214 protein-coding genes, 6 tRNA genes, 1 other RNA gene and 1 pseudogene (1 of these 222 cut by a window edge) are annotated in these 230,686 nt (G+C 54.4%); 121 read left to right on the forward strand and 101 right to left on the reverse strand.

Annotated features, from left to right (window positions below):
• Window positions 1-161: 161 nt before the first annotated feature.
• A tRNA-Met gene (locus OGV79_RS11180) sits at window positions 162-238 on the reverse strand.
• A gap of 208 nt (window positions 239-446) precedes the next feature.
• On the opposite strand from OGV79_RS11180, the gene mltA reads away from it, so the two are divergent.
• Both mltA and tcdA read left to right on the forward strand, forming a co-directional pair.
• Entirely contained in the window at window positions 447-1,544 is a 1,098-nt protein-coding gene (gene mltA, locus OGV79_RS11185; RefSeq protein ID WP_012134931.1) for a murein transglycosylase A, read from the forward strand.
• 139 nt (window positions 1,545-1,683) lie between these two features.
• On the forward strand, window positions 1,684-2,490 hold the full coding sequence (gene tcdA, locus OGV79_RS11190) for a tRNA cyclic N6-threonylcarbamoyladenosine(37) synthase TcdA (RefSeq protein ID WP_012134929.1): 807 nt from the start codon (window positions 1,684-1,686) through the stop codon (window positions 2,488-2,490).
• Between the two features lie 77 nt (window positions 2,491-2,567).
• Here tcdA and csdE read toward each other — a convergent pair whose 3' ends face one another.
• Together csdE and csdA are read right to left on the reverse strand one after the other, a co-directional pair.
• Entirely contained in the window at window positions 2,568-3,014 is a 447-nt protein-coding gene (gene csdE, locus OGV79_RS11195; protein ID WP_071257909.1) for a cysteine desulfurase sulfur acceptor subunit CsdE, read from the reverse strand.
• The gene (csdA, locus tag OGV79_RS11200; protein WP_058668035.1) at window positions 3,014-4,219 is read right to left on the reverse strand and encodes a cysteine desulfurase CsdA; all 1,206 of its coding nucleotides are present in this window, start codon (window positions 4,217-4,219) and stop codon (window positions 3,014-3,016) included. Before csdA ends, csdE begins: the two co-directional genes overlap by 1 nt.
• Before the next feature lie 198 nt (window positions 4,220-4,417).
• Between csdA and OGV79_RS11205 the strand changes: the two genes are divergently transcribed.
• The 4 genes from OGV79_RS11205 to rlmM all read left to right on the forward strand — a co-directional run bounded on the left by OGV79_RS11205 (window position 4,418) and on the right by rlmM (window position 7,419).
• Window positions 4,418-4,645, forward strand: coding sequence for a YgdI/YgdR family lipoprotein (locus OGV79_RS11205; protein WP_024130904.1), 228 nt, complete (start codon window positions 4,418-4,420; stop codon window positions 4,643-4,645).
• 349 nt (window positions 4,646-4,994) lie between these two features.
• Window positions 4,995-5,912, forward strand: coding sequence for a glycine cleavage system transcriptional regulator GcvA (gene gcvA / locus OGV79_RS11210; RefSeq protein WP_012134925.1), 918 nt, complete (start codon window positions 4,995-4,997; stop codon window positions 5,910-5,912).
• Window positions 5,913-5,930: 18 nt separating this feature from the next.
• Window positions 5,931-6,326, forward strand: coding sequence for a DUF423 domain-containing protein (locus tag OGV79_RS11215; protein WP_012134924.1), 396 nt, complete (start codon window positions 5,931-5,933; stop codon window positions 6,324-6,326).
• Window positions 6,319-7,419 carry a 23S rRNA (cytidine(2498)-2'-O)-methyltransferase RlmM gene (gene rlmM / locus OGV79_RS11220; RefSeq protein WP_012134923.1) on the forward strand — a complete coding sequence of 367 codons (1,101 nt, stop codon included), beginning with the start codon at window positions 6,319-6,321 and terminating at the stop codon, window positions 7,417-7,419. The genes OGV79_RS11215 and rlmM overlap by 8 nt, the downstream gene beginning before the upstream one ends.
• Before the next feature lie 82 nt (window positions 7,420-7,501).
• On the opposite strand, the gene fucR is transcribed toward rlmM, so the two are convergent.
• From fucR to fucP, 5 genes are all read right to left on the reverse strand, one after another.
• Window positions 7,502-8,224 (reverse strand): L-fucose operon activator, encoded by a 723-nt coding sequence (gene fucR / locus OGV79_RS11225; protein ID WP_012134922.1) that lies wholly within the window; start codon window positions 8,222-8,224, stop codon window positions 7,502-7,504.
• Window positions 8,225-8,282: 58 nt separating this feature from the next.
• Complete coding sequence (fucU, locus tag OGV79_RS11230; protein ID WP_012134919.1) at window positions 8,283-8,705, reverse strand: L-fucose mutarotase; 423 nt, start codon at window positions 8,703-8,705, stop codon at window positions 8,283-8,285.
• Window position 8,706: 1 nt separating this feature from the next.
• Window positions 8,707-10,125: an L-fuculokinase gene (fucK, locus tag OGV79_RS11235; protein ID WP_110493874.1), complete on the reverse strand. Its 1,419-nt coding sequence runs from the start codon at window positions 10,123-10,125 to the stop codon at window positions 8,707-8,709.
• 103 nt (window positions 10,126-10,228) lie between these two features.
• A complete protein-coding gene (gene fucI / locus OGV79_RS11240; RefSeq protein WP_112001597.1) occupies window positions 10,229-12,004 on the reverse strand; it encodes an L-fucose isomerase in 1,776 nt (591 codons plus the stop codon).
• Window positions 12,005-12,035: 31 nt separating this feature from the next.
• A complete protein-coding gene (gene fucP, locus OGV79_RS11245) occupies window positions 12,036-13,346 on the reverse strand; it encodes an L-fucose:H+ symporter permease (protein ID WP_012134914.1) in 1,311 nt (436 codons plus the stop codon).
• A 555-nt stretch (window positions 13,347-13,901) separates the two neighbouring features.
• Between fucP and fucA the strand changes: the two genes are divergently transcribed.
• On the forward strand, window positions 13,902-14,549 hold the full coding sequence (fucA, locus tag OGV79_RS11250; RefSeq protein WP_012134912.1) for an L-fuculose-phosphate aldolase: 648 nt from the start codon (window positions 13,902-13,904) through the stop codon (window positions 14,547-14,549).
• Between the two features lie 25 nt (window positions 14,550-14,574).
• Window positions 14,575-15,723, forward strand: coding sequence for a lactaldehyde reductase (fucO, locus tag OGV79_RS11255; protein WP_058668032.1), 1,149 nt, complete (start codon window positions 14,575-14,577; stop codon window positions 15,721-15,723).
• 80 nt (window positions 15,724-15,803) lie between these two features.
• Here fucO and xni read toward each other — a convergent pair whose 3' ends face one another.
• The 5 genes from xni to queF all read right to left on the reverse strand — a co-directional run bounded on the left by xni (window position 15,804) and on the right by queF (window position 22,339).
• Window positions 15,804-16,559 carry a flap endonuclease Xni gene (xni, locus tag OGV79_RS11260; RefSeq protein WP_110493877.1) on the reverse strand — a complete coding sequence of 252 codons (756 nt, stop codon included), beginning with the start codon at window positions 16,557-16,559 and terminating at the stop codon, window positions 15,804-15,806.
• 170 nt (window positions 16,560-16,729) lie between these two features.
• Window positions 16,730-18,097 carry an L-serine ammonia-lyase II gene (gene sdaB / locus OGV79_RS11265; RefSeq protein WP_012134908.1) on the reverse strand — a complete coding sequence of 456 codons (1,368 nt, stop codon included), beginning with the start codon at window positions 18,095-18,097 and terminating at the stop codon, window positions 16,730-16,732.
• Between the two features lie 60 nt (window positions 18,098-18,157).
• Entirely contained in the window at window positions 18,158-19,447 is a 1,290-nt protein-coding gene (sdaC, locus tag OGV79_RS11270; protein ID WP_049009488.1) for an HAAAP family serine/threonine permease SdaC, read from the reverse strand.
• A gap of 564 nt (window positions 19,448-20,011) precedes the next feature.
• The gene (gene ppnN / locus OGV79_RS11275; RefSeq protein WP_024130903.1) at window positions 20,012-21,376 is read right to left on the reverse strand and encodes a nucleotide 5'-monophosphate nucleosidase PpnN; all 1,365 of its coding nucleotides are present in this window, start codon (window positions 21,374-21,376) and stop codon (window positions 20,012-20,014) included.
• Between the two features lie 114 nt (window positions 21,377-21,490).
• A complete protein-coding gene (gene queF / locus OGV79_RS11280; protein WP_114848807.1) occupies window positions 21,491-22,339 on the reverse strand; it encodes an NADPH-dependent 7-cyano-7-deazaguanine reductase QueF in 849 nt (282 codons plus the stop codon).
• Between the two features lie 68 nt (window positions 22,340-22,407).
• Between queF and syd the strand changes: the two genes are divergently transcribed.
• The 8 genes from syd to OGV79_RS11320 all read left to right on the forward strand — a co-directional run bounded on the left by syd (window position 22,408) and on the right by OGV79_RS11320 (window position 30,902).
• The gene (syd, locus tag OGV79_RS11285) at window positions 22,408-22,953 is read left to right on the forward strand and encodes a SecY-interacting protein (RefSeq protein ID WP_047461575.1); all 546 of its coding nucleotides are present in this window, start codon (window positions 22,408-22,410) and stop codon (window positions 22,951-22,953) included.
• Between the two features lie 633 nt (window positions 22,954-23,586).
• Window positions 23,587-23,916: a YqcC family protein gene (locus tag OGV79_RS11290; protein ID WP_071257913.1), complete on the forward strand. Its 330-nt coding sequence runs from the start codon at window positions 23,587-23,589 to the stop codon at window positions 23,914-23,916.
• Window positions 23,916-24,698, forward strand: a complete 783-nt coding sequence (gene truC / locus OGV79_RS11295) for a tRNA pseudouridine(65) synthase TruC (RefSeq protein ID WP_012134901.1) — start codon at window positions 23,916-23,918, stop codon at window positions 24,696-24,698. The genes OGV79_RS11290 and truC overlap by 1 nt, the downstream gene beginning before the upstream one ends.
• Window positions 24,699-24,716: 18 nt before the next feature.
• Entirely contained in the window at window positions 24,717-25,166 is a 450-nt protein-coding gene (locus OGV79_RS11300) for a flavodoxin (protein ID WP_012134900.1), read from the forward strand.
• Between the two features lie 456 nt (window positions 25,167-25,622).
• Window positions 25,623-26,975, forward strand: a complete 1,353-nt coding sequence (gene gudP, locus OGV79_RS11305; RefSeq protein ID WP_012134898.1) for a galactarate/glucarate/glycerate transporter GudP — start codon at window positions 25,623-25,625, stop codon at window positions 26,973-26,975.
• Window positions 26,976-26,977: 2 nt separating this feature from the next.
• Window positions 26,978-28,318 (forward strand): enolase C-terminal domain-like protein, encoded by a 1,341-nt coding sequence (locus OGV79_RS11310; RefSeq protein WP_012134897.1) that lies wholly within the window; start codon window positions 26,978-26,980, stop codon window positions 28,316-28,318.
• A 19-nt stretch (window positions 28,319-28,337) separates the two neighbouring features.
• Window positions 28,338-29,678, forward strand: coding sequence for a glucarate dehydratase (gene gudD / locus OGV79_RS11315; protein WP_024130902.1), 1,341 nt, complete (start codon window positions 28,338-28,340; stop codon window positions 29,676-29,678).
• A gap of 81 nt (window positions 29,679-29,759) precedes the next feature.
• Window positions 29,760-30,902, forward strand: a complete 1,143-nt coding sequence (locus OGV79_RS11320; protein ID WP_286468367.1) for a glycerate kinase — start codon at window positions 29,760-29,762, stop codon at window positions 30,900-30,902.
• A 132-nt stretch (window positions 30,903-31,034) separates the two neighbouring features.
• Here OGV79_RS11320 and barA read toward each other — a convergent pair whose 3' ends face one another.
• Window positions 31,035-33,791 (reverse strand): two-component sensor histidine kinase BarA, encoded by a 2,757-nt coding sequence (barA, locus tag OGV79_RS11325; protein WP_049009494.1) that lies wholly within the window; start codon window positions 33,789-33,791, stop codon window positions 31,035-31,037.
• Window positions 33,792-33,848: 57 nt separating this feature from the next.
• Between barA and rlmD the strand changes: the two genes are divergently transcribed.
• The 9 genes from rlmD to queE all read left to right on the forward strand — a co-directional run bounded on the left by rlmD (window position 33,849) and on the right by queE (window position 44,368).
• The gene (gene rlmD / locus OGV79_RS11330) at window positions 33,849-35,147 is read left to right on the forward strand and encodes a 23S rRNA (uracil(1939)-C(5))-methyltransferase RlmD (RefSeq protein WP_286468372.1); all 1,299 of its coding nucleotides are present in this window, start codon (window positions 33,849-33,851) and stop codon (window positions 35,145-35,147) included.
• 51 nt (window positions 35,148-35,198) lie between these two features.
• Window positions 35,199-37,433, forward strand: coding sequence for a GTP diphosphokinase (relA, locus tag OGV79_RS11335; RefSeq protein WP_012134892.1), 2,235 nt, complete (start codon window positions 35,199-35,201; stop codon window positions 37,431-37,433).
• A gap of 130 nt (window positions 37,434-37,563) precedes the next feature.
• Window positions 37,564-38,355, forward strand: a complete 792-nt coding sequence (gene mazG / locus OGV79_RS11340; protein ID WP_012134891.1) for a nucleoside triphosphate pyrophosphohydrolase — start codon at window positions 37,564-37,566, stop codon at window positions 38,353-38,355.
• A 353-nt stretch (window positions 38,356-38,708) separates the two neighbouring features.
• On the forward strand, window positions 38,709-40,346 hold the full coding sequence (gene pyrG, locus OGV79_RS11345; RefSeq protein WP_012134890.1) for a glutamine hydrolyzing CTP synthase: 1,638 nt from the start codon (window positions 38,709-38,711) through the stop codon (window positions 40,344-40,346).
• An 88-nt stretch (window positions 40,347-40,434) separates the two neighbouring features.
• On the forward strand, window positions 40,435-41,733 hold the full coding sequence (gene eno / locus OGV79_RS11350; RefSeq protein ID WP_012134889.1) for a phosphopyruvate hydratase: 1,299 nt from the start codon (window positions 40,435-40,437) through the stop codon (window positions 41,731-41,733).
• 197 nt (window positions 41,734-41,930) lie between these two features.
• A complete protein-coding gene (locus tag OGV79_RS11355; protein ID WP_115608894.1) occupies window positions 41,931-42,245 on the forward strand; it encodes a hypothetical protein in 315 nt (104 codons plus the stop codon).
• Between the two features lie 12 nt (window positions 42,246-42,257).
• Window positions 42,258-43,043 (forward strand): DUF4225 domain-containing protein, encoded by a 786-nt coding sequence (locus OGV79_RS11360; protein ID WP_115608893.1) that lies wholly within the window; start codon window positions 42,258-42,260, stop codon window positions 43,041-43,043.
• A 4-nt stretch (window positions 43,044-43,047) separates the two neighbouring features.
• Entirely contained in the window at window positions 43,048-43,395 is a 348-nt protein-coding gene (locus OGV79_RS11365; RefSeq protein WP_114848679.1) for a hypothetical protein, read from the forward strand.
• 301 nt (window positions 43,396-43,696) lie between these two features.
• Window positions 43,697-44,368, forward strand: coding sequence for a 7-carboxy-7-deazaguanine synthase QueE (gene queE / locus OGV79_RS11370; protein WP_110493881.1), 672 nt, complete (start codon window positions 43,697-43,699; stop codon window positions 44,366-44,368).
• Between the two features lie 149 nt (window positions 44,369-44,517).
• Here the strand turns inward: queE and OGV79_RS11375 are convergent, their stop codons facing one another.
• Window positions 44,518-45,996 carry an FGGY-family carbohydrate kinase gene (locus OGV79_RS11375; RefSeq protein ID WP_200028783.1) on the reverse strand — a complete coding sequence of 493 codons (1,479 nt, stop codon included), beginning with the start codon at window positions 45,994-45,996 and terminating at the stop codon, window positions 44,518-44,520.
• 25 nt (window positions 45,997-46,021) lie between these two features.
• Complete coding sequence (locus OGV79_RS11380; protein ID WP_200076165.1) at window positions 46,022-47,320, reverse strand: MFS transporter; 1,299 nt, start codon at window positions 47,318-47,320, stop codon at window positions 46,022-46,024.
• Between the two features lie 317 nt (window positions 47,321-47,637).
• Between OGV79_RS11380 and OGV79_RS11385 the strand changes: the two genes are divergently transcribed.
• The 5 genes from OGV79_RS11385 to OGV79_RS11405 all read left to right on the forward strand — a co-directional run bounded on the left by OGV79_RS11385 (window position 47,638) and on the right by OGV79_RS11405 (window position 53,013).
• Window positions 47,638-48,423, forward strand: coding sequence for an SDR family oxidoreductase (locus tag OGV79_RS11385; RefSeq protein ID WP_012134885.1), 786 nt, complete (start codon window positions 47,638-47,640; stop codon window positions 48,421-48,423).
• Window positions 48,424-48,486: 63 nt separating this feature from the next.
• A complete protein-coding gene (locus tag OGV79_RS11390; protein ID WP_012134883.1) occupies window positions 48,487-49,941 on the forward strand; it encodes an FAD-binding oxidoreductase in 1,455 nt (484 codons plus the stop codon).
• 111 nt (window positions 49,942-50,052) lie between these two features.
• Window positions 50,053-51,402, forward strand: a complete 1,350-nt coding sequence (locus tag OGV79_RS11395) for an MFS transporter (RefSeq protein WP_115181222.1) — start codon at window positions 50,053-50,055, stop codon at window positions 51,400-51,402.
• Window positions 51,380-52,162, forward strand: coding sequence for an adenine nucleotide alpha hydrolase family protein (locus OGV79_RS11400; protein WP_115614473.1), 783 nt, complete (start codon window positions 51,380-51,382; stop codon window positions 52,160-52,162). Before OGV79_RS11395 ends, OGV79_RS11400 begins: the two co-directional genes overlap by 23 nt.
• On the forward strand, window positions 52,159-53,013 hold the full coding sequence (locus OGV79_RS11405; protein ID WP_058668021.1) for an electron transfer flavoprotein subunit alpha/FixB family protein: 855 nt from the start codon (window positions 52,159-52,161) through the stop codon (window positions 53,011-53,013). Before OGV79_RS11400 ends, OGV79_RS11405 begins: the two co-directional genes overlap by 4 nt.
• Before the next feature lie 166 nt (window positions 53,014-53,179).
• On the opposite strand, the gene OGV79_RS11410 is transcribed toward OGV79_RS11405, so the two are convergent.
• The 4 genes from OGV79_RS11410 to queD form a co-directional block, all read right to left on the reverse strand.
• Window positions 53,180-53,755 (reverse strand): glycerol-3-phosphate responsive antiterminator, encoded by a 576-nt coding sequence (locus OGV79_RS11410; RefSeq protein ID WP_012134878.1) that lies wholly within the window; start codon window positions 53,753-53,755, stop codon window positions 53,180-53,182.
• An 82-nt stretch (window positions 53,756-53,837) separates the two neighbouring features.
• Window positions 53,838-54,098, reverse strand: a complete 261-nt coding sequence (locus OGV79_RS11415) for a ferredoxin family protein (RefSeq protein ID WP_012134877.1) — start codon at window positions 54,096-54,098, stop codon at window positions 53,838-53,840.
• Window positions 54,089-55,360 (reverse strand): FAD-dependent oxidoreductase, encoded by a 1,272-nt coding sequence (locus tag OGV79_RS11420; protein WP_112001651.1) that lies wholly within the window; start codon window positions 55,358-55,360, stop codon window positions 54,089-54,091. Before OGV79_RS11420 ends, OGV79_RS11415 begins: the two co-directional genes overlap by 10 nt.
• An 81-nt stretch (window positions 55,361-55,441) precedes the next feature.
• On the reverse strand, window positions 55,442-55,804 hold the full coding sequence (gene queD / locus OGV79_RS11425) for a 6-carboxytetrahydropterin synthase QueD (RefSeq protein ID WP_012134875.1): 363 nt from the start codon (window positions 55,802-55,804) through the stop codon (window positions 55,442-55,444).
• A 307-nt stretch (window positions 55,805-56,111) separates the two neighbouring features.
• Between queD and cysJ the strand changes: the two genes are divergently transcribed.
• The 3 genes from cysJ to cysH all read left to right on the forward strand — a co-directional run bounded on the left by cysJ (window position 56,112) and on the right by cysH (window position 60,465).
• Complete coding sequence (gene cysJ, locus OGV79_RS11430) at window positions 56,112-57,917, forward strand: NADPH-dependent assimilatory sulfite reductase flavoprotein subunit (RefSeq protein ID WP_104868258.1); 1,806 nt, start codon at window positions 56,112-56,114, stop codon at window positions 57,915-57,917.
• Window positions 57,917-59,629 carry an assimilatory sulfite reductase (NADPH) hemoprotein subunit gene (gene cysI / locus OGV79_RS11435; protein WP_012134872.1) on the forward strand — a complete coding sequence of 571 codons (1,713 nt, stop codon included), beginning with the start codon at window positions 57,917-57,919 and terminating at the stop codon, window positions 59,627-59,629. Before cysJ ends, cysI begins: the two co-directional genes overlap by 1 nt.
• Before the next feature lie 101 nt (window positions 59,630-59,730).
• Complete coding sequence (gene cysH / locus OGV79_RS11440) at window positions 59,731-60,465, forward strand: phosphoadenosine phosphosulfate reductase (RefSeq protein WP_049008633.1); 735 nt, start codon at window positions 59,731-59,733, stop codon at window positions 60,463-60,465.
• 134 nt (window positions 60,466-60,599) lie between these two features.
• Here cysH and OGV79_RS11445 read toward each other — a convergent pair whose 3' ends face one another.
• Complete coding sequence (locus OGV79_RS11445; protein WP_012134869.1) at window positions 60,600-61,643, reverse strand: aminopeptidase; 1,044 nt, start codon at window positions 61,641-61,643, stop codon at window positions 60,600-60,602.
• Window positions 61,644-61,896: 253 nt separating this feature from the next.
• Here OGV79_RS11445 and cysD point away from each other — a divergent pair, with 253 nt between their 5' ends.
• The 12 genes from cysD to rpoS all read left to right on the forward strand — a co-directional run bounded on the left by cysD (window position 61,897) and on the right by rpoS (window position 71,795).
• On the forward strand, window positions 61,897-62,805 hold the full coding sequence (cysD, locus tag OGV79_RS11450; protein ID WP_012134868.1) for a sulfate adenylyltransferase subunit CysD: 909 nt from the start codon (window positions 61,897-61,899) through the stop codon (window positions 62,803-62,805).
• Window positions 62,806-62,814: 9 nt separating this feature from the next.
• The gene (gene cysN / locus OGV79_RS11455; RefSeq protein WP_104868262.1) at window positions 62,815-64,242 is read left to right on the forward strand and encodes a sulfate adenylyltransferase subunit CysN; all 1,428 of its coding nucleotides are present in this window, start codon (window positions 62,815-62,817) and stop codon (window positions 64,240-64,242) included.
• A complete protein-coding gene (gene cysC / locus OGV79_RS11460; RefSeq protein WP_104868263.1) occupies window positions 64,242-64,847 on the forward strand; it encodes an adenylyl-sulfate kinase in 606 nt (201 codons plus the stop codon). The genes cysN and cysC overlap by 1 nt, the downstream gene beginning before the upstream one ends.
• A 49-nt stretch (window positions 64,848-64,896) precedes the next feature.
• The gene (locus tag OGV79_RS11465; protein ID WP_012134865.1) at window positions 64,897-65,220 is read left to right on the forward strand and encodes a DUF3561 family protein; all 324 of its coding nucleotides are present in this window, start codon (window positions 64,897-64,899) and stop codon (window positions 65,218-65,220) included.
• Between the two features lie 201 nt (window positions 65,221-65,421).
• Window positions 65,422-65,733, forward strand: coding sequence for a cell division protein FtsB (gene ftsB, locus OGV79_RS11470; protein ID WP_012134864.1), 312 nt, complete (start codon window positions 65,422-65,424; stop codon window positions 65,731-65,733).
• Between the two features lie 18 nt (window positions 65,734-65,751).
• Window positions 65,752-66,447, forward strand: coding sequence for a 2-C-methyl-D-erythritol 4-phosphate cytidylyltransferase (gene ispD / locus OGV79_RS11475; protein ID WP_200092740.1), 696 nt, complete (start codon window positions 65,752-65,754; stop codon window positions 66,445-66,447).
• A 139-nt stretch (window positions 66,448-66,586) separates the two neighbouring features.
• Window positions 66,587-67,066: a 2-C-methyl-D-erythritol 2,4-cyclodiphosphate synthase gene (ispF, locus tag OGV79_RS11480; RefSeq protein WP_012134862.1), complete on the forward strand. Its 480-nt coding sequence runs from the start codon at window positions 66,587-66,589 to the stop codon at window positions 67,064-67,066.
• Window positions 67,063-68,112, forward strand: coding sequence for a tRNA pseudouridine(13) synthase TruD (truD, locus tag OGV79_RS11485; RefSeq protein ID WP_115608917.1), 1,050 nt, complete (start codon window positions 67,063-67,065; stop codon window positions 68,110-68,112). Before ispF ends, truD begins: the two co-directional genes overlap by 4 nt.
• A complete protein-coding gene (gene surE, locus OGV79_RS11490; RefSeq protein WP_012134860.1) occupies window positions 68,093-68,854 on the forward strand; it encodes a 5'/3'-nucleotidase SurE in 762 nt (253 codons plus the stop codon). The genes truD and surE overlap by 20 nt, the downstream gene beginning before the upstream one ends.
• Window positions 68,848-69,474, forward strand: a complete 627-nt coding sequence (gene pcm, locus OGV79_RS11495; RefSeq protein WP_012134859.1) for a protein-L-isoaspartate O-methyltransferase — start codon at window positions 68,848-68,850, stop codon at window positions 69,472-69,474. Before surE ends, pcm begins: the two co-directional genes overlap by 7 nt.
• Window positions 69,475-69,612: 138 nt before the next feature.
• On the forward strand, window positions 69,613-70,740 hold the full coding sequence (gene nlpD / locus OGV79_RS11500; protein ID WP_248622651.1) for a murein hydrolase activator NlpD: 1,128 nt from the start codon (window positions 69,613-69,615) through the stop codon (window positions 70,738-70,740).
• A 62-nt stretch (window positions 70,741-70,802) separates the two neighbouring features.
• Window positions 70,803-71,795 (forward strand): RNA polymerase sigma factor RpoS, encoded by a 993-nt coding sequence (gene rpoS, locus OGV79_RS11505; protein ID WP_000081498.1) that lies wholly within the window; start codon window positions 70,803-70,805, stop codon window positions 71,793-71,795.
• 150 nt (window positions 71,796-71,945) lie between these two features.
• On the opposite strand, the gene OGV79_RS11510 is transcribed toward rpoS, so the two are convergent.
• Complete coding sequence (locus OGV79_RS11510) at window positions 71,946-72,350, reverse strand: MarR family winged helix-turn-helix transcriptional regulator (RefSeq protein WP_286468392.1); 405 nt, start codon at window positions 72,348-72,350, stop codon at window positions 71,946-71,948.
• Window positions 72,351-72,518: 168 nt separating this feature from the next.
• Here OGV79_RS11510 and OGV79_RS11515 point away from each other — a divergent pair, with 168 nt between their 5' ends.
• The 3 genes from OGV79_RS11515 to OGV79_RS11525 are packed head-to-tail and all read left to right on the forward strand — an operon-like array spanning window position 72,519 to window position 74,786.
• The gene (locus OGV79_RS11515; RefSeq protein ID WP_012134854.1) at window positions 72,519-73,112 is read left to right on the forward strand and encodes a non-oxidative hydroxyarylic acid decarboxylases subunit B; all 594 of its coding nucleotides are present in this window, start codon (window positions 72,519-72,521) and stop codon (window positions 73,110-73,112) included.
• On the forward strand, window positions 73,112-74,539 hold the full coding sequence (locus tag OGV79_RS11520; RefSeq protein ID WP_101744111.1) for a non-oxidative hydroxyarylic acid decarboxylases subunit C: 1,428 nt from the start codon (window positions 73,112-73,114) through the stop codon (window positions 74,537-74,539). The genes OGV79_RS11515 and OGV79_RS11520 overlap by 1 nt, the downstream gene beginning before the upstream one ends.
• Before the next feature lie 10 nt (window positions 74,540-74,549).
• Window positions 74,550-74,786 carry a non-oxidative hydroxyarylic acid decarboxylases subunit D gene (locus OGV79_RS11525; protein WP_275055575.1) on the forward strand — a complete coding sequence of 79 codons (237 nt, stop codon included), beginning with the start codon at window positions 74,550-74,552 and terminating at the stop codon, window positions 74,784-74,786.
• Window positions 74,787-74,882: 96 nt separating this feature from the next.
• Here the strand turns inward: OGV79_RS11525 and mutS are convergent, their stop codons facing one another.
• The 5 genes from mutS to sitA form a co-directional block, all read right to left on the reverse strand.
• A complete protein-coding gene (mutS, locus tag OGV79_RS11530; protein WP_012134851.1) occupies window positions 74,883-77,444 on the reverse strand; it encodes a DNA mismatch repair protein MutS in 2,562 nt (853 codons plus the stop codon).
• A gap of 148 nt (window positions 77,445-77,592) precedes the next feature.
• Window positions 77,593-78,441 carry an iron/manganese ABC transporter permease subunit SitD gene (sitD, locus tag OGV79_RS11535; protein WP_058668012.1) on the reverse strand — a complete coding sequence of 283 codons (849 nt, stop codon included), beginning with the start codon at window positions 78,439-78,441 and terminating at the stop codon, window positions 77,593-77,595.
• Window positions 78,432-79,292 carry an iron/manganese ABC transporter permease subunit SitC gene (gene sitC, locus OGV79_RS11540; RefSeq protein WP_012134848.1) on the reverse strand — a complete coding sequence of 287 codons (861 nt, stop codon included), beginning with the start codon at window positions 79,290-79,292 and terminating at the stop codon, window positions 78,432-78,434. The genes sitD and sitC overlap by 10 nt, the downstream gene beginning before the upstream one ends.
• Entirely contained in the window at window positions 79,289-80,110 is an 822-nt protein-coding gene (sitB, locus tag OGV79_RS11545; protein ID WP_058668011.1) for an iron/manganese ABC transporter ATP-binding protein SitB, read from the reverse strand. Before sitB ends, sitC begins: the two co-directional genes overlap by 4 nt.
• On the reverse strand, window positions 80,107-81,024 hold the full coding sequence (gene sitA, locus OGV79_RS11550; RefSeq protein ID WP_286468408.1) for an iron/manganese ABC transporter substrate-binding protein SitA: 918 nt from the start codon (window positions 81,022-81,024) through the stop codon (window positions 80,107-80,109). The genes sitB and sitA overlap by 4 nt, the downstream gene beginning before the upstream one ends.
• A gap of 187 nt (window positions 81,025-81,211) precedes the next feature.
• Between sitA and OGV79_RS11555 the strand changes: the two genes are divergently transcribed.
• Window positions 81,212-81,556, forward strand: a complete 345-nt coding sequence (locus OGV79_RS11555) for a nitrous oxide-stimulated promoter family protein (protein ID WP_024130896.1) — start codon at window positions 81,212-81,214, stop codon at window positions 81,554-81,556.
• A gap of 76 nt (window positions 81,557-81,632) precedes the next feature.
• Here OGV79_RS11555 and OGV79_RS11560 read toward each other — a convergent pair whose 3' ends face one another.
• The 7 genes from OGV79_RS11560 to hypA form a co-directional block, all read right to left on the reverse strand.
• Window positions 81,633-82,061 carry a TOBE domain-containing protein gene (locus tag OGV79_RS11560; protein ID WP_012134844.1) on the reverse strand — a complete coding sequence of 143 codons (429 nt, stop codon included), beginning with the start codon at window positions 82,059-82,061 and terminating at the stop codon, window positions 81,633-81,635.
• A gap of 44 nt (window positions 82,062-82,105) precedes the next feature.
• Window positions 82,106-84,184: a formate hydrogenlyase transcriptional activator FlhA gene (flhA, locus tag OGV79_RS11565; protein WP_286468415.1), complete on the reverse strand. Its 2,079-nt coding sequence runs from the start codon at window positions 84,182-84,184 to the stop codon at window positions 82,106-82,108.
• Between the two features lie 475 nt (window positions 84,185-84,659).
• Window positions 84,660-85,670, reverse strand: coding sequence for a hydrogenase expression/formation protein HypE (gene hypE / locus OGV79_RS11570; RefSeq protein WP_012134842.1), 1,011 nt, complete (start codon window positions 85,668-85,670; stop codon window positions 84,660-84,662).
• Window positions 85,667-86,788, reverse strand: a complete 1,122-nt coding sequence (gene hypD / locus OGV79_RS11575; protein ID WP_012134841.1) for a hydrogenase formation protein HypD — start codon at window positions 86,786-86,788, stop codon at window positions 85,667-85,669. The genes hypE and hypD overlap by 4 nt, the downstream gene beginning before the upstream one ends.
• Window positions 86,788-87,060: a hydrogenase 3 maturation protein HypC gene (hypC, locus tag OGV79_RS11580; protein ID WP_047461662.1), complete on the reverse strand. Its 273-nt coding sequence runs from the start codon at window positions 87,058-87,060 to the stop codon at window positions 86,788-86,790. Before hypC ends, hypD begins: the two co-directional genes overlap by 1 nt.
• Window positions 87,051-87,923: a hydrogenase nickel incorporation protein HypB gene (gene hypB / locus OGV79_RS11585; protein WP_012134839.1), complete on the reverse strand. Its 873-nt coding sequence runs from the start codon at window positions 87,921-87,923 to the stop codon at window positions 87,051-87,053. The genes hypC and hypB overlap by 10 nt, the downstream gene beginning before the upstream one ends.
• A gap of 103 nt (window positions 87,924-88,026) precedes the next feature.
• On the reverse strand, window positions 88,027-88,398 hold the full coding sequence (gene hypA, locus OGV79_RS11590; protein ID WP_024130894.1) for a hydrogenase maturation nickel metallochaperone HypA: 372 nt from the start codon (window positions 88,396-88,398) through the stop codon (window positions 88,027-88,029).
• 209 nt (window positions 88,399-88,607) lie between these two features.
• Between hypA and hycA the strand changes: the two genes are divergently transcribed.
• The 9 genes from hycA (at window position 88,608) to hycI (ending at window position 96,477) form a co-directional block, all read left to right on the forward strand.
• Window positions 88,608-89,069: a formate hydrogenlyase regulator HycA gene (hycA, locus tag OGV79_RS11595; RefSeq protein WP_012134837.1), complete on the forward strand. Its 462-nt coding sequence runs from the start codon at window positions 88,608-88,610 to the stop codon at window positions 89,067-89,069.
• Window positions 89,070-89,215: 146 nt separating this feature from the next.
• On the forward strand, window positions 89,216-89,827 hold the full coding sequence (hycB, locus tag OGV79_RS11600) for a formate hydrogenlyase subunit HycB (RefSeq protein ID WP_047461668.1): 612 nt from the start codon (window positions 89,216-89,218) through the stop codon (window positions 89,825-89,827).
• Entirely contained in the window at window positions 89,824-91,650 is a 1,827-nt protein-coding gene (gene hycC / locus OGV79_RS11605) for a formate hydrogenlyase subunit 3 (protein WP_286468423.1), read from the forward strand. The genes hycB and hycC overlap by 4 nt, the downstream gene beginning before the upstream one ends.
• 2 nt (window positions 91,651-91,652) lie before the next feature.
• Window positions 91,653-92,576, forward strand: a complete 924-nt coding sequence (locus tag OGV79_RS11610) for a respiratory chain complex I subunit 1 family protein (protein WP_012134833.1) — start codon at window positions 91,653-91,655, stop codon at window positions 92,574-92,576.
• Between the two features lie 17 nt (window positions 92,577-92,593).
• Window positions 92,594-94,303, forward strand: a complete 1,710-nt coding sequence (gene hycE, locus OGV79_RS11615) for a formate hydrogenlyase subunit HycE (RefSeq protein ID WP_012134832.1) — start codon at window positions 92,594-92,596, stop codon at window positions 94,301-94,303.
• 9 nt (window positions 94,304-94,312) lie between these two features.
• Window positions 94,313-94,855: a formate hydrogenlyase complex iron-sulfur subunit gene (locus tag OGV79_RS11620; protein WP_012134831.1), complete on the forward strand. Its 543-nt coding sequence runs from the start codon at window positions 94,313-94,315 to the stop codon at window positions 94,853-94,855.
• Window positions 94,855-95,622 (forward strand): formate hydrogenlyase subunit HycG, encoded by a 768-nt coding sequence (gene hycG / locus OGV79_RS11625; protein WP_286468430.1) that lies wholly within the window; start codon window positions 94,855-94,857, stop codon window positions 95,620-95,622. Before OGV79_RS11620 ends, hycG begins: the two co-directional genes overlap by 1 nt.
• Window positions 95,619-96,029: a formate hydrogenlyase maturation HycH family protein gene (locus OGV79_RS11630; protein WP_012134829.1), complete on the forward strand. Its 411-nt coding sequence runs from the start codon at window positions 95,619-95,621 to the stop codon at window positions 96,027-96,029. Before hycG ends, OGV79_RS11630 begins: the two co-directional genes overlap by 4 nt.
• Window positions 96,022-96,477 (forward strand): hydrogenase maturation peptidase HycI, encoded by a 456-nt coding sequence (gene hycI / locus OGV79_RS11635; RefSeq protein ID WP_275165511.1) that lies wholly within the window; start codon window positions 96,022-96,024, stop codon window positions 96,475-96,477. Before OGV79_RS11630 ends, hycI begins: the two co-directional genes overlap by 8 nt.
• An 82-nt stretch (window positions 96,478-96,559) precedes the next feature.
• Here the strand turns inward: hycI and OGV79_RS11640 are convergent, their stop codons facing one another.
• Both OGV79_RS11640 and ascF read right to left on the reverse strand, forming a co-directional pair.
• Complete coding sequence (locus tag OGV79_RS11640; RefSeq protein ID WP_286458422.1) at window positions 96,560-97,984, reverse strand: 6-phospho-beta-glucosidase; 1,425 nt, start codon at window positions 97,982-97,984, stop codon at window positions 96,560-96,562.
• 22 nt (window positions 97,985-98,006) lie between these two features.
• Window positions 98,007-99,461 carry a PTS cellobiose/arbutin/salicin transporter subunit IIBC gene (gene ascF, locus OGV79_RS11645; protein ID WP_071257935.1) on the reverse strand — a complete coding sequence of 485 codons (1,455 nt, stop codon included), beginning with the start codon at window positions 99,459-99,461 and terminating at the stop codon, window positions 98,007-98,009.
• Window positions 99,462-99,725: 264 nt separating this feature from the next.
• Between ascF and OGV79_RS11650 the strand changes: the two genes are divergently transcribed.
• The 4 genes from OGV79_RS11650 (at window position 99,726) to OGV79_RS11665 (ending at window position 104,078) form a co-directional block, all read left to right on the forward strand.
• The gene (locus OGV79_RS11650; protein ID WP_200024146.1) at window positions 99,726-100,739 is read left to right on the forward strand and encodes a LacI family DNA-binding transcriptional regulator; all 1,014 of its coding nucleotides are present in this window, start codon (window positions 99,726-99,728) and stop codon (window positions 100,737-100,739) included.
• A gap of 154 nt (window positions 100,740-100,893) precedes the next feature.
• A complete protein-coding gene (gene hydN, locus OGV79_RS11655; protein WP_024130889.1) occupies window positions 100,894-101,439 on the forward strand; it encodes an electron transport protein HydN in 546 nt (181 codons plus the stop codon).
• A 143-nt stretch (window positions 101,440-101,582) separates the two neighbouring features.
• Window positions 101,583-103,823, forward strand: a complete 2,241-nt coding sequence (gene hypF / locus OGV79_RS11660) for a carbamoyltransferase HypF (RefSeq protein WP_286468435.1) — start codon at window positions 101,583-101,585, stop codon at window positions 103,821-103,823.
• Window positions 103,824-103,853: 30 nt separating this feature from the next.
• Entirely contained in the window at window positions 103,854-104,078 is a 225-nt protein-coding gene (locus OGV79_RS11665; RefSeq protein WP_123907432.1) for a hypothetical protein, read from the forward strand.
• A 2-nt stretch (window positions 104,079-104,080) separates the two neighbouring features.
• Here OGV79_RS11665 and norW read toward each other — a convergent pair whose 3' ends face one another.
• Together norW and norV are read right to left on the reverse strand one after the other, a co-directional pair.
• Entirely contained in the window at window positions 104,081-105,214 is a 1,134-nt protein-coding gene (gene norW / locus OGV79_RS11670) for an NADH:flavorubredoxin reductase NorW (RefSeq protein ID WP_200026905.1), read from the reverse strand.
• The gene (gene norV, locus OGV79_RS11675; protein ID WP_286468436.1) at window positions 105,211-106,659 is read right to left on the reverse strand and encodes an anaerobic nitric oxide reductase flavorubredoxin; all 1,449 of its coding nucleotides are present in this window, start codon (window positions 106,657-106,659) and stop codon (window positions 105,211-105,213) included. Before norV ends, norW begins: the two co-directional genes overlap by 4 nt.
• Window positions 106,660-106,845: 186 nt before the next feature.
• Here norV and norR point away from each other — a divergent pair, with 186 nt between their 5' ends.
• Window positions 106,846-108,366: a nitric oxide reductase transcriptional regulator NorR gene (gene norR, locus OGV79_RS11680; protein WP_012134819.1), complete on the forward strand. Its 1,521-nt coding sequence runs from the start codon at window positions 106,846-106,848 to the stop codon at window positions 108,364-108,366.
• On the opposite strand, the gene gutQ is transcribed toward norR, so the two are convergent.
• From gutQ to srlA (OGV79_RS11715), 7 genes are all read right to left on the reverse strand, one after another.
• A complete protein-coding gene (gene gutQ / locus OGV79_RS11685; protein WP_012134818.1) occupies window positions 108,363-109,328 on the reverse strand; it encodes an arabinose-5-phosphate isomerase GutQ in 966 nt (321 codons plus the stop codon). The two genes, norR and gutQ, sit on opposite strands and share 4 nt — an antisense overlap.
• Window positions 109,321-110,094, reverse strand: a complete 774-nt coding sequence (gene srlR / locus OGV79_RS11690) for a glucitol operon DNA-binding transcriptional repressor SrlR (RefSeq protein ID WP_012134817.1) — start codon at window positions 110,092-110,094, stop codon at window positions 109,321-109,323. Before srlR ends, gutQ begins: the two co-directional genes overlap by 8 nt.
• A 73-nt stretch (window positions 110,095-110,167) precedes the next feature.
• Window positions 110,168-110,527: a transcriptional regulator GutM gene (gene gutM / locus OGV79_RS11695; RefSeq protein WP_012134816.1), complete on the reverse strand. Its 360-nt coding sequence runs from the start codon at window positions 110,525-110,527 to the stop codon at window positions 110,168-110,170.
• Window positions 110,528-110,628: 101 nt separating this feature from the next.
• On the reverse strand, window positions 110,629-111,408 hold the full coding sequence (gene srlD, locus OGV79_RS11700) for a sorbitol-6-phosphate dehydrogenase (RefSeq protein ID WP_012134815.1): 780 nt from the start codon (window positions 111,406-111,408) through the stop codon (window positions 110,629-110,631).
• Window positions 111,409-111,426: 18 nt separating this feature from the next.
• Window positions 111,427-111,789: a PTS glucitol/sorbitol transporter subunit IIA gene (gene srlB, locus OGV79_RS11705; RefSeq protein ID WP_012134814.1), complete on the reverse strand. Its 363-nt coding sequence runs from the start codon at window positions 111,787-111,789 to the stop codon at window positions 111,427-111,429.
• A gap of 11 nt (window positions 111,790-111,800) precedes the next feature.
• A complete protein-coding gene (gene srlE / locus OGV79_RS11710; protein ID WP_286468438.1) occupies window positions 111,801-112,772 on the reverse strand; it encodes a PTS glucitol/sorbitol transporter subunit IIB in 972 nt (323 codons plus the stop codon).
• Window positions 112,769-113,332 carry a PTS glucitol/sorbitol transporter subunit IIC gene (srlA, locus tag OGV79_RS11715; RefSeq protein ID WP_012134812.1) on the reverse strand — a complete coding sequence of 188 codons (564 nt, stop codon included), beginning with the start codon at window positions 113,330-113,332 and terminating at the stop codon, window positions 112,769-112,771. Before srlA (OGV79_RS11715) ends, srlE (OGV79_RS11710) begins: the two co-directional genes overlap by 4 nt.
• Window positions 113,333-113,587: 255 nt before the next feature.
• Between srlA (OGV79_RS11715) and mltB the strand changes: the two genes are divergently transcribed.
• From mltB to luxS, 18 genes are all read left to right on the forward strand, one after another.
• Window positions 113,588-114,688 (forward strand): lytic murein transglycosylase B, encoded by a 1,101-nt coding sequence (gene mltB / locus OGV79_RS11720; protein WP_047461712.1) that lies wholly within the window; start codon window positions 113,588-113,590, stop codon window positions 114,686-114,688.
• Between the two features lie 305 nt (window positions 114,689-114,993).
• A complete protein-coding gene (locus tag OGV79_RS11725) occupies window positions 114,994-115,647 on the forward strand; it encodes a metal ABC transporter ATP-binding protein (protein WP_012134810.1) in 654 nt (217 codons plus the stop codon).
• Complete coding sequence (locus tag OGV79_RS11730) at window positions 115,644-116,504, forward strand: metal ABC transporter permease (protein WP_012134809.1); 861 nt, start codon at window positions 115,644-115,646, stop codon at window positions 116,502-116,504. The genes OGV79_RS11725 and OGV79_RS11730 overlap by 4 nt, the downstream gene beginning before the upstream one ends.
• Before the next feature lie 14 nt (window positions 116,505-116,518).
• Window positions 116,519-117,397, forward strand: coding sequence for a metal ABC transporter substrate-binding protein (locus OGV79_RS11735; protein ID WP_286468442.1), 879 nt, complete (start codon window positions 116,519-116,521; stop codon window positions 117,395-117,397).
• 130 nt (window positions 117,398-117,527) lie between these two features.
• The gene (gene pncC / locus OGV79_RS11740) at window positions 117,528-118,025 is read left to right on the forward strand and encodes a nicotinamide-nucleotide amidase (RefSeq protein WP_115615320.1); all 498 of its coding nucleotides are present in this window, start codon (window positions 117,528-117,530) and stop codon (window positions 118,023-118,025) included.
• 96 nt (window positions 118,026-118,121) lie between these two features.
• Complete coding sequence (recA, locus tag OGV79_RS11745; RefSeq protein WP_110493905.1) at window positions 118,122-119,186, forward strand: recombinase RecA; 1,065 nt, start codon at window positions 118,122-118,124, stop codon at window positions 119,184-119,186.
• A 106-nt stretch (window positions 119,187-119,292) separates the two neighbouring features.
• Entirely contained in the window at window positions 119,293-119,793 is a 501-nt protein-coding gene (recX, locus tag OGV79_RS11750; RefSeq protein ID WP_286468444.1) for a recombination regulator RecX, read from the forward strand.
• A 131-nt stretch (window positions 119,794-119,924) separates the two neighbouring features.
• Window positions 119,925-122,552 carry an alanine--tRNA ligase gene (gene alaS / locus OGV79_RS11755; protein ID WP_049010251.1) on the forward strand — a complete coding sequence of 876 codons (2,628 nt, stop codon included), beginning with the start codon at window positions 119,925-119,927 and terminating at the stop codon, window positions 122,550-122,552.
• Window positions 122,553-122,791: 239 nt separating this feature from the next.
• Window positions 122,792-122,977, forward strand: a complete 186-nt coding sequence (csrA, locus tag OGV79_RS11760; RefSeq protein ID WP_000906486.1) for a carbon storage regulator CsrA — start codon at window positions 122,792-122,794, stop codon at window positions 122,975-122,977.
• Between the two features lie 340 nt (window positions 122,978-123,317).
• Window positions 123,318-123,410: transfer RNA gene (locus OGV79_RS11765), tRNA-Ser, on the forward strand.
• 3 nt (window positions 123,411-123,413) lie between these two features.
• Window positions 123,414-123,490 (forward strand) — tRNA-Arg (locus OGV79_RS11770).
• Between the two features lie 62 nt (window positions 123,491-123,552).
• A tRNA-Arg gene (locus tag OGV79_RS11775) sits at window positions 123,553-123,629 on the forward strand.
• A gap of 193 nt (window positions 123,630-123,822) precedes the next feature.
• Window positions 123,823-123,899: transfer RNA gene (locus OGV79_RS11780), tRNA-Arg, on the forward strand.
• Between the two features lie 193 nt (window positions 123,900-124,092).
• Window positions 124,093-124,169: transfer RNA gene (locus OGV79_RS11785), tRNA-Arg, on the forward strand.
• 133 nt (window positions 124,170-124,302) lie between these two features.
• Window positions 124,303-124,869 (forward strand): fructose-1-phosphate/6-phosphogluconate phosphatase, encoded by a 567-nt coding sequence (yqaB, locus tag OGV79_RS11790; protein WP_012134803.1) that lies wholly within the window; start codon window positions 124,303-124,305, stop codon window positions 124,867-124,869.
• The gene (locus OGV79_RS11795; RefSeq protein ID WP_071257946.1) at window positions 124,866-125,294 is read left to right on the forward strand and encodes a YqaA family protein; all 429 of its coding nucleotides are present in this window, start codon (window positions 124,866-124,868) and stop codon (window positions 125,292-125,294) included. The genes yqaB and OGV79_RS11795 overlap by 4 nt, the downstream gene beginning before the upstream one ends.
• Before the next feature lie 73 nt (window positions 125,295-125,367).
• The gene (gshA, locus tag OGV79_RS11800) at window positions 125,368-126,924 is read left to right on the forward strand and encodes a glutamate--cysteine ligase (protein WP_012134801.1); all 1,557 of its coding nucleotides are present in this window, start codon (window positions 125,368-125,370) and stop codon (window positions 126,922-126,924) included.
• Between the two features lie 149 nt (window positions 126,925-127,073).
• Entirely contained in the window at window positions 127,074-127,589 is a 516-nt protein-coding gene (gene luxS, locus OGV79_RS11805; RefSeq protein WP_012134800.1) for an S-ribosylhomocysteine lyase, read from the forward strand.
• A 123-nt stretch (window positions 127,590-127,712) separates the two neighbouring features.
• Here the strand turns inward: luxS and emrB are convergent, their stop codons facing one another.
• From emrB to OGV79_RS11875, 14 genes are all read right to left on the reverse strand, one after another.
• Window positions 127,713-129,251, reverse strand: coding sequence for a multidrug efflux MFS transporter permease subunit EmrB (gene emrB, locus OGV79_RS11810; RefSeq protein WP_012134799.1), 1,539 nt, complete (start codon window positions 129,249-129,251; stop codon window positions 127,713-127,715).
• Between the two features lie 16 nt (window positions 129,252-129,267).
• The gene (gene emrA, locus OGV79_RS11815) at window positions 129,268-130,440 is read right to left on the reverse strand and encodes a multidrug efflux MFS transporter periplasmic adaptor subunit EmrA (RefSeq protein ID WP_024130884.1); all 1,173 of its coding nucleotides are present in this window, start codon (window positions 130,438-130,440) and stop codon (window positions 129,268-129,270) included.
• A gap of 128 nt (window positions 130,441-130,568) precedes the next feature.
• Window positions 130,569-131,099: a transcriptional repressor MprA gene (gene mprA, locus OGV79_RS11820; protein ID WP_012134797.1), complete on the reverse strand. Its 531-nt coding sequence runs from the start codon at window positions 131,097-131,099 to the stop codon at window positions 130,569-130,571.
• Between the two features lie 90 nt (window positions 131,100-131,189).
• On the reverse strand, window positions 131,190-131,525 hold the full coding sequence (gene ygaH / locus OGV79_RS11825) for an L-valine transporter subunit YgaH (RefSeq protein WP_047461737.1): 336 nt from the start codon (window positions 131,523-131,525) through the stop codon (window positions 131,190-131,192).
• Window positions 131,515-132,252, reverse strand: a complete 738-nt coding sequence (locus OGV79_RS11830) for an AzlC family ABC transporter permease (protein ID WP_286468447.1) — start codon at window positions 132,250-132,252, stop codon at window positions 131,515-131,517. Before OGV79_RS11830 ends, ygaH begins: the two co-directional genes overlap by 11 nt.
• 124 nt (window positions 132,253-132,376) lie before the next feature.
• Window positions 132,377-133,561 (reverse strand): MFS transporter, encoded by a 1,185-nt coding sequence (locus OGV79_RS11835; protein WP_153257803.1) that lies wholly within the window; start codon window positions 133,559-133,561, stop codon window positions 132,377-132,379.
• Between the two features lie 191 nt (window positions 133,562-133,752).
• Window positions 133,753-134,748, reverse strand: coding sequence for a glycine betaine/L-proline ABC transporter substrate-binding protein ProX (gene proX / locus OGV79_RS11840; protein WP_012134793.1), 996 nt, complete (start codon window positions 134,746-134,748; stop codon window positions 133,753-133,755).
• A 189-nt stretch (window positions 134,749-134,937) separates the two neighbouring features.
• The gene (gene proW, locus OGV79_RS11845; protein WP_047461746.1) at window positions 134,938-136,002 is read right to left on the reverse strand and encodes a glycine betaine/L-proline ABC transporter permease ProW; all 1,065 of its coding nucleotides are present in this window, start codon (window positions 136,000-136,002) and stop codon (window positions 134,938-134,940) included.
• A complete protein-coding gene (gene proV, locus OGV79_RS11850; RefSeq protein ID WP_012134791.1) occupies window positions 135,995-137,197 on the reverse strand; it encodes a glycine betaine/L-proline ABC transporter ATP-binding protein ProV in 1,203 nt (400 codons plus the stop codon). The genes proW and proV overlap by 8 nt, the downstream gene beginning before the upstream one ends.
• 354 nt (window positions 137,198-137,551) lie before the next feature.
• Window positions 137,552-138,511 (reverse strand): class 1b ribonucleoside-diphosphate reductase subunit beta, encoded by a 960-nt coding sequence (gene nrdF, locus OGV79_RS11855; RefSeq protein WP_012134789.1) that lies wholly within the window; start codon window positions 138,509-138,511, stop codon window positions 137,552-137,554.
• Between the two features lie 10 nt (window positions 138,512-138,521).
• Entirely contained in the window at window positions 138,522-140,666 is a 2,145-nt protein-coding gene (gene nrdE, locus OGV79_RS11860) for a class 1b ribonucleoside-diphosphate reductase subunit alpha (RefSeq protein WP_110493910.1), read from the reverse strand.
• On the reverse strand, window positions 140,639-141,049 hold the full coding sequence (gene nrdI / locus OGV79_RS11865; protein ID WP_012134787.1) for a class Ib ribonucleoside-diphosphate reductase assembly flavoprotein NrdI: 411 nt from the start codon (window positions 141,047-141,049) through the stop codon (window positions 140,639-140,641). The genes nrdE and nrdI overlap by 28 nt, the downstream gene beginning before the upstream one ends.
• Window positions 141,046-141,291, reverse strand: a complete 246-nt coding sequence (gene nrdH / locus OGV79_RS11870) for a glutaredoxin-like protein NrdH (RefSeq protein ID WP_024130882.1) — start codon at window positions 141,289-141,291, stop codon at window positions 141,046-141,048. Before nrdH ends, nrdI begins: the two co-directional genes overlap by 4 nt.
• Window positions 141,292-141,553: 262 nt before the next feature.
• Complete coding sequence (locus tag OGV79_RS11875) at window positions 141,554-141,985, reverse strand: carboxymuconolactone decarboxylase family protein (RefSeq protein ID WP_024130881.1); 432 nt, start codon at window positions 141,983-141,985, stop codon at window positions 141,554-141,556.
• A gap of 103 nt (window positions 141,986-142,088) precedes the next feature.
• Between OGV79_RS11875 and pdxR the strand changes: the two genes are divergently transcribed.
• Entirely contained in the window at window positions 142,089-143,441 is a 1,353-nt protein-coding gene (pdxR, locus tag OGV79_RS11880; protein ID WP_286468450.1) for a MocR-like pyridoxine biosynthesis transcription factor PdxR, read from the forward strand.
• A gap of 33 nt (window positions 143,442-143,474) precedes the next feature.
• On the opposite strand, the gene OGV79_RS11885 is transcribed toward pdxR, so the two are convergent.
• Window positions 143,475-143,801 (reverse strand): ElaB/YgaM/YqjD family protein, encoded by a 327-nt coding sequence (locus OGV79_RS11885; protein WP_024130880.1) that lies wholly within the window; start codon window positions 143,799-143,801, stop codon window positions 143,475-143,477.
• A 162-nt stretch (window positions 143,802-143,963) separates the two neighbouring features.
• Between OGV79_RS11885 and OGV79_RS11890 the strand changes: the two genes are divergently transcribed.
• On the forward strand, window positions 143,964-144,320 hold the full coding sequence (locus OGV79_RS11890) for a DUF2002 family protein (RefSeq protein WP_012134782.1): 357 nt from the start codon (window positions 143,964-143,966) through the stop codon (window positions 144,318-144,320).
• Between the two features lie 39 nt (window positions 144,321-144,359).
• Here the strand turns inward: OGV79_RS11890 and alaE are convergent, their stop codons facing one another.
• Window positions 144,360-144,809, reverse strand: a complete 450-nt coding sequence (gene alaE, locus OGV79_RS11895; protein ID WP_024130879.1) for an L-alanine exporter AlaE — start codon at window positions 144,807-144,809, stop codon at window positions 144,360-144,362.
• Between the two features lie 508 nt (window positions 144,810-145,317).
• On the opposite strand from alaE, the gene stpA reads away from it, so the two are divergent.
• Complete coding sequence (gene stpA, locus OGV79_RS11900) at window positions 145,318-145,719, forward strand: DNA-binding protein StpA (protein ID WP_012134778.1); 402 nt, start codon at window positions 145,318-145,320, stop codon at window positions 145,717-145,719.
• A 107-nt stretch (window positions 145,720-145,826) separates the two neighbouring features.
• Here the strand turns inward: stpA and OGV79_RS11905 are convergent, their stop codons facing one another.
• Window positions 145,827-146,354, reverse strand: a complete 528-nt coding sequence (locus tag OGV79_RS11905) for a rhodanese family protein (protein ID WP_286468451.1) — start codon at window positions 146,352-146,354, stop codon at window positions 145,827-145,829.
• A gap of 190 nt (window positions 146,355-146,544) precedes the next feature.
• Here OGV79_RS11905 and lysM point away from each other — a divergent pair, with 190 nt between their 5' ends.
• Window positions 146,545-146,994, forward strand: a complete 450-nt coding sequence (lysM, locus tag OGV79_RS11910) for a peptidoglycan-binding protein LysM (RefSeq protein WP_012134776.1) — start codon at window positions 146,545-146,547, stop codon at window positions 146,992-146,994.
• A gap of 6 nt (window positions 146,995-147,000) precedes the next feature.
• Here the strand turns inward: lysM and csiR are convergent, their stop codons facing one another.
• The 6 genes from csiR to glaH all read right to left on the reverse strand — a co-directional run bounded on the left by csiR (window position 147,001) and on the right by glaH (window position 154,333).
• Window positions 147,001-147,693: a DNA-binding transcriptional regulator CsiR gene (gene csiR, locus OGV79_RS11915; RefSeq protein WP_012134775.1), complete on the reverse strand. Its 693-nt coding sequence runs from the start codon at window positions 147,691-147,693 to the stop codon at window positions 147,001-147,003.
• Window positions 147,694-147,749: 56 nt separating this feature from the next.
• Window positions 147,750-149,150, reverse strand: a complete 1,401-nt coding sequence (gene gabP / locus OGV79_RS11920) for a GABA permease (RefSeq protein ID WP_115608926.1) — start codon at window positions 149,148-149,150, stop codon at window positions 147,750-147,752.
• A 129-nt stretch (window positions 149,151-149,279) separates the two neighbouring features.
• Window positions 149,280-150,563 carry a 4-aminobutyrate--2-oxoglutarate transaminase gene (gabT, locus tag OGV79_RS11925; RefSeq protein WP_058667995.1) on the reverse strand — a complete coding sequence of 428 codons (1,284 nt, stop codon included), beginning with the start codon at window positions 150,561-150,563 and terminating at the stop codon, window positions 149,280-149,282.
• 24 nt (window positions 150,564-150,587) lie between these two features.
• Window positions 150,588-152,036 carry an NADP-dependent succinate-semialdehyde dehydrogenase gene (gene gabD, locus OGV79_RS11930; RefSeq protein ID WP_275166651.1) on the reverse strand — a complete coding sequence of 483 codons (1,449 nt, stop codon included), beginning with the start codon at window positions 152,034-152,036 and terminating at the stop codon, window positions 150,588-150,590.
• A 23-nt stretch (window positions 152,037-152,059) separates the two neighbouring features.
• A complete protein-coding gene (lhgD, locus tag OGV79_RS11935; RefSeq protein WP_047461764.1) occupies window positions 152,060-153,328 on the reverse strand; it encodes an L-2-hydroxyglutarate dehydrogenase in 1,269 nt (422 codons plus the stop codon).
• A 27-nt stretch (window positions 153,329-153,355) separates the two neighbouring features.
• A complete protein-coding gene (gene glaH, locus OGV79_RS11940; RefSeq protein ID WP_058667993.1) occupies window positions 153,356-154,333 on the reverse strand; it encodes a glutarate dioxygenase GlaH in 978 nt (325 codons plus the stop codon).
• A 254-nt stretch (window positions 154,334-154,587) separates the two neighbouring features.
• Here glaH and OGV79_RS11945 point away from each other — a divergent pair, with 254 nt between their 5' ends.
• Window positions 154,588-156,063 carry an alpha/beta hydrolase gene (locus OGV79_RS11945; protein ID WP_286468513.1) on the forward strand — a complete coding sequence of 492 codons (1,476 nt, stop codon included), beginning with the start codon at window positions 154,588-154,590 and terminating at the stop codon, window positions 156,061-156,063.
• A 36-nt stretch (window positions 156,064-156,099) separates the two neighbouring features.
• Here the strand turns inward: OGV79_RS11945 and OGV79_RS11950 are convergent, their stop codons facing one another.
• From OGV79_RS11950 to OGV79_RS11960, 3 genes are read right to left on the reverse strand one after another with little or no spacing between them, the layout of a single operon-like run.
• Window positions 156,100-157,614, reverse strand: coding sequence for a tripartite tricarboxylate transporter permease (locus tag OGV79_RS11950; protein WP_012134767.1), 1,515 nt, complete (start codon window positions 157,612-157,614; stop codon window positions 156,100-156,102).
• Window positions 157,615-157,624: 10 nt separating this feature from the next.
• Window positions 157,625-158,059 (reverse strand): tripartite tricarboxylate transporter TctB family protein, encoded by a 435-nt coding sequence (locus OGV79_RS11955; RefSeq protein ID WP_160880288.1) that lies wholly within the window; start codon window positions 158,057-158,059, stop codon window positions 157,625-157,627.
• Window positions 158,060-158,070: 11 nt separating this feature from the next.
• Window positions 158,071-159,048, reverse strand: coding sequence for a Bug family tripartite tricarboxylate transporter substrate binding protein (locus tag OGV79_RS11960; protein ID WP_230031973.1), 978 nt, complete (start codon window positions 159,046-159,048; stop codon window positions 158,071-158,073).
• 152 nt (window positions 159,049-159,200) lie between these two features.
• Here OGV79_RS11960 and tctD point away from each other — a divergent pair, with 152 nt between their 5' ends.
• Window positions 159,201-159,875, forward strand: coding sequence for a transcriptional regulator TctD (gene tctD / locus OGV79_RS11965; RefSeq protein WP_058667992.1), 675 nt, complete (start codon window positions 159,201-159,203; stop codon window positions 159,873-159,875).
• A complete protein-coding gene (locus tag OGV79_RS11970; RefSeq protein WP_047461775.1) occupies window positions 159,862-161,274 on the forward strand; it encodes a sensor histidine kinase in 1,413 nt (470 codons plus the stop codon). Before tctD ends, OGV79_RS11970 begins: the two co-directional genes overlap by 14 nt.
• A gap of 91 nt (window positions 161,275-161,365) precedes the next feature.
• Here the strand turns inward: OGV79_RS11970 and OGV79_RS11975 are convergent, their stop codons facing one another.
• Entirely contained in the window at window positions 161,366-161,722 is a 357-nt protein-coding gene (locus OGV79_RS11975; RefSeq protein WP_012134762.1) for a KPN_00521 family repetitive protein, read from the reverse strand.
• Window positions 161,723-161,995: 273 nt separating this feature from the next.
• On the opposite strand from OGV79_RS11975, the gene OGV79_RS11980 reads away from it, so the two are divergent.
• Both OGV79_RS11980 and OGV79_RS11985 read left to right on the forward strand, forming a co-directional pair.
• Complete coding sequence (locus OGV79_RS11980) at window positions 161,996-163,297, forward strand: AAA family ATPase (protein WP_012134761.1); 1,302 nt, start codon at window positions 161,996-161,998, stop codon at window positions 163,295-163,297.
• Window positions 163,298-163,312: 15 nt separating this feature from the next.
• Window positions 163,313-163,999: an RloB family protein gene (locus OGV79_RS11985; protein WP_286468452.1), complete on the forward strand. Its 687-nt coding sequence runs from the start codon at window positions 163,313-163,315 to the stop codon at window positions 163,997-163,999.
• A gap of 127 nt (window positions 164,000-164,126) precedes the next feature.
• Here OGV79_RS11985 and OGV79_RS11990 read toward each other — a convergent pair whose 3' ends face one another.
• Window positions 164,127-164,960 carry a MurR/RpiR family transcriptional regulator gene (locus OGV79_RS11990; RefSeq protein ID WP_047463948.1) on the reverse strand — a complete coding sequence of 278 codons (834 nt, stop codon included), beginning with the start codon at window positions 164,958-164,960 and terminating at the stop codon, window positions 164,127-164,129.
• 213 nt (window positions 164,961-165,173) lie between these two features.
• Here OGV79_RS11990 and OGV79_RS11995 point away from each other — a divergent pair, with 213 nt between their 5' ends.
• From OGV79_RS11995 to iolB, 10 genes are all read left to right on the forward strand, one after another.
• Entirely contained in the window at window positions 165,174-166,679 is a 1,506-nt protein-coding gene (locus OGV79_RS11995) for a CoA-acylating methylmalonate-semialdehyde dehydrogenase (RefSeq protein ID WP_071257958.1), read from the forward strand.
• Between the two features lie 11 nt (window positions 166,680-166,690).
• Window positions 166,691-168,616 carry a 3D-(3,5/4)-trihydroxycyclohexane-1,2-dione acylhydrolase (decyclizing) gene (iolD, locus tag OGV79_RS12000; RefSeq protein ID WP_286468453.1) on the forward strand — a complete coding sequence of 642 codons (1,926 nt, stop codon included), beginning with the start codon at window positions 166,691-166,693 and terminating at the stop codon, window positions 168,614-168,616.
• Window positions 168,617-168,931: 315 nt separating this feature from the next.
• The gene (gene iolG, locus OGV79_RS12005; protein WP_012134755.1) at window positions 168,932-169,918 is read left to right on the forward strand and encodes an inositol 2-dehydrogenase; all 987 of its coding nucleotides are present in this window, start codon (window positions 168,932-168,934) and stop codon (window positions 169,916-169,918) included.
• A 39-nt stretch (window positions 169,919-169,957) separates the two neighbouring features.
• On the forward strand, window positions 169,958-170,887 hold the full coding sequence (locus tag OGV79_RS12010; RefSeq protein WP_012134754.1) for a substrate-binding domain-containing protein: 930 nt from the start codon (window positions 169,958-169,960) through the stop codon (window positions 170,885-170,887).
• 54 nt (window positions 170,888-170,941) lie between these two features.
• The gene (locus OGV79_RS12015; RefSeq protein ID WP_047461783.1) at window positions 170,942-172,489 is read left to right on the forward strand and encodes a sugar ABC transporter ATP-binding protein; all 1,548 of its coding nucleotides are present in this window, start codon (window positions 170,942-170,944) and stop codon (window positions 172,487-172,489) included.
• Between the two features lie 11 nt (window positions 172,490-172,500).
• The gene (locus tag OGV79_RS12020; protein ID WP_012134752.1) at window positions 172,501-173,529 is read left to right on the forward strand and encodes an ABC transporter permease; all 1,029 of its coding nucleotides are present in this window, start codon (window positions 172,501-172,503) and stop codon (window positions 173,527-173,529) included.
• 10 nt (window positions 173,530-173,539) lie between these two features.
• The gene (locus tag OGV79_RS12025; protein ID WP_115181254.1) at window positions 173,540-174,673 is read left to right on the forward strand and encodes a Gfo/Idh/MocA family protein; all 1,134 of its coding nucleotides are present in this window, start codon (window positions 173,540-173,542) and stop codon (window positions 174,671-174,673) included.
• A gap of 12 nt (window positions 174,674-174,685) precedes the next feature.
• Window positions 174,686-176,590, forward strand: coding sequence for a bifunctional 5-dehydro-2-deoxygluconokinase/5-dehydro-2-deoxyphosphogluconate aldolase (locus tag OGV79_RS12030; protein WP_286468454.1), 1,905 nt, complete (start codon window positions 174,686-174,688; stop codon window positions 176,588-176,590).
• 15 nt (window positions 176,591-176,605) lie between these two features.
• Window positions 176,606-177,496: a myo-inosose-2 dehydratase gene (iolE, locus tag OGV79_RS12035; RefSeq protein WP_286468455.1), complete on the forward strand. Its 891-nt coding sequence runs from the start codon at window positions 176,606-176,608 to the stop codon at window positions 177,494-177,496.
• Between the two features lie 9 nt (window positions 177,497-177,505).
• On the forward strand, window positions 177,506-178,321 hold the full coding sequence (gene iolB / locus OGV79_RS12040) for a 5-deoxy-glucuronate isomerase (protein ID WP_058667985.1): 816 nt from the start codon (window positions 177,506-177,508) through the stop codon (window positions 178,319-178,321).
• Between the two features lie 57 nt (window positions 178,322-178,378).
• Here the strand turns inward: iolB and OGV79_RS12045 are convergent, their stop codons facing one another.
• Window positions 178,379-179,920, reverse strand: a complete 1,542-nt coding sequence (locus OGV79_RS12045) for a methyl-accepting chemotaxis protein (protein WP_286468459.1) — start codon at window positions 179,918-179,920, stop codon at window positions 178,379-178,381.
• Window positions 179,921-180,425: 505 nt separating this feature from the next.
• Here OGV79_RS12045 and OGV79_RS12050 point away from each other — a divergent pair.
• The 4 genes from OGV79_RS12050 (at window position 180,426) to OGV79_RS12065 (ending at window position 185,336) form a co-directional block, all read left to right on the forward strand.
• The gene (locus OGV79_RS12050) at window positions 180,426-181,928 is read left to right on the forward strand and encodes a sugar ABC transporter ATP-binding protein (RefSeq protein WP_286468515.1); all 1,503 of its coding nucleotides are present in this window, start codon (window positions 180,426-180,428) and stop codon (window positions 181,926-181,928) included.
• Window positions 181,925-182,920, forward strand: a complete 996-nt coding sequence (locus OGV79_RS12055; RefSeq protein WP_047461798.1) for an ABC transporter permease — start codon at window positions 181,925-181,927, stop codon at window positions 182,918-182,920. The genes OGV79_RS12050 and OGV79_RS12055 overlap by 4 nt, the downstream gene beginning before the upstream one ends.
• Window positions 182,921-182,940: 20 nt before the next feature.
• Window positions 182,941-184,005, forward strand: a complete 1,065-nt coding sequence (locus OGV79_RS12060) for a sugar ABC transporter substrate-binding protein (protein WP_047461800.1) — start codon at window positions 182,941-182,943, stop codon at window positions 184,003-184,005.
• An 89-nt stretch (window positions 184,006-184,094) separates the two neighbouring features.
• The gene (locus tag OGV79_RS12065) at window positions 184,095-185,336 is read left to right on the forward strand and encodes an LVIVD repeat-containing protein (RefSeq protein ID WP_024130869.1); all 1,242 of its coding nucleotides are present in this window, start codon (window positions 184,095-184,097) and stop codon (window positions 185,334-185,336) included.
• 90 nt (window positions 185,337-185,426) lie between these two features.
• On the opposite strand, the gene mtnK is transcribed toward OGV79_RS12065, so the two are convergent.
• Window positions 185,427-186,626 carry an S-methyl-5-thioribose kinase gene (gene mtnK, locus OGV79_RS12070; RefSeq protein ID WP_024130868.1) on the reverse strand — a complete coding sequence of 400 codons (1,200 nt, stop codon included), beginning with the start codon at window positions 186,624-186,626 and terminating at the stop codon, window positions 185,427-185,429.
• Window positions 186,627-186,731: 105 nt separating this feature from the next.
• On the opposite strand from mtnK, the gene mtnA reads away from it, so the two are divergent.
• Window positions 186,732-187,760, forward strand: a complete 1,029-nt coding sequence (mtnA, locus tag OGV79_RS12075; protein WP_049011880.1) for an S-methyl-5-thioribose-1-phosphate isomerase — start codon at window positions 186,732-186,734, stop codon at window positions 187,758-187,760.
• Window positions 187,761-187,804: 44 nt separating this feature from the next.
• Here the strand turns inward: mtnA and OGV79_RS12080 are convergent, their stop codons facing one another.
• The 5 genes from OGV79_RS12080 to OGV79_RS12100 form a co-directional block, all read right to left on the reverse strand.
• Window positions 187,805-188,347, reverse strand: a complete 543-nt coding sequence (locus tag OGV79_RS12080; RefSeq protein ID WP_012134737.1) for a 1,2-dihydroxy-3-keto-5-methylthiopentene dioxygenase — start codon at window positions 188,345-188,347, stop codon at window positions 187,805-187,807.
• Window positions 188,344-189,033 carry an acireductone synthase gene (gene mtnC / locus OGV79_RS12085; RefSeq protein ID WP_198448570.1) on the reverse strand — a complete coding sequence of 230 codons (690 nt, stop codon included), beginning with the start codon at window positions 189,031-189,033 and terminating at the stop codon, window positions 188,344-188,346. Before mtnC ends, OGV79_RS12080 begins: the two co-directional genes overlap by 4 nt.
• Window positions 189,030-189,644 (reverse strand): methylthioribulose 1-phosphate dehydratase, encoded by a 615-nt coding sequence (locus tag OGV79_RS12090; RefSeq protein WP_047461809.1) that lies wholly within the window; start codon window positions 189,642-189,644, stop codon window positions 189,030-189,032. Before OGV79_RS12090 ends, mtnC begins: the two co-directional genes overlap by 4 nt.
• Before the next feature lie 602 nt (window positions 189,645-190,246).
• Window positions 190,247-190,861 carry a YagU family protein gene (locus OGV79_RS12095; protein ID WP_024130867.1) on the reverse strand — a complete coding sequence of 205 codons (615 nt, stop codon included), beginning with the start codon at window positions 190,859-190,861 and terminating at the stop codon, window positions 190,247-190,249.
• Between the two features lie 581 nt (window positions 190,862-191,442).
• A complete protein-coding gene (locus OGV79_RS12100; protein WP_286468460.1) occupies window positions 191,443-191,682 on the reverse strand; it encodes a DinI family protein in 240 nt (79 codons plus the stop codon).
• A gap of 601 nt (window positions 191,683-192,283) precedes the next feature.
• Here OGV79_RS12100 and OGV79_RS12105 point away from each other — a divergent pair.
• From OGV79_RS12105 to OGV79_RS12130, 6 genes and pseudogenes are all read left to right on the forward strand, one after another.
• Entirely contained in the window at window positions 192,284-192,511 is a 228-nt protein-coding gene (locus OGV79_RS12105) for a DUF1272 domain-containing protein (RefSeq protein ID WP_163389248.1), read from the forward strand.
• A gap of 522 nt (window positions 192,512-193,033) precedes the next feature.
• A pseudogene (locus tag OGV79_RS12110) lies at window positions 193,034-193,285 on the forward strand (SymE family type I addiction module toxin); the annotation flags it as partial.
• A gap of 520 nt (window positions 193,286-193,805) precedes the next feature.
• Window positions 193,806-197,495 (forward strand): RNA-directed DNA polymerase, encoded by a 3,690-nt coding sequence (locus OGV79_RS12115; RefSeq protein ID WP_275055589.1) that lies wholly within the window; start codon window positions 193,806-193,808, stop codon window positions 197,493-197,495.
• An 8-nt stretch (window positions 197,496-197,503) separates the two neighbouring features.
• On the forward strand, window positions 197,504-197,938 hold the full coding sequence (locus tag OGV79_RS12120) for a restriction endonuclease (protein WP_163389649.1): 435 nt from the start codon (window positions 197,504-197,506) through the stop codon (window positions 197,936-197,938).
• 348 nt (window positions 197,939-198,286) lie between these two features.
• Window positions 198,287-198,592, forward strand: a complete 306-nt coding sequence (locus tag OGV79_RS12125) for a hypothetical protein (RefSeq protein WP_126290928.1) — start codon at window positions 198,287-198,289, stop codon at window positions 198,590-198,592.
• A gap of 424 nt (window positions 198,593-199,016) precedes the next feature.
• A complete protein-coding gene (locus OGV79_RS12130) occupies window positions 199,017-199,571 on the forward strand; it encodes a dihydrofolate reductase family protein (RefSeq protein WP_163389650.1) in 555 nt (184 codons plus the stop codon).
• 103 nt (window positions 199,572-199,674) lie between these two features.
• On the opposite strand, the gene OGV79_RS12135 is transcribed toward OGV79_RS12130, so the two are convergent.
• Complete coding sequence (locus OGV79_RS12135) at window positions 199,675-201,354, reverse strand: SgrR family transcriptional regulator (RefSeq protein WP_200076260.1); 1,680 nt, start codon at window positions 201,352-201,354, stop codon at window positions 199,675-199,677.
• 222 nt (window positions 201,355-201,576) lie between these two features.
• Between OGV79_RS12135 and ptsG the strand changes: the two genes are divergently transcribed.
• From ptsG to hxlA, 4 genes are read left to right on the forward strand one after another with little or no spacing between them, the layout of a single operon-like run.
• Window positions 201,577-203,103 (forward strand): glucose-specific PTS transporter subunit IIBC, encoded by a 1,527-nt coding sequence (ptsG, locus tag OGV79_RS12140; protein ID WP_032453765.1) that lies wholly within the window; start codon window positions 201,577-201,579, stop codon window positions 203,101-203,103.
• Window positions 203,100-203,942: a glucose-6-phosphate isomerase family protein gene (locus tag OGV79_RS12145; RefSeq protein ID WP_200076259.1), complete on the forward strand. Its 843-nt coding sequence runs from the start codon at window positions 203,100-203,102 to the stop codon at window positions 203,940-203,942. The genes ptsG and OGV79_RS12145 overlap by 4 nt, the downstream gene beginning before the upstream one ends.
• A complete protein-coding gene (hxlB, locus tag OGV79_RS12150) occupies window positions 203,942-204,505 on the forward strand; it encodes a 6-phospho-3-hexuloisomerase (protein WP_200076277.1) in 564 nt (187 codons plus the stop codon). The genes OGV79_RS12145 and hxlB overlap by 1 nt, the downstream gene beginning before the upstream one ends.
• Before the next feature lie 23 nt (window positions 204,506-204,528).
• The gene (hxlA, locus tag OGV79_RS12155) at window positions 204,529-205,164 is read left to right on the forward strand and encodes a 3-hexulose-6-phosphate synthase (RefSeq protein ID WP_200076258.1); all 636 of its coding nucleotides are present in this window, start codon (window positions 204,529-204,531) and stop codon (window positions 205,162-205,164) included.
• A gap of 71 nt (window positions 205,165-205,235) precedes the next feature.
• Here the strand turns inward: hxlA and OGV79_RS12160 are convergent, their stop codons facing one another.
• The 6 genes from OGV79_RS12160 to OGV79_RS12185 form a co-directional block, all read right to left on the reverse strand.
• Complete coding sequence (locus OGV79_RS12160) at window positions 205,236-206,438, reverse strand: protein NO VEIN domain-containing protein (protein WP_200076257.1); 1,203 nt, start codon at window positions 206,436-206,438, stop codon at window positions 205,236-205,238.
• Window positions 206,439-206,732: 294 nt separating this feature from the next.
• On the reverse strand, window positions 206,733-207,746 hold the full coding sequence (locus tag OGV79_RS12165; RefSeq protein ID WP_286468488.1) for a Gfo/Idh/MocA family protein: 1,014 nt from the start codon (window positions 207,744-207,746) through the stop codon (window positions 206,733-206,735).
• 10 nt (window positions 207,747-207,756) lie between these two features.
• Complete coding sequence (srlE, locus tag OGV79_RS12170; RefSeq protein ID WP_200076255.1) at window positions 207,757-208,737, reverse strand: PTS glucitol/sorbitol transporter subunit IIB; 981 nt, start codon at window positions 208,735-208,737, stop codon at window positions 207,757-207,759.
• Complete coding sequence (locus tag OGV79_RS12175; protein ID WP_200076254.1) at window positions 208,734-209,108, reverse strand: PTS glucitol/sorbitol transporter subunit IIA; 375 nt, start codon at window positions 209,106-209,108, stop codon at window positions 208,734-208,736. Before OGV79_RS12175 ends, srlE (OGV79_RS12170) begins: the two co-directional genes overlap by 4 nt.
• The gene (gene srlA, locus OGV79_RS12180; RefSeq protein ID WP_048232518.1) at window positions 209,105-209,626 is read right to left on the reverse strand and encodes a PTS glucitol/sorbitol transporter subunit IIC; all 522 of its coding nucleotides are present in this window, start codon (window positions 209,624-209,626) and stop codon (window positions 209,105-209,107) included. Before srlA (OGV79_RS12180) ends, OGV79_RS12175 begins: the two co-directional genes overlap by 4 nt.
• Window positions 209,627-209,729: 103 nt before the next feature.
• Window positions 209,730-210,014, reverse strand: a complete 285-nt coding sequence (locus tag OGV79_RS12185) for a helix-turn-helix domain-containing protein (RefSeq protein ID WP_048232517.1) — start codon at window positions 210,012-210,014, stop codon at window positions 209,730-209,732.
• A gap of 94 nt (window positions 210,015-210,108) precedes the next feature.
• Between OGV79_RS12185 and OGV79_RS12190 the strand changes: the two genes are divergently transcribed.
• Together OGV79_RS12190 and OGV79_RS12195 are read left to right on the forward strand one after the other, a co-directional pair.
• A complete protein-coding gene (locus tag OGV79_RS12190; RefSeq protein ID WP_094334095.1) occupies window positions 210,109-210,465 on the forward strand; it encodes a helix-turn-helix domain-containing protein in 357 nt (118 codons plus the stop codon).
• A 33-nt stretch (window positions 210,466-210,498) separates the two neighbouring features.
• Entirely contained in the window at window positions 210,499-212,550 is a 2,052-nt protein-coding gene (locus OGV79_RS12195; RefSeq protein ID WP_275055592.1) for a DUF4238 domain-containing protein, read from the forward strand.
• Between the two features lie 445 nt (window positions 212,551-212,995).
• Here the strand turns inward: OGV79_RS12195 and OGV79_RS12200 are convergent, their stop codons facing one another.
• From OGV79_RS12200 to smpB, 9 genes are all read right to left on the reverse strand, one after another.
• Complete coding sequence (locus OGV79_RS12200; protein WP_200076252.1) at window positions 212,996-215,065, reverse strand: DUF927 domain-containing protein; 2,070 nt, start codon at window positions 215,063-215,065, stop codon at window positions 212,996-212,998.
• A gap of 35 nt (window positions 215,066-215,100) precedes the next feature.
• Window positions 215,101-215,316 (reverse strand): AlpA family transcriptional regulator, encoded by a 216-nt coding sequence (locus OGV79_RS12205; RefSeq protein WP_200076251.1) that lies wholly within the window; start codon window positions 215,314-215,316, stop codon window positions 215,101-215,103.
• Between the two features lie 532 nt (window positions 215,317-215,848).
• Complete coding sequence (locus OGV79_RS12210) at window positions 215,849-216,685, reverse strand: pPIWI-associating nuclease domain-containing protein (protein ID WP_200076250.1); 837 nt, start codon at window positions 216,683-216,685, stop codon at window positions 215,849-215,851.
• Between the two features lie 32 nt (window positions 216,686-216,717).
• Window positions 216,718-217,596, reverse strand: coding sequence for a hypothetical protein (locus OGV79_RS12215; protein ID WP_200076249.1), 879 nt, complete (start codon window positions 217,594-217,596; stop codon window positions 216,718-216,720).
• 405 nt (window positions 217,597-218,001) lie between these two features.
• On the reverse strand, window positions 218,002-219,387 hold the full coding sequence (locus OGV79_RS12220) for a hypothetical protein (RefSeq protein ID WP_200076248.1): 1,386 nt from the start codon (window positions 219,385-219,387) through the stop codon (window positions 218,002-218,004).
• A 267-nt stretch (window positions 219,388-219,654) separates the two neighbouring features.
• Window positions 219,655-220,299 (reverse strand): hypothetical protein, encoded by a 645-nt coding sequence (locus OGV79_RS12225; RefSeq protein WP_200076247.1) that lies wholly within the window; start codon window positions 220,297-220,299, stop codon window positions 219,655-219,657.
• Window position 220,300: 1 nt separating this feature from the next.
• Window positions 220,301-221,548 (reverse strand): integrase domain-containing protein, encoded by a 1,248-nt coding sequence (locus tag OGV79_RS12230; protein WP_200076246.1) that lies wholly within the window; start codon window positions 221,546-221,548, stop codon window positions 220,301-220,303.
• 166 nt (window positions 221,549-221,714) lie between these two features.
• Window positions 221,715-222,077: a transfer-messenger RNA gene (gene ssrA, locus OGV79_RS12235) on the reverse strand.
• 145 nt (window positions 222,078-222,222) lie between these two features.
• Window positions 222,223-222,705 carry an SsrA-binding protein SmpB gene (gene smpB / locus OGV79_RS12240; protein WP_012134708.1) on the reverse strand — a complete coding sequence of 161 codons (483 nt, stop codon included), beginning with the start codon at window positions 222,703-222,705 and terminating at the stop codon, window positions 222,223-222,225.
• A gap of 169 nt (window positions 222,706-222,874) precedes the next feature.
• Here smpB and ratA point away from each other — a divergent pair, with 169 nt between their 5' ends.
• Window positions 222,875-223,312: a type II toxin-antitoxin system toxin RatA gene (ratA, locus tag OGV79_RS12245; protein ID WP_024130854.1), complete on the forward strand. Its 438-nt coding sequence runs from the start codon at window positions 222,875-222,877 to the stop codon at window positions 223,310-223,312.
• The gene (locus OGV79_RS12250) at window positions 223,302-223,592 is read left to right on the forward strand and encodes an RnfH family protein (protein ID WP_012134706.1); all 291 of its coding nucleotides are present in this window, start codon (window positions 223,302-223,304) and stop codon (window positions 223,590-223,592) included. Before ratA ends, OGV79_RS12250 begins: the two co-directional genes overlap by 11 nt.
• Window positions 223,593-223,705: 113 nt before the next feature.
• Here OGV79_RS12250 and bamE read toward each other — a convergent pair whose 3' ends face one another.
• The 3 genes from bamE to nadK form a co-directional block, all read right to left on the reverse strand.
• Window positions 223,706-224,050, reverse strand: a complete 345-nt coding sequence (gene bamE, locus OGV79_RS12255) for an outer membrane protein assembly factor BamE (RefSeq protein WP_012134705.1) — start codon at window positions 224,048-224,050, stop codon at window positions 223,706-223,708.
• Between the two features lie 149 nt (window positions 224,051-224,199).
• Window positions 224,200-225,861 carry a DNA repair protein RecN gene (gene recN / locus OGV79_RS12260; protein ID WP_286468510.1) on the reverse strand — a complete coding sequence of 554 codons (1,662 nt, stop codon included), beginning with the start codon at window positions 225,859-225,861 and terminating at the stop codon, window positions 224,200-224,202.
• 85 nt (window positions 225,862-225,946) lie between these two features.
• Window positions 225,947-226,825, reverse strand: coding sequence for an NAD(+) kinase (gene nadK, locus OGV79_RS12265; RefSeq protein ID WP_024130853.1), 879 nt, complete (start codon window positions 226,823-226,825; stop codon window positions 225,947-225,949).
• 123 nt (window positions 226,826-226,948) lie between these two features.
• On the opposite strand from nadK, the gene grpE reads away from it, so the two are divergent.
• On the forward strand, window positions 226,949-227,542 hold the full coding sequence (grpE, locus tag OGV79_RS12270) for a nucleotide exchange factor GrpE (RefSeq protein ID WP_024130852.1): 594 nt from the start codon (window positions 226,949-226,951) through the stop codon (window positions 227,540-227,542).
• 52 nt (window positions 227,543-227,594) lie between these two features.
• Here grpE and OGV79_RS12275 read toward each other — a convergent pair whose 3' ends face one another.
• Together OGV79_RS12275 and OGV79_RS12280 are read right to left on the reverse strand one after the other, a co-directional pair.
• Window positions 227,595-228,881 (reverse strand): HlyC/CorC family transporter, encoded by a 1,287-nt coding sequence (locus OGV79_RS12275; protein ID WP_047461874.1) that lies wholly within the window; start codon window positions 228,879-228,881, stop codon window positions 227,595-227,597.
• An 18-nt stretch (window positions 228,882-228,899) separates the two neighbouring features.
• Window positions 228,900-229,691 carry a cytochrome C assembly family protein gene (locus tag OGV79_RS12280; protein WP_012134700.1) on the reverse strand — a complete coding sequence of 264 codons (792 nt, stop codon included), beginning with the start codon at window positions 229,689-229,691 and terminating at the stop codon, window positions 228,900-228,902.
• Between the two features lie 163 nt (window positions 229,692-229,854).
• Between OGV79_RS12280 and ffh the strand changes: the two genes are divergently transcribed.
• Window positions 229,855-230,686, forward strand: the 5' portion of a protein-coding gene (gene ffh / locus OGV79_RS12285) for a signal recognition particle protein (protein ID WP_012134699.1). 530 nt of this gene lie beyond the right edge of the window; 832 of the gene's 1,362 nt are visible here — the first part of the coding sequence; it begins with the start codon at window positions 229,855-229,857; its stop codon lies beyond the right edge, outside the window.

Here is a 230,686-nt window from a genome sequence, read left to right on the forward strand (position 1 = left end):
CCACCCCGCGTCCGTCTTTCTGCTTCGTATTTCAAACCACATCTGCGTTGGCTTTCCTCGTTCACCTCAGTCACTTACTGAAGTAAGCTCCTAAGGATTCACTGCGTCGCCGCCTTGTTGTGATTCGAACTACTTTGCAAAATATTACATCAGATTTTAATTGGTTGCGGGGGCCAGATTTGAACTGACGACCTTCGGGTTATGAGCCCGACGAGCTACCAGGCTGCTCCACCCCGCGTCCGTGGATGCGCACTATACTCTGCTAACATTTTCATGCAACCCTTTTTTCACCCGGATCACGAAATTGGGGTGATTGTGTGCAAAAACAACGCGCTTTGGTACGTTTTTTGTGCGTAATTTGCGTCAGGGGAGCGCTTCGCATTTCATTAGGTTCGGGGGTTTGTTATCTTCATAGCGCAAGATTTACAGCTAAAAGACGAGAACTCATGAAAGGACGTTGGGCAAATTACCTTCTTATGGGGGCGGTGGTTGCAATGCTTGCCGCCTGTTCCTCTAAACCGACCGATCGCGGCCAGCAGTATAAAGACGGGAAGTTTACCCAGCCTTTCTCACTGGTGAACCAACCTGACGCCATTGGGGCGCCTATCAACGCAGGCGATTTCGCCGAGCAGGTCAACCAAATCCGCAGCGCGTCGCCGCGTCTGTATGGCAACCAGAGTAACGTCTATAACGCCGTGCAGGAGTGGTTACGTTCCGGTGGCGATACGCGAATGATGCGCCAGTTTGGTATTGATGCCTGGCAGATGGAAGGGGCGGATAACTACGGCAACGTCCAGTTCACCGGTTACTACACGCCGGTTATCCAGGCGCGCCATACCCGTCAGGGCGAGTTCCAGTACCCTATTTATCGCATGCCGCCAAAACGCGGCCGCTTACCGTCTCGTGCCGAGATCTATTCCGGCGCGCTGAGCGACAGCTACATTCTGGCGTACAGCAACTCGCTGATGGATAACTTCATCATGGACGTTCAGGGCAGCGGCTATATTGATTTTGGCGACGGCAGCCCGCTGAATTTCTTCAGCTATGCCGGGAAAAACGGCCATGCTTACCGCAGTATCGGCAAAGTGCTGATCGATCGCGGTGAAGTGAAGAAAGAAGATATGTCGATGCAGGCCATTCGCCACTGGGGAGAAACCCACAGTGAAGCGGAAGTGCGCGAGCTGCTGGAACAAAACCCGTCATTCGTCTTCTTTAAGCCGCAATCTTTTGCCCCGGTGAAAGGCGCCAGCGCCGTGCCGCTTATCGGCCGTGCGTCTGTGGCTTCCGATCGCAGTATTATCCCGGCAGGAACAACCCTGCTGGCGGAAGTCCCGCTGCTGGATAACAACGGCAAGTTTAACGGCCAGTACGAATTGCGCCTGATGGTGGCGCTGGACGTGGGCGGCGCGATTAAAGGCCAGCACTTTGATATTTATCAGGGGATTGGCCCGGACGCCGGGCACCGCGCAGGCTGGTATAATCACTATGGGCGCGTCTGGGTGCTGAAAAACGCCCCGGGAACCGGTAACGTATTTAGCGGCTGATTGCCTGATGGCGGCTTCGCTGAAGATTTAAATCGTAGGCCTGATAAGCGTAGCGCCATCAGGCAAATCATGCCGGATGGCGTCGCAAGCGACGTATCCGGCCTACGATCGTATTACCCCTTTTTAATTCTGAGGTCGTATGTCTGTTGTAATTAGTGATGCCTGGCGCCAGCGTTTTGGCGGCACCGCCCGTCTGTATGGTGAAAAAGCGTTGCAGCTGTTTGCCGGTGCGCATATTTGCGTGGTCGGGATCGGCGGCGTCGGCTCCTGGGCGGCAGAGGCGCTGGCGCGTACCGGCATTGGCGCGATCACGCTCATCGATATGGATGACGTATGCGTCACCAACACCAACCGGCAAATTCATGCGCTGCGCGATAACGTCGGTCTGGCGAAAGCCGAGGTGATGGCCGAGCGTATTCGTCAGATCAACCCGGAGTGCCGGGTGACGGTGGTGGATGACTTTGTCACGCCGGATAACGTCGCGGAGTATATGAGCGCAGGGTTTTCGTATGTCATTGATGCCATCGACAGCGTGCGGCCAAAAGCCGCGCTGATTGCCTGGTGCCGCCGAAATAAGGTTCCGTTAGTCACCACCGGCGGGGCGGGTGGGCAGATAGACCCGACCCAGATTCAGGTAACGGATCTGGCGAAAACCATCCAGGACCCGCTGGCGGCGAAACTGCGCGAACGGTTGAAAAGCGACTTTGGTGTGGTGAAAAACAGCAAGGGCAAACTGGGCGTGGACTGCGTGTTCTCAACGGAAGCACTGGTTTATCCGCAGGCTGATGGTTCCGTATGTGCGATGAAAGCGACGGCGGAAGGGCCGAAACGAATGGATTGCGCCTCTGGATTCGGCGCAGCCACGATGGTAACTGCGACCTTTGGCTTTGTTGCTGTGTCTCATGCGCTGAAGAAGATGATGGCGAAGGCGGCGCGTCAGGCTTGATTGTGTCGGATGGCGCTATGCTTATCCGACCTACGGTTCGTGCGGTGTTGTAGGCCGGATAAGATGCATCAGCGTCGTCATCCGGCTTGCTGGGCAGCCTCAAGAATCGCGTTATTCAGCGCATGCAGCCCCTGGCTGCGCGATGCGCTAAGTTGTGTTGTTAAGCCTAACTCATCAAACAACCCCAGCGGCGAGTGCGCCAGCAGTTCCGCCGGGGTCTTTCCCTCTACCGCTGTGAGTAAAACCGCCAACAAACCGCGTACAATACGCCCTTCGCTGTCACCGAAAAAGTGCAGCGTTCCTTTCTCCGACAGGGTATGCCCCAGCCAGACGCGGTTCTCACATCCTGCGATCTCTTTTGCCTGCGTTTTTAGCTCATCCGGCAATGCCGGGAGTTGCTTACCCAACAGAATAAGCTGGCGATACTTGTCCTCCCACTGCGAGAGCGGGATAAAGAGAGCGCGTAACGTCTCTTCCGTTACGGTCGTGCCAAACGGGTGTCCGGCAAAAAGAGGGCTTGTCATTAATCCACCAGTATTTCCAGCGCGCGGTCAACGGCGCTGACCAACGCATCCACATCATGCTTTGTATTATACGGCGCAAAAGAGGCGCGCAGGGTGCCCGTTACGCCAAGCGCCGCCAGTAGCGGCTGCGCGCAGTGCTGCCCGGCGCGCAGGGCGATGCCGTATTCGGCCAGTAATGTCACCATATCGCTGTGATGAACGCCGGCAAAATCGAAGGCCAGCAGGCTGGAGTCCTGGCAACGGAAAGAGCGGAAACCCGGGCGCTTCGCCAGCGCGTCTTCCGCCAGCGTCGCCAGACCGCGACTCCAGCTTTCGGCCTGCGCCATATCCACTTCCGCCAGCCACTCCAGCGCGGCGCTAAGGCCAATAACCCCTGCCACGTTTGGCGTGCCGGCTTCCAGACGCCAGGGAACGGCCTGGGTTGTGAATCCTTCAAAATTGACTTCAGCGATCATCTTGCCGCCGCCGAGCCACGGGGACATCTCTTCCAGTAAGGCCGGTTTGCCGTATAGCGCGCCGATGCCCGTCGGGCCGTACAGCTTGTGGGCGGAGAAGGCATAAAAATCAATATCCAGTTGCTGTACATCGGCGGGGAAATGCACCGCGCCTTGCGCGCCGTCAACCATCACCACCATCCCTGCCGCGTGCGCCAGCGTGATAGCGCGCGCCAGGTCCGGGCAGCCGCCCGTGACGTTCGACATCTGTCCCAGCGCCAGAATCCGGCTGCGTGGCGTGATGAGTTCAGGCAGACGCTCCACGTCGGGGAGGAAAAGGGCATTCAGGGGCAGTTTGACGATTTTTGCGCCCGTCTGCTGAGCGACCATCAGCCAGGGAACGAGATTCGCGTGATGCTCCGCTTCACTGACGATTATCTCATCGCCGGGTTGCAGGCGCGGGCGGGCATAGCATTGCGCCACCATATTGATGGCTTCCGTGGTGCCGCGTGTCCAGACAATCGATGCATCATCAGGCGCGTTCAGCCACTGCGCCACTTTGCCGCGCGCCGCTTCATAGCGTGCGGTTAGCCGCTGTGCCTCGGCGAACTGGCTGCGATGGACGTTTCCGGCGCTCAGGCTGTAGAACTGATGCGTGGCGTCGATCACGGCCTGAGGCTTAAGCGCCGTCGCGGCGCTGTCGAGATAAACGCCCGCATCGGTAAGGGCAGGAAATTGCGCGCGAAACTGCGCAGGATTGAAAGCGTTCATGGTATTCCTCAATTCAGTATACCGATCGTGGCGCAAAAAGGGCTGTGATACAAGGTTTGTCCTAACCATCGGAATTGTCTGGTTATCCTGGTGAAGTCAGGGAAGCAGGTTATGCTAAATAGTGTTAGGCGAATGTTTTTGCCTGTTACGGAACCCGTTTTATTTAGCATAAACAGCTTTAAGGAGAAGAAGATGAAAATGAAAAAGACTGCCGCAATGATCTCTGCATGTATGCTGACTTTTGCCCTGAGCGCCTGTTCCGGTCCGAATTATGTGATGCACACAAATGATGGCCGTACTATCGTGTCAGACGGTAAGCCAAAAACCGATGATGAAACCGGCATGATTTCTTATAAAGACGCTAACGGCAACAAACAGCAGATCAATCGTACTGACGTTAAAGAGATGGTCGAACTGGATCAGTAACCGGTCGGTCATGGACAAAAAAAAGCACCGCAATTGGCGGTGCTACATTAATCACTATGGACAGACAGGGTAAATGTACAGGAAGTGAAAAAGGGTAGCTTCGCTACCATGGTCTGAATCGCAGACCAATTGCAAACACAACAACACAACATCACAACCGTAAGCCAAAAGCCCATCAGAACACGCATTCCGATAAAACTTTTCGTTCCGGCTCAGGAAGTGTCGCCACTATAGGTATTTGCTGGTAGAACCTCAACGGACAAATTATAATGGCTCAGATTAAAAAAACTAATAGGTTACACAAGGTTACCTAATTGTTAAATTTATTTAACATCAAAGTCTAAAAGCCATGTCAAAACGATTACCACCCTTAAATGCATTACGTGTTTTTGATGCCGCAGCGCGGCATTTAAGCTTCACTCGCGCAGCAGAAGAGCTTTTTGTGACACAGGCCGCAGTAAGTCACCAAATCAAGTCACTTGAGGATTTTTTGGGGCTAAAACTGTTCCGTCGTCGCAATCGTTCGCTTTTGCTCACGGAAGAGGGGCAGAGCTATTTCCTCGACATCAAAGAGATTTTTTCGCAATTAACCGAAGCGACGCGTAAACTTCAGGCGCGGAGTGCAAAAGGCGCGCTTACGGTCAGTTTATTGCCCAGTTTTGCGATCCAGTGGCTGGTTCCTCGACTCTCAAGCTTTAACTCAACTTATCCGGGAATCGATGTCAGAATTCAGGCCGTGGACCGTCAGGAAGATAAGCTGGCTGATGATGTCGACGTCGCTATTTTTTATGGGCGTGGCAACTGGCCAGGCTTGCGCGTCGAAAAATTGTACGCAGAATATTTACTGCCGGTGTGTTCACCGTTATTACTGACGGGCGATAAGCCGTTAAAGACGCCGGAAGATCTGGCAAAACATACATTACTGCATGATGCTTCGCGAAGAGACTGGCAGACCTATACGCGTCAGTTGGGGCTGAATCATATTAATGTGCAGCAGGGACCTATTTTCAGCCATAGCGCAATGGTGCTACAGGCTGCCATCCACGGACAGGGGGTTGCGCTGGCGAACAACGTCATGGCGCAATCAGAAATTGAAGCCGGGCGTCTTGTCTGTCCCTTTAACGACGTTCTGGTCAGTAAAAATGCTTTTTATCTGGTTTGTCATGACAGTCAGGCAGAACTGGGTAAAATAGCCGCCTTTCGTCAGTGGATTCTGACCAAAGCGGCCGCTGAACAAGAAAAATTCCGCTTTCGTTACGAACAATAATTTATTTAGGGTACTACCATGACCAGCCGTTTTATGCTGATTTTTGCCGCGATAAGCGGCTTTATCTATGTTGCTCTGGGTGCCTTTGGGGCGCATGTCCTGAGCAAAACTCTTGGTGTGGTTGAAATGGGCTGGGTCCAGACCGGCCTGCAATATCAGGCGTTTCATACGCTGGCCATTTTTGGCCTGGCGGTTGCGATGCAGCGACGCATTAGCATCTGGTTTTACTGGAGCAGTGTTTTTCTGGCGTTAGGTACGGTGCTGTTTAGCGGCAGCCTGTATTGCCTGGCGCTGTCTCATTTACGCCTGTGGGCGTTTGTTACTCCTGTCGGCGGCGTGAGTTTCCTGGCAGGCTGGGTGCTGATGTTAATTGGCGCCATCCGTTTGAAACGTAAGGGCGTTGGTCATGAATAAGGTTGTATTGTTGTGTCGCCCTGGTTTTGAAAAGGAGTGTGCTGCTGAAATAACGGATAAGGCGGCGCGTCGGGAAATCTTTGGCTTCGCTCGTGTTAAAGACAATGCCGGATACGTCGTCTTTGAGTGCTATCAGCCGGACGATGCTGAAAAAATAGTAAAAGAGTTGCCTTTTTCCTCGCTCATTTTTGCGCGTCAAATGTTCGTCGTCGGCGAGCTGCTGCGCGACCTGCCGCCGGACGATCGCATTACGCCGATTGTCGGGATGCTACAGGGCGTTGTGGAAAAAGGCGGCGAGCTGCGTGTTGAAGTCGCAGACACCAATGAAAGCAAAGAGTTGATGAAGTTTTGCCGTAAATTTACGGTGCCGCTGCGGGCCGCGCTGCGCGACGCGGGGATTCTGACAAACTATGAAACGCCAAAGCGTCCGGTGGTGCATGTTTTCTTCATCGCGCCGGGCTGCTGTTATACCGGGTATTCGTATCCTGACAACAACTCGCCGTTCTATATGGGGATTCCGCGGCTGAAATTCCCGGCCGATGCGCCAAGCCGTTCGACGCTGAAACTGGAAGAAGCGCTGCATGTTTTTATTCCGGCCGATGAGTGGGATGAACGTCTGGCGAACGGGATGTATGCCGTGGATTTAGGCGCCTGCCCTGGCGGTTGGACCTACCAGTTAGTGAAGCGCAACATGTGGGTTTACTCTGTCGATAACGGCCCAATGGCGCAGAGCCTGATGGATACCGGGCAGGTGACCTGGCTGCGCGAAGATGGATTCAGATACCGTCCGAACCGTAACAACATCTCGTGGATGGTGTGCGACATGGTGGAAAAGCCTGCTAAGGTTGCCGCGCTGATGGCGCAGTGGTTAGTAAACGGCTGGTGTCGCGAGACGATCTTCAATCTCAAGCTGCCGATGAAAAAACGCTATGAAGAGGTGTCGCAGAACCTGGCGTATATTCAGGCGCAGCTTGATGAACACGGCATTAACGCGCAAATTCAGGCGCGACAGCTGTATCACGATCGTGAAGAAGTGACCGTGCATGTCCGTCGGCTGTGGGCCGCCGTGGGCGGGCGTCGCGACGAGCGGTAATACGATGGATTGCCGGATAGCGGCGTAAATGCCTTATCCGGCCTGCGCCTGGTATTTGTTGGCCTGATAAGCGGCAACGCCATCAGGCATGAATCACCCCCTGGCGCTCATCGGAAATGATGTGCGTCACATCATCCAGATGCCCGATGCAGGCCTCTCCCGAGCGGTTGAGCTTACTTTTGTCGATCAACAATAAAGACTGTGATGCGCGCTTAAGCAGCGTGGATTTGAAATCCGCGTTGATCGTATTTGAGTCCCAGAGCGCGCCGCCGCGGTCGATCCCCTCGCAGGAAAAAATAAACAGGTCAATGTCGAGCGGCTTAAGCTGAGAAATAAGCGACGGATTGACGTAGCAGCCATATTTACGCTCAAGCTGGCCGCCGGAACTGATGAGCTGAATATGCTCGCGTTTGCCCAGCTCCTGGCAAATCGGGTGACTGTTGGTAAAGACGTGAATATCAATGTCCGGCAACTGGCGGGCCAGATACCAGCAGGTTGAGCTGGCGTCCAGAGCGATCACCATGCCCGGTTCTATCCATGCCAGCGCCTCCCTGGCGATATCCGCCTTATGCGCATAGTGGCTTTTCAGCCGGATGTGGAACGGGTCGCCGCTGTCCTGGTTTTCCCGGTGAATATACTTGGCGCGCCCGTGATTGCGCAGCACTTTTCCCTGCGCCTGTAGCTCGCTGAGATCGCGGCGAATGGTCTCTTTGCTGACGTTAAGCTGTACTGACAGCGCCTCGGTGGTCAGACTTTTATGGTTGATCAGCAGGTCTACTATCGCTTGTTGGCGTGCCGCTTTCATCTTTTCTCACCCCATCATTCGATGAACGCCCGCATCATGCGGGCGCACCGGCAAGAGATTACGGCGTTACCCCTTTTTTTAAAAGAATATTCCCGTACTTCGCGCACTCTCCTGTGATAACGATCGCAAAGGCTTTTTGCGCCCGCTCATAAAACGCATAGCGGTCGATGCGGACAATCTCCGGGCACGGCGTCTGTAATGAGAGCGCATCGCGATAACGCGCTTCAACCGTTGGGTCGAGCGAATCGCCCTCTACGGCGGCCATCATCACCAGCGGCGGCGCGTAGCTGTCCAGTTCAAACAGCGGGATAATCGCCCGGAGCAGATCGCTGACTTTCAGACCATCTGCGCGAATAACCTGCGGTCCCATGCTGTGCGCGGGAAAGTGGGCATCGGAAAAAATAATCTCATCCCCGTGCCCCATTTCAGCCAGCACTTTCAGTAACTCAGGGGATATTAATGGCGAAATAGTTTTTAGCATCTCACACTCCCTCAATAAATTCGGGTTCAGTTTGCGGCCAGAAATAGCGGTACTGATAGCGCACCTGGGCTCGGGCCTGTTCCGGGCTGGCAAATTCGCCCACGCCATACCAGCCGAACATGGCGGCCCCGGCGACGGTGGTTTCCGCGTCATCCAGCACCTTAATCGGTATATCAAGCAGATTGGCTTTGATTTGATTCCACAGCGCGTTGCGGCTTCCGCCGCCAACCAGCAGAAGCTCAGTTGCCTGGAAGTGACCAATCTTTTCCAGCGTTTGCAGATTACGTTGCAGTTGCGCCGTGAGCCCTTCCAGCGCGGCGCGGTAAAAATGACCACGCGTTGTGTTCAGCGTCACCCCCTGCCAGCCCGCGTTTTGACAGGTGAGGAGATCGCACTGCATCTTCACGCCTTCAGCACCCGGCGGAATGGCGTGCGCCTCGTCAATCAGCGTCTGCCACGGCGTTTCTGGCGTCCAGAGCAGTTTGCGCACCCATTCGAGCACGCCGGAAGCCAGCCACTGCATGCCTGGGTTATAAAGTCCGGCCTGGCTGTCCAGTTCACAGGTGGAACCGGCGTAATGGCTGAGCAGCGGTGTGTTCACCTGCGCGCTGCGTACCATCAGGATTTCCCACGTACCGGACGAAAGTACCGGTTCATCCTGTTCTGCGCCGGCGCCAAAGAGGGCAAACTGCGTGTCATGCCCGGCGGAGATCACCGGAATACCCGCCTCAAGCCCAAGCAGGTTTGCGGCGTCGTTTTGCAGCGTGCCAATCCGTTCGCCTGCTTCAACTAACCGTGGAAACAGACGGCGGGGTAAACCCGTGGCCTGTAAAATCTCCGGGCTGAAATCCCGCTGGTGGATATCCAGCATCTGACTGGTGCCCGCCATGGTGATATCGGTGGTGAATTCACCGGTTAAACGGTGGTTGATCAGCGATGAAATAAACAGCCAGGCGTGCGCCTGTTCGAGCAACTGCGGGTGGTTCTCTTTCAGCCACACCAGTTTATACAGCGTATTAAAGGCGAATGCGCCGACGCCGGAGATCGCCTGCAACTGCTGCGGCGGCATAAAGCGGCCGATGTTTTCCATGACGGCAAGGGTGCGGGGGCATTTCCAGCTGATCACCGGATAGCGTAACTGACCCTGTTCATCAACCAGCGCGCCGTCTACGCCGAACGTCGTGACGGTGATGCCGCGAACCCGGCAGGCCGCCAGTTCCGTCTTCAGTTGCTGACAGCAGTCCGCGAAGCGTTGCAGAATGGCCGCCAGCGACCACTGATGCCAGGCGCTATTTTCCGTGGCGATGTCGCTGGCATTCGCTGTTGATGCGCGGGCGACAATGTTTCCCTGACGGTCAACGGCCATTGTCCGTACGTTGGTGGCGCCGCAGTCGAGAACCAGAATGACGTCTTGTTTCATAGTAGCTCCGAAACGTTGCCGGATGGCGCTTCGCTGATCCGGCCTACAAAATGCGAAATTGTAGGCCCGGTAAGCTTACGCCACCGGGCAAAGAAGTGACGCATTAACGTTTGTACAGCGGCCCGTAGTTCTGGCAGGCGCGATAATCCTGACCTTCAATATCCATACCGTGCGCAGCCCAGGCGGAAGGACGGTAGATTTTCGCATCGTCCACGTTGTGCATGCAGACCGGAATACGCAGCATGGCGGCGAGCGTGATAAAGTCAGCGCCGACGTGGCCGATGGTCAGTACGCCGTGGTTAGCGCCCCAGTTCGCCATCACCGAGTAGACGTCGGTGAACGGGCCTTTACCGGTAAGACGCGGCGCAAACCAGGTGGTCGGCCAGGTCGAGTTGGTGCGGGCGTCGAGCTGATCGTGCATCTCTTTCGGCAGTTCCACGCTCCAGCCTTCAGCGATTTGCAGTACCGGCCCCAGACCCTTGATGATGTTCACGCGGGTCATGGTGAACGGCACGCCGCCTTCGGTCAGGAAGCGAGAGGAGTAGCCGCCGCCACGGAAGTATTCGTGGATCGCCGGGCACCATTCGGTGGCGGCCAGGCAGGCGTCCGCTTCCTGTTGGCTGATTTCCCAGTGCGGCTTCATGGTCGGTTTGCCTTCGCTATCGCGCTGCTTGCAGGAGCCGTCCAGCGCCGCAGAGCCGGAGTTGATCAGGTGAATGATGCCGTGCTCCGCAAGGCCGGTGAGCGGCTGGCCTGTGACGCGCTCTACCGCTTCCGGCGACCAGTAGGTTCGCACGTCGGCAAAGACCTGCGCGGTTCCGGTGAGTTGATGGCCCAGCAGCATCGCTACGCCGTTGAGGCTGTCGTTTTCGGTAGCGACGACAAACGGTTCGCGCACGCCGTTCCAGTCAAAGGAGCTGTTCAGCAGCGCTTCGGCGGTGTCGCCGTTCGGGTATTGATCGGTCCAGTGGCGCTGGCCCTGGAAGCCTGCCGCAATAGCGTTATAACCCAGCGACTCTTCGACCAGCCCTTTTTCCGCCAGCTTGTTGTTGCCCTGCATCATGTCGCGAATGCACATCGCCATCAGCAGGCTCTCTTTCAGCACCGCGCGGCTTTGTTCTTCATTACGTTTGTACTGCTGCGCGTTCTGATCCTCGCCATAGCGGAAGTTTTTATCCGCCCACGCCAGCGCCATCTCCAGCTCGGCTTCGTCATAGATTTTCTGGTCGATGCGACGGCGCAGCTCGGTCATGTCCACCGCCTGCACTTTCATCCCCAGCCAGGACTCAAAGAAGTTGTGATCGACGATGGAACCGGCAATCCCCATTGAGACGCCGCCCACAGAGAGGTAGCTTCTGCCTTTCATGCTGGCGACCGCCAGACCCGCGCGCGCAAAGCGCAGCAGTTTTTCTTCAACGTCGGCAGGGATCGAGGTGTCGTCGGCATCCTGTACGTCATGACCATAAATAGAGAATGCCGGAATGCCTTTCTGGCTGTGCGCGGCCAACGCGGCGGCCAGATAAACGGCGCCGGGACGTTCCGTACCGTTGAAGCCCCAGATGGCTTTCGGGCGCATTGGGTCCATATCGATGGTTTCGCTGCCGTAGCACCAGCACGGCGTCACGGTAATGGTTACGCCAACATTCTGGCTGCTGAATTTCTCTTCACAGGCGGCGGATTCCGCCATTCCGGCAATGCAGGTATCCGCAATCACACATTCAATCTGCGCGCCGCAGGCATGGCGAAGTTTTTCGGTGATAAGCGCAGCGGTGGCTTTCGCCATATTCATGGTCTGTTCTTCCAGCGACTCGCGTACCCCCATGCGACGTCCATCAATAACCGGGCGAATGCCAATTTTTGGTAAGCTGATTTTTTTCATTACAGGTTCCTCACGTTATTCGGAAAAATGTTCAGTTAGTTGCCGCTTGTGAACGGAAACGGGCAAAGATGAAGATGACGGCAAAGCAGAGCGCCGGGACCAGCTCAGCCGTTGGGATGTTGCCCGCCGCATCGCTGACAAAACCCATGACCGGCGTGACGATGCCGCCGCCAATGATGGTCATGACGATGAACGACGAGCCGTATTTGGTGTCCTGTCCCAGATTTTTAATACCCAGCGAGAAGATAGTGGGGTACTGAATCGACATAAATGCGCTGCACAGCGTCAGGGCCAGCAGACCGATATGGCCGCCGCTAAAGGCTGAAACTAGGCACAGGATCATGGAGAGCAGGGCATAGGCCGCCAGCACTTTATGCGGCGCAAAGCGGCTGATAAGCCAGGTGCCGGAGAAGCGGCCGATAAAGAAGCACACCATCGTGCCGGTCAGGTAGTTGGCGGCAAAGCCAGGCGTCATGCCGGGGATCTCTTCGATAGCGTAACGGATCAGGTAGCTCCAGCAGGCGGTTTGCGCGCCGACGTAGCAGAACTGCGCTAGCACCGCCCAGCGCCAGTGGCGAATACGCACCAGGCGGGCAAGCGAAGCGGTGAATGAACTTTGTTGGGCGTCACTGTGATCGTCGCTCTGTAGCGCCGGGAATTTGGTCAGCATGATCAGCAGGGCAACCAGTAAAACGATAGCCACGATGATCATATAAGGCGTCTGTACCGATAAAACCAGGCTGTGTTTATACGTACTCAATTGCTCAGGCGTCATTTTATCGAGCACGTCCTGAGATTGATGTGGGACGTTAGACAAAATAAGACTTTGCCCGAACACCACGGCGATAATAGCGCCGAAAGAGTTAAATGTTTGCGCCAGATTGAGACGGAAATGGCCACCGCTTTCTGGCCCTAATACCGTAACAAAAGGGTTCGCGGCGGTTTCAAGACAACCAAGTCCTGCGGCAATAATAAAAAGACCAATCAAAAACAAGGTGTAATTCATCACTTCAGCAGCCGGCCAGAATAATGCTGCGCCAAAAGCATATAAGAATAGTCCGGTAATTATCCCCGCTTTATAACTCAGCTTTTTCATCAAAATACCCGCGGGGATGGGAATAACAAAATAGCCGAAATAAAAAGCAGACTGAATCAAACCTGCTTGGAAATTAGTTAACGTAAAGGCTTGCTGAAATTGTGGTAATAAAATGTCATTCAGGTTATTGGCAACCGCCCAAAGGAAAAACAGTGAGCAGAGTAAAGCGAACGGAATGATATAGCGTTTGCTTTGCCCTGTATCCACCGCACGAAAACTCTGCGTCTGTATTGTTGTGTTTCCCATAGCATCCTCATTGGCTCAGAAGCGTGTTCAACATTTTAGAAGTACGACCGGTGTTTCTCACCAGATCGACAAACCAGGCGAGTTCCTGTTATCTGCCAGAGAAAATTGGCTGTTGATGGTGAACTCATGAATTCATTTTCAAATAAAAAATGCTGTTTAATATGATGGTGGTCACATTTAGCACCTGGAGGGTGGCTTTATGTGATTATCATCACTTTAATTTCTGAAAAATGATGCCCGTTTGAGTAAATAAAATTAAAAACCCACAGCGTTGATGACCGATTTAATTTATTACTGCGAAAACGGGCATTTGTTACAAATATTATGAAAATGCCCGTTTGGATAAATAATATTAAGAGCGGTCATTTTGGAGAGAGTGAATCCGGCGAAAACGGTATTTAACTGACGTGATTAATTGATGCGTATCACAAAATAAAGTCATGTAAATTCCTTTATCGCTATTCAATATGATGATGGTTACCAAATGTTCAATTAATTCAGCAGAGCAACGTGCTGTTCTGTTGTCGCGTTTTGAATGACTGAGAGAGGTAACTAATGGAACGAAACACACTGGCCCGCCAGATTATCGACACCTGCCTGGAGATGACCCGGCTGGGGCTGAACCAGGGGACCGCAGGCAATGTGAGCGTGCGTTATCAGGGCGGGATGCTGATCACGCCAACGGGCATTCCGTATGACAAACTCACCGAATCACATATCGTCTTTATTGATGCAGAGGGTCAGCATGAGCAGGGAAAATTGCCTTCCAGCGAGTGGCGTTTCCATATGGCGGCCTACCAGACGCGCCCGGATGCTAATGCTGTCGTCCATAACCATGCCGTTCACTGCACGGCGGTGTCGATCCTCAATCGTCCTATTCCAGCCATTCATTACATGATTGCGGCGGCGGGGGGGAACTCCATTCCGTGTGCGCCTTACGCCACGTTCGGCACGCGTGAACTTTCTGAATACGTTGCTGTTGCGCTCAAAAATCGCAAAGCGACCCTGCTACAGCATCATGGGTTGATCGCCTGCGAAGAGAACCTGGAAAAAGCGCTGTGGCTGGCGCATGAAGTGGAAGTGCTGGCGCAGCTGTACCTCAGTACGCTGGCGATTACCGATCCGGTGCCTGTACTGGATGATGAGGCTATCGCCATTGTGCTGGAAAAATTCAAAACCTACGGATTACGTATCGAAGAGTAATTTCGCACAGCGAAGGAGACGGGCTATGGCGAACAGAATGATCCTGAACGAAACGGCATGGTTTGGCCGGGGGGCGGTGGCGGCGTTAACCGATGAGGTTCAACGCCGGGGCTATCGCAAGGCGCTAATTGTCAGTGACAAAACGCTGGTGCAGTGCGGTGTGGTCAGAAACGTCACGGATAAGATGGATGCCGCAGGGCTGGCATGGGCGATCTACGATGGCGTGATCCCGAATCCAACCATCGGCGTGGTGAAAGAGGGGCTGAACGTATTTCAACAAAGCGGGGCAGACTACCTGATTGCCATCGGCGGCGGCTCCCCGCAGGATACCTGTAAGGCGATCGGTATTATCAGCAATAACCCTGAGTTTGCTGACGTGCGCAGTCTGGAAGGTCTGTCTCCGACCCGTTATCCGAGCGTGCCGGTGATGGCGATCCCGACCACTGCGGGAACCGCAGCGGAAGTGACCATTAACTATGTGATCACTGATGAAGAAAAGCGGCGTAAATTTGTTTGTGTCGATCCGCATGATATCCCGCAGGTCGCGTTTATTGATGCCGACATGATGGACGGCATGCCGCCCGCGCTGAAGGCGGCAACCGGGGTGGATGCGTTAACCCACGCGATCGAAGGATACATCACCCGTGCCGCGTGGGCGTTGACGGATGCGCTGCATATTAAGGCCATTGAGATTATCGCCGGGGCATTGCGTGGTTCGGTTGCGGGCGAGCGTGAAGCGGGCGAAGCGATGGCGCTGGGGCAGTACGTTGCCGGGATGGGCTTTTCCAACGTGGGGCTTGGGCTGGTGCACGGGATGGCGCATCCGCTGGGCGCGTTTTATAACACTCCGCACGGCGTTGCTAATGCGATTCTTCTGCCGCATATCATGCGCTACAACGCGGAATATACCGGTGAGAAGTTCCGTGATATCGCGCGTGCGATGGGTGAGAAGGTCGAAGGGATAAGTTTGAGCGAGGCGCGTAATGCCGCCGTGGAAGCGGTATTTACCCTCAACCGGGACGTCGGTATTCCGTTGCATTTACGCGATGTCGGCGTGCGTAAAGAGGATATTCCGGCGCTGGCGCAGGCGGCATTTGACGATGTCTGCACCGGTGGTAATCCGCGTGAAGCGAGTATTGCCGATATCGTCGAGTTGTATCATACCGCCTGGTAATTTTGCCGGATGGCCTTATCCGGCCTACAGGATTGCACGAAATGTAGGCCGGATAAGCGCAGCGCCATCCGGCAACACAGCTACCGCGTCAGCCGTAGCTGCTGCAAGTTCCCGTCGATATGGATATCCGTTTGCAGGCGCGCGATATCGCGGCATAAAAATGCCATCTCTTTATGCGCTTCAAGCTTCTTGCGCCACTTTTCCGCTACCTCGTCGAGGTGCGCATAAATCCCTTCCAGAGTCTGAAACTGAACCAACAATTGGGTCGCGCTTTTGGGGCCGATGCCCGCCACGCCGGGGACTTTTGAACTGCTGATCCCCGCCAGCCCCCAGTAGTCCGGCAACTGTTGGGGGAGGACGCCGAACTCTTTCTCAATGAATGGCGCATCCAGCCAGCGTTTCTGGAAATAATCGCGGATACGCAGCGTCGGGGAGAGCAACTGACAGTAGCCTTTGTCGGTAGAAACGATAGTGGCCTGATGCCCGGCCTGTGTGACCTTGACCGCCAGCGTAGCGGCTAAATCATCCGCCTCATTGCCGCTGGAAACCCAGCATTGCACGCCGCGCTGTTCGAAGGCGGCGCGTATTGCGGGCATTTCATTGTGCAACTCGTCAGGCATGGGAGGACGACCGGCTTTGTAGTCCGGGAGACGCTGATGACGCCAGCCGCTGTTGCGCGCGTCATCGTCAAATACGGCGACGGCGTGCGTCGGCTGACTGTGTACAACCAACTGCTCAAGCGCATGCAGGCAGGTCTCCGCGCAGGGCGAGCCTTGAACCGCATGAATACGGCGAATTAAATTCAGTGCATCGACGATAAGCAGATGGACGGCCACGGTGTTCTCCCTGACAAATTTGGGGACAGGGTAACATCCAGGGCGACAGGAGGCGAGTGTTGCGAAATAGCGCGATCCGTAGGCCTGATAAGCGAAGCGCCATCAGGCAATAAATGCCGGATGGCGGCGAGCGCCTTATCCGGCCTACAGATCCTGAAACGTGGTAGGACTTAATCGCAGGCGACAATCTTCATCGCCAGGCCGCCGCGGGAGGTTTCACGGTACTTGGCGTTCATGTCTTTACCGGTTTCGTACATGGTCTCAATAACTTTATCGAGGCACACGCGCGGCTCGCTGGTACGACGCAGCGCCATACGCGCGGCGTTGACCGCTTTCACGGAGGCAATCGCGTTACGCTCAATGCACGGCACCTGTACCTGGCCCGCAACCGGGTCGCAGGTCAGACCCAGGTTGTGCTCCATGCCGATTTCCGCAGCGATGCACACCTGTGTCGGACTGCCGCCCAGCAGCTCTGCCAGACCCGCCGCCGCCATAGAGCAGGCCACGCCGACCTCACCCTGACAGCCCACTTCCGCACCGGAAATGGAGGCGTTCATCTTGTACAGAGAGCCGATCGCGCTGGCCACCAGCATGTAGCGAGCCAGTGAGTTGGCGTTAACTTCGCGGATAAACTTGTCGTAGTACGCCAGTACCGCCGGAACGATGCCGCATGCGCCGTTGGTTGGCGCAGTCACGACACGCCCGCCCGCCGCGTTCTCTTCGTTGACCGCCAGCGCGAACATGTTGATCCAGTCGACAACCGCCATCGGGTCGGTCGTGGTTTTATCCTGGCTGACCAGCATACGACGCAGCGCCGCGGCACGACGTGGAACGCGCAGTTTCCCCGGCAGTACGCCTTCCGTCGTGATGCCGCGCTCAATACCGCCGCGCATCACTTCCCAGACGTTGGCAAAGTGCTGTTCCAGCTCTTCTTTGCTGTGCAGCGCCAGCTCGTTTTGCATCATCAGGCCGGAAAGCGACAGACCGGTTTCCTGGCAGTGTTTTTGCAGATCGGCTGCGGATTTGTACGGATACGGCACGTTGACCGGCGCACTGTTCGACAAACCGAAATGTTCTTCATCAACGATGAAACCACCGCCAATGGAGTAGTAAGTTTGGCTGTAGAGGACCTTATCGCCCGCCAGCGCGCTAATACGCATCCCGTTCTCATGCAGAGACAGGTTGTCGGCATGGAAATTCATGCACTTATCGACCGGAAACTCCACTTCATGCTGACCATTCGCCAGCAGTAAACGTCCGTGGGTATTCACGTCCTGAATAAAGAACGGAATGGCGTCGATGTCGACGGTATCCGGCAGATTTCCCGCCAGACCCATAATAATGGCAATGTCAGTGTGGTGACCCTTACCGGTCAGCGACAGTGAACCATAGACATCCACCACGACGCGGGTGACATCGGTCAGGATATTGCGGGCAATCAGATCATCCGTGAATTGTTTGCCTGCTTTCATTGGCCCGACGGTGTGAGAGCTGGAAGGGCCAATGCCGATTTTGAAAATATCGAATACGCTAATCATAGGGCATCCATTGCTTAAATCTCAGGGAGGAAGCGCCGCCCGAAAGCGGCGCTACAAAACTTAGCTGAACAGGGAGTAGAAAATAGCGGAGATAGCGATCAGACCCATAACAACAACGAATACGTTGCTGATGTGGCCGCTGTACTTACGCATTGCCGGGACTTTCTGGATGGCATACATCGGCATCAGGAACAGAATCATCGCGATGATTGGGCCGCCCAGGGTTTCAATCATCCCCAGGATGCTTGGGTTCAGCGTGGCGACAATCCAGGTCGTAACCAGCATGAACAGCGCAGTGATTTTGTTCAGTTTGTTGATTTCGATGGATTTGCCTTTGCCGCGCAGAGACTTGATAACCATTCCGTTGAAACCTTCACGAGCGCCCAGGTAGTGGCCGAGGAAGGATTTCGTGATGGCGATAATCGCGATGATCGGCGCCATCCAGGCGATAACTGGTGCGTTAAAGTGGTTCGCCAGGTAAGACAGAATAGAGATGTTCTGCTCTTTCGCTGCCGCCAGGTCTGCTGGCGTCAGGCTCAGTACGCAACTGAAGACGAAGAACATAACGGTCAGCACCATCATGATGTGAGCGAATGCCAGGATCTTAGAGCATTTCTTCTCAGCCGCATCGCCGTACTCTTCACGCTTCGCGACCGCGAAGGAGGAGATGATCGGAGAGTGGTTGAAAGAGAACACCATTACCGGAATTGCCAGCCACAGCGTCATCCACAGACCATTGCCGGTAGAGGCAGCGGAATCAAAGGAGAGCGTTTCCAGCGCTGCGCCGCTCCACTGGGGGATCAGGTACAGGGCCAGCAGCATCAGGGCCGCAACAAACGGGAATACCAGAATACTCATCGCTTTAACGATCATCTGCTCACCGAAGCGCACGATGGTCATCATGCCGACAATCAGGATCAGAGACAGAATCGCGCGCGGCGGCGGGGTGATGGCCAACTGGTGGGTCATGAAGCTTTCCACGGTGTTGGTAATCGCCACACTGTAAACCAGCAGAATCGGGTAAATCGCGAAGAAGTAGAGCAGGGTGATCAGCTTACCCGCGCCAATACCGAAGTGCTCTTCAACCACTTCAGTGATGTCTTCGCCAGGGTTTTTACCGGACAGCACGAAGCGAGTCAGGCCGCGGTGTGCGAAGAAGGTCATCGGGAAAGCGATAATCGCCATGATGATCAGCGGGATCATACCGCCGACGCCTGCGTTAATTGGCAGGAACAGTACGCCCGCGCCGATTGCCGTGCCGTAAAGGCCCAGCATCCACATGGTGTCCGTCTTGCGCCATCCGCTTCGAGAATCAATCGAAGCAATAGTGCTGGTTTGAGTGGTTTCCATCTGTTTCTCCTGGAGGAAGCTAAAAGTCAGGTTTGTGGTCTAATCCAATGAAAAAAGACCTGACCGTAAAATGAAATTCGTTTAATGACGATTTTTATATAATTTTTCGCCGTAATAATTTGCGGGCGGAAAGATACATTTAACTTATGAATGTATCAGTGATCGCGATCCCAAATGCAATAATCCACCTGTTATGTGGATAAATTTGGACCATTAATCTGTTAAAAAAACATCAAAGCGAATTTACGGGCGCGAAGGCTACCATTAACGACATATGCCCTAAAAGATCGGGGCGCAATATACGGAGGTTTGGCTATAAAAAACAATGTTTTTGGAGGATTGTCGCGACTAATAAGAATTACGGCTGATAAATTACTATTGGTATTGCAAGGTAAACGTTTGCGCGTTAATGCTTTTATTTTGAAATATAAGCGGCATTTATAAACTTAGCTTCACTATGTGACTGGTATCAATGAAAAAACCGGGCGGTGAAAACACCAGACCCGGTCTGAGAAAGCGGACGATCGTCTGACCCGGCGGATGTGCTCCACCGGGCGCTGCGCGTTATGCGCAGATTTCGTAGCAGGGAATGTAAGCCGAGCCGGGCAGTTTCATACGATGCTGCGCGACAAAGCCCTGGAGCAGGTCGTCCATGCGACGCATCATCTCGCGGTCGCCGTGGATTTTATAAGGCCCGAACTCCTCAATCGCACGGATGCCAACCTCCTTGACGTTACCCGCAACGATGCCGGAGAAGGCGCGCCGCAGATCCGCCGCCAGAATTTCAACCGGTTGATCGGGGTAAAGTTGCAGATTCGCCATATTCTCATGCGACGGTTCGAACGGAATTTGCAGGTCCGGCGCGATGCGAATCGACCAGTTGAAGCTGTAAGCGTCGCCAGTGTCGCGGCGATTCTCTTTCACCAGCGGCATCGCTTTTTTCATCAGCCGCGCCACTTCCGTGGCGTCATCAATGATGACGCGGTAGTAACGGCGGGCGTCTTCTCCCAGCGTATGCACGATAAATTCGTCCAGCACGCGGAAGTAATCCGCACTCTCTTTCGGCCCGGTGAGGATCAGCGGCAGTACCTGATCTTTATTCGCCGGGTTCATCAGAATCCCCAGCAGATAGAGAAGTTCTTCCGCCGTACCGACGCCGCCCGGGAAGATGATAATGCCGTGGGCGATACGCACGAAGGCTTCGAGGCGTTTTTCGATATCCGGCATGATGATCAACTCATTGACCAGCGGGTTAGGCGGTTCTGCCGCGATGATGGAAGGTTCCGTCATACCGATAAAGCGGCTGTCTTTGTAACGCTGCTGCGCGTGGCCTACCGCTGCGCCTTTCATTGGCGCTTCCATTGCCCCTGGCCCGCAGCCGGTGCAAATGTTCAGCTCACGCAGACCCAGCTGGGTGCCGACGCGGCGGGCATAGAGATATTCGTTTTCGTTAATGGAGTGACCGCCCCAGCAGACAACCATGTTTGGCGCTTCGCCGACGTGCAGCGCCCGGGCGTTGCGCAGAATCGAGAACACCAGGTTGGTAATATGCACCGAGCTTTCGAGATCCAGATGCTGGAAACGGCCTGCATTGTGAATCTGACCGTTGACGAACAGGATGTCGCGCAACACGGCGAACAGGTTAGCCTGCAAGGCGCGGATGATGCGTCCGTCCACAAAGGCGTCTTCAGGCGGGTTAATCAGTTCGAGCTTCACGCCGCGTTCACGACGCAGCACGTTGATGTCGAAACTTTCAAAACGAGACAGCAATTCTTTGCTGTTATCAGTCAGACTGCCGGAGTTCAGTACGGCAAGCGAACAGTTACGAAACAGTTGATACAAGTCGCTGCTGGCCGTGCGTTTAAGCATATCGACTTCCAGCTGCGACAACATGTCCATTGAGCCAAGCGGGCTAATATGTGTAATCAAGTAAACTCCTTATGGGACGCAAGACGTCATTCCCTGTTGATTACAATAGCGCTGGCTTATGACCTTTCACAACCTTGCGCGCGGAATCCGGCGCGCAAAATTGAGAAAAAAAGATTACTGACGCACCAGTCTGCCCGTCGCAGGCACAAAATCGGTGTTGCTGCGCCACGGGTTGATATCCAGACCGCCACGACGCGTATAGCGCGCGTACACGCTCAGTTTTTCCGGCTGGCAGAAACGCAGAAGGTCGTTAAAAATGCGCTCAACGCACTGCTCGTGGAACTCGTTGTGATGACGGAACGAGACCAGATAACGCAGCAGCTTCTCGCGGTCGATTTTGCGCCCGCGATAACGAATTTGTATGGAGCCCCAGTCCGGCTGGTGGGTGATCAGGCAGTTTGACTTCAGCAAATGGCTGACCAGCGTCTCTTCCACGACTTTTTCGCCGCTGGCGGCATTCTCCAGATAGTCGGTGCTGAACTGATAGTTATCGATGGTGATATCCTGGTCATCAATGCAGGTGCCGTGAAAATGGGCGACAGGTTGCCCTTCCAGCTCATCGAGACGGTACAGCGCGACGCTGACTTCGCCTTGCGCACAGGCGCGCAGGTCGTTTTCCAGCGTCTGGCGCACGGCGTCCCAGGAGTCAAAACGGGTCTGGTTAAAGCTGTTCAGGTACAGCTTAAAACTTTTCGACTCAATCAAATTGACGCTGGTGTAGTCCAGTTCCACATGACCAACGGCGACCTGCGGCACGCCTTTCGCGTTCAGCCATGACAGTTCATACAGCGTCCAGATATCGGCGCCGTGAAAAGGCAGGTTGTCCGCTTTTAAATCCAGCGGATCGCGATTCAGGCTGCGCGGAACGCCCTGTAGCAGGCTGGCGTCATAATTATCCCGGTAATCCGTTGATTTTCCGAGAGTCAGGCCATCAAGCGCCTGATGGTTTTCATAAGAAGACATGTTTCACCGTCATAAACCAGATACACTATGCGTCAAGTGTATCCTGGCTTTTATGAAGAGAGAAATCGGTGGACGAACTGACATCGCAAGCCCTGACGGCATTTACGACGCGTTATTGCGACGCATGGCATGAGAAACACAACAGCTGGCCGCTCAGCGAAGAGCTGTATGGCGTGCCTTCCCCGTGCATTATCTCTTCGACCAGCGATGCCGTTTACTGGCAGCCGCAGCCGTTTGAAGGCGAGGCGAATGTAAACGCGGTTGAACGCGCATTTGATATTGTGATACAACCTGCGGTCCATGCTTTTTACACCACGCAATTTGCCGGGGATATGTACGCGCAGTTCGCGGATGAAAAGCTGACGCTGCTGCAAACATGGAGCGCAGATGACTTCAGACGCGTTCAGGAAAACCTGATCGGCCATCTGGTCACGCAGAAGCGTCTCAAGTTACCGCCTACGCTTTTTATCGCCACGCTGGAAAATGAACTTGAGGTCATTTCGGTGTGTAATCTCTCTGGGGAAGTTTGCAAAGAGACCCTGGGAACGCGCAATCGTACCGTTCTGGCCGCCTCTCTTGCGGAATTCCTGACTCAGCTTAAGCCGCTTCTGTAATCCACTTTGCCAGACACCGTGTGAGAGATCTCTTACATACCCTGTGAGAGATCGCCAGATAATAAGCGAATACTTATCTCATGGGGTTAACTATAATTCTTTTAATATTAATGAGTTGAGTTAACAATCCTGCCTTTCATATGAAAATATCCTTAAGGCATTGTCTGTAAGTGTCTTGTAAGACAAGGCGAAACAGGCGATTCTATACCTGTCGACAAGGAGTCGCACAACGAAGCGAACGTCAGGATGATGGCGCTTCAGCAGGACACGCCAGGATGGTGTTACAAGGACAGGCTTCAGGATGAAGCAAAGTGGAAAACGCCGGATGCGTTAAGGGACACCTCCAGGACGGAGAACGAGAGCCGGGCAGGATGTTCGGTGGGTCAGGATGGCCAGGATACTTCAGGATGAAGTCGATTCACATCGGGGTGATGTGAGCAGGATGCAAATTGTTCAGGATGAGCAGGTCGCAAGACCACAGGAAAAGTTGTCACGGATGAGCAGGGAGCACCAAAAGTAGCCGGAATGCTGCGAAACGAACCGGGAGCACTGTTTTTACAGTGCTCCCTTTTTTTATTTCGTCTTCACTGATGCTATTCTTCGCGCCAGTTTTTCATCACTGAGGTTAATTTCATGACGACTCATGACCGTGTGCGCCAGCAACTCCACGCGCTGGAAGCCCTGCTGCGTGAACATCATCACTGGCGGATGGACGAGCCGCAGGCCCACCTGTTTACCAGCACGCAACCTTTTTGTATGGATACGATGGAACCGCTTGAATGGCTGCAATGGGTGCTGATCCCCCGTATGCACGCGTTGCTCGATAACGCGCAGCCGCTTCCGCAAGCCTTTGCTGTCGCGCCGTATTATGAAATGGCGCTGACGGCCGATCATCCTCAACGCGAGGTGATCCTGACGACATTGCAGGATCTGGACGCGCTGTTTACGAGCGATAACGTCTGATGCTGGAAATCCTCTATCAGGATGAATGGCTGGTGGCGGTGAATAAACCGTCTGGCTGGCTGGTTCACCGCAGCTGGTTGGATCGCGACGAAAAAGTCGTGGTGATGCAAACTGTACGCGATCAGATTGGTCAGCACGTCTTTACCGCCCACCGACTCGACAGGCCGACTTCCGGTGTCCTGCTGATGGGGCTTTCCAGCGAAGCGGGGCGCCTGCTGGCGCAGCAGTTTGAGCAGCATCAGATTCAGAAACGCTACCATGCGATTGTGCGCGGCTGGTTAATGGATGAGGCCGTTCTGGATTATCCGCTGGTGGAAGAACTGGATAAGATTGCCGATAAATTTGCCCGCGAAGATAAAGGCCCGCAGCCTGCCGTGACCCATTACCGGGGGCTGGCGACGGTCGAAATGCCGGTGGCGACCGGGCGTTATCCGACAACCCGCTACGGCCTGGTGGAACTGGAGCCGAAAACGGGCCGTAAACACCAGCTCAGACGTCATCTCGCGCATTTACGCCATCCGATTATCGGCGACAGCAAACACGGCGATTTACGTCAGAATCGCAGCGCCGCAGAGCATTTTGGTTGCCAGCGCTTAATGTTGCACGCCAGTCAACTGACGCTTACCCACCCCTTTACCGGTGAACCGCTGATCCTGCGCGCCGGTCTGGACGACGTCTGGATGCAGGCGTTATCACAGTTTGGCTGGCGCGGACTTCTCCCTGAGAATGAAAGGGTTGAGTTTAATGCGTTGTCCCGGCAGGATGAAAATAATCAGGCTTAAATCAGGGAGAAAACGTTAATGGCGGAAATTGGTATTTTTGTCGGCACCATGTATGGAAACTCGCTGTTGGTTGCCGAAGAGGCCGAGGCGATCCTTACCGCGCAGGGGCATAAAGCAACCGTCTTTGAAGATCCGCAACTGAGCGACTGGCAGCCGTATCTGGATAAAGTTGTGCTGGTTGTGACATCGACGACGGGGCAGGGCGATCTCCCGGACAGCATTGTGCCGCTATTCCAGGGAATAAAGGACAATCTCGGTTTTCAGCCAAATCTGCGTTACGGCGTGATTGCGCTGGGCGACAGCAGCTACGTTAATTTTTGCAATGGCGGCAAACAGTTCGATGCGCTGTTGCAGGAGCAAAGCGCGCAGCGTGTTGGGGAGATGCTGTTGATTGACGCCAGCGAACACCCGGAGCCGGAGAGCGAATCCAACCCCTGGGTCGAAAACTGGGGAACATTGCTCTCCTGAGCAAAACCCAGCCGGATGGCGACGTCCGGTCTACATGCGCAGTCTGTTGGCCTGATAAGCGTAGCGCCATCAGGCATTTGCCCTAAAACCCTTTCATACGAAAGGGTTTTCAGAGGCATTTTCATAGGGTCAAGCGACCCGTTTCACACTCCTCTTCTTTTGCTTCTTGCACCCTGTCTGTTTACCTCTTCGTTTTTCATTTCCGTGAAGTGGCTTCCATTGCCCTGGGCTTTTGCCACAAACATACGTGATACGCTGCCGAAATACTGTGTTGTTGCACGGTGAGAGTGCGAGGTGTGCTTTTTATACTTCTCGTGCCAGTTATTAAAAATGCAGTACACAAGGCAAACGACCTCATAAAAAGCTGCAAAAAAACACGAAACGTCATCTCTGATTCCCTACCGGTTGTGCAGTTCAGAGTGAGCGTAGATAACGCGAAAATTCAGGAGTGCAACAATGAGTTCATTAAGTCACGCGGTGAGCGGCGCGGAAAAACGCACCAATGCCCGCTACTGGATAGTGGTGATGCTGTTTATCGTCACATCCTTCAACTATGGCGACCGCGCCACATTGTCCATTGCCGGATCGGAAATGGCCAAAGATATTGGTCTCGACCCGGTAGGCATGGGGTACGTGTTCTCCGCTTTCTCATGGGCCTACGTGATCGGGCAAATCCCCGGCGGTTGGCTGCTCGACCGTTTTGGTTCTAAACGTGTCTACTTCTGGTCCATCTTTATCTGGTCCATGTTTACCCTGTTACAGGGCTTTGTGGATATCTTCAGCGGTTTTGGCATCATCGTGGCGCTGTTTACCCTGCGATTCCTGGTCGGGTTGGCCGAAGCGCCATCTTTCCCCGGCAACAGCCGAATCGTCGCGGCCTGGTTCCCGGCGCAGGAGAGGGGAACGGCGGTGGCGATTTTCAACTCCGCGCAATACTTTGCCACCGTTATCTTTGCGCCAATCATGGGCTGGCTGACCCATGAAGTGGGTTGGTCGCATGTCTTCTTCTTTATGGGCGGTCTGGGGATTGTGATCAGCTTTATCTGGCTGAAAGTGATCCATGAACCAAACCAGCATCCCGGCGTTAACAAAAAAGAACTGGAGTACATTGCTGAAGGCGGTGCGCTGATCAATATGGATCAGAAAGATACGAAGGTGAAAGTCCCGTTTAGCGTGAAATGGGGCCAAATCAAACAGCTGCTGGGTTCCCGCATGATGATCGGCGTCTATATCGGCCAGTACTGCATTAATGCGTTGACCTATTTCTTTATCACCTGGTTCCCGGTTTATCTGGTGCAGGCGCGTGGCATGTCGATTCTGAAAGCGGGGTTCGTCGCTTCCGTCCCGGCTATTTGCGGCTTCGTGGGCGGCGTGCTGGGCGGCATTATTTCCGACTGGCTGATGCGTCGTACCGGCTCGCTGAACATCGCCCGTAAGACGCCGATCGTGATGGGGATGCTGCTGTCGATGGTGATGGTGTTCTGTAATTACGTCAACGTCGAATGGATGATTATCGGCTTCATGGCGCTGGCCTTCTTCGGTAAAGGCATTGGCGCGCTGGGCTGGGCAGTCATGGCGGACACCGCGCCGAAAGAAATCAGCGGCTTGAGCGGCGGCTTATTCAACATGTTTGGCAATATTTCCGGCATCGTAACGCCAATTGCGATTGGCTACATCGTCGGCACGACCGGCTCGTTCAATGGCGCGCTGATTTACGTTGGCGTCCATGCGCTGGTGGCGGTACTGAGTTACCTCGTGCTGGTCGGGGATATTAAACGCATCGAACTGAAACCTGTAGCAGGACAATAAATATGACAACGCAATCAAGTCCCGTCATTACCGATATGAAAGTCATTCCGGTGGCCGGACATGACAGTATGTTACTCAACATCGGTGGGGCGCATAACGCGTATTTCACGCGCAATATCGTCGTCCTCACCGATAACGCCGGTAACACCGGCGTGGGTGAAGCGCCCGGCGGCGAGGTGATTTACCAGACGCTGGTGGATGCGATTCCGATGGTTTTAGGCCAGGAAGTGGCCCGCCTGAATAAAGTGGTGCAACAGGTGCATAAAGGTAATCAGGCTGCCGACTTTGATACCTTTGGTAAAGGCGCCTGGACTTTCGAACTGCGGGTGAATGCGGTAGCGGCGCTGGAAGCGGCGCTGCTGGATCTGCTGGGCAAAGCGCTGAATGTACCGGTGTGTGAACTGTTAGGGCCGGGCAAACAGCGCGATGCGGTGACTGTGCTGGGCTACCTTTTCTACGTGGGTGATCGCACCAAAACGGATTTGCCTTATCTCGAAAAAACGCCGGGCAATCATGACTGGTATCACCTGCGCCATCAGGAAGCGCTCACCAGCGACGCGGTTGTGCATCTGGCGCAGGCGGCGCAGGATCGCTACGGCTTTAAAGATTTCAAACTGAAGGGCGGCGTGTTGCCCGGCGAGCAGGAGATCGACACGGCCCGCGCGCTGAAAAAACGCTTCCCGGATGCGCGAATCACGGTTGATCCAAACGGCGCCTGGCTGCTGGATGAAGCCATCGCGCTGTGTAAAGGGCTGAACGATGTGCTCACGTATGCTGAAGATCCGTGTGGCGCAGAACAAGGATTCTCCGGGCGTGAAGTGATGGCGGAGTTCCGTCGTGCGACGGGGCTGCCGGTCGCGACCAACATGATTGCCACCAACTGGCGTGAAATGGGCCATGCGGTGATGTTAAACGCGGTGGATATTCCGCTCGCCGACCCGCACTTCTGGACGCTCTCCGGCGCGGTGCGCGTGGCGCAATTATGCGATGACTGGGGGCTGACCTGGGGCTGCCATTCGAACAACCATTTCGATATTTCCCTGGCGATGTTCACTCACGTTGGCGCTGCCGCGCCGGGTAAACCGACGGCGATTGACACCCACTGGATCTGGCAGGAGGGCGATTGCCGCCTGACGAAGCAACCGCTGGAAATTAAAGACGGAAAAATTGCAGTGCCGGATGCGCCGGGTCTTGGCGTGGAGCTGGACTGGGAGCAGGTGCAAAAAGCGCATGACGCTTACAAGAAACTGCCCGGCGGCGCGCGCAATGACGCAGGTCCGATGCAATACCTGATCCCCGGCTGGACTTTTGATCGTAAACGCCCCGTTTTCGGCCGTCGCTAATTCATATAAGGACTGAATGATGAGTACACAATTTACGACCCCTGTTGTTACCGCTATGCAGGTCATCCCGGTTGCGGGGCATGACAGTATGCTGATGAACCTGAGCGGGGCGCATGCGCCGTTCTTCACCCGTAATATCGTCATTATTAAAGACAATTCTGGTCACACCGGCGTGGGGGAAATCCCTGGCGGCGAGAAAATCCGCCAGACGCTGGAAGAGGCGATCCCGCTGGTGGTGGGTAAAACGCTGGGTGAGTACAAAAACGTGCTGAATGCCGTACGTCATCAGTTCGCCGATCGTGATGCGGGCGGGCGCGGCTTACAAACCTTCGACTTACGTACCACCATTCATGTGGTCACCGGCATTGAAGCGGCGCTGCTTGATCTGTTAGGCCAGCACCTGGGGGTTAACGTGGCATCCCTGCTGGGTGAGGGGCAACAGCGTAGCGAAGTGGAAATGCTTGGCTATCTGTTCTTTGTCGGCAACCGTAAAGCAACGCCGCTGCCGTACCAGAGCCAGCCGGATGAGAAATGCGACTGGTATCGTCTGCGTCACGAAGAGGCGATGACTCCTGATGCGGTCGTCCGCCTGGCGGAAGCGGCATACGAGAAGTATGGCTTTAACGACTTTAAACTGAAGGGCGGCGTTCTGGCGGGAGATGAAGAGGCGGAATCCATTGTAGCACTGGCAAAACGCTTCCCGAATGCCCGCGTGACGCTGGACCCGAACGGCGCCTGGTCGCTGAACGAAGCAATCCAAATCGGTAAGTACCTGAAAGGCTCGCTGGCCTATGCGGAAGATCCGTGCGGGGCGGAGCAGGGTTTCTCTGGCCGCGAAGTGATGGCGGAGTTCCGTCGCGCGACCGGCCTGCCGACGGCCACCAATATGATCGCCACTGACTGGCGTCAGATGGGGCATACGCTCTCCTTGCAGTCTGTGGACATTCCGCTGGCTGACCCGCATTTCTGGACGATGCAGGGATCTGTTCGCGTCGCGCAGATGTGCCATGAGTTCGGCCTGACCTGGGGTTCACATTCCAATAACCACTTTGATATTTCCCTGGCGATGTTCACGCATGTGGCGGCCGCCGCGCCAGGCAAGATCACCGCGATCGACACCCACTGGATCTGGCAGGAAGGTAATCAGCGTCTGACCAAAGAGCCGTTTGAAATCAAAGGCGGTATGGTGCAGGTGCCTGATAAACCAGGTCTTGGCGTTGAGATTGACATGGATCAGGTGATGAAGGCGCACGAGTTGTATCAGCAACACGGCCTGGGCGCGCGTGATGATGCGATGGGAATGCAGTATCTGATCCCGAACTGGACATTCGACAATAAGCGCCCGTGCATGGTGCGCTGACTGTATTGAACCGGTTTCGTCATGGGGTCGGTTCTTCTCCTGGTGTATGCTTAGTACAGTCAACATGCGTAAGGATGCTTTATGAAAATAGTGATCGCACCGGACTCTTATAAGGAAAGTTTGAGCGCTCTTGAGGTAGCGACCGCCATTGAGGAGGGGTTTCGTGAAATCTGGCCTGATGCGGATTACGTAAAACTCCCGGTTGCTGATGGTGGTGAGGGAACGGTTGAAGCGATGGTCGAGGCCACGGCAGGCCGGATTGTTGATGTTGACGTGACGGGCCCGCTCGGTGACAGCGTGCGGGCATTTTATGGGCTTTCTGGCGACGAACGTTCGGCCTTTATCGAAATGGCCGCCGCCAGCGGGCTGGAGTTGGTTCCACCGCAATTACGCGATCCGCTAAAAACCACCTCGTGGGGAACCGGTGAGTTAATTCGCCACGCCCTCGATGCCGGGGTGGAACATATTATTATTGGCCTTGGCGGTAGCGCGACGAATGACGGCGGCGCCGGTATGGTGCAGGCGCTGGGGGCGAAATTGCTGGATGCGCAGCACCAGGAGATTACGCAAGGCGGCGCGGCGCTGGAAGCGCTCTCAAAGATTGATATCAGCGGTATTGATAAACGTCTTGCCGCGTGTCGTATCGAAGTCGCCTGCGATGTCACGAATCCGCTGACCGGGAAAGAGGGGGCATCTGCGGTATTTGGTCCGCAAAAAGGCGCCACGCCGGAGATGATTCAACGCTTAGACGACGCGCTGACGCACTATGCCCGGCTGATTTCCCGCGATCTGGATATTAATGTATTCGAACTGGCGGGCGGCGGCGCGGCGGGCGGTCTGGGAGCCGCATTATATGCGTTTTGCGGCGCGGAGTTACGGCGCGGCATTGAGATCGTGACCGATGCTTTGCATCTGGAGGAGTGCGTTGCTGATGCGGATCTGGTTGTTACCGGAGAAGGGCGCATCGACAGCCAAACGATACACGGCAAAGTGCCTGTCGGCGTGGCAAAGGTCGCGAAACGACATAATAAGCCCGTGATTGGTATTGCAGGTAGCCTGACGGCAGATGTGGGTGTTGTACACCAACATGGGCTGGATGCTGTTTTCAGCGTGATTTATACCATCTGTACGCTGGATGAGGCGCTGGAGAATGCCGCAGAAAATGTGCGTATGACTGCGCGCAATATCGCCGCCACCCTTAACGTGGGGCAACATTTACGTTAACTGCCTGATGGCGCTGCGCTTATCAGGCCTACGGTCACGCACCTGTAGGCCGGTCACGTTGCGCTTATCAGGCCTACGGCCACGCACCTGTAGGCCGGATAAGACGCGCTAGCGTCGCCATCCGGCATCCCCTCATCCTAATATTTTCTTTGCTTCGCGCGCGACGTTGTCCATCTCATCAAGCAGCTCCAGAAACTCGGGTTCAAGCTCCTCTTCTTTGGTACCGCTGCGTAACTGCTGCTCAATTAACTGGCACAAGTTTTTCATGCGCGGCACCCCGCTGTAGCCGCAGCTGCCGTGCAGCGTGTGGATGAGATCCACCAGCCCTTCGGGCGCCTCTCCCACCAGCTGTTCTTCAATTTTGTTACGCACTTCCGGCAGGAAGTCGATGAGCATTTGCAGCAGATCCCGCGCCAGATCGGATTTTCCGGCCGCCTGGCGCAGCGCCAGTTGCCAGTCGAGCGTTGCGTTCGGGTTGACGATAAACTCTGTCGATTCAGCGGCGGGTAATCGGGTTGCTACCACGGCCCCCGGCTTATAGCGTAACAGCAGACTGTGCAGCTTTTCTTCTTCTATCGGCTTGGCCAGATAGTCATTCATCCCCGCGCTCAGCAGCTTCTCTTTCTGACCCGCCATCGCATGTGCCGTCACGGCGATCACCGGCGTTTGCTGCTGATGCGGAAGCTGATGAATCAGCTCACAGGCGCGGATACCGTCCATATCCGGCATCTGAATGTCCATCAGGATCAAATCAAACTGCATCTGTTTGGCCCGCTCCACCGCCTGATGCCCGCTGTCGCAAAGCTCCACATGCTGGACTTTGTCCTCCAGCAGCGCGCCGATCAGCTTCAGGTTGGCCGGGTTATCGTCGACCGCCATTACCGTCATGGCGATTTTATTCTCATCCGTCAGCAGCGGTTCAACATGCTGATTCAAATGGCAGTATTCCGTCAGCGCAGGCAGTAAACGCGTTGAGGTGAGCGGTTTTAACAGACAGGCCGCCGCGCCGCCTTGCTTGAGTTTTTCGGCGTTAATCTGGGCATGGCAAGGCAGCGCCAGCAGCAGGAAGTCCGTCATGGCGGCGGCTTTTGCCAGCCGTTCTTGCTGCATGGTGAGCGGTTCGTTAAAGGTCACCGGAACGCTGATAAGCAGGATATCGTAGTGATCCAGCGGCAACGCTGAGAACGTCGGGCTGTAGATCACCTCCAGCGGCGTGTCGCTCAGCATATCCAGCGTGCATTGCGCGGCGGTGGCGTTCGGTTCGACGTAGGCCAGTCGTTTTCCGACCAGACAGCGCGTTGGCGGCGCGTCGCTTATCACATTCGGGTTGAGATCGAGATTAATGTGGAACCAGAAAGTGGAACCGCGATTGGGCTGACTGTGGAACGAGATATCGCCGCCCATCTCATTGACCAGTTTTTGCGTAATCACCAGCCCCAGACCGGTTCCGCCATGACGGCGTGAAATGCTGGCGTCCGCCTGGCGGAAAGCCTGGAACAGACGCGACTGGTCGCGCTCGGGAATGCCGATGCCGGTATCGCGGATCTGGATTTCAATCTGTACTTTGGTATTACTGAGCGCGCGCTTTTCAACCAGAATGTCGATATTGCCGCTTTCGGTAAATTTAATGGCATTACCGACCAGATTGGTAATGACCTGCTGTAGGCGCAGCGGGTCGCCGATGACGTTATCCGGTACGTCATTTTTGATGTTTAACGTGAGCTCCAGCCCTTTGTCATGGGATGAATGCGCCAGCAGCGTCACCACTTCATCCAGCGTGCTGCGTAGCGGGAAGGGAATGCTTTCCAGAATCAGCTTGCCCGCTTCCAGCTTGGAAAAATCGAGCACGTCATTGATGATCGCCAGCAGGTTGTTGGCCGAACGCTCGATAGTATTGAGGTGATCGCGCTGGGTTGTATTGAGTTCGGTTTTTAGCGTCAGACGGGTAAAGCCAATCACGCCGTTAAGCGGCGTACGCAGTTCGTGCGACATGTTGGCCAAAAACTCAGACTTAATACGCGCCGCTTCCTGAGCGCGCTTCTTCGCCAGATCCAGCTCAACGTTCTGGATCTCCATCTGTTCCAGCGTTTCGCGCAGATCCGAAGTGGCCTGATCGATATTATGCTGCATCTCTTCATGGTAAGCGGCAAGCGACATCGCCATCGAGTTGATGCCGTTTTTCAGCATATCCAGCTCGCCCAGCATAAAGCCCTCGACGCGGCTGTCGAGCTGCCCACGACGAATGCGGTCAACGGTATTGACCATATTACGAATGGGGCCGGTGACGTCGCGCATCAGACGCCAGCCAAAAATTAAGGCAATACCGATACAGAACAGCATCATCACGCTGGAGATGAAAATCTCTTTGTACTGTTGCAGGCGGACGGACTTGAGATCCAGTTCAAGCGCCACATATCCCAACATATTTCTCGGCGTTTTGGCGTCTGTTACGGGGGATTCGTCCGGCGAATACCTTTCGGAGATAATCGGCGTTCGCAGGATCATAATGTCCCCGTGGCGGGTCACGCTCAGCCTGCGGGGAAACGGCTCCCCGGTGGCGAGCTGCATTTCTGACGGATCGAGATGGAAATTGGATGTGACAAACAGCCGGTTATTCTCGTCATAAACGGAAATGGCGCGCACGATGTCGGAGTGGCGGCGATGGAGAACGCTGATGAGCTGCCCGATTGATTCGCGGTTTTGCAGGTTCATGCCATATTCGCTGGAGACCGCAAGAGGTTCGATAATGCTGGCGCCAGCATCTTCCAGTTGACGCTGCAAGTCGTTATAGCGATGCACAACGAAAAAGATACTGAGCAGTAAACCAATGAGGACGGTCGGGGCCAGGATCAGAATCATCATGCGTGCGCGCAGGCTGTAGTTGGTCATGGAGTTCCGTTATGGGACAATTAGGGTCACACTGTTAAATTGAGAAATATCTCGTCGATGGCGCAATTCTACTCTGCAAAACGACGCGTGACGACGCGTCAGATCATAACCGTTACGGTCAATGACCTCGATCCTTTCGGTCAGGGCGTGGCTCGCCATAATGGAAAGGCGCTGTTTATACCGGGATTGCTGCCCCAGGAAAAGGGCGACGTCGTCATTACTGAAGATAAAAAACAGTTCGCCCGCGCGCAAGTTAAGCGTCGCCTGAATGATAGCCCGGAACGGGAAACGCCGCGCTGCCCACACTTTGGCGTCTGTGGCGGCTGCCAGCAGCAGCATGCCAGCGTCGCGCTGCAACAACGCAGCAAAAGCGCCGCGCTGTCGCGCTTAATGAAATGCGATGTCGCCGAGGTGATTGCCGATACGCCGTGGGGCTATCGACGCCGTGCGCGTTTAAGCCTGAATTATCTGCCTAAAACTCAGCAATTGCAGATGGGATTTCGCAAGGCGGGCTCCAGCGATATCGTGGATGTCAGGCAGTGCCCCATTCTGGTGCCCCAGCTTGAGGCGCTGCTGCCCCGCGTCAGGGCGTGTCTGGAAAGTTTGCAAGGAAACCGCCACTTTGGCCATGTCGAGCTGGTACAGGCGGGGAATGGCACCCTGATGGTGCTGCGTTATACGGCGCCCTTGAGCGCGGCGGACAGAGAAAAACTGGAACGCTTTTCGCATTCTGAGGGACTGTCTCTGTTTCTGGCCCCTCAAAGCGACATACTTGAACCGCTTACCGGGGAGGCGCCCTGGTATGATTCAAACGGGCTACGCTTAACCTTCAGCCCGCGCGACTTTATTCAGGTCAACGAAGGGGTGAACCAGAAAATGGTCGCCCGGGCGCTGGAATGGCTGGATATTCAACCTGACGACCGCGTTCTGGATCTGTTCTGCGGCATGGGGAATTTTACTCTGCCGCTGGCGACGCGCGCCGCCAGCGTTGTGGGCGTTGAAGGCGTTCCGGCGCTGGTGGAAAAAGGCCGGGAAAACGCGCGGCGTAACGGATTACAGAATGTGACATTCTTTCACGAAAATCTCGAGGAAGATGTCACGAAGCAGCAATGGGCGAAAAACGGTTTTGACAAAATTTTGCTCGATCCCGCTCGTGCCGGGGCGGCAGGCGTGATGAAACACATTATAAAGTTAAAACCAATTCGTATTGTTTATGTATCCTGTAATCCTGCTACGCTGGCACGGGATAGCGACGCCTTGTTGAATGCCGGATACCAAATTCAGCGGCTGGCGATGCTCGACATGTTCCCACACACTGGGCATCTGGAATCAATGGTGTTGTTTGAGCGTTTGTAATGAGTCATGGCTTGCTGACTTCGGTAGGCCTGGTCCCTTAAGGAGAGGACAATGGTTGCGGTAAGAAGTGCACATCTTAATAAAGCTGGTGAGTTTGATCCGAAAAAATGGATCGCGAGTCTGGGTATCTCCAGCCAGCAGTCGTGTGAACGCTTAGCCGAAACCTGGGCGTATTGCCTGCAACAGACACAAGGACATCCCGATGCGGAACTGTTGCTGTGGCGTGGCGTGGAGATGGTGGAAATCCTCTCTACGTTAAGTATGGATATCGACACGCTGCGGGCGGCGCTGCTCTTCCCTCTGGCTGACGCCAATGTTGTCAGCGAAGATATCCTGCGCGAGAGCGTGGGGACATCGATCGTCAATCTGATTCACGGCGTGCGCGATATGGCGGCGATTCGTCAACTGAAAGCGACGCATAACGATTCCGTTTCCTCCGAGCAGGTGGATAACGTTCGTCGGATGCTGCTGGCGATGGTGGACGACTTCCGCTGCGTGGTCATCAAGCTGGCGGAACGCATCGCCCATCTGCGCGAGGTTAAAGACGCGCCGGAAGATGAACGCGTACTGGCGGCGAAAGAGTGCACCAATATCTATGCTCCGCTGGCTAACCGGCTGGGCATCGGGCAACTGAAGTGGGAGCTGGAAGATTACTGCTTCCGCTATCTGCACCCGGCGGAATACAAGCGGATCGCCAAACTGCTGCACGAACGCCGCATTGACCGCGAGCATTACATTGAAGAGTTTGTCGGGCATCTGCGTTCTGAAATGAAAACCGAAGGCGTGAAGGCGGAGGTCTATGGCCGCCCGAAACACATCTACAGCATCTGGCGCAAAATGCAGAAAAAGCATCTGGCGTTTGACGAGCTGTTTGACGTGCGCGCCGTGCGTATTGTGGCTGAACGTTTGCAGGACTGCTATGCCGCGCTGGGGATTGTGCATACGCACTATCGCCATCTGCCGGACGAGTTCGATGATTACGTCGCCAATCCAAAACCTAATGGCTACCAGTCAATCCATACGGTGGTGCTTGGCCCTGGCGGTAAAACCGTTGAGATCCAGATTCGTACCAAACAGATGCACGAAGATGCCGAACTGGGCGTCGCGGCGCACTGGAAGTACAAAGAGGGAGCCGTCTCCGGGGGGGCGCGCACGGGCCATGAAGACAGAATTGCGTGGCTGCGTAAGCTGATCGCCTGGCAGGAAGAGATGGCGGATTCTGGCGAAATGCTGGATGAAGTGCGCAGCCAGGTCTTTGACGACCGGGTGTATGTCTTTACGCCAAAAGGCGATGTGGTGGATCTGCCCGCAGGCTCCACGCCGCTTGACTTCGCCTACCATATCCACAGCGATGTGGGGCATCGCTGCATCGGGGCGAAAATCGGCGGGCGTATCGTGCCGTTTACCTATCAGTTGCAGATGGGCGATCAGATTGAAATCATCACCCAGAAGCAGCCAAACCCTAGCCGGGACTGGCTCAACCCGAACCTGGGCTATGTGACGACCAGCCGTGGCCGTTCTAAAATCCACGCCTGGTTCCGCAAGCAGGATCGGGACAAGAACATTCTCGCCGGGCGGCAAATCCTCGACGATGAACTGGCGCATTTGGGCATCAGCCTGAAAGAGGCGGAAAAACACCTGCTGCCGCGCTACAACTTCAATGAGCTGGAGGAACTGCTGGCGGCGATTGGCGGCGGGGATATTCGCCTTAACCAGATGGTGAACTTCCTGCAATCGCAGTTTAATAAGCCGAGCGCCGCCGAACAGGATGCCGCCGCGCTGAAACAGCTTCAGCAGAAAACATACGCTCCGCAGAATCGCCGTAAAGACGATGGCCGCGTGGTGGTGGAAGGGGTCGGCAACCTGATGCACCACATTGCGCGCTGCTGCCAGCCGATTCCAGGAGATGAGATTGTCGGGTTTATCACCCAGGGGCGCGGTATTTCCGTACACCGGGCGGACTGCGAACAGCTTGTGGAACTGCGTTCTCATGCACCGGAACGTATCGTGGATGCGGTGTGGGGCGAGAGCTACTCTGCGGGATATTCGCTGGTGGTACGCGTTCAGGCCAACGATCGCAGCGGCTTGTTGCGGGATATCACCACCATTCTGGCTAACGAGAAGGTGAACGTGCTGGGGGTGGCCAGCCGCAGCGACACCCGGCAGCAGCTCGCCACCATCGATATGACCATCGAAATTTACAACCTGCAAGTGCTGGGGCGCGTTCTCAGTAAACTCAACCAGGTGCCGGATGTGATCGACGCGCGTCGTTTGCACGGCAATTAATTTTTCCAGGCCGGATACGCTTTGTAGGCCTGATAAGACGCGTCAGCGTTGCCATCAGGCATTGCCAGCTGCCGGATGGCGGCTGTCGCCTTATCCGGCCTACGTTGGTGACAATTTTCAGGATATTCCAATGAATCAAATCGATCGCCTGCTTGGCATCATGCAACGCTTGCGCGACCCGGAAAACGGCTGCCCGTGGGACAAAGAGCAGACGTTTGCCACCATTGCGCCGTATACCCTTGAAGAAACCTATGAAGTGCTCGACGCCATTGCCCGTGAGGACTTTGACGACCTGCGCGGAGAGTTGGGCGATCTGCTGTTTCAGGTCGTGTTTTATGCGCAGATGGCGCAGGAAGAAGGGCGCTTTGACTTTAATGATATTTGCGCCGCCATCAGCGATAAACTGGAACGTCGCCATCCGCATGTCTTTGCGGACGTTGCCGCTCACAACAGTACCGAGGTATTAGCCCGCTGGGAGCAAATCAAAACCGAAGAGCGCGCGCAGAAAGCGCAGCATTCGGCGCTGGATGATATTCCCCGCAGCTTACCGGCGTTAATGCGCGCGCAAAAAATCCAGAAGCGCTGTTCGAACGTCGGCTTTGACTGGACGACGTTAGGGCCGGTTGTCGATAAGGTGTATGAAGAGATCGACGAGGTCATGTTCGAGGCGCGGCAGGCTGTCGTAGACCAGGCTAAACTGGAGGAGGAAATGGGCGACCTGCTCTTTGCCACCGTCAATATGGCGCGTCATTTAGGGACAAAAGCAGAGACCGCGTTACAAAAAGCCAATGAAAAGTTCGAACGGCGTTTTCGTGAAGTTGAGCGGATTGTTGCGGCGCGAGGCCTGGAAATGACGGGAGTTGATCTGGAAACAATGGAAGAAGTCTGGCAGCAGGTAAAACGCCAGGAAATTGATCTCTAACGAATTTAGGCAGTCAAGGGCGTTTTGTGTGATTTTTTAAATAACAAGCTCTTGATTTACGTCAAAAACATTTACCCCAAAGGGGCTATTTTCTCTTCCCGTTATGTTGATGAAACACCTTGTATACTGCCTCTTCGAGTTATTCGAGTCGCAACAAGGCGGCGACTGAAAGAATCCCCAGGAACATAGAAATGCGATGTGACTGGGGGGAGTGAAGGAAGTTAACACTGGTGCGGCTTGAAGAACGAAGGAGAGGGGATAATGAAAGTTTGTGGCGTACGCCATGTTCGGGTATACTGCTTTCCCGTCCTGGTTATTCCATCGTCTTTTAAACCTAACTTCTCAGGTTCAGCATGACAACGAACTATATTTTTGTGACCGGCGGGGTCGTATCCTCTCTGGGTAAAGGCATTGCCGCAGCCTCCCTCGCAGCCATTCTTGAAGCCCGTGGCCTCAACGTGACCATCATGAAACTGGATCCGTACATCAACGTCGATCCTGGTACTATGAGTCCAATCCAACACGGGGAAGTGTTCGTTACTGAAGACGGCGCCGAAACCGATCTGGACCTGGGTCACTATGAGCGCTTCATTCGCACCAAGATGAGCCGCCGCAACAACTTCACCACGGGTCGTATTTACTCCGACGTTCTGCGTAAAGAACGCCGTGGCGACTATCTGGGCGCAACCGTACAGGTTATCCCGCACATCACCAACGCGATTAAAGAGCGCATCATCGAAGGCGGCGAAGGCCACGACGTGGTGCTGGTCGAAATCGGCGGTACTGTCGGTGATATCGAGTCCCTGCCGTTCCTGGAAGCGATTCGTCAACTGGCGGTTGATATCGGTCGTGAGCACGCGCTGTTTATGCACCTGACGCTGGTGCCGTACATGGCCGCGGCAGGCGAAGTCAAAACGAAACCGACGCAGCACTCCGTTAAAGAACTGCTCTCCATCGGTATCCAGCCGGATATTCTGATCTGCCGTTCCGATCGTGCCGTTCCGGCCAATGAACGTGCGAAGATTGCATTGTTCTGTAACGTTGCTGAAAAGGCCGTTATTTCTCTGAAAGACGTCGATTCTATTTATAAAATTCCGGGCATGTTGAAATCTCAGGGTCTGGACGATTATATTTGTAAACGATTCAGCTTAGACTGCCCGGAAGCGAACCTGGCCGAATGGGAACAGGTTATCTACGAAGAAGCGAACCCGGCGGGCGAAGTGACTATCGGTATGGTCGGCAAGTACATTGAACTGCCGGATGCCTATAAGTCGGTGATTGAAGCGCTGAAACACGGTGGCCTGAAGAACCGTGTCACCGTCAACATCAAGCTGATCGATTCGCAGGATGTTGAAACGCGCGGCGTCGAAATTCTGAAAGATTTGGACGCTATCCTGATCCCAGGCGGCTTCGGCTACCGTGGTGTTGAAGGTAAGGTCGCGACGGCGCGTTATGCGCGTGAAAACAATATTCCTTATCTGGGTATTTGCCTGGGTATGCAGGTTGCGCTGATTGAATTTGCGCGCAACGTAGCGGGTATGGAAAACGCCAACTCAACGGAATTTGTGCCAGACTGTAAGTACCCTGTTGTGGCGCTGATTACCGAGTGGCGTGACGAGAACGGCAACGTTGAAGTCCGTACTGAGAAGAGCGATCTGGGTGGCACCATGCGTCTTGGCGCGCAGATGTGTCAGCTTTCCGATGAGAGTCTGGTTCGCCAGATGTACGGTACGCCGACAATCACTGAGCGCCATCGTCACCGCTATGAAGTCAACAACATGTTGTTGAACCAAATTGAAGCTGCGGGTCTGCGCATTGCGGGCCGTTCCGGGGATGATCAGTTGGTCGAGATCATCGAAGTGCCGAACCATCCGTGGTTCGTTGCCTGTCAATTCCACCCGGAATTTACTTCAACGCCGCGTGACGGGCATCCGCTGTTTGCAGGCTTTGTGAAAGCCGCCAGCGAATATCAGAAGCGTCAGGCGAAGTAAGAAGTAAAAAAGTTAGAACGGCAACGCGTACCAAAGGTACGCGTTGTTTGTCTGGAGTTTTAGTTTAACTTGTACTGAGGAAAACCTAATGTCCAAAATCGTTAAAGTCATCGGTCGTGAAATCATCGACTCCCGTGGTAACCCGACTGTTGAAGCCGAAGTACACCTGGAAGGTGGTTTCGTTGGTATGGCAGCCGCTCCGTCAGGTGCTTCTACGGGTTCCCGCGAAGCGCTGGAACTGCGCGATGGCGACAAATCCCGTTTCCTGGGTAAAGGCGTAACCAAAGCTGTTGCAGCGGTTAACGGCCCGATCGCTCAGGCAATCCTTGGCAAAGATGCCAAAGATCAGGCTGGCATTGATAAAATCATGATCGACCTGGACGGTACTGAAAACAAATCTAACTTCGGTGCGAACGCGATCCTGGCTGTGTCTCTGGCTAACGCCAAAGCCGCTGCGGCCTCTAAAGGTCAGCCGCTGTACGAGCACATCGCTGAACTGAACGGCACCCCGGGCAAATACTCCATGCCGGTTCCGATGATGAACATCATCAACGGCGGCGAGCACGCTGACAACAACGTTGATATCCAGGAATTCATGATTCAGCCGGTTGGCGCTAAAACCCTGAAAGAAGCAGTGCGTATGGGTTCTGAAGTGTTCCACAACCTGGCTAAAGTTCTGAAAGCTAAAGGTATGAACACTGCTGTTGGTGACGAAGGCGGCTATGCGCCGAACCTGGGCTCCAACGCTGAAGCACTGGCTGTTATCGCTGAAGCGGTTAAAGCTGCTGGCTACGAGCTGGGCAAAGACATCACTCTGGCGATGGACTGCGCAGCATCTGAATTCTACAAAGACGGCAAATACGTTCTGGCTGGCGAAGGCAACAAAGCGTTCACCTCTGAAGAATTCACTCACTTCCTGGAAGACCTGACCAAACAGTACCCGATCGTTTCTATCGAAGACGGTCTGGACGAGTCTGACTGGGACGGTTTCGCATACCAGACCAAAGTGCTGGGCGACAAAATCCAGCTGGTTGGTGACGACCTGTTCGTAACCAACACCAAGATCCTGAAAGAAGGTATCGACAAAGGCATCGTTAACTCCATCCTGATCAAATTCAACCAGATCGGTTCTCTGACCGAAACGCTGGCTGCTATCAAGATGGCGAAAGACGCTGGCTACACTGCCGTTATCTCTCACCGTTCTGGCGAAACTGAAGACGCGACCATCGCTGACCTGGCTGTTGGTACCGCAGCAGGCCAGATCAAAACCGGTTCTATGAGCCGTTCTGACCGTGTTGCTAAATACAACCAGCTGATTCGTATCGAAGAAGCGCTGGGCGAAAAAGCGCCGTACAACGGTCGTAAAGAGATTAAAGGTCAGGCGTAATCCTGCTTTCACTCTTAACGTAAAAAACCCGCTCCGGCGGGTTTTTTTATGTCTGTAATATATTCTTATTTGAAAATTTTAATGATCGATTTGATCTTTGTCACTTTGTTATTATTTTACAGAGAGTAATTTAATGGTGTGACTATTTACTAATATGTGTTTTTATATTTATCATTAATAAATAATAGAAATATTGAATGGATAATGAATTGGAAGACATACTGGCGAAAACGGGCATGAAAAAAAAGGATGCTACTATCCTGATTAAGCTGGCAAAAAGGAAACATATCAGCTTGGGTCGGGCATTTTTTTTGTATGCATGGAAATATTATGCCTGGAGTGGAGCTTTACTATTGGCAGTCATTTTTGCCTCCCTTTCTGAGGGAATTGAGTACTTTATAGTAAACGTTCTCTTCTGTATTGCTGTAGCTCTAGTTTCACTCTTCTTTACACCCTTTGTCATAAATTTAATTCGGAGTATTAAAATTCAAGTTAAGTTGATCGGAAAATAACAGGAGGTTATTTTGAGTAGTTATGGATTAATGAATTTACAGCGCGAAAAAGAAAAGATTGACCGACTTGTCTATGATATCGGTTTTCAATATCTTCATGATCCGGCTATGCGTTCAAAATATATGATCGAGGAACGTAGAGTTACATCATATTGCCTTGATGAATATCGGTATGGAAAATTAGATTTTGGCAGGGCGATGGATAGATTACGTGAATATCATATGTCTTTAACTAAATATTATATGCAATTAAAAATGGGGAGTATTAAATTATATGCAATAGCTGAGCGTGAAAGAGAAAGGCATTCTACACTTACCATAACATTAAAACGAGTTGGATTTGTTAGTGGGACAATGCAAGTTATCGGTGGTTTTGGTTTATGTAAAGCAACCCTTGGAGCTGCATGTAAAAGTTATGGAGTTCCTTTAATGATGCAGGGAAGCGAGAATATTTGGGAAAATGGTTATTATTTATTATATCATGAAGACCCCAGGAAAATGCCTTTGCGGTATGCCTACCGTCAGGCAACAAAGCTTTTGGGCGGGGATGAAAAGGATGGTGATATTGCTTTTTCAACGGGAGATCTTGTTCTTTCTTTCGGTTCAGCCTCAACGCTGACATTGAGAACAGATTCGTGGAAATTATTCCGCTATATACAGGAAGATTATATTCGCAGCTGGAGAACCTTGGGAGCTGTTGGAAGCGCGAGTGAGTTAGCCGGTGATGCAGTTAGTGGATTCACCATTTATCAACTTCTTGGTGGAGAAAGTACTAACTGGGCTGAATTGAGGGAATAAGGAAATGATCTTCAAAACATATGATCAGAATGATAAGTCTTTAACTGAAAGTATTAAACTTGCGGGTTTAAGTGAATATAAAGCACAGAAACTTATTCGTTTTGCTAATGAAAATAAAATAAGTTTGCAGAAAGCTTATTGGCTAAAAGATGCAAGTGTTATCAGAGTTGATATTATCATGGTTTCGATTTTATTACTCTTTGCCTTTTCAATTGCACAAAAGGACTTCAGTGAATTATGGTCTTTCTTTTTAATATTCGGTTTGTCGTTTTTTGTCATTGAATTAACCTGTCGATTTCATAAAGGCTACTTTAAGATATGGAGAATTTATATCAAGTTGCGAGGGCTGTAAGTGACTGGTTTAGTGGTACGTTGTTTTTCTCTATACTTTTCCCTGCAACAATGAGATATTTATAATTTATATACTTTGTTGCCTCACCTTAGCCTTGATTTCAGTTTTCTTTAACTCTTTCTTTATCAATCTGGTTTGGGGCATCAAGGTTCAGATTAAACTAATGGGTAAGCGGTAGAGAAACTAAGCTCGATATATGCTTTGTGGGGAACAGCGGAATCTTACCTTAAACAGCTGCTGTGCATGACCTTAGCGAGGTTTTCTGCGATAATCACTGATTATCCCCTTAACAGAGAATGCTATGCAGTACCCGATTAACGAGATATTCCAGACCCTGCAAGGTGAGGGTTACTTTACCGGCGTCCCCGCCATTTTTATTCGTTTACAGGGATGCCCGGTTGGCTGTGCCTGGTGCGATACCAAACACACCTGGGATAAGCTTGAAGATCGGGAAGTGTCGTTATACAGCATCCTGGCGAAGACCAAAGAGAGCGACAAGTGGGGCGCGGCAAGTAGTGAAGACCTGCTGGCGGTGATAAGCCGACAGGGGTATACCGCGCGTCATGTCGTGATCACCGGCGGTGAGCCCTGTATCCATGACCTGATGCCATTGACCGATTTACTTGAGAAGAATGGATTCAGCTGTCAGATTGAAACCAGCGGCACACACGAAGTGCGCTGTACGCCGAATACCTGGGTGACGGTTTCGCCGAAGGTGAATATGCGCGGTGGCTATGACGTCCTGTCGCAGGCGCTGGAGCGTGCGAATGAAATCAAGCACCCTGTTGGTCGCGTCCGTGATATTGAAGCGCTGGATGAGCTATTGGCGACGCTGAGCGACGATAAGCCGCGAATCATTGCCTTGCAGCCAATCAGCCAGAAAGAAGACGCGACGCGTCTGTGCATTGAAACCTGTATCGCGCGTAACTGGCGCTTATCAATGCAGACACACAAATATCTGAATATTGCGTGATAAAAAATCGTTAGCGCGTTCGCCGGGGGCGCTTCGCTTGCCCGGCCTACGGTCATACTCATTTGTAGGCCGGATAAGACGCAACGCGTCGCCATCCGGCACGTTCGCCCGTTCATTTACAGGCCGGATAAGACGCGAGATAAGGAATACTACGCGTTCGACCAGCTTTGAATCGAATCGACGTTATCCAGATTGCCATGCAGCACTTCATACGACTTTTTCAAAATCACATCGGTGTATTGCGTTAAGTCGCGGAAAATCCCTTTATTCAGCGCGTCATAGCGTCTGGCATTGCTCTCTATCGGCATAAACACATCTTTTACCCGCACCATTTTTTCAACCGCGGTCTCATAGTTCGGGTACAGACCAAGTCCTATGGCCGTGTTAATTGCCGCTCCCAGACTCGCGCAGCCATTTATCACATTGCGTCTGGCAGGGAGATTGAACACATCGGCAAAGATTTGCATAAACAGGTCGCTATTCGAACCACCCCCGGTGATGATCACATGTTTAGCAAAGTGGTTCATTTCATTGCACATATTGTCGTAGTTGTTTTTCAGCGTCAGCGCAACGCTCTCCAGAATAGAACGGTAAATCCATGCGTAATCCATGCTGGAATCAAAGCCGATCATGATTCCTCGCTTGAACGGTTCCCAGGGATTGGTCAGCCAGTCGAGAACCGTCATTAAACCGTTACAGCCAGGCGGTACGCCGGCCGCTTTCTTATTGAGTAAATCTTCCGGCGACAGCCCCTGTGCTTTGGCGTCCTGAATCAGTGATTCGCCCAACATATCCCGCAGCCAACTGACCGTCCACATGCCTTTACGAATACCGTAGCCTTCATAGAGCAGGGTTTCGGGAATAGAAGACATAATCGGCCAGTAAGCGACCGGATCTTTGGGGAGCGCTTTGCCGTTCATCATCAGGGCGATATAAGTGCCTAATGAGATAACTGCGGTTTCATCGTCCAGCAATCCTGCGCCCAGTGCTTCCACCGGTTTGTCGCTGGTGGTGCAGACCACGGGTAAGCCAACAGGGAAACCTGTTGCCAGGGCGGCGGCTTCAGTCAGATGACCGAGCACGCTTCCCGGCATCTGGACGTCAAACAGCATCCTGCGCGGAATGTTGAACTTCTTCATCACCGCATCGTCATCGCTCCACGCCCAGGTTTTGTAATCCACCGGCCACTGCCCAAAGTAGTTGGCGATATTGTCTTTAAACTCACCGGTTAAGCGATGCGACAGATAACCTGAAAATGAGGTGACATAAGCCACATCGGAGTTGGTATGCTCGTAGGGACGGGTTACGCGCGCGTCCTGCCAGCTAATCAGCGGAGCTGCGGGCGTGCCGTCGGCTTTTAATAATGCGCGACAGCAACGGATGGAACCCAGACCGATTCCAGCAATGTCTTTTCTGTCACCCGAAAACTGACTCATCAGGTCTTGCCCTGCGGAGCATAAAGACGTCCATAAATCATCATCAGGATGTTCTGCCGTATTGGCATCGGGTGTATACATGGGCTGTAACAATCCTTTCCCTTCGCACACCACATTCCCTTCGAGATCGTACATCACGACCTTCGTACTCTGACTTCCGCCATCAATTCCAATGATGTATTTCGTCGACATTGTCATTCTCCTTAATTTTCTCTCTTCACTCGCCGGAGGCTTCTGCGCCCAGCGATGTCATCTTTTCCGGTGTGGCGTTAGCGGTACGAATTTTGCGAAAGAGCAAAAAGGTAAACAGAATCACCATACACAGCGCCGCCAGTCCCATCAGCCACATGTTGCGATAGGCTTCCGCTGCCGGGAGCGTGTCCTGCCAGTGGCCTACGATCGGATAAACAAAAACGTCGGGTAGAAAACCGATAACCGAGCAGATACCTACCGTCGTTCCCATGATGTAAGACGGCGTTCTGGCTTCACCAGGGCAGGCCCAGTAAAGCCCGCGTGAGGCGTAGCAGGTGAAGCCCAACAGCAGAATCAGGCCGATCCCCATCACGACAGACTGTGGATTTGAGTTGGTGACCAGCAGCGCAATAAGCGCGATGGCTCCGACAATGGAGAGAAGCTGAATGACGCGCGTCGGCGATTTAATTTTGCTGTAAGTGGTAATGATGCCGCCCAGCGGGCCACAGATAGCGCGGAAAATTTTGTTGATCACAATGCCCATGTAACTCGCGGCGACCAGCGACATGCCATACATTTCGGTCAGGTAGTTGGTGGAGTAGCTGAGGATGGCATAGATCGTAAAGACGCCGAAGATGACCATGCTGCAATACCAGGTGGTGCTGATGCGTAACACGGCCAGAATATCGCTGAGCTGGAATGATTTTTTCTCTTCTTTCGCCGCGCTGCTGTGATGATGACCATCGCTGACGAAGAACCAGCACAGGATGCCCAGCAGGATATAGACCACGCTGTAAATCAGAATCACCGTTTTCAGGCTGTTGCTGTCATCCGGCGCGAAGCGAGAAAAGACCCACATGGTAAACACTGCCAGCGACATCACGCCGACGCCGCGCAGCCCTTCCATCCAGCCCATAATTTTGCCTTGTTCACTGTGATCGCCAAGCAGCGACGCGGCTTTAATGGATACGGACCACAGCATCAGGATTGTCGTAATCGCGAACGCGACCTGAATGCACAGCATGACCCATAACGGTGGATATGTCGCCATGACCAGACCGAGTAGTCCGGTAATAATCATTGCGGAGGTAATCATTTTGCGATGGGAAAATTTATCGGCGATGATTCCGCTGGGTGCATAAAGAATAATAGCAGCAACACCAAAGGTACTCATTATTAGCCCTATTTCGGTATTGCTAAATCCCATAAATTTTGCCATGGGAATTTGATATATATAGCGTAAATAAGCCAGATCAAAACTGACGCCACCGCTAAAACTAATAATGGCGAGGGTTATCCAGCGGCGATATGAGTTGTGTTGCATATCGAATTCCCATTTGTAATGGACAAAAAAAAGAGAAAAGTAAGCCGCCTTTTCAGGAGGATTACTTTTCTCAGGTCTCTAGTAATTACGTTAGAAATAGCATGGAAGGGCAGCTTATAGTGTGAGAATAATCACGCTTCTTGTTTTTTACCATAATTACAAAGCGAACGGTTCATCTGTGATTACGATCACATTAGATGTCTGGAGGTTATGCTAAAAATTTACGCCAGTTACCAGAGATAATGAGAAAGGTAACTTCCCTCTCGCGGGGGAAGTTACCTTTCTTTTTTTTTGCCTGAAGGAATTTGGAGCCAACTATGTCGATCGAATCTCTCAATGCATTCTCAATGGATTTTTTCTCCCTGAAAGGGAAAACAGCAATTGTAACGGGCGGGAACAGTGGTCTGGGTCAGGCTTTCGCAATGGCGCTGGCGAAAGCCGGAGCCAACCTTTTTATTCCCAGCTTCGTAAAGGATAACGGTGAAACGAAAGAACTCATTGAAGCACAAGGTGTTGAAGTGGCGTTCATGCAAGTGGACATCACCGAGAAAGGCGCGCCGCAGAAGATTATTGCCGCCTGCTGCGAGCGTTTTGGCACGGTAGATATTCTGGTGAACAACGCCGGGATCTGTAAGCTGAATAAGGTTCTGGACTTTGGCCGCGCGGACTGGGACCCGATGATTGATGTCAACCTGACCGCGGCGTTTGAGCTGAGCTATGAAGCGGCAAAAATTATGATCCCACAAAATAGCGGGAAAATTATTAATATCTGCTCTTTGTTCTCTTATCTTGGCGGGCAGTGGTCTCCGGCTTATTCAGCAACCAAGCATGCGCTTGCTGGTTTTACCAAAGCATATTGCGATGAACTTGGGCAATATAATATTCAGGTTAACGGTATTGCGCCGGGTTATTATGCCACTGATATTACGCTGGCAACCCGCAGTAACCCGGAAACTAATCAGCGTGTACTGGATCATATTCCGGCCAATCGTTGGGGTGATACTCAGGATCTTATGGGGGCGGCGATATTCCTCGCCAGTCAGGCATCAAATTATGTTAATGGTCATCTTTTGGTTGTCGATGGCGGTTATCTGGTGCGTTAATTTTAATATCGGTGGTTTCTGGTTTTTATTTTATTCTGCATTGACTATCAGGAAGGATTTATTATGTCATTATCCCGTGAAGCGATTGTTGACCAGTTAAAAGAAATTGTGGGTTCCGGGCGTGTTATTACGGATGAAACCGTATTAAAGAAAAACAGTATTGACCGTTTTCGCAAATATGCGGATATTCACGGCGTTTACACGCTGCCCATTCCGGCGGCCGTGGTTAAGCTCGGTTCGACGGAGCAGGTCTCTCGTGTTCTGGCATTCATGAATCAGCATAAAATCAATGGCGTGCCGCGTACCGGCGCATCTGCGACGGAAGGCGGTCTGGAAACTGTCGTCAAAGATTCTGTGGTGCTGGACGGCGCAGGGATGAATCAAATCCTGAGTATTGATATCGAAAACATGCAGGCAACCGCGCAATGTGGCGTACCGCTTGAGATTCTGGAAAACGCGCTGCGTGAAAAAGGCTATACCACCGGGCACTCGCCGCAGTCTAAGCCGCTGGCGCAGATGGGCGGTCTGGTCGCCACTCGCAGTATCGGCCAGTTCTCCACGCTGTACGGCGCGATTGAAGATATGGTGGTGGGGCTGGAAGCCGTACTGGCGGACGGAACCATTACCCGCATCAAAAACGTGCCTCGCCGGGCGGCCGGGCCGGATATCCGCCACATCATCATTGGGAACGAAGGTGCGCTGTGCTACATCACTGAAGTTACAGTGAAAATCTTTAAGTTCACGCCCGAAAACAACCTCTACTACGGCTATGTGCTGGACGACATGAAAACCGGTTTCGACATCCTGCGTGAAGTCATGGTGGAAGGCTATCGCCCCTCCATTGCGCGCCTGTACGACGCCGAAGATGGAACCCAGCACTTCACGCATTTTGCCGACGGCAAATGTGTGCTGATTTTTATGGCTGAAGGCAATCCGCGACTGGCGCAAGCCACCGGCGAAGGGATTGCGGAGATCGTGGCGCGCTACCCGCAGTGCCAGCGGGTAGACAGCAAACTTATTGAAAACTGGTTCAACCATCTGAACTGGGGGCCGGAAAAAGTGGCTGCCGAACGCGTACAGATCCTGAAAACCGGCAATATGGGCTTTACGACGGAAGTATCTGGTTGCTGGAGCTGCATCCATCAAATCTACGAAAGCGTGATCAACCGTATCCGTACCGAGTTCCCGCATGCGGACGATATCACCATGCTGGGCGGCCACTCTTCTCACAGCTATATCAACGGCACCAACATGTATTTTGTGTACGACTACAACGTGGTGGACTGCAAGCCGGAAGAGGAGATTGATAAGTACCATAACCCGCTCAACAAGATCATCTGCGAAGAGACGATCCGTCTTGGTGGTTCAATGGTGCATCACCACGGCATTGGTAAGCACCGCGTTCACTGGAGCAAGCTGGAACACGGTAGCGCCTGGCCGCTGCTGGAAGGTCTCAAGCGCCAGTTTGATCCAAACGGTATTATGAATACAGGCACGATCTACCCGATTGAAAAATAGAGAGTTATACGCAAAATCCTTTAAGCTGCATCAGGCAGCTTAAAGGGCGAAGCGTATAAACGGCTTCTCAACCGGGAAGCCGCGACTTTACCGGACAATGAAGGGGCTACGATGAACACTTCACCGGTGCGAATGGATGATTTACCGCTGAATGGTTTTCATTGCCGCATTGCTGCGCTGACATTCGGCGCGCATTTGACCGATGGCTATGTATTAGGCGTCGTCGGCTATGCCATGATCCAACTGACCCCCGCCATGCAACTGACGCCTTTTATGGAAGGGATGATTGGCGGCTCGGCGCTGGTTGGACTTTTTCTCGGTAGCCTGATCCTGGGATGGGTATCTGATTATATCGGGCGTCAGAAAATTTTTACCTTCAGCTTTATGCTGATAACCATCGCCTCTTTCCTACAGTTTTTTGCCACAACGCCGGAACAGCTTATTGGCTTGCGCATTCTGATTGGTATCGGCCTTGGCGGTGACTACTCGGTTGGTCATACATTGCTGGCTGAATTTGCGCCGCGTCGCCATCGGGGAATATTACTGGGCGCATTCAGTGTGGTGTGGACTATCGGCTATGTTCTGGCGAGCCTGGTGGGGCACCATTTTATTCAGGAAACGCCGGATGCCTGGCGCTGGCTGCTGGCATCGGCATCATTACCCGCGCTGTGCATTACGTTCTTACGCTGGGGAACGCCGGAGTCGCCTCGCTGGCTGATGCGTCAGGGGCGGATAACAGAGGCGTATGCGATTGTGCACCGCTACTTTGGCACGCATGTGCTGCTCGGCGATGAGGTGACGGCGCCGACGAGCAGACATATCAAAACGCTATTTTCAACGCATTACTGGCGAAGAACCGCGTTTAACAGCGTGTTCTTTGTCTGCCTGGTGATCCCGTGGTTTGTGATTTACACCTGGCTTCCCACCATTGCACAAACGATCGGTCTTGAAAATGCGCTAACCGCCAGCCTGATGCTTAACGCGCTGCTGATTGTTGGTGCGCTGCTGGGGCTGTTGTTAACACACCTGTTGGCGCACCGCCAATTTCTGCTCGGCAGTTTTATGCTGCTCGCCGCGACGCTTGTCGTCATGGCCTGTTTACCAGCGGGAAGCAGCCTGACGCTGTTGCTATTTGTGTTGTTCAGTACCACCATTTCTGCCGTCAGCAATCTGGTGGGGGTTCTGCCTGCGGAAAGCTTCCCGACGGATATTCGTTCCCTGGGCGTCGGGTTTGCCACGGCAATGAGCCGATTAGGGGCGGCGATCAGCACCAGTTTGTTGCCCTGGACGCTGGCGCAGTGGGGAATGCAGGTCACGCTATTACTGCTGGCTGGGATATTAGTCATCGGATTTGTGGTGACCTGGCTGTGGGCGCCGGAAACCAAGGCGCTGCCGCTGGTGGCTGCCGGGAGTGTGGACAAAAGACAGGGAGGTGTGAATGAACATTCTGTTAGCGTTTAAGGCAGAGCCCGATCCCGGCATGCTGGCGGAGAAAGACTGGCAGGCGGCGACGGTGGATACCCACGGCCCGGATGTCTCCTTGCTGCGTTGCTCTCCAGGTGCGGATGAACAGGCGGCGGCAGCGTTGCTGCTGGCTCAGCGCAATGGGGGCTGTGAGATGACGTTGACTGCGTTAAGCATCGGCGACGAGCGGGCGCTCCACTGGTTACGCTATTTTGTCGCGCTGGGTTTTGAGACGCCGGTGTTGCTGGAGACGACGGCAGACCTGCGGTTTGCTCCCGAATTTATCGCCAGGAACATTGCCGACTGGCAGCGTAATCACGGTGCGGATCTGATTATAACGGGCTGTCAGAGTAGCGAGGGTCAGAACAGTCAGACGCCATTTCTGGTTGCTGAAATGCTGGCGTGGCCCTGTTTTACCCAGGTGGAGCGTTTTACGCTTGAGCCTCCTTTTATTGTGGTTGAGCAGCGAACGATGACCGGGTTTCGGCGTTGTCGGGTACGGTTCCCGGCCGTCATCGCCGTCAGGCAGTGTGGTGAAGTGGCGCTTCCCGTACCGGGGATGCGCCAGCGTCTGGCGGCGGCGAAAGCAGACGTCGAGCGTCGGAACGTTGTGGTTGAGACAACACCAGCGGTTCAGTGCCTGCGTCTGGAGAGGCCGGAGCAGCGGCGGCATGCAACGATTATCAGCGGCGCGACGGCGCAGGAAAAAGCCCGGAGGCTATGGGCGGATTATTTGCGCCAGAGGATGCCGTCATGAAAATTGCCATCATTACTGACTCGCATGAGTGTGCGGCGATGGCGAGCTGGATCGCAGAGAATGCGCTTTGCACCGCAGAACTGGAGCGCTGGATTATCGATCCCGTGCCGGATGTTGCAGAGCAGGTGCTGGATGCGCTGGCGGCGCAATGGCTGCGGACACCTGTTGATATGCTGATCTTTCCGGCAGGTAGTCCGGGCGATGAACTGGCGACGCGACTCGCCTGGCGTCTGCATGGCGGCAGCCTCTGTCAGGTTCAGGCTGTGGATGTGCGACAAGGCCTGGTGAAAAAATCCCACTGGGGGAATGCACTGACGGCAACGTTGCAAATTACCGCACGCCCTTTGTGCCTGTCGCTGGCGCGACAGCCGGAGGTGAGCGCTTCTGGTCATTCCTTGCCTGTGATGACGGAATATCTGATTACCCCCACGGCGCCCCCCGACTGGCTGGATAAGGTGGAAAGCGTAAATAGCGTCGCTACCCATCCTTTGTTACGTGCCGGGCGCGTACTGGTGGTTGGGCAAGGGGGAAGTGAAGCGGATGCAGATAAGATTACCGCGCTTGGTCAGGCGCTTGATGCTGAGGTAGGGTACAGCCGTGCGCGGGTGATGAACGGCGGTTTTGATGCCGATCGCGTGACTGGAATATCGGGGCATCTGCTGTCGCCGGATGTCTGTATCGTGGCTGGCGCGTCAGGAGCGGCGGCGTTGATGGCCGGAGTACGCCAGAGCCGTTTTGTTGTGGCGATAAACCACGATGCCAGCGCGCCGGTTTTTGCGCAGGCGGATGTCGGGATTGTCGATGACTGGCTACCGGTGCTGGAAGAGTTGGTCCGCTGCAAAAATGCCTGATGGCGCTACGCTTATCAGGCCTACGTGTAGGCTACAAAATGCCTGATGGCACTATGCTTATCAGGCCTACGTGTAGGCTACAAAAATGCCTGATGGCGCTATGCTTATCAGGCCTACGTGTAGGCCGGATAAGACGATTTATCGTCGCCATCCGGCATTGCCCGGCTTAATTAAGGTGTTTCGCTAACGTCCAGACGTCGGTATTGGTGGTGGAAAGCGCCGCCACACCGGCTTTCATCGCATTGCGGGCGTCTTCTTCATCGCATACCAGCCCCCCGGCAATCAGCGGCTGGCGTATCTTCTCTGTCACCCAGCCCAACACTTTCGGCATACAGCCCGGCAGGATCTCAATACAGTCCGGGTTTGACTGCGCGACCTGCTTATCAATATTGTGAAATGAAATGGAATCAACGATAAACAGACGGTGAATACAGAAAAAACCTTCCGCTCTGGCGGCTTTCAGCATTGCCGCTTTCGTGCTGATGATGCCATCCGCTTCGGTGACCAATTTTAAAAACTGGATCACGACCTCTTTATTTGACGCCCCCTCCAGCAGATCAACGTGGATAAACGCATATTTACCCGCATTTTTTATTTTCTTCACAATCGCGCTGATGGTGCAAATGTTCCCGTACAGCACGGAGATGAACTGACATTCGGAATCAATGGCTAACTGTAGGCTGGCGTTATCTTTAACGGCGGCAATCACCGGATTTTGGCGGAGCAGGTGTAACAGGGGCATAGATTATCCTTATATACTCGTCATACTTCAATTTGCTGGTGCGTTGGCTTTCCTCGCAACTCGAATTATTTAGAGTATCAAATTAGCCAAATCGGTAAGTGATGCCAAACCCAGATGCCGGGTAGCGCCACTGTTGCAGCGTTTTTTCATCACACAGTAGTCGACAGGCGCCACACTCCAGGCAGCCGCGAAAGTCGACTTGCAGGCCCCCTTCCGGCGTGCGGGAAAAGAGTCCGGCGGGGCAGGACGTGATCAGCCGTTCTGCCGTTTTGCTGTCGACAGCGGCAGCCGTAACAATATGGGAAATATCGGCGGGGCGCCAGATGTTGCGGGCTACAGACATCGTAAGCTCCTGATAATATCGCCTGCCAGATGGCGCAGGCCGTGACGGCGAAAATGACGCCAGACGATCTGGCGCAGTGGCGGCACAGGATGATGCCCCTGATGCCAGAGTTCGTGAGAAATATCCTGCATTAATGCAGGCCATTGACGATACCATCCCGGGCGCTGCAACAGCGCGGGAACATCCCGATAGCGTTGCAAAACCTCCCACAGCAGACTGTGCCGGATGTCCTGATGATAGGCCGGGAACAGATTTTGCGGCGCATGTTTCTGGCAGGCGTTAATCAGGGTTTGCGCGGCCGCCTGAGCGCCGATGAGCGCCATATCCATACCGCGTACGGAGAAGCCGGTATTGACGCAGCTGCGCAACGCATCGCCTGTCAGCAGCCAGCCTTCGCCTGCGTACTGGACGGGCATGCTGTGTAAGCCGCCTTCCGGCACCAGATGCGCGCCGTACTCCAGCGTTTCGCTGCCTCTGAGCAAAGGACGCAGCGCCGGATGCGCTTTGAGCCGTTCCAGCATTTCGACTGTCGGAATGTCGCTCTGTGCAACAGAAGAGAGTGGACACACGACGCCTAAAGAGAGCGTCTCCTGGTTGGTATAAAGAAACGCGCCGCCGGGGAGATCGCCGCAAATTTCTCCGCTAAACAACATGGCGGCACCTTCCGCCCCGGACAATCGGAAGCGCTCTTCAAGCGTCTGTTTATCCAGCGCCAGCACCTCCTTGATCCCCAGCGCCATTGATGTCGCGGCGGGGCGAGGCAGGAATCCATACCGTTCCGCCAGCACGCTGTTTGCTCCTTCTGCCAGCACGACATAACGGGCGCGCAGCGTTTCATCTTCGCACATGACGCCGCAGACTCGGCCATCTTCAATATGGAGCGCTTCAACCGTAACGCCGTTAACGCACTGTACCCCTGCGGCCTCGGCCTGAGCGACAAACCAGGGATCGAAGCGGGCGCGCAGCAGGCTCCATGAGTCACCGTCTGGTTGCAGGCTGGACCAGGTTGTCGCGCCATCACGGGTTAATAGCGTGAGGTTTTCCTGAGTGATACGGCGTTCAAGGGGGGCGGACTGGTGAACGTCGGGAAGAAGTTCGGCGAGCGCATGACAATATAAACGACCGCCGGAAAGATTTTTGCTGCCGGGAAACTCACCGCGTTCAAGCAGCAGGACTGAGAGTCCAGCCCGCGCACAGCGTAAAGCACAAGCAGTGCCCGCTATCCCTGCACCGATGATGATGATATCGAAATCGTCAGCCATGTTGTGCTCCAGAAATCCTGAGAACACAACCCTAACATAACGTTATTTAAGGAAAATTGACCCGCGACACAAACGAAAAAATCACTCGCCGCGATACACGCAGCCTGCTGTGCAGGTCTCTTTCACCATTACTGCGCTCAGCAGCGGTACGGCAGGTTTAACCTGATCCCAAATCCATTTTGCCAGCACTTCGCTGGTTGGATTTTCCAGACCTGGAATATCGTTCAGATAATAATGATCCAGACGATCGTACGTCGGTTTGAACGCGGCTTTCAGTTCGGCGAAATCCATGATCCAACCGGTATGCGGATCGACGTCACCGGTAATTTCAAGGCGCACCATAAATGAATGACCATGCAGGCGGCCACATTTATGCCCTTCCGGTACGTGGGGCAGGCGGTGAGCGGCTTCAAAGGTGAAATCTTTAAACAAGGTGGTGGACATGGATGATTAACTCTCAAGAATACAAAAACCGCCGTAGGGTACCGGAAAGCACATTTTTTATCATTAACTAAAACGGCGTTGACGCGCGGATAATGAGATTTACACAAGAATTGTGAATTATTTCTTTCTATTTCAATAAGTTGTTTAATCGCTTTTGTTGTTAATAACTATAACTAAAACAGGTTAGTCCATTTGGTTATTTGTTATTTCCATCCCTTCTTTAATTGTTATTATCCCCGCCGTTAACCTTATCGCTAGTTTGGTCTTTTTGCATAAATTCCGCTTTGCTACTGGAACATAACGACGCATGACAACACAGGCCCCACCATCCGCTTTGCTTCCGCTAAACCCGGAGCAGCTGGCACGCCTTCAGGCGGCCACAACCGATCTTTCTCCCACCCAGCTTGCCTGGGTTTCCGGCTATTTCTGGGGAATGCTGAACCAGCAGCCGGGCACGCTCGCCGCCACGCCAGCGCCTGTCGCTGAAATGCCGGGTATTACGCTTATTTCTGCATCGCAAACCGGCAATGCGCGGCGCGTGGCGGAAGCCCTGCGCGATGACCTGCTGGCGGCGAAACTGAGCGTCACGCTGGTTAATGCGGGCGACTACAAATTCAAACAGATCGCCAATGAAAAGCTGCTGGTTGTGGTCGCGTCCACGCAGGGCGAAGGCGAGCCACCGGAAGAAGCCGTTGCGCTGCGTAAGTTTCTGTTCTCTAAAAAAGCGCCGAAGCTCGACAACACCGCCTTCGCCGTCTTTGGCCTCGGTGATACCTCCTATGAATTTTTCTGCCAGGCGGGTAAAGATTTCGACAGCAAGCTGGCGGAACTGGGGGGGGAGCGTCTGCTCGATCGCGTCGATGCGGATGTGGAATACCAGGCGGCGGCACAAGAATGGAGGGCTCGCGTTGTTGACGTACTGAAAGCGCGTGCGCCGAGCGCATCGGCAGCGCAGGTCGCTGTCGCGGCAACGGGGGCAGTGAATGACGTGCATTCCAGCCCTTATACCAAAGAAGCGCCGCTGAGCGCCTCGCTCGCCGTCAATCAGAAAATCACCGGCCGCGACTCGGAAAAAGATGTGCGCCATATCGAAATCGATCTGGGCGATTCCGGCCTGCGTTATCAGCCGGGCGATGCCCTGGGCGTCTGGTATCAGAACGATCCTGAACTGGTCAAAGAGATCGTCGAACTGGTCTGGCTGAAAGGCACGGAGCCGGTTACCGTTAACGGTAAGGTGCTGCCGCTTGCCGAAGCCTTGCAGTGGCATTTTGAGCTGACGGTGAACACCGCCAATATCGTGGAAAACTACGCCACGCTGACCCGCAGCGAATCGCTGTTGCCGCTGGTGGGTGATAAAGCCCAGTTGCAGCATTACGCCGCGACGACGCCTGTCGTTGATATGCTGCGTTTCTCTCCGGCTCAGCTGGATGCTGACGCGCTGGTGGGGCTGCTGCGCCCGCTAACGCCGCGTCTTTACTCGATAGCCTCTTCCCAGGCGGAAGTCGAGAGCGAAGTACATATCACCGTAGGCGCCGTGCGTTATGAAATAGAAGGTCGGGCACGGGCGGGCGGGGCATCAAGCTTCCTGGCCGACCGCGTGGAAGAAGAGGGTGAAGTGCGCGTATTTATCGAACACAACGATAATTTCCGTCTGCCGGCCAACCCGGAAACACCGGTAATCATGATTGGTCCAGGCACCGGGATCGCCCCTTTCCGCGCCTTTATGCAGCAGCGGGCGGCAGATGAAGCGCCGGGTAAAAACTGGTTGTTCTTTGGCAACCCGCACTTTACCGAAGATTTCCTCTACCAGGTGGAATGGCAGCGCTATGTCAAAGAGGGCGTCCTGAGCCGCATCGATCTGGCCTGGTCCCGCGATCAAAAAGAAAAAATATACGTACAAGACAAACTGCGCGAACAGGGCGCAGAGCTGTGGCGCTGGATTAATGACGGCGCGCACATTTATGTCTGCGGCGACGCCAATCGCATGGCGAAAGACGTTGAGCAGGCACTGCTGGAAGTGATTGCCGAATTCGGTGGTATGGATGCCGAAGCGGCGGATGAATTTTTAAGTGAGCTGCGCGTTGAGCGCCGTTATCAGCGAGATGTCTACTAATGAGCGAAAAACATCCAGGCCCACTGGTGGTCGAAGGTAAACTGGCAGATGCCGAGCGCATGAAGCTTGAGAGCAACTACCTGCGCGGCACCATTGCTGAAGATTTGAATGACGGCCTGACCGGCGGTTTTAAAGGCGACAACTTTCTGCTGATCCGTTTTCACGGTATGTACCAGCAGGATGACCGTGACATTCGCGCCGAGCGCGCCGAGCAGAAGCTGGAGCCGCGTCATGCGATGCTGCTGCGTTGCCGTCTGCCGGGGGGGGTTATCACCACCAGACAGTGGCAGGCGATCGATAAATTCGCCGCTGAAAATACGATTTACGGCAGCATTCGCCTGACTAACCGTCAGACCTTCCAGTTCCACGGCATTCTGAAAAAGAACGTGAAGCCGGTACATCAGATGCTGCACTCCGTTGGGCTGGACGCGCTGGCGACCGCCAACGACATGAACCGTAACGTGCTGTGCACCTCTAACCCGTATGAGTCTGAGCTGCATGCCGAAGCCTATGAGTGGGCGAAAAAGATCTCCGAGCATTTGCTGCCGCGCACCCGCGCTTATGCGGAGATCTGGCTTGATCAGGAAAAGGTCGCCACAACGGATGAGGAGCCGATCCTCGGCCAGACCTATCTGCCGCGTAAGTTCAAAACGACCGTGGTGATCCCGCCGCAAAACGATATCGATCTGCATGCCAACGACATGAACTTTGTCGCCGTGGCGGAAAACGGCAAGCTGGTGGGCTTTAACCTGCTGGTCGGCGGCGGGCTTTCCATTGAGCACGGGAACAAGAAAACGTATGCCCGCACCGCGAGCGAGTTCGGCTATCTGCCGCTGGAGCATACCCTGGCGGTGGCGGAAGCGGTGGTGACGACTCAGCGCGACTGGGGTAATCGTACCGATCGTAAAAACGCCAAAACCAAATACACTCTGGAGCGTGTTGGGGTCGAGACGTTCAAGGCGGAAGTCGAGCGTCGTGCAGGCATCAAATTTGAACCGATCCGCCCGTATGAATTTACCGGGCGCGGCGATCGCATCGGTTGGGTGAAAGGCATCGACAACAAATGGCACCTGACGCTGTTTATTGAGAATGGCCGTATTCTGGATTATCCGGGGCGCCCGCTGAAAACAGGTCTGTTGGAGATCGCGAAGATCCACAAGGGCGAATTCCGTATTACCGCCAACCAGAACCTGATCATTGCCGGCGTGCCGGAAAGCCAGAAAGCGAAGATTGAAAAACTGGCGCGCAACCACGGCCTGATGAATGCGGTCACGTCGCAGCGTGAAAACTCGATGGCCTGCGTATCGTTCCCGACCTGCCCGCTGGCGATGGCGGAAGCGGAGCGTTTCCTGCCGACCTTCGTCGATAAAGTGGACGCGTTGATGACCCACCACGGCGTGAGCGATGAGCACATCGTGCTGCGCGTGACGGGCTGCCCAAATGGCTGCGGACGCGCCATGCTGGCGGAAGTCGGCCTGGTGGGGAAAGCGCCGGGTCGTTATAACCTGCATCTGGGCGGCAATCGCATCGGAACGCGTATCCCGCGTATGTTCAAAGAGAACATTACCGAGCCGGAAATTCTGGCGTCGCTGGATGAACTGATTGGGCGCTGGGTAAAAGAGCGCGAAGCGGGTGAAGGCTTCGGCGACTTTACGGTGCGTGCGGGCATCATTCGCCCGGTGCTCGATCCCGCCCGGGATTTCTGGGAATAACGTGCATCGCCGGATGGCGGCATAAATGCCTTATCCGGCCTACGTAGACGGTAGGCCGGATAAGCGCAGCGCCATCAGGCAAGGCAAACAGTGAGGAACTTATGTCCGTACTCGATCTAAACGCCCTGAATGAATTGCCGAAAGTCGAGCGCGTCATGGCGCTGGCTGAAACCAACGCGCAGCTGGAAAAGCAGGATGCTGAAGGACGCGTGGCGTGGGCGCTGGAGAATCTACCCGGTGAATACGTGCTCTCGTCGAGCTTTGGTATTCAGGCGGCGGTCAGCCTGCATCTGGTTAACCAGATTCGCCCGGATATTCCGGTTATCCTGACCGATACCGGCTATCTGTTCCCGGAAACCTACCAATTTATTGATGAGCTGACGGAAAAGCTGAACCTGAACCTGAAAGTCTATCGTGCGACGGAAAGCGCGGCCTGGCAGGAAGCCCGCTACGGTAAACTGTGGGAGCAAGGCGTTGAGGGCATTGAGAAATACAATGACATCAACAAAGTCGAGCCGATGAACCGGGCGTTAAAAGAGCTTAACGCGCAAACGTGGTTTGCTGGCCTGCGCCGCGAACAATCCGGGAGCCGGGCGCATCTGCCTGTGCTGGCGATTCAGCGCGGCGTTTTTAAAGTGCTGCCCATCATCGACTGGGATAACCGGACGGTGTACCAGTATCTGCAAAAACACGGTCTGAAATACCATCCGCTATGGGATCAGGGCTATCTGTCGGTTGGCGATACCCACACCACCCGTAAATGGGAGCCCGGCATGGCGGAAGAAGAGACGCGATTCTTCGGGCTGAAGCGCGAGTGCGGGCTGCACGAAGGGTGATTGTTTGCCTGATGGCGCTGCGCTTATCAGGCCTACCAGACAGTGTCTGTAGGCCGGATAAGGCGTTTACGCCGCCATCCGGCAAGTGCTGCGCTTGTAGGCCCGGTAAGGCGTAGCCGCCACCGGGCGACACATCAGGCTTTACCGGCTTTCGCCAGTTCTTTTACCAGCGGCAACATGATGCGCACGACATCGCGACTGCGGTGTTCAATTCTTCCTGGTAGCGCCTTGTCGATGTGCTGTTGGTTATCCAGACGCACATCGTGCCAGCTGTTTCCGGCCGGGAATGAAGGCGTTTTCGCACGCTGCTGATAGCCGTCTTTTTTCCCCAGATTCCAGTTGGTGGCTTCAACCGACAGCACGGAAATACCGGCTTTATCGAAGACTTCGGCGTCGTTGCAGCAGCCTGTGCCTTTCGGGTAATCCTTGTTCAGACCCGGATTGGTCGCGGCGGCGATACCGTGGCTGCGCGCAATCGCCAGCGCCCGGTCGCGCGTCAGTTTGCGTACGGCTTCCGGCGTTTGCTGCCCGCTGTTGAAGTAGAGTTTGTCGCCGACAATCAGGTTATCAAGGTTAATTACCAGCAGCGTATTTTTCTTCTCAGCGGCGCTCATCCGCTTAAGCAGGTTTTCTGCGCCCAGTTTTCCCTCTTCTTCACCGCTGGTGGCGATAAAGCGGATGCCGTACTGCGTCGGGATGTCTTTCAGGCGTTCAGCCAGTTCCAGCATCACGCCCAGCCCGGCGGCGTTATCGTCAATGCCCTGCAAGGTTAAACCGCCGAGATTGGCGTCGGTATCGGCATCGCTCAGCGGCGCATAGGTATCCAGGTGCGCCATAATAATAATTTGTTGCGGCGCTTTCCCTTCGTGCGCCGCAATAACGGTACTGCCCGTCACGTTATGCCAGTTCTTGCGATTATTCCTGGCGGTATAAATATAGCGGCTATTAAATGTTCGGATATCGCTGCGATATCCCATCTGCTCAAATTGCTGACGTAAATAATCGGCAGAGAGCATCTCCGCCGGTGTTCCGGTCATTCTGCCGGGAAAGAATGTTGCAATGTGTCGTGCCTGAATATTGGCGATATCGCCAGGCTTCGGTGACGTTGCCTGCGCGGGAAGGATAAAGCATACGCCGAGCGCCAGGAGCGCTGCACGGAGGCGCGATGCGGAAAACATAGTGAGTCCTTAAATACAGAGCAGAAATTTTTACCCGCTTAGTATGAAACCGTGATTGCCGTAAAACAATTTCATTTGCTCTGAAATGCCCTAAATCCGGTGGGTTAAGCACTTTTTGATATTTGCTTTCTCAAATCGTTATTCCTTTGAGGAACTACTCATTCCAATTCGTAATTTCATTCGTTCTCCTGCGCTCCCTATAGTCGTGTTATCTGAATGTTTAGCAAAATAGCGGTATTGCAAAGGAACGGTTATGGACCAAAAACGACTCACCCACCTGCGGCAGCTGGAAGCGGAAAGCATCCATATCATTCGCGAGGTGGCCGCCGAATTTTCTAATCCGGTGATGATGTATTCCATCGGTAAAGATTCCAGCGTCATGCTGCATCTGGCGCGTAAAGCGTTTTATCCAGGTACGTTGCCGTTTCCGCTGCTGCACGTTGATACCGGCTGGAAGTTTCGTGAGATGTACGAATTCCGCGATCGCACCGCGAAGGCCTACGGCTGTGAACTGCTGGTGCATAAAAACCCGGAAGGGGTGGCGATGGGGATTAACCCGTTCGTTCACGGCAGCGCTAAACACACCGATATTATGAAAACCGAAGGGTTGAAACAGGCGTTGGATAAATATGGCTTTGACGCCGCGTTCGGCGGCGCGCGCCGCGACGAAGAGAAGTCGCGCGCCAAAGAGCGTATTTACTCCTTCCGCGACCGTTTTCACCGTTGGGATCCGAAGAACCAGCGCCCGGAGCTATGGCACAACTACAACGGGCAGATTAACAAAGGCGAAAGCATCCGCGTTTTCCCGCTCTCTAACTGGACTGAGCAGGATATCTGGCAGTACATCTGGCTGGAAAACATCGAGATCGTGCCGCTGTACCTGGCCGCTGAGCGCCCGGTGCTGGAGCGCGACGGCATGCTGATGATGATCGATGACGATCGTATTGACCTGCAACCCGGCGAGGTGATCAAAAAACGCATGGTGCGTTTCCGTACCCTCGGCTGCTGGCCGCTCACGGGGGCGGTGGAATCCAGCGCGCAGACGCTGCCGGAAATTATTGAAGAGATGCTGGTCTCGACCACCAGTGAACGTCAGGGGCGCGTGATTGACCGCGACCAGGCGGGCTCAATGGAGCTGAAGAAACGTCAGGGGTATTTCTAAGGAGCCGCCATGAACACCACACTTGCACAACAAATCGCTAATGAAGGCGGCGTCGAAGCCTGGATGGTTGCCCAGCAACACAAAAGCCTGCTGCGTTTCCTGACCTGCGGCAGCGTCGATGACGGTAAAAGCACGCTGATTGGCCGACTGCTGCACGATACGCGTCAGATTTATGAAGATCAGCTCTCGTCGCTGCATAACGACAGTAAGCGTCATGGCACCCAAGGTGAAAAACTCGATCTGGCGCTGCTGGTCGACGGGTTGCAGGCTGAGCGCGAGCAGGGAATTACCATTGATGTGGCGTACCGCTATTTCTCGACCGAGAAACGCAAATTTATTATTGCCGACACGCCAGGGCACGAGCAGTACACGCGTAACATGGCGACCGGCGCATCGACCTGCGATCTGGCGATCCTGCTGATCGACGCCCGCAAAGGCGTGCTGGATCAGACCCGCCGCCACAGTTTCATCTCTACGCTGCTGGGCATCAAGCACCTGGTGGTGGCGATCAACAAGATGGATCTGGTGGGGTTCAGCGAGGAGACGTTCGCCCGTATTCGCGAAGATTACCTGACGTTTGCCGGGCAGTTGCCGGGGAACCTGGACATCCGCTTTGTGCCGCTCTCTGCGCTGGAAGGGGATAACGTCGCGACCCAGAGCGCCAGTATGCCGTGGTACAACGGCCCGACGCTGCTGGAAGTGCTGGAGACGGTTGAGATCCAGCGGGTTGTCGACACCCAGCCGATGCGCTTCCCGGTACAGTATGTGAACCGTCCGAACCTCGATTTCCGTGGTTATGCCGGAACGCTGGCCTCCGGCAGCGTGAAGGTCGGGCAGCGTGTCAAAGTTCTGCCGTCCGGCGTTGAATCCAACGTGGCGCGCATCGTCACCTTTGATGGCGATCTGCAAGAGGCGCACGCCGGTGAAGCGATTACGCTGGTGCTGAAAGATGAAATTGACATCAGCCGTGGCGATTTGTTGCTGGATGCAGGCGAAAACCTGCCAGCCGTACAGAGCGCCGCCGTTGATGTGGTATGGATGGCGGAACAACCGCTGTCGGCCGGGCAGAGTTATGACATCAAGATTGCCGGTAAAAAGACCCGTGCGCGCGTTGATGCCATTCGCCATCAGGTTGATATCAACAACCTGACCCAGCGCGAGGTGGAAAGCCTGCCGTTGAACGGTATCGGCCTGGTCGAACTGACTTTTGACGAACCGTTAGTGCTGGATACATACCAGCAGAACCCGGTCACTGGCGGGTTAATCATCATCGACCGGCTGTCCAACGTGACCGTTGGCGCGGGGCTGGTGCGTGAGCCTATTGAGCGCACCGCCGCGACGCCTTCCGGGTTCAGCGATTTTGAGCTGGAACTGAACGCGCTGATCCGTCGCCACTTCCCGCACTGGGGCGCGCGTGATTTGCTGGGAGGCAAGTAATGGCGCTGCATGACGAAAACGTCGTCTGGCATGCCCATGCGGTGACGCGCGAAGATCGTGAAGCGCTGCATGGGCATAAAGGGGCTGTGGTCTGGTTTACGGGACTTTCCGGTTCGGGGAAATCAACGGTTGCAGGCGCGCTGGAAGAGGCCCTGCATAAGCTGGGCGTCAGCACCTGGCTGCTGGATGGCGATAATGTCCGTCACGGCCTGTGCAGCGATCTTGGCTTTAGCGACGCAGACCGTAAAGAGAATATCCGTCGGGTGGGGGAGGTTGCGAACCTGATGGTGGATGCCGGGCTGGTGGTGCTGACGGCGTTTATTTCGCCGCATCGCGCGGAGCGGCAGATGGTGCGCGAGCGCATCGGGGAGGGGCGGTTTATCGAGGTTTTTGTCGATACGCCGCTGGCAACCTGTGAAGCGCGTGATCCTAAAGGGCTGTACAAGAAGGCCAGGGCGGGTGAACTGCGTAATTTCACCGGCATTGATTCGGTATATGAAACGCCTGAATCGCCTGAAGTTCATCTGGATGGTGAACAATTAGTAACAAATTTGGTTGCCCAATTATTAGATCTACTGAGACAGGGCGATATTATCAGATCCTGAGACACCGCCGGGCTTGTATGCCCGGTGAGTCAAGGTTACAGGATTCGATATGCGTAATAGCCATAACATTACTATCACAAGGTCAGATGCCCTCACGACCGACGACGACACAACCTGGTCACTGCCGGGCGCCGTGGTCGGTTTTGCCTCGTGGCTGCTGGCGTTGGGAATTCCCTTTCTCATCTATGGCCCTAACACGCTGTTTTTCTTCCTCTATACCTGGCCCTTTTTCCTGGCGCTCATGCCCGTTGCGGTTGTGGTCGGCGTGGCCCTGCATTCAATCATGAGCGGCAAACTGTTCTACAGCATTACGGCTACGCTATTAACGGTAGGCGCGATGTTTGGCGCGCTCTTCATGTGGCTGTTGGGGTAGGTCAGCCCTCCCTTTTCATGACGGGCGAGAGTGGCCATAATTCAAACCGTAACCAACAATAAGATTATGTTCTCCCTGCACGAGATATGCGGATCGGCGGATAAATGTGGTACATTTGCCCGCGTTGTCGCGGCATTCCCGCCTCAGAGTAGAGTCTCTGGGAAAGTTATGGGATGATGGTGCCGTTTTTCAGGGGGCAGGATGGGTAAACTAACGCTGCTGCTGCTGACTTTACTGGTCTGGTTGCAGTATTCGCTGTGGTTCGGTAAGAACGGCATACATGACTACAGCCGCGTCAACGATGATGTGGCTGCGCAGCAAGCTACGAATGCGAAACTTAAAGCGCGTAACGATCAGCTTTTCGCCGAAATTGACGATCTCAATGGCGGCCAGGAAGCGATCGAGGAGCGCGCGCGTAATGAACTCAGCATGACCAAACCGGGCGAAACTTTTTACCGTCTGGTGCCTGACGCGTCTAAACGTGCTCAGGCTGCGGGGCAAACTAATCGATAAATCAGCCCAGGAAATGACATGGCAGCCACTTTATTGGACGTTTGCGCTGTGGTACCGGCTGCCGGATTTGGCCGCCGAATGCAAACGGAATGTCCTAAGCAATATCTCTCTATTGGCAATAAAACCATTCTTGAACACTCGGTGCATGCGCTGCTGGCGCATCCCCGGGTGACGCGCGTCGTTATCGCAATCAGCCCTGGCGACAGCCGCTTCGCCGAACTTCCTCTGGCGCAACATCCGCAGGTCACCGTCGTGGACGGGGGCGACGAGCGCGCCGATTCCGTACTGGCAGGCTTACGGGCGGCCGGTGACGCGCAGTGGGTGCTGGTGCATGACGCCGCCCGGCCTTGTCTGCATCAGGATGACCTGGCGCGCCTGCTCTCGCTTAGCGAAACCAGCCGCACGGGTGGAATCCTCGCCGCTCCGGTACGCGACACCATGAAACGCGCCGAGCCGGGTAAAGCCGCCATTGCGCATACCGTAGAGCGTACCGACCTGTGGCACGCGTTAACGCCGCAATTCTTCCCACGCGAGCTGCTGCACGATTGCCTGAGCCGTGCGCTGAACGAAGGCGCGATCATTACCGATGAGGCGTCCGCGCTGGAGTATTGCGGTTTTCATCCCCAACTGGTTGAAGGCCGGGCTGATAATATAAAAGTCACCCGCCCGGAAGATCTGGCGCTTGCGGAATTTTATCTGACCCGAACAATCTAGACACAAAATCATTCAGGCTGCATCGAGGCGGCAACTGAGTGCATCCCCAGGAGCTTACATAAGTAAGTGACTGGGGTGAACAAAGGCAGCCAACAAAGAGGCAGCTTGAAGGATGATGTGTATATCAGGAGAATGCATGATGCGAATCGGACACGGTTTTGACGTACACGCTTTTGGCGGAGAAGGCCCAATTATCATTGGTGGCGTGCGCATCCCGTATGACAAAGGGCTGCTGGCGCATTCTGATGGCGACGTGGCGCTGCATGCGCTGACCGATGCGCTGCTCGGCGCGGCGGCGCTTGGCGATATCGGCAAACTTTTCCCGGATACCGATCCGGCCTTTAAAGGCGCGGACAGCCGCGAATTGCTGCGGGAAGCATGGCGACGCATTCAGGCCAAAGGCTATACCCTTGGTAACGTGGACGTGACCATTATCGCCCAGGCGCCGAAGATGCTGCCGCATATCCCGCAAATGCGCGTGTTTATCGCGGAAGATCTTGGTTGTCATATGGATGATGTCAACGTCAAGGCGACCACCACGGAGAAACTCGGGTTCACCGGGCGTGGGGAAGGGATTGCCTGTGAAGCGGTGGCGTTACTGATTAAGGCCGCGAAATGACCGAGTTTGAAAACCTGACGTACCTCCACGGAAAGCCGCAGGGCACCGGGCTGCTTAAAGCGAACCCGGAAGATTTTGTGGTGGTTGAAGATTTAGGTTTTGAGCCAGATGGCGAAGGCGAACATATTCTGGTTCGCATTCTGAAAAACGGTTGTAACACCCGTTTTGTGGCCGATGCGCTGGCGAAATTCCTTAAAATTCATGCCCGTGAAGTGAGCTTTGCCGGGCAGAAAGACAAGCATGCCGTCACTGAACAGTGGCTGTGTGCGCGCGTGCCGGGCAAAGAGATGCCAGACCTGAGCGCATTCCAGATTGAAGGCTGTAAAGTGCTGGAGTACGCTCGTCACAAACGTAAGCTGCGTTTAGGCGCGCTGAAGGGCAACGCGTTTACGCTGGTGCTGCGTGAAGTCAGCCATCGTGATGATGTCGAAGCCCGGCTACAGGCCATCAATACGCGCGGCGTACCAAACTATTTTGGCGCGCAGCGATTCGGTATTGGCGGCAGCAACCTGCAAGGCGCGCTGCGCTGGGCGCAAAGCAATGCGCCGGTGCGCGATCGCAATAAACGCAGTTTTTGGTTGTCGGCGGCCCGCAGTGCGTTGTTTAATCAGATCGTCAACGAACGCGTGAAAAAACCAGACTTTAATCAAGTTGTTGATGGCGATGCGCTACAATTAGCGGGGCGCGGGAGCTGGTTTGTGGCCACGCAGGAAGAACAGGCGGAATTGCAGCGTCGCGTTGACGAAAAAGAACTGATGATTACGGCGGCGCTTCCCGGTAGCGGCGAGTGGGGAACCCTGCGCGACGCGCTGGCGTTTGAAGAGGCTGCCATTGCGGATGAGGGCGAACTGCAATCGTTACTGCTGCGCGAAAAGGTTGAAGCGGCGCGCAGGGCGATGCTGCTCTATCCGCAACAATTACGCTGGAACTGGTGGGATGACGTCACCGTTGAGCTGCGCTTCTGGCTACCGGCAGGCAGTTTCGCCACCAGCGTCGTAAGGGAACTGATTAACACAATGGGTGATTATGCGCATATTGCTGAGTAACGATGATGGGGTCCACGCGCCCGGTATACAAACGCTGGCGAAAGCGCTGCGTGAGTTTGCTGACGTACAGGTCGTCGCCCCGGATCGTAACCGCAGTGGCGCGTCAAACTCGCTGACGCTGGAATCCTCGCTTCGTACCTTTACTTTTGATAACGGCGATATCGCCGTGCAGATGGGCACGCCGACCGACTGCGTCTACCTGGGCGTGAACGCGCTGATGCGTCCGCGCCCGGATATTGTGGTTTCAGGCATTAACGCGGGCCCTAATCTGGGCGATGATGTCATCTATTCCGGGACCGTCGCCGCAGCGATGGAGGGCCGTCACCTGGGTTTTCCCGCGCTGGCGGTATCGCTTGACGGCCATCAGCACTATGAGACGGCGGCAGCGGTAACCTGCTCTATTTTGCGTGCATTACGTCGGGAGCCGCTGCGTACCGGACGCATTCTGAATATCAATGTCCCGGATCTGCCGCTGGATCAAATCAAAGGCATTCGCGTAACTCGCTGCGGCAGCCGCCATCCGGCCGATCAGGTTATTCCACAGCAGGACCCGCGCGGCAACACGCTGTACTGGATCGGCCCGCCGGGCGGCAAATGCGACGCCGGGCCGGACACCGATTTTGCGGCAGTGGATGAGGGCTATGTCTCCGTTACCCCGCTGCATGTGGATTTAACGGCGTATAGCGCGCATGATGTGGTTTCGGACTGGTTAGACAGCGTGGGAGTTGACGCGCAATGGTAAGCAGACGCGTACACACTCTTCTTGAACAATTGCGCGCTCAGGGCATCAAAGATGAGCAAGTGCTGGATGCGCTTGCTGCCGTCCCGCGTGAAAAGTTCATTGATGAAGCGTTTGAACATAAAGCCTGGGACAATATCGCTTTGCCGATTGGCCAGGGGCAGACCATTTCGCAGCCCTATATGGTGGCGCGAATGACAGAATTGCTTGAGCTGACGCCGCAATCCAGAGTGCTGGAGATCGGCACCGGCTCCGGGTATCAGACGGCGATTCTCGCGCATCTGGTACAGCATGTGTGCTCGGTGGAGCGCATTAAAGGGCTGCAATGGCAGGCGCGTCGTCGCCTGAAACAGCTTGATTTACACAATGTTTCAACTCGTCATGGCGATGGATGGCAAGGTTGGCAGGCTCGCGCCCCGTTTGACGCCATCATCGTGACGGCAGCTCCGCCGGAAATTCCGACGGCGTTAATGACGCAGCTGGATGAAGGCGGGATTCTCGTTTTACCCGTGGGTGAGGAGCATCAGTTCTTGAAACGGGTGCGTCGCCGGGGAGGCGAATTTATTATCGATACCGTGGAGGCCGTCCGCTTTGTGCCTTTAGTGAAAGGCGAACTCGCTTAAGCATCCTTTAATACCCGGATTTTTCCTGGTTATTTTATAAAGGGTAAGCGTATTGTGGGGACGTTTCCAGCGTCCAGGCCGATGCCTTGCACGGTTATTACGTCACTGGTTGTTAACCAAATTTTTCCTGGGGGATAAATGAGCGCGGGAAGCCCAAAATTCACCGTTAGCCGCATTGCGGCATTGTCGCTGGTTTCGCTATGGCTGGCAGGTTGTTCCAATTCTTCGAATCCTCCTGCGCCGGTAAGCTCAGTTAATGGTAATACCCCGTCGAGCACCAGCTCCGGGATGCTGATCACGCCGCCGCCCAAAATGGGGGCAACGGCGCAACAAACGCCGCAGATTCAGCCCGTGCAGCCTGTTCAACCGGTTGCCCAGTCCCGGCAGATCCAGCCGGTCGCTGAGCAGCCTGTGCAAATGGAAAATGGCCGTATCGTGTACAACCGCCAGTATGGGAACATTCCGAAAGGCAGCTACACCGGCGGCAGCACATACACCGTTAAAAAAGGCGACACGCTTTTTTATATCGCCTGGATCACCGGGAACGATTTCCGCGACCTTGCTCAGCGTAACAACGTTCCGGCCCCATACGGCCTGAATGTGGGGCAAACGCTCCAGGTCGGCAATGCCTCAGGCACGCCAATTACCGGCGGCAACGCGATTACGCAGGCGGATGCAGTAGAGCAAGGAGTTGTGACCAAACCTGCACAAAATTCCACCGTTGTAGTTGCGTCGAAACCGACAATTACGTATTCTGAGGATTCAGGTGAACAAAGTGCTAATAAAATGTTGCCGAACAACAAGCCTGCTGGGACCGTGGTCACAGCGCCTGTAACGGCACCAACAGCGAGCACAACCGAACCGACTGCAAGCAGTACGTCAACCAGTTCGCCAATCTCCACATGGCGCTGGCCGACTGAGGGCAAAGTGATCGAAAACTTCGCGGCTACCGAAGGTGGCAACAAAGGGATCGACATTGCAGGCAGTAAAGGACAGGCTATTGTCGCGACCGCAGATGGACGCGTCGTATATGCCGGTAACGCGCTGCGCGGTTACGGTAATCTTATTATCATCAAACACAACGATGATTACCTGAGTGCCTACGCCCATAACGATACGATGCTGGTCCGGGAACAACAAGAAGTTAAGGCGGGGCAAAAAATCGCTACCATGGGTAGCACCGGAACCAGTTCTACACGCTTGCATTTTGAAATTCGTTACAAGGGGAAATCCGTAAACCCGCTGCGCTATTTACCGCAGCGATAATTCGGCGGAACCAGGCTTGCACTTGCTAGTTCCGTCCAGGGATCACGGGTAGGAGCCACCTTATGAGTCAGAATACGCTGAAAGTTCATGATTTAAATGAAGACGCGGAATTTGATGAGAACGGAGTAGAGGCTTTTGACGAAAAAGCCTTGAGTGAAGAGGAACCCAGTGATAACGACCTGGCTGAAGAGGAGCTGTTATCGCAAGGGGCCACACAGCGTGTGTTGGACGCGACTCAGCTTTACCTTGGTGAGATTGGTTATTCGCCACTGTTAACGGCCGAAGAAGAAGTTTATTTTGCGCGTCGCGCACTGCGTGGAGATGTTGCCTCTCGCCGTCGCATGATTGAGAGTAACTTGCGTCTGGTGGTAAAAATTGCCCGCCGTTATGGCAATCGTGGACTGGCGTTGCTGGACCTGATTGAAGAGGGCAATTTGGGGCTTATCCGTGCCGTCGAGAAGTTTGACCCTGAACGTGGGTTCCGTTTCTCAACATACGCTACCTGGTGGATTCGCCAGACGATCGAACGGGCCATTATGAACCAAACCCGTACGATTCGACTGCCGATTCACATTGTTAAAGAGCTGAACGTCTATCTGCGTACCGCACGAGAGTTGTCGCATAAACTGGACCACGAACCGAGCGCGGAAGAGATAGCAGAGCAACTGGATAAACCGGTTGATGACGTCAGCCGTATGCTTCGTCTCAACGAGCGCATAACCTCGGTAGACACCCCGCTGGGTGGTGATTCCGAAAAAGCGTTGCTGGATATCCTGGCCGATGAAAAAGAGAACGGCCCGGAAGACACCACGCAAGATGATGATATGAAACAGAGTATCGTCAAATGGCTGTTCGAACTGAACGCCAAACAGCGTGAAGTGCTGGCACGTCGTTTCGGTCTGCTGGGGTATGAAGCGGCGACACTGGAAGATGTGGGGCGTGAAATTGGTCTCACCCGTGAACGTGTTCGTCAGATTCAGGTTGAAGGCCTGCGTCGTCTGCGCGAAATTTTGCAGACTCAGGGGCTGAATATCGAAGCGCTGTTCCGTGAGTAAGTGATTATTCGTCAAAAAAAGGCCAGTCGTGAGACTGGCCTTTTTCTTTGGCCGTCAATTCGTAGGCCAGATAAGGCGTAGCCGTCATCTGGCACTTATTGCCCGATGGCGCTTTGCTTATCGGGCCGACAAAAATATCCCAGGCTGACTTTACCCCATCATCTTGCGCACCAGCTGCGTGAACTGCTCACGCTCATCGTCGCTCAGGCGCCCTAAAAATTCATCATCCACACGATCCCCCAACGGCATGGAGCCGGTCAGCAGCGTTTCTCCTTCGCCAGTGAGATAAACAAAGCGGCGGCGTTTATCTTGTGGATCGCTTTCCCGCGTCACCAGTCCCCGGCTTTCCATTCGGCTTAGCATCTCCGCCAGCGTCGCTTTTGTACTGACCGCCGCCTCCATTAGGGCAATCTGCTCAATGCCTGGATGCTCAGCAATAGCGCGCATTACCGCATACTGTGGCTTGGTCAGTTCCGGTAATTCGTGCTGCCAGCGGGCCGTATGCTGTTGAAAAAGCTGACGTAACAGATGAAACGCTGTGTTTCGTAACTCCATGTGCGCTCCTGGCAAAATATCTGTTGCTATCATAACGGGTTGTAGCAATTTTTATAATGCTCAATCTTTTAGCTCTCCGTGCGGCTATGGGGAATGAAGCTTGTCCAGGTATTCCGGGTAGCGTATTTTATCCAAAACGTTCGTATACGAACAAAAATGGAGTAATGAATGAGACTGATTGTGGGGATGACCGGCGCAACGGGGGCGCCGCTAGGCATTGCGCTGCTACAGGCGCTGCGGCAAATGCCGACAGTAGAAACACACCTGGTAATGTCTAAGTGGGCCAAAACGACCATTGAGCTGGAAACGCCTTACAGTGCGCGAGATGTTGCCGGACTGGCTGATTACTGCCATAACCCGGCGGATCAGGCGGCGACGATCTCTTCCGGCTCATTTCGCACCGACGGCATGATCATTATGCCTTGCAGTATGAAAACGCTGGCGGGGATTCGCGCAGGATATGCCGAGGGGTTAGTTGGCCGTGCCGCCGATGTGGTGCTGAAAGAAGGGCGCAAACTGGTGCTGGTGCCGCGTGAAATGCCGCTCAGCACGATCCATCTGGAAAACATGCTCGCCCTTTCCCGCATGGGGGTCGCGATGGTGCCGCCCATGCCTGCTTTCTACAACCATCCGCAAACTATTGATGATATTACGCAGCATATTGTGGCGCGTGTGCTGGATCAGTTTGGTCTGGAGCATCCGCGTGCCCGGCGCTGGCAGGGGTTGCAGCAGGCGCAGAATTTTTCACAGGAGAATGAATAATGGCATTTGATGACTTACGCAGCTTTTTGCAGGCGCTCGACGAGCAGGGGCAACTGCTGAAAATCAGTGAAGAAGTGAATGCAGAGCCGGATCTGGCTGCTGCGGCTAACGCAACCGGGCGCATTGGCGACGGCGCGCCTGCGCTGTGGTTCGATAATATCCGTGGCTTCACGGATGCGCGCGTGGCGATGAACACCATTGGTTCCTGGCAGAACCATGCCATCTCTTTAGGCTTGCCGCCTAATACGCCAGTAAAAAAGCAAATTGATGAATTTATCCGCCGCTGGGACACGTTCCCCGTCGCCCCCGAGCGCCGAGCCAACCCGGCGTGGGCGGAAAACACCGTTGATGGCGAGGCGATCAACCTGTTTGATATTCTGCCGCTGTTTCGCCTCAACGATGGCGATGGCGGCTTCTATCTGGATAAAGCCTGTGTCGTCTCCCGCGATCCGCTCGACCCGGATCACTTCGGCAAGCAGAATGTGGGTATCTACCGGATGGAAGTGAAAGGCAAGCGTAAGCTGGGCCTGCAACCGGTGCCAATGCACGATATCGCGCTGCATCTGCATAAGGCGGAAGAGCGTGGCGAAGATCTGCCGATTGCTATTACGCTCGGTAACGATCCGATCATCACTCTGATGGGCGCCACTCCGCTGAAATACGATCAGTCTGAGTATGAAATGGCGGGCGCGCTGCGCGAAAGCCCATACCCGATCGCCACCGCACCGCTGACCGGCTTTGATGTGCCGTGGGGCTCAGAAGTGATCCTTGAAGGGGTGATCGAAAGCCGTAAGCGTGAAATTGAAGGGCCGTTTGGCGAGTTTACCGGCCACTATTCTGGTGGGCGCAATATGACGGTGGTGCGCATCGACAAAGTGTCTTATCGCACTAAACCGATTTTTGAATCGCTCTACCTCGGGATGCCGTGGACTGAAATCGACTACCTGATGGGGCCAGCGACCTGTGTGCCGCTGTATCAGCAGTTGAAAGCGGAATTCCCGGAAGTGCAGGCGGTTAACGCCATGTATACCCACGGTCTGCTGGCGATTATCTCGACCAAAAAACGCTACGGCGGATTTGCCCGCGCAGTCGGCCTGCGGGCAATGACCACGCCGCACGGTCTGGGCTACGTGAAGATGGTGATTATGGTTGATGAGGATGTCGATCCGTTCAACCTGCCGCAGGTGATGTGGGCGCTGTCGTCGAAGGTCAACCCGGCAGGCGATTTGGTGCAGTTGCCGAACATGTCGGTGCTGGAACTGGACCCAGGCTCAAGCCCGGCGGGGATCACTGACAAACTGATCATCGACGCCACAACGCCGGTTGCGCCGGATAATCGCGGCCACTACAGCCAGCCGGTATGTGATTTACCGGAAACCAAAGACTGGGCTGAAAAGCTGACTGCCATGCTGGCCAACCGTAAATAAGGAGTAGCAGATGATTTGTCCACGTTGCGCTGATGAACATATTGAATTGATGGCGACCTCTCCGGTCAAAGGGATCTGGACGGTGTATCAGTGCCAGCATTGTCTGTACACCTGGCGTAATACCGAGCCGCTACGCCGTACCAGCCGTGAACATTATCCGCAAGCGTTTCGCATGACGCAGAAAGATATTGATCAAGCGCCGATGGTGCCGGGCATTCCACCGCTGCTGGCGGAAGATAAGCGTTAATAAAAAAGCCGGATGGCGGCTGGCGCCTTATCCGGCCTACGTATTGCGATGCTTCTTGTAGGCCCGGTAAGCGTAGCGCCACCGGGCGTTTCTGATTTACACCAGACTCTTCAACCGGTAGATCCACTCCAGCGCCTGGCGTGGCGTCAGAGAGTCAGGGTCGAGGTTCTCCAGCGCTTCAACGGCAGGAGAGGTCTCTTCCGCAACCGACAGCAGCGACATCTGCGTACCATCCACCTGGGTCGCGGCGGCATTCGGCGAGAGGCTTTCCAGCTCGCGCAGCTTTTGCCGCGCGCGTTTGATCACCTCTTTCGGCACGCCCGCCAGCGCAGCTACCGCCAGACCGTAACTCTTGCTTGCCGCCCCGTCCTGCACGCTGTGCATAAAGGCGATGGTATCGCCGTGCTCCAGCGCGTCCAGATGCACATTCGCGACGCCTTCCATTTTCTCCGGCAACTGCGTCAGTTCGAAGTAGTGGGTGGCGAACAGCGTCAACGCTTTGATCTTATTCGCCAGATTTTCCGCACACGCCCACGCCAGCGACAGGCCGTCATAGGTTGATGTGCCGCGCCCGATTTCGTCCATCAAAACCAGACTGTTTTCGGTCGCGTTGTGCAAAATATTGGCGGTTTCGGTCATCTCGACCATGAAGGTTGAACGACCGGAAGCCAGATCGTCCGCCGCGCCTACGCGGGTAAAGATGCGGTCAATCGGGCCAATCTCAACGCTTTGCGCTGGCACGTAGCTGCCAATATACGCCAGCAGCGCAATCAGCGCGGTCTGACGCATATAGGTGCTTTTACCCCCCATGTTCGGCCCGGTGATAATCAACATTCGGCGCTGCGGGGAAAGGTTCAGCGGGTTGGCGATAAACGGCTCGTTCAGCACCTGCTCGACAACCGGATGGCGACCTTCGGTAATACGAATGCCGGGCTTATCGCTAAAAGTCGGACAGGTATAATTCAGCGTATACGCGCGTTCAGCCAGGTTGACCAGCACGTCCAGCTCAGCCAGCGCATTGGCGCTCTGTTGCAGCTCTGCCAGGTGAGGGAGCAGCAGATCGAACAGCTCGTCATAAAGCTGTTTTTCCAGCGCCAGCGCTTTGCCTTTAGAGGTCAGAACTTTGTCTTCGTACTCTTTCAGCTCGGGAATAATGTAGCGCTCGGCGTTTTTCAGCGTCTGACGGCGGACGTAGTTAATGGGCGCCAGGTGGCTTTGCCCACGGCTGATCTGGATGTAATAACCGTGTACGGCGTTAAAGCCGACTTTCAGCGTATCCAGCCCGGTACGTTCACGCTCGCGTATTTCCAGACGATCGAGATAGTCGGTCGCCCCGTCAGCCAGCGCGCGCCATTCGTCCAGTTCTTCGTTGTAGCCCGGCGCAATAACGCCGCCGTCGCGCACCAGAACCGGCGGCGCATCGATAATGGCGCGTTCCAGCAGATCGCGCAGTTCGGTAAACTCGCCCATTTTCTCGCGCAGGTTCTGCACGGGGGCGCTGGTTACGGTTTCAAGCTGTGCGCGCAGTTCCGGTAACTGCTGGAAGGCGTGACGCATACGGGCGAGATCGCGTGGTCGGGCGGTACGCAAGGCCAGACGGGCGAGGATACGCTCCAGGTCGCCCACCTGACGCAGCACCGGTTGCAATTCACTGGTCACATCCTGCAACGCGCCAATGGTCTGCTGACGTTCGATCAGGGTTTTCGTGTCGCGCACCGGCATATGCAGCCAGCGTTTGAGCATACGGCTGCCCATTGGCGTGACGGTGCAGTCGAGCACCGAAGCCAGCGTATTGTCCACGCCGCCCGCCAGGTTCTGGGTGATCTCCAGGTTGCGGCGCGTGGCGGCATCCATAATGATGCTGTCCTGCTGGCGTTCCATCGTAATGGAGCGAATGTGTGGCAGTGAAGTGCGCTGGGTGTCTTTGACGTACTGCAACAGACAGCCTGCGGCGCACAGTCCGCGTGGTGCGTTCTCTACGCCAAAGCCGATCAGGTCCCGTGTACCAAATTGCAGGTTTAGCTGCTGGCGAGCGGTATCGATTTCAAATTCCCACAGCGGGCGACGGCGTAAACCACGGCGGCCGTCGATCAGCGCCATTTCGGCAAAATCTTCGGCGTACAGCAGTTCTGCCGGGTTAGTGCGCTGTAATTCTGCGGCCATCGTTTCACGGTCAACCGGTTCGCTTAAGCGAAAACGCCCGGAGCTGATGTCCAGCGTGGCGTAACCGTAGCCTTTGCTGTCCTGCCAGATGGCGGCCAGCAGGTTGTCCTGGCGCTCCTGCAACAGCGCTTCATCGCTGATAGTGCCAGGCGTAACGATGCGCACGACCTTACGTTCAACCGGGCCTTTGCTGGTGGCCGGATCGCCAATCTGTTCACAGATTGCGACGGACTCCCCTTGATTGACCAGCTTCGCAAGGTAGTTTTCGACGGCGTGATGCGGGATGCCCGCCATCGGAATCGGTTCGCCCGCCGATGCGCCGCGTTTGGTCAGCGAAATATCGAGTAATTGCGAGGCGCGGCGTGCATCGTCGTAAAACAGTTCGTAAAAATCGCCCATGCGGTAAAACAGCAGGATCTCCGGGTGCTGGGCTTTCAGCTTGAGATACTGCTGCATCATGGGGGTATGGGCGTCGAGATTATCGATTGTACTCATGGAGTCGTGTCCAGTTCCCTGATTTTAAATGGATTGCGATGCTTTTTCTTTTCGTTGTTATCACATAAGGGGCACATGATAACGGAGATACGCATTTCAGGGAAAGCAGCGATGGACGACTTATCGATCCTTATTCCGTTTCTGATTTTTATAACTGCTGTTTGAGCCGCATTTCGGAACGCCGCTCCCGCAACGTAGCGTAAATAAATGCCACGATGAAGATCGCAGTGAACAATACTACGATGGTTGGCGCAGGGGCGCTGTCGAGGAAAAACGACAGATAAACGCCGAGAAAAGAGGTGACGACCGACAGCGTGACCGCCAGCATCAGCGCGCGGGCAAAACGCCGCGTCAGCAAAATCGCAATCGCGCCAGGGGCGATTAACAGCGAGATGGAAAGAATAATCCCCACCGATTTCAGCGTTGCGACGATGGTCAACGCGATCATGCACAACAGGCCATAATGCAGCAGGGAGGTATTAAGGCCGCTGGCTTTTGCCTGGTGCGGATCGAAGGCATGCAGTAAAAAATCTTTCCATTTCAGCCCGATAATCAGCGCGATACCCAGCGCAATCAGCGCCGTTTGCAGAATGTCGCTGATGGACACGCCCAGCATATCGCCGAACAGAATATGATCCAGATGGACTTCAGACTGGATAGAAACGTACAGCACCAGTCCTGCGCCAAACATTCCTGAGAAGACGATTCCCATGATGGTATCGCGCTTAATGCGGCTGTTATCGTCGAGATAGCCGGTGGCAACCGCGCAGAACAGCCCGGCAATAAACGCGCCGATGGCCAGCGGAATACCGGCGATATAGGCCAGCACAATGCCGGGGAACACGGCGTGACTCATGGCGTCGCCCATTAACGCCCAGCCTTTCAGCACCAGAAACACCGACAATAACGCGCAGGGGATCGCCACAATTGCCGAGACCATGAGCGCGTTGATCATAAAATCAAACTGGAAGGGTTCCAGTAAGGCGGTTAAGCGCATGGGGTCTCCTTATTCAGGCGCGCACGACGGCGGTTGGCAAGCAGGCCGTGTTTCGGAGCGAAGATAAACGCCAGCAGAAACAATAGCGTTTGCAGGACGACGATGATCCCGCCGGTCGCACCATCCAGCCAGTAGCTGAGCCAGGCGCCGAAAAAGCTGGTCAGGCTGCCGATGGCGACGGCGATGGTTAACAGGCGTGGAAAACGATCGGTCAGCAGCCAGGCGGTGGCGCCAGGCGTGACCACCAGACAGATCACCAGAAAAGCGCCGACGGTTTGCAGCGCGGCGACGGTGGAGACCGACAGCAACGTGAAAAACAGCAGCTTCAGCCGGGCGGGGTTAAGCCCAATCGATCGCGCATGGTTTTCGTCGAAAAAAGTCACCATCAGATCTTTCCATTTCAGCAGCAAAATCACCAGAGAGACCGTACCGATGATCGCCAGTTGCAGAATATCTTCCGGCGCAATAGCCAGCACGTTGCCGAGGATAATGGTCTGGATGTTGACCGACATCGGATTGAGCGAAACCATAAACAGCCCGATGCCAAAGAAAGAGGAGAAGATAAGACCGATAATCGCGTCTTCCTTCAGGCGTGAACGCTGGTTGAGAAAAAGCATGCTGCCCGCCGCCAGGCCGCCGGAGAGAAACGCGCCGAGAGAGAAGGGCAGCCCCAGCATATACGCGCCCGCCACGCCGGGGACGATGGAGTGGGAAAGCGCGTCGCCAATCAGCGACCAGCCTTTAAGCATCAGATAGCAGGAGAGAAAGGCGCACAGACCGCCGACCATTGCCGAGACCCACATGGCGTTGAGCATATACTGGTAGCCGAACGGTTCCACAAGCCAGTTCATGATGATTCACCTCCGCCTGCCGCGCGCCGTGAGATAAAGGGACGCTCGTCGTCGGTGATGATATGCTCCTCGCCGCCGCTCAGCGCCACATGACGCAATACGCCGCTGAACGCCAGTTCGAGGTTTTCAGCGGTGAAAGTGGTTTCCGTCGGGCCGCTCGCCAGCACGGTGCCTTTGATCATCACCGTGTAATCGCAAAACTCCGTTACCGAGCCGAGGTTATGCGTTGAAACCAGCATGGTGCGGCCTTCATCGCGCAGCTCGCGCAACAGGGCAATAATGCGGGCTTCGGTTTTCACGTCAACGCCGGTAAAAGGCTCATCCAGAAGAATAACCTGCCCGTCCTGGGCGATGGCTCTGGCCAGAAAGACGCGTTTTTTCTGCCCGCCGGAAAGCTCGCCAATCTGCCGATAGCGATATTCCAGCATGTCCACCCGCGCCAGCGCGGCGTCCACGCTCTCACGATCGCGCGCGCTGGGGCGGCGCAGCCACCCCATATGGCCGTAGCGCCCCATCATCACCACATCTTCCACCAGTACCGGAAACGACCAGTCCACCTCTTCAGATTGCGGGACATAGGCGATCAGATTCTGTTTCAACGCTTTGTTGACGGGCTGTTGCAGGATGGCGATTTCTCCCTTCGCCAGTCGGACAAACCCCATCAATGCTTTAAACAGCGTCGATTTCCCTGAACCGTTGACGCCAACCAGCGCGGCAATCGAGCCGCCAGGCACCTGAAACGTCGTGTCCCGCAGGGCAGTGTGACCATTGCGATACGTCACCGTGACGCGATCAACGGTAATCGCAGATTGACTCATTTCTGGCTCCTCAGCCCGTCAGTGATGCCGCTGACGATGGTTTCAGTTGTGACGCGCAGCAGATCCAGATACGTCGGCACCGGACCGTCGGCAGCGCTCAGAGAATCAACATATAGCACACCACCGTAGTGCGCGCCGGATTCACGCGCGACCTGACGGGCTGGTTTATCGGAAACGGTACTTTCGCTGAACACCGCCGGGATGTGATGTTCCCTGATCGCGTCGATCACTTTGCGTACCTGTTTAGGCGTGCCTTGCTGATCGGCGTTGATCGGCCAGAGGTACAGCTCTTTCAGGTCGTTATCGCGCGCCAGATAGGAAAATGCGCCTTCACTGGTCACCAGCCAGCGCTTGTCGGCAGGAATCTTCGCCAGCGCGTCGCGTAGTGGATCGAGCGTCTGGCGGATTTGGGCTTTATAGTTTTCGGCGTTTTTCTGGTACGTCGCGGCGTTATCTGGATCGTATTTCGCCAGCGCATCGCGAATGTTATCCACGTAAATCAGCGCATTTTCCGCCGACATCCAGGCGTGCGGGTTGGGTTTGCCGTTATACGGCCCTTCGGTAATGCCCATCGGCTTCACGCCGTTGGATACCGTAACTTCCGGCACGCCGGATAAGTGCTGGTAGAACCGGGCGAACCACAGCTCCAGGTTCAGGCCGTTAGAGAGGATCAGCTGCGCGCCCTGCGCCCGCTTAATGTCGCCGGGCGTCGGCTGATACTCGTGGATCTCCGCGCCAGGCTTCGTGATTGAACTAACGTCCGCCGCATCGCCCGCTACGTTTTTCGCCATGTCGGCGATGACGGTAAACGTTGTGATGACCTTAAATTTATCTTTTGCATAAGCAGGCGACAGCGCAAGCATCGCCAGCGCGCTGGCAAGGAGAATGGATTTCAGACGGAGCAAGTGCGGCATAGTATCCCTCATCATAATGCGGTTAATTATTCATCGAATATAGCCTTTGCTATGTTATATAGCACAAGGTATAGATAAATGAAAATAATTCTTATTTACGTAGGGCGCTAAGGATGTGTCACCTTAGGGTGATAGTCCTGAGAGAATATAAGGTGTATTATTTATGCAACTTATTTGTGGAGGCATCATGTCCGGTAAGCGTATTGCTCGTGAAAAACTGACGATTAAAAAAATGATCGCGCTGTACGAGAGCCAGTGCCCGCAGGCCTCAAACGAGCAAGGCCATTACGATGCGCTGTTTGCCTATGCGCAAAAGCGGCTGGATAAGTGCGTGTTTGGCGAGGAAAAACCGGCCTGTAAGCAGTGTCCGGTACACTGTTATCAGCCCGCGAAGCGTGAGGAGATGAAGCAGATCATGCGTTGGGCAGGCCCAAGAATGCTCTGGCGCCATCCGATTTTGACCATCCGTCACCTTATTGATGACAAACGCCCCGTCCCGGAATTGCCGGAAAAGTATCAGCGCAAGAAATAAATGTGTCTTGCCGGATGGCGGGAGTTAATCGCAGTTGCGTAGGCCCGATAAGCGTTAGCGCCATCGGGCAACACCATTACGCTTTGGTCGCAATCAGAATCGCTGACGCCTTAATCAGCGCAATAACGCGACTGCCCTGCGCCAGTTTCATCTCTTCCTGACTCTCATTGGTGACAACGGCCACAATCTCAAAACCAGCGTCGGTTTTGATGTGTACAGTCGCGTTGACTGCGCCTTCCGTCACCTGAGATACGCTACCGGCAAACTGGTTGCGGGCGGAGAACTTCAGGCCGCAATCTTCGCTTGCCAGAGTAACCCAGGGGGCTTTAATCAAAGCAATGGCGTCTTTTCCGTTTGTCAGACCCAGCGCCTGCTGGCTGCTGTGAGTGACAATCGCCACCAGTTTTGCACCGCCCGCCAGCGTCAGTTCAACTTCATCATTCACCGCACCCGTTGCGACTGCGCTAACCGTACCGGTCAGTTGATTACGTGCTGATACCGCCATACTGCCTCCTTTCGTTGAGATATCTGCCAGTATAGCCAGAGATGCTATACCAATGCATCTTTATCAATGCCTAATCGTTTCATGCGAGAGAGCAGGGTGGTGCGCTTCAGCCCCAGACGCTGCGCGGCGCCTTTTGGCCCCGCCACCACGCCATTTGTCTCTTTCAACACGCGCATAATGAGCTGAAATTCATCCTCGCCCTCCTGGGCGACTTCGGTGGCGACCGGCGGCGCGCCCGGCGTGAGCATTCCCATGTCCGGCAGCGAGAGTTGCAGCACGTTGCCCCGCGTCAGCAGAACGGCGCGCTCGACGACGTTTTCCAGCTCGCGGACGTTCCCCGACCACTCCATATTGCTCAGCGTGCGTAGCGTTTCGGCAGGAATACTGTTGATGTTGCGCCCCATCCGGCGGGCGATTTTAAAGGTGAAGGCTTTGACCAGCAGCGGAATGTCCTCCGGGCGCTCGCGCAGCGGCGGGAGCTGGATCGGAAAGACGTTCAGACGGTAATAGAGATCGTTGCGGAACTCACGATCGGCCACCATTTTTTTCAGATCGCGGTTGGTGGCGGCGATCAGCCTGACGTCCGTCTGGATCAGTTTATTGCTGCCCAGACGTTCAAATTCCTGCTCCTGGAGCACACGCAGCAGTTTCGGCTGTAGCTCCAGCGGCATGTCGCCCACTTCATCAAGAAACAGCGAGCTTTTATCCGCCAGCTCAAAGCGGCCAATACGCTGCGCGCTGGCGCCGGTAAAGGCACCGCGCTCGTGACCAAACAGATCGCTTTCCAGCAGCCCGGCGGGCATCGCCGCGCAATTCATCTTCACCATTCGCCGTGCGTTACGCCCGCTCAGATTATGAATCGCCCTGGCGATCAGCTCTTTACCGGTTCCTGTTTCACCGAGGATCAGGACGGTGCTGTCGCTTTGCGCCACCATCTCCACCTGCTTGAGCACGTTGTACATGGCTTCGCTGCGACCGATTATCTCGCCAAATTCGCTATCCACGTTATTGAGCTGCTCGGTAAGCGCCAGGTTCTCGTCGACCAGACGCTCTTTCAGCCGGTGAATCTCCTGATAGGCGAGGGCGTTGTCCACGGCAATCGCCACGCGTTCGGCAATCTGGCGCAGCAGTTTGAGGTTGGCGGTGGTAAACACTTTCTCTTCGCATTGCGCCAGCTTCAGCACGCCGAGCATTGTATTGCCGGACATCAGCGGCAGCAGACACAGGGTCTGTATCTGGTTGCCCCAGGTGTCGAACAGCATGCGTTCGTATGGCGCAAGCGTATCCCGCTCGTTCAGGTTAATCAGCAGCATCTCTTTGCTTTTGAAAACCCGTTCAGAGAGCGTTCCCGCTTCGTCCACTTCGCTTTGTTCATGCGCGGGATTATGTTCATCCAGATAATGCGTGGAATAGATGCTCAGCTTGTTTTTGCGGGCGCTGTGCAGGACGATGCTAATGGCATCGATATTAAAGTAGTGGTGGATCTCTTTCGCGACTTCGCTCACCAATTCGTCGATGTCCAGCCGTGAAAGCACGGCATTGGTGATCGCCACCAGAATGCGGAAGTTGTCGCGCTCACGGCACAGGAGATCGTAGTCAACGTTATTGCTGACCCGACACTGAATTTGCTCAGCGACCACTGCGACAATCTGGGTGAAGGTTTGCAGACGTTCGTACTCTTTCTCGCTCCACGGCTGGTCGTTTTGGCGGATGAATTCGCAGCCGCCAAAAATGCGCCCTTCAGCGGCCAGCGGCAGCAAACAGTAGTGGCCAAATTCACCGTACAGCCCGTTTGTCGCCAGTTGCGGCCAGGTTTCGCTGAATTCGTGATGATTGCAGTGCAGCGCATCGGGGCGCGAGAGAATGCGCCGAACCGGGCCGTGTGCCAGCACGGTTTCGTCTTCATACGCGACAGGTTTACCATTTTCGCGAGTTGCATAATAACGCGCGCGTTGTGTCTGTGGCTGCCATAACACAATAGCTGCGCTGTCGGCCAGCGCTGAGCGCTTGACCAGTTGCGAAAGCGCTTCACTGAGCGACGCCAGGTCGGGCTGCTGCAATAATGTACGAGTGATGTCGAACAAACCTTGTTGTCCGAGATCGCTCATCGGTGTATACGACATGTTGCTTTTCCAGAAAAGCACCGCGATGCAGTGCGAAAACGGTAAATAAATTATAGATATAGGTAATATATTTTGGGTATCACCGCAGGCCTGTCCATCCGTAGGCCTGATAAGCGCAGCGCCATCAGGCGCCTTTGCCGGATGGCGGCGTAAACGCCTTATCCGGCCTACAAACTGCATTGAACCGCAGGCCTGATAAGCGCAGCGCCATCAGGCACCTTTGCCGGATGGCGGCGTAAACGCCTTATCCGACCTACAAACTACATTGAACCGCAGGCCTGATAAGCACAGCGCCATCAGGCGCTTTTGCCGGATGGCGGCGTAAACGCCTTATCCGGCCGACAAACTGCGTTGAACCGCAGGCCTGATAAGCGCAGCGCCATCAGGCGCCTTTGCCGGATGGCGGCGTAAACGCCTTATCCGGCCGACAAACTGCGTTGAACCGTAGGCCTGATAAGCATAGCGCCATCAGGCGCTAGCATATACGCGGCAACGGTTCGGCGTGGGGTAAATCAAGGGTACGTTTCACGCCATACAGACCGGCCAGGCGAACGCCTCTGCGTTCAACCACCTCGCCGATCGGCGTCGCATCGCGGCCCAGCGGGTGCGCGCGCAGCGCGTCAAGCACAGCGTCTGCGGCCTGGCGCTCAACGGCGATCACCAGTTTGCCTTCATTGGCAAAGTTAAGCGCATCCAGCCCCAGCAGTTCGCAGACGCCGCGCACCGCCGGTTTGACCGGCAGCGCGGATTCAGATAACTCAATACCGAAGCCGCAGGCGGCGGCAAACTCATGGGCGACAGCATTCACGCCGCCGCGCGTCGCATCGCGTAAGGCTTTCACGCCTGGAATATCGCGCAGCGGCTGAATAAGCGGGGTTAATACCGCGCAGTCGCTGACCAGCTCGCCATCCAGCCCCAATTGTTCACGCAAATTGAGGATCGTTGCGCCATGATCGCCGAGCGTGCCGCTGACCAGCAGCACATCTCCCACGCTTAATGTCTGCGCCCCCCAGTGAATATTGGCGGGAATCGCCCCCATTCCGGCGGTGTTGATGAACAGCTTATCCGCCGCGCCGCGCTGAACGACTTTGGTATCACCGGTCACAATGGCGATACCGGCTTCGCGCGCGGTTGCCGCCATGCTGTTCACCACGCTTTTCAGCGTCTCCATCGGCAGACCTTCTTCGAGGATAAAGCCGCAGGAGAGATAACGCGGGATCGCGCCGCTGACCGCCACGTCGTTGGCCGTGCCGCAAATCGCCAGTTTGCCGATATTGCCGCCGGGGAAAAACAGCGGGTCAATAACATAGCTGTCGGTGGAGAAGGCCAGGCGATCGCCTTCCGCCGCCAGTTGCGCCAGTTCAAGACGCGCCTGATCTTCCTGCTCAGCCAGCCACGGGTTGGCAAAAGCTTCCATAAACAGGCTGTTAATCAGCTGCTGCATGGCCAGACCGCCGCTGCCGTGGGCAAGTTGTACGCTGTTCATGCTTCACACTCCTGCTGACGATATTGATACCAGGCGGCGCATGCCCCCTCGGAGGAGACCATTAACGCGCCGAACGCCGTCTGCGGGTTACAGGTCGTGCCAAACAACGGGCACTGGTGCGGTTTGCACTTGCCGGTGAGCACTTCTCCGCAGCGCGCACGCGGATCGTCGCACACCTGTTGCGGCGCCGGGCGGAAGTGCGCTTCGGCGTCAAACCGCTGGTAGTCTGGCGTCAGGTGGACACCAGACGATTCAATCACGCCCAGCCCGCGCCATTCGCTGTCGCCGTTGACGCAAAACACCTCGGCGATAGCCTGTTGCGCCAGTAGATTACCGGCATCCGGCACCACGCGACGGTACTGGTTCTCAACCTGGCTATGGGAGGCTATTTTCTGCTCAACCAGCATGACGACGCCTTGCAGTAGATCAAGCGGTTCGAATCCCGCCACCACCAGAGGACGATGGAAATCCGTCGCGATGAAGCTATAGGCGTCGGTGCCGATCACCATGCTGACGTGACCCGGCGCGAGAAACGCGTCAATTCCGTTATCCGGCTGCTCCAGCAGGCTGCGCAGCGTTGGAATAAGCGTGATGTGCTGGCAGAAAAAGTAAAAGTTCTGCACGTTGCGAAGCTTCGCCTGTTGCAGCGTGATGGCGGTGGTCGGCATGGTGGTTTCAAATCCCAGACCGAAGAAAACGACTTTGCGCGTTGGGTTTTCCTGCGCCAGTTTCAGGGCATCCATTGGCGAATAAACAATGCGGATATCTGCGCCACGGGCTTTGGCCTGCAATAGCGAACCCTGTTTCCCCGGTACGCGTATGGCATCGCCAAAGGTGCAGAAAATCACCTCAGGATGGCTGGCGATCTCCACGCAGCTGTCAATTCTGCCCATCGGCAGCACGCACACCGGGCAGCCGGGGCCGTGGATAAACTCCACGTTGTCGGGCAGCAACTGGTCGAGGCCGAACTTGAAGATGGCGTGCGTATGACCGCCGCACACTTCCATAATGCGCAGCGGACGTTCGGCGGTATAAGGGAGATGCGCGGCACGTTCACGCAGGTGATCAATCAACTGCATCACCTGTTCCGGTGCGCGATATTCGTCAACAAAACGCATTATTTTTCCTCGCCATACAACAAAGCGCCGACGTCCGGTTCGACATCAAACATGTTTTGCAGCGCGTCGAGGGTGTCGCGCGCTTCCGCTTCGTTAATCACACTCATGGCAAAACCAACGTGAACCAGCACCCACTGGCCCAGACGCGGCTCACCGCTCTCATCGCAACTGCCAACCAGCGTCAGGTCGACATCGCGCTGGATGCCGCAGACATCGACTTTCGCCTGATTTCCGTCAATGGAGCGAATTTGCCCCGGAACGCCTATGCACATCGCTGTGCCTCCAGCCAGTTCAGCCACCGATCCATCCCTTCGCCGCTGGTGGCGGAGATGAGGATGATCTCAATGTCAGGATTGACTTCCCGGGCGCTGGCGATGCACTTCTCAACGTCAAAATTGAGGTACGGCAGCAGATCGACTTTGTTCAGGAGCATGAGCGAAGCGGCGGCGAACATATGCGGGTATTTCAGCGGCTTGTCTTCGCCTTCCGTAACGGAAAGCACCGCCACTTTATGGCGCTCGCCGAGGTCAAAGCTGGCCGGGCAGACAAGGTTGCCGACGTTTTCGATAAACAGAATACCGTTGTCGGCCAGCGGCAGACGCGGAGCGGCATCGGCAATCATTTGCGCATCAAGATGGCAGCCTTTGCCGGTGTTGACCTGAATAGCGGGCGTACCGGTCGCGCGGATGCGGGCGGCGTCGTTGACCGTTTGCTGGTCGCCTTCAATCACCGCGCACGGCACGCTGTCTTTTAACTTCATCAGCGTTTCGGTCAGCAGGGTGGTTTTACCGGAACCGGGGCTGGAGACAAGGTTGAGCACCAGATGCTGGCGGGCGGCGAAGCGGGCGCGGTTGCGCTCGGCCAGACGGTTGTTTTTGTCCAGCACGTCAATTTCGACTTCCAGCATCCGGCGCTGGCTCATACCCGGCGCATGGGTTCCCGCTTCACCGTGACCGTAGTGCAGATCGCCTTCTGCGGTCTGGCTCGGGGTAAAGGCGGATGTCTTCACGCCGGTGATGTTCAGCGCCGGGCGAGCCGCCGGGGCAAAAGGCGCGCTACGAAACGCCGAATGGGGATTATGCTCATCTCCCTCTATATAAAGGTTGCCTTCACCGCAACCGCATGTCGTACACATTGCTCACTCCTGATCTCTATCTTGCGGTAAATCTATTGCCGGATGGCGGCTTTGCTTTATGCAGCCTACAACTCAGGCCATTCCTGTCGGCCGGATAAGACGCTCAGGCGTCGCTATCCGGCGTTGGATTACTGTCTATTTCAATTCGGCGAATCTGCAATCCGTCATCGGCCACAATGCGTAGCGTGTCGCTCTGGCATTGCGGACAACGGCGCACGCGCTGCGTCAGTAACGTGACGTACTGCTGACAAGACTCGCACCAGCATTCGGCTTCTTGTTCTTCGAGGTGGAGTTTACAACCTTCCGCCAGGGTGCCACGGCATACCAGATCAAAACAAAAGGCGAGAGCGCTGGTTTCTACGCAAGAAAATGCGCCAATTTTGAGCCAGACCCCAGTTACCCGTTTTGCACCGTGCGCTGCGGCCTGTTGTTCAATTAATTCCAGTGCCCGTTGGCAGAGAGTTATTTCGTGCATATCGCCTCCCGAATTCATTGCCCTGAATAAGCAATAAATATGCCAGTTATTTTTCCCTTGCTTGTGACAATGACGACGATGACGAAATGACATGTCGTCACAGCGTCGAACGTGATAGCTGTTTTTGTATCATCATGAAAAATAAAGGTTTAAAAACTGGCATGGAAAATGCTTAAGGCTGGCTATCTCTGCTAACCGGGTAACCTGACATGACTATTTGGGAAATAAGCGAAAAGGCTGATTACATCGCGCAGCGGCATCATCGCCTGCTGGACCAGTGGCGAATCTACTGCAACTCACTGGTTCAGGGGATCACCTTATCAAAAGCGCGTCTGCATCACGCCATGAGCTGTGCGCCGGACAAAGATCTGTGCTTTGTGCTTTTCGAGCACTTCACGATTTACGTCACCCTGGCGGACGGTTTTAACAGCCACACCATCGAGTATTACGTCGAAACCAAAGACGGTGAAGATAAGCAGTTGATTGCACAAGCGCAATTGACCATTGACGGCCTCGTTGATGAGAAGGTCAGTAACCGCGATCGCGAGCAGGTGCTGGAGCACTATCTCGAAAAAATCGCCAGCGTTTACGACAGCCTGTACACCGCCGTGGAAAACAATCGCCCGGTGAATTTACGTCAACTGGTAAAGGGAAATAGCCCGGCGGCATAAGCACGAGGCGCTGCCCGTTGTTACTCGCGGCGTGCGCTTCACGCTGCATATGAATGTTTGAGGGGATGGGAATGTCGATAAGTGTCGAAAATGACATTTTTCAGACATGTTTTCGTCAAAAATGACTATCACCTGAGGAATGCCTGGTGAATCGTTTTGTAATTGCTGACTCCACGCTCTGTATTGGCTGCCACACCTGTGAAGCAGCCTGTTCAGAGACGCATCGCCAGCACGGCCTGCAATCAATGCCGCGGCTGAAAGTGATGCTCAATGAAAAAGAATCCGCGCCGCAGTTGTGTCACCACTGTGAAGATGCGCCCTGTGCCGTGGTGTGCCCGGTAAACGCCATCAATCGGGTAGACGGCGCCGTACAGTTGAATGAAAGCCTGTGCGTAAGCTGCAAGCTGTGTGGCATTGCCTGCCCGTTCGGCGCGATTGAATTTTCCGGCAGCCGTCCGCTGCATATTCCGGCGAATGCCAATTCACCGAAAGCCCCGCCGGCGCCTCCCGCGCCGGCACGCGTCAGTACGCTGCTGGACTGGGTGCCGGGCGTGCGCGCCATCGCGGTCAAATGCGATCTGTGCAGCTTCGACGAACAAGGCCCGGCCTGTGTGCGGATGTGTCCGACCAACGCGTTACACCTGGTGAATAACATGGATATCGCCCGCGCCAGCAAGCGCAAACGTGAGCTGACCTTCAACACCGATTTTGGCGATCTCACCTTGTTTCAGCAGGCGCAAAGTGGGGAGGCAAAATGAACGCAATTTCACTGATCAATAGCGGTGTGGCCTGGTTCGCGGCGGCGGCCGTACTGGCATTTCTGTTTTCCTTTCATAAAGCGCTGAGCGGCTGGGTCGCCGGTGTCGGCGGCGCGGTCGGCAGTCTGTATACCGCGGCGGCGGGTTTTTCCGTCCTGGTGAATGCGACAGCGGTCAGCGGCGTGATGCCGTTGATCGGTCATGGTTTACAAATCACCCCGCTGAACGCCATCTGGCTGATTACGCTGGGGCTGTGCGGGCTGTTCGTCAGCCTGTACAACATCGACTGGCATCGTCACCCACAGGTGTTAGCCAACGGGCTGCTGGTAAACCTGCTGATGGCGGCGGCAGTTTGCGCGGTCGTCGCCAGCAATCTCGGCACGCTGGTGGTGATGGCGGAAATCATGGCGCTGTGCGCGGTGTTTCTTACCGGTTGCAGCAAAGAGGGCAAACTGTGGTTTGCGCTGGGGCGTATCGGTACGCTGCTGCTGGCTGTCGCCTGCTGGCTGGTGTGGCAGCGTTACGGCACGCTGGAGCTGCGTCTGCTCGATCTGCGCGCCCAGGCGCTGCCGCTCGGTTCTGACATCTGGCTGCTCGGCGTAGTCGGTTTTGGTCTGCTGGCCGGGATTATCCCGCTGCACGGTTGGGTGCCGCAGGCGCATGCCAACGCCAGCGCGCCGGCGGCGGCCCTGTTCTCTACCGTGGTGATGAAAATGGGTCTGCTGGGCATTCTCTCTTTATCGCTGATTGGCGGCAATGCGCCGCTGTGGTGGGGCGTTCTGCTGCTGGTGCTCGGCATGATCACCGCGTTTGTCGGCGGTCTGTATGCGCTGATGGAACATAACATTCAGCGTCTGCTGGCGTACCACACTCTGGAAAACATCGGCATTATCCTGCTCGGTCTGGGCGCGGGCGTCACCGGTATTGCCCTTAATCAACCGGCGCTGATTGCGCTCGGCCTGACCGGTGGTCTCTATCATCTGGTCAACCATAGCCTGTTCAAAAGCGTGCTGTTTTTGGGCGCGGGCAGCATTTGGTTTCGTACCGGGCACCGCGACATTGAAAAACTGGGCGGCATCGGCAAGCGTATGCCGGTGATTTCTGTCGCGATGTTGATTGGCCTGATGGCGATGGCCGCGCTGCCGCCGCTGAACGGGTTTGCCGGTGAGTGGGTTATCTATCAGTCCTTCTTCAAGCTGGGCAACAGCGGCGCGTTCATTGGCCGTCTGTTAGGGCCGCTGCTGGCCGTTGGGCTGGCGATTACCGGTGCGCTGGCGGTGATGTGTATGGCGAAAGTCTATGGCGTTACGTTCCTTGGCGCACCGCGTACCAAAGAGGCGGAAAACGCCTGCTGCGCGCCAATCCTGATGGGGGTGAGCGTCGTCGCGCTGGCCATTTGCTGCGTGCTGGGCGGCGTTGCCGCGCCGTGGCTGCTGCCGCTGATCTCCGCTGCCGTGCCTCTGCCGCTGGAGACGGCGAACACCACCGTTTCTCAGCCGATGATTACGCTGCTGCTGATCGCCTGTCCGCTGCTGCCGTTCATCATCATGGCGATTTTCAAAGGCAACCGTCTGCCGTCACGTTCACGCGGCGCGGCCTGGGTCTGTGGCTACGACCACGAGCAGTCGATGGTGATTACCGCCCACGGTTTCGCCATGCCGGTGAAAGAGGCCTTTGCCCCGGTACTCAAGTTGCGTAAATGGCTTAACCCGGTATCGCTGGTTCCGGGCTGGCAGAATGCGGCGGCACCGGTTCTGTTCCGCCGCCTGGCGCTGATTGAGCTGGCGGTGCTGGTGGTGATTGTGGTTTCACGAGGAGCCTGAGAATGAGTGTGTTATATCCGTTAATTCAGGCGCTGGTGTTATTCGCCGCAGCGCCGCTGCTGTCCGGTATTACCCGCGTGGCGCGTGCCCGGTTGCACAACCGTCGCGGGCCGGGCGTTTTGCAGGAGTATCGTGACCTGATCAAGCTGTTGGGGCGCCAGAGCGTTGCGCCTGCCGATTCCGGCTGGGTCTTTCGCCTGACGCCGTTTGTGATGGTCGGCGTCATGCTGACTATCGCGACCGCGCTGCCGGTGGTGACGGTTGGTTCACCGTTGCCGCAGTTGGGCGATCTGATCACCCTGATCTACCTCTTTGCGATCGCCCGCTTCTTCTTTTCTATTGCCGGTCTGGATACCGGGAGTCCGTTTACCGCGATCGGCGCAAGCCGCGAAGCGATGCTCGGCGTACTGGTGGAGCCAATCCTGCTGCTCGGCCTGTGGGTGGCGGCGCAGGTGGCCGGTTCCACGCACATCAGCAATATCACCGACACGATTTACCACTGGCCGGCAGCGCGCAGCATTCCGCTGATGCTGGCGCTGTGCGCCTGCGCGTTCGCCACCTTTATCGAGATGGGCAAACTGCCTTTCGATCTGGCGGAAGCGGAGCAGGAGTTGCAGGAAGGCCCGCTGACCGAATACAGCGGCAGCGGCTTCGCGGTGCTGAAGTGGGGCATCAGCCTGAAACAGCTGGTGGTGCTGCAAATGTTTGTCGGCGTATTCCTGCCGTGGGGACAGATGGAAACCTTCAGCGCGGGTGGGCTGCTGCTGGCGCTGGTGATTGCCATCGTCAAGCTGATCGCTGGCGTACTGGTGATTGCCCTGTTCGAAAACAGCATGGCGCGCCTGCGTTTTTGCGCCACTTCACGCGTGACCTGGGCCGGTTTTGGGTTTGCGTTTTTAGCATTCGTCTCCTTGCTGGTGGCGTGATTTAAGAGAGTTTGAGCATGTCTGAAGAAAAATTAGGTCAACAATACCTTGCGGCGCTGCACCAGGCTTTTCCGGGCGTGGTGCTGGACGAAGCCTGGCAGACCAAAGATCAGCTGACCCTCACCGTGAAGGTGAACTACCTGCCGGAAGTGGTGGAGTTTCTCTACTACAAACAGGGCGGATGGCTCTCGGTACTGTTTGGCAACGACGAACGCCAGCTGTGCGGCCACTATGCCGTTTACTACGTGTTGTCGATGGAGCAGGGGACGAAGTGCTGGATAACCGTGCGCGTTGAAGTCGATGCCAACAAACTGGAGTTTCCGTCCGTGACGCCGCGCGTGCCGGCTGCGGTGTGGGGCGAACGCGAAGTGCGCGACATGTATGGCCTGATCCCGGTCGGCCTGCCTGACGAACGCCGCCTGGTGCTGCCGGATGACTGGCCGGATGAACTCTATCCGCTGCGTAAAGACAGCATGGATTACCGTCAACGCCCGGCGCCGACCACCGATGCTGAAACCTACGAATTTATCAACGAGCTGGGTGACAAGAAAAACAACGTGGTGCCGATCGGCCCGCTGCACGTCACCTCTGATGAACCGGGTCACTTCCGCCTGTTTGTTGACGGCGAAAACATTATCGACGCCGATTACCGCCTGTTCTACGTCCATCGCGGCATGGAGAAACTGGCGGAAACCCGCATGGGTTACAACGAAGTCACCTTCCTGTCGGACCGCGTGTGCGGCATTTGCGGCTTTGCTCACAGCACCGCCTATACCACCTCCGTCGAGAATGCGATGGGCATCGTGGTGCCGGAACGCGCGCAGATGATCCGTGCCATTCTGCTGGAGGTGGAGCGTCTGCATTCGCACCTGCTGAACCTCGGCCTGGCCTGCCACTTTACCGGTTTTGACTCCGGCTTTATGCAGTTCTTCCGCGTGCGTGAAACGTCGATGAAGATGGCGGAGATCCTTACCGGGGCGCGTAAAACCTACGGTCTGAACCTGATCGGCGGGATTCGTCGCGATCTGCTGAAAGAGGACATGATCCAGACCCGTCAACTGGCGCAGCAGATGCGCCGCGAGGTGCAGGAACTGGTGGATATGCTGCTCAGCACGCCGAACATGGAGCAGCGCACCGTCGGCATTGGGCGCCTCGACCCGGAAATCGCCCGCGACTTCAGTAACGTAGGGCCGATGGTGCGCGCCAGCGGTCACGCCCGCGATACCCGCGCCGATCACCCGTTTGTCGGTTACGGCCTGCTGCCGATGGAAGTGCATAGCGAGCAGGGCTGTGACGTCATCTCCCGTCTGAAAGTGCGCATCAACGAAGTGTACACCGCGCTGAACATGATCGATTTCGGCCTGGACAACCTGCCGGGCGGCCCGCTGATGGTGGAAGGCTTTACCTATATTCCACACCGTTTTGCGCTGGGCTTTGCCGAAGCGCCGCGCGGGGATGACATCCACTGGAGCATGACCGGCGACAACCAGAAGCTGTACCGCTGGCGCTGCCGTGCGGCGACCTACGCCAACTGGCCGACCCTGCGCTATATGCTGCGCGGTAACACGGTCTCCGACGCGCCTCTGATCATCGGTAGCCTCGACCCTTGCTACTCCTGTACCGACCGCATGACCGTGGTGGATGTGCGTAAGAAGAAGAGCAAAGTCGTGCCGTACAAAGAACTTGAGCGCTACAGCATTGAGCGTAAAAACTCGCCGCTGAAATAAGGAATCGCCATGTTTACCTTTATCAAAAAAGTTATCAAAACCGGCGCGCCGACGTCGTCGTATCCGCTGGAGCCGATTGCGGTCGATAAAAACTTCCGTGGCAAACCGGAGCATAACCCGCAGCAGTGCATTGGCTGCGCAGCCTGCGTCAATGCCTGCCCGTCGAATGCGCTGACGGTTGAAACCTGCCTTGTTACCGGCGAGCTGGCCTGGCAGTTCAACCTCGGGCGCTGCATCTTTTGCGCCCGCTGTGAAGAAGTGTGCCCGACGGCGGCGATTAAACTCTCGCAGGAGTATGAGCTGGCGGTGTGGAAGAAAGCGGACTTTCTGCAACAGTCCCGCTTTACGCTGTGCAATTGCCGCGTGTGCAACCGTCCTTTCGCGGTGCAGAAAGAGATTGATTACGCCATCGCGCTGCTGAAACACAATGGCGACAGCCGCGCGGAGCATCACCGTGAAAGCTTTGAGACCTGCCCGGACTGCAAGCGTCAGAAATGCCTGGTGCCGTCCGACCGTATTGAACTGACTCGCCATATGAAAGAGGCCAGCTGATGAGCAATTTATTAGGCCCACGCGACGCCAACGGCATTCCGCTGCCGATGACGGTGGATGAATCCATCGCCAGCATGAAGGCGTCTTTGCTGAAAAACATTAAGCGTTCGGCGTATGTCTACCGCGTGGACTGCGGTGGCTGCAACGGCTGCGAAATCGAAATTTTTGCCACCCTTTCTCCGCTGTTTGACGCCGAACGTTTTGGCATCAAAGTCGTCCCGTCGCCGCGTCATGCGGATATTCTGCTGTTCACCGGGGCGGTGACGCGCGCGATGCGTTCTCCGGCGCTGCGCGCCTGGCAGTCCGCGCCGGACCCAAAAATCTGTATCTCTTACGGCGCCTGCGGCAACAGCGGCGGTATCTTCCACGACCTGTACTGCGTCTGGGGCGGCACCGACAAAATCGTACCGGTGGATGTCTACATTCCGGGCTGCCCGCCGACGCCTGCGGCAACGTTGTACGGTTTCGCGATGGCGCTGGGTTTGCTGGAACAGAAAATTCACGCCCGCGCGCCGGGTGAACTGGACGAGCAGGCGGCAGAGATTCCGCATCCCGATATGGTGCAGCCGCTGCGCGTGAAGGTGGATCGCGCGGCGCGTCGTCTGGCGGGTTATCGCTATGGCCGTCAGATCGCCGATGATTACCTGACCCAACTGGGGCAGGGTGAACATCAGGTGGCGCGCTGGCTGGAAGCGGAAAACGATCCGCGTCTGACCGAGATCGTCACTCACCTGAATCATGTGGTTGAAGAGGCGCGTATCCGATGAGTGAAACGGTGGTGTTCAGTCAATTGAGCCGTAAGTTTATTGATGAGAACGATGCGACGCCCGCCGAGGCGCAGCAGGTTGTCTATTACAGCCTGGCGATTGGCCACCACCTTGGGGTCATCGACTGCCTGGAAGCGGCGTTAACCTGCCCGTGGGAGGACTATCTGGCGTGGATTGCGACTCTGGAAGAGGGAAGCGAGGCCAGACGTAAAATGGAAGGCGTGCCGAAGTACGGCGAGATCGTCATCGATTTTAACCATGTGCAAATGCTGGCGCGCGCTTTCGACAGCGCGCTCGCTGCGCAAAACCCACAACAGCAGGCGTGGAGCAAGCTGATGCTGAGTATGCTCCACGATATTCATCAGGAAAGCGCCATCTATCTGATGGTGAGGAGACACCGTGACTGACGTTTTATTGTGCGTCGGCAACAGTATGATGGGCGATGACGGCGCCGGGCCACTGCTGGCCGAGATGTGCGCCGCGCAGCCTAAAGGCAACTGGGTTGTTATTGACGGCGGCAGCGCGCCGGAGAACGATATTGTCGCGATCCGCGAACTGCGCCCGGATCGTCTGCTGATTGTCGATGCGACCGACATGGGGCTGAATCCAGGCGAGATCCGCATCATCGACCCGGATGACATCGCCGAAATGTTTATGATGACCACCCACAATATGCCGTTGAATTACCTGGTGGATCAGCTGAAAGAGGACGTTGGTGACGTGATTTTCCTCGGCATCCAGCCGGATATCGTTGGCTTTTATTATCCGATGACGCAAGCGATTAAAGACGCGGTGGAAGTGGTTTATTCAAGGCTTGCAGAGTGGGCTGGCGACGGGGGATTTTCTCCGCTCTGAGCGGGTGCCCGGTGGCGCTACGCTTACCGGGCCTACGGTTTTGTAGGCCGGGTAAGGCGAAGCCGCCACCCGGCAAAACGGGCTACGCCAGATCTTCCCCGTTACTCGCAATCACTTTCTTGTACCACCAGAATGATTTTTTGCGGGTACGCGCCAGCGTGCCGTTGCCAGCGTCGTCACGGTCGACATACACAAATCCGTAGCGTTTGCTCATTTCGCCTGTCGAGGCGGACACCAGATCGATGCAGCCCCAGGTGGTGTAACCCATCAGCGGCACGCCGTCTTCAATGGCGTCGGCCATCGCCCGAATATGCTCACGCAGATAGCGGATGCGGTAATCATCATGGATCTCACCTTTCGCGTCCGGCTCATCTTTCGCGCCGAGGCCGTTTTCCACCAGAAATAGCGGCTTCTGGTAGCGGTCATACATCATATTCATAGTGATGCGCAGACCAAGCGGGTCAATCCCCCAGCCCCATTCGCTGACGTCAAGGTGCGGATTGCGCAGCGATTTCACCACGTTGGCGGCGTTGGTGTTATTAGCGTTCATCTCCGCTGAAGCGCAGCGTGACGCGTAGTAGCTAAACGAGACGAAATCGACGGTGTTCTTCAGGATAGCGTCGTCTTCCGGGGCTTTTTCAATCACCACGCCTTTCTCGCGAAAAACGCGGGCGGAATAGGTCGGGTAAGCGCCGCGCGCCTGCACATCAATAAAGAACAAGTTTTCGCGGTCTTTCTCCAGCGCGGTCCAGACGTCCTGCGGTTTACAGGAGTACGGATAAAAATTGCCCCCCGCCAGCATACAGCCGACCTGGTTTTGCGGGTTGACCTCATGGGCGATTTGGGTCGCCAGCGCGCTGGCAATCAGCTCGTGATGCGCGGCCTGATACTTCACCTGATCCTGATTTTCACCTTCCTCAAACACCAGGCCCGCGCCGGAGAATGGGCTGTGCAGCATGATGTTGATTTCGTTGAACGTCAGCCAGTATTTCACCAGACCGTCAAAGGCTTCAAAGCAGGTTCGCGCATAGCGGGTAAAGAACTCCACCATTTTGCGATTGCGCCAGGAGCCGTACTCCGTCACCAGGTGCATCGGCACATCGAAGTGGCACAGCGTGACCAGCGGCTCAATACCGTGCTTTTTACACTCTTCAAACACCGCGCGATAAAACGCGATGCCTTCTTCGTTCGGCGTCAGCTCATCGCCGTCAGGGTAGAGACGGCTCCAGGCGATCGAGGTGCGAAACACTGTAAAGCCCATCTCCGCCATCAGGGCGATATCGTCTTTATAGCGATGGTAAAAATCAATCGCGTCATGGCTAGGATAAAATTCGTCATCCCGCAGTTGAAAGCGTTTCTCCAGCCCCAGTTTGACCGGCATCCGGTGCTCGCCGTGCGGGATCATATCGACGGTGCTCAGCCCTTTGCCGCCTTCCCGGTATGCCCCTTCAGACTGGTTGGCGGCCAGTGCGCCGCCCCATAAAAATCCTTGCGGAAATACAGACATAGTCATCCTCAATATGCGCCAGTCAGATGCTGGCTTCTTTTGCAGTAGTCGGTTGCGCGGCCTGGTTTTTTCTTGCCTGCGCGGCTGCGTCTTCCACGGGGATATCTTCAAAGCCGAGGATCAGCGTCAGAACAAAAGAGAGCACCACGGCCAGCGCCATCACGCCAAACACCCAGGCGATGGTCATCGGGTTCGCCGGGTCGAAGAACTGGACGCTGGTGAACAGGCCCGGCGCCGCCATCGAGTGGCTGGCAAGCCCCGCCATACCTGCCACCGCGCCGCAGATAAAGCCGCTGATCAGGCTCGCAATCAGCGGACGCTTCAGACGTACCGCCACGCCGTACAGCGCTGGTTCGGAGATCCCCGCCATAATTGCGGAAGCAGCGGCGGCAAGCGCTGTCTGGCGCAGTTCCGGGTTTTTGGTTTTCCATGCGACGGCCAGAGAGGAACCGCCCAGCGACAGGTTAGCGCCAATTTCAGACGGCATGACCATGCCTTCTTTGCCGGTTTCAGCAATGGTCTGGATGATGGTTGGGGTAAAGACGCGGTGCATCCCGGTCATGACCAGCAGCGGCCACAGCGCGCCCATGATGGCGACGGAAAGCCAGCCCAGATAGCCGTGAATGGTGTAAACCAGCGCGGAGATGGCGCTACCGATCCAGATCCCGATTGGGCCGATTAAAACAATGGCGAGCGGGGCGGCGATCAGGACGATCAGCATTGGTTTCAGGAAGTTTTTCGTGACGGCCGGGGTAATGCGATCCACCCAGCGTTCGATGTATGAAAGACACCACGTCATCACCAGCGCCGGGATCACCGTGTAGGTGTATTTCACCGCCGTCACCGGGATCAGGGCAAATTCAACGTGTTCACCTTCGGCGGCTTTCGCCATCAGGTCGATAAAACTCGGGTGAACCAGCACGCCTGCGATGGCAATCGCCAGCGACATGTTCGTTTTGAACTTGATTGCCGCTGACGCCGCCACCATCAGCGGCAGGAAGAAGAACGCGCCGTCGCCAATCACCGTCAGGATGGTCAGCGTGGAGGCGCCTTTTTCCAGCAGCCCCGTCATTTCGAGGATCATGGCCAGCAGTTTCAGCATCGATCCGCCGATAATCGCCGGGATCAGCGGGGACATGGTGCCGATCAGCGCGTCAAGTATTCCCGCGCCGATGCGTTTAAAGGTGAGTTTAGGTTTGCCGACGGGCGCTGCGGGCTGCATATCAGTCGGCAGCAGACTGACGACTTCGCGATACGCCTGTGAAACGGTGTTGCCGATAATTACCTGACACTGGTTGTCGCTGCGAACCACGCCGAGAACGCCGCTGAGGGTTTTCAACGTCGCGCTGTCGACCTGCGCGTCATCTTTGAGAACGAAACGCAGACGCGTCATGCAGTGTGTCACGGCGGTGATGTTATCCACACCGCCCAGCGCCGTCACCACGGAGCGCGCCAGTGCCGCATAATTCTTAGACATCGGATTTTATCCTGTTTTATCAATAGGGTAGTTTTATCGTCTTACGCCTTTTCGCTAAAAAAACGTGGGCAATGAAACGCAAAATAGGAAACCGGTTCCACAAAATCATGAATAGTTTCACTGAGTGATACAAGATCACAATTCGATCATTTTTTATAATTGTGAGAAGGATCACTTGTTGTTTTGGGCGGTGATTTACCATCAAGGACAACAACGGTACGGTGAAGTACACTGCGTGTCATTGAGTGCTAATGGATGAGTAATATGACGACGATGCTGGAGGTGGCGAAGCGCGCCGGGGTGTCGAAAGCGACGGTTTCCCGGGTGCTTTCAGGTAACGGCTACGTCAGCCAGGAGACCAAAGACCGCGTGTTTCAGGCCATTGAAGAGAGCGGCTATCGACCCAATTTGTTAGCGCGCAGTCTGGCGGCGAAGAAAACGCAGACCCTCGGTCTGGTGGTGACGAACACCCTTTACCACGGCGTTTATTTTAGCGAGCTGCTGTTTCATACGGCGCGGATGGCAGAGGATAAGGGGCGTCAGCTTCTGCTCGCGGACGGCAAACACAGCGCGGAAGAAGAGCGTCAGGCGATTCAGTATCTGCTCGATCTGCGCTGCGACGCCATTATGATTTATCCCCGTTTTCTTAGTGTGGATGAGATTGACGACATTATCGACTCACACGCCCAGCCCATTATGGTGCTTAACCGTCGGCTGCGAAGAAACAGCAGCCACTGCGTTTATTGCGACCAGAAGCAGACCAGTTTTAACGCGGTGGAACAGTTGATCGCCGGGGGGCATCGCGAGATTGCGTTTATCACCGGCTCGATGGATTCCCCTACCGGCGTGGAGCGTCTCTCAGGGTATAAAGACGCATTGACGCGACACGGCATCGCTATCAATAACGAATTGATTGTCAACGGAAAGTGGACGCCCGCCAGCGGTGCTGAAGGGGTGGATACGCTTCTGGCGCGCAAGGTGAATTTTACCGCGCTGGTAGCCAGTAATGACGATATGGCGATTGGCGCCATCAAACAGTTACACGAGCGTGGCATGAGCGTGCCTGCGCAGACCTCGGTCATCGGATTCGACGACATCGCGATGGCGCCCTATACCATCCCGGCGCTTTCCAGCGTTAAAATTCCGGTCACGGAGATGATTCAGGAGACGATTGGACGTCTTATCTTCATGCTGGACGGCGGTGAATTTACGCCGCCAAAAACCTTTACCGGTGCGCTGATCCTGCGCGATTCGGCAGCGCCGCTGCCTGTCCGCTGATCCCGCTTTACATTGTCATTTGTCATCGTCATTCGTGACGATGACAGTGCCTGGTCACAACGTCATCATCAAATATCAAGCAATAACAATCAGTTAAAAACTGGCACGATTTATGAATGTTTCGGCACATAATCTGTCATTGCTGGAGAATTTGATGAACCGTTTCATCATTGCCGACGCCAATAAATGCATTGGTTGCCGTACCTGTGAAGTGGCCTGTGTGGTGTCTCATCAGGAAAACCAGGACTGCGCGTCGCTGACCCCTGAAACTTTCTTACCCCGCATCCATGTGATCAAAGGTGTAAATGTCTCCACGGCGACGCTGTGCCGCCAGTGTGAAGACGCGCCGTGCGCCAACGTCTGCCCGAACGGCGCCATCAGCCGTGATAAAGGTTTCGTACATGTGATGCAGGAGCGTTGCATTGGCTGTAAAACCTGCGTGGTCGCTTGCCCATACGGCGCGATGGAAGTGGTTGTGCGTCCGGTGATTCGCAACAGCGGCGCGGGCCTGAATGTCCGGGCGGAAAAAGCGGAGGCCAACAAATGCGACCTTTGCCACCACCGTGAGGCCGGCCCTGCCTGTATGGAAGCCTGTCCGACCCACGCGCTGATTTGCGTCGATCGCAACAAACTTGAACAACTGAGCGCGGAAAAACGTCGCCGTGCGGCGCTGGACTCCTCCGCGTCTTTGCTTTTCTGATTCCTGAAAAACCGCGTAAAATACGGTGGTATTCATGCCGGATGGCGGTCTTGCCTTATCCGGTCTACTGTTCGTATCCCCGTAGGCCTGATAAGCGTAGCGCCATCAGGCAAACCGGGATAGATGACTGCGGGAACGACTTCATGACAATAAACAACCACTCCGGCGTACAGCTGCGTATTCGTGGCAAGGTACAGGGCGTCGGATTTCGCCCCTACGTCTGGCAACTGGCGCAGCGGTTACAACTGCATGGCGACGTGTGTAACGACGGTGACGGTGTGGTTGTGCGCTTACAGGAAGATCCGGCGGAGTTTATTGTGCAGTTACATCAACATTGCCCGCCGCTGGCCCGTATTGACAGCGTCGAGAGCGAGCCGTTTGCCTGGTCTCAACTGCCTGCCGATTTCTCCATTCGCCAGAGCGCGGGCGGAACGATGAATACGCAAATTGTGCCTGATGCGGCCACATGCCCGGCCTGTCTCGCCGAAATGAATACGCCCGGCGAGCGGCGCTACCGTTACCCTTTTATCAACTGCACCCACTGCGGCCCGCGTTTTACGATCATTCGTGCGATGCCTTACGACCGTCCGTTTACCGTGATGGCATCGTTTCCGTTGTGCAGGAAGTGTGCGACGGAATACCGCGATCCATACGACCGCCGTTTCCACGCCCAACCTGTTGCCTGCCCGGCCTGCGGCCCGCATCTGGCGTGGCGCTCTGGCAGCGCGCGGGCGGAAAAAGACGCTGCGCTACAGGCTGCCGTCGCGATGTTAAAAGCGGGGGGCATTGTCGCCATCAAAGGTATTGGCGGCTTTCATCTGGCCTGCGATGCGCAAAACGATGAGGCGGTGGCGATGCTGCGGGCGCGTAAACGCCGCCCTGCGAAACCGCTGGCGGTGATGTTGCCGGATGCGGAAGGCTTGCCGGATGCGGCGCGCCGACTGCTGACTACGCCGGCCGCCCCCATCGTGCTGGTGGATAAACAGCATGTCGCGTCGCTGTGCGAGGGGATCGCGCCGGGGCTGGCGGAAGTGGGGGTAATGCTGCCCGCGAATCCGCTCCAGCATCTGCTTTTACAGGCGCTGAATTGTCCGCTGGTGATGACCTCCGGCAACCTTAGCGGTAAACCGCCAGCCATCACTAACCAACAGGCGCTGGACGACCTGAAGGCGATCGCCGACGGTTTTCTGTTGCACAACCGCGATATCGTGCAGCGAATGGATGACTCGGTCGTGCGTGACAGCGGCGAAATGCTACGCCGTTCGCGGGGCTATGTGCCGGATGCGATCGCGCTGCCGCCGGGATTTCGCGATGTGCCGCCGATGCTCTGTCTGGGCGCCGATCGGAAAAATACCTTCTGCCTGGTGCGCGGCGAGCAGGCGGTGGTAAGCCAGCATCTGGGGGATCTCAGCGATGACGGCATTCAGACGCAGTGGCGTGACGCGCTGCGTTTGATTCAGAACATTTACGATTTTACGCCGCAACGCGTTGTCTGCGACGCGCATCCGGGTTACGTCTCCAGCCAGTGGGCCAGCGAGATGACGCTTCCGACCGAAACGGTATTGCACCACCATGCGCATGCGGCGGCATGCATGGTCGAGCACGGCTGGCCGTTGAACGGCGGCGATGTGATTGCCCTGACGCTCGACGGCATTGGTATGGGAGAGGGCGGCGCGCTGTGGGGCGGAGAGTGTTTACGCGTTAATTACCGTGAATGCGAGCATCTTGGCGGCCTGCCCGCCGTCGCGCTGGCGGGCGGCGATCTCGCCGCGAAGCAGCCCTGGCGCAACCTGCTGGCGCAGTGTCTGCGCTTTGTTCCTGACTGGCGGGACTATCCAGAAACGGCTGCGCTGCAACGACAACAGTGGAACGTGCTGGCGCGGGCCATTGAGCGCGGAATCAACGCCCCGCTGGCGTCGTCGTGCGGACGCCTGTTCGATGCCGTCGCCGCCGCATCAGGCTGTGCGCCTGACACGCTCAGTTATGAAGGGGAAGCGGCCTGTGCGCTGGAGGCGCTGGCTTCGCGATGCAATCGCGTTGAACATCCGGTGACGATGCCGGTTAAAAACAACCAGCTGGATTTAGCCACGTTCTGGCGGCAGTGGCTGAACTGGCAGGCTGCTCCCGAGGAGCGCGCCTGGGCCTTTCACGACGCGCTGGCGCATGGGTTCGCCGCGCTGCTGCGCCAGGAAGCGACCGCACGCGGGATCACCACGCTGGTATTCGGCGGTGGCGTGCTGCATAACCGCTTGCTGTGCAGGCGTCTGGCGTTCTGTCTTGCTGATTTTACCTTACTGTTTCCGCAGCGTTTACCGGCCGGGGATGGGGGAGTGTCGTTAGGGCAGGGAGCGATCGCCGCAGCGCGCGAGCTTGCGCAAAAATAAAAAAAAGCCCCGGGACTGGCGGGGCGAAACGTGTCGGGGCATACCGACAAGCAGCAGCGCACTTCCGTGTGCGTGAGGTTAATAAATCAGTGGCAGTATCGCCGGATGGCGACGTACAAACAGGCGCTTCCCGTAGGCCGGATCAGGCGTTTACGCCGCCATCCGGCAAAGATGTTCGAACATTGCCTGATGGCGCTGCGCTTATCAGGCCTACGGCGTCATGATTTGCAGGTCAGCCGCCATCCGGCACAATGAACTTACGCGGGCAGCGTTTTCAGCAGCGCAAAGGCCTCCTTCATGCGGTCTTCGCTCACCACAAAGGCGCAAAGCTGACCTTCGGTATTTATGCCTCGGGCGACCATCCCTTCGGACTCCGCCGCAATGTGCCAGTTCAGGTCGTGACGCTGGGTTTCGCCTGCAAGATGTAACGGCAATTCCGGCGTTTTGATTTTCACCAGCATGGCGGGCAGCTTCAGCGGCGCGTTCCCGCCGAGCAGATTTTTCGCCAGATACATGGCGCTTAACTGAATCGGTTGCAGGAAAGGCAGAACCTGACCGTTAATTTCCGCGCAGTCTCCCAGCGCATAAATATCCGGGTGGCTGGTTTGCAGATAGCTGTCAACGCAGACGCCACGGTTGATGGTCAACCCGGCACGGCGCGCCAGCGCGGTTTCCGGGCGTAGGCCGGTCGCGGCGATGACCGCATCCACCTCTACCTGACGATCGCGATCCAGCGTGGCGCGAATACCGGTAGCGGTTTTCTCCAGACCCTGCAACTGCGATTTCAGCAGCAGATGTACGCCCATATCGGTCAGACGATGCTGCAAGCGGCTGCTCACTTCCGGCGGCATCAGCGAGGCCAGAATGCTGGCGGCATTGTCAATCAGCGTGACGGCTTTACCCGCACGGCAGAAATCCATTGCCAGTTCGCTACCAATCAGACCGCCGCCGACAATCAGTACGCGCTGCGCGTCACGCAGTTGCGTTTCGCAGGCGCGATACTCCTGCTGGCTGTTCAGTGTGAGCATTAACTCACGTCCGGCAACCGGCGGAACAAAGGCTGATGCCCCTGTCGCCAGTACCAGTTTGTCGAACTGCCATTGCTTGTCCTGGCTTTTTACCACATGGGCGTCGGCATCAATGTCCGTAATCCAGGTGTGTGGGAACAGACGCAGATTAAACTGTTCGGCAAACTCCCCCGCCGACTGGCGGGTGAGGTCGTCGGCGCGCTGCGCCTGGCTGATGACGTGACTGAGGTCGGGTTTGTTGTACTCGTCCATACTGTCAGCGGCAATCAGGGTCAGCGCTACGGTCGCGTCCTGTTTACGGATGTTTTTGACTAACTGGCGGGCGGCGAAGCCCGAACCAATAATGACAATTCCCCGGCTCATTTTGCCTCCGTTGCCAACACATCAAAGACGTCTTTACCTAATGAACATTCCGGGCACAGGAAGTTATCCGGTACGTCGCTCCACGGCGTACCCGGCGCGACATCCTGCAACGGTTCACCTTTTGCAGGGTCGTAAATCCACTGGCACACGCTGCACTGCATGCTTGGGCCGAGGTCAGCCGCAGCGGCGGCGGCACAGGCGCACTCTTCTTCCAGGGTTGTCGCTTTCACATTTGTTTCCGGCAACGGAGCGAGCGCCCACTGACGGGCAATATCGCGGCCGTGCTGGCGGCAAAGTTCCAGGGCATCAATATCAGGACGCCATTTCGCTTTCAGACTCAGTGACATCTCGAAGCCGGCATCTTGCAGACGGGTGGACAGACGGTCTACCGCGCCGCCGCTCCAGCCGTGGGAACCGAAAGCGCTGGCGCGTTTGTTACGAAAGCGCAGGCCAGTCATCTCTTCAACGAGACCGGCGATTTTCGGCATCATCACGTTGTTCATCGTAGAAGTACCGACCAGCACGCCTTTGGAACGGAACACGTTGGTCAGAATTTCGTTTTTATCGCTGCGTGCGACGTTAAAGATTTTCACCGCCACGTTCGGGTCAACTTCGTTGATGCCTTGCGCAATCGCGTCGGCCATCATGCGGGTGTTGTTGGACATGGTGTCGTAGAAAATGGTGATGCGATCTTCCTGATAATCTGCCGCCCATTTCAGATACAGTTCAACGATCTGGGTTGGGTTGTCGCGCCATACCACGCCGTGAGAGGTGGCAATCATATCTACCGGCAGGTTGAAGCCGAGGATTTCGGTGATTTTTGGCGTGACCAGACGGCTGAACGGCGTCAGGATGTTGGCGTAGTAACGCTGGCACTGCTCGAACAGCTCGGTCTGATCGACTTCATCGTTGAACAGACGTTCGTCACAGTAGTGCTGACCGAAGGCGTCGTTACTGAACAGTACCGCGTCGCCCGTCATGTAGGTCATCATGCTGTCCGGCCAGTGCAGCATCGGGGTTTCAACAAAAATCAGCTGCTTGCCGTTGCCGATATCCAGCGTGTCGCCTGTTTTTACGACGTTAAAGTTCCATTCCGGGTGATGGTGGTGACCGGTAATGGAGTCAATGGCGTTTGCGGTGCAGTAAATCGGCGTATCCGGGATTTGCGCCATCAGTTCGGTCAGCGCGCCCGCGTGGTCTTCTTCCGCGTGGTTAATAATGATGTAATCAATGTCGGCCAGGTCGATTTCGCTACGCAGGTTTTGCACGAATTCGCGGCTGAATTTATGGTCTACGGTATCGATCAGAACATTTTTTTCTTCACGGATGAGATAGCTGTTGTAGCTGCTGCCGCGCAGCGTTTTATATTCAGTCCCGTGAAAATCACGAACTTCCCAGTCACGTTGGCCAACCCAATGAATGTTATTTTTAACCAGAATAGACATAGCAACCTCAGTAAATACAGTTTTTTTAAGAAAGATGTATTGCTAATAGCAGGATGTGTGCCAACTTTTTAACTAATTGATTTTAAATGATTAAATAATTTATACTCATAAAATGGTAGTCAAAAAGACTATTCAAATGATTGTCAATATGACACCATTGATTGTCAAAATGACAATGAGGTAGCCATGAGCTTTTCAGTTGATGTCCTGGCGGGCATCGCCATTGAATTACAAAGTGGTATCGGGCATCAGGACCGCTTTCAGCGCCTGATCACCACGCTGCGTCAGGTGCTGGAGTGCGATGCGTCGGCGCTGCTGCGCTATGAGGGGCGGCAGTTTATTCCGCTGGCGATCGACGGTCTGGCGCAGGATGTACTGGGCAGGCGCTTCACTCTGGAAGGGCATCCGCGACTGGAAGCCATTGCCCGTGCCGGGGATGTGGTGCGTTTTCCGGCCGACAGCGACCTGCCGGACCCGTATGACGGGCTGATCCCGGATCAGGAGAGCCTGAAGGTACACGCCTGTATCGGGCTGCCGCTGTTCGCCGGGCAAACCCTGATTGGCGCACTCACGCTTGACGGCATGGAACCCGATCAGTTTGATGTTTTCAGCGATGAAGAACTGCGGCTCATCGCAGCGCTGGCGGCGGGGGCGCTGAGCAATGCGCTGCTTATTGAGCAATTAGAAAGCCAGAATATGTTGCCGGGGTCTTCCGCCTCTTTCGAACAGGTGAAAGAAACGCAGATGATCGGCCTGTCGCCAAATATGATGCAGTTGAAAAAAGAGATTGAGATTGTGGCGGGGTCGGATCTCAACGTGCTGATCAGCGGCGAAACGGGAACTGGGAAAGAGCTGGTGGCGAAAGCGATTCATGAAGGCTCGCCACGGGCGGTGAACCCGCTGGTGTATCTGAACTGCGCCGCGCTGCCGGAAAGCGTGGCGGAGAGCGAGCTTTTCGGCCACGTCAAAGGGGCGTTTACCGGGGCAATCAGCAACCGTAGCGGTAAGTTCGAAATGGCCGATAACGGCACGCTGTTTCTTGATGAGATCGGCGAGCTGTCGCTGGCGTTGCAGGCGAAACTGCTGCGCGTTTTGCAGTATGGCGATATTCAACGCGTCGGGGACGATCGCAGCCTGCGCGTCGACGTACGCGTGCTGGCGGCGACTAACCGCGACTTACGCGAAGAGGTGCTGGCCGGGCGTTTTCGCGCCGACCTGTTCCACCGTTTGAGCGTGTTCCCGCTCTCCGTGCCGCCGCTGCGTGAGCGTGGTGAGGATGTGGTCTTGCTGGCCGGGTATTTTTGCGAACAGTGCCGCCTGCGGCTGGGGCTTTCCCGCGTGGTGCTGAGCCCGGGGGCGCGTAGCCACCTGCTGAGCTATGGCTGGCCGGGGAACGTTCGCGAGCTGGAACATGCGATCCACCGTGCGGTGGTTCTGGCAAGAGCGACCCGGGCGGGGGATGAGGTGGTGCTGGAAGCGCAGCATTTTGCCTTACAGGAGGAGGTTTCTCCCGCTCTGCCTGACGACAGTACGCCGACGCTACCGGCAAATCACAATTTGCGCGACGCTACCGAGGCTTTCCAGCGGGAGATGATTCGCCGTGCGTTAGCGCAAAATAACCACAACTGGGCCGCCTGCGCGCGGGCGCTGGAGACAGACGTCGCCAACCTGCATCGGCTGGCGAAGCGTCTGGGGCTGAAAAGTTAGATGATGCCTGCCTGGTAGAAGTCTTGCAGGTTGATTGCGCCGGTGAGTTTACCGTTTTCATCCACCACCGGCGCGGCGGTGATCTTGCGCTTCATCAGAAGTTCTTTGGCATCGATGGCGCGGCTCTGCTCCTGCAACGTAATGCCGTTGTGGGTCATCGCTTCGCTGACCGGCGTAGCCAGCGTGCCGCCGCCAACCAGCCAGCGGCGCAGGTCGCCGTCGGTAAAGACGCCTTTCACAACGCGCTGCGCGTCGCATACCGCAACCAGACCTAATCCGGTACGGCTCAGCTCCAGCATGGCGTCCATCACGCTGGTGGTGAGCTGAACCTGCGGCACCGCATCGTCACGGCGCATCAGGTGATGGACTTTGTTGAGCAGACGCGCGCCCAGCGCCCCGGCAGGGTGTGAACGGGCGAAATCCTCTTCATTGAAACCGCGCGCCTGCATCACCGCCATAGCCAGCGCGTCGCCCATCATCAGGGTGTTGACGGTGCTGGAGGTTGGCGCCAGGTGCATCGGGCAGGCTTCACGCTCAACGGAGATATCCAGCACAGCCTTTGCCGCCAGACCCAGCGGGGAGGTTGGCTTTCCGGTCATTGCCAGCAGGGTTATCGATTTATCTTCCAGGCGCGGAATAATGAGATCCAGCTCTTTCGCACCGCCGGAATAGGAGATGAACAGCATCACGTCCCGGCTTTCGATCATGCCGAGATCGCCATGTAACGCTTCTGCCGGGTGGACAAAGAACGCGGGCGTACCTGTACTGGCGAGAGTCGCGGCGATTTTTTTGCCGATATGGCCTGACTTGCCAATACCGGAGACAATCACTTTGCCTTCGCAGTGGAGGATAGTATTGGCGGCACGGACAAAATCATCGCCCAGGCGTTCCGGCAGACGGCTTGCTTCCTGTAACTCCAGCAGTAATGTCTGGCGACCCGCGTTCAGTAATGCATCACTCATTGGTTTCTCCGGTTATGATCACTTCAATCCCTTTTGCTTCCAGCGCCTGACGAAACGCGGGGTCGATACCCGCGTCGGTAACCAGTTTGTCGACGCTTTCCAGACTGCACACAACGTTGGGGCTTTTACGCCCAAATTTTGAGGAGTCCGCCATCAGAATCACTTCGCGTGCGGCATTGCACATCGCTTTGCTGACGGTATAGACCTCATTAAAGGTGGTCACTCCGGCATTGAGATCGATGCCGTCGGTGCCCATGAACAGTTTATCAAAACTGAACTGCTCAAAGGCGTTTTCTGCCAGCTGACCGTGAAATGACGCAGATTTTTTGCGGAATGTGCCGCCGGGCATCAGGATGGTCTGCTCGTTGTCCAGCTCCGAAAGGGCGTTAACAATGTGCAGGCTGTTGGTCATGACGGTGATATTGCTAAAGCGGGTAAGCATCGGCACCATCTGCAACACGGTGCTTCCGGCATCAAGGATGATGGAGTCGCCATCGTGGATAAACTGGACGGCCGCTTGTGCGATCAACGCCTTTTTATGGGTGTTGATCAGCGTTTTGTGATCGATAGGCGGGTCGGATTCATCTTTATTCAACACCACGCCGCCATACGTGCGAATAACGGTTCCGGCATTTTCCAGAATGACCAGGTCTTTGCGAATGGTGGTGCCCGTGGTGTCAAAGTACTGGGCCAACTCCTCAACCGAGCATTTTCCCTGCTTTTGCAGATGCTCCAGAATAGCAGCCTGACGCTGACGTGGTTTCATAGGCGTAATTACCCTGACTGATGTATAAGTTGTGAAATGATAATTTCGCAAGCAATTAGCATTCACAACGAAATTACCCATGTTTCAGTTTAAGCGCTAATGATAGTGCATTCTGTGAGAGCGAATCATGGGGAAAGATCACATCAGGCTGTAATTCATCAAGATGTTTGCCCTGTATTGCGGGAATTTTAACCGGTCGGGCAAAGACGGTGAGACCTTTCATGAATAAGGTATCCGTAACGCGCTGCTGGTCATCCAGAGCGATGGCGACCACCACTCGCGGTTTAAAGCGTCCGCCGGAGCGCCCGACGCCCACTCGCCCTCGTTGGCAAAGTTTGTCAAACGCCCGGTTAAAGCGGGAGATTTGCCAGCCGCCCAGCGCCAGTTGCGCACACCAGGCGATAACGGCGACGGTGATCAGTGCGGAAACCATAATGCGCTCCTTTGATTTTGCCGGATGGCGGCTGCGCCTTATCCGGCCTACATAATATTCGTAGGCCCGGTAAGCGCAGCGCCACCGGGCAATCATACCTCTTAAAACATCACCTGACCGCCGGTCACATTGATGGACTGTCCGGTGCAGTACGACGCCTTCGCGCTGGCGTAAAACAGCAGCATGTCCAGTACGTCCTGATAATCGCAGCCGCGTTTTAACGGAACTTTGTCAATGTAATACTGCTCCACTTCGTCCGGCTTGATGCCAAGCTTGGCGGCGTATTGCGGCAGCAGCGACTGGAACATTGGTGATTTCAGCAGGTTGCCAAGCATCAGCGAATGCACGGTAATGCCGTATTCTGCCAGATCCAGCGCCAGCGACTGGGTTAAGCCCACGCCGCCGAACTTCGCCGCGCTATAGCCGGAGTTGTGTTTACTGCCCACTTTCCCGGACTTGGAGTTGATCTGGATAATGCGTCCCTGAATGCCGTCGCGGATCATCAGGCGGGAGAATTCGCGAGCGCAGAGGAAATACCCCACCAGATTCACCTGTAGCGAGCGGTCGAAATCGCCGAGTTGAAAATCGCTGATAAACGCCGCTTTGGCGATGCCCGCGCTGTAGACCAGCAGATCAACCCGGCCAAAAATTTCATCGACTCCGCGAGAGAGCGCCAGAACGCTCTGCTCGCTGGTGGCATCGGCGCCAAAACCGTACGCCATGCCTTCGCCAAACGCGGCGTTAATCTCCTGCGCCACATTTGCAGCTTTATCACTCTGAATATCGACAACGGCGACGCGATAACCAACCTCTGCAAGCCCACGGCAGAGGAAGGCCCCCAGGGTCTGGCCTCCACCAATGACAACGGCAACCTGATTCATTTTTCTCTCCTTAAACCTTTAAGCCACAAACTTCAAAATACAGCCCGGCGCGATGTCGTCCGGTACTGGCCCCGCAACGTGTACGGTGCCGGGAAATTCCGCCTCGTTCAGCCCGTCGAAGCGCAGGGTGATATGCCCCAGTTCACGCAGATTCTGCTCGGCCACGCTGCCCACAGCAGTCACCGGATAGCGATGCTCACCCAGCTGAAACTGTGCGCCGGGTTGCAGCGTGCCGTTCAGCTCGCCGTGGCAGTGGATAAAGCAAAACGCTTCGATATCCGCCGGCGCGCCTTCACGAAAGGTAATCAGCATCCTGTCGCAGAGCGCGTCCGGTGCGCTCTCGCCGATACGGGTGATGGTGGTCTGGTAAATCACGGTCATCTCTGAACCTCTTATTGATAAATAAAGCCGGAAACAAACCAGGCGATGAGAACGGTAGGCGCGCCGGTCAGGAAGCGGCTCACCAGCACGGAAGGCACGCCGACGCGAACGGTGTCCTGACGGGCCTCCGCCAGCGATAAACCGACCGGAATAAAGTCGCACGCGGCCTGAGCGTTAATCGCGAACAGCGCGGGCAGCGCCAGATGGGGAGGGATATTACCCAGACCAATCTGTACGCCAATCAGCACCCCGATAACCTGGGCGATCACCGCGCCAGGGCCGAGGAAGGGCGACAGCAGCGGGAATGAACAGATGAGCGCCAGCGTGACCAGCCCCAGCGGATGGCTGGCAAGCGGCGCCAGGCCGTGAGCGATCCAGTCGCCGAGACCGGAGGCCATAATGATGCCGATCAGCGCCGAGACGAAGGCCATAAACGGCAGAATGGTTTTCAGCACCGTATCGATGGTGTCGCGCCCGGACTGGAACAGCACCGCTACTGCTGAGCCCATCCCCATACCGACTTTCGCCAGCAGGCCATCGCTCTGTTCGGTGATTTTTTTGCTGGTGTCGTAATCGCGGCCCGCAGGCGAGGCGACAGGCTGCGCGTTTGCAGGCGCCTCGCCGCTCAGCGTGATGTTCTCTTCTTTCACCCCGGAGACGTAAATATCTTCCACGATGTACTGCGCCAGCGGCCCCGACTTCCCGGTAGAGTGGATGTTGATGGTTGGAATGCGCCGCTTCGGGTAAATCCCGCAGCGCAGCGTGCCGCCGCAGTCGATGATCGCCGCGCCGATCTCTTCCTCAGGCGGTTCGCCCTCTTTAAAGCCATCCACCGCCTGCCAGCCTGTTAGTTGCGCCAGTTTGTCGACAATCCCCGGACGCGTCCCGGCGGTGATGTAGACGATTTTCTTTCCGGGGGTTGTATCCAGTTCAAGCGGGCCGCCCCAGCCGCCGGTGCCTTTCTCAATACGAATACGCGTCATGATGTTGCTCCAGCCAGGTGGACTTTCTGCTCAAGTTGAATGCCCATTTTTTTCTCAAAGATGGATGTAGTGAGGTCAGTCACCCAGCCACGGAAGAAGTTGGTGACCAGACCGACCAGCAGATAGCTGACGGCGAGCGGGCCAAGCGGGAGGCCGAGTGTCGTCAGGCCGCTGGCGATGCCCAGGTAAACAAACAGTTCGCCGGGGTTGATGTGCGGGAACAGTCCGTTCATCGAGTGGCAGCTGTAGGAAGCTGCCGCGTAGTAACTGGGCTTGTATTTTTCTGGCATAAAGCGGCCCAGACTCAGCGTCATCGGGTTACAAAACACAAACGTACCGATGCACGGCAACAGCAGGTAACGGGATAACGGGTTCCCGGCGCAGCGCTGGGCAAAACGTTCAATACGCTGCTGGCCAATGAAGTTTATTAAGGCATTCATGATGACCAGCAGGCTTATCAAGAGCGGAAGGATACCGGTCACCATGCTGGTGAACACCTCTCCGCCTTTCTGGAACAGCCCGATAAACCACTCCGCACCATGTGTAATGGTTTCGATCATTGTTCTCTCCTGTAGGGTTTGTTGTTATCTTGCCAATTGGTGAGTTATTTTAATCAGATCGAAAGATTTAAAAGTGTTATTTTGATCTCAAAATGAAAGATAAATATTTTAAAGTGAAAGTTTGCGTTTGTTGCGGAGAAAAAAAGCAGGGATGTTACGGGAGAATAGTGCGTATTCTGTGAAGAGCGCTTCCTTGTGCGAAGCGGGATGCTTTACCATACTTCCCCCTGGCTGAATCTGTTTAATGGATGTCTCATGTTCAAGCGTCGTTATGTAGCACTACTTCCTCTCTTTGCGTTGCTTGCTGCCTGTAGCAGCAAACCACAGTCTTCAGAAATTCAAACGACAACGGGAGCGCCGTCCGGCGGTTTCCTGCTTGAGCCGCAGCACAATGTCATGGTGATGGGCGGTGATTTCGCCAATAATCCGAACGCGCAGCAGTTCATTGAGAAGATGGTGAACAAGCACGGTTTTAATCGCCAGCAGTTGCAGGAGATCCTGTCGCAGGCGAAGCGCCTGGACTACGTTCTGCGACTGATGGACAGACAGGCGCCGACCACGCAACCGCCAGCGGGGCCGAATGGCGCATGGTTGCGCTATCGCAAGCAGTTTATTACCCCGGACAATGTGCAAAACGGCGTGGCGTTCTGGAATCAATATGAGGATGCGTTGAACCGTGCATGGCAGGTTTATGGCGTCCCGCCGGAGATTATCGTCGGCATTATTGGCGTGGAAACCCGCTGGGGCCGCATCATGGGTAAAACGCGAATTCTGGATGCGCTGGCGACGCTGTCGTTTAACTATCCGCGTCGGGCGGAGTATTTCTCCGGCGAGCTGGAAACGTTCCTGCTGATGGCGCGTGATGAACAGGACGACCCGCTGGATCTGAAAGGGTCTTTTGCCGGTGCGATGGGGTACGGACAGTTTATGCCGTCGTCCTATAAGCAGTACGCGGTGGACTTTAACGGCGACGGGCACATCAACCTGTGGGACCCGGTTGACGCCATCGGCAGCGTGGCGAACTATTTCAAAGCCCACGGTTGGGTGAAAGGCGATGTGGTCGCCGTTCCGGCCAACGGTCAGGCGTCGGGGCTGGCGAACGGCTTTAAAACTCAGTACAGCATTTCTCAGCTTGCGGCCGCCGGGCTGACGCCGCAGCAGTCGCTGGGCAATCATCAGCAGGCCAGCCTGCTGCGCCTGGATGTGGGTACGGGCTATCAGTACTGGTACGGGTTGCCGAACTTCTATGCCATCACGCGCTATAACCACAGCACTCACTATGCGATGGCGGTCTGGCAGCTTGGTCAGGCCGTCGCGCTGGCGCGTGTACCTGCGGCGTCGCCGTTTAGTCAGTAGCCGCGGTGTGTTTTCCGGGGGGCTACGCTTACCCGGTCTGGATTACGCTCCCTTTTCCCTGAGAGAAAGGGGAGCGTGCAGCGCCGTTGCTGCGCTATTTCACGTCTGAAACATTTCGCCACACTCCCTTTTTTCCTGGCAATTTACATCCGCATCGCATTTTATTATTGTTATGTTATAACATTTTATTGTGGTGCGAATATGTCTGCTTCACTCTTCTCTCTTTCGGCTTTGACTCGCCTGTTGATGGCTATCGCGCTTGTTTTGTTTATCGGACTGGCCGTGCGCTGGGCGGTGGCATTGCCATGATTATCCTGAATCAACTGGTGGCTGGTTACGAGCGACAGCCGGTCACGTCGCCGCTGACCGGCACGCTGGAACGCGGCAGTATGACGGCGATTATCGGCGCTAACGGCTGCGGCAAATCAACGCTGCTGAAAACGCTGGCCGGTTTTCTTCCTCCGGTGAGCGGCGCATTTCGCTGGCGCGGACGCCGCCCGGTAATTGGCTGGCTGGCGCAACGTCACGCGCTGGAGACGCAGTTTCCGCTTACCGTTCAGGACGTGGTGAGCATGGGGTGCTGGCCTGATATTTCCCTGCTGGGGGGATTTCAACGCAAAACCCGTCTGCGTGTTGCCCACGCTATTGAGCGCGTGGGGCTGGAGGCAATGGCGACGATGACCATTGATGAACTCTCCGGCGGCCAGTTTCAACGCATGCTGTTTGCCCGTGTGCTGGTGCAGGAAGCGCCGCTGGTCATGCTGGATGAACCCTTTACCGGCGTGGATGAGGAGACCTGCAACGTACTGATGGGGCTGATGCTGGAGATGTATCAGCGAGGGCAAACGGTGCTGGCGGTGCTGCACGACAGCGAACGGGTGGCGCGCTATTTTCCGCAGACGTTACGGCTGGATACGGACGTGTCTCACTGGATGACCGAGCGGGTGAGAGTGGCATGATCTGGCATATCTTCTTTCAGCCGTTTATTGAATACGGCTTTATGCGGCGGGCGCTGGTGGTCTGTCTGGCGCTTTCGGTCAGCACGACGGCGCTTGGCGTCTTTTTACTGCTGCGACGTATGAGCCTGATGGGGGACGCGCTGTCGCATGCGGTGCTGCCCGGCGTGGCGGTGGGCTATCTGCTCAGTGGAATGTCATTGCTGGCAATGAGCATCGGCGGGTTTATCGCCGGGATTACGGTAGCGCTGGTGGCGGGAATGGTGAGTCGCCGTACGCCGCTAAAAGAAGACGCCAGCTTCGCCGGGTTCTACCTGGGATCGCTGGCGCTGGGGGTTACGCTGGTGTCGCTGCGCGGGTCAAATGTCGATCTGCTGCATCTTCTGTTTGGTTCCATTCTGGCGGTCGATCGCGATTCCGCGCTGTTCGTGGCGGGGGTATGCGCATTCACATTGATCATGCTGGCGATTTTCTATCGTGGTCTGGTGAGTGAAGCGTTTGATACCGCATGGTTGCAGGTTAACGCGCGCTGGCTGCCTTCGCTGCTGCACGGGCTGTTTCTCTCGTTGCTGGTGTTGAATCTGGTGGCTGGCTTTCAGGTACTCGGCACGCTGATGGCGGTAGGGCTGATGATGCTTCCTGCCGTTGCGGCACGCTGCTGGGCGCGCACGTTACCGGGGCTGTTATTGCTTGCCGGCGGCAGCGGCGTCGTCTGTGCATGGCTGGGGCTAAGCCTTTCCTGGGCGGTGAGTTTACCCGCCGGGCCGTCGATTGTACTGACCGCCAGCGCGCTGTTCTTTATTTCCATTTTATTCGGCACGCGCAGCAGGCTGGCTGACAGTCTGCGCGCGCTTTTTTAATGCAAGGGGAAAAGATGAAACGTACAGGGGTAATGATTGCGCTCGCGTTGGGGTTGATGACGCAAGGCGCGCTGGCGAAAACGCTGAATGTGGTGACGAGTTTTTCTATTCTCGGCGACATCACCCAGGAGGTCGGCGGCAAGAATGTCAACGTCACTACGCTGGTTGGGCCGGATGGCGATCCGCATACCTTCGAGCCTTCGCCGAAAGACAGCGCGGCGTTGAGCAAAGCGGATGTGGTGGTAGTGAACGGGCTGGGGCTGGAGGGGTGGCTTGACCGGCTGGTAAAAGCCTCCGGTTTCAAAGGTACGCTGGTGGTGGCTTCCGACGGGGTGAAGACGCATACGCTGGATGAAGACGGCGAAACCGTCACCGATCCGCATGCCTGGAATAGCGCAGCGAACGGCGCGCTGTATGCGCAGAATATTCTTTCCGGGCTGGTCAACGCCGACCCGCAGGATAAAGCCGCGCTGGAGGCTTCCGGCAAACCTTACATCGCACAACTGACTGAACTGGACGCGTGGGCGAAAGCGCGCTTTAGCCAGATCCCGCAGGAGAAACGCAAGGTGCTGACCAGCCACGACGCCTTCGGTTATTTCGGTCGCGCCTACGGCGTTGAGTTTTTGGCGCCGCAGGGGCTGTCGTCGGAAAGTGAAGCCTCTGCCGCGCAGGTCGCCGCGCTCATTAAGCAGATTAAAGCTGATGGGGTGAACACCTGGTTTATGGAGAATCAGCTCGATCCGCGTCTGGTAAAACAGATCGCCAGCGCGACGGGCGCGCAGCCGGGCGGCGAGCTGTATCCTGAAGCCTTGTCGGTAAAAGGCGGCGTGGCGGATAGCTACGTAAAAGCGTTTCGCCACAATGTTGAGACCATCGCCAACAGCATGAAGTAACCGTACGATTGGCCGATGCTTTCGCATCGGCTTTTTTCTGAAGCCTCCTCGTAAAATCCGCACCTCGTCCCCATATCTGCTCAGAAAGTGCTATCTTGTGCTGCACGTTTTTCAGGAGCCTTAAGCGATGATGACTGACCATGAATTGATGCAGTTAAGCGAAGTGGTAGGGCTGGCGCTGAAACAGCGCGGCGCAACGCTAACGACAGCGGAGTCCTGCACGGGAGGTTGGGTAGCGAAAGTGATTACCGATATCGCCGGGAGTTCCGCCTGGTTTGAACGCGGTTTTGTTACCTACAGTAATGAAGCGAAAGCGCAAATGATTGGCGTGCGCGAACCGACGCTTGAGCAGCACGGCGCGGTCAGCGAACCGGTGGTGATTGAGATGGCGATTGGCGCGCTCAGAGCGGCCCGCGCGAATTATGCCGTTTCTATCAGCGGTATTGCCGGGCCGGACGGCGGCAGCGACGTGAAGCCCGTCGGCACTGTCTGGTTTGGTTTCGCAACCGCGCAGGGCGAGGGGATCACCCGCCGGGAGTGCTTTAGCGGTGACCGTGACAGCGTACGTCGCCAGGCGACGGAATATGCGCTCAAAACGCTCTGGCAACAATTTCTACAAAACACTTGATACTGTATGACTGTACAGTATAATCGCACCTAACAGTACAGAATTCACTATCCGGTACAAGCGCAAGCGGATCCCGGCTCATGACAGGAGTAGTTAATGGCTATCGACGAAAACAAACAGAAAGCGTTGGCGGCAGCGCTGGGCCAGATCGAAAAACAATTCGGTAAAGGCTCCATCATGCGCCTGGGTGAAGACCGTTCCATGGATGTGGAAACCATCTCCACCGGTTCGCTTTCTCTGGATATCGCGCTGGGCGCGGGTGGCCTGCCGATGGGGCGTATCGTAGAAATCTACGGGCCGGAATCCTCCGGTAAAACCACCCTGACGCTTCAGGTGATTGCCGCTGCACAGCGTGAAGGCAAAACCTGTGCGTTTATCGACGCCGAACATGCGCTGGACCCTATCTATGCCCGCAAACTGGGCGTCGATATCGACAACCTGCTGTGCTCCCAGCCGGACACCGGCGAGCAGGCGCTGGAAATCTGTGATGCGCTGGCGCGTTCAGGCGCTGTAGACGTTATCGTTGTTGACTCCGTGGCGGCGTTGACGCCGAAAGCGGAAATCGAAGGTGAAATCGGCGACTCTCATATGGGCCTCGCGGCGCGTATGATGAGCCAGGCGATGCGTAAGCTGGCCGGTAACCTGAAACAGTCCAACACCCTGCTGATCTTCATCAACCAGATCCGTATGAAAATTGGCGTCATGTTCGGCAACCCGGAAACCACTACCGGGGGTAACGCGCTGAAATTCTACGCGTCCGTTCGTCTGGATATCCGCCGTATCGGCGCGGTGAAAGAGGGCGAAAACGTCGTGGGTAGCGAAACCCGCGTGAAGGTTGTGAAGAACAAAATCGCCGCGCCGTTTAAACAGGCTGAGTTCCAGATCCTCTACGGCGAAGGCATTAACTTCTATGGCGAACTGGTTGACCTGGGCGTGAAAGAGAAGCTGATCGAGAAAGCCGGTGCATGGTACAGCTATAACGGCGAGAAAATCGGTCAGGGTAAAGCGAATGCCACTACCTGGCTGAAAGAGAACCCGGCGACCGCCAAAGAGATCGAGAAAAAAGTGCGTGAGCTGCTGCTGAGCAATCAGGACTCGACGCCAGACTTCTCCGTTGATGACAACGGTGAAGGTGTGAAAGAAACCAACGAAGATTTCTAATCGTTGCATTGCCCGGTGGCGGCGCTCTGGCGCCTTATCGGGCTTATACTTTGAAGGGCTGCATATCTTGCGGCCCTTTTTGCATTTCTTTTTCCGAAGGTTTGTTATGAGTGAATCCACACCGCGACGCCCCGCATATAACCGTCTGCTGGATCGCGCGGTACGTATTCTGGCGGTACGCGATCACAGTGAACAGGAACTGCGGCGTAAACTCTCCGCACCGGTTATGGGAAAATACGGGCCGGAAGAGATCGATGCGGCGCCGGAAGACTATGAACGGGTTATCGCCTGGTGCCATGAGCACAACTACCTTGATGATCATCGTTTTGTTTCGCGCTTTATCGCCAGCCGCAGCCGTAAAGGTTATGGCCCGGCACGTATTCGGCAGGAGCTGAATCAAAAAGGCATTGCGCGTGAGGCGATTGAACGCGCAATGCGTGAATGCGAGATTGAGTGGTTGCTTCTTGCTCGCGAACAGGCGATCCGCAAATATGGCGAACCCTTACCAGCCGCATTTTCGGAAAAGGTCAAAGTCCAGCGTTTCCTGCTTTACCGTGGCTATCTGATGGAGGATATTCAGGAGATATGGCGAAATTTTGACGATTGACTGCATACGGGATTTTACTTCCCCGTAAAGAAAACTTATCTTATTCCCACTTTTTTCAATTGCCAGCCGGGCAGGGCATATGAGCGCTGAGGCGGGTAATGATATTTCGTTAGCTTGATTTCAGGATAATTATGAGCAAGAGCACCGCTGAGATCCGTCAGGCGTTTCTCGATTTTTTCCACAGTAAGGGACATCAGGTAGTTGCCAGCAGCTCCCTGGTGCCAAACAATGACCCAACTTTGTTGTTTACCAACGCCGGGATGAACCAGTTCAAGGATGTTTTCCTTGGGCTCGACAAGCGTAATTATTCCCGCGCCACCACTTCGCAGCGTTGCGTACGTGCGGGCGGTAAACACAACGATCTGGAAAACGTCGGTTACACTGCACGTCACCACACCTTCTTCGAAATGCTGGGTAACTTCAGCTTCGGCGACTATTTCAAACACGACGCGATTCAGTTTGCGTGGGAACTGCTGACCGGTGAAAACTGGTTTGCCCTGCCAAAAGAGCGTCTGTGGGTGACCGTCTATGAAACTGACGATGAAGCCTACGAGATCTGGGAAAAAGAAGTCGGCATTCCGCGCGAACGTATCATCCGAATTGGTGATAACAAAGGCGCGGCGTACGCGTCCGACAACTTCTGGCAGATGGGCGATACAGGGCCGTGCGGTCCATGTACCGAGATCTTCTACGACCACGGCGATCACATCTGGGGCGGCCCTCCGGGAAGCCCGGAAGAAGATGGCGATCGCTATATTGAGATCTGGAACATCGTCTTCATGCAGTTCAACCGTCAGGCTGACGGTACGATGGAACCGCTGCCGAAACCGTCCGTCGATACCGGTATGGGTCTGGAGCGTATCGCCGCTGTGTTGCAACACGTTAACTCCAACTATGAAATTGACCTGTTCCGCACGTTGATTGAAGCCGTTGCGAAGGTGACTGGCGCGACCGATCTGAGCAACAAGTCGCTGCGCGTGATTGCCGACCACATTCGTTCCTGCGCTTTCCTGATCGCCGACGGCGTGGTTCCGTCGAATGAAAACCGTGGCTATGTGCTGCGCCGTATCATTCGTCGTGCGGTTCGTCATGGCAACATGCTGGGCGCGAAAGAGACCTTCTTCTACAAGCTGGTTGGGCCGCTGATTGACGTTATGGGCTCTGCCGGTGAAGAGCTGAAGCGCCAGCAGGCGCAGGTTGAGCAGGTTCTGAAAACGGAAGAAGAGCAGTTTGCCCGTACGCTGGAACGTGGTCTGGCGCTGCTGGACGAAGAGCTGGCGAAGCTTTCCGGCGACACGCTGGATGGCGAAACCGCTTTCCGTCTGTATGACACCTACGGCTTCCCGGTTGACCTGACGGCGGACGTTTGCCGCGAGCGCAACATCAAAGTTGATGAAGCGGGATTTGAAGCCGCGATGGAAGAACAGCGTCGTCGCGCGCGTGAAGCCAGCGGTTTTGGCGCAGACTATAACGCGATGATCCGCGTTGACGGCGCGTCAGAATTTAAAGGTTATGACCATCTGGAACTGAACGGTAAAGTGACCGCGCTGTTTGTGGATGGTAAAGCGGTAGATGCGATTAGCGCGGGTCAGGAAGCCGTTGTCGTACTGGATCAGACGCCGTTCTATGCGGAATCCGGCGGCCAGGTTGGCGATAAAGGCGAACTGAAAGGCGCAGGCTTCGCGTTTGCGGTTAGCGATACGCAAAAATATGGCCAGGCGATTGGACATATCGGTACGCTTTCGACCGGTTCCCTGAAAGTGGGCGATGCGGTGCAGGCTGATGTGGATGAAGCTCGCCGGGCGCGTATTCGCCTGAACCACTCTGCGACGCACCTGATGCACGCGGCGCTGCGCCAGATTCTGGGCACGCACGTAGCGCAGAAAGGCTCGCTGGTTAACGACAAAGTCCTGCGTTTCGACTTCTCGCATAATGAAGCGATGAAACCGTCTGAAATCCGTGCGGTGGAAGATCTGGTGAATGCGCAAATCCGTCGCAACCTGCCGGTCGAAACCAACATCATGGACCTTGAAGCGGCGAAAGCCAAAGGCGCAATGGCGCTGTTTGGCGAGAAGTATGACGATCGCGTTCGTGTGCTGAGCATGGGCGATTTCTCCACCGAACTGTGTGGCGGTACGCACGCCAGCCGTACGGGGGATATCGGTCTGTTCCGTATCGTTTCTGAATCCGGTACTGCGGCAGGCGTTCGTCGTATTGAAGCGGTTACGGGCGAAGGCGCGATTGCTACGCTGCACGCTGAAAGCGATCGCTTAAGCGATATCGCACAGCTGCTGAAGGGCGACAGCCAGAATCTGGGCGAAAAAGTCCGTTCTGTACTGGAACGTACGCGTCAGCTTGAAAAAGAGTTGCAGCAGTTGAAAGAACAGGCTGCCGCGCAGGAAAGTGCGAACCTTTCCAGCAAAGCGGTTGATATCAACGGCGTGAAGCTGCTGGTTAGCGAGCTTGCGGGCGTTGAGCCAAAAATGCTGCGTACGATGGTTGATGATCTGAAAAATCAACTGGGTTCTACCGTTATCGTTCTTGCAACGGTAGCGGAAGGTAAGGTTTCTCTGATTGCGGGCGTGTCGAAGGATGTGACCGACCGCGTGAAAGCAGGGGAGCTGGTCGGCATGGTCGCTCAGCAGGTGGGCGGCAAGGGCGGCGGACGTCCAGACATGGCGCAAGCCGGTGGTACGGATGCGGCTGCTCTGCCAGCAGCGTTAGCCAGTGTGAAAGGCTGGGTTAGCGCAAAACTGTAATAACTATAAGCGTTATCTAACGCCGCAGGCCCCGGTCTGCGGCGTTTGCATCAACGTTATTGACAACGATAAAGTCAGGTTGAAGTTGTGTATATCGGCTAAACTTAGGTTTAACAGAATGTGATGCCGTGACTGCTTACACTTTACGTGTTTGTCATCGCTTACTTTTTGGCGTTATATGATGGATAATGCCGGGATACAGAGAGACCCGACTCTTTTAATCTTTCAAGGAGCAAAGAATGCTGATTCTGACTCGTCGAGTTGGTGAGACCCTCATGATTGGAGATGAGGTCACCGTGACAGTTTTAGGGGTAAAGGGCAACCAGGTGCGCATTGGCGTAAACGCCCCGAAAGAAGTCTCTGTCCATCGTGAGGAGATCTACCAGCGTATCCAGGCTGAAAAATCCCAGCAGTCCAGTTACTAAGGTTTTCGCGTCTCATCTCTTCCGATGAGGCGCAACCTGCTCCTCGCGTCCTTTCTCTTTTTCATTTTTCTTCACTCTTTTTCCGTATCGCTTCCCGTGCCGGTATGCTTTTTTCTGGTTATTCTGTTTTTCTGCCTGCGCTCAGGCGGTGTAACACGCCGATTTATCTGTTGATAAAACACCCTTTTTGCCGTTTTTGCAGACTAATTGAGCGTGAAGTGTGCAAACGATAAAAGCGCGGGAAAAATTGTTTGACTTATAAGTCCCAGAAAGTAATATGTGCGCCACGCAGCGACGATGAGCAGAAACAAGTTCTTCGAAGCACTCGTAAGAGGCGCGTGGTGAGGTGGCCGAGAGGCTGAAGGCGCTCCCCTGCTAAGGGAGTATGCGGTCAAAAGCTGCATCCGGGGTTCGAATCCCCGCCTCACCGCCATTTGCATCCGTAGCTCAGCTGGATAGAGTACTCGGCTACGAACCGAGCGGTCGGAGGTTCGAATCCTCCCGGATGCACCATCTCTTACTTGATATGGCTTTAGTAGCGGTATCAAAATCTGCAATAAAGTAAGTTTCCCGATGCATCCGTAGCTCAGCTGGATAGAGTACTCGGCTACGAACCGAGCGGTCGGAGGTTCGAATCCTCCCGGATGCACCATCTTCCCCGATATAACAGCTACGCTGTTGTTTCATGGTCTGCGAAGTTATCGCAAGCACCAGGGAGGATAACGTTGCTTCAGCAACGGCCCGTAGGGAGAGGCGCAGCCGAGTAATCCTCCCGGATGCACCATCTCTTACTTGATATGGCTTTTGTAGCGGTATCAATATCGGCAGTAAATAAGTTTCCCAATGCATCCGTAGCTCAGCTGGATAGAGTACTCGGCTACGAACCGAGCGGTCGGAGGTTCGAATCCTCCCGGATGCACCATCTTCCCCGATATAACAGCTACGCTGTTGTTTCATGGTCTGCGAAGTTATCGCAGGCACTAGGGAGGATAACGTTGCTTCAGCAACGGCCCGTAGGGCGAGGCGCAGCCGAGTAATCCTCCCGGATGCACCATCTCTTACTTGATACGGCTTTTGTAGCGGTATCAATATTGGCAGTAAATAAGTTTCCCGATGCATCCGTAGCTCAGCTGGATAGAGTACTCGGCTACGAACCGAGCGGTCGGAGGTTCGAATCCTCCCGGATGCACCATCTTCTTCTCCACCATCTTCTCCTGAATACCTCCATTACCTCTCTACCCTGAACAATCCTCATTTCTCTGTCAGCGACAAAATCAGTCAATTACGATAAAGTAACATCTGGTCATTTGGTTTGTGAGAACACGATGTACGAACGTTATGCGGGTTTGATTTTTGATATGGATGGCACCATCCTGGATACCGAGCCGACGCACCGTAAGGCGTGGGACGAGGTATTAGGGCGCTATGGCCTTCGTTTTGATCTGCAAGCGATGGTGGCGCTTAACGGTTCTCCAACCTGGCGTATCGCGCAGTCGATTATCGAACTGAATCACGCCGATCTTGACCCTCATGCGCTGGCGCAAGAAAAAACTGATGCAGTGAAAAGCATGTTGCTGGATAGCGTAGAGCCTCTGCCGCTGGTTGAGGTGGTCAAAGCCTGGTATGGCCGTCGACCTCTGTCGGTGGGAACAGGCAGCGAAAGCGCAATTGCCGAAGCGCTATTGACCCATCTGGGGCTGCGTCGTTATTTTGATGCGGTTGTCGCTGCGGATCATGTTCTGCACCACAAACCCGCGCCGGATACGTTCCTGCTGTGTGCGGAGCGTATGGGCGTTGTGCCGACGCAATGCGTCGTGTTTGAGGATGCGGATTTCGGCTTGCAGGCAGCACGCGCGGCGGGAATGGATGCCGTGGACGTTCGACTATTGTGAGTGACGGGCTGTCGCTCCTGTCACTGTTTGCCAGCAGTTTTCTCAGCGCCACGCTGTTGCCCGGTAATTCCGAAGTTGTTTTAGTTGCCATGTTAGTCTCCGGGGTAAGTCATCCCTGGGTCTTAGTCTTAACAGCAACAATGGGTAATAGCCTTGGAGGGTTAACTAACGTTATCCTTGGGCGTTTTTTTCCGTTGCGCAAAACATCGCGCTGGCAGGAAAAAGCCACTGGCTGGCTTAAGCGCTACGGTGCAGTCACACTATTATTAAGCTGGGCGCCGGTTATCGGTGATTTGCTGTGCCTGTTAGCGGGATGGATGCGCATCTCGTGGGGGCCAGTGCTCTTTTTTTTATGCCTTGGTAAAGCGTTGCGTTACGTTATCGTCGCAACCGCTACGGTTCAGGGCATTATGTGGTGGCACTAATTGTGGGATAGACATTTACCGTCACCATTACAATTATGCTAATTAAAACGATTTTGACAGGCGGGAGGTCAATTTGATCCCGGACGTATCACAGGCTCTGACCTGGCTGGAAAGGCATCCTCAGGCACTAAAGGGGATTCAACGCGGGCTGGAGCGCGAAACGCTGCGTGTTAACGCTGATGGCACGCTGGCAACCACAGGTCATCCTGACGCGTTAGGCTCGGCGCTGACGCACAAATGGGTCACGACAGATTTTGCTGAAGCCCTGCTGGAGTTTATTACCCCGGTAGACGGCGATATTCAGCATATGCTCACATTGATGCGCGATCTGCATCGCTATACGGCCAGAAATTTGGGTGATGAGCGGATGTGGCCGCTGAGTATGCCTTGCTATATTGCTGAAGGGCAGGATATTGAGCTGGCGCAGTACGGTACGTCAAATATTGGTCGTTTGAAAACGCTTTACCGGGAAGGGTTGAAAAACCGTTACGGCGCGTTGATGCAAACCATCTCCGGCGTACACTACAATTTTTCGCTGCCGATGGCATTCTGGCAGGCGAAGTGTGGCGTCGTGGACGGGGAAGATGCGAAAGAGAAAATTTCCGCAGGCTATTTCCGCCTGATCCGTAACTATTACCGTTTTGGGTGGGTCATTCCGTATCTGTTTGGCGCCTCTCCGGCTATTTGTTCCTCATTCTTGCAGGGCAAACCCACCACGCTGCCGTTTGAAAAAACGGACTGCGGTATGTACTACCTGCCGTATGCAACGTCGCTGCGTTTGAGCGACCTGGGTTATACCAATAAGTCGCAAAGCAATCTTGGAATTACGTTTAACGATCTGCATGAATATGTGGCAGGATTGAAGCGCGCGATCAAAACGCCGTCCACGGAGTATGCGGAGATCGGTCTGGAGAAGGACGGTAAACGCCTGCAAATCAACAGCAACGTGCTACAGATTGAGAACGAGCTGTATGCGCCGATCCGCCCTAAACGCGTGACGCGTAGCGGAGAAACGCCGTCAGATGCGCTTCTGCGCGGCGGGATTGAATATATCGAAGTGCGTTCGCTGGATATTAACCCGTTCTCGCCTATTGGCGTGGACGAACAGCAGGTGCGTTTCCTGGATCTGTTTATGGTCTGGTGCGTACTGGCCGATGCGCCGGAAATGAGCAGCGACGAGCTGCTGTGTACGCGCACAAACTGGAATCGGGTGATTCTGGAAGGGCGTAAACCGGGGCTGACGTTAGGGATTGGTTGTGAAACCGCGCAGTTCCCGCTGCCGAAAGTGGGTAAAGATCTGTTCCGCGACCTGAAACGTGTGGCGCAAACGCTGGACAGCATCCACGGGGGAGAGGATTATCAGAAGGTATGTGATGAACTGGTTGCCTGTTTCGACAACCCGGAGCTGACGTTCTCAGCGCGTATTCTGCGATCGATGATTGATACCGGGATTGGCGGCACCGGCAAAGCGCTGGGCGAGGCTTATCGCAATCTGCTGCGCGAAGAACCGCTGGAAATTTTGCGTGAAGAGGACTTCATTGCTGAGCGTGAGGCGTCAACGCGTCGTCAGCTTGAGGTTGAAGCGGCGGATACCGAACCGTTTGATGCGTGGCTGGAAAAGCACGCCTGACAGAAAAGAAAAAGGCCACTCGTGAGTGGCCAAAATTTCATCTCTGAAAACAGGGATGATGATAACAAATGCGCGTCTTTCACATACTCAGACTCGCCCCGGAACGAAGAGTTCAGTTTATTTTAAAAAATATTATCGGAGGTGGCTAAATGCCGTTGTTAGATAGCTTCACAGTCGATCATACCCGGATGGAAGCACCAGCAGTCCGGGTCGCGAAAACGATGAACACCCCGCATGGCGATACCATTACCGTGTTTGACCTGCGTTTCTGCATCCCGAATAAAGAAGTGATGCCTGAGAAAGGTATCCATACGCTGGAGCACCTGTTCGCTGGCTTTATGCGTAATCATCTGAACGGCAACGGCGTTGAGATTATCGATATCTCCCCGATGGGCTGCCGTACCGGTTTCTACATGAGCCTGATCGGTACGCCTGACGAACAACGTGTGGCAGACGCCTGGAAAGCCGCGATGGCTGACGTGCTGAAAGTGAAGGAGCAGAATCAGATCCCGGAGCTGAACGTTTATCAGTGCGGTACGTATCAGATGCACTCTCTGAGCGAAGCGCAGGATATTGCACGTCATATTCTGGAACACGACGTTCGCATCAACAGCAACGAAGAGCTGGCCCTGCCGAAAGATAAATTGCAGGAACTGCATATCTAGTCGAATGCAATGCCCGGTGGCGCGATGCTTACCGGGCCTACAATGTGCGCGTTCTGTAGGCCGGATAAGGCGCAGCCGCCATCCGGCAAAAAAAAGCCAGTTCATCATGAACTGGCTTTTTCATTAATGCGCGCCTCCGCCGCCGCCGCCCGCGCCGAAAGGTGGTTTGGCGAACCAGACCAGCCCAAGCAGCACGAGGAAGATCCCGGCCGACATCCAGAAGATCTCATTGGCGGAAATAATCAGCCCTTGATTGGTAATCTGCTGGGCGATCCAGCCTGACGCCTGCTGCTGCGTCATCCCCAGCCCCTGTAGCTGATCGTACATCGCCTGGGCATTGGGGTTGTACGGATTCACCGACTCGGTCAATTGCGAATGGTGCATCGCTTCACGGTTGGTCCACATGGTGGTGGTGATTGATGTACCAATTGACCCCGCCAGCGTTCGCGTAAAGTTCGACAGGCTCGACGCCGCCGCCAGACGCTCAGGCGGCAAGCCGGAGAGCGTGATGGTGGTGAGCGGCATAAAGAAGCAGGCTACGGCGAAGCCCTGAATAAACTGCGGCCAGGCCGATGCGCCGAAATCCATACCCGGCTCAAACGTCCACGCACGCCAGTAAAAGCAGACGGCATACATGATAAAGCTGAACGTGACCAGCCTGCGCATATCCAGCTTGTGGGCGAAACGTCCGATAATCGGCGACAGGATCACCGGGATTACCCCGACCGGCGCTGAGGCCAGGCCGGCCCACGTCGCGGTATAGCCGTATACCTCCTGCAACAGCTGCGGTAACAACACAATCGCGCCGAAATAGAGCATATAGGCGAGACTGATACACAAACAGCCAATCGTAAAGTTACGCGACTTGAACAAAGAGAGGTCAACGATTGGGTTATCGTCGGTCAGCTCCCAGACAATCAGGAAACTGATGGCAATGACGGCGACCACGGTCAGGATGATAATCTCTTGCGAGGCGAACCAGTCCAGCTCTTTCCCGCGGTCAAGCATGATCTGTAGACTGCCGATACCAATCACCAGCAGCGCCAGGCCGATAGCGTCGATACGTCGCTGCTCGGTGCGGGTCTCGCGACCGCGCAGGGTTTGCAGCGTCATCAGCACGACCGCAACCCCAATCGGCACGTTGATGAAGAAAATCCAGCCCCAGTGATAGTTATCGCTGATGTAGCCGCCCAGTATCGGGCCGCAGATCGGCGCGACAATCACCGTCATCGACCATAGCGCCAGCGCGATAGAACGTTTTGCGGGAGGATAGTTATTCAGCAACAGGCTCTGTGAGAGCGGGATTAACGGCCCTGCGACGACACCCTGAACCACGCGGAAGAAGATCAGCATGTTCAGACTGTTGGAGACCCCGCACGCCCATGACGCAATGGCAAAGGCGACGGTTGACCACATGAACAGCTTCACTTCCCCGACGCGTTTCGCCAGCCAGCCGGTAATCGGGATGGAGATCGCGTTCGCCACCCCGAATGAGGTGATAACCCATGTCCCCTGGCTCAACGATGAGCCAAGGTTCCCGGCGATGGTGGGGATCGCCACGTTAGCAATGGTGGAGTCCAGCACCTGCATGAATGTCGCCAGCGACAGCGCAATCGTCATAATGACCAGCTGCGCGCCTTCCAGCGGTTTTTGCTGTTGCATTACACGCACCTCAGGATTATCCCGCGTTGGCCTGCACAATCTCTTCGATCAGCTTATTGACCGGAGCGAGATTAATTTCTCGTGCGTTACTCTCAGAAACCGGGGTACTACGAACCTGGCTTGCCAGCACCTGTCCGTCGCGGTTCGACGTATCCACGGTGACGAGGGTTGATAAGCCGATACGCAGCGGATGCTGCGCCAGTTGCTGCGCATCCAGTTCAATACGTACAGGCAAGCGCTGCACGACCTTGATCCAGTTGCCGGTCGCGTTTTGCGCCGGAAGCAGGGAGAAGGCGCTGCCTGTCCCCATATCCAGGCCGACAACCTTACCGGTGTATTTCACGTCATCGCCGTAAATATCGCTGATGACCGTTGCCGGTTGGCCGATACGCATATGGGCGAGCTGCGTCTCTTTGAAGTTCGCGTCTACCCACAGGTTGGTGGCAGGCACGACCGCCATCAGCGGCGTGGTCGGGCTAATCTGCGCGCCAGGCTGTACGGCGCGGCGGGAGACGTAGCCGGTCATCGGGCTGACGATTTTGGTACGCTCCAGCGCCAGCCAGGCGTTGCGCACTTCCGTAGCCGCCTGTTGCACGGCAGGCTGATCTTCCAGCTTGCTGCCGAGGATCATCGCCTGGTTTGCGTTATATTGCTGAATAGCCACATCCAGCTGCGCCTGCGCGCTGGCGACGGCATCACGCGCGTGTTGCAGCTCTTCGCGACCGATCAGGTTCGCATTGCCCAGCGGCACGCGACGATTAAAGTCGCTTTGCGCCTGCGCCAGTGCGGTTTTCTGCACTTCAATGCTGGCCTGGAGCTGCTTGCTATTGATCATCAACTGGTGCGTCTGGCGAACGCTGGAGGCCAGCGCCGTTTTCGCTTTTTCGAATGCCTGTCTGGCATCCGTCTGGTCGAGCGTGACCAGCACGTCGCCCTGTTTTACAAAGTCAGTGTTATCAGCCCAGACTTTCGTCACGCTGCCTGATACCTGCGCCATGATTTGAACCTGGTTCCCTGCCACGTACGCATCATCCGTCTCTTCGATATGACGCAGTACTAAAAACCAATAAATCCCATATGCCACGGCAATTGCGATAAAGAGCAAGGTTAAAAGGATTAGCGCGCTTTTACGTTTGCCATTCTTCTTAACCGGTTGCTGCGGGGTTTGAGTCTCCGCATTTGCGCTCATGTTGTTCTCCACGATCTTATTTTTCATATCGGCTGGGCCGACGTTTTTGTCAGAAAGGCCAGCAGTATGACGTGCTGGCCTGTCAGTTTTTTCTTTTATAAATCTGGATGATTGAGCGTGTCGACGCGTTAGCGTAGCGCCTCAAGAACGGCGCCATCCTGATCCATCTGATCGAGACGCGTCAGGAGCTTACGAGTGATGTGCTCAAGTTGATCTTTTTCGGCGGTGCTGAGAGAGGACCATAGCTGGTGCAGGCAGTGATGCTGAGGCGGTAACACCTCGCGCAAAAACGCGTGACCTTTCTCAGTCAGTTGCAGATGCAGGCAGCGACGGTCGTTATCGCTTTCACGACGTTCGATCCAGCCGCGTTTCTCTAATTCATCTGCGATACGTGTTGCGTTGGTACGGGACGAGCCCAGCGCGCAACTCAGTTCAGATGGCTGAATACTGTGGTTTTCCTGAGACTCCAGCGTAATCAACGCCATAAACAACGTCTCGTTAATCCCTTGAGCTTTCAGCATCTTATTGCGGTTTTCCAGCAGTTTGCCTTGCATATGCATGCAAAGGCGGGTCAGAAGGATCTCCTGGTAAGGAAACTCTTCGTGGCGGCTGGCGCGAAATTTTAGCATTTGTTCAATGGGCGTAAACGAACTATCCATTTGGGCATGACCTCATTAATTTCAGCCGATATAGTAACGACAGTGACAAATAAAGTAAATGTATTATTAATTTAAAATGATTCTTTTGGGTTATAAAATGACCCCTATCTTCCAGGCGAGTCCATAGCCCAGAGCGCTCAGTAGCGTTGGGATGATGATGCTGCGCGTCTTGTAGAAACTGACGCCCAGGACGGCAAACCCGACCAGCGTCGGAATGAACCGGCTGGCGTCGTGCATCACTTCGGGAGCTGTAGACACCACCAGCAGGGCGCAGATGGACGCGATGCCAATGGTGTCGAGCAACACGCCCGTTGCGCCGCGCCTGGCGGGACGGGTGTTTCCCATTCGCAGACGAAGCGGTAAATAACGAAAACAATAATTGGCGCAGCCAACCAGCAGTCCCAGCAGCAAAACCTCATAACTCATCGGGCGCTCCTTGCCAGAACGACTGGATCAAGGCGGTCAGACACCCGCTGGCGATACCCGCCAGGATAGCCGCTGGAATGGAAAACAGCGTGACGCCTGCCAGCGCGCCGATTAACGCCGCCGTGACGCACAGCGTTTGTTTGCGTTGAAAAGAAGCGAGCAAAAAACTCATAAACAGGGCTGGCAGCATAAAACTTAATGCCGCCTCAACGGCGGGGAAGCTTTTCAGCAATCCGCTCCCGGAAAATGCGCCAATGACCGTGCCGAGCACCCAGGAGGCCCAGGAGCAGAACGCGATGCCGATCATCCAGTTTTCACTCCAGCGGCGGTTATCCCGTACCAGTTTGGCCGTGGCGGCAGCAAACACTTCATCGGTGAGGCCAAATGCCCACAGGGCGGTTTTAGGTTTACTGAGCCGTTGGCTGATGCGACTACGCAGGGAAGGGCCGTACAGCACATGACGTACGTCCATCGCCATTACGGTCAACGCGGCGACCCATAATGTGCTGCCCGCCGCGAGCATGGTGGTGATGACGAACTGGCTGGCGCCTGCGTAAATAATGCAGGAGAAAAAAACGCTTTCGAGGGGAGTAAAGCCCAGACGGGTGGCGTTGAGGCCAAACGCAAACGCCACGGGAATATAACTTATGACTATCGGTAAACTGTCTTTGAATCCTTCCGTTAAGGTTGCCGGACGGAGCTCAGACTGGGGTGCAGGGCTTTCCATAAGATTATCTGATTCGTCACCGATGTTAAAATAACCAGCATAAATGAATCATATAACCTTAACAGAGTGGGGGACGCCTTAACACCCTGGGGAGCTCAATCAAAGGTAAACGCTTGCCATCTGCTTAATTTGCGGCTTCTTGTCGGTGAAAACCTCGCCACCAGACCAGCAGATTGAGCGCGGCGACGGTGGTACCGGCCAGACAAACGCCGGCCCAGCCGGCATGCTGCCAGGCCGATGCCGAAATCAACGAACCGGCGGCGCCGCCGATAAAGTAGCTGGTCATATACCCGGCGGTGAGCCGGTTACGCGCATCCGGGTGGACGCGGTAAATCACCGTCTGATTGGTGATGTGTACGCCCTGCACGGTGAGATCCAGCACCAGGATGCCAATAATCAGCGCCAGCACCGAGCTGTGTCCGTACCAGATAGCCAGCCAGGAGAGCAACAGCAACAGCAGGCCGAAAGTCGTGGTGAGATGAGACTTCCCTTTATCGGCAAAACCGCCCGCCGGACGAGCGCCCAGCGCGCCAGCGGCTCCCGCCAGACCAAACAGCCCAATCATTCCTTCGGAATAGTTAAACGGCGGCGCGGCCAGTAAAAAGGCCATTGATGTCCAGAGAATGCTGAAGTTGGCGAACGTCAGGCAGCCTAACAACGCGCGGGTGCGCAGGAGGCCGTCGTGGAGAAACAGGCTGAACACGGAACCCAATAGCTGCGGATAGTTAAGATGCGTTTCTGATTTCACCTTTGGTAAACCGCGCCACAGCGCGACGGCCATCAGCGCCATCAGCACAGAAGCGACCCAGAAGACGGTGCGCCAGCCGCCAAGATTCGCCAGCAATCCGGCAACGGTACGCGCCAGTAAAATCCCCAGCAGCAGGCCGCTCATGATGGTGCCGACCACTTTGCCGCGCTTATCCGGCGTGGCGAGCGTCGCCGCCAGCGGCACCAGGATTTGCGCCACGACGGAGAACAGCCCGGTGAGCGCCGTGCCGAGAATCATCATGCCGAGCGACTGACTGCTGGCGGTTATCAGCATGCCGCCTGCGGCCAGCAGCGTCATGGAGACGATGAGCGTCCGGCGCTCGAACATATCGCCCAGCGGCACCAGAAAGAGCAATCCGGCGGCATAGCCCAACTGAGCGGCGGTAACGATAAAGCCCGCCGAGCTGGCGGAAAGCGAGAAATTGTTTGCGATAGTATCGAGCAGCGGCTGGGCGTAATAGTTACTGGCGACGGCCAGGCCGGTTGCCACGGACATTAAAACAATCAGCGCCGGGCTAAGCCCGTGAGTGGATTTGGTCATTATTTTGAGTCAGATATGATTTCCTGGGGTATCAATCATAGCGGATGTTTATGAATGTGAGTGGTTTGTTGAGTGATGGATTGTGCGGTTGGGGGAGGGCGTATAGGCCGGATAAGGCGCATCGCGCCACCATCCGGCATTGGTGTGGTTACTGCGCCTGATGGCGCGCAGCTTTAAGGCCGACGAGTAGGTTATTTCTGCGCGGCCAGCGCTTCTTTTACCCAGCCGTCAAACTGCTGCTGGTGGGCTTTGATCCAGCCGTCAACGTGACCCTGAACATCGGCCTCGGACGATTTGCCTTCATGCATCATCGCGTTCTGCGCGTTGATATCCGCCAGCGGCACCTTCATGATGGCGAACAGCTTCGCCGCCGCCGGGTTTTTCTCTGCCCAGGCTTTGTTGGCGACAATGTGCATGGTGTTCACCGGGAAGCCATAGTTCGCGCCGTTCGGCAGTTTGGTATCAATGTCTTTCTGCTCGCCCGGCAGGGAAGAGAACGGCACCTGTAACCAGACAACATCTTTACCCGGCTTCATCACGTCGCTCACCCAGTACGGCGTCCAGGTGTAGTACAGAATCGGCTTGCCTTCTTTGAAGCGGGTGATGGTGTCGGCCATCATCGCGGCATAGTTACCGTGGCTGACGTCGACGGTTTTTTCCAGATCGAACGCTTTGTTCTGGTGGTTAATCACCGCTTCACAACCCCAGCCTGGCGAACAACCCATCATGTCAGCTTTGCCGTCGCCGTTGGTATCAAAGATTTTGGCGATTTTTGGGTCTTTCAACTGGGCGAGGTTAGTGATCTTGTACTGCTCAGCGGTTTTCTTGTCGATCAGATAACCCTGCGCGGCGCCCGTCACGAATACCCCCTCGCGATAGAACTTTTTGTCTCCGCCCGCAGCGGCGTACATATCATCATGCAGCGGCTGCCAGTTCACGGCGGTAAAAGTTGCATCGCCAGAGGCAATGGAGGTGTAACCGACGTTGTAATCAACTTCGCTTGGCTTATTAACGGTATAACCCAGTTTCTCCAGCGCGCGGCTGACCAGCAGCGTCTGGAAGGTTTCTTCGGTGATGGTGCTCTGCACCGGCTGTACGGTAACGCCTTTGCCCGGCAGGTCGGCAGCGAATGCGCTGGTAGAGACAAGGGTGGCAAACGCTGTGGCAAATAGAATGTTATGTCGCATCGTTGTTCCTTATTACACTTCATCTTTCAAGCTGCCTCTTTGTTGGCTGCACTCATGCACCCCGGTCACGTACTGCGTGTACGCTCCTGGGGATACATTCGTTTGCCGCCGCGATGCAGCTTGAACGATTTTGTGTAAGCTAATGAATTGTAGGCCCGGTAAGCAATGCGCCACCGGGCAACGGGTGAATTACTTAACGAAAGGGCGAGTGATAAGCCCAACGGGACCGGTGGTATACCAGCGGCGGTTGCCACGGCTGCGCGAGTCGCGACCAACGGCCTGGGTCAGGCGGTCCAGAATGATAGCGAGGATCACAATACCGACCCCGCCGACGGTTGCCAGCCCCATGTCGAGGCGGCCAATACCACGCAGCACCATCTGACCAAGCCCGCCGACGGCAATCATAGAGGCGATCACTACCATGGAGAGGGCAAGCATGAGCGTCTGGTTAACACCCGCCATAATGGTGGGCATGGCCAGCGGTAGCTGTACTTTGAACAGCATCTGACGCGGACTGGCGCCAAATGAGCGTGAGGCTTCGATCAAATCTGCCGGAACCTGGTTAATCCCCAGAATGGTCAGACGCACAATCGGCGGCAGGGCAAAGATAATGGTCACTACCACCCCCGGCACGTTACCGATACCGAACAGCATCACGATTGGCACCAGATAGACGAACGCAGGCGTCGTTTGCATCGCATCCAGCAGCGGGCGGACAATCTTCGCCGCACGCGGACTGCGCGCCAGCCATATCCCCAGCGGCAAACCGATGACCACGCAGAACAGCAGGGCGGTCAGCACCAGCGCCAGGGTAATCATCGCCTGTGACCAGGCGCCAATCGCGCCGATGGCAATCAGGGACACCAGCGTGGCGGCCCCCATCCCCAGGCCGGAGATCTGCCAGGCGATCAGTGCGAAAATGATAATCGCCACCGGAGCTGGCATACCCAGCAACAGCTGCTGGAAGCCATTGAGAATGTAATCCACCGGCACACGGATGCCCTGGAAAACGGGGCGGAAATGCGTAACGACCCAGTCGATCCCTTCAGTGACCCAGCTGTCCAGCGGGATCAGCGTCTTATGGAACGGGTCCATAATATTAAAATGTTCTGGCGCAGGCGCGGGAGCGCTGGTCAGCCAGTCTGCGCCGCCGCCATCGGCAGGCGCGCCCGAAGGCGTTCCCCAGGCGTCGGCGGATTGTGCGGCGCTATCCGCCGCTGGCGCGGTATCCCACGGATTAGTTTGTTCAGCCATTGTTTGCCCCCTCGCGATCTAAAGCCTGTAGCAGCATGCGTTTTGAAATAATGCCGACATACTGTTGTTCCTCGTCGACAACCGGCACCGCACAAGGCGCCTGGCCAACATGAGAGAGCAACTCGCTAAGAGGTGTTTGCGCATCCACCGCCAGTGACTCGTCAATAAGTGCTGCTTCAATACCTTGCGCCTGGCTTAATGCCGCTTTTAATGAGTCGATGGAAACAATGCCGACAAACTTATTACCGCGTTCAATCACATAACCAAATTCACGGTCTTCATCCTGCAATAATTTCAGTGCGGAACGCGGACCAAAACCTGGCGTTTTACGAATTAATCCCACCGGGCTGCGGCGGGCAATATCTTTGGCGCTGAACACCTGGCTAATATCGACCCCACGGAAGAAGGTGCGGACATAATCATTCGCCGGGTTATTCAGAATTTCATCTGGCGTTCCCACCTGAACGACTTCGCCGTTTTGCATAATGGCAATACGATCGCCAATACGCATCGCTTCATCGAGATCGTGGGAAATAAAAACGACGGTACGCTGATGTTTTGCCTGTAGTTTTACCAGTTCATCCTGCATCTCGGTACGAATTAAGGGATCGAGCGCCGAGAAGGCCTCATCCATTAACAGAATGTCAGGGTTGATCGCTAATGCGCGGGCCAGACCGACACGCTGGCGCATACCGCCGGAGAGTTCATCCGGGTAGCCGTGCGCATAATTCTCCAGCCCCACCTGGCGTAAGGCATCCAGCGCTTTTTCACGGCGCTCTTCAGCGGCAACGCCGGCTAATTCCATGCCGAATGCCGTATTATCCAGTACGGTCATGTGCGGCATTAATGCAAATGACTGGAAAACCATCGCAATTTTCTTTCTGCGCACCTCGCGAAGCTCGGCGTCAGATATTTTTGCAATATCAACGCCGTCGATCAGCACTTGCCCGCGGGTGGGTTCAATCAGGCGATTGAGAAGGCGTACCATTGTGGATTTACCCGAACCGGATAATCCCATGATGACAAAAATCTCGCCTTCTTCAATGGCCAGACTGGCGTCTTTAACGCCAAGCGATAGCCCTGTTTTATCCAGAATTTGCTCTTTCGAAAGTCCTTTTTCAATATATTTGAAAGCTCGCTGCGGATGCTCACCAAATATCTTATAGAGATTCTTAACTTCTAATTTAATTGCCATGCAATAGAAAGATTCCTGTTATTTATTATGTCGATACGATACCTGATAGAAATAGTCACCTTTTTCTACCCTAACATACTGAGAATCTGAGACAACCCTGAATTTTCCTCAGACACAAATATTGCCGGAGGCCATTTGCCGGGATTTCCCATGATATAAGGGCTGAGCGGGAGTGGGGGGAGAGCGATATTTTTTGTAACGACCACCGAAAATGCGCCTGAATTGCTGAAATTCAGGCGAATAATGTGACAGATATTGAGTGTAGATCACACAGAAATAATTGTGTGATAAAAACGTGATCCCGTTAAAATATTATCGCGGAAGTGTGATCGATATTTACCGCGATAATCGCCGTCAAAAATTCCAGTCTTCGTCTTCGGTTTCGATGGCTTTTCCCATCACATAGGAGGAGCCTGAACCGGAGAAGAAATCATGGTTTTCATCCGCATTCGGTGAAAGCGCAGCAAGTATGGCAGGATTGACCTCCGCCATTTCTGCGGGGAATAACGCTTCGTAGCCCAGGTTCATCAACGCTTTATTGGCGTTGTAACAGAGAAAGGCGTTAACGTCTGCCACCCAACCGGTTTCGGCATACAGTTCTTCCGTATAGCGAGACTCGTTGTCATACAGCTCCATCAGCAAATCAAGGGCGAAATGCTTCAATTCGTCGCGTTCGGATTCCGACAGTTTCTCCAGCCCTTTTTGGTATTTATAGCCGATGTAATAACCATGTACCGCTTCGTCACGAATAATCAGACGAATCAGGTCGGCGGTGTTGGTCAGCTTGCCCCGGCTGGAAAAATACATTGGCAGCCAGAAGCCGGAATAGAACAGGAAAGATTCCAGGAATACGCTGGCGATTTTCTTTTTCAGCGGATTGTCGGCGGTGTAATGTTGCAGGATAATCTGCGCCTTGCGTTGCAGCGGCGCATTTTCCTCACTCCAGGCATAGGCCGCGTCTACGTCTTTCGTCTGGCAAAGCGTAGAGAAAATCGAGCTGTACGAACGGGCATGTACCGCTTCCATAAAGCTGATGTTTGACAGCACCGCCTCTTCATGCGGCGTCAGCGCGTCCTGCATCAACGCAGGGGCCCCGGCGATATTCTGAATGGTGTCGAGCAGCGTTAATCCGGTAAACACGCGGATGGTAAGCTGCTGCTCGGCGGCGCTCAGCGTCTGCCAGGCGGGGATATCATTGGAAAGCGGCACCTTTTCCGGCAGCCAGAAGTTGCTGGTCAGGCGGTTCCACACTTCCAGGTCTTTATCATCCTGAATCTTGTTCCAGTTGATGGCGCTCACGCGTGATAGTTTCATCCTGCTCTCCTTATAGCGCGCATGATACGCAGCCTTCTATTTCAGTACCTTCCAGCGCCAGCTGACGCAGACGGATGTAATACAGCGTTTTGATCCCTTTTCGCCACGCGTAAATCTGGGCTTTGTTGATATCGCGGGTTGTCGCGGTATCCGGGAAGAACAGCGTCAGCGACAGTCCCTGATCAACGTGGCGTGTGGCTTCGGCATAGGTATCAATGATTTTTTCCGGGCCGATTTCATAGGCGTCCTGGTACATGTCCAGGTTCTCATTGGTCATAAACGGGGCCGGGTAGTAAACGCGTCCGGTTTTTCCTTCTTTGCGGATCTCTATCTTCGACACGATCGGGTGAATGCTTGACGTCGCGTGGTTGATATAGGAAATGGAACCGGTCGGCGGCACCGCCTGTAAATTCTGGTTATAGATGCCGTAGCGCATCACCTCATCCCGCAGCCGCGCCCACATTTCGCGGCCCGGAAGCGTAATGCCGCTACGGGCAAAGAGCGCACGAACCGTGTCGGTTTTCGGCTGCCAGTCGCCCTGCAAATATTGTTCGAAATACTCGCCGCTGGCATAGCGCGATTGTTTGAATCCGGCGAAGGTTTTACCGCGTTCACGCGCCATCATCATTGAGGTATTCAGCGCGTGCCAGGTCACGGTGTAGAAATAGAGGTTGGTGAAATCCAGCGCCTCCGGGCTGCCGTAGGCAATGCCTTCTCGCGCCAGATAACCGTGCAGGTTCATCTGCCCCAGGCCAATCGCGTGTGATGCGGCGTTTCCGGCTTCAATTGACGGTACGCTGCGGATATGGCTCATATCCGACACCGCCGTCAGGCCGCGAATCGCCGTTTCCACCGTGCGGCCAAAATTCGGGGAGTCCATCGTATGGGCGATGTTCAGCGAACCGAGGTTGCAGGAGATATCATGCCCGGTCTGCGCGTAATCCAGATTTTCATCATAGGTGGAGGCGCTGTTGACCTGCAAAATCTCCGAGCACAGGTTGCTCATGTTGATGCGACCGGCAATCGGATTCGCGCGGTTTACCGTATCCTCATACATGATGTAGGGATAGCCTGACTCAAACTGGATTTCCGCGAGCCGCTGGAAAAATTCGCGCGCGTTGATGTACTGCTTGCGTACGCGTTCATCGGCGAGCAGCTCATCGTACCGTTCGCTAATGGCGATATCTCCGAACGGTTTGCCGTAAATGCGTTCGACATCGTAAGGCGAGAACAGCGCCATCTGCGCGTTTTCTTTCGCCAGACGGAACGTTACGTCAGGGATCACCACGCCCAGCGACAGCGTTTTAATGCGGATCTTTTCATCGGCGTTTTCGCGTTTCGTGTCGAGAAAACGCAGGATATCCGGGTGGTGCGCGTGCAGATACACGGCGCCCGCCCCCTGACGCGCCCCTAACTGATTGGCGTAAGAAAAGGCGTCTTCCAGCATCTTCATTACCGGGATCACGCCTGAGGACTGGTTCTCAATACGCTTGATCGGCGCGCCCGCTTCACGAAGATTCGAGAGCAAAAACGCCACGCCGCCGCCGCGCTTGGAAAGCTGTAGCGCCGAGTTAACCGCCCGACCAATGGACTCCATATTGTCTTCAATGCGTAACAGGAAGCAGGAGACCAGCTCGCCGCGCTGTTGTTTGCCGCAGTTTAAGAAGGTCGGCGTGGCCGGCTGAAAGCGCCCGGAGAGGATTTCATCGGTAAGCTGCATCGCCAGCGCTTCATTGCCCTGCGCCAGCGTCAGCGCCACCATTGTCACCCGGTCTTCAAAGTCTTCAAGGTAGCGTTTGCCGTCGAACGTTTTCAGCGTATAGCTGGTGTAATATTTCCACGCGCCAAGGAACGTCTGGAAGCGAAAACCGCTGGCGTGGGCGTGAGCAAACAGCTTCACCACGAAAGCGCGATCGTAGCGGGTTAAAACGCTTTCGTCGTAATAGCCTTCGCGAAGCAGATACTCCAGGCGCTCGTCCTGGCTGGCAAAGGAGACGGAATTGGGGCGGACATGGGTGGCAAAGAACACCTCCACCGCCTGCCGATCCTTGTCGAACTGAATATGGCCTGCTTTATCGTACAGATTCAGCATGGCATTCAGCGCGTGATAATCCATCGTTTCTTGCTTCACACGTTCTGCGGTTGTCGTTGCCAAAATTCGCTCACTCCTTTTCGGACGTTGTCGATGTCGCTTTGCGTTCCCATCAGTTCAAAGCGGTACAGCCAAGGGACGCCGCATTTTTGTGAAATGACCTCGCCAGCGCGACCGTAAGCCTCGCCAAAGTTACGGTTGCCGGAGGCGATCACGCCGCGAATTAACGCCCGGTTATGTTCATCATTTAAAAAGCGGATCACCTGTCGTGGAACCGCGCCTGCCGTACCGCCGCCGCCGTAAGAGGGGACGACCAGAATGTAAGGTTCGTCTACCCTGATTCGCTCGCGTTCATTAAGCGGAATGCGAATAGCGGGCAGCCCCAGACGCTGCATAAAGCGGTGCGTATTTTCGGAGCTGCTGGAAAAGTAGACGAGTTGGCTCATGCGCTGGCCACGCGCGCATCAGGATGCAGACGGTTGATCATATCCGGGCGGAAGCCTGACCAACTGGTATCGCCCGCGATGACCACCGGCAACTGGCGAAAACCTTTTTCCCGCAGGGTGTCTGCCGCGTCGGGAACCAGATCGACGTTCACCATCTCAAAGTCAAATCCACGGCTTTCCATCGCCCGTTTGGTGGCGTGGCACTGAACACAGTCGTTACGAGTGTAAATAGTAATGCGCATGATTCGTATTTCCATTTAAAATGAGAGAACGGCGCGATGATATGCGTCGGGTTGTGTGTGTCTTGATAGAGAGAATACTAGATGTAGATGAATAAAGTTTCAACCACACAAGATATGGGAAATATCGATTAATTTGCTTCTGCTGATTAGCTCAGCGGGAATGGGGGGGTATGGTTAAAAATCGCCCGATGGCGCTTACGCTAACCGGGCCTACGGTGTAGGCCGGATAAGGCGTTTACGCCGCCATCCGGCAATAGCGGGTTTACATCCGCATCCCAACGGCCAGACGGTTGAAGCAGTTCATCAGACTGATAGCAAAAGTCAGATCGCTGATTTCACGGGCGCTGAAACTTTCGAGTAGCGGCAGATACGCGTCATCTTCGGCATGCGTTCTTGCGATATCCGTGACGGATTCCGCCCAGGCCAGCGCCGCACGCTCCTGTTCGCTGAAGTGATGGCTTACCCGCCACCCGGCCAGCGCATCCAGTTTGCTTTGCGCCACGCCGGATTTACGCAGGGCTTTGCTGTGCATCTCCAGACAAAATGCGCAACCGTTGATCTGTGAGATACGCAGATAAATCAGTTCCATCAGCGTGGTGTCCAGCGCGCTGTTTTCCAACGCTTTTTTAGCCTGGCCCAGCGCACTATAGACTTCAGGGCTAAGTTCATAATAGGGCTGACGTAATGTCGTCATCATACTTCTCCTCGTTTAGACGTCAGCAATGTAGCACTATAATGGACTGCTAAAGAGAGCCATATTTTTATGAAAAAAGCAGACCATAAAGGATCGTTCACCTGTGCCACGCTACCAGCAAATCGCCCGTCAGTTAAAAAACGCCATTGAGCATGGCGAACTCAAGGCCGGGGCGCGTTTGCCGTCCAGCCGGACATGGTCGCAAGAGTTAGGCGTTTCACGCTCGACGGTCGAAAACGCGTACGGCGAGCTGGTGGCGCAAGGCTGGCTGGAGCGGCGCGGGCAGGCCGGTACGTTTGTCAGCGGGCATGTACGTCCAGAAAAAACGGTCGCTACGCCTGCCGTTTTCGCCGGAGAAAGCCAGACGCCCGATCCATTTCAAATGGGATTACCTGCGCTGGATCTTTTCCCGCGTGAGATTTGGGCGCGGGTGATGGGGCGTCGCCTGCGTACGCAGACCCGCTTTGATCTCGCATTAGGCGACGTCTGCGGCGAAGCGATTTTGCGCGAAGCCATTGTCGATTATCTGCGGGTGTCGCGCAGTATTGAATGCCTGCCGGAACAGGTGTTTATCACTTCCGGCTATGCGTCCTCAATGACCCTTATCCTGCGCGCGCTGGCGAAACCTGGAGAAGGCATGTGGGTTGAAGATCCCGGGTTTCCCCTTATTCGCCCGGTGATTGCCCAGGAAAATGTCGGGCTGATGCCGGTTCCGGTCGATGATCATGGACTGAATGTGGCGGCAGGCATTCACGATTACCCGCAGGCGCGTTTTGTGTTGTTAACGCCGGCCCACCAAAGCCCGCTCGGCGTGGCGCTCTCTTTAACCCGTCGCCGCCAGTTACTTGAATGGGCGGCGAGCGCGCAGGCATGGGTTATCGAAGACGATTATGACAGTGAATTTCGTTACCACGGCAAGCCGCTTCCGCCGCTGAAAAGCCTCGATGCGCCGCAGCGGGTGATCTATGCCGGAACGTTCAGCAAGTCGCTGTTCCCGGCGCTGCGTACCGCATGGCTGGTGGTTCCGCTTAATCAGGTGGCGCGTTTTCGTCAGCTGGCGGGGCTGATGGCCTGTAGCGTGCCGGTACTGTGGCAGCAGACGCTGGCGGATTTTATCCGCGATGGTCATTTCTGGCGGCATTTGAAAAAGATGCGCCAGCATTACGCCAGGCGACGGCTTTGGATGGAAGAGGCGCTGCGTGAGCAGGGATTCGCCGTTGTCCCGCAGGAAGGCGGCATTCAGCTGGTTGTTGCGGTGGATGCTGATGACCGGTTGCTGACGGCGAAAGCCAATCAGGCCGGATTAGCGGTGCAGGCATTGAGCCGCTGGCGGCTTAAGTCAGAAGGAAGGGGAGGACTGCTGTTGTCGTTTACCAACATCACTTCAGCGGAAATGGCAAAACAGGTCGCACGTCAGCTTCGGGAAGCCATAACCGACACGCCGTCGGCCGGATAAGACGCTCTGCGTCGCATCCGGCAAGATTCCCCGTTAACGGCGTAAACTTAACAGCGCCCCGACAACGATGCCGACAGCGGCGGCTGTCCCCATGCTGCACCAGGGTTTTTCTCGCACAAAGGTATCCGCACATCCCACGGCATCACGCGCCGCCTGTTCTACTCGCGTGCGGCCATGCATACGGGCACGGGTTTCTTTCAGCAATGCCTGCGCTTTGCGCCGCGCGGTTTCCGCTTCATCTTTGGCATCGCTTCCCCATGATTTCAGCACGTCTTCAAGGGTATCGGCTAATTGACTGACATCGTTCTGAATATCCTGAACATTTTCATCGGCGTCTTTTCGGCTCGGTCGGTTAAACATATGATCCTCCATTGATTTCGATGTGAACTTCAGTGTAGTCCATATTTTTTATCTTCTGAGGCGCGTCACGGTATATTCGCGAGTTTATGGATTTTTCTGAAAGCGTTGCTAATGCTGGATCGGGTAAGGTAAGCCCGCAGTAAAGGATAACGAGGATAAAATATGTATTTACGACCCGATGAGGTGGCGCGCGTACTTGAAAAAGTGGGTTTTACCGTAGATGTGGTAACACAGAAAGCATACGGTTATCGACGTGGCGAAAATTATGTGTACGTTAATCGTGAAGCGCGTATGGGGCGTACCGCATTAGTGATTCATCCGACGCTAAAAGAACGCAGTTCTTCACTGGCTGAACCCGCTTCGGAAATTAAAACCTGCGATCATTATCATCAGTTCCCGCTTTATTTAGGCGGAGAAATTCACGAACATTACGGCATACCGCACGGCTTTAGTTCACGGATTGCGCTTGAGCGCTATTTGCATGGACTGTTTGGTGAAGCAAAACCAAATTCAAACTAACGAAGCGACTGGCCTTGCCAGTCGCGAAGAAAGCGGGGCTCAGGCTTTAGCCTGGTGGTAGCTGCTGACTTTGAACAGGCGTCGGCAATAATCAAGGAAGTAGCCGTAAACCGCGCCCATCAGCATGGATATCACGATATTCGAACTGACTGCCGCTGTAATCTGGTGCCAGTCTGCGCCGACCGTCAACAAAATCGCGACATAAACTGGAGACTGGAAGGTGACGTAAGCCAGTACATCCGCCAGATTCTTCACCCAACTCGCCGGGCTCGCCTTACGCGCGACGCGCATAATCGCATCACGATACATTCCATAGGGCCACGCGATCAGAATATTGACCGGAATGGCGACCAGACGGGAAGACAGCGACTGTTCAAAGGTCATTCCAGAGAGGAATATCTCGATCAACATGTTCACGACAGAACAATAAACAACCATCGCGAACGTGTCTGCGACTGCATGACGCAAGCGTGACTGCGGTGAGAACATGTTAATGCTCCTTGTAAAAGGGTAAAAATCGCCATTGAACGTGTGGTTGTAGTGATTTAGCGTAGTGCTTTCGCTAATGCATAGCGTATATCTCTACATAATAACTATCAACTAGTGTAAAATTTTTATTTATTGTCTTTTTGTCGATAAAATACTCTGCCAGTGTCTGTTTTTTGTTCGTTTCGGGATTTTCGTTGTCCGCCGTGACTAATGTTTTCCAAATCAATGACTTAACTTTTATTGGTTTTTTCGGCGTTTTGCGCAAGCAAGGCGGGAGCGAAAGGGCATCGACGGCTGCTGTTGTGTACGCCGGGGAGGGGCCGCTTTTTTAATTTCGCAGGCGTGCGTTATTCAGGCTGAATATATAACGGAGAAGGCGAATAAATATAAGCGGTGGTGTGCAGGCCGGATATTGCTGTATATCCCACTCTCTGGAAATATAATCAATAATCGAATATACTTTCTGGCGTAATACTTGTTTTCCCCTGCGTTAAAAGGTTTTATTGTTATGACTTTGATGTTACAGAATTTAAATAATATCCGTACACTGCGCGCAATGGCCCGAGAATTCTCCATTGACGTTCTTGAAGAAATGCTCGAAAAATTCAGGGTTGTCACTAAAGAAAGACGCGAAGAAGAAGAAGAGCAACAGCGTCTGCGCGCTGAACAGCAAGAGAAAATTAATACCTTTCTGGAGATGATGAAAGCCGACGGCATCAATCCAGAAGACTTATTAAATATGGGGGCGGCAACGCCGCGTTCAGGTAAAAAACGTCAGCCGCGCCCGGCGAAATATCGTTTTACCGATTTTGATGGTGAGACGAAAACATGGACTGGTCAGGGGCGCACGCCTAAGCCGATTGCCCAGGCGCTGGCGGCGGGGAAATCTCTGGATGATTTTCTGATCTAATTTCGCGGTATTTTGCCGGATGAGACGGTGCTTATCCGGCTGATATCAACCCGGTCAGTACAAACCACCCGGCCCGCCGGGGACTGCGGCGATTCTGGCGCTACCGCTTAATGTGCTCGCCGGTTCCAGGGCATCTTTTCGAGCAGTCGCGCCATGCCGCAGAAACCCGTGAATCCCGCCAGCATTAACCCGGCGCCAACAAAGCCGCTGATCAGGAAGAAACCGCTACTGACGGTGTAACCCAGCGCAACGCCCAGTAAAACCAGTCCTCCGGCGACAATTTGCACCTGACGCATCAGCGGCAGCGGCTGAGACTTATCTTCCGCCACGGGCAGGCCCGCAGCTTTCCAGCCTTCGATTCCCCCCTCCAGTAGCCAGACTTCTGCGGGGGCGGCGACCGCCTGGAGCGTTGCGGCATTGCCGCTGGTACGCCTGCCGGACTGACAGTGAAAGATGACGCGTTCAGCCCGTAACGCCGCCGGAAACGCGCCGTGCTCAAGCGTGGAGAGCGGCGCCAGCTGCGCGTCGGGAATATGTTCGCGCAGGTATTCATCGGCGTCACGGATATCAATCAGCGTTGCCCCTTGTGCTATCAGCGCCTGTGCTTCGCGCGGGGAAATCGTCCCGGTTGTCATGGTTTCTCCTGGTGGACAATACGGTGTATTTAGCAGCGTAAATCAGCTTCCTGGCAGCGTAAAGGGTGTAAATGAGGAATGTCTTGTTCGCCTTACAGTTTGCGCCAGCAATATGTCATGCCGTTTCCCTGTTAAGCCGCTTCCCTCTGCTACACTCTCTGGGTGTCTATTGTGTACAACCGAGGTAAATATGGGTCTCTTCAATTTTGTGAAAGATGCGGGCGAAAAGCTCTGGGATGCCGTAACCGGAAATCATGATAAAGATGATCTGGCGAAAAAGGTGCAGGAACACTTAAACAAAACCGGTATTCCTGATGCCGATAAAGTCAATGTGCAGGTGACGGACGGTAAAGCGACGGTAACGGGCGACGGTTTAAGTCAGGAAGCGAAAGAAAAAATCCTCATTGCGATCGGGAATATTTCCGGGATCGGCAGTGTGGAAGATCAGGTTAAAACGTCAGCGCCTGCGGCGGAGAGTCAATTTTATACGGTGAAATCAGGCGACACGTTGAGCGCTATTTCAAAACAGGTTTACGGTAATGCCAACCTGTACAACAAAATCTTTGAAGCGAATAAGCCGATGCTGAAAAGCCCGGATAAAATATATCCCGGGCAGGTTTTACGTATCCCGGAAGAGTAACCGGACTCAGCTCTGTTCCTGCTGAAGTTTACCGGCCATCGCCTGTTGAATAATCGGAATTGGCGTCAGTAAATGCTGGCGCATTAATTCGCTGGCGCGTGCGGCATCGCGCGCCAGAATAGCCTCCATAAGCGCCCGATGCTGAATATGTTTATCTTCGAGCATTTCAACGGACAGAACCGTTTTGCGCAGCCAGATAAAACGGTAGCGTGCCGCCAGATCGAAAAGTCGCTCGCGCATTTGCAGCAGATAATGTGAGCCGCAACCGGCAACAATGGCCGTATGAAATGCCTGATGGCGCTGATCCCACTCATCCAGCATACGTTCGCTGGCATCGCTCGATTCCAGTTTGTTGAGCATATGCGCCCTGGCGAGAATATCGGCTTCCCACTCATCGCCGCCACGCGCAATAGCCAGTTGCACCAGCATGGCTTCCATATTGGCGCGGGCATCGAAAATATCGAGCAGTTCCTGCTCCGACATTGACGCCACGCGATAGCCTTTCTGGTTCACCACCGTGACCAGCCGTTCCGCCACCAGTTGAGAAAGCGCCTCCCGCAACGGCCCCACGCCTAACTCATAGCGTGATGTTAACAGACTCATGCGCAGCTTCTCATCGGGCTGATAAACGCCGCGAATAATATCGTTTTTGAGCCATCGGTATCCATCTATGGCCGTCGGTTGGGCAGAGGCGGTCATGGTACAACTCCTGAATAGCATTGGGCTGATATCCCGGCGCGCGCCGGGACACAGGTCTAACGCGTATTTTGCAACGGCGTTTTTTGCCACAATACCAGTTTTTTCCAGCGGGACATAATCGGCACGGTGCAAATGATCCCCAGTCCTAACAGCCCGGTAGAAATCACCTCCAGCTGTTGCGCCGGTCGGAATAGCATCACCACCAGCACAAAGCAGATAAAAGCGATAACCAGCCAGGTCAGCCACGGATAGAGCCACATTTTCAGCTTAATTTCACTCCCTTCCGCCAGCAGGATTTTCCGCATTCTGAGCTGGGAAACCGCAATCACCAGGTAGACGAGCAGGGCGATCGCGCCGGAGCTGTCGATCAGGAATTTAAACACTTTCGCCGGGGCGTAATAATTTACCACCACCGTGAGAAATGCCGCCCCCGTGGATAACAGCACCGCCACATACGGCGTCCTGCTGCGGTTGAGTTTGCCCATAACGGCGGGCGCATCGCCACGACGGCTGAGGGAGTAGAGCATTCTCGACGCCGTATACAGCGCGGAATTCAGGCAACTGGTGACTGACAATAAAATCACGCAGTCCATGATCGCTTTGGCATAAGGAATATGCAGCAATTCCAGTACCGAACGGTAGGAACCAACGTCTTTGAGTCCCGGCATGTTCCACGGGATGAGCGCGACCACCACGAAAATAGAGCACAGGTAGAAGATTGAAATACGCCAGATCACCGAGTTGGTGGCGCGCACGATATGCTTATCCGGCGTGTCGGACTCGGCGGCGGCAATCGTGACAATCTCTGCGCCCATAAATGAGAACATGGTGATCAGCATCGCGCTCAGTACCGCGCCGAAGCCATTGGGCATAAAGCCGCCGTGATCCCACAGGCGTGAAACGCCGCTCACGTCTGCGTAGGGATAAAAGCCGCTAATTGCCGCCGCGCCCAGCGCGATAAACGCCAGAATGGCAATCACTTTGCACAGCGCCAGCCAGAATTCGAACTCGCCGTAATTTTTGACGCTCAGCAAATTACTGCCGGTTAATGCGATGGTGATCGCCAGAGAGAACAGCCAGATGGGGACGCCCGGTATCCATGAATGCAGGATGATGGCGGCAATATTGGCCTCCAGCGGGATAACCAGCACCCAGAACCACCAGTACAGCCAGCCGATGGTGTAGCCCGCCCAGGGGCCGATGGCTTTATCCGCATAGGTTGAGAAAGAGCCGGTATCCGGCGTGGCGACGGCCATTTCGGCCAGCATTCGCATAATCATAACGACCAGCAACCCGGCAAACAGGTAAGCCAGCAGTACCGCAGGCCCGGCTTGCGCAATCGCGACGCTGGAACCGACAAACAGACTGGCGCCAATGACGCCGGCGATAGACAGCATGGTGACGTGGCGGGATTTCAGTCCGCCACCTAAAGCATGTGATTCTGACAATTGCCCCATCTTCTTACCCCGTTATTGTTATTGAAGCTGTTGGCTGCTCTTGATGCGTAGGCCCGGTAAGCGGAGCGCCACCGGGCATCACAACATTGCCGGATGGCAGCGCAAGCGCCTTATCCGGCCTACAACGACCTAACCTTGCTTCGCCTCATCAAAACACTGGGCGATGATGTCCAGCCCTTGCTGAATTTGCGCTTCTTCGATAGTCAGCGGCACCAGAATGCGCAGCACGTTGTAGTACGGCCCGCAGGAGAGCAGGATCAGCCCTTTATCACGGGCGCGGGCGACGATGTCGGCGGTCAGCTTCGCGTCCGGTTTGCTGCGATCGCCATTTTCAAACAGCTCAATGGCGATCATCGCTCCCGGGCCGCGCACGTCGCCAATCTCGCGGTGCGTTTCAGCAATATTCAGCAGCCCTTTACGCAGGGCTTGCCCCAGGTCTTTGGCTTTTTGCAGCAGGTTTTCCTGCTCGAAAATGTTCAGTACCGCCAGCGCGGCGGCGCAGGCGAGAGGATTACCGGCGTAGGTGCCGCCCAGACCGCCAGGCGGGATGGCGTCCATCACATCGGCGCGACCGGTTACTCCCGCCAGCGGAAAGCCGCCGGCAATCGATTTGGCGAAGGTGGTGAGGTCCGGCGCGACGCCTGTCTGCTCCATCGCGAAAAGCGTACCGGTACGCCCCGCGCCGCTTTGCACTTCATCGGCAATGAGCATGATCCCGTGTTCGTCGCAGAGTGCGCGCAGACGCTGCATAAAAGCGGGCGAGGCCGCATAAAAACCGCCTTCTCCCTGTACCGGTTCAATGATGATGGCGGCAATATCTTCCGGCGCGGCATCGTTTTTAAAGATGCGCTGGATGCTGGCAATCGCGTCATCATCACTGATGCCGTGCAGGGCGCAGGGGTAGAGCGCGCGGTAAACGTGGCCTGGCATCAGCCCCATTCCGGCAGAGTAGGGATTGACTTTTCCGGTCAGCGACAGGGTGTAGTGGGTACGGCCATGATAGGCACCGCTAAAAGCGATGGCGCCGCTACGCTTTGTCGCCGCACGGGCGATTTTCACCGCGTTTTCCACCGCTTCGGAACCGGTAGTCACCAGCAGGGTTTTCTTCGCGAAATCGCCTGGCACCTTCTGGTTCATGAGTTCGCACAGCTCCAGATACGGCTCGTAGGCGAGCACCTGAAAACAGGTATGCGACAGCTTTTTCAGTTGTGCTTCGACCGCCGAGACGATCTCCGGGTGCAGGTGCCCGGTATTCAACACCGCAATACCGCCTGCAAAATCGAGATACTCGCGGCCTTCCACATCCCAGACCCGGCAGTTTTCCGCGCGATCGGCAAAAATAGGGTGGATCTGTCCTACGCCGCGAGGAACGGCGTTACTGCGGCGATGCATTAATTCTTTATTGCTGCTCATCAGGTGTTCTCCAGTATTGTTTTTTTAAAGACCGATACACATGTATTTGATTTCTAAATAATCTTCGATGCCGTACTTAGAACCTTCGCGGCCAAGACCGGAGGCTTTAATCCCGCCGAATGGCGCGACTTCGTTGGAGATAATGCCGGTGTTGATGCCGACAATGCCGTACTCCAGCGCTTCGCCGACGCGAAACACGCGGCTTAAATCGCGGGCGTAGAAATAGGCCGCCAGACCGAACTCGGTATCGTTCGCCTGCGCGATCGCGTCAGCTTCATCTTTAAAGCGGAATAGCGGGGCGAGGGGGCCGAACGTCTCTTCTTTAGCCACTTTCGCGTTATTGGGGACGTCCACCAGGATGGTGGGCTGGAAGAAGTTGCCGCCGAGCGCATGCGCCTTACCGCCGCAGAGCACTTTTGCGCCTTTCTCCAGCGCGTCGGCGATGTGTTCCTGCACTTTGGCTACCGCTTTTTCGTCAATCAGCGGCCCGGTGGTGACGTCTGCTTGCAGGCCGTCGCCGAGATGCAGCTTGCTCACCGCCTGCTGGAGTTTTTCCGCAAAGCGGTCATACACGCCGTCCTGCACATACAGGCGGTTAGCGCAGACGCAGGTCTGCCCGGCATTGCGAAACTTAGAGGCCAGCGCGCCTTCCACGGCGTTATCCAGATCGGCGTCATCAAAGACGATGAACGGCGCGTTGCCGCCCAGCTCCAGCGACACCTTTTTGATGTCTTTCGCACACTGTTCCATCAGCTGACGGCCAATTTCGGTTGAGCCGGTAAACGACAGTTTGCGCACCAGCAGGTTGCTGGTCAGTTCATTGCCGACCGCTCCCGCAGAACCGGTGATGATGTTAAAGACGCCTGCGGGAACCCCGGCGCGGTTCGCCAGTTCAGCCAGCGCCAGGGCGGAAAACGGCGTCTGGCTGGCGGGTTTCAGAACCATCGTACAACCGGCCGCCAGCGCCGGGCCGGCTTTGCGGGTAATCATCGCCGAGGGGAAATTCCACGGCGTGATGGCGGCGGTAACGCCAATCGGCTGCTTGATAACGATCAGGCGCTTATCGGCCTGGTGGCCTGGAATCGTGTCGCCATAGATACGCTTACCCTCTTCGGCAAACCATTCAATAAAAGAGGCGGCATAGCTGATTTCTCCTTTTGCTTCCGCCAGCGGCTTCCCCTGTTCCAGCGTCATCAGGCGGGCGAGATCGTCCTGGTGCTCCATCATCAAATTGAACCAGCGACGCAGAATATTCGCCCGCGCTTTGGCGGTGAGTGCGCGCCAGGCGGGCAGCGCGCGGTTAGCGGCGTCAATGGCTTCGCGGGTCTCTTCTGCCCCCATTTTCGGTACGCTGCCTAACGGCTGGCCGTTCGCTGGGTTGGTTACGGCGATTGTGTCGCCGCTTCTGGCGTCGCGCCATTGCCCCTCGATAAACGCCTGCTGGCGGAACAAGGTGGGATCGTTAAGTTGCATGATTGCTTCCTGTCTTAAAAGGGTTAACGGGTGAATGCGGCGTTTAATGAGTCCACGCGACGCGCCGCACGTAGCGTGCGTCCGGGATGACTCTGGCTTGCCAGCAGCGTCTGCACTTTGCTGACGATATGCGCCCCGATGGGAATGGCTGATGTGGCCGCCGGAGAGGGCGCATTGCAGGTGTGAATGGATCGTGGCGTGGTAACAAACAGGAAATCGTCGATCAGCTTGCCATCCGGCGACACCGCCTGCGCCCGCACGCCAGCAGGCCACGGCTGCAAATCTTTTAAGGTCAGGCTGGGGCAATATTTTTGCACCAGCCGCAGATAGCCGCTTTTGCACAGTGAGTTCTTCATTTCGCCAAGCCCTGAGCGCAGATTGTTTTGCAACACGCGGCGGATGCCGGACGAACCGAAAATTTCCAGCGTATCGGATAATGAAAAATCGCCTTTCCGGTAGCCTTCTCGTTTAAAAGCCAGCACGGCGTTAGGCCCGACGGTAACGCTGCCGTCGATCATCCGGGTGAGGTGGACGCCCAAAAACGGCATCGCCGGATCGGGAATGGGATAGATCAAATGGTTAACGATTTGATTATGCTGCGACGCCAGACGGAAGTATTCGCCACGGAACGGGCAGATGATAAAACCGGGATCGACCCCCAGCATTTTAACCAGCCGGTCGGCCATCAGCCCGGAACAGCTAATCAGGGTTGAGGCTTCGTATATCTGCCCGCCCCGGGTTGTGATCACCACGCCCGCCGCATGTTCCTTCAGCGCGCTGACCTCCGCGTTGTAGACAATCTCACCGCCTTTGGCCTGGAAGATTTTCGCCATCGCCGCCGTCACGTCCCGGTAGCTGACAATTCCGCTGGAGGGGACAAAAATCCCGCCCAGACCGGTGATGTTCGGCTCCCGCTCCCGCAGTTCCGCCGCGCTTAACCACTCGCGTTCCAGGCCGTTTGCCGCCGTGCGATCCCACAGCGCCCGCATCCGCGTCATTTCCAGTTCGGATGTCGCCACCAGCATTTTTCCGCAGGTGTCGTAGCGAATGCCGTTTTGATCGCAAAAGGCTTTGGTGGCGCGATTTCCGGCGAGGCAAAACTGCGCTTTGAGGCTACCGGGAGTGTAGTAGACCCCGGCATGGATCACGCCGCTGTTGTGACCCGTCTGATGACAGGCCGGTTCGGACTCTTTTTCCAGCAGGGCGATGCTGGCGTCTGGATACACATCAATAAGCTGCATGGCGGTCGACATGCCGATAATGCCGCCGCCAATAATTACAAAATCATACATCCGCTCAATTCCTTCGTCTGACCGCGCTTATTGATGAGTCTGGTAGCAATGGGTGGAATAAGCGAAATAACCGCGCTGGCGCATCAGTTCACGGCGCAGATCCGGGTGTGGCGTAAAACGATCGCGCCCGTGCAGCCAGAACAGGTTGTTAATCAACAGGAATTTACCGACCGGCACCGGAACAGAGAGGATGTTTTTGCTGGTTTCCAGCGCATCGGAGAGATCGCTGAGCCAGACGCCCTCTTCAAAATCTTTTGGCTGGACGAACTGGTCGATATAGCGCATGACCGGGCGCCCCTGCTGGTCAACGTCAAATACCGGATGATAAACATCGTGGCTGACGTTTTTGCTCGGCGGCGCGGCAAAACGCATGGAGCGACGTGCCAGCGGGTGGCTGAAAAAGCGCTCCAGATGCTCCCAGTCATCAAGGTGTAGCAACAGTGAGTTTCCGCCCGCCATATTTTGTTCGTCGATTTTCATCATCAGCACGTAGTCGGTAACTTCCTCAACGTAGGTGCCGTCGTTATGCAGCTCCATCACGCGGTGCGGTTGTCGCAGGTAGCTGTCTGAATTATCGACGTTCTTCACCACAAAGCGCGCGTAGTACTGGCCGCTCATCGCATCGTAATTAGAACGCCCGATAAGGTGCGCCACCGCCGTCGCCAGCTTGACCATCTCGTCAGCCTGTTCTACGTTGTCGATCCCTTCGGCGTTGATCAGCAGTGCGCCTTCGGCGCGATCCAGCAGCGTTTTAATAAGCAGCGGCTGTAGCTGGTTGCCACATAAGGCGTCGAGGATCTGACCGACCTTAAAACGTAAAAAGGATTTGTATTCCAGCGCCTGTACCGGCCACTGTTCCACCTGCTGCAAAAATTGCGCCGTCGTTTTTGCGCTAAAGGTCAGCTCCAGCAGACGCGGCGACTGTACGGAAGGGGCGAAGGTAAATCCGGCGTCGCTGCGGGTGACACTATCAGCATTTGTTTTTACGGCGGTCAGTGCATTCATCAGAATCGATCCTCTCAGTAAATGGTCAGGGAGACATGGCGATGCTCATTTCGTAGCCATAAACTAAAAATATCTACATTTTTGATAAACGCATACAAAACTGACAATTTGTTTAATTTTTGTGATCAAAAACAACAAATATTTAACATTATAAATATCGGGGATTAAGAAATGAGACAGGATTTACATCCGCAGCCTAAACTGATTCTGTTTGTGAAATAGCAGATGAGCGGGAGACAGGGATTAAGCCATTGATAAAAAATCTATTCCGACGCCTTAAATGGATGAGTACCGGACTGGCATCGCTCATCAGGCATGTGGCGTTGACGCTGCTTGTGGTTCTGATCGTTTTTCTTGGCGTGCGGGTTTACCAGACAGAAAGCGGGCCCGATCTTCATCTCTGGCATACCTGGACCGGTAGCGAAATGTCTGCCAACGCGCTGGATAAGGCCACTTTTTCGCAGTACCTGGCGCGGGAAGAGGCGCTGTTTAGCCATCTGAAAACCGGAGTGACGGATAAGCTGAAGCCGGATGAGCAGACGCCCATCAACCGTTTTTACCATAACAGCCGGGTCTGGCCGCCGCAGTTTTCGCCCAACGGCAATCGCTCGTACGTACTCATGCCGCAGGGTAAACCGCGTGGTGTTGCTGTGTTACTGCATGGCTTAACGGATTCGCCCTACAGCATGAAATACGTTGCTAAGGATTATCAGCAGCGTGGCTTTATCGCCGTTGTGCCGCGTCTGCCTGGGCACGGCACCGCTCCCGGCGCGTTAACGGCGGTGGAGTGGGAACAGTGGCTTGCCGCCTCGCGGCTGGCGGTTCGGGAAGCGACGCGGCTCGCGGGGCGTGATGTGCCGTTGCATCTGGTGGGCTACTCAAACGGCGGGGCGCTGGCGCTCAAGTACACGCTGGACGCGCTGGAAGACAACACGTTGCGGCGTCCTCAGCAGCTTATCCTGCTGTCGCCGATGATCGGCGTGACGGCATTCGCCCGTTTTGCCGGACTGGCGGGTTTACCTGCGCTCTTTCCAGCGTTTGCCAAAGCGGCGTGGTTGAACGTCACGCCAGAATATAATCCGTTCAAATATAACTCGTTTCCGGTTAACGCCGCGCGTCAGTCTTATCTGCTGACAAAAGCATTACAACAGCAGATTTCGCGGGATGCGCGAAGCTCCCGCCTTAACGAACTGCCGCCGGTGTTGACCTTCCAGTCAATTATGGATTCCACGGTGAGCACCCGTGCGGTGGTGGCGTCGTTCTATCGCTGGCTGGGCAATAACGGCAGCGAGCTGGTGTTGTTCGATATCAATCAGGCCGCCAGTCTGCGTCCGCTGTTGCGCACCTCATCGTATACCGCCATTACTCAGTTGTTACCGCCAGCGCCGCGCAACTATCGCACAACCATCATCACGAATGCGACGCCGGAAACGCTGAATGTCGTGGCGCGCGATACCCCGGCCGGGGAGCATGTGGAGCAGGTTCAGCCGTTGCCGTTGGCCTGGCCGCAGGAGATGTATTCGCTGTCGCATGTGGCGGTGCCGTTTCCGCTCAGTGATTCGCTGTATGGTCTGCAACCGGACGAACTGAACCGCTATGGAATCAGTATCGGGACTATCGCGCTGCGCGGGGAAACGTCCACGCTGGCGGTGGGGCTGGATACGTTGATGCGCGTGACGTCGAATCCTTTCTTCCCGTATATGCTACAGCGGATTGAGGCGCGACAGTGATGATTGCCGGATGGCGCAACACCATCCGGCAATCCGTTAGCCGATATCCACCTGTGGCTTATTGTTGCGTTTGCGGAGCAGGCGCAGCAGCGGCGGGATGATAATCACCGCTATCGCCATCGTCAGCAGCGCTTTCGTCACACCGCTCTCCCACAAAATCGCCATATTGCCGTTGCTGATAGAGAGCGCGCGGCGCAGGTTCTGCTCCAGCATTTCGCCCAGCACAAAGCCGAGGATCAGCGGCGACATGGGGAAGTGCATTTTGCGCAGAATGTAGCCCAGTATACCGAGCGCCACCATCAGCACCAGATCGAACGTGGTGCTGTGTACCGCGTACACGCCGACCGCAGAAACGGCGGCAATCGCCGGGACAAGGAACCACAGCGGGATGGTCAGCATACGGGTGAACATGCCAATCAGCGGGATGTTCATGACCAGCAGCATCACGTTGGCGATCAGCAGCGCGGCGATCAGCCCCCAGACGATATCCGGCTGTTCGGTGAACATCGCAGGCCCTGGCGTGATGTTATACAGCGTCAGCGCTCCCATCATTACCGCCGTGGTGCCGGAACCCGGTACGCCGAGGGTCAGCATGGGGATGAATGAACCGCAGGCCGACGCGTTGTTCGCGGCTTCCGGTGCCGCCACGCCACGGATATCGCCTTTACCGAAGCTGTCGCTGTTGCCGCTGATCTTCTTCTCGGTCATGTAGGTGATGGCGCTGGCGATAGTGGCGCCTGCGCCCGGCAGCACGCCGACGAAGAAGCCAATCACCGATGAGCGTAACGTTGCGCCTACGCACTGCGCCCCTTCTTTGGCGTTAAACAACATGCGCCCGGTTTTGCGTACCAGTTTCTGGCCGCTGCTGGTATGTTCCAGCATTAATAGAATTTCTGAGACAGAGAACAAACCGATCACCACCACGATGAACTGCACACCGTCGGAGAGATGTACGCTGTCAAAAGTAAAGCGATAAACCCCGGTGTTGGCGTCTACGCCGACGGTCGCCAGACCCAGACCGATCAGCGCTGCCAGAAATGATTTCAGTGGATTTTGCGCCATCATGCTGCCGAGGCAGGCGATGGCAAAGACCATCAGCGCAAAGTATTCCGCCGGGCCAAACGCCAGCGACCATTGCGCCAGCAACGGCGCGAACAGGATTATCCCGCCGATGGCGATAAGCGATCCAAAAAATGAACTGACCGCCGAGATGGAAAGCGCGACGCCGCCGCGCCCCTGTTGCGCCATCGGATAACCGTCGAGCGCGGTCATGATCGCCGCCGCATCGCCGGGCACGTTGAGCAGAATCGACGAAATACGCCCGCCGTATTCACAGCCGATATAAACCGTAGCCAGCAGGATCAGCGCGGACTCCGCAGGCAGATGCAGGGCGAAAGCCAGCGGCAGTAAAATCGCCACGCCGTTAATCGGGCCAAGACCCGGCAGCAGGCCGACAATGGTGCCGACGAAGCAGCCGATCAGCGCGATCACCAGGTTTTCCGGCGTCATTGCCACCGCAAAACCCTGAGAAAGATATATCCAGGTATCCATCGTTTCTCCGTTAACTCAGCCAGGCGCCGAGAGGTAAGGTGACGTCAAGCAGACGGTCGAAGGCATACCACAGCAGGATGCCGAGAACCGCGCCGGAAATGCCCGCAGCCGGGATTGTTGCGCCGAACAGAATGCCGATGACCAGGGTGAGAATGGCGGTGGCAACCGGGAAGCCCAGCCACTCAAATCCCCAGGCGTACATCAGCAGGACAATCACCATCGTGAGCAGCTTTTGCAGCACATGGTGGTGAGGCCAGCTAACGGTATCGGGATGACGCAATAACAGCGCCAGCGCGCAGAGCGCCATCAGACCGATAATGCCCAGCGGAAACGGGCGAGGGCCGACCGGTTCGTAGCTGTATTCACTCTGAATCTGCCAGGCGATGAACAGCCCGGCAACGCAGAGCAACAGCCAGATACCTGCAAAAATACGATCGCTCATGATTGCCTCCAGGTTTATTTCGCGAGGCCGAAGGCTTTCGCCTGCTCGCGGTAATCGGCGACCTGCTTTTTGACGTAGTCGTCAAGCTGCTTGCCGGTCATGTCGAATGCAAACAGGCCGCGCAGCTCGCGCTGCTTTTTAAACTCGTCGGTCTGCTGGAGCTTTTTGAAGGTCTCTACCCACCACTGGTAGTCGGCATCGCTGACTTTTGGCCCCACGTAGAAGCCGCGAATGATCGGCCAGACCAGGTCGTATCCTTGCTCTTTGGCGGTCGGGACGTTGGCTAACTGACCCGGCAGGCGTTCTTCAGAAAATACCGCCAGCACGCGAATTTTATCGCCGCTCAGGTAAGGCACCATTTCACTGAGATCGCCGGAAACCACCTGCACATGGTTGCCCATCAGCGCAGTGACCGGTTCGCCGCCGCCTTCAAACGCCACGTAGCGCATCTTGTGCGGATCGACATTGGCTTTTTGCGCCAGCAGCGCCGACTTCATCCAGTCCTGGCTGCCAATCGATGCGCCAGCGCCAATCACCACGCTGTCAGGATTTTTCTCCATCGCGGCGAGCAGATCTTTTAGCGACTTCCACGGGGAGTCGGCGCGCACGGCGATCATGCCGTAATCAGTACCGGCGCTCGCCAGCCAGCGCACGTCATCCACGCCGTAACGACCAAATTTCCCCTGCGACAGATTAAGCAGCGAGCCGCCGGAGAAGGCGACGACCGTCCCCGGTTCGCCAGGACGCTGGGCGACGATAGCGTTATAGGCGACCGCGCCGACGCCGCCCGGCATGTAGGTGACGCGCATCGGTTTTTCGATAGCGCCAGTTTCCATCATGCTCACCTGAATCAGCTTACAGGTGAGATCAAACCCGCCGCCGGGTTTGGCCGGGGCGATACATTCAGTACGCGACGGCGCGTCCTGCGCCAGTACAGCGGTGCTCATCAGTAAAACGCTTGCAGTAAGGGCACGAAGTAATTGTTTTGTCATTGTTTATCCTCACGCGGACGTCCGAGTTTTCAGATACGGAAGAAGATTTTTGTGATTATGTGAGCCGACATGTAGCAGTTCGGTTGCGTGATTGTTAAAACAATAACCTTTCAATTCCCTTTCAATGCGGCAGAAACTTTACAGGATGTGATATGCGTCTCTTATTAGCGGAAGATAACCGTGAACTGGCTCACTGGCTGGAAAAAGCGCTGGTGCAGAACGGTTTTGCCGTGGACTGCGTATTCGATGGCCAGGCGGCCGATCATCTTCTGCACACTGAGACCTATGCGCTGGCGGTGCTCGACATCAACATGCCGGGGCTGGACGGACTGGAAGTGGTGCAGCGCCTGCGCAAGCGTGGACAAACGCTGCCGGTGCTGCTGCTGACGGCGCGCAGCGCGGTGGCGGATCGGGTGAAAGGGCTGAACGTCGGAGCGGATGACTATCTGCCAAAACCGTTTGAGATTGAAGAACTTGATGCGCGGCTGCGGGCATTACTGCGGCGCAGCGCGGGTCAGGTGCAGGAGTTGCAGCAGCTTGGCGATCTGGCGTTTCACGATGAAGGTTACTTTTTGCTTCAGGCGCAGCCGCTGGCGCTGACCCCGCGTGAGCAGGCGTTGCTGACGGTATTGATGTACCGCAGAACGCGACCGGTGTCGCGCCAGCAGCTGTTTGAACAGATCTTCAGCCTGAGCGATGAGGTCAGCCCGGAGAGCATCGAACTCTATATCCATCGTCTGCGGAAAAAATTGCAGGGCAGTAACGTGCGGATCACCACCCTGCGTGGGCTGGGTTACGTGCTGGAGTGCGGCGATGAGGTGGGCTAAACCCCAGTCGCTGTACCTGCAACTGTTGTTGTTCCTCGGATTGCCGCTGGTGCTGTTGTGGGGATTGTCGGCATTTAACAGCTACGTTAGCGCGCTACAGGCCGCGACGCAGGCCTACGACAGGACGCTGCTCTCTTCTGCGAGAACGGTGGCGGAACGGCTGGTGGTGCGCCACGACAAACTGGAGGTGAATGTCCCCTGGGTGGTGCTCGACAGCTTTGAACTCAACATGAACGACCGTCTCTATTACAAAGTCGTGGACCCGGGCGGCAAGGTGATCTCCGGTTATGACGATCTGCCCGCGATGCCGCCTTCCACCTCGCGAACCCGGCTCTACCCGGCGCTGGCGTGGTTTTATCACACCCAGTATCGCGGACAGGCGATCCGCGTGGCGCGCCTGCTCCAGCCGGTAAATGAAGGGGCGATATTCGGGATGGCGGAGATCTACGTTGCCGAGACGCTACAGTCCCGGCGCTATCTGGCCGGGCAACTGCTGTTCTCCTCATGGGTGTCGCAAGGGCTGCTGGTGCTGCTGACATTGATTCTCGTTGGCTGGCTGCTGCGACGTATTCTGAAGCCGATGCGCCAGCTCTCCTCGCTGATGGTGCGTCGTGAACCGGGCCTGCTGACGCCCTTGCCGGAACTGCTGCCCTGGTCAGAGACCCGGCTGCTGATCGTCGCCTTTAACCGCTACATTGATCGCCTGCGCGCGCTGATCTCCCGTCAGGAACGCTTTAGCGCCGATGCGTCCCATCAGTTAAAAACGCCGCTGGCCGTATTGAAAACGCAGGCGGCGGTGGCGTTAGCCAGTCAACAGCCGCAGCAGTGGCACGAAAGTTTGCGGGCGATGAGCGCGACGCTGGATAGCACGATTTTGCTGACGGAGCGGCTGTTGCAACTGTCGGCGGTGAAACGTAAAGAGCAGGGGGAGCGACAGTTCTTGCCGGTTAATCTGTATGAGGTGGTGCAGATGAGCTGTTTTAGCCGTCTGGCGCAGGCGCGCAGCAAGGCTATCGATCTGGGGTATGAAGGTGAGCAAGAGGCGGTGTGGATTGAAGGGGATGACGTTTTGCTCGGCGAGCTGTGCGCGAATTTGCTGGATAATGCGCTGAAATATACGCCGTCGCAGGGAACGGTAACGGCACGGCTATTGCGGGATGGCGAGGCTGTTGTGCTGGTGGTGGAAGACAATGGGCCAGGGATTGACGCTGAGCAGATCCCGCAGGCGCTGATGCCGTTTCATCGGCTTGCTAACGTGGGGAATGAGAGCGGGGCGGGGATCGGTCTGGCGCTGGTTAACGACATCGCCCGCCTGCACCGTACCCATCCGCAACTGTCGCGCAGTGAAACGCTGGGCGGTCTGCGTGTGCGGGTGCGGTTTTTAACGACGGCGCAGTAAATAAAAACGTTATCACCGCAGGCCGGATAAAGGGGGATTCGCGGGAATAAAAAAAGCCGCATTAGCGGCTTTTTTCTCATGTCAGGCAAAATTATTCGCTGACTTTTTTCTCAAGTTCTGCTGCGCCTTCTTTGGTTTTGTTCCAGCCTTTCTCAGCACCTTCTTTCGTGGCATTCCAGCCTTTTTCGGTGCCTTCTTTGGTCTTATTCCAGGCCTTCTGCGAGCCTTCGCTCACTTTACTGCTCAGGTTGTCGCTTTTACCTTCAGCGGCATGTTCAGATTTCAGTTTCAGCTCTTCACCCTGATTCTGCGCCTGGTGCAGCTTCTCTTTGGCGGTATTTGCGCTTTCATGAGCGGCTGCAACGTCGTTATCGGTCGCGTGTGTGGTCGCAGCAAAAACAGGGGAAGCCAGCAGAAGTGCAGATAAGGCGATCATTGTTTTTTTCATAAGAACCTCGCTTAACGTTATCAGTTATATGCGTGGTTAAGCATGACACGGCAGAAAGGCGGTGGCTTTAGGAATAAACTGTAATTGAATCAATGAGGTCTGGATGTGGGAGAGACGGGGGCTCCGTAGGGGGTCGTGAATATTGTAGAAACTGTCGTGATAAGCGGTCATATGGGTTGACAATCAGACAACGTTGATCTGGCAATCGGGAAGGTTGCGTGATAGGCTTTAACCGGAAAATTTGTGATTTTTTCACAAAAAAAGGAGTTATAAATGCTTATTGAATTTTCAGTGCAGAATTTTAAAGTTTTTAGCCAAAAACAAACTTTATCGATGGCTGCTAAAAAATCTTATAAAGAGCATCCAGAGACGACGGCAACAGCTGAGCATTTTGATGATCTGCTGATTAATAAGGTCGCAGTAATTTATGGTGCTAACGGCGCGGGCAAAAGTAGTTTTGTTGAAGCTTTAGATTTTCTGCAATCCTATATCCTTAGAGGGTTTGCTGATAGTTCACAGAATGATTCAATAAGAACGCGGTTTATCGATAGAGAAATACCTAAATTTATTTTTGATGAGGAACAGTTAACCGCGCCTACTGATTTTGAGATCAGTTTTATCGGCACGACCGGTGAACGATATCAATATACGTTATCTATCGGTACAGACGCGATAGAAGCTGAAGGTTTATGGGTTTACTCAAAAAAAGGGGTAAGACCGAAGACGATTATCTCCAGAGTATATAATGCTGAAACCAATGAATTCGAATACTACTGCCCATCGTTGCAGATAGATAAAAAAACGTATGAAGTGGCAATAGAAAAAGCCAATAACAGCAAACGCTCGCCATTCGTATCCATTCTGCATGCTTATGATGTCTCACAACTGGATGAATTTATTAACTGGTTCAGAGGCGATTTAATTGTATCCAGTAATCGCAATGATGATGTTTTCCGAATGGCATCCAGATACTCTTTTTTAGACGATCTGGCTGATGGCGATGAACAGAAAAAAAATAAAATACTTGAGTTTTTAAACAAGTTTGATCTTTCTATTTCTGATATTTCGGTAACGAAAAAGAATGTGACGTTACCTGATGAGATGCCAGAAGAAATGAAAAAAATGATATTGAGCGATGTCGGTTTTCAAATTGTTTTAGAACATACGACGTCCAGCGGTATCAAGAAAAACATCCCTTATGAAAGATTATCTTCGGGAACGAAGAAGTTATTCGATCTATCAGGCATTCTTTTACTGTGCTGTGAGGCCGGTGAAAAAAGCGTACTGGTTCTTGATGAGTTTGAATCATCGCTCCACCCTTATATCGTCAGAGCGATTTTTGAGTTAATGGTCAAACACTCTGAACGTCTTTTGCAGCTGATTCTCACAACGCATTCAAACGTTCTATTAGATACGGAAAAACTCGTCAGACGGGATCAAATATGGTTCCTGGAGAAAAATAGCGAGCTTGAAACCGTGCTTTATCCACTGAGCGATTTTGCCCCCAGGTTTGAGGACTCTATTATAAAAGGCTGGGATTTGGGTAAATTTGGTGGCGTTCCTTTTTTGGGGTGAATGATGGCCAGGAAAATGAAAGAGTTAATTTCTCCTTCTGCATTGAAAAAACGAGGCAGCGGTAAAGTTAAATCTGAGCGCAAGAAAACCCTGATCGTTTGCGAAGGTACGGAGACCGAACCAACCTATTTTAAGGATATGGTTAAAGACCTTAAAATAGCGAATACAGACGTTTATATTGAACCTGGGCGCCATTCAAACCCAAGTAGCGTTGTACGCACCGCCATTGATCTTTATGAGCAGGATCTTGAATTTGAGCTGATTTATTGCCTAATTGATACGGATGAGTTTGGGAAAGATATTGACCTGGCATCCGGTATGTTAAAAGAACATACTTTTTCACGGCGTAAAAAGTCCCTTGGTGGCGACCGGTATCCTCAGGCGAAGATCCTGCGTTCTGATCCCTGCATCGAGGTCTGGTTTTTACTCCATTATGAAGTGTTAAGACGGCCATTTGTTAAAGCAAATAAAAGCGCGGCACAGAACTGCAAGGAATACCTTAAAAATACGCATTTGAAAGATTATAGCGAAAAGTATAATGGACTCTATAGCCTAATAAAGAAAAATGGTCTTAAGGCGTGTGAGGAAAGCGCCAGGCTCAGAGCATGGCTTGAGAAGAACGATTGTATCAATCCGTTTACGCAGATTGATGAGTTATATCTGGATTTACATGAAAAAGTTTTCGCGCCAGCGAAAAGATAAATAAAGAGTAACACTGCACACGAAAAAGCGTTGCGTTTGTGCCCCTGTAAAGGGGCATTTTGAATTAACGCATGATCAAAAAATAACGCTATTTTAAGCAATATTATCTTCGTCCACGCCTTAACGATTATTTATGGCTGTTTCCCTGCCTGTAGGCCAGAGCGACAACCAATGACTGCACCAGACAAAGCGTCGCGGATTGTGAGCGAAAAGCGTCTACCTGCGCCTCTTTGACCACAAAGCAGAGATCGCTGAAGGTCGCCAGTGGGCTTATCTGACTGTCGGTAATGACAATTTGCTTTGCGCCGACGCTGGCTGCGGTTTCGCTGACCATGACCGTCTCTTCTGCGTAAGGGGAAAAGCTGATGGAGATAACAATATCGCGACTCTTGATACGGCTGATTTGCTCTCGCAGCATCCCCCCCATGCCATCAAGCAGTATTGGGCGGCATTCAAGGTGGCTGAGCGCGTAGGTCAGATAGGCGGCCACGCTAAAAGAGCGCCGCAGGCCAGCGATATAAATCGTGTCGGCCTCCGCCAGTAATTGAACGGCGCGTTGCAGCATGTCGGGATCGGTACGCGACGCCAGCTGTTGCAGCGCCTGAGCATTCGAACGGGCAAATTCTTGCAGGATGTCTAACGGCGTTTCCGGTACGGATTCGCTCTCCATCTCTCTGAACAGCCGCGCGCGATCGCTGTAGCTGGCCGTTTCTTCCACCAGGTTCATACGAAACAGTTGTTTCATTTCGTTGAAACCGGTGAAGTCAAACGCATTGGCGAAACGGATAAGCGTCGATGGCGGCACGTCCGCCCGCTCGGCGATGACGGCGACGGTATCGAACGCTACGCTGTTAGTGTTATCCAGCACATAGCGGGACACCTGCTGCAATCGTTTACTGAGACTATCGTAACGGTCGCGAATTTGCTGCTGTAGCTCGCTCAGACTGGATGCTGTCGTCATGTTATCCCCCATACTTAGTTTTCTGATTCTAAACGCAAAACCGTACATTTTAAATGTTAGCGATACATCCGGCTCGTCGATGCAGCCTGTTAACATAAAAATCCATTCCTGATCACAATAATCAATATTTATTTTATTTCAACTTAAAATAGAACGTTTGTTTCATATACAGTGTTCGGGTAACAGTCACGTATTAACAGCGAGAGGTTCAGGATGGAGACGGTAGCGAATTTTATTCACGGCGAATGTGTTACAGGCTCAGGCCAGCGCATTCAGGCGATCTTCAACCCCGCCACGGGCGAGCAAATTCGTCAGGTGGTGATGAGCACGGCGCAGGAAACGGAGCGAGCCATTGCCGCTGCGCAGCAGGCGTTTGCTGCCTGGTCAAGGCAGTCGCCGCTGAAACGCGCGCGAGTGCTGTTTCGTTTTAAAGCGCTGCTGGAGCAGAACATGGATTCGCTTGCCCGGCTGGTCAGTGAAGAACATGGCAAAGTGTATTCTGATGCGGTGGGCGAACTGACGCGCGGTCTGGAAGTGGTCGAGTTTGCCTGCGGCATTCCACACCTGCAAAAAGGCGAACATTCGGCGAATGTCGGCACCGGCGTTGACAGCCATTCACTGATGCAGCCTCTGGGCGTGTGCGCCGGGATCACCCCGTTCAACTTCCCGGCGATGGTGCCGATGTGGATGTTCCCCATTGCGCTGGCTACCGGCAATACCTTTGTGCTTAAGCCGTCGGAAAAAGATCCCTCGCTGTCGCTTGCGCTGGCAAAACTGCTGAAAGAGGCTGGTCTGCCGGATGGCGTTTTTAACGTCGTGCAGGGCGATAAAGAAGCGGTGGATGTTCTGCTGACCGATCCGCGCGTTCAGGCCGTCAGCTTTGTCGGCTCGACGCCGATTGCAGAATATATTTATCAGACGGCGTCGGCGCACGGCAAACGCTGTCAGGCGTTGGGCGGGGCGAAAAACCACTGCATTCTGATGCCGGACGCCGACATGAATATGGCGACCAATGCGATTATGGGCGCGGCGTACGGTGCGGCGGGCGAGCGCTGTATGGCGCTCTCCGTGGTGCTGGCGGTGGGGGATAACACGGCGGACGAACTTTGCGCGCGGCTGGAAACGCAGATCGCCGCGTTACGCGTTGGGCCGGGGCTTGATCAAACGCCGGAAAATGAGATGGGGCCGCTGATCTCCGCCGCACATCGCAGTAAAGTGCTGGGCTATATCGACAGCGGCGAGGCGCAGGGCGCGCGGCTGCGGGTGGATGGCCGCGGCTTTAGCGTGAAGCGCCACGAACAGGGCTTTTTCGTCGGGCCGACCTTGTTTGATAACGTCACGCCTGAGATGACGATTTACAAAGAAGAGATCTTTGGCCCGGTACTCTCCGTGGTGCGGGTGAAGGATTACGCCAGCGCGGTGGATCTGATTAATCGCCACGAATATGGCAACGGGACGGCGATCTTTACCCGCGACGGCGGCTGCGCGCGTCGTTTCTGTGAAGAGGTGCAGGCCGGGATGGTCGGCGTTAACGTGCCGATTCCGGTGCCGATGGCGTTCCACAGCTTCGGCGGCTGGAAACGGTCTATTTTTGGTCCGCTTAACGTTCATGGTAATGACGGCGTGCGTTTTTATACCCGCATGAAAACCGTTACCGCCCGCTGGCCGGAGATGCAGCAGGATAGCGGTGCCGCGTTCTCCATGCCAACGCTGGGCTGACGGAGGGACTTATGACAACCGTACGTATGACCATGGCGCAGGCGCTGGTCACGTTTCTCAACCAACAGTACGTCGATGTAGACGGGCAGGAGATGCCGTTCATCGAAGGCGTGGCGACCATCTTCGGCCACGGCAACGTACTCGGCATCGGGCAGGCGCTGGAGCAGGACGCCGGGCACTTGCGGGTGCATCAGGGCTGTAATGAACAGGGAATGGCGCACATGGCGACAGGGTTCGCGAAACAGCACCGTCGCCAGCGCATTTACGCCGTCACCTCTTCGGTAGGGCCCGGCGCGGCCAATATGGTGACGGCGGCGGCCACGGCGACGGCGAACCGTATTCCGCTGCTGCTGTTGCCGGGCGATATCTACGCCAGCCGCCAGCCGGACCCGGTATTACAGCAAATCGAGCAGTACCACGATCTCAGTATCAGCACCAACGACTGCTTTCGCCCGGTTTCGCGCTACTGGGATCGTATCAACCGCCCGGAACAGTTGATGAGCGCGATGCTTAACGCCATGCGCACCCTGACCGATCCGGCTGATACCGGCGCGGTGACGATCTGTTTACCGCAGGATGTGCAGGGCGAAGCCTGGGATTACCCGCAGAGTTTCTTTGTCCGTCGCGTTCACCATATTGAAAGACGACCGCCGGACCCACACCGGCTGGCGCAGGCGCGGGCGCTGATTGCCCGTAAACGCCGCCCGCTGGTGGTTTGCGGCGGCGGGGTGCGTTATTCCGGCGCGCACGACGCGTTTCGTCAGTTTGTGGAAAACCTGCACCTGCCGTTTGCGGAAACCCAGGCCGGGAAAGGCGCGCTGGTCAGCGACCATCCGCTGAATCTGGGCGGTATTGGCGTTACCGGCGGGCTGGCGGCAAACCAGCTTGCGCCACAGGCCGATCTGGTTATCGGCGTCGGCACGCGTCTGACCGATTTCACTACCGGTTCGAAAGCGCTGTTTGCACACCCGGACGTAGAATTTCTCCTGCTGAATGTCGCCGAGTTCGATGCCCTCAAACTGGACGCCACGGCGCTGGTGGCCGATGCCCGCGCCGGTCTGACGGCGCTGACGGAAGGGCTTCAGGATTATCGCAGCGGCTGGGGGGACGAGGTGGCGCAGGCGAAATCGGCCTGGGACGAGGAGTGCCGCCGGCTGTGGTCTCGCCAGTGGCGCCCGGATGACGCGCCGGAAATTGCCGGGCACCTTGATGCGCAACTGGCGGAATACAGTGAAGCGCTGAACACGCGGCTGACTCAGACTCGCGTTCTGGGGATTATCAACCAGCACATTGAGGATGACGCCATTGTGGTCGGCGCGGCGGGATCGCTGCCGGGCGATTTGCAGCGTCTCTGGCAGGTGAAAACGCCCGACAGCTACCACCTGGAGTACGGCTATTCCTGTATGGGGTATGAAATTGCGGCCGCGCTTGGGGCGAAGCTCGCGAAGCCGCAGCAGCCGGTCTATGCGATGGTGGGCGACGGTTCGTACATGATGCTGCATTCCGAGCTGCAAACGGCGGTGCAGGAGGGGATAAAAATCACCATCCTGCTGTTTGATAACGGCGGGTTTGGCTGTATCAATAACCTGCAAATGGGGCATGGGATGGGCAGTTTTGGCACCGAGAATCGCGCCCGTCAACCACAATCCGGTCAGCTGGACGGCCCGCTGGTGGCGGTTGATTTCGCCCAAAATGCGCAAAGCTACGGCTGCCGGGCGTGGCGGGTGCATGATGAGCAGAGCCTGCTGACGGCGCTGGAGGCGGCGCGCGCGCATCCGGGGCCGACGCTGCTGGATATTAAAGTGCTGCCAAAAACGATGACTCACGATTACGCCTCATGGTGGCGCACCGGCGATGCGCAGGTGGCCGATTCACCGTCGGTGCGAAAAGCCGCCGAGCAGACGTTCGATCAGGTGAAAAAGGCGCGTCAGTATTGAGTGAGTAATGCCGGATGGCGCTAACCCGTAGGCCGGGTAAGGCGTTCGCGCCGCCATCCGGCAACCTGCGACAACGAAATTTTCATTTCATTTTTCCTGTTTCTTCATTCCTGGCCCTCTTTCTGAATGAAAGGGGGCCAGTCTCTGCATCTTCTCCATCGTTGTGTTGTGAGATTGATAACAAAATTTACCTCAATCATCACAAGAATGTTAACTTGCGCGCAAAAACATAATTTTCACTATTTATAAAAATGAAATAAATGTTTTATTTAAGGGGTCGTTAGTTCACCGCATTCACCAACACCGGGAGCCGTTATGTTTAACATTGCTTTACTGGGAGCTGGCCGAATTGGTCAGGTACATGCCGCTAACATCGCAACCCACAAAGAGACTACCCTGTGGTCTGTCGTTGATCCGAACGAGACCTTTGCCTCCCGCCTGGCTACGCAATATCAGGCCCGTCAGCAAAGTCTTGATGAGGCGATGACCGATCCTGATGTTCATGCCGTGCTGATTGCCTCCGCCACGGATACCCACGCCGATTTGATTGAACTGGCCGCCCGCCACGGCAAAGCCATTTTCTGTGAAAAGCCCGTACATCTTGATCTTGCCCGCGTGCGCGACTGCCTGAAAGTGGTCAAAGAGTTCGACGTGCCGCTGTTTATCGGCTTTAACCGTCGTTTCGACCCACAGTTCCGCCGCGTTAAAACCGAGGCGCAGAGCGGGCGCATCGGCAAGCCGGAATCATTGCTGATTATCTCCCGCGATCCTTCTCCGCCGCCTGCGGAATATGTGCGCGTCTCCGGCGGGATGTTCCGCGATATGACCATCCACGATTTCGATATGGCGCGTTTCATCATGGGGGAAGAGCCTGTTTCGGTCTACGCCCAGGGAAGCAATCTGGTCGATCCGGCAATTGGCGCGGCAGGCGATATCGACACCGCGTTTATCGTGCTCAAGTATGCCTCCGGCGCGCTGGCGACCATCGTTAACAGCCGTCGCTCGTCTTATGGCTATGACCAGCGTCTGGAACTGCACGGTTCCGAAGGTCTGCTTACGGCGGGCAATATCCTCGAAAACCAGGTGCAGCACTTTGGCCAGAACGGCTGCACCAGCGCGCTGCCTGAGCATTTCTTCCTGCAACGTTATCAGGCTGCCTATGCCGCCGAGTGGGAGCACTTTGTCGCCATCTTACGCGGCGAGGCAGTGCCGGAGTGCAGCGGTGATGACGGTGAGCGTGCGCTGTATCTGGCTGATAAAGCGCTGGAGTCATTGCACAGCCAGCGTGAAGTTCTCCTCTGATTTTCCATAACAACACACCCTACACAGAGAGACATAACAATGAAAAAGCTGATTTTAGCCGCCTTCATCGCCATGACAGCCGGGGCGGCAATGGCCGAGAACGAACAAATTGTTTTCAGCACGCCGAATCTGGCAATGCCGTTTGAAGTTCACATGCAGCGCACGGCGGTGAAAGCCGCGAAAGAGATGGGCGTCAGCCTACAGGTTCTGGACGGGCAGGGAAGTTCGCCGAAGCAGGTTGCCGATCTGGAAAACGCCATCACCCGCGGCGCCCAGGGATTCATCGTCTCCCCGAATGATGTCAACGCAGTTTCCAGCGCGGTGGATGAGATTCAGGACGCTAAGCTGCCGGTGGTGACGCTCGATCGCTCCGTCGATAGCCAGAAGCAGGTTCCGCATTTTGGCGCGAACAACTACAAGGGCGGCCAGGCCATTGGCGACTTTGTCAAAAGCAAATTTCCTGACGGCGCGGACATTGTGCTGCTGACCGGCCAGCCGGGTTCTTCTTCCAATATTGAACGCACCAAAGGCATTCGCGACAGCCTGAAGGCGGGGGGCGATACGTACCGCATTGTTGCTGACCAGACCGGTAACTGGATGCGTTCGGAAGGAATGCGCATTGTTGAAAGCGTGCTGCCGTCGTTGAAAAAACGTCCGCAGGTCATCCTCTCCGCCAACGATGATATGGCGCTGGGCGCGATTGAAGCGTTGCAGGGGCAGGGGGTGAAACCGGGCGAAATTCTGGTGACAGGATTTGACGCGGTGCCGGAAGCGCTGGCGCGGGTGCGCGACGGCTGGATGGCGGCGACGGCGGATCAGCGTCCGGGGTTCGCGGTACAGACGGCGATGAGCCAGCTGGTTGCGAACGTGCGTGAGAAGAAAGCCATCACCGGTGCGGATTATCCGCCGACGTTAATCACTAAAGAGAACCTGCAACAGGCCGAGCGTATCGGCGAAGCCGGTAACTGATTTGCCCGGAGCCGCCGTCGCTGCGGCGGCTCGCATTAAAGGAGGAGCAGACCGATGTTGCAACCCTTACTGAACGTTACCGATCTGGCAAAGAGCTTTTCCGGCGTCTGGGCGTTGAGCAACGTACAACTGACCGTCGGGACGGGGGAGATTCATGCGCTGCTTGGCGAGAACGGCGCGGGGAAGTCCACGCTGCTGAAAGCGCTGGCAGGGGCGCAGCCGCAGACCCGTGGGGACATCTGGTTCAATGGCGAAACGCTGCCGGTGGAGGATTCGCCGGTTGAGCGGCAAAACAAAGGCATCATTACCATCTATCAGGAATTTAATCTGCTGCCCAACATGACCGTTGCGGAAAATATGTTTCTCGGGCGCGAGCCGCGTAAACGTAATGTGATCGTCGATGCGAAGGCCGTGAACCAGGAGGCGCAGGTGGTGCTGGACTATCTGCAACTGAATGTCGCGCCGACCACGCCGGTTGCCCGCCTGAGCGTGGCGCAGCAGCAAATGGTGGAGATCGCCCGCGCGCTGACCCTGAACGCGAAGCTCATCATTATGGATGAACCTTCCGCCGCGCTGAGCGACAGCGAAGTGGAAAGCCTGCACCGCGTCGTGCGGGAACTTAAAGGCCGGGGCGTGAGCATTATTTATGTCACCCATCGCCTGCATGAAGTTTTCCAGCTCTGCGATCGCTTTACCGTGTTTCAGGATGGCCGTTTTACCGGCAGCGGCGCGGTCGCGGAAACCAACGTGGAACAGCTGATCCGCCTGATGGTGGGACGAGACGTGGCCTTTAATCGTCGCCCCCCCAGCGAAACCCATCATGAAGACAAACCGATTCGCCTTGCGGTGAAGGGGCTGTGTCGCGAAAAGCCGCCGCTGGACCCGCACGGCATTGCGCTGCACGACATCAGCTTTCACGTTCACGCCGGGGAGGTGCTGGGGATTGCGGGGCTGGTCGGCGCCGGGCGTACCGAAGTGGCGCGCTGTCTTTTTGGCGCTGACGGCTTTACTTCCGGGACGTTTGAGCTGGACGGCGCGGCGTATCACCCCCGTGACCCGATGTACGCGCTGGATCAGGGCGTGGCGCTGGTGCCGGAAGATCGCAAAAAAGAGGGGGCGGTGCTGGGACTGTCTATTCGCGACAACCTGTCGCTCTCCAGTCTCTCTTCGCTGCTGCGCTGGCGCTTTTTCGTCAACACCCGCAAAGAAGATGACCTGATCGAATCTTACCGCCAGGCGCTGCAAATCAAGATGGTCAACAGCGAACAGGAGGTGCGCAAGCTCTCCGGCGGCAATCAGCAGAAAGTGATCCTCGCGCGCTGTATGGCGCTCAATCCACGGGTGCTGATTGTTGATGAACCGACGCGCGGCATTGATGTGGGCACCAAATCCGAGGTGCACCAGGTGCTGTTTGATATGGCGAAACAGGGCGTGGCGGTGATTGTGATCTCTTCCGATCTGCCCGAAGTGATGGCGGTTTCCGACCGGATCATCACCTTAAGCGAAGGCCGGGTAACCGGTGAAATCCACGGCGATGACGCCACCGAAGAGCGGCTCATGATGATGATGGCCATCAACCATAACGCCCTGAACGCGGCATAACGGAGTTTCACATGACGCAGATAGTGACCAAAACGCAACCCCCTGCCAAACGTAGCGGACGTATCGATCCGATCGCTTTTTTCGAGCGCTTTGGGGTACTGATTTTTATGTTCCTGCTGCTGATTTTTTTCCAGACGCAGAACAGTAACTTCCTGTCAGAACGCAATATTTTCAACATTCTGACCGAGGTGTCGATCTACGGGATCATGGCCGTGGGAATGACGTTCGTCATTCTGACCGCCGGAATCGATCTGTCTGTCGGCTCCATTCTGGCGGTATGCGCCATGACGGCAGCATACGTGATTAAAGGCGACAACTTCACCACGGTAGACCCGAGCGCCTGGGGCGGGATGAGCTGGCTGATTGGCCTCGGCATCTGCCTGGCGATGGGGACGGCGATTGGCTTCCTGCATGGCCTGGGCGTGACCCGCCTGCGCCTGCCGCCGTTCATTGTCACCCTTGGCGGGATGACCATCTGGCGCGGCCTGACGCTGGTGATTAACGACGGCGCGCCCATTGCCGGTTTTGATCAGGGCTACCGCTGGTGGGGGCGTGGTGAACTGCTCGGTATCTCCATCCCGATCTGGATTTTTGCGCTGGTGGCGATCGGTGGTTATCTGGCGTTGCACAAAACGCGCTGGGGCCGTTTCGTCTACGCCATTGGCGGCAACCCGGAGGCGGCGCGTCTTGCCGGGGTCAACGTCAAACGTGTGCTGGTCAGCGTGTATGTCGTGATTGGCTGTCTGGCCGGGCTGGCGGGGTTTGTACTGAGCGCCCGTCTGGGCAGCGCGGAGGCGGTGGCCGGGATCTCCTTTGAGCTGCGCGTTATCGCCTCGGTGGTCATTGGCGGGACATCGCTGATGGGCGGCTATGGCCGCATCGGCGGCACCGTTATCGGCTCGATCATTATGGGCATTCTGATAAACGGTCTGGTGCTGATGAACGTCTCCGCCTACTACCAACAAATTATTACCGGGCTGATTATTGTGCTGGCGGTGGCGTTTGATACCTATGCCAAGAGCCGTCGTGGCGCGCTGTGAGGGATAAATAATGAAACAAGTGCGAATTGGATTGATTGGGACGGGATACATCGGCAAGGCGCACGCCATTGCCTATGCCCAGGCGCCGACGGTGTTCAACCTGCAAGGCCAGCTGGTGCGCGAAATGGTGGCGGAAGTGACGCCGGAGCTGGCGGCGGAACGGGCGCAGGCATTCGGGTTTCGCCGTTCGACCGGCGACTGGCGTGAGCTGGTGGCAGACCCGAATATCGATGTGGTGGATATCTGTTCGCCCAACCATCTGCATAAAGAGATGGCGCTGGCGGCCATTCGCCACGGTAAGCACGTCTATTCGGAAAAGCCGCTGGCGCTGAACGCTCACGATGCCCGCGAAATGGTTGAGGCCGCAAAACAGGCCGGGGTGAAAACGCTGGTGGGCTTTAACTATATGAAGAACCCGACGGCGGCGCTGGCAAAAGAGATCATCGCGCGAGGGGAGATAGGCGATGTGATCCACTTCTACGGCACCCACAACGAGGACTATATGGCCGACCCGCTTTCCCCCATTCACTGGCACTGCTTTAAGGAGACGGCGGGGTTAGGGGCGCTGGGCGATCTGGCGGCGCATATCGTCAATATGGCGCACTACCTGGTCGGCGATATTCGCGAGGTCTGCGGCGACCTGAAAATTGTGGTGCCGGAGCGCCCGGCCAGCGCGGGATCGGCGCAGAAGGTGGTCGTGGAAAACGAAGATCAGGCGCACGCGATGGTGCGATTCGCCAGCGGCGCGCAGGGGGTGATCGAAACCTCCCGCGTGGCCTGCGGGCGCAAAATGGGGCTGTCATACGTGATTACCGGCACCAAAGGCGCCATCAGTTTTACCCAGGAGCGAATGGCCGAGCTGAAGCTCTATCTGCATGACGATCCGGTTAACCGCCAGGGATTTCGCACCCTGCTGGTGGGGCCCGCGCACCCGGACTATGCCGCGTTTTGCATGGGGGCGGGGCACGGCATCGGCTTTAACGATCAGAAAACGGTGGAAATCCGCGACCTGGTGAACGGCGTTGCCGCCGATGCGCCGATGTGGCCGGATTTTGAAGAGGGCTGGAAAGTGTCGCGCGTGCTGGACGCCATCGCGCTCTCGCATCAGGAAGGCCGCTGGCTGAATGTGAACGATATTGTCTGACGAGGTATCAACGTGGAAAAGCAGTTTGATGTGATATGCATGGGCCGCGTGGCGGTTGACCTCTACAGCCAGCAGATTGGCGCACGGCTGGAGGATGTCTCAAGTTTTGCCAAATACCTCGGCGGTTCCTCAGGGAATGTCGCCTACGGCGCCGCGCGTCAGGGGCTGCGTTCGTCGATGCTGGCAAGAGTGGGCGACGAACATATGGGGCGCTTTTTGCGCGAAGAGCTTAACCATGTTGGCTGCGATACCAGCCATCTGATAACGGATAAAGAACGCCTGACGGCGCTGGTGCTACTCGGCATTAAAGACCGGGACACCTTTCCACTGATTTTTTATCGCGATAACTGCGCGGATATGGCGATTACCGCCAGCGATGTTGACGAGCAGTACATCGCTTCATCCCGCTGCCTCGCCATCACCGGGACCCATCTTTCTCATCCGCAAACCCGCGACGCGGTGCTGACCGCGCTGACCTGTGCCCGCCGTCACGGCGTGCGCACGGTTCTGGATATCGACTATCGTCCGGTGCTGTGGGGGCTGACCTCGCTGGGCGACGGCGAAACGCGCTTTATTGCCGCAGAGCAGGTCACTCGCCAGTTGCAGGCGGTGTTGCACCTGTTTGATGTGATCGTCGGCACCGAGGAGGAGTTTCATATTGCGGGCGGCGCTACCGATACCGTGCAGGCGCTGGCGCAGGTGCGTGAGGTAAGCGCGGCGACGCTGGTTTGTAAACGCGGCGCGCTGGGCTGCTCGGTGTATACCGACGCGATTCCGCCATCGCTGGATGACGGGCTGACGGTGACCGGCGTGCGCGTCGAGGTGCTCAATGTGCTCGGCGCGGGCGATGCGTTTATGTCGGGGCTGCTGCGCGGTTATCTCAATGATGAAGGCTGGGAGCAGGCCTGCCGCTACGCCAACGCCTGCGGCGCGCTGGTGGTTTCGCGCCACGGTTGCGCGCCCGCGATGCCGAGTAAGGTGGAGCTGGATGACTACCTCTCCCGCGAGCATCAGGTGCCACGCCCGGATCTTGATCCACGGCTTAATCATCTGCACCGCGTCACGACGCGTCGGCGGAACTGGCCGGAACTGTGCGTGATGGCGTTTGATCACCGCAGTCAGCTTGAAGAGATGGCGCTACAGTGCGGCGCCTCCCTGAAGCGCATTCCGGCGCTGAAAACGCTGATCTTACAGGCCAGCCGCGATGCGGCGAACAGCGCGGGGCTGGAAGGAAAAGCCGGTCTGCTGTGCGACGGAACGTTTGGCCAGGATGCGCTGAATGCGATAACCGGCGAAGGGTGGTGGATTGGCCGCCCGATTGAGCTTCCCGGCTCACGGCCGCTGGAGATGGAGCACGGCAACATTGGCACTCAGCTTATCAGTTGGCCGCAGGAGCATGTGGTGAAGTGCCTGGTCTTTTTCCACCCGGAAGATGCCCACGGCCTGCGCCTGGAGCAGGAGCAGAAAATCGCCGAGGTGTATCACGCCTGCTGTCAGTCGGGGCATGAGCTGCTGCTGGAAGTGATTTTACCTGTGGGTATGCCGCGCAGCGATGAGCTTTACCTGCGGGCTATCTCCCGCTTCTACAACCTGGGCATTTACCCCGACTGGTGGAAACTGCCGCCGCTCTCCTCTGATGGCTGGACGTCGCTGAGTGACATTATCGAACGCCGCGACCCGCACTGCCGTGGCGTGGTGATTCTTGGGCTGGATGCGCCAGCCGAACAGTTACGCGCAGGGTTCAGAGCCGCTGCCGGACATGAGCTGGTGAAGGGGTTTGCGGTGGGGCGCACGCTGTTTGGCGAGGCTTCCCGCGCATGGCTGAAACATGACATTGACGATGCGCAACTGGTGACGCGCATTCGGGATAACTATCTGCAACTGATCGCCTGGTGGCGCGAGCGCGGGCAGGCATAACTTTAGGAGAACATTATGGCTGTGCAATTAGGCATTAATCCGCTGACATGGACCAATGATGATTTGCCCTCTCTTGGCGCGGAAACGCCGCTGGATACCTGTCTGAGCGAAGGTAAAGAGGCTGGTTTTGCGGGCTTTGAACTCGGTAATAAATTCCCTCGCGAGGCGCGTCTGCTGGGGCCAATCCTGCAACGCCACGATCTGAAGCTGGTGTCGGGGTGGTATTCCGGTCGCCTGCTGGAGCGGAGCATAGAAGAAGAGATTGCGGCGGCGCAGGCGCATTTGACGTTATTGCGCGAGCTGGGGGCGAAAGTGATGGTTTTCGCTGAGGTGAGCCATTGCATTCACGGCGAACAGCAGACGCCGGTTCACCTGCGTCCGCGATTCCCGCAGGCGCGCTGGGCGGAGTATGGTGAGAAGCTCACCGCGTTCGCCCGCTATACACAGCAGCAGGGGGTGCAGATTGCTTATCATCACCATATGGGGACGGTGATTGAGTCCGCAGAGGATGTGGACAATCTGATGACCCATACCGGTGATGAGGTGGGGCTGCTGCTCGACACCGGACATTTGACCTTCGCAGGTGCCGACCCGCTGGCGGTGGCGCAACGCTGGGCGAGCCGTATTAATCATGTGCACTGTAAAGACGTGCGCGCCGACGTGCTGGCGGATGTGAAAAACCGTAAAACCAGCTTTCTGGATGCGGTGCTCAGCGGCGTCTTTACCGTACCGGGCGACGGCTGCGTGGATTACCCGCCGATTATGCGACTGCTGAAAGAGCACGATTATCAGGGCTGGCTGGTGGTAGAGGCGGAGCAGGACCCGGCGATTGCCCATCCGCTGACTTACGCGCGGCTGGGATATAACAACCTGAGCCGCCTGGCGCGGGATGCCGGTCTTATCTGAGGAGGCGCTATGTCACGTTTACTGTCACGCTGGCAACAGCCTGACGCGCAGGGACGTACCCAGTCCGTCACCCCGGAGCGGGCAGGCTGGGGCTACGTCGGTTTTGACACGTTTGAGCTTGAAGAGGGGCAGCAGTTGCATCTTCCCGCCGTTGCTGAAGAGCGCTGTCTGGTGCTGGTGGCGGGGAGGGCGTCTGTCACCACGCCAACCGCGCAGTTTTCAGAGATTGGCGAGCGGATGAGCCCGTTCGAGCGTATTAAGCCGTGGGCGGTATACGTTACGCCCGGAGAAACGGTACAGGTACAGGCGTTAACGAAGCTGGAGCTGGCGGTATGCGCCGCACCGGGCAAGGGAACGTATCCCACCCGCCTGATTGCGCCGCAGGATATCGACGGCGAGGCAAGGGGCAAGGGGCATAACCAGCGCTATGTACACAACATTCTGCCGGAAGATAAACCCGCCGATAGTCTGCTGGTGGTGGAAGTGTGGACTCACGAAGGCTGTACCAGTTCGTACCCGAGCCACAAGCACGACACTGATAATCCGCCTTACGAGACCCTTCTTGAGGAGACGTATTACCATCGCCTCAACCCGGAACAGGGATTTTGTATGCAGCGGGTATACACCGACGATCGCTCGCTCGATGAGTGTATGGCGGTCTACAACCGTGACGTCGTGATGGTGCCGAAAGGCTATCATCCGGTGGCGACAATGGCCGGGTATGACAGTTATTACCTGAATGTGATGGCAGGCCCGGTGCGCAAATGGATTTTCACCTGGGAAGACGATCACGCGTGGATTAACCGCGATTACCCTGCGCGTTGAGAACGCGGTAAATAAAAAAGCCCCTGGCGTATGCTGAGGGCTTTTTGCTTTTCGCTGCTATCGTGAGGCGCCAAAAACCTGTACGGCCTGTTGCAGCCGTGACGCGCGTCCCGTTAAATCCCCCGCGGCATCCGTCACCTGCTCCACCATTTCCGCATTGTTGTCCGTCATGGAACCAATTCGTGAAATTGAATTGTTGATCTGTTCGAGCGCTAAAGTTTGTTCCCGCGTCGCCAGGCTTATCTCTTTGATCATGGTAGACATCTGCAACACGTCATCGATCATTCCGGTAAGGTGTGTTTCCGTCTGCTCGACCATTTGCACTCCCGTATTGACGTTGGTGACGTTTTTCTCGATAAGCTGTTTGATCTCTTTTGCCGCAGACGCAGAATGCTGGGCGAGGTTATGCACCTCTGCGGCAACGACCGCAAATCCGCGCCCGGATTCACCGGCGCGAGCCGCTTCGACCGCTGCATTCAGCGCCAGGATGTTGGTCTGAAAAGCAATACTGTCAATGACGCCGATAATGTCCACGATTTGACTGTTATCGCGTGAGATAGCCTGCATCATGGTGATGGTTTGCTTCATGATATGGCCGCCTTCAGTCGCATTGGCGCTGGTACTGTCGGCCATCGTCATTGTCTGGGCCGCGGTATCCGCGGTTTGTTGCACAGCGCTGCCGATCTCTTCAATGGCTGCGGCGGTTTGTTGCAGGTCGGCAGATGTCTCTTCTGAGCGGCTCTGCAATGCCGTGCCTTCCTGAGACACGCGCTGGCTGATAGCCTGAATACCGGATATTTGCGTGCTGACATCATCAACCAGGGAGCGCAGATTAAGCCCCGATTGATTCACCAGTCGCATGAGCATTCCTATTTCGTCCACACGCTGCAAATGGCAATTATCAGGTTTACGGCCCGAAACCACTTTTTGCATCTGCACCAGCAGCGTATTAACCGGCTGACAAATTTGAACCTTAAGGTAAATAGCCAGGAGAAAAAATAACACGATGATGCTGCCTCCCTGAATAGCAGGAGGAACAGGTAAGAAAATAAATAACAGGGCTGCCAGATTGGTGATGGCTAAAGCATAATTGACGCGTTGGCTAACAGACAGCCATTTAAACATCGAAAGCCAGGACAGCGCTCCGCGACGGATAATTATGCCTTTAAAAAGTCGAAACCCTTTAATTCCATTATTGTTTATTTTCTGATAAAGCTGTTCGCTGTGCGAAACCTCATCCCGGGAAGGCACGGTGCGTACTGAAATATACCCCGTTAATTTTTCATTTTGCCAGACAGGGGTAACATTTGCGCGTACCCAGTAATGATCGCCGTTTTGTCGCCGGTTTTTGACCAGCCCGGTCCAGCTATCGCCTTGCAGTATCGTGTGCCACATGTCAGCGAAAGCGGCAGAGGGCATGTCCGGGTGGCGAATAATATTATGTGGTTTACCCATTAGCTGCGTTTCATTAAATCCGCTGGCGTCGATAAATGCAGAGTTAGCATAGGTAATATGACTGTCTTTATCTGTGGTTGATAATAACGTTGTTTTATTGTTAAGCAAATATTCTTTTTGCGTGACAACTGTGTTGTTTTTCATGAAAACTCCATGACGCTATTTATATAAAATGCAAATTTTACCCATTGTGCATCAGGTAAATAATAGTAAATGGCGGTTTTATCTGAGGTGTTACATTCTCTACTAATCATCATTTATATGAAAGCACTTCAAATGAATTTTTATTTTTAATAAACCTGGCGTGTCATAAATATGAAACACATAAATGCAGGTTGATAATCTGGAATTGATATATATCGACTTAAACTAAATCTAAAAGATAAAAAAGAGCTGATTTATTGGGGCTGATAAATGCCCGCTTTCCTTGATGGGTTTTAGTCCACCCGCGAAGCCCGTTGCCGCGTTGTGGTCAGTATTCTTACTCATGATGCGATCCCTTTGCGATGGGCTAACCCGATGTTATTTATAGACATCTGGATGGCTAATAATATTTTGCTTTATCTTATGCTTTTTATGTCGTTGTCAGTCAGGGAGAGCTGTGAAAAATTTCGTAAATCAAATGATTATCAGAAAGGATTTACAGCGGATGCTCTCCAGTCGCCTCGACATGCGCGGTATCAGCCTGGCCTTTTCCGGCTTTCAGGCGCTTTCCCGCGTTGATTTCACCCTGACGGGCGGTTCCGTGCACGCGCTGACGGGGGCGAACGGTGCGGGGAAATCCACGCTGATGGCGGTGCTCTGCGGCACGCACGACCATTACGAAGGGGAAATTGCAATTAATAACCAGCCGGTGCCGATACGCGAACCGCTGGACGCCAAACGGCTGGGCATTCATCTGGTGCAGCAGGAGGTAGATGTTGCGCTGATCCCTGGGTTGAGTATTGCGGAAAATATTATGCTCGATCAGCTGGCGCAGCCGGGACACCGCTACCGCTGGCGTGTTATTCGCCAGCAGGCGCGTGACGCGCTGGCCCAGCTCGATATTCATCTGGACGTGCGCCGGGTCATCGATGGTTGCACGCTCGCCGAAAAGCAGCAGATCCTGCTGGCCCGCGCGCTCTCGCACCACTGTCGTTTTCTGATCCTCGATGAACCCACCGCGCCGCTCGATCAGCATGAAAGCGAACGGCTGTTTGCAGTGGTGAAACGCCTGCAACAACAGGGGATCGGCGTGGTGTTTATCTCCCATCGCATTCATGAGCTGAAGGCCATTTGCGACACCTTAACCGTACTGCGCGATGGCAAGTTGATTGAGTCCGGGCCGATGGCGGAACTGAGTGCTGACGCCATCGTCGAGAAGATGCTGGGTCATGAGTTAAACGATATCTATCCGCCAAAACGCCCGCCGCATGCTGATGAAACGCTGCTGCGCGTGGAAGGGCTGCATGATGAACGGCTGCTGAAAAATATCAGTTTGCACCTGCATAAAGGTGAAATTCTCGGTATCGCCGGGCTGGCGGGAGCCGGGAAAACCGAGCTGTGCAAGGCGCTGTTCGGCGCGTCGAAAAGCCGCGTTGAACGCGGCGAACTCAATCATCAACCGTGGACGCCGCGCGACCCGGTTGATTCGGTGACGCGCGGGCTGGCGCTGGTGCCGGAGGAACGGCGCAAAGAGGGCATTTTTATTGATGAGTCCGTCGCCATGAACCTGGCGGTTGCCTCCGATAACCGTTTCTCGCGCTGGAGCTTGTTTGGTCATCGTCAGGCATGGCGCTGGGCGGAAGCGGTGATTGCCCGCGTCGGCGTGCGCGCTCGCGGGCCGGGGCAAGTGTTGCGTCGGCTTTCTGGCGGTAACCAGCAGAAAGTGGCGATCGGCAAATGGCTGCGCGGCGACGCTCGCGTGCTGATTTTCGACGAGCCGACCAAAGGCGTGGACGTGAAAGCCAAAACCGACCTGTTTGCGCTGATCGACGGCCTGGCGCGGGAAGGCAAAGGGGTGATTTACGCCTCCGGTGAGTTCGCCGAACTGGTGGGACTGTGCGACCGCATCTGCGTGTTGTGGGACGGGCGCATCGTGGCGGAAGTGGAAGGCGCGCAGGCCCGCGAAGAGACACTACTTTATTATTCAACCGGAGGAACGGCGTTGTGAGTAAGGCCCTTTCAGTCAATGCAGCGGCGTCTGGCCGCCAGCAGATTTTCGATTTTCTCTATAAGTGGGGCATGCTGCTGACGGTTGTCGCGCTGATCGCTATTTTTGGCGTCGCGTCGGATAACTTCCTCGATCCCTTCAATATCATCAACATCCTGCGCTCTATTGCGATCGTCACGGTGATTGCGATTGGCGTCTCCATCTCGCTTACCGTCGGCGGTTTTGATCTTTCCGTTGGCTCAACCGCGTCGCTGGCGAACGCACTGGTGATTTCGCTGTTCGTCTGGCACGGCTTTGGCACCACCGGGGCGATTGTCATTACCCTGGCGCTCTGTACGCTGGTGGGGCTGTTCAACGCTTTTCTGATTGTGGTGCTGCGTATTCCCGACATGCTCGCCACGCTTGCCAGCCTGTTTGTGATTCAGGGGGTGGCGATGACCTACAGCTACGGCGGCTCTATTACTGAAAACATGGTGCTGCCGAGCGGTGAAATGGCTGAGGGGCTTATTCCGGCGGCATTCGGCGCGCTGGGGCAGGTGCCGACTATTGTTGTCGTGATGCTGGTCGTGACGCTGGCGGCGCAGCTTGCGCTGTCGCTGACCACCCACGGGCGACGGATGTACGCCATTGGCGGCAACCCGGAAGCGGCGCGTCTCTCCGGTATTCGCACCACCCGCTATAAAGTGGCGGCCTACGTTATTGCCTCGTTGCTGGCGGGGTTAGGGGGCATCCTGCTGGCTTCGCGTATTGGCTCTTCACAGGTTAACGCCGGGGGAGGCTATTTGATGGATGCCGTCGCGGCGGCGTGGATCGGCTTTTCGCTGGCCGGTTCCGGCAAACCGAATGCGCTCGGCACGCTGGTGGGGGCGGTGATCCTTGGCGTGCTCTCCAACGGGCTGGTGATGCTCTCGGTGCCCTATTACGCAATGGACATTATAAAAGGGCTGGTGCTGGCGGCGGCGCTGGCAATCACCTACATACAAAAACGTTAACAACACAACGGGAAACGATAATGAAAAAAACTGCACTTTCTTTGTTGGCGCTGGGATTACTGAGTTCGCTGCCGGGCTATGCGGCAACGCCTGCGCCGGTGCCAGCGGCCATTGCCGGGCATAATGGCCCGGTTCGCATTGCGGTGATCCGCAACCTTGGCTCTGATGACAACACGACCCAGTTCGTTGCGGGCGCGATTCAGGAGGGGAAAAAGCTCGGCTTTAAGGTCAGCACCTTTTTAAGCAACGGCGACGACGCGAAATTCCAGGATTTCGTTAACCAGGCGATCAGCCAGAAGTATGACGGCATTATTCTCTCTCAGGGGCGCGATCCGTACTCCACCGCGCTGGTGAAGAAAGCGGTAGATGCCGGGATCAAAGTGGCGGTGTTTGATACCGCCGTCAACGGTGAGATCCCGGGCGTGACGGTAACTCAGCAGGATGACGCCTCGCTGACCCATCTCTCCTTCGGGCAACTGGTAAAAGATTTCAACGGTAAAGCCAATATTATCAAGCTGTGGGTCGCCGGTTTCCCGCCGATGGAGCGTCGCCAGGCGGCTTATCAGCAAATGCTGAAGGACAATCCGGGGATTAAAGAGCTGGAGTCTATCGGCGCGGTCTCTTCCGACGTGCAGGGCGATACCGCCAACAAAGTGGGCGCGGTGCTGGCGAAATACCCGAAAGGGAAAATCGACGCTATCTGGGGGACCTGGGACGCCTTTAGCCAGGGGGCGTACAAAGCGCTGAAAGAGAATGGCCGCACTGAGATTAAGCTCTACAGCATCGACATCTCCAACCAGGATTTACAACTGATGCGCGAAGCGGGCAGCCCGTGGAGGGTGAGCGTGGCCGTTGACCCGAAACTGATTGGCGCCACCAACGTGCGGCTGATTGCCAATAAGATTGCCGGTGAACCTACGCCTGCCACTTACGATTTTAAAGCCGCAGCCATTCCGCAGGCGCTGCTGGCAGCGCAGCCGGGGGCGGTTAACGTCGCCTCATTAGGCAAAATCATTCCGGGCTGGGGCCAGACGGAAGACTTTATCGCGCCGTGGTTTGCGACGCTTGAAGCGAAGAATAAATAATGCCCGGTGGCGCTGCGCTTACCGGGCCTACAATGTGCTCCCTGTAGGCCGGATAAGGCGGTTACGCCGTTTGGCAAAAGGAGATTAAGGTGACTGAATTACCGCGCCCCGACTATAGCCGCAATATGCGGCTGATTGGCCATAGCGACCAGGGCGGTCGCCCGGACGGCGTACAACTGATGGTACATCGCGGTTTTGCCTATATTGGCCATATGGTGTCGCAGGGGTTTTCGATTGTTGACGTGCGTGACCCGAAAAATCCACGGGCGGCAGGCTATGTGCCTGCACCGCCAGGCACCTGGAACGTGCATTTGCAGGCGCATGACGATCTGCTGCTGGTGATTAACGCCCGCGATTTGTTCGCCGATGCCCGCTTTGCTGATGAAAAGGTCTACTACACGCGGCAGGTCGGTGAGACGGTCAGCGATGTGCAGGATCGGGGCTGGAGCGCAGGGCTGCGCGTGTTTGATATTTCCACGCCGGATAAACCGCGTGAAATCGGTTTTCTCTCCCTGAATGGGATTGGCATTCACCGCATCTGGTACGTCGGCGGACGCTGGGCCTACGTTTCGGCGCTGATCGACGGTTTCACCGACTACATCTTCCTGACCATCGATCTGGCCGATCCGCGTAAGCCAGAGGTGGCCGGGCGCTGGTGGTTGCCAGGGATGAATCAGGCGGCGGGAGAGACGCCAGACTGGCCGGAGGGCAAACGCTATGCGCTGCATCACGCGATTATCGCTGGCGATACCGCCTATGGTAGCTGGCGTGACGGTGGTCTGACGCTGCTGGATGTGCAAGATCGCACGCAGCCGAAACTGATTAGCCATCGCAACTGGAGCCCGCCGTTTGGCGGCGGCACACACACTGCGCTGCCGCTGCCGGACCGCGATCTGCTGGTGGTACTGGACGAAGCGGTGCTCGACAATCAGGAAGACGGCGAAAAGCTGATCTGGCTGTTTGATATCCGCGAGCCGTCGAATCCGGTGAGCATCGCCACCTTCCCGCAGCCGGATGAGGCTGATTACGTGGCGAAAGGGGCGCACTTCGGGCCGCATAACCTGCACGAAAACCGCCCTGGCAGCTTTATTAGCTCGACGCTGATTTTCGCCACTTACCAGAACGCAGGGGTGCGCGCTTATGATATTTCCAATCCTTATCGTCCGGTAGAGACCGGCGCGCTGGTGCCTGCGGCGCCTGAGAAGATGATGGATACGCGGCCAAATCGCCCGCAGGTGATCCAGTCCTGCGATGTGTTTGTCGATGCGCGGGGGATTATCTACAGCACGGATTACAACGGCGGGTTATCAGTGATTGAGTATCTGGGGTAAGTATTTGCCGGGTGGCGGCTTCGCCTTACCCGGCCTGCATTCGGATCGTAGGCCCGGTAAGCGTAGCGCCACCGGGCAAACAGCCCGCACTTAGCTGTACTGCCGCACCCGCGCGATCAGCGCTTCCACGCTCTCAATCCGGTCGGCAATCACAATCAGCGCTTTTCCGAGGGTAATAGCATGGCGCAGGCATTCATGGCGCATTTCCGCATCCTGAATGGTATCGATATCCGCTACGTGCGACAGCCCGACGCTGCGGCGAATCAGCTCGGTGCCGCAAAAGCCGATGGCGTCCGCCCAGACTTTTTTCAGAAATTCCGACGCGTAGCCCGGCGCGCGTAGCGCCGCGTCGCGGGTTTTCTCCGTCGCCAGCACCTGAAAACGTTCAGCAAAGGTGTTCCACAGCTCCTGAATATCCGTCAGGCGCTGCTCACGCGCGGCGGCGGCGTCACGAATGCCCAGATGGCCCGGCAGGCCGCAGAAGTTCAGCAGCAGGTTGCCGATGGCGGTGCCCACATCAAAGCCTATCGGCCCAAAGTAGCCGAACTCGGCGTCGATGGCTTTCAGGCGACCGTCAGCGACAAAGATCGAGCCGCTGTGGATATCGCCGTGCAGTAGCGCTTCGGCATGGGAGAAGAAACGATGTTTGAGCGCCGCCACCGCCAGCTTAAGCTGAGCGTCACTGCGCAGTGCGGCGACGTCGCCTTCGATCTCCGCAGGATAGCTGTTGCGTTCGTGGATCTGGTAGGGATCGTTGAAGAACAGATCTTCGGTGATCTCACACATCTCCGGGTTAATAAATGTCGCCACCTGCGCTTTTTTGTCATGCGGGTGGAGATAAAAATCGCTGGTGTGAAACAGCGTTTGCGCCAGATATTCGCCGAGCTGGCGTGCCGCCTGCGGATACCAGGCGCCTTTAATCAGTTCGCCGCGCCAGATGTTATGGTCGGAGAGATCTTCCATCACCATCACCGCCAGCTCAGGGTCGAAATGGTGGATTTTCACCGTATGCTGCGGGCAGTGCTGGTAATGCGCCACCAGCGTTTGCGCTTCAAGACGAGCGCGATCCAGCGTCAGCGGCCAGGATTCGCCGACGCAGCGCACGTAAGGCAGCGCCTGTTTGACGACGATGCGGCTTACGCCTGTGGTATCGAAAATCTTAAACACCAGATTAAGGTTGCCGTCGCCCACCTCCTGCGCCTCTACCAGTGTGGATGGATCATCGATGCCGCCAAACGTTCGGGCGTATTCCACGGCATCCTGGGCGGTAAAGGTACGGTATTGCGACATTGCCTGTTCCTCACTCATTTCACTAATAAAGACATGTAGACGTCTATACATCTGTAATTCATCCTGACACAATGTGATACAACAACGCAACAGAGAATTAACGACATGCAGACATTACAGACGACCAGCCTGCGAGTGGCGGATAATCAATTATTTATTCTCGATCAGCAGGCGCTTCCGCAGGAGAAACGCTGGCTGGATGCCTCAACGGTAGAAGCGCTGGTGGGGCATATTCACGCGCTGCGCGTGCGCGGTGCGCCGCTGATTGGTCTTTCCGCCAGTCTGCTACTGGCGCTGCTGGCGGAGTCAGGCCATCGCCGGGATGAACTGGCGATAGCGCTGGAAACGCTGCGCGCTGCGCGCCCGACGGCGATCAATCTGATGAACAATCTCGATCGCATGAAGCAGGCGCTGAGGCAAGAAGACTTTGTTCCGGCGCTGGCGGCGGAAGCGCTGCGTCTGATCGATGAAGACAAACAACTCTGTGACGATATCGCGCGTGCGGGAAGTGCACTGGTGAAGCCGGGCAGCCGTCTGCTGACCCACTGCAACACCGGCGGGCTGGCGACAGCGGGCACGGGGACGGCGCTGGGGGTGATTGCCCGCGCGTATGCACAGGGCAACGTGCAAAATGTCTGGGTGGATGAAACGCGCCCGTTATTGCAGGGCGGCAGGCTCACCGCCTGGGAACTGGGTGAACTGGGGGTCCCCTATCAACTGATTACCGACTCAATGGCTGCCAGCCTGATGGCGAAAGGGCTGGTGGACGCGGTGTGGGTCGGGGCCGATCGTATCGCCGCAAATGGCGATGTGGCGAATAAAATCGGCACCTATTCGCTGGCGGTGCTGGCGAAATTCCACGGTATTCCGTTTTACGTTGCCGCGCCGCAAACCACGCTGGACCCCCACTGCCCGAATGGCGACGCAATCCCGATTGAGCAGCGCGCAGCAGGAGAAGTCACCGGCGTGGCGGGCAGTTTTGGCGCGGTACAGTGGGCGCCGGAAAATGCGCAGGTCTATAACCCGGCGTTTGACGTGACGCCAGCAGCGCTGATTAGCGGCTGGGTGCTGGATAGCGGTGTGGTGACGCCAGAAGATGTGGCGAAGGGGGTTTTCAGGGCGGAGGCGGCCTGATGCAGAGCAGGCCTGGCGTACAATAGCGTCGCCCGGCCAGATCGTTAAAGCAGGCGCGGATAGGCATCCGCAATGGCATCGCCGGTAAACTGCGCCACCCAGCCTTCCGGGTTATCGAAAATACGGATCGCGGTAAAGTTTGGCTCGGAGCCCATATCAAACCAGTGCGGCGTACCGGCGGGCACTGAAATCAGATCGTTTTTCTCACACAGCACCTGGTAAACCTGGTCGCCAATGTGCAGGCAAAACAGTCCTGCGCCTTCAACGAAGAAGCGCACTTCATCTTCGCCGTGGGTGTGTTCATTGAGAAACTTTGCACGCAGCGCCTCTTTTTGTGGATTGTCGGCGCGCAGGCTGATCACATCCCAGCTCTGATAGCCTTTCTCAGCAACCAGCTTATCAATCGCATGTTGATAGGCGGTGATCACCGTTTCTGGCGCGGGAGCCTGGCCTAAGTCGCGGTCTGCAACCCAGCGTTCGAAGCGGACGCCTTTCGCGTTGAGCTGTTGGGCGATCTCTGCGGCGTCGGTACTGTGCCACTGGGGCTGGCTGGCGTCTTTATCGGAATAAATAGTCAATGCGCTCATGAAAGGATCTGCTCCGGGTTAATGTCGTCGAATTGATGTACCTGGTGGTGGCGGCTGGCGCCATCACCCTCGCCACGAATCAGTTGCAGGGTGCGAAGACCTGCCTCTTCAGCGGCGTCCAGCTCCTGATATACATCGGAGAGGAACAGGATTTGCGACGGTGCGACGCCGATATACGACGCGATATTGCGGTATGACTGCGTTTCTCGCTTTGCGCCGATATGGGTATCAAAATAGCCGCTGAACAGATGAGTAATATCACCTTCGTCGCTATAGCCAAATAACAGTTTCTGCGCCGCGACTGAGCCGGAGGAATAAACATAGAGATCAATGCTTTGTGCTTTCCATTTCTCCAGCGCTGGCAGAACGTCCGGGTAGAGGTGACCAGTAAAGTCGCCATTGACGTAACCATCGTGCCAGATAATACCTTGCAGGGCTTTTAGCGCCGTTGATTTGCGATCTTCATCCATAAAGGCGAAAAGCGTTTCGATAAGTTCTGCGGTACTGGCGTCCGGCCGGGCAATCTCGTTGCGCAGATTATCAAGAATTGATTTTACCGGTTCGGCATACTGCCGGGCGGTGACAAACGCCGCCAGCCGCTCGCGCGCATAGGGGAACAGAACATTGTGAACAAAACGGATATCGCTGGTGGTGCCTTCAATATCCGTCACAATCGCGCGAATCATAATCTCTCCAGTTGTCGCAAACGCATTTCGCATTCAAATAAAAATTCCAGCCCCTCCAGATGACGGCGGGCCTCCTCCACTGAGCGTCCCCAGCAGGTTAAGCCATGACCGCGCAGAAGAAAACCGTAATTCAGAGAACGCTCTTGCGCGTAATGCGCAATACGTGACGCCAGTGCGTCGATATCCTGGTCGTTGTCGAACACCGGCACGCAGACGGTATCAAGATGGGTGGTCTGCCCGCTAAGCGACTTTTGCATTTCAAAACCGCTGATATATAGCTCCGGCGTTTTAACGATGCGCGAGAGCACCGTGGCGTTGACGGTGTGGACGTGCAACACCGCGTTTGCCTGGGGAAATAGGCGATAAATCAGGGTATGCAGCCCGGTCTCCGCCGATGGTTTGCGACCGGACGGTGCGTGACTGGTGGCGATTTCCACCTGCAAAAAATCGTCGGTAGTCAGGTTGCCTTTATCTTTTCCCGACTCGCTGAGCCAGCAAAATGCGTCGTCCTGGCGGACAGACATATTGCCGCCAGTAGCGGGAGCCCAGCCTTTTGCCCCTATCCAGCGGCAGGTCTCGACCAGTTGTGTGAGTTGCAGGTTATCTGTCATCTTCCTTTTAGCCTCTCTCGGGGTCAGGAATGGAGTTTTTAGACATCTAAGCGTCTTGATTGCCAAATGCTAACATCGTGTTACGGCAGCAGCAACACAACTCTTCCGGGCAGGAGCAACAACGTTGTCCTGGTGGCAGTGTGACTTGATGGGGGAGGTGGTTGAGTTTGTCAGGGGCGGGAGTTTTGCGTATTGATTGATGCTTTCAATGGAAGCTGTAGGTTTGTCGCCCATAGCAGACCTGATAGCCCTTCGTTCAGGCCGCTTTGTGCCCGGAGGGGGCATCCCTAAACCACTACAGGTATTAATCGGCAAGGTGCCGGTGGGCTGCTTAAATGTTCAGGGAAAGCAATGCAAGAAGTGCGCGGGTTTTCATCATGTTATTTAACAGACCCAGATACCAGACATAAATCTCCTCCTTGATATTAAGAACATTCGGGTGCACGGATGGAAAGTGGTTTATTCTCTTTTTCACAGAACAGGAATGTCAGGGCCGGGAAGAGGGGATTAGCGAGAGATTAAAACAGGCAACTCAGGAGTTCAGTAAATGGATACTAAAAAATGGCGCTGTGTTTGCGCCATTTTACCACATTAAGAATTTGTCACCGGCTTGTTCCCAAAGGGATCTCCGGGTCTGGTTGATGAGTAATCCTGTTGCGCAGATCCCGACGGATAATTTCGATGGACCAGAACCAGATTAAATGTCCAAAAATTTCGGATACATTCTCATACCATGGAAGGTCAACCAAAGGTGGAGTCAGCCCCATGAGAGGGAAGGAAATCATATGGACGAAAAGCTGTGCCAGCGCACCAGCCAGCAAACCCTGCCAGAGTTTAATTTTGGGGAAAACTTCAGCAACAACACAGTAACCCACTGCGAAGACAATCGAAAAGATGATGTGTGTTACACCAACCCAGTTAAACACATGCCCGGCAAAGGTGTAGACGGCAGCGTTAGGATCAGCAAGCCCCATCCAGTCACGAAGGAAAATATAAGGGGGATTCAGGAAATTGCGGGAACAGTCAATTTGCCCGGCAGCCCTGATTAATGATTCCGGCCCGCATGCAGCAGTGAACATATCAGTCGGACTGCGGGGTGGCAAAGGTACTTCAGCGCCCCATTTAACAAATGCTGATACGATACCAGCGATTAACCCAATAAATGCAGCCAGGCCATAACGCCTGCGGTTTGGTGGAGTTTGTTCAAATATATTCATATTTCATCCGTTGAATTTCATCGTGTTAACATAATCATTTAGTAGTATTCATGAAAACCACCAAATGTAAAGATGTGTATGTGATTGTATGTTCCGTATTTGCGTCAGTAACTGGAAATTCCCAATCGAGTTGCTTTATATGGCGTAACAGGAAGGCTGTGAAAGTGGTGAGAGCGGCAAGGTCGTATGCGATCTACAGCAAGATTCTCATCAGTAGAATTAATAGAGTAGCAACCACGCCGCATGGAAGAGCATGGTGCGGACAGTTGGCGTGCGAATATAGACTGGTTGCCAGCCGCCGTGGATTGTATCTTCCCGGCATGACGGATCAATGTGTTTTAAGTATTAATGCCACGTCTTTTTGCTCAGGCTTGTTATAGCTGAAATAGCATGTGCTGAATCATCAAAAAGCCGGGTCAGTACAGGAACCTACTGCCTGTTTTTGTACTCAAGCACCAGATGTCCAGTCAGGTCTTTGCTGACGATGGCAAATGTCCTGGATTCAGGCGTTGGAACAGGGAGTTCGGTGCCAGGCGGGAAATATATTCTTACCCTGGCAATAATCATGTTGTCCATGCTCATCATTCGTTCACCAGCCACATATCGGCTTCTTCAAACATCTCTTCCAGCATACGGTTAAGTCGTTCTTTTTCGGTCTTTGTGCTGTCGCTGTTTAATGCGTTAGCCTGCATTGGCTTAACTCTCACGTCGGCGTCGGGGAAGATCCGGTGTACGCGCTTTGTCAGCTCGTTAAGAATGATGTTTCTTGCGCCCGGTAGCTCCTCGACATTACGCTTGTCATAAATCAGTTCAACGAACATAAAAGCCCCCCGGAAAAACACTGTGATTGCATACAGTATTTTTACTGTAAAAATAAACAGTGTCAAGGTGAGCGGAGCGCGAAATGGTGATGTGTTTTTGTTACCATTAGTTACAAATAGAAAAACCCCAGACCGTGAGGTCTGGGGTTCTTTTAAAGTGCACGTGCACTTCACGTGTATATTTTTGTCTTTTCTCGGTCTGCGCACTGTCTGGTCAGTGTCCTTAAGTGGCTGTTTTTATTGCCGCTGTCCGGGCTGGCGTCCTTGTAATTGGTGGGGGAGCTGGTTGAGTTTGTTGGAGATTTTTGTTTTTTTCGCGAAGGGGAAGGCGCAAAAAGAGTGGCGATGATGTTGATATGGAAGATTGTTGGGAGCAGGATTCTCCGTGCTAGTTTAGGTTCTGGTGGACGCTACAGGCTTGTCGTTCGTTTCCGGAAGTGAGTGTTTCTGTCGGATAATTCACACTCTTGAATTTTCCAGACTGTAGGCCATGCTCATCTAATACACGTGAAAAACAATTACGTCATCTATCGCAGAAGGAGATACGGGTAGATGACCTTTGGTATAGCCAATGATGTCCCTTTAACAATAAAAGAGCACCATGCTTGAACTCCGTCCTAATTGCGAATGCTGTGATAAAGATCTGCCACCTGAATCAAAAGAGGCATACATCTGTTCATTCGAATGCACATTTTGCGTCGATTGCGTGACCCAACGGCTTAATGGCCAGTGCCCGAACTGCGGAGGGGAACTGGTGCGACGTCCAATACGCCCCGCAGCATCCCTCCTGCGACACCCTGCATCCAGTCAGCGTCACTATAAACAGTAGAGATGAAAATTATGTTCACACTTTGCTTATAACGGCCTTCGTACTCCTGCTAGCCGTCCTCGTAGCGCCAGAAGCAGGCGTTGCTAATATCATCCGAGGTAATCAATGGGGAACAGATCAAATACAATTAGTTATGCTATTTATAGATTTTCACTTTAATTGTTGTTGGTACCATTCTATTGGGGATGCATACCCAGTTAAGCGCAGTATCTTATTGTTGTACCTGCAAAATCAGGTGCCGGGATTGGAACCCTGAACTAACTTCATCGACGACATAAAAGCGAGTCAACGCAATTTCATGTCGTATGCACAGTCACCATCTCAATGGTGGGCTAGCGGGGGCATTGAAAGATGCGCCAGTATCGATGAGTCGGTCGTTCTAACCCCGTCTGGTTTAGCCACCAATGAGAGAGAAAATATCACTTATCGGAGGCTGCCACGATGGCGACACCCCTCACTCAAACTATCGTACCTGATTTCACCCACTGCGAGTTTTACTCCTTCGTTGAAGGCCGCGCCGTCCACCTTGGTGGAGAATGGCTCTCTCAAGCCGGATTTATCGACGGCATGCCCGTTAAAGTCCGCGTGATGAAAGATTGCATCGTGATCACCCCACAGAACACCCGCGAACTCTGGGGCTGTATTGAAGGCATGAGCATCGCGCACATCAATCAGCGCAAATTGAAGGCATGGCTGAAAACCTTTCCGGGGGCGTTGAACGATAGTGGGGATATTCTGGCTATTAAGCGGAGTAAATCGGGCGGGAAGTTTTGACGACATGTGGATCGACGTCAAGGTTTGAGCAGAAGGAGTATGTGAGGTTCCTGATGGTTATGGGTTTTCTTTCTGCTTTGTACTAGAAACGGAAGCTGATGGCTTCGTTTAGGTATTATCCTTGGCTTATATGGTAATGGCAGAGGTCTGACAGCCAGTGACACTCGATCTTTTTATCGAACCACTCAAACAATATTAGATGAAAATTTCACTTATGGATTTATCGAGGGAAACTACATTACTACCAAGCGAGCCGGAGGAACGATACTAGAAAATTTTAACTCGGTGGTCAATTTTTGTGACCACTATATGGCATCGTTACGAAAAATCATACTTTATGACCTAAAAAATGCGTCTGATGTATCAGGAAGGTAGCCCTTTGATAACACAAAACCTCTGACATTTACCGTAGATTCTTCGATGAAGGAACGGTAGTATAGCTATTTAGGAAAATACAAACACTGAATGTCACTGCTGTAGTTGAAGTGAATAAGAGCGCTTAAGATTAAGTTGAGAAAAAATGAAACTACTTAATAAGAAGTATTACAATCTCGAACCTAAACCAGAGTACCTTAAGGACTCATTTATTTTGGGGCTAGCTTGGAAAAAAACAGATCGTTTTGTCAGAACTCATAATTGGTATGCAGACCTTTTAGCATTAGACAAGTGTGCATTTGATATTAGTGATGAGGTTGCTAATTGGTCAAGTGATGTTGCAAGTAATACTCTATTTATGAGCGATATTGAGTTAATACCAGCTCCAAAAGGATCAAGTTGGTTCTTTAATAAAGGGAGGTGGACTACTAATAAACATGATCGAAAACTAAGACCTTTAGCTAATATCGCTATTAAGGACCAGTCTTTTGCTACAGCAGTAACCATGTGTCTTGCTGATGCGATAGAAACGAGACAGAAAGACTGTTCATTGCATGAACTTGGCTATGCTGAGCATGTAAAGAAAAAGGTTGTTAGTTACGGAAATAGACTTATCTGTGATTGGGAAAATGAAAGGGCAAGATTTCGTTGGGGAGGCAGTGAGTATTACAGGAAATTCTCTTCCGATTATCGAAGTTTTCTACAAAGACCTATATATATTGGTCGGGAAACTGTAAATAAAATTAGTGGGATTGATGAAGTATATATTATTAGTTTGGATTTGAAAAATTTTTTTGGGTCAATAAAAATAAATACTCTTTTAGACAAACTTAAGAAAATATCTTCTGAACATTATGGTTCTAAAATTATAAATGGGGATGAATTTTGGAATATAGCGAGTAAAGTTTTAAAGTGGAAGTGGTCTGAAGACTCTTTATCTTTAGCTAAAGATTTGGATATAGAAGAAAACGTTGGACTCCCCCAAGGTTTAGCATCTGCTGGAGCTTTGGCTAATGCATATTTAATTGATTTTGATGAAGCTTTAACCACTAAACTTCGTGCTGAGATAGATGGTGGCCAAATTATACTTCATGATTATTGTCGATATGTCGATGATATTAGATTGGTGATTTCAGGAGAGGCGCTAACAGATGAAGAAATTAAGAAATCTATTCATGAGTTAGTTCAACGAGTTCTCGATAAAACATTAGAACAAAATGAGTCAGATAACAAACAATATTTAAAGATTAATGATAGGAAAACTTATGTATTGAGACTTTCAGATATTGATAACGGAAGTGGACTTACAAATCGAATCAATGAAATCCAGAATGAAGTAGGAGTTTCGAGCATCCCAGAACGTAATGGACTCGATAATAATATACCGGTGCTTCAACAGATATTACTAACTGAACAAGATGATTTTTTAGATGATTCTGATGGTTTGTTTTCTGGGTTTAATAGTGACAAGTCGATAAAAGTAGAGTCTTTACGTAGATTTTCCGCCCATAGGTTGGAAACAAGTTTGGCTAAAAAAAGCAAGCTAATTTCACCTAGGGAAAGAAAACAGTTTGATAATGAATCAGCACTGATTGCAAAAAAATTATTAAAATCTTGGTTGAAAGATCCATCAATTATGGTTATTTTTCGAAAAGCGATAGCCATTAATCCTAATCTAGATGCTTACAGAACCATTCTGGATATTATTTTTCCAAGAATACAGCGTAATAGCGATAAATGTGATAAATATATCATGTTATATCTTCTTTCTGATATATTTAGAAGCATCGTTGATATCTATCGAAAACTATCCCCAGAGTATATATCTGATTATCAGAAATTGATAAGTGAAGTTACAACATTTGCCCATAAACTTCTTTCTTGTAAATCCGTTATTCCAAACTACGCATATCAGCAAGCGCTATTTTATCTTGCAGTGATTAATAAGCCATTTATAGCTAGTAATAAATCTTCTTCTGATCTTTCAAAGCTTCAACATGTTCTAATTAAAAAACATTTGGAACCGTTGAGTCGTAACGATGGATACTTATTTGAATTATCTGCTCAGATTAGTAAAGATTACCAAGCAAATGTTGCCTTTCTACTTTCTCATATAAATAGTAATGATGCTGTAGACTCCATTGTCGCGAAGTTTGCATTCAGTGGTGGTAAGTTTTGGAATGTACTATGGAAAGAATTTGTTAGGGCGCAAGATAAAGTTAGGATTAACAAATTTAGGTGGGCTATACCAAAAAATGAGTCAAAACCAAATGGTTTGGAGCAGTATCTTTCATCAGTGATCAGTTTCAAGGATAATCCATTTAAATACGAGCATGCACTTCTCAAACTAGGTATAGCATTAGTTAATCTTTTAGAGGATACAGAGAAAAGCGTATGGCAACGTAATGGAAAGCAGTATTCTCCACATGAAATAAAAGTGAAATTAGACGGTCATTCAGTATCATGGACTGAATTATGGCGCTCAAATGCTATTATTTCGTGCTCGATAGATAAAATAGCCAAAGACCCGCGCTATGAAAGTCCGAAGTGGTTGGTAAAAGATAAACAAAACCTAAATAATGATGAAAGAAAAATTTATTGGGTTTGTAGTGTGCTAAGAAGTGCTGCTTTAGGCGATGTAGATTATACCCAGCGAAATGATTTAAGGCTCGAACTAGATAATTATCGTGGTATCCATTCTCAATTTTACAAGCGACGTATGGGGATGTTGCATACACCTGAGTCGATAGTGGGTTCATATGGGACTATAACTGATTGGTTTGCAAGTTTTCTTCAGCATGGATTACAATGGCCAGGTTTTTCTTCTTCATACATAAACCAAGAAGATATATTATCAATTACTAGCCTTGGTGATTTTAAAAAATGCTTGTCGGAAAGGTTAGTATATTTAAATGCGCAAATTTGCACTTCATCTAATGTTCCAACCTTACCCACTGTTGTCAGAAGACTTGAATTGGCTTCTAACTACTTTAGAATTGTTACGGTTCAGCAATTATTTCCTAAGGATAATGATTTTCACCCTTCTGATGTGACTCTGGATAATCCTGATGTGCGTTGGAAGCACAGAGAACATCTTGCGGAAATTTGTAAGCTAACGGAACAGACATTAAATGCAAAACTTAAAACTGATTCTAGAGATTATACAAGCACTGCTGATCTTATTGTCTTTTCAGAATTGGCAGTTCACCCAGAAGATGAAGATATAGTAAGGGCATTGGCGTTTAGAACAAGATCAATCATTTTTTGCGGTTTTGTGTTCTGTGAACAAGATGGTCGAATAGTTAACAAAGCTCGCTGGATTATTCCAGATTCTTCAGAGTCTGGGACTCAATGGCGTGTTCGAGATCAAGGGAAATATCATATGACCAGTGGTGAAGTGACTCTAGGTGTCCAGGGGTATCGGCCCACTCAACATATTATTTCTATTGAGGGTCACCCCGAAGGACCATTTAAATTAACTGGTGCGATTTGTTACGACGCGACAGATATAAAACTTGCTGCGGATTTGAGAGATTTGACTGATATGTTTGTCATTGCCGCACACAATAAAGATGTAGACACATTTGATAATATGGCTTCAGCTCTACAATGGCATATGTATCAGCATGTTGTTATTACGAACACTGGAGAATATGGTGGTTCAACGATGCAGGCTCCCTACAAAGAGAAACACCACAAATTGATTTCTCATGCTCATGGGACTGGTCAAATAGCAATTAGTACTGCTGATATAGATTTAGCAGCATTTAGACGAAAGATTAAAGAATATAAAAAAACCAAAACCCAACCTGCTGGGTTTAATCGAAAACATTAAGGGTTTACATGGAAACATTAGTTAAGTTAGCTACGATTGCTTCTCCATTTGTAAGTGCTGGGGTTGCTATTTGGGCAATTTTAGTTGCCAAATCAACTATCAGTGAAAACAAAGAAATCGCTAAGAAAACCATTGCAGATACGGCCTACCAGGCATATTTGCAACTAGCGATGGAGAACCCTCATTTTTCTAAAGGTTATAGTGCAGATTGTCGACAGGAGCGAGACCCTATGTATGACCAATATGTTTGGTACGTGGCCAGAATGATATTCTGTTTTGAGAAAATTATTGAGGTTGAAGGAAATTTAAAAGATAGCTCTTGGACGAATACGCTAGAAAAACATTTGAGGTTTCATTCTGAACATTTTAAGAAAACAAAAGTTGTTGAAGAGACACTCTATATTTCCCCAATTTTGGATCTTATAAAATGTGCGACTAACTAAGAACCTATTCTAAAAGGGGAGGGCACACAACAGGCCCACTGGAAATTGCAACATCCCAAGATAGTTTCTGGGGGGCTCTCCGTGGGCAGTAAGTGTCAAGAGCGTTGTTACCCCGGTAGGGCTGTAAACCATTTTGTGGGGCGGGTTTATATTGCGGGATAAATTTGGCATCGTGGCTTTAACTTCCGCTCTTCGATCAAAGTGGACCTGACAACCAGCTGGTTGGTCCGCTCTGTGCCAAGAGCGGACATTCTGCTGTTTATTTACACATTTAACCCTGAGCTCTTTGGACGTTAAGGTTATTCTGTCCATAATTTATATGTTCAGATTGTCATGTGGACGGTTCATATGTGTAAGATAATTACCCTGATATTGCTGCTCGCCTATACCGGAACTTTACAAGCTGCTGAATACTGCAAACTGAAGCAATATAGTGATGGTGAACTGGTTGCCAGAGAAAGTGTGTTGGTGATCGACAGGGGCGACTCATTCAGTGTCAGAACTAGCCAGACTTTATTTAACAGCCCATTACTTGAACATGGGTATGGCGTTGACCAGCAGGGCGTTGAATACCGGCACGGCACAATGCAGAGTGGGAAACTGTGGATCACTCTTTCTTGGTTAAAAATCAGCCTGCACATTGATTGCAATTAATCTCTGCTGTTCTCACCAGTTATTAACTGGTCGTAAGAGTCAATCTATCCACTTCAGTTATCAATAAGTTACGACTTAAGCCAAATAATCAAATCAACTATCCAGTTAAGAACGGTAACGATTACAACCAACCAGATCATTACCACCATGCAGCCTTTTACCACCGGCCCACCACTAAAAATCCACATTCCTGTACTCCGCTAGGTTCATTTTTCGAATGCATTGGACGTTCAGGCTGACCTGACCCAGTGATTACTGGAATTGTAAGTATCCCTGCAAAAGGAACCATTCACTTTAACAGATATGTCAATGTCCGCAGCTCGCTCACAGCAGATCTTCAGCTTAGGTAAGTTGCTCGCTTCGTGCCTGGGGCGGACATTGCTAAACTCAACGAGATATATGCAACCTGAATACGGAGCACTTAATGGTCACCACACATGTTTTCATCGCGGTCAGTCTTGATGGTTATATCGCTCGAGAGGATGGAGATATCGACTGGCTGTTGGAGCGCGATGACCCGACAGAAGATCATGGCTATGCCGAATTCATCGCGGACAAAGATTGGATAATTATGGGGCGAGGCAGCTATGAGAAGGTGCTGACTTTTGACGAATGGCCTTATGATCGACCCGTGTTGGTGCTTTCCCGGCAGCTAACCGATACCCCCGTGCCCGAGGCGCTGAAGGGGAAAGTGCAGTTTTCATGCCACACGCCAAAGGAAGTTCTTGCTGACCTGATGGAGAAGAACGTGCATCGGGTCTATATCGATGGTGGGCAGTTAATACAGTCGTTCCTGCGCGAAGGTCTGGTCGCCGATATCGTTATCACTACCGTTCCTGTCCTGCTCGGTTCGGGAAAACCGCTGTTTGGAGTACTGCCCCATGATATCGATTTGACGCTATTATCCAGCCGCAGCTTCCCTTCGGGTCTGGTGCAGTCGCACTATAGTACAGTGGCTTTTGAACAGTCTCAGTCGTGAGGGCTGAATTTGTCTACCGTTCCCCTAACCCAAATCCCATACTTCTCTCCCTTACCCTTAAAGGCCTTTAAAGGCCCTTTAGCGAGCTTTTGCGGGCGTAGCATTATTCGAGCCAAAGTTGGCTGAAATCCGGCCATCCCAGCGTATTTAAATCCCGCCAGGTAAATGACTTCTCGGTCGCAAATTCCATCCAGTGATGCAGCAAAGGAATGACATATCGCTGGTGGGTCATCTCATGGAAAATGGCGGCAATGGTGGCGAACGCCTGTTCATCATCGCTGTTCAGAATGGTCGGTAGCAGGGCGTTCAGGTTTTGTCGCTGGGCTTCAGGCAGTCGCGTAAACAGAGTGGTGGAAGCCAGCCATTCCAGAAACGCCGGAACCGAAAGGGTATCGAGCATAAAGTTGCTGAGCCAGATATCCGCAGGGGGGCGCGGCTGGCTGTTAAAGCTGTCAAATGCGTCGATCCGTATTTCGGCGCGAATATGCCAGCGCTCAAGCAGGATGCGAATCGCTCCGGCAAGCTCCACCAGTTCCGGCTGCTGAAAGGTGCTGATGATCACCGGCTGACGCAGGTTAAACGGCGCGGTGACCCCGCCAAAATCCACCGGGCGGTGGTTCCATTGCGGCAGCATGCCCTGAGCCACGGAGAGGATGCGCGCGTATTCGTCGGGAAGCTGCGTCTGGCTGAGGAGTTCGACAGGTTGCAGCAGGTAATTGATAAACTGTCTTCCGGCCTCATCCGTAAAGGCACCGTCACCGTCGAGCAGTACAAAGCAGCATCCCTGCTCCAGACTACGCTCGTTGAGCGGGCGGTCATCCTGCGCCTCCTCGCCCCGTAGCAGGGGGATAAAGCTCATGCTGATATGCTCCGGGGCCCAGGTGAAAATGGTGATCTCATCCAGTCCGGGCCGCGCCTGGTGCCAGTGTTGATTGCGCCGCAAAACCATAAAGTTGTCGCTGTGCTCCTGCAGGTGGAAAGCGCCGGTACAGCGGATGTGTCCGTGCTGGTAATCAAACAGCATCGTCGGCTGGGTGGCGAGCAGGCAGTCGAGCCGCCTGACCGGGTGATGCGTTTCAATCACCAGATGCCAGGGGGCGTCTGCGGTGATGGCTTTGATTGGGCTGAAAAGCGGGGCGAACTGCGGGCTCTGGCTGGCGGCGAGCAGGCAGCGCTGAACGGCGCTGGCATCCAGTTCGCTGCCATCGGCAAAGCGGGCGGTGGATTTCAGCCAGAACTCCCAGCGGGTAAAGTCGTCGTTGTGGGTCCAGTAGTGTGCGATATCGGGGACGATCCTGCCCTGAACGGCATCATAGCGCGTCAGCCCGCTCAGGCACTGGCGCAGGAGGTGGCGTTCGGTCCGTCGCAGGGGGACGAGCGGGTTAAGCGGATCCAGATTGCGATAGTAGGGGATGCGCACCCGCGTTTCGCTGCTTTTATCCTGTACCCCGAAGCGCCACAGGCTCAGGCGATCCAGCAGATACTTGTCGTTGCCGATAAACCGCAGCACGTTGCCGTAATCCTGTTTCTCCAGCAGCTTAGTGACATTCTGGCTGAACAGCTTTTCCGGCGAGGTTAACAGGTGGAGCCGTGAGCGCTTACCGCGCCCGCGCTGCGGCTGCCAGTCGAGCCATTTTTCCTGATGCATCTTTTTCAGCGCAATTCGGCAGTTACGCACCGAACAGCCGAAGATGGCGGCGATCTCCTGCATCTGTAATTCGTGTGTCTGACATGCGCCGTAGCGGGCGTGCAGCCTGCGAAAATGCGCCTCGAAGATACTCATATGATGACCTCCCGCCGAACGTGATTTCCTCTTTTATCCCTTTCTGACGGTTTCCGGCGTGATTACCCTCATAAATTTTCCGGTTTTAAGCGAAAACCGGAAATAACTTTCGTCTTTGATTGCTGTTTTTTTAATCACCTCCGGTTCGGATACTGAAGGTGTTCGGAGCAGAACCTGCTGTTGTGCGAATCCCTGTCATAAAGACGCGCTCAGGAGATCGAGATGAAAAGATTCAACCTTCTGCAAATGTTACAAAGCATCGGGCGATCGTTAATGATCCCCATTGCCATGCTGCCTGCCGCCGGTATTTTGCTGGCCTTCGGCGTCAGCTTTCAGGATCCCAATATTGTCGCCAGCCTGCCGTTTCTCGGCGCTGACTGGCTGGTTCACGTGCTGAAGCTGATGGCAGAAGCGGGCAGTGCGATTTTCGCTAACCTGCCGCTGCTGTTTGCGGTCGGCGTGGCGGTAGGGCTTAGTGACGATCAGGGCATTGCCGGGTTGTCGGCGATCGCCGGGTTTCTGATTATGAACGTCACCATCGGCCAGTTTCTGGGGATCACGCCCGAGTCGGTGGCGCAGGTGCGTGACTACACTATGGTGCTGGGCATCCCTTCGCTGCAGACCGGCGTGTTTGGCGGCATCATTATCGGGATTATCGCCGCCTGGCTGTATAAACGCTATTACCGCATCCAGCTTCCTTCGTGGCTGGAGTTCTTCTCCGGCAAGCGATTTGTGCCGATAGTGACCTCCTTCGCCGCGCTGTTTGTCGGGCTGGTGATGGCGGTGGTCTGGCCGCCGGTTCAGCATCTGATTAATGGCCTGTCGAATACCATGACGGTGCAGGGCCCGGGCGTGTCCGCCTTCCTGTTCGGTTTTGTCGAGCGGCTGCTGATCCCGTTTGGTCTTAACCATGTCTGGTGGCCGACGTTCTGGCTGCAGTTTGGCGAGTACGTGAACAAAGCCGGGCAGGTGGTGCATGGCGACCAGCTTATCTTCTTTGCCCAGTTGAAAGATCAGGTGCCGATTACCGCCGGAACCTTTATGGCCGGGCTGACGCCCATCAAGATGTTCTGTATTCCGGCGATTGCGCTGGCGATCTACCGCTGCGCCAGCCCGGAAAACAAAGCGCGGGTGAAGGGCATTATGCTCTCTGGCGCGATCACCTCCATTGTCTGCGGTATCACCGAGCCGATTGAGTTCTCCTTCCTGTTTGTTGCGCCCGTGCTGTATGGCATTCACGCCGTCCTGGCGGGGCTGGTGTTCCTGCTGATGGAGTGGTTCAGCGTACACATCGGGCTCTCTTTCTCCGGCGGGCTTATCGACTATCTCTTCTTTGGCGTTCTGCCGCGCGCGCCTCACTGGTACATGGTGTTCCCGGTCGGGCTGGTGATGGGAGCGCTGTACTACGTCCTGTTTACCTTTGCCATTCGCCGCTGGAATTTGCTGACGCCGGGGCGTGAAGTCGAAGAAAGCACTGTGGCGCAGGAAAACGAACAGAATGACCTGGTGAGCGGCATCATTCTGGCCTATGGCGGATTGGGGAATATGACCAGCATCGAAGCTTGCATGTCACGTCTGCGCATTGACGTAACGGATAAGACGCTGGTGGACAAAGCGCTGCTGAAACAGCTTGGCGCGGCGGGCGTCGTCGAGGTCGGGAACAACATTCAAAGCGTCTTTGGCATGAAATCCGATCGGCTGAAAGAGGCGATCCGCGCAGCTAACGCGTATACACAGGAGGCAAAATGAAACAGCTACACCACAGCGGCCTGCCGCTGTATCTCGATGATGATGGCGTAATGGCGCTGAAACCGCCGCTAAACTATCTCGGCTTTGGTCGCAAAAGCGCCGGGCAGATGGCGGTGGTTTTACCGGAATTCACCGAAGCGCAGCGTGATGAACTGGCTTACGATGTTTATCGCGGGCTCAGCTTTGCGGAGGATCAGGAACGGCTTGCTGCCGACCAATACCAATATGACATCACCATCATCATGCCGGGAACGATTGGCAAGGAGCGCAAGAAAACCAGCGGTCATTACCACGGTTATAACGACACGCGGCGCAACACCCATCCGGAAGTGTATGAGGTGATTAAGGGCACGGCGGCATATATCCTGCAAAAGTCGCCGGATTTTGCCGTCGCGCCGCAGGAGCTGGTGGTAGACGATCTTATCGTGGCCGTCGTGAAGGAGGGGCAGAGCATTATCGTGCCGCCGAATTATGGCCACTGCTCCATCAATATTGGCGACGGGCCGCTGGTGTTCAGCAACCTGGCCTATAAACCCTGCGCGGTTCACTACGACACGGTGCAGTTTTACCACGGTATGGCCTGCTACATCGTGAAGGAGAACGGGCAACTGTGTGTGCGCAAGAATCATTACTACCCGCATATTCCGCGCATCAAATTCGCCACCGTCAAAGAGAACCCGCATCTTGGCATCACCTTCGATACGCCGCTTTATCAGCGCTACCGCGCCGCGCCGGAACGTTTTCACTTTCTGGGGCATGTCGATAACTATGTCCGGGAAATCATGGGGATGCTTGAGTATCAGGATAATTTATTCCCGCTCTGTCAGGAGGACGCATGATGGAAACGCAATCTGTTGCAGGCGTCGCCTGTACTGACCTGTATCAGGCGATGGCGCGGATTGATGGTGCTGCGCTGGCGCGTCTGGAGCAGGCCATCGCTGACGCGAACGTGATATTTGTTTTTGGTGCAGGGCGTTCGCTGTTGATGCTGAAAGCTTTTGCGATGCGCCTGATGCATATTGGCCTGAAGGTGCATGTGGTCGGCGATGTGGTGACGCCTGCGCTGCAAGAAGGCGACCTGCTGCTGCTGGCCAGCGCATCGGGTGAAACGGCTTCGCTGGTGAATGTGGCTACAAAAGCGAAGACGCTGGGCGGCACAGTGGCCCTGCTGACCATTTTCCCCGAGTCCACGCTGGGGAAACTGGCGAAGGTGGTGATCAGGATCCCGGCCTATACCGACAAACTGCCGAATGGACCTGAGAATGTGAAAGGTATTCTGCCCGGCGGCAGCCTGTTTGAAGAGGCGGTCATGGTGCTGGGCGACGCCATGATTGTGAATCTGGCCCAGTCGACGGGATATCGCTTAACCAAAGGTTTTGCGCTACACGCCAACCTCGAATAGTCATTCGATACAAGGAAACCAACATGAAATTACAGCTTGCCCTGGACGAGTTAACCCTGCCTGAAGCGCTGGTATTTATTGATAAGGTGGTTGAGGACGTTGATATTATTGAGGTGGGAACCCCCTTTCTTATTCGGGAAGGTGTGAACGCGATTAAAGCCATTAAAGAGAAATACCCGCATAAGGAAGTGCTGGCGGATGCGAAAATTATGGATGGCGGCCATTTTGAGTCGCAGATGCTTTTCGACGCCGGGGCAGATTATGTCACGGTGTTAGGCGTCACCGATGTGCTAACAATCCAGTCCTGCATTCGCGCAGCGAAGGAGGCTGGAAAGCAGGTGGTGGTGGATATGATCTGCGTCGACGATCTGCCCACGCGGGTTCGCATGCTGGAAGAGGCGGGCGCGGATATGCTGGCGGTACACACCGGCACCGACCAGCAGGCGGCAGGGCGCAAGCCGATTGATGATTTGATAACGATGCTGAAGGCGCGCCGGAAGGCCCGGATTGCGGTGGCAGGTGGCATCAGTAGCCAGACGGTGAAGGACTATGCGCTGTTAGGCCCGGATGTGGTGATTGTGGGATCTGCGATCACGCATGCGGCGGATCCGGCAGGTGAAGCGAGGAAGATTTCGCAGGTGTTGTTGCAGCATCACTGAGGTGAAGGCGCAGGTGAATCTGCGCCTGATTTCACACTTTTAAAGTTATGAGCCGGAGGTTGTCGAAACTATTAAGCAGGTTCTTCCAGATCGAACCTAACAACGTAAGCACAAGGGGACATTTCACTATTAGTGTAAAGATCTTGAGCATGTTTTACAAATAGATTGCATGGCTCTCCATCTTTTCCATACTGTACAAGATAAAAATAATAGTTTTTACTGTGGTTACTTAAATTAGAAACGGTGAGTTCATTTCCTGAGAGGAAAAAACGGAATGCTCCCTCTTTTCCATCCCGGCCAATTGATTTAACTTCGATGTATCGCTCATCACCTGGGGCATTAAAAGAAAGAAAGTCGTAACCATAAGTTGGACGATTACGGCGATCATCTATTTCCTCAGCTAGTTTTGAATAGCCGAGACCGATTAGGCGGTTTTTCTCCCAGTTTAATGCATATTCTTCGCTTTTTTTGCCTATTAAATCACGATTTTCCGTTATTTCTACGAAATTGACTTCGGGATGGTTTCTTTTTTGTGGTTTTTTAACTATCACAGCAGGAGCGCTGCTAAGATCCTTACGTATGAACTGGGCATAAAGGAAGGACATATATTTTGGATTGCTCCAGTTTCGGGTGATTTTATGCTCTAGTTTTTTCTTGAATAACAAATGTTGATATTTACTAATAAACTGTTGCTCTTTTATACCCATTTCCATAGCAATATCTTTAAGATGATCTTTGCTGCAAATGTTTATAAAGTGTTCTGGGAAGTAAAGGCTCAATATTTTAGCCTTAAACATTTGGGATAGGGGGTTCTCGTCAATCGCTCTAAAATCTAATTCTTTCCCTGACTGTATTAGGTCTAGTAAAGCGTCTTTAACATTAGCGAAAACTTCTTTATTAGTACTATCATCATCGCCAAATTTCTGAGTAAAACGATAGCGGACGGTTGGATCTGATTTTGATTTTCCATAATAAATACCAAATTTGAGCGCCGTCGCACCTTGCATATTTGCCCATGTTCTGGTTTTTACTTCAACATAAGCACAAAATGAAGCTGTACCTTTGCCGATGACATAGTCATCAAGCGTCATTTTTTTTAGGCGATTAAGGGGGTAAAGTTGCAGAAATTGGCCGCGAGCACTTAGGGCATTATCTTCTTTGGCTGTATCGTAATCTTTTTCAAAAACACGAAGAATATCATTAAAATTTGTAGGGAGGGACATAATAGCTCTTCTTAAAATGGTTTTTAAAGGGACATTATGAAACTCCAGCATTATAATTTGCTTGGGATTTTTTTGAAATACTTGTTGACTATTATTGGCGCAATAAACATAGATGAGAGGTTTAGCATGATACTATTGGCAGGAAGGTGAAAAAGGTCATAGCCATAAAATACCTCAATTCACTTTAATGACTAAAAAACATACAATCGTGTGTGGGGTTTTGTTGCGGCAGGATGGAAAACATTAATATATCTGCGGGCCAAAGCCTGACGAGTGGATAGACCAGTGAGTAGAATTAGCAAAATCATATGGAACTGGCACAGGGAGCTGCCCTGCGCCGTTTGATTATAGATTTTCAGGTTTCCCGCTCTCCAGACTGCGATGCACCGCCTCGCAGATCCGGCTGACTGCCAGTCCGTCTTCTGCCATTACCGGGTACGGTGATTGGTTCCTGACGGCCCGTACAAAATCATTAATCGGATCGATACCAAAACCGCTGGCAACGCCGTTGCGGTAGTTGATGAAATAGCTGTTGGGTGTGAGCGTCATGCCCGGCGTGGTGATTTCCAGCCCGCGATGCTGTGAAGTGCTGCGGATATAGGTTGCCTCGCAGAGAATATCGATGCGCCCGTCATTGTCCTTCGGAAAGCCTTCCGGCAGCACCCACGAGTTTTCCACCACCCACGAACTGCCGTCGGCCATCGTCAGCAGGCTCTGCACGCTATCGAAGGTATCGAGACCGCATTCGACCATCAGGCGCTTCTGTCCGACGGCGTACACCGACACCACCTCCTGGCCGGAAAGATGGCGCACCAGGTCAAAACAGTGGGAGCCGAGAAACCACACCGGGGAGCTTGCGCCCGCCCAGTTCAGCCACTCCGTCGGCACGCTGATGACATCATCCATGCTGATATGGCCGCGCAGGATGCGCCCGACTTCCGGCTTCTCCAGTTCAGCTTTGATGCGCATCACTGCCGGGTCCCAGCGCTTGTGGAAATCGACGCCGACCAGCAGGCCACGCTGCTGCGCCATCTCCACGATAAGCTCACACTCGCGTACCGAGGTGGCGAGCGGTTTCTCCGCCAGCACATGTTTGCCGTGTCGCAGGGCGGTGAGGATGGATTCGGTGTGGTACGGGTCCGGCGTCGCCACCGAGACCACGTCAATGGCTTCCTCCTGCAGCAGGATATCCAGCCGGGTATAGCCGATGACGCCGTAGGTCATGGCGAGGTCGTCGCAGCGTTCTGTGTCGGTGTCGCAGATGGCGACCAGTACCGTATCCGGGTTATGGCGGTACGCATTCATATGGTGTTTACCGTAGATACCCGCGCCGACCACGGAGGCTCTGATTTTGTTCATCATTGAGTCCTCAGAATAAGCCCAGGGAAAACAGCCAGCCGACTATTACCGCAAGCGGTCCGGTCAGTTGTCTCGACAGCAGAAACGCGGGGACGCCCTTCGCTATGGTCTCCGGCTTCGCCTCCTGCATGGAAAGACCGACCGGGACAAAGTCGCAGCCGACCTGCACGTTAATGGCAAACAGCGCGGGCAGGGCGAAGGCCGGGGATATCGCGCCTGCGCCAATCTGCGTGCCTATCATCACGCCAATCACCTGCGAGATGGCCGCGCCTGGCCCGAGCACCGGGGAGAGGAAGGGTATGCCGCAGATGAGCGACAGCAGCACCAGTCCCCACAGCGAGTTCGCCAGCGGCGTCAGGGCATGGGCAATCAGGCTGCCGAGCGCGGTCTCCTGCACCAGTGCAATCAGCAATGAGACAAAGGCCATAAACGGGATAACGTTACGCAGCGACACGTCCACCGCCTCACGGCTGGCGGCGAACAGCAGGGCGATAACGTGGCCGACGGCTGTACCTGTCTTTTCAACCATGCGTACCAGTTTTTCCGCGCCACGTGCAGGTGGTGGCGTGCTGATAACCCGTGGTGCAGCGACAGGCACGGACTCCGGTTCACCGTCCGGGGCTTCGGCGGTATCCACCAGAACCAGTTGCTCCGGGGTGACGCCGGAAACGTAGTTCTCTTCGGTAATAAACTGCGCCAGCGGCCCGGCGCGCCAGGTAGGCAGCACGTTGATGGTCGGAATACCTTTCTGCGGGTACAGGCCGCAGCGCAGGGACCCGGCGCAGTTAATCACCACGCACAGGATGTCGTTATCCGGCGGAATATCGGCAAAGCCGTTCACGATTTCCGATTCGGTGAGCGCGCCGATTTCTATCGCCACTGGATGAATCTCGCGTCCGGTCAGTGACAGCACCTTTTTGCCGCTGGCGACGGGTAGCCACAGCCCCTTGCCGTAGCCGCCGGGACCGGGAGGAATAAGCACCGTATTCATGGGCTTCCCTCCGCAATCATCAGTTCTCCGTGCAGGGCTGAGAGCAATGGCACCGGGCCGGAGAGATGGACCACGCCGGGATGGAAGGCATTCAGGCTGCCGTCAAATTTCATCGTCAGATGGCCGAGCTCAAATAGCGACTGCTGTGCTTCTCTGCCCACAGCCGTAATGAGGTAGCTGTATCCGGCCAGCAGCAGGGTATCGCCCGGCAGAATAAACAGATTCTCTTCCTGCATGCCCGGCTCCAGTGACAGGGAGTAGTCCAGACAGTCCTTCGGCCCGTTGCTGTCGAAGGTGATGAGCATTTTGTCGGTGAGGCCGTCGGCGACAAACAGGCCGATGGCGACGATACGCGCGCAGTAGGTCATCATGGTTCGTTCCCCCGTTTGCTGAGCCGCAGGAACAGGTACTCGGTGATAATTCCACGTATCAGGCCAATCAGCATGGCGGCAGCGATATAGCGCAGCGCCAGCGAGGTGACGGGCAGGCCGAGCGCCTTAATCCCGGCGGCGACGCCGAGCCAGACGAACAGCTCCGACGGCACCACGTGGGGAAACAGGCTGGTGAGCGGATGGGCGGTAGTGCCGAGCGCATCCTCATAGCCGGGCTTGCTCTTCTCAGGTAAGAGTTTCCCGAGCGTCAGCGCGCCGGGGCTGCTCATAAAGAACCAGCCGAGTACCGGCAATACGCCGTAGGTGAGAATGCGTGAGCGACCGAGCAGGGCGGCGACTTTCTCCATCCGTACGGTGCCGACCAGCTTCATCAGGAAGTTGATGGCCAGCAACAGGCAGATGAGCATCGGGATAAGTCCGGTCATCATGTCGAGGAAGATTTTGCCTGCGGCCTGGAACAGGTGGATAAAGCCTTCAGCCAGGGAGACCAGAAACATGGCGGCCTCCTGTCATCAGAGTGATGGTGGTTTCAGTGTGCATAAACAACTCTCCTGTCAGGTGTCGTTGGTTAATGCGTCCTGCCACTCACAGCGCGGGTCGTTATGTCCCGGAGTTATCGGTTGTTGTCATGGGATGAAGCGGTTTACGGGGTTCACGTTTGTTACTGGAATTGAGGTAACGGCCGGGCCAGATTTCTGACGGATGCACGTCGAGCGCGATGGCAATCAGCCACTCGCCTTTCGGCCACGGGCGCGTAAGGGTATTCGACAGCGTTGACGAGGCCAGTCCCGCTTCCCGCGACAGTTTCGCCAGACTGGTACCGCGCTTGTGTAAGGCGGCAACGATGTCGGCGGGGTGCCAGTCTTTGGTTGTTGACTTTTTCATCGGTTTTCTCTTTTTAACCGTGATAAATCACGCAATTCTTGAATATTGCTCTAAATGTAATCAAAATTCAAGTAATACATGAATAGGTAAGGGAATGCCTGAAGATGGTTGCTGCCCAGAGAGGGATAATTCCTGCATGTTCAGGGGCAGGGTGGCGATCGTGATTGGTAAAAGATTAAAGATTTCAAGAGTCAGGGCTGATCTGACGCAAGCGGAACTGGGTGTTCTCGCAGGGCTGGATGAAGAATCCGCAAGCGCGCGGATCAGTTCATATGAAAAGGAAGTCCATGCACCCGATTTCAAGCTTGTCTGTAAGCTGGCGGCAGTGCTTGATGTACCGGAAGCGTATTTTTATGCTGTTGACGATGATTTAGCTGAATTGATTCTTCAATATCATCGGTTTAAAAAGAGTAACCCCGGTAGCACTTTATTATTATCACCAAATAATTAAAAATGATATGAAGTAAATATTTGAGGGATCAGCATGTCAGGCAGAAAACAGCACTATATACCACAGTTATTCCTGCGCGGGTTTCTCATATGCCAGCAATCTGGGCAGACACACGTTTATCGCAGAGATAAAATGTTCATATCTAAAACTGATAGTGTGGCAGCACAAAGGGATTTTTACTCTAAGCCAGCAAATGATGCAAATAAAACTCTTGATGATAAACTGACGGATTATGAAGGTAGATTAGGGGAATTGCTTCGCATATTGCGGGAAAAAAACGTTGGTACTGATGTCGAGGCATCTATTGCTGCAGAAGTAATTGCACATTTAACACCTAGAAGTAAAAGCCTTCGTAGCATATTTGGCCATGGCACACAAAAACTTATCTCTGACTTAGCTGATGTAATATCTGATAAAACGTTGATGATATCTCTGTTAGGGTTGGATGAACCTACAACAAATAAAAAATGGAGTGAACATATAGCATCATCTTTCAATAGTAATCCGGAAATAGCTAAATCCTTTGAGTTTGTTTCGGAGGAAATTGGCATTCCAAAAGATTCGATAGAGCGAATGCTATTTATGAGTGCAAAAGAAAGTTTTTTAGGTGATGCAAATCCATTTTACTTTCAATTACAGCCCTTGTTCACTCAACTTCTTACTGGTACTGAGGATGCTATTAGTTATGGCCATAAAAAGGTACTTAATAATGGTGTTGTTGTAGAGGCTCGGAAGCAGTCTCTCGAATCCTTATTATGGCGTATTTTCCCTGCCCCCCAGGAAGGGGCGATTATGCCGGATTGCATAGCTATTGGTTTTGATGAGGAAGAAGGTGTTTACCTTCCCTATATTATGGCATCCTCTATTTCTACTGTCATCATGCCTCTTACTTCCGAGAAACTACTTGTTGGAGTTCGAGCGAGTAATATCAATGTTGACCTATCTAGATTCAACGATGATGCCTCGGAGTGCAGTGATGAATTATTTATTGCTGCATCATCTGCTCATGAATATTTACGTAAAAATATTGGTGAACGATGGAAAAATAGAATGGATAATATTGTCCATGACACATTGGATACTTTATGTGAACATAAGGGCTATGATAATTTAAATGTTCCGGAAAGTATCTCTTGTCCTTCATTTAGCTATCAGATTGCTTTTAATGATTGGCTTAGTGATGATATTGAGCATATTAATGAGGTAGTTCAGGGGGTTGTGGCAAAACTAAGCCAATGGTTGGATCTTTCACGATTGGATGGAATTACATATGCGTCTAATTTTGAAAAGGCACTTGAAGATATCGAACGTAGTTTTGATGGAAATGAAACTCCAGAAAGTGAAGCGGATTACCTTGCTCAAGGTGGTGCTGCTCTTTTAGTCAAGCGGGATGGGAAAATAAAAGTACGCATTGTCTTTCATCAAAATTATGCTCATGCTTTAGCTGGAGAAGATCTGCAAAATAGGGAGGTAGCTATTCATCTTCTTGTTTCCTCATTATTTATTGTTCATACAATTAATCACTTTGAGTATGTACTTCCAGAGTTCCTGCTGGAGCCCGTAATGATGAACAATCATCCAGCTGTTATGCATTGCGCTATGCGAAAGGCTCTGCGTGCCTATTATTATGCTTTTGCAAGTGCAGAATTTGGAGCCGAAGAATTATTAGAACAGGAGTTTTCACATTACGCAATTAGAGCCCTTGATTCGAATTTTTCTAAGATAGTTAGCGCAAAAGAAGAACATAAAATAGACAACAATCATTCAAAATTTTTTAGTACTGTGCATGCTGCAGTAGCTGATATTTTGATTGCTATGGCTCGATTAATCGGCCATTTACAGGGAATAAATAAATCACCGTTACTAAACTCTGATACTGATGTAGGTGCAGCAATCGCCGCACGTGAACTTACTGGGTGGGTGGATGTGTTTGCACATGATCTTGAACGATTCTGGAAGCAACCATCTTGGATTAGAGAGGACTTATATGCACTAAACGTCCATGTTGAACGCTTGTTGTGGCCTCATGGGATTTTCCTTTTTTCGTCAGATAGTGATCAAGGGACGATGATTTTATCTGTATGACTCTATGAAAATAACTATTCGCAGCACCATATCGTTTGTAACTAAACAAACTAATTAGTGGCTCTGGAAATTGATGTCTTTTTTATACGTTACAAATCAATCTATACCGAGCTATTTTACCCTTTTAGAGCAAGCCCGTTCTCCTTTATTCTCCCTTCCTTTCAGCCTTTGCTTTTGCCGTCCCTTTCCGCCATTTTCACTCCTACTGTTTTTGAGGTGGTACGGGTGGGACAAGTGGTACAACCGCGCCAGCCGTGGCTTTGCGCTGTACCACCTGAAAAATGCCAGTCTGAAAAGTGGGACAGATTCAGCAGCGGCTGTCCCACCCTGTACCACTTATTTTAAACCAAATTCTCTAAGGTGGGACGCTGTAACCAGCGCCAGCCCTGCGTGTACCACTTGTCCCACCCGGTACCACCTTTTTTTAAGACACGCGAGACTGCACTCAGATACTGAGAATGCGGGAGGTGAGCCGGTAGACCCTGGCTTTGCCGATCTCCGGCAGGCGAACCTGCGACTGGTATTTCCCGTCACTGCCGGGCAGCAGGCAACCAACTTCCTGGCATAACCTGGCCGCTTTTGCCGGGCTGAATCCCCGGCACATTTCCCGCCAGCCTTCCGGCAGAATGAAGAACAGCGTGTTTTCCTCGCCCGTCAGCGGATCTTTTTCCACCCGGCGAAAGCCCACCATATTCAGCGGGCGGTCCGGGCCATCCCATGAGGCAAAGCGGCTGTACTGGTACGCGGTGATGAACCGCTTGATCTGCGCCAGCACGCCTTCATCTTCCTGGTTGGCAATATGGCCGCGTTCGTTCAGCCAGGCGTGCAGGCAGATCTGCACCGCCTCATACGCCGTGCCTTCCTGCCAGCCCGTGATGCCGTGCAGCGTCGCCATCTCTCCGGCCACCGCCAGCAGGGCAAATCGGGCCACGATACGCTGTACCTGGTTTCCGGCGTTCTCAGGCATCAGGGCGGTCTGGTAGCGGCGAAGTAACTCTCTTGCCAGGGCGGTGCTGGCGTCCAGGTCGCGGGTGAGGAAGGTCAGCCAGGCACGAAAGGCGGTGCCGTGGAAGCGGGCCACCCGGTCGCAGAGAGCATCGGCGAACTGCTGGCCGCTGGCGAAACCGTGCAATTGCTCAAACGCGCCATGCTGCCCGGTGTCGCTGGGGATTTGTACCATGCGCACGCCCATTCCGGCGTAGAGGCGCTCCCCGGCGCGTTCGGTATGTTCCGCCAGCGACAGCTCCCCGGTGGAGAACAGCAGCAGCGTCCAGTGCCTGCGGTTGCGTACTTCGCCGTCGGTACGGGCGCGCCCCTTGCCCTGGCCGTTCGCCAGCATATAGGCAATCATCCCGGCTTCCCGTGGGTCCACTTCGCGCAGTTCATCAAGCGGCAGCAGGGCATCGTTGTGGCGACTGGCAATTCCCTCCAGCGCATTCCCGGTGGCACGCCAGGAGTGCCAGTAATCCGTGCCGCCACAGACGGAAGCGGCCACCTTCATCACCGTGGTTTTGCCGTCGGTGGACTCACCGCGCAGATGAAAGCCTCCGCCACCCGTTCCGGTCAGGCGCAGCAGCGGGGCGGCCAGCGCACAGCAGACGGCAAAGACCAGACGCGAGTTACCTGCACAGAGCACGGCGACCTGCTCCTGCCATTCCGCCAGCGTACCGGCCTGCGCAAAGCCGCCGGTCAGATAGTGACTGCCCTGAAGGATGACGCTGTCGCCACCGGGACCGATAACTTCATCCGGCAGTACATACACGCCGTTGTGCCAGCCGGTTTTCTCCACGCAGGTAACCCGGCGTCCGGGGAGTGACCGCGAGATATATTCACATAACAGGCTGCGCAGGGCCGGGCGGGTGGAGATGTAGGTCAGGCCGTTCTCCAGCAGGATGCGCCGCAGCTCCTCGCCGTTGCCGCTGAGCATTGCCATCGGCATGGCCCAGCGCCGCAGCTGCCCGGTGGTGGTGTGCCATTCCAGCAGGCGGCCATAGCTGCCGTCATGGCTGTCGCAGGTGATAGCGGTGACGCGCAGAGGGGAACAGATGCGCTGGGGCTGGACGTCGCTTTCGCCGTCGCGGCGTTCGGTGAGCTTATCAAACCACAGTGCCTCTTCATCGAGGCGGAAGTGATCCGGCAGGATGTCAGAAGGCCTTTCCTGCCGCAGGCGTGCAAGCTGACCGCTCCAGTTTTCCACTAACTCACCGTCGGGGCTCATCAGCCGGGCCATCTGCACACCCGCGTGCGCCAGTTTAACGGCGATTTTCAGCAGGTCTTCTTCGCGAATATCGCCGGTGCGGAATACCCGGACGTAAAGCGTGTCGGGTCTGATAATGGTCTGGTTGTCCAGATCGGCCAGTTCATCCGGGCCGAGTACCACCGGGGGAACATCATCCTCCCGGTCAGGAGCTTGTCGCCAGGCGCGTGAGGTCTCCCATGCCAGGCTTCCGGCAAGGATCACCACTTCGAGCGTGCGGTCCGGAGACTGCCTGTTGAGATAGGGGGCGCGTTTCATGATGGGGTATCAGTTGGCTCATCCCTGAGCATGGATTAACGGATGGCTGCGCGGCGCTGCTGCCACTGGCGGATTTCAGCGGCATCGAAGACCACCAGTCGGGAAGATAGATGGACGGGGCGGGGAAAGTCGGTGTTTTTAATCAGGCGGTAAACCGACGATTCGCTCATCGCCAGAAACTGGACTACCTGCCGCATTCGTACATTGCCGCTTTCGGGAAAAGCATCGCTGCTGTCAGCACGGGTTTTCATGATTGCACCTCACGGGAACAGAGTGTCGAGGCGGTTATAGCGCGGAACGGGGAGGGGAGGTATAGGTCCGGATGAAAAAGTGGAGTCCGGATAGAAAGTAATGAGTTCTGGAAGACTTTTTTTGCTGCAAGAAATAGTGGTATTAGGTTAATTTATTGAAAGTAAATTATTTTATTTCACTTTGGTTATGTCGGAATAAGATTTACTCAGGTTAACGGATGGCAACGCACGGCAACAAACACTTCACAACAGCTGTCGCTATTCTACTGTCAGCTTTGAGCGAGTAGCGAAAATTAGCACGTTTGCTCACACTAGAGTAACTAGAGCATTTATTTTTGCAGCAGTTGCGACAGTATTGTGGGATACAGGGGCATTACTGGGGTTTCCTGTGGCTATTTAAACTGCGAGTAAGTTATCAGTCAGCTCAACACGTCGGGTTAATTTGTTTGCCTTCCAATTTTATATAGCATTCTCGGTTGGCCCAACCTTTCATGGCTTTATTGGTCAAAGTGAATCTTCAACTTCTTTTTTCTTAAACGTCAAACCATGATGACGTATCAATTTCAAAATCAGACTGGTCAATAGTAATGTCAGTAGGATCATCAACATTCAACTCAATAGAAATACTAAATGGATAGTTTTCATGTAATTCTGTAAAGTCATCCCCCTTACCGTATTCTTGAGTAACATAAACGGTACCTGAGACAGCTACAGTTATTCCGTTTTCCTCCAGATAAGTAACTCCAAGCTCCTCTGGGGACACAGATTCTACTATGACGTTGTGCGCTAGAATGTCTAGCTCGCTTGGAAAATTACTGATAACGTGGTTAAATAGGATATCTTGTAAGGTTTCAGGAATGCTATCGATTACTAAATTCTCTAAAGAATCAATTTCTTCGAGCACTTCCCTAGAACGTTGGATAATAAATTTAATATCTGCGTAAAACTGCTTGGGGCAAGCGTTCAAGTATTTTTCTGTAATATGAGTGTATTTATTGAAAAAGTTAAACTCTTTAAGGTAGTCTTTAATGCTCTGGTTTAGATCGTTTAACAGCATAGTATCCAAATAGGCGTCTGACAGTATTCCTTGGGCACAATATTTGAGCTTTTGACGTCTGGTGACTTCAAATCTATCACTTTCTCTCGAATACCAAATTGCAGACTTCACTTTGCTATCAGGAGCTCTGCGATCAATCATTTGTAAAACAAGTTCTCTCATTGAGAAGGAAAAATTATGAAACCTTAGCGGATTCCCATGAGAACAATAATTCCTCAGGCTTGCTAAGAATAATTTCTTTTCGAAATCGGTAACTAAAAGTTTTTCAAAGTCCTTTATAAAATCATACTGTAATAAATTTTTTAATTTCATTCCGCACCATTATCTGAATGGAAACAACTGCATTAGACACGTAACTTTTTGATATTAGATGTCATCTCAGTAATTGCAGCCTTAAGTACTTGTAAACAAATCTTAGCTGTGTGCTCTCTTGGTGTGAAGCCTGATGACATTTGTTGATAAGGATGAATGTAATTCCGAAAGTCCCTTAAAGTATGCGAAAACTTATAAGTATCAAGCTGAATTAGTCCTAAATCTTTTGCCACATCAATAAAGGTTGCTAGATTCCAATTATGAAATGGTTGGACTTTACCATCACGACCCTTAGGGGAAGACTTAGCCGTATTAAATGCCCGCGGATAACTAGAAGCTAATCCAAGAAAAACCCCTTCTAAAGTACTACCAGCGATTAGTATCGTAGAAAGATAAGCCGCTGAACTATACGTTTTTTCAATTTCTTCAACTCGTTTGTTCAGTACTTCAGTTACATTCTGATCTAAGCCTAAATCAGAGATAGTGAAACCACTAAACTCACGACTTAAAAAGTCAGATTCAGATAGGTTACTGGATTGCAAACTATCCTCGTTTAACTCTACTTTATGAAGTTTCTTGAAGGTTATTTCAGCACCATTTCTGACGACTAGCCATTTATCAAAAGCTAAGTACTGATTAAACTCGACAATACGGCGATCCAACTCGTCAATACGACCAATAAAATTGACAGGGTTGAATACTTCTTTAATGCACTTGTCAAGTTGTGGAGTTCCATTAATTGTCTCTAAACAATCATCCGTATACTTCCAACGAGATGGAAAGCCTTGCCCATATGAGTGATTAAAACCTAACGTATTAAAAAACTTAACCAAGTTAGGTCCAGAACGATACTCAGTCTCTTCATTTACTAAGTCTCGAAGTTTCTCGCTCGTTTTGCTGCTGATGATCATTCAAATTCCTCTAGTACATAAAGCGCGGCTTAGACAGAAACTCTGCATCTTTTGTATCGTTATAATGCCGCTTTTGTTCTTTTACATCAAAGGGAATTAGTCCGTTAGTGATGGATTGGGTAAACTAAATTGCCCGATGTTTACCCAGTAGGATGTATGGTTCTTCTGTAAGTATTCCACCCAAGCGGGCCATGCACTTATAGATATCTGACATAACGTTGTAATGTCCTAGTTGTCCGCTCCTGGCACTGAGCAGACCTGCTCGCTGGGTGAGGTCCGCTGTGAGTGAGCGGACGTAGGAAATTGTCCTTTCCACCCAACGATAACGTGTGTTAATTAGCGGGGAGCAGGTCATGAAACGCGGTGAAGAGTCATGTTCCCAGTATCGCCCTACTCCAGCCACGTTCAACGCGTGATTTTTGCGGCCTTATCTTGCTCCCAATGTGTGACGCCTTCGACCCCACACGTCGAGTCAGATGTAAGCATCAATGGCTGTCTAGGGAAGAGCCCCCTCAAATGCGGCACGCGGGCAAAGTCTTGCACGGTCTCTGCCCACTCATAGTTTTCCTCTAACGGGTAATAATTCACGGCATGCAGGAAAGCACCCAACACGGTTGTTTTAGAGGCATCGTAGGCCGAGATATTCTCCATGTTTTTATCCCTACGTAGTTCTTCGATATCTATGCCTTCGCAAGTCTCATACCAAATGTGCACCACGCCAGCACGATCGGGGGGAATTTGCATGACTCCATCATTGAGCAAGCTCTTGAAATGCTTGGATCTGAGGCCGAGAGAAATCTCATGATCGCAGCGCCACTGAGCTCCAACGCACTTCGCAACATCCTTTACAAAAATGTTGAGAATGTCGTTATTGGTGCCAGGGCGAATAACTCGCTGAGCGATAGTCGAGATGCTTCGTTTCTCATTGCTATCTAGGTCCCCAAATACCAGCAATTCATGCTGTGGGCTATTGGCTCTGACTGAAAATTTTCGGTAGTAACGTTTGAGCCCTAATTTGTCGATGGCTCGTATTCCCACACTGATTGAACCCTCATTAGCTTTTCCCGTCCCCCCTTTAATGGCTAGATTCACCGCTTTAATAATGTCTGCCGGAGTCACACTGGCGACCTGCTCATGGAAAATTATATCGACAATGTTCCACGGTGCGACTTTGAGCATATGTCGGCTCAATTCATGCCAGATGTTGGCCCAGGCTTGCTCTTCGGTCTTTGAGTACTTGGTTTGCTTATCCGACCTTTTGCACTCAACGTAGAACTCCAGATCACCTAACTTGACGAGCATATCCGGTGATTTTTTGGTCTTTCCATCGGGCCAGACAATGCTGTTTTCCGGGATGAAGGCAACCTCATAGCCGTTCTTTAGGTAGAACGATGCCGTCAGCAGCTCAAAAATTTGAGTTTCTGGTTTGTTGTTATTTGCTAGCATTTTGTCCAGAACATCATCGACGTATGGGACTTTGCGAAGTTGATCTGCAACAGCTCCTATGGCCATAGCATAGGGGTAGATCCGCCTGCTGCTGTAAGTAACATCACTATATGGAAAATCATGAGACAGATACGACGCCAGAATGTACCAGTCGATGTCATCTTCTGCTGGTAAGAAGAGCTGGGGCTCTATCGGCAGATTGATGTTGAACTTAGACTCCTTCTCTTGTATGCGCTTCAAATATGCAACTTTGCGAGCAGCCCAGGCCTCAGTTCCAAGCCTGTCCACAAGCAACTGATAAAAAGCTTTTGTTCTTAAACGCTCAACCCGACTGACAATATCCATTGCGGTCTCTCTTGGTAGTTGTATAGGGTTTTTATCGAGATATGTCATTTCAACTTATTGGGGGGATTATCCCTCAGAAATCTCAGTTTACTACCACAAAGAGATAAAAACTCTGTATCGCGTCCTGTATACGGATCCTATCCAAGCGGACCATAAGTTTTTAGATATCTGACGTCCCGCAACGTCCGCTCACTGCACGAAGCCGACTATACGCCTGAAGTTTCAGATCTTAATCGGTTCTCTACACCCGACACTGGGAGCGCCTACCTATGTTCTCTTCTCCCGCCCCATCTTCAACACCTCATAAAACGTCCCTCGTCCAAGCCCATCCGACGACAATTCCTTCTCCTGCGCCAGTGTTTTCAGCTTACGAAGTATCACATCCGAATTCGGTTTATCAGACGTCCCATAACGCCCGTCAGTCTCTTCAACCAGAAGCTGAACCAGCAGCCAGCAGAGCCTGGCAGTATTCTCCCGCGCCTTGTCGCGCTTATGCATCCCACGCTGGGAAGGTTGTGCTGAAGCAGTGAGATCCGGCAGCGCATCGTCGCCGAGCGTCTTTAGCCACTTGCGGGCACGGCTATTACGCGACAGTTTCATCACCGCCTTCAGGCTGCGGGCCTTAATTTCTGGCGGCGTCAGTTCGTCATCAATAAGCCGCCAGGCCAGTGCGAACATCTCATCGGCATAGAACATGCGTTTATTTGCCGGAGCGCTGACCATGCCTGTGGCTTTGATGGTCCGGCTGATGGCGTCGTGCAGGATACGGTAATTTTCCTGATGTTCTTCCGGCAGGGCGTTTGCGGGTTGGGAAGCATCGAGGCCGAGAAGCAGAAGGGCGAGATGCCGCGCTTCCAGCAGCGGCATATCACATTCCCGTTCAAACAGATTCTGACGAATGGGACTGGTCACATTATTCTCCTTCCACGATCCGCAGCGGTTCTTCTTCGCCGAGCAATGCCTGCCGTCTGGCGGCATCAACGTAGTTTCCCCACCACTGCATCAGCGGTCGCCTTTGTTCCAGATAGTCGCTGCGGTTGTAGGCTGCTTCGATCTCGTCTTCTTTCTGGTGCGCCAGAGCAGATTCCAGAACTTCACGGGGGAAATGACCTGCACCTGCAGTCCTGGCGATGCTGCGCATGCCGTGCGCGACCAACTCACCGCCAAACCCCATACGGATAAGCGCGGCGTTCGCGGTCTGCTGATGCATATGCTCCAGTGGTTTACGGATGCTGGGGAAAACCCAAGGTCGATGGCGGCTGACGGGTTCCATGATCTGAAGAACGCGCAGCGCCTGTTTGCTGAGCGGCACCGTGTGCGAACGGTTCATCTTCATAAAGGTATCGGGGATGCGCCATTCCGCTTTTTTCATATCGATGTCGCACCAGCGCGCGCTGACGGCTTCGCCGGGGCGAACCCAGGTCAGTAGCTCCCATTCGATAAGGCAGCGGGTTTCCTTGCGGATAGAAGCGTTCTGTAGCGCCAGCATTAGCCTGCCCAGTTCACTGGGGTGAAGGGCGGGCATATTCTGCTTTTTCGGTTTCTTGAAGCGGGCGACCAGGTTGTCAGCTGGATTGAACTCGATGAGCTCTTCGGAGATGGCAAAGCGGAAGATTTCATTGAGCCGTGAGATGACTCGCCGCAGTGTTTCGAGGATGCCCTGTTCTTCCAGCGGTGTGAGGTGTTCCTTGAGCATCTTGGGGCGGATCTCGGTAACGGGTGTATCACCCAGAGAAGGGAAGACGTGCATCTCCAGCGAGCGCCAGACATCTTTGGCGTGATCTTCGCTAAGATCGCTGGTCCGTTTTTTCTCTTTGAGCCATTGTTCCGCAACTTTTTCCAGCGTGCATTCATTCTGGAGTCGTTGCTCCTCTGCAACCTGCTCCAGATGGGCCTGTGGGTCGATGCCCTGCACGAGTAAACGCCGGTATTGCAACCTGAAATCTCGCGCCATGGCGAGGGTGACTACCGGGTAGGGGCCAATGCTGATTTTGGTCCGTTTTTTCAGCGCCGGGGGAGTGTATTCGAAGTACCAGATCTTTCTGCCGGATGGCTTAATCAACAACGCCAGTCCGTCGCCATCGCGCAGCATATACTCGGTCTTCTGCGGCTTGGCGGCAGCGATCTCGGTATTGGTTAGGGATTTCAATACCTTAGGCATGTTTTTGCACCTTGTTTTTTTAGCGTTCAGGCAACGCGGTGCAAAACAAGATACATAATGCTCAAGATTCATACAGAGATCATAACCACACATGCAACAAAAAAGCCTGCAACTCGTTGAAGTTACAGGCTTTTTTAAGGTTCATGATGCATCATGAATGAATGTTTGGTGGAGCTGGCGGGAGTTGAACCCGCGTCCGAAATTCCTACATCCTCGGTACTACATGCTTAGTCAGTCTTTACATTCGCCTGGCACCTGCGGACGGACACGCCACTACCAAACTAGCCTGATTAGTTTTAACGCTTCAACCCCAGGCAGGGCATCCACGCGATCTCTTTTGGGTTTGACCTCTCTTTGATCCCCGTCTTAAGAGCGGAAGCTAGGGAGAGAGGGCTCAGAGCAGGTTATTAAGCTGCTAAAGCGTAGTTTTCGTCGTTTGCGACTATTTTTTGCGGCTTTTTACGAGGCCAACCGCCCCTCGGCATGCACCTTGGGTTTCGCAAATCCCGTCGAATCCAGAATCAGCCCCAATGTGTTATGTTAAGTATAACAGAGTTGTGACACGCGTGACCAGCCCCCGATTTTCCTTATCTTCAAGGATTTACCGCTCATTTCGCGTGATGGAACGATTTGCTTAAATAGCCAGCAACGAAAGCGGTGTTATCAGGGAACGTTTAGCGGCCTGCATTCTTCATGATACGGGCTTTATCCAGTTGCCACTCACGCTCTTTCAGGTCTGAGCGTTTATCATGCTGTTTCTTACCTTTTGCGACGCCGATTTTCACTTTGCACCAGGCGTTCTTCCAGTACAGTGAAAGCGCGACGACGGTATAACCTTCACGATTGACGCGTCCGTACAGGGAGTCGAGTTCGCGCTGGTTCAGTAGCAGTTTACGGGTGCGAGTGGGGTCGCACACGACGTGCGTTGAGGCGACGGCCATTGGCGTAAAGTTTGCGCCGAACAGGTACGCTTCGCCATCCCTGAGAAGGACATAGCTATCGCTAATATTCGCTTTGCCCGCGCGCAGGGATTTAACTTCCCAACCTTGCAGGGCGAGTCCAGCTTCGAACTCTTCTTCAATAAAGTATTCGTGTCGGGCGCGCTTATTCAACGCAATAGTGGCTGAGCCAGGTTTGTGTGCTTTTTTCTTCGTCATAATGCCGCTCAGTATAGGTAATCTGAAATCGAAAAACACCCCATTTCATCCTGCGGGGGATAAGGCGTTATCTTAGCATGAACCTGCGTAGGCCCTGTTGAGGTATAGCGTTTTTTTTACCTGGGGATAAATGGTATTATTTGTTCGATTTATGTTGATGGAAATTGCTATGCCTCAGATTAGCCGGACCGCTTTAGTCCCTTATAGCGCGGAACAGATGTATAAGTTAGTGAATGATGTTCAGTCCTACCCTCAGTTTTTGCCGGGATGCGTCGGCAGCCGTGTGCTGGAATCGACGCCGGGTCAGATGACGGCGGCCGTGGATGTGTCTAAGGCAGGGATCAGCAAAACATTCACGACACGTAACCAGTTGACGAATAACCAGAGCATCCTGATGCATCTGGTCGATGGCCCTTTCAAAAAGTTGATTGGCGGGTGGAAATTTACGCCGCTCAGCCAGGAAGCGTGCCGCATCGAGTTCCACCTCGATTTTGAGTTCACCAACAAGTTAATTGAACTGGCGTTTGGCCGCGTCTTTAAAGAGCTGGCTTCTAATATGGTGCAGGCGTTCACCGTTCGGGCCAAAGAGGTTTACAGTGTCGGCTAAAATTGTCGTCGAAGTGGCGTATGCGCTGCCCGAGAAACAGTATTTACAGCGTGTGACGTTGCAGGAAGGCGCGACGGTTGAAGAGGCGATTCGTGCTTCCGGTTTGCTGGAACTGCGCACCGATATCGATCTCGCTAAAAACAAAGTCGGTATATATAGCCGCCCGACAAAACTTGCCGACGTGGTTCATGACGGCGATCGGGTAGAGATCTATCGACCGCTGATTGCCGATCCAAAAGAGTTGCGCAGACAGCGAGCGGAGAAATCGGCAAATAAATAATCATGGATGCCTGAACGCTTATCAGGCCTGCATTCTTTCGGCAAAGCGGGTTCAGGTTCGTCAATAATTAAAAAAGGTGCCAATGGCACCTTTTTTAACACCAGAAAACAATCTTACTTGTTGTCGGTCAACGCTGGCTTATTGTCGATGTTGGTCAACACGCCGTTGCTGTTAAAGGTCAGCGTTAAGGTTTGTTGCGTTACGCCTTCATGACCCGGTTGCTGACGGAACACATAGAACCATGTGTTAGTGCCAAAAGGATCGGACATCATCGGTGTACCCAAAGCATAAGCAACCTGCTGTTGCGTCATACCGACGCGCACTTTGGCGACATCGTTAGCGGTCAGATAGTTCCCCTGGTTGATGTCAGGGCGGTAAACCACTCGCTCCAGAGTGGAACAGCCTGCGGTCAACATCAGTAGTACTGCTGCGGCAGCAGTCAGCGTTTTACAGCGCATAGTGATTTGATTCCTTTTCGGGCCCGAGCAGTACGCGGCTCATATGTAATATGCCGATGATAATAGACCTTTCACCACTTTAAAACCTTTTGGTGTCGGGTCTTACGGCGATTTTGTTTTGTACTCAGACCTTAAAGGGTCAAAAAAGTTTACGCAGCCAACAGTTCTTTCGCATTTGCGAGGGTATTACGCGTCACTTCGCTGCCGCCAAGTAAACGAGCCAGCTCCTGTAATCGCGAGCGTTTATCCAGCGACTGCATATGCGTTTCGGTCATGGCGCCGTCCGTTTCTTTGCTGACAAAGAAGTGCTGATGACCACAACCGGCAACTTGCGGAAGGTGGGTAACGCACATTACCTGAGTTGACTCACCTAACTGGCGCAGCAGTTTACCGACAACGGCCGCAGTAGGGCCGCTGATACCGACATCGACTTCATCGAAAATGAGCGCCGGGGTTTCCATTTTACGGGCAGTAATGACCTGAATTGCCAGCGCGATACGGGACAGTTCGCCCCCGGAAGCGACCTTTGCGATTGGCTGCAATGGCTGACCCGGGTTTGTGGTGACTTTAAACTCTACGCGGTCGGCACCGTCGCTGCTCAGATGATGCTCATCAAATTTCACATCAATAGTGAACTGGCCATGCGGCATCGACAGCGCATGCATGCTTTCAGTGATCAACTGCCCCAGTTCCTGCGCGTCATGCTGACGCTGAGTATGCAGCGCTTTTGCCGTCTCCAGCGCCTGCTGGCGATGTTTGTTCACCGCCAGCGTCAGGGTTTCCAGTGAGTCGGCCTGATCGTCAAGCTGCTGCTGTTCTTCGAGCAGTGACTGATAAAACTGCGGCAGCGCTTCCGGGCTGACGTGATGTTTACGCGCCAGTGAAATCTGCTTAGAAATGCGCTGCTCAAGTTCGAACAGGCGATTGGGGTCTAAATCCAGACGATCGCAATAGTGACGCAGTTCGTCGCTGGCCTCAGTTATCTGGATTGTGGCCTCTTCCAGCATATCCAGAATGCCAGACAGTTTGCTGTCCATGCCCGTTAGTTCGGTGACTAACTGTTTTGCCGTGTACAGCTGGCTTTGCAGATTGACGTCTTCGCCATCAGCAAGCAACGTCAGCGCATTCTGGCTGGTCGTCAGCAACTGGCCGCTGTTTGCCAGTCGTTTATATTCTTCATCAATTTGCTCAAACTCACCGGGCTGCGGGTTAAATTCGTTCAGTTCTTTCAACTGATATTGCAGCAGCTCCATACGTGCGGCGCGTTCCTGGCTTTGCTGTTGATGATGCGCCAGATCGCGGCAGCTTTGATGCCACAGTTGATAGCGTGAGGACATTTCCTGAATCAGAAACGCTTCGTTGGCGTAGCCGTCGAGCAGGGATTTTTGATGTTCAGACTTGGTCAGTAGCTGATGTGCATGCTGGCCGTGAATTTGAATGAGCAACTGGCCCAGTTCCCGTAACTGGGAGAGAGGCACGGCGGTGCCGTTGATGAAGCCGCGGGAGCGACCGTCGCTGCTAATGACGCGGCGAAGTAAGCACTCACGCCCTTCTTCCAGTTGGTTTTCTCCCAGCCAGCGCAGCGCTGCTGGCGTATCTTTCAGTGAGAAGCGGGCGCACAGGTCTGCGCGGGTTGCTCCCACCCGCACCATGTCGGCGTCTGCACGGCCACCCAGACACAAGCCGAGCGCATCAATCGCAATAGACTTACCCGCGCCGGTTTCACCGGTAATGACGGTCATTCCGCTCTGGAAATCGATCTCAAGTTCACGAACGATAGCAAAATTGCTGATGGTCAGTTGTGCCAACATAGCTGTTTTCCTGTATGAAAAACCATAACTGTAATTACATACAGTATAAACTGGTTTTTTATACAGTAAAGAGGGCGGCGTTAAATTAGAATAATTTTTTTGACCAGCCTAGTTTTGTGCTTAATGTGTTGAAATAACTGTAATCTTTAGGGTGTATCAGGTTCAGATGGTAGTCACAGCGGCGGATCAATACATCTTCGCCTTCCTGTATGGGCAGGGCAATCTGACTGTCGCAACTGATTTCGAGGTCGCTACGGCGGTGTGAGAAACGCAAACGAATCGTGCTGCTGCCGTTAATGACCAACGGGCGTGCGGATAGGGTGTGCGGGAACATCGGCACCAGCGTGATGGCGTCCAGCGACGGCGTCAGAATGGGGCCGCCCGCCGAGAGTGAATAGGCGGTGGAACCGGTCGGCGTAGAGATGATCAGACCATCGGAACGCTGAGAAAAGGCGAAGGTTTCGTCTATATACACTTCAAATTCAATCATGTGTGCCACTTTCCCCGGGTGCAGCACGACTTCATTGATGGCGGTACTGATGCGTTTCTGGCAGTTTTGCTGGCAGACCTGAGCTTCCAGTAAAAAGCGTTTCTCGGCGATATAATGGCCTTCCAGTACATCCGCGAGTTGTTGCAGGGCGTTGTCCGGGTCAAGGTCGGTCAGGAAGCCGAGATTGCCACGGTTAATGCCGATCACTTTGATGTCATAGCGCGCCAGCGTGCGCGCCGCGCCGAGCATATTGCCATCCCCGCCGACAACGACGGCGAGATCCGCCAGTTGACCAATTTCCGCCAGCGTGCCGGTTTTTACATTTTTCAGCTGTAATTCGTGGGCGATCTGTTGCTCCACGATGACCTCGTAACCTTTTGTGCATAGCCAGCGGTAGAGCATTTCATGTGTCGTCAGTGCAGTGGGGTGACGTGGATGTCCCACAATGCCAATACACTTGAAATGATTGTTCATTTTCTCGAGGTCCTTGTAGCGAAGATTGATGACAATGTGAGTGCTTCCCTTGAAACCCTGAATCTGATCCCCATAATAAGCGAAGTTAGCGAGATGAATGCGAAAAAAAACGCGGAGAAATTCATGAGTAGTAAAGAACAGAAAACGCCTGAGGGGCAAGCCCCGGAAGAAATTATCATGGATCAGCACGAAGAAGTTGAGGCGGTTGAATCAGACGCTTCTGCTGAGCAGGTGGATCCGCGCGATGAAAAAATTGCGAATCTGGAAGCGCAGCTTGCTGAAGCCCAGAATCGCGAACGTGACAGCGTGTTACGTATCAAAGCGGAAATGGAAAACCTGCGCCGTCGTACCGAGCTGGACGTAGAAAAGGCGCATAAGTTCGCGCTGGAAAAATTCGTCAATGAGCTGTTGCCGGTTATCGATAGCCTGGATCGTGCGCTGGAAGTGGCGGATAAAGCGAATCCAGATATGGCGTCAATGGTCGAAGGCATTGAGCTGACGCTGAAATCCATGCTGGATGTCGTGCGTAAGTTCGGCGTAGAGGTGATTGCTGACACCAACGTACCGCTGGATCCGAACGTGCATCAGGCGATTGCGATGGTGGAGTCTGAGGATGTTACCCCGGGTAACGTGCTGGGCATTATGCAGAAAGGCTATACGCTGAACGGTCGTACTATTCGCGCGGCGATGGTAACTGTGGCGAAGGCGAAAGCGTAATTTGCCATCCGTAGTGCCGGGTGGCGGCATTCGCCGTACCCGGCCTACAACATTATTCTGAGATACTCTCCCGCAACGGTTTCACCGGCAAGACTTTAACCTGCTTAATCATATTGTCCTGGACGTCGAGAATATCGATATCGTACTGGCCAATGCGCACGCGCGTTCCGGCGATGGGGATCTCTTCCAGCGCTTCCAGAATCACGCCGTTTACCGTTCGCGCATCGTCTTCCGGCAGGTGCCAGTTAAAGGCTTTGTTGATTTCCCGCACGTTGGCGCTGCCGTCGATAATCACTGAACCGTCATTCTGCGGCGTGACCTCTTCCGCCAGCGTTGGCGACATCGAGGTAGTGAAGTCGCCGACAATCTCTTCCAGAATATCTTCGACCGTCACCAGCCCCTGAATATCCCCGTATTCGTTGACCACCAGCCCGACTTTCTTTTTATTACGCTGAAATTTTACCAGCTGCGTGCTGAGCGGCGTGCCTTCCGGGATGAAGTAGATCTCATCGGCGGCGCGCAGCATGGTCTCTTTAGTGAACTCTTTTTTCTCGGACATTAACCGCCAGGCTTCGCGTACGCGCAGCATGCTGATGGCGTCATCCAGCGAGTCGCGGTAAAGCACAATGCGCCCGTGCGGCGAGTGAGAAAGCTGGCGGACGATCGACTTCCAGTCGTCATTGATATCAATGCCGATAATTTCGTTGCGCGGCACCATGATGTCATCCACGCTGACCTTTTCCAGATCCAGCACTGAGAGCAGCATGTCCTGGTTGCGGCGGGAGATTTGCGAGCGGGATTCATTCACGAGCGTGCGCAGTTCGTCTTTACTCAGAGAGCCGCTGATGACGATATCCGTTTTAATGCCCATCATGCGCATCAGCAGCCGGGTAATGGTGTTAAGCAACCAGACCAGCGGCATCATCAGCACCTGCAAAGGCGCCAACAGAAAACTGCTGGGGTAGGCCACTTTTTCCGGGTACAGCGCGGCGATGGTTTTCGGCAGCACTTCCGCAAATACGAGGACGACAAACGTCAGTACGCCGGTGGCAATCGCCACGCCCGCATCGCCGTACAGACGCATACCGACGATGGTGCCGATGGCTGAGGCGAGAATATTGACCAGGTTATTACCGATCAGAACCAGGCTTATCAGTCGGTCCGGCTTGCGCAGTAGTTTTTCCACGCGCTTTGCCGGACGATTGCCCTGTTTTGCCAGGTGGCGAAGACGATAGCGGTTCAGCGTCATCATGCCGGTTTCGGAACCGGAAAAATAGGCTGAAATAACCACCATGATGATCAGTGTGACGATCAGCGTGGTAGTGGAGATATGTTCCAGGGGGTGCTCCTTTAAGACTTAGCTTACAAACTGCTGCAATACGCGGCTGCCAAAATAGGCCAGCGTCAGAATGCCTGCGCCCGCGACGTTAAACCATACGACCCGACGTCCGCGCCAGCCTTCGTGGTAATGTCCCCACAACAGAACAATATAGACAAACCATGCCACGATAGAGAGAACGGCTTTGTCGATATTTTCCATGCTGAACAGGTTATGCATGTAAAACAGGCCAGTACACAGCGTGAGCGTCAGCAGCACCACGCCAATCTGCGTGATGTGAAACATTTTGCGCTCAATGCTCATCAGCGGGGGCATTTCATTATTGAACGCCAGCTTTTTGTTTTTGAGCTGATAGTCGATCCATGCCAGCTGCAACGCATACAGCGCGGCAATGATCAATGTGGCGTAAGCGAACAGCGACAGGCCGATGTGTATCATCATACCTGGCGTGGCTTCGAGGTGGGTGATGTACTCGTTCGGCATGAACGTGGCGAAGGCCAGGTTAATTAACGCAAAGGCGTAGACAACAGGCAGCAGCAGCCAGCCGCGATTGCGTGAAGCGACAATTGTCATGACGGTACAAATCATCAGGCTGACCAGCGAACCGACGTTCAGCAGGCTCAGGTTTTGACCGCTTTCGCCGCCGGGCAGGATTCGGGCTTCCAGCGCAAAAGCATGGCACACCAGCGCGATGACCGCAGAAAGGATAGCCATACGCCGCCAGCCGCTGTTTTTTTGCAGCAAAGCAGGAACGATCAGCGCGAGGCTGATGGAATAGGCGACAAGAGCGAGTAAAGCAAAAACGGGCATAGGAGTGTCGACAGTTGGCCAGTGAGAGAGAAGCAGTATAGCGTTACGTGACCGCTGCTCCAACCGTTGCATAACAACAAAGGCGGCTTCATGTTATACTGCGACAAAATTCTGTATATGTGTCGCGCTAGCGACCAACCGTTTCCACCCCAGGCGAGAGACAATGTTTGATAATTTAACCGATCGTTTGTCGCGCACGCTGCGCAATATCAGTGGCCGTGGACGCCTTACTGAAGACAACGTTAAAGAGACGCTGCGCGAAGTGCGCATGGCGCTGCTGGAGGCTGACGTTGCGCTTCCTGTAGTGCGAGAGTTTATCAATCGCGTAAAAGAGAAAGCGGTTGGTCATGAAGTTAACAAGAGTCTGACGCCGGGGCAGGAGTTCGTCAAGATTGTGCGCAACGAACTGGTTGCGGCGATGGGCGAAGAGAACCAGACCCTGAATCTGGCCGCGCAGCCGCCAGCCGTCGTGCTGATGGCGGGCTTGCAGGGCGCCGGTAAAACCACCAGCGTCGGTAAGCTGGGTAAATTCCTGCGCGAGAAGCACAAGAAGAAAGTGCTGGTCGTCTCTGCCGACGTTTATCGCCCGGCGGCGATCAAACAGCTGGAAACCCTGGCGCAGCAGGTTGACGTCGATTTCTTCCCGTCTGACGTCGGTCAGAAGCCGGTTGATATCGTCAACGCCGCGCTGAAAGAAGCGAAACTCAAATTCTACGACGTGCTGCTGGTGGATACCGCCGGTCGCCTGCACGTCGATGAAGCGATGATGGACGAAATCAAACAGGTCCACGCTTCTATTAATCCGGTAGAGACCCTGTTTGTCGTCGATGCGATGACCGGTCAGGATGCCGCGAATACCGCGAAAGCGTTTAACGAAGCGCTGCCGTTGACCGGCGTGGTGCTGACGAAAGTCGACGGTGACGCCCGTGGCGGTGCCGCGCTCTCTATTCGTCATATCACCGGCAAGCCGATTAAATTCCTCGGCGTTGGCGAGA

The organism is Citrobacter sp. CK185 (assembly GCF_030333565.1).
Classification (GTDB): domain Bacteria; phylum Pseudomonadota; class Gammaproteobacteria; order Enterobacterales; family Enterobacteriaceae; genus Citrobacter_B; species Citrobacter_B koseri.

Excerpts from the sequence above, each read along its gene's own strand:
- csiR (WP_012134775.1), bottom strand. The coding sequence starts at position 147,693 with ATGACCGCCTCTGCCCAACCGACGGCCATAGATGGATACCGATGGCTC.
- srlA (WP_012134812.1), bottom strand. The coding sequence starts at position 113,332 with ATGATCGAAACCATTACACATGGTGCGGAGTGGTTTATCGGGCTGTTC.
- ascF (WP_071257935.1), bottom strand. The coding sequence starts at position 99,461 with ATGTCTAAGAATTATGCGGCACTGGCGCGCTCCGTGGTGACGGCGCTG.
- OGV79_RS12125 (WP_126290928.1), top strand. The coding sequence starts at position 198,287 with ATGTGTAAGATAATTACCCTGATATTGCTGCTCGCCTATACCGGAACT.
- mtnK (WP_024130868.1), bottom strand. The coding sequence starts at position 186,626 with ATGTCGCAATACCGTACCTTTACCGCCCAGGATGCCGTGGAATACGCC.
- cysH (WP_049008633.1), top strand. The coding sequence starts at position 59,731 with ATGTCCGTACTCGATCTAAACGCCCTGAATGAATTGCCGAAAGTCGAG.
- OGV79_RS12220 (WP_200076248.1), bottom strand. The coding sequence starts at position 219,387 with ATGGATATTGTCAGTCGGGTTGAGCGTTTAAGAACAAAAGCTTTTTAT.
- tcdA (WP_012134929.1), top strand. The coding sequence starts at position 1,684 with ATGTCTGTTGTAATTAGTGATGCCTGGCGCCAGCGTTTTGGCGGCACC.
- rpoS (WP_000081498.1), top strand. The coding sequence starts at position 70,803 with ATGAGTCAGAATACGCTGAAAGTTCATGATTTAAATGAAGACGCGGAA.
- OGV79_RS12010 (WP_012134754.1), top strand. The coding sequence starts at position 169,958 with ATGAAAAAGCTGATTTTAGCCGCCTTCATCGCCATGACAGCCGGGGCG.
- pyrG (WP_012134890.1), top strand. The coding sequence starts at position 38,709 with ATGACAACGAACTATATTTTTGTGACCGGCGGGGTCGTATCCTCTCTG.
- csdE (WP_071257909.1), bottom strand. The coding sequence starts at position 3,014 with ATGACAAGCCCTCTTTTTGCCGGACACCCGTTTGGCACGACCGTAACG.
- OGV79_RS11885 (WP_024130880.1), bottom strand. The coding sequence starts at position 143,801 with ATGTTTAACCGACCGAGCCGAAAAGACGCCGATGAAAATGTTCAGGAT.
- pcm (WP_012134859.1), top strand. The coding sequence starts at position 68,848 with ATGGTAAGCAGACGCGTACACACTCTTCTTGAACAATTGCGCGCTCAG.
- OGV79_RS12185 (WP_048232517.1), bottom strand. The coding sequence starts at position 210,014 with ATGAAAAAGTCAACAACCAAAGACTGGCACCCCGCCGACATCGTTGCC.
- fucI (WP_112001597.1), bottom strand. The coding sequence starts at position 12,004 with ATGAAAAAAATCAGCTTACCAAAAATTGGCATTCGCCCGGTTATTGAT.
- OGV79_RS11410 (WP_012134878.1), bottom strand. The coding sequence starts at position 53,755 with ATGCCCCTGTTACACCTGCTCCGCCAAAATCCGGTGATTGCCGCCGTT.
- nrdF (WP_012134789.1), bottom strand. The coding sequence starts at position 138,511 with ATGAAACTATCACGCGTGAGCGCCATCAACTGGAACAAGATTCAGGAT.
- OGV79_RS11465 (WP_012134865.1), top strand. The coding sequence starts at position 64,897 with ATGCGTAATAGCCATAACATTACTATCACAAGGTCAGATGCCCTCACG.
- gabP (WP_115608926.1), bottom strand. The coding sequence starts at position 149,150 with ATGGGGCAATTGTCAGAATCACATGCTTTAGGTGGCGGACTGAAATCC.
- surE (WP_012134860.1), top strand. The coding sequence starts at position 68,093 with ATGCGCATATTGCTGAGTAACGATGATGGGGTCCACGCGCCCGGTATA.
- OGV79_RS12045 (WP_286468459.1), bottom strand. The coding sequence starts at position 179,920 with ATGAAAAACAACACAGTTGTCACGCAAAAAGAATATTTGCTTAACAAT.
- hypA (WP_024130894.1), bottom strand. The coding sequence starts at position 88,398 with ATGCACGAAATAACTCTCTGCCAACGGGCACTGGAATTAATTGAACAA.
- OGV79_RS11290 (WP_071257913.1), top strand. The coding sequence starts at position 23,587 with ATGACGACTCATGACCGTGTGCGCCAGCAACTCCACGCGCTGGAAGCC.
- smpB (WP_012134708.1), bottom strand. The coding sequence starts at position 222,705 with ATGACGAAGAAAAAAGCACACAAACCTGGCTCAGCCACTATTGCGTTG.
- OGV79_RS11215 (WP_012134924.1), top strand. The coding sequence starts at position 5,931 with ATGACCAGCCGTTTTATGCTGATTTTTGCCGCGATAAGCGGCTTTATC.
- OGV79_RS12215 (WP_200076249.1), bottom strand. The coding sequence starts at position 217,596 with ATGATCATCAGCAGCAAAACGAGCGAGAAACTTCGAGACTTAGTAAAT.
- OGV79_RS11950 (WP_012134767.1), bottom strand. The coding sequence starts at position 157,614 with ATGGATACCTGGATATATCTTTCTCAGGGTTTTGCGGTGGCAATGACG.
- OGV79_RS11995 (WP_071257958.1), top strand. The coding sequence starts at position 165,174 with ATGGAGACGGTAGCGAATTTTATTCACGGCGAATGTGTTACAGGCTCA.
- queF (WP_114848807.1), bottom strand. The coding sequence starts at position 22,339 with ATGTCTTCTTATGAAAACCATCAGGCGCTTGATGGCCTGACTCTCGGA.
- ispD (WP_200092740.1), top strand. The coding sequence starts at position 65,752 with ATGGCAGCCACTTTATTGGACGTTTGCGCTGTGGTACCGGCTGCCGGA.
- fucO (WP_058668032.1), top strand. The coding sequence starts at position 14,575 with ATGGCGAACAGAATGATCCTGAACGAAACGGCATGGTTTGGCCGGGGG.
- mltB (WP_047461712.1), top strand. The coding sequence starts at position 113,588 with ATGTTCAAGCGTCGTTATGTAGCACTACTTCCTCTCTTTGCGTTGCTT.
- OGV79_RS12090 (WP_047461809.1), bottom strand. The coding sequence starts at position 189,644 with ATGACAGATAACCTGCAACTCACACAACTGGTCGAGACCTGCCGCTGG.
- fucA (WP_012134912.1), top strand. The coding sequence starts at position 13,902 with ATGGAACGAAACACACTGGCCCGCCAGATTATCGACACCTGCCTGGAG.
- norV (WP_286468436.1), bottom strand. The coding sequence starts at position 106,659 with ATGTCTATTCTGGTTAAAAATAACATTCATTGGGTTGGCCAACGTGAC.
- emrA (WP_024130884.1), bottom strand. The coding sequence starts at position 130,440 with ATGAGCGCAAATGCGGAGACTCAAACCCCGCAGCAACCGGTTAAGAAG.
- OGV79_RS12015 (WP_047461783.1), top strand. The coding sequence starts at position 170,942 with ATGTTGCAACCCTTACTGAACGTTACCGATCTGGCAAAGAGCTTTTCC.
- OGV79_RS12025 (WP_115181254.1), top strand. The coding sequence starts at position 173,540 with ATGAAACAAGTGCGAATTGGATTGATTGGGACGGGATACATCGGCAAG.
- ptsG (WP_032453765.1), top strand. The coding sequence starts at position 201,577 with ATGAAAAGATTCAACCTTCTGCAAATGTTACAAAGCATCGGGCGATCG.
- truC (WP_012134901.1), top strand. The coding sequence starts at position 23,916 with ATGCTGGAAATCCTCTATCAGGATGAATGGCTGGTGGCGGTGAATAAA.
- sitA (WP_286468408.1), bottom strand. The coding sequence starts at position 81,024 with ATGCCGCACTTGCTCCGTCTGAAATCCATTCTCCTTGCCAGCGCGCTG.
- glaH (WP_058667993.1), bottom strand. The coding sequence starts at position 154,333 with ATGAATGCACTGACCGCCGTAAAAACAAATGCTGATAGTGTCACCCGC.
- iolE (WP_286468455.1), top strand. The coding sequence starts at position 176,606 with ATGGCTGTGCAATTAGGCATTAATCCGCTGACATGGACCAATGATGAT.
- OGV79_RS11835 (WP_153257803.1), bottom strand. The coding sequence starts at position 133,561 with ATGACCAAATCCACTCACGGGCTTAGCCCGGCGCTGATTGTTTTAATG.
- lysM (WP_012134776.1), top strand. The coding sequence starts at position 146,545 with ATGGGTCTCTTCAATTTTGTGAAAGATGCGGGCGAAAAGCTCTGGGAT.
- lhgD (WP_047461764.1), bottom strand. The coding sequence starts at position 153,328 with ATGTATGATTTTGTAATTATTGGCGGCGGCATTATCGGCATGTCGACC.
- fucK (WP_110493874.1), bottom strand. The coding sequence starts at position 10,125 with ATGAAACAAGACGTCATTCTGGTTCTCGACTGCGGCGCCACCAACGTA.
- ftsB (WP_012134864.1), top strand. The coding sequence starts at position 65,422 with ATGGGTAAACTAACGCTGCTGCTGCTGACTTTACTGGTCTGGTTGCAG.
- nrdI (WP_012134787.1), bottom strand. The coding sequence starts at position 141,049 with ATGAGCCAACTCGTCTACTTTTCCAGCAGCTCCGAAAATACGCACCGC.
- OGV79_RS11970 (WP_047461775.1), top strand. The coding sequence starts at position 159,862 with ATGAGGTGGGCTAAACCCCAGTCGCTGTACCTGCAACTGTTGTTGTTC.
- hycC (WP_286468423.1), top strand. The coding sequence starts at position 89,824 with ATGAACGCAATTTCACTGATCAATAGCGGTGTGGCCTGGTTCGCGGCG.
- OGV79_RS11975 (WP_012134762.1), bottom strand. The coding sequence starts at position 161,722 with ATGAAAAAAACAATGATCGCCTTATCTGCACTTCTGCTGGCTTCCCCT.
- proX (WP_012134793.1), bottom strand. The coding sequence starts at position 134,748 with ATGCGACATAACATTCTATTTGCCACAGCGTTTGCCACCCTTGTCTCT.
- norW (WP_200026905.1), bottom strand. The coding sequence starts at position 105,214 with ATGAGCCGGGGAATTGTCATTATTGGTTCGGGCTTCGCCGCCCGCCAG.
- mltA (WP_012134931.1), top strand. The coding sequence starts at position 447 with ATGAAAGGACGTTGGGCAAATTACCTTCTTATGGGGGCGGTGGTTGCA.
- nadK (WP_024130853.1), bottom strand. The coding sequence starts at position 226,825 with ATGAACAATCATTTCAAGTGTATTGGCATTGTGGGACATCCACGTCAC.
- OGV79_RS12095 (WP_024130867.1), bottom strand. The coding sequence starts at position 190,861 with ATGAATATATTTGAACAAACTCCACCAAACCGCAGGCGTTATGGCCTG.
- gudD (WP_024130902.1), top strand. The coding sequence starts at position 28,338 with ATGAGTACACAATTTACGACCCCTGTTGTTACCGCTATGCAGGTCATC.
- hycA (WP_012134837.1), top strand. The coding sequence starts at position 88,608 with ATGACTATTTGGGAAATAAGCGAAAAGGCTGATTACATCGCGCAGCGG.
- OGV79_RS12120 (WP_163389649.1), top strand. The coding sequence starts at position 197,504 with ATGGAAACATTAGTTAAGTTAGCTACGATTGCTTCTCCATTTGTAAGT.
- OGV79_RS11985 (WP_286468452.1), top strand. The coding sequence starts at position 163,313 with ATGAAAGAGTTAATTTCTCCTTCTGCATTGAAAAAACGAGGCAGCGGT.
- iolD (WP_286468453.1), top strand. The coding sequence starts at position 166,691 with ATGACAACCGTACGTATGACCATGGCGCAGGCGCTGGTCACGTTTCTC.
- gutQ (WP_012134818.1), bottom strand. The coding sequence starts at position 109,328 with ATGAGTGATGCATTACTGAACGCGGGTCGCCAGACATTACTGCTGGAG.
- OGV79_RS11830 (WP_286468447.1), bottom strand. The coding sequence starts at position 132,252 with ATGGAAAGCCCTGCACCCCAGTCTGAGCTCCGTCCGGCAACCTTAACG.
- recN (WP_286468510.1), bottom strand. The coding sequence starts at position 225,861 with ATGTTGGCACAACTGACCATCAGCAATTTTGCTATCGTTCGTGAACTT.
- rlmD (WP_286468372.1), top strand. The coding sequence starts at position 33,849 with ATGGCGCAATTCTACTCTGCAAAACGACGCGTGACGACGCGTCAGATC.
- OGV79_RS11620 (WP_012134831.1), top strand. The coding sequence starts at position 94,313 with ATGTTTACCTTTATCAAAAAAGTTATCAAAACCGGCGCGCCGACGTCG.
- truD (WP_115608917.1), top strand. The coding sequence starts at position 67,063 with ATGACCGAGTTTGAAAACCTGACGTACCTCCACGGAAAGCCGCAGGGC.
- OGV79_RS12020 (WP_012134752.1), top strand. The coding sequence starts at position 172,501 with ATGACGCAGATAGTGACCAAAACGCAACCCCCTGCCAAACGTAGCGGA.
- OGV79_RS12205 (WP_200076251.1), bottom strand. The coding sequence starts at position 215,316 with ATGAAAACCCGTGCTGACAGCAGCGATGCTTTTCCCGAAAGCGGCAAT.
- alaE (WP_024130879.1), bottom strand. The coding sequence starts at position 144,809 with ATGTTCTCACCGCAGTCACGCTTGCGTCATGCAGTCGCAGACACGTTC.
- alaS (WP_049010251.1), top strand. The coding sequence starts at position 119,925 with ATGAGCAAGAGCACCGCTGAGATCCGTCAGGCGTTTCTCGATTTTTTC.
- OGV79_RS12200 (WP_200076252.1), bottom strand. The coding sequence starts at position 215,065 with ATGAAACGCGCCCCCTATCTCAACAGGCAGTCTCCGGACCGCACGCTC.
- mtnA (WP_049011880.1), top strand. The coding sequence starts at position 186,732 with ATGCAGACATTACAGACGACCAGCCTGCGAGTGGCGGATAATCAATTA.
- srlE (WP_200076255.1), bottom strand. The coding sequence starts at position 208,737 with ATGAATACGGTGCTTATTCCTCCCGGTCCCGGCGGCTACGGCAAGGGG.
- hycG (WP_286468430.1), top strand. The coding sequence starts at position 94,855 with ATGAGCAATTTATTAGGCCCACGCGACGCCAACGGCATTCCGCTGCCG.
- iolG (WP_012134755.1), top strand. The coding sequence starts at position 168,932 with ATGTTTAACATTGCTTTACTGGGAGCTGGCCGAATTGGTCAGGTACAT.
- gutM (WP_012134816.1), bottom strand. The coding sequence starts at position 110,527 with ATGGTTTCCGCACTGATCACCGTCGCCGTTATCGCCTGGTGTGCGCAA.
- OGV79_RS11510 (WP_286468392.1), bottom strand. The coding sequence starts at position 72,350 with ATGGAGTTACGAAACACAGCGTTTCATCTGTTACGTCAGCTTTTTCAA.
- OGV79_RS11875 (WP_024130881.1), bottom strand. The coding sequence starts at position 141,985 with ATGACGACATTACGTCAGCCCTATTATGAACTTAGCCCTGAAGTCTAT.
- rlmM (WP_012134923.1), top strand. The coding sequence starts at position 6,319 with ATGAATAAGGTTGTATTGTTGTGTCGCCCTGGTTTTGAAAAGGAGTGT.
- cysC (WP_104868263.1), top strand. The coding sequence starts at position 64,242 with ATGGCGCTGCATGACGAAAACGTCGTCTGGCATGCCCATGCGGTGACG.
- stpA (WP_012134778.1), top strand. The coding sequence starts at position 145,318 with ATGACTTTGATGTTACAGAATTTAAATAATATCCGTACACTGCGCGCA.
- fucU (WP_012134919.1), bottom strand. The coding sequence starts at position 8,705 with ATGCTAAAAACTATTTCGCCATTAATATCCCCTGAGTTACTGAAAGTG.
- OGV79_RS11905 (WP_286468451.1), bottom strand. The coding sequence starts at position 146,354 with ATGACAACCGGGACGATTTCCCCGCGCGAAGCACAGGCGCTGATAGCA.
- hxlA (WP_200076258.1), top strand. The coding sequence starts at position 204,529 with ATGAAATTACAGCTTGCCCTGGACGAGTTAACCCTGCCTGAAGCGCTG.
- csdA (WP_058668035.1), bottom strand. The coding sequence starts at position 4,219 with ATGAACGCTTTCAATCCTGCGCAGTTTCGCGCGCAATTTCCTGCCCTT.
- ratA (WP_024130854.1), top strand. The coding sequence starts at position 222,875 with ATGCCTCAGATTAGCCGGACCGCTTTAGTCCCTTATAGCGCGGAACAG.
- flhA (WP_286468415.1), bottom strand. The coding sequence starts at position 84,184 with ATGTCGTATACACCGATGAGCGATCTCGGACAACAAGGTTTGTTCGAC.
- emrB (WP_012134799.1), bottom strand. The coding sequence starts at position 129,251 with ATGCAACAGCAAAAACCGCTGGAAGGCGCGCAGCTGGTCATTATGACG.
- hypB (WP_012134839.1), bottom strand. The coding sequence starts at position 87,923 with ATGTGTACGACATGCGGTTGCGGTGAAGGCAACCTTTATATAGAGGGA.
- hxlB (WP_200076277.1), top strand. The coding sequence starts at position 203,942 with ATGGAAACGCAATCTGTTGCAGGCGTCGCCTGTACTGACCTGTATCAG.
- proW (WP_047461746.1), bottom strand. The coding sequence starts at position 136,002 with ATGGCTGAACAAACTAATCCGTGGGATACCGCGCCAGCGGCGGATAGC.
- luxS (WP_012134800.1), top strand. The coding sequence starts at position 127,074 with ATGCCGTTGTTAGATAGCTTCACAGTCGATCATACCCGGATGGAAGCA.
- OGV79_RS11420 (WP_112001651.1), bottom strand. The coding sequence starts at position 55,360 with ATGGCTGACGATTTCGATATCATCATCATCGGTGCAGGGATAGCGGGC.
- OGV79_RS12280 (WP_012134700.1), bottom strand. The coding sequence starts at position 229,691 with ATGCCCGTTTTTGCTTTACTCGCTCTTGTCGCCTATTCCATCAGCCTC.
- OGV79_RS12105 (WP_163389248.1), top strand. The coding sequence starts at position 192,284 with ATGCTTGAACTCCGTCCTAATTGCGAATGCTGTGATAAAGATCTGCCA.
- srlA (WP_048232518.1), bottom strand. The coding sequence starts at position 209,626 with ATGTTTCTGGTCTCCCTGGCTGAAGGCTTTATCCACCTGTTCCAGGCC.
- OGV79_RS12175 (WP_200076254.1), bottom strand. The coding sequence starts at position 209,108 with ATGATGACCTACTGCGCGCGTATCGTCGCCATCGGCCTGTTTGTCGCC.
- fucR (WP_012134922.1), bottom strand. The coding sequence starts at position 8,224 with ATGAAAGCGGCACGCCAACAAGCGATAGTAGACCTGCTGATCAACCAT.
- recX (WP_286468444.1), top strand. The coding sequence starts at position 119,293 with ATGAGTGAATCCACACCGCGACGCCCCGCATATAACCGTCTGCTGGAT.
- OGV79_RS11555 (WP_024130896.1), top strand. The coding sequence starts at position 81,212 with ATGTCCGGTAAGCGTATTGCTCGTGAAAAACTGACGATTAAAAAAATG.
- queE (WP_110493881.1), top strand. The coding sequence starts at position 43,697 with ATGCAGTACCCGATTAACGAGATATTCCAGACCCTGCAAGGTGAGGGT.
- OGV79_RS11730 (WP_012134809.1), top strand. The coding sequence starts at position 115,644 with ATGATCTGGCATATCTTCTTTCAGCCGTTTATTGAATACGGCTTTATG.
- srlE (WP_286468438.1), bottom strand. The coding sequence starts at position 112,772 with ATGACGCGTATTCGTATTGAGAAAGGCACCGGCGGCTGGGGCGGCCCG.
- mutS (WP_012134851.1), bottom strand. The coding sequence starts at position 77,444 with ATGAGTACAATCGATAATCTCGACGCCCATACCCCCATGATGCAGCAG.
- queD (WP_012134875.1), bottom strand. The coding sequence starts at position 55,804 with ATGTCCACCACCTTGTTTAAAGATTTCACCTTTGAAGCCGCTCACCGC.
- gcvA (WP_012134925.1), top strand. The coding sequence starts at position 4,995 with ATGTCAAAACGATTACCACCCTTAAATGCATTACGTGTTTTTGATGCC.
- OGV79_RS11725 (WP_012134810.1), top strand. The coding sequence starts at position 114,994 with ATGATTATCCTGAATCAACTGGTGGCTGGTTACGAGCGACAGCCGGTC.
- hydN (WP_024130889.1), top strand. The coding sequence starts at position 100,894 with ATGAACCGTTTCATCATTGCCGACGCCAATAAATGCATTGGTTGCCGT.
- OGV79_RS11415 (WP_012134877.1), bottom strand. The coding sequence starts at position 54,098 with ATGTCTGTAGCCCGCAACATCTGGCGCCCCGCCGATATTTCCCATATT.
- OGV79_RS12100 (WP_286468460.1), bottom strand. The coding sequence starts at position 191,682 with ATGTTCGTTGAACTGATTTATGACAAGCGTAATGTCGAGGAGCTACCG.
- hypD (WP_012134841.1), bottom strand. The coding sequence starts at position 86,788 with ATGCGTTTTGTTGACGAATATCGCGCACCGGAACAGGTGATGCAGTTG.
- OGV79_RS11630 (WP_012134829.1), top strand. The coding sequence starts at position 95,619 with ATGAGTGAAACGGTGGTGTTCAGTCAATTGAGCCGTAAGTTTATTGAT.
- srlD (WP_012134815.1), bottom strand. The coding sequence starts at position 111,408 with ATGAATCAGGTTGCCGTTGTCATTGGTGGAGGCCAGACCCTGGGGGCC.
- srlR (WP_012134817.1), bottom strand. The coding sequence starts at position 110,094 with ATGAAACCACGTCAGCGTCAGGCTGCTATTCTGGAGCATCTGCAAAAG.
- srlB (WP_012134814.1), bottom strand. The coding sequence starts at position 111,789 with ATGACCGTGATTTACCAGACCACCATCACCCGTATCGGCGAGAGCGCA.
- OGV79_RS12080 (WP_012134737.1), bottom strand. The coding sequence starts at position 188,347 with ATGAGCGCATTGACTATTTATTCCGATAAAGACGCCAGCCAGCCCCAG.
- hypE (WP_012134842.1), bottom strand. The coding sequence starts at position 85,670 with ATGAACAGCGTACAACTTGCCCACGGCAGCGGCGGTCTGGCCATGCAG.
- sdaC (WP_049009488.1), bottom strand. The coding sequence starts at position 19,447 with ATGGAAACCACTCAAACCAGCACTATTGCTTCGATTGATTCTCGAAGC.
- nlpD (WP_248622651.1), top strand. The coding sequence starts at position 69,613 with ATGAGCGCGGGAAGCCCAAAATTCACCGTTAGCCGCATTGCGGCATTG.
- OGV79_RS11380 (WP_200076165.1), bottom strand. The coding sequence starts at position 47,320 with ATGCAACACAACTCATATCGCCGCTGGATAACCCTCGCCATTATTAGT.
- OGV79_RS12135 (WP_200076260.1), bottom strand. The coding sequence starts at position 201,354 with ATGAGTATCTTCGAGGCGCATTTTCGCAGGCTGCACGCCCGCTACGGC.
- OGV79_RS12060 (WP_047461800.1), top strand. The coding sequence starts at position 182,941 with ATGAAAAAAACTGCACTTTCTTTGTTGGCGCTGGGATTACTGAGTTCG.
- gudP (WP_012134898.1), top strand. The coding sequence starts at position 25,623 with ATGAGTTCATTAAGTCACGCGGTGAGCGGCGCGGAAAAACGCACCAAT.
- OGV79_RS12210 (WP_200076250.1), bottom strand. The coding sequence starts at position 216,685 with ATGAAATTAAAAAATTTATTACAGTATGATTTTATAAAGGACTTTGAA.
- OGV79_RS12190 (WP_094334095.1), top strand. The coding sequence starts at position 210,109 with ATGCCTGAAGATGGTTGCTGCCCAGAGAGGGATAATTCCTGCATGTTC.
- OGV79_RS12195 (WP_275055592.1), top strand. The coding sequence starts at position 210,499 with ATGTCAGGCAGAAAACAGCACTATATACCACAGTTATTCCTGCGCGGG.
- OGV79_RS11365 (WP_114848679.1), top strand. The coding sequence starts at position 43,048 with ATGATCTTCAAAACATATGATCAGAATGATAAGTCTTTAACTGAAAGT.
- OGV79_RS11990 (WP_047463948.1), bottom strand. The coding sequence starts at position 164,960 with ATGACGACAGCATCCAGTCTGAGCGAGCTACAGCAGCAAATTCGCGAC.
- gabD (WP_275166651.1), bottom strand. The coding sequence starts at position 152,036 with ATGCAACTTAACGATCCCACCTTGTTCCGCCAGCAGGCGTTTATCGAG.
- sitC (WP_012134848.1), bottom strand. The coding sequence starts at position 79,292 with ATGAACTGGCTTGTGGAACCGTTCGGCTACCAGTATATGCTCAACGCC.
- pncC (WP_115615320.1), top strand. The coding sequence starts at position 117,528 with ATGACTGACCATGAATTGATGCAGTTAAGCGAAGTGGTAGGGCTGGCG.
- recA (WP_110493905.1), top strand. The coding sequence starts at position 118,122 with ATGGCTATCGACGAAAACAAACAGAAAGCGTTGGCGGCAGCGCTGGGC.
- OGV79_RS11375 (WP_200028783.1), bottom strand. The coding sequence starts at position 45,996 with ATGTCGACGAAATACATCATTGGAATTGATGGCGGAAGTCAGAGTACG.
- fucP (WP_012134914.1), bottom strand. The coding sequence starts at position 13,346 with ATGGGAAACACAACAATACAGACGCAGAGTTTTCGTGCGGTGGATACA.
- cysD (WP_012134868.1), top strand. The coding sequence starts at position 61,897 with ATGGACCAAAAACGACTCACCCACCTGCGGCAGCTGGAAGCGGAAAGC.
- OGV79_RS11560 (WP_012134844.1), bottom strand. The coding sequence starts at position 82,061 with ATGGCGGTATCAGCACGTAATCAACTGACCGGTACGGTTAGCGCAGTC.
- grpE (WP_024130852.1), top strand. The coding sequence starts at position 226,949 with ATGAGTAGTAAAGAACAGAAAACGCCTGAGGGGCAAGCCCCGGAAGAA.
- OGV79_RS12230 (WP_200076246.1), bottom strand. The coding sequence starts at position 221,548 with ATGCCTAAGGTATTGAAATCCCTAACCAATACCGAGATCGCTGCCGCC.
- cysI (WP_012134872.1), top strand. The coding sequence starts at position 57,917 with ATGAGCGAAAAACATCCAGGCCCACTGGTGGTCGAAGGTAAACTGGCA.
- hypF (WP_286468435.1), top strand. The coding sequence starts at position 101,583 with ATGACAATAAACAACCACTCCGGCGTACAGCTGCGTATTCGTGGCAAG.
- OGV79_RS11205 (WP_024130904.1), top strand. The coding sequence starts at position 4,418 with ATGAAAAAGACTGCCGCAATGATCTCTGCATGTATGCTGACTTTTGCC.
- OGV79_RS12050 (WP_286468515.1), top strand. The coding sequence starts at position 180,426 with ATGCTCTCCAGTCGCCTCGACATGCGCGGTATCAGCCTGGCCTTTTCC.
- OGV79_RS11640 (WP_286458422.1), bottom strand. The coding sequence starts at position 97,984 with ATGTCTGTATTTCCGCAAGGATTTTTATGGGGCGGCGCACTGGCCGCC.
- OGV79_RS12130 (WP_163389650.1), top strand. The coding sequence starts at position 199,017 with ATGGTCACCACACATGTTTTCATCGCGGTCAGTCTTGATGGTTATATC.
- mprA (WP_012134797.1), bottom strand. The coding sequence starts at position 131,099 with ATGGATAGTTCGTTTACGCCCATTGAACAAATGCTAAAATTTCGCGCC.
- yqaB (WP_012134803.1), top strand. The coding sequence starts at position 124,303 with ATGTACGAACGTTATGCGGGTTTGATTTTTGATATGGATGGCACCATC.
- OGV79_RS11310 (WP_012134897.1), top strand. The coding sequence starts at position 26,978 with ATGACAACGCAATCAAGTCCCGTCATTACCGATATGAAAGTCATTCCG.
- OGV79_RS12165 (WP_286468488.1), bottom strand. The coding sequence starts at position 207,746 with ATGAACAAAATCAGAGCCTCCGTGGTCGGCGCGGGTATCTACGGTAAA.
- cysJ (WP_104868258.1), top strand. The coding sequence starts at position 56,112 with ATGACAACACAGGCCCCACCATCCGCTTTGCTTCCGCTAAACCCGGAG.
- bamE (WP_012134705.1), bottom strand. The coding sequence starts at position 224,050 with ATGCGCTGTAAAACGCTGACTGCTGCCGCAGCAGTACTACTGATGTTG.
- cysN (WP_104868262.1), top strand. The coding sequence starts at position 62,815 with ATGAACACCACACTTGCACAACAAATCGCTAATGAAGGCGGCGTCGAA.
- OGV79_RS11960 (WP_230031973.1), bottom strand. The coding sequence starts at position 159,048 with ATGACAAAACAATTACTTCGTGCCCTTACTGCAAGCGTTTTACTGATG.
- OGV79_RS11320 (WP_286468367.1), top strand. The coding sequence starts at position 29,760 with ATGAAAATAGTGATCGCACCGGACTCTTATAAGGAAAGTTTGAGCGCT.
- OGV79_RS11385 (WP_012134885.1), top strand. The coding sequence starts at position 47,638 with ATGTCGATCGAATCTCTCAATGCATTCTCAATGGATTTTTTCTCCCTG.
- OGV79_RS11400 (WP_115614473.1), top strand. The coding sequence starts at position 51,380 with ATGAACATTCTGTTAGCGTTTAAGGCAGAGCCCGATCCCGGCATGCTG.
- OGV79_RS11735 (WP_286468442.1), top strand. The coding sequence starts at position 116,519 with ATGAAACGTACAGGGGTAATGATTGCGCTCGCGTTGGGGTTGATGACG.
- OGV79_RS12145 (WP_200076259.1), top strand. The coding sequence starts at position 203,100 with ATGAAACAGCTACACCACAGCGGCCTGCCGCTGTATCTCGATGATGAT.
- tctD (WP_058667992.1), top strand. The coding sequence starts at position 159,201 with ATGCGTCTCTTATTAGCGGAAGATAACCGTGAACTGGCTCACTGGCTG.
- OGV79_RS11890 (WP_012134782.1), top strand. The coding sequence starts at position 143,964 with ATGTATTTACGACCCGATGAGGTGGCGCGCGTACTTGAAAAAGTGGGT.
- OGV79_RS12160 (WP_200076257.1), bottom strand. The coding sequence starts at position 206,438 with ATGCTGGAGTTTCATAATGTCCCTTTAAAAACCATTTTAAGAAGAGCT.
- sitB (WP_058668011.1), bottom strand. The coding sequence starts at position 80,110 with ATGAGTCAATCTGCGATTACCGTTGATCGCGTCACGGTGACGTATCGC.
- OGV79_RS11525 (WP_275055575.1), top strand. The coding sequence starts at position 74,550 with ATGATTTGTCCACGTTGCGCTGATGAACATATTGAATTGATGGCGACC.
- hycE (WP_012134832.1), top strand. The coding sequence starts at position 92,594 with ATGTCTGAAGAAAAATTAGGTCAACAATACCTTGCGGCGCTGCACCAG.
- OGV79_RS11300 (WP_012134900.1), top strand. The coding sequence starts at position 24,717 with ATGGCGGAAATTGGTATTTTTGTCGGCACCATGTATGGAAACTCGCTG.
- mtnC (WP_198448570.1), bottom strand. The coding sequence starts at position 189,033 with ATGATTCGCGCGATTGTGACGGATATTGAAGGCACCACCAGCGATATC.
- OGV79_RS11980 (WP_012134761.1), top strand. The coding sequence starts at position 161,996 with ATGCTTATTGAATTTTCAGTGCAGAATTTTAAAGTTTTTAGCCAAAAA.
- csrA (WP_000906486.1), top strand. The coding sequence starts at position 122,792 with ATGCTGATTCTGACTCGTCGAGTTGGTGAGACCCTCATGATTGGAGAT.
- OGV79_RS11405 (WP_058668021.1), top strand. The coding sequence starts at position 52,159 with ATGAAAATTGCCATCATTACTGACTCGCATGAGTGTGCGGCGATGGCG.
- mazG (WP_012134891.1), top strand. The coding sequence starts at position 37,564 with ATGAATCAAATCGATCGCCTGCTTGGCATCATGCAACGCTTGCGCGAC.
- gabT (WP_058667995.1), bottom strand. The coding sequence starts at position 150,563 with ATGAGCAGCAATAAAGAATTAATGCATCGCCGCAGTAACGCCGTTCCT.
- OGV79_RS11610 (WP_012134833.1), top strand. The coding sequence starts at position 91,653 with ATGAGTGTGTTATATCCGTTAATTCAGGCGCTGGTGTTATTCGCCGCA.
- barA (WP_049009494.1), bottom strand. The coding sequence starts at position 33,791 with ATGACCAACTACAGCCTGCGCGCACGCATGATGATTCTGATCCTGGCC.
- sitD (WP_058668012.1), bottom strand. The coding sequence starts at position 78,441 with ATGCGCTTAACCGCCTTACTGGAACCCTTCCAGTTTGATTTTATGATC.
- ispF (WP_012134862.1), top strand. The coding sequence starts at position 66,587 with ATGCGAATCGGACACGGTTTTGACGTACACGCTTTTGGCGGAGAAGGC.
- proV (WP_012134791.1), bottom strand. The coding sequence starts at position 137,197 with ATGGCAATTAAATTAGAAGTTAAGAATCTCTATAAGATATTTGGTGAG.
- OGV79_RS12115 (WP_275055589.1), top strand. The coding sequence starts at position 193,806 with ATGAAACTACTTAATAAGAAGTATTACAATCTCGAACCTAAACCAGAG.
- OGV79_RS11395 (WP_115181222.1), top strand. The coding sequence starts at position 50,053 with ATGAACACTTCACCGGTGCGAATGGATGATTTACCGCTGAATGGTTTT.
- hypC (WP_047461662.1), bottom strand. The coding sequence starts at position 87,060 with ATGTGCATAGGCGTTCCGGGGCAAATTCGCTCCATTGACGGAAATCAG.
- OGV79_RS11390 (WP_012134883.1), top strand. The coding sequence starts at position 48,487 with ATGTCATTATCCCGTGAAGCGATTGTTGACCAGTTAAAAGAAATTGTG.
- ygaH (WP_047461737.1), bottom strand. The coding sequence starts at position 131,525 with ATGAGTTATGAGGTTTTGCTGCTGGGACTGCTGGTTGGCTGCGCCAAT.
- iolB (WP_058667985.1), top strand. The coding sequence starts at position 177,506 with ATGTCACGTTTACTGTCACGCTGGCAACAGCCTGACGCGCAGGGACGT.
- OGV79_RS11520 (WP_101744111.1), top strand. The coding sequence starts at position 73,112 with ATGGCATTTGATGACTTACGCAGCTTTTTGCAGGCGCTCGACGAGCAG.
- norR (WP_012134819.1), top strand. The coding sequence starts at position 106,846 with ATGAGCTTTTCAGTTGATGTCCTGGCGGGCATCGCCATTGAATTACAA.
- OGV79_RS11650 (WP_200024146.1), top strand. The coding sequence starts at position 99,726 with ATGACGACGATGCTGGAGGTGGCGAAGCGCGCCGGGGTGTCGAAAGCG.
- eno (WP_012134889.1), top strand. The coding sequence starts at position 40,435 with ATGTCCAAAATCGTTAAAGTCATCGGTCGTGAAATCATCGACTCCCGT.
- sdaB (WP_012134908.1), bottom strand. The coding sequence starts at position 18,097 with ATGATTAGCGTATTCGATATTTTCAAAATCGGCATTGGCCCTTCCAGC.
- relA (WP_012134892.1), top strand. The coding sequence starts at position 35,199 with ATGGTTGCGGTAAGAAGTGCACATCTTAATAAAGCTGGTGAGTTTGAT.
- OGV79_RS11515 (WP_012134854.1), top strand. The coding sequence starts at position 72,519 with ATGAGACTGATTGTGGGGATGACCGGCGCAACGGGGGCGCCGCTAGGC.
- OGV79_RS11445 (WP_012134869.1), bottom strand. The coding sequence starts at position 61,643 with ATGTTTTCCGCATCGCGCCTCCGTGCAGCGCTCCTGGCGCTCGGCGTA.
- OGV79_RS11355 (WP_115608894.1), top strand. The coding sequence starts at position 41,931 with ATGGATAATGAATTGGAAGACATACTGGCGAAAACGGGCATGAAAAAA.
- nrdH (WP_024130882.1), bottom strand. The coding sequence starts at position 141,291 with ATGCGCATTACTATTTACACTCGTAACGACTGTGTTCAGTGCCACGCC.